The following is a 230,686-nucleotide window of genomic DNA, read 5'->3' on the forward strand; positions in this document are numbered from 1 at the left end:
TTTAAAATCAAATGAAGAAGCTTGTGAAATGATTATAGAGGCAATAAAGAAGGCGGGATATGAACCTGGAAAAGACATTGCAATAGCTCTTGATCCAGCAACATCTGAGCTTTATGATCCAAAAACAAAAAAATATGTACTTAAATGGTCAACAAAAGAAGAACTTACTTCAGAACAAATGGTTGAATATTGGGCAAAGTGGGTAGAAAAATATCCAATTATTTCAATTGAAGATGGAATGGCTGAAGAAGATTGGGATGGATGGAAAAAACTTACAGACAAAATTGGAAACAAAATACAGCTTGTTGGAGATGATCTGTTTGTAACAAATACTTCGTTTCTTAAAAAAGGAATCGAAATGGGAGTTGCTAATTCAATCCTTATTAAGGTCAATCAAATTGGAACACTAACAGAAACATTTGAAGCTGTGGAAATGGCCAAAAAAGCAGGCTACACAGCAATAGTCTCCCATAGATCAGGAGAAACAGAAGATACGACAATAGCAGATCTTGTAGTAGCTCTTGGAACAGGACAAATCAAAACTGGTTCACTATCAAGAACAGATAGAATAGCAAAATACAATCAACTCATAAGAATAGAAGAAGAATTGGAAACAACTGCTGAATACCACGGGAAAAGCGTCTTTTATTCTATTAAACAAAAATAAATCAAATCCCTTTTACAGGGATTTTTTTTAAATTAAATAAAAATGTAGAGTGTGTAAAAAAATAAAATTATCTTTTGGAAAATTGAAAACTTTTTCGCGCTTTTTTCTGCCCAAATTTTTTACGTTCAACCTTCCTTGAATCTCTTGTTAAAAACCCATTGGATCTCAAAATCATCTTATTAGATTCATCAAGCTCAAAAAGAGCTCTTGAAATGCCATGCCTTATTGCCCCCGATTGACCTGAAATCCCTCCCCCATAAACATTAATATAAAGATCATATTTTCCAAGTGTATTTGTCAAAACCAAAGGCGATAACGCCATTGTCCTTAAATTTTCAAGTTGGATGTAAGAGTCAAAATCTCTATTATTTACTTTGATATTGCCACTACCTTCTCTAATGTAAACTCTAGCAACAGAAGATTTCCTCCTACCAGTTCCCATTGATAAATTAACATTGCTAAAATTTGATTTTTTCATTTTACCTCTCTAAATTAGCTTACAGCTTTATAGGATTTTGAGCTTTAAGAGTATGCTCTGAACCAGGAAAGACTTTTAAATTTCTAAAAAGATCACGCCCCAAAGGACCTTTTGGCAACATACCCTTAACAGCAATCTCAAGAGGTGCACAAGGCTTTCTCTCTGACAATGTTCTAAAAGTGTCAGAATAAAGACCTCCCGGATATCTTGAATGCCTATAATAAAGTTTTTGTTGATATTTCTTCCCAGTCAGCTTAACTTTAGAAGCATTAATAATAATAACATTGTCGCCTAAATCTTGATGAGGAGTATAATAAGCTTTATGTTTGCCTCTTAAAATTTTAACAACATCCACAGCAACTTTACCTAAAATTTTATCTGCTGCATCAATTACATACCATTTTTTCTCAACAGTCTTTGGCTTGATCCAAATCGTAACATTATTGGTTATTTTATTCATAATAGCGAATTACCCTTACTATAATTTTATGCATAAATCTCATTAATTGTATTACTTGTAAGGATCACTGTCAAGTCCATCAATAAACTTGCTTTTAAGAGAAAAACAAATTTTTTTAAAATTATCCAAATCTCCTTTAGAAAACTTCAAAGGAATAATAGATGGGATACTAAAATTTGGACTAATTAAATATCCAAATTTAAGAAATTCATTAAAAATTTCAGAATGATAACAAGCATCATAAAGAGGAAACATATACCTATCAGTTACTTTAAACAAAGATGTAGCAAAAGAATTAAAATCAATATCGATATTTTTCTTATAAAATAAAAGTCTACTTAATGTATGTCTAGCTAAAGATAAAGTTACAGCATCAAAATTATCTCTAAATTCTATTTTTCTAGAAAGGTTATCCATAACAACAATGCTAACAGACATAAAATCTGGCAGAGGAATATTAAAAATCATAGGATATTTAATATTACTAAATCCTACTCTAAACTCATATATTCCTTCTTCTTTTTCCCAGGGCATAAAAAATTTATTTTTACCAGTTAAAGATAATAAAAATTTTTTCGCATCTTTTTCTAGCCTAAAAATATAAACAGTCCCGGCCTCTTTAAAAAAAGTAAATACCAAATTAATAAACTGATTTTTAAAAACAGAAGGATAAGGAGATATCAAACCCCTTGATACAGTTTGTTTAAAAAGGCGACTTAAACCTTGAACCCTATACCCTAAAAAATTTTTTCCACCATTTAAATATAAATCTAAATATCTCTTACCATGAATATCATAAAGATAAAAAAATCTTGCCCTTTTAATAACTGGTAAATTATCTATTAAAGGTAAATCATACATTTGATAAACTTTCTAAAAGAATTTCATTTGCAAGTATAGGATTAATCTTTCCTGAAGATTTTTTCATTATTTGCCCCATCATAAATTTAATAGCATGATCTTTACCCTTTTTGTAAAGTTCGATTGATTTAGGATTTTCATCTAAAACTTCAAGCACAATCTGTTTAATAACAAACTTATCACTTACTTGCTCTAATTGATTTTCACTTATAACAACAGAAGCAGAAACTCCTCTGGTAATCATCTCTGAAAATACTCTTTTTGCTATTTTGCCGCTTATTTTGCCAGCAACAATAAATTCAACAAGCTCTGTAATATATCTTGAAGGCAAATTAAATTCAAGAACACTAATTCCTTTATCATTAAGAACACTTAAAACTTCGGACAATATCCAATTGGCTACTTTTTTGGGATCACTTGCATTAATAACAGCCTCTTCAAAATATCTAAGCAGATGCTTATCTGCTGTTAAAGTAATAACATCAAAATCACTTAGCCCATATTGGCCTTTAAGCCTAACTCTTGCATCAAATGGAAGTTCAATTAACTTTAAATTTTTAATATTATTAATATAAGAGTTGTCAATCTCTATTAAAGGCAGATCGGGTTCTTGAAAATAGCGATAATCAGATACTGTCTCTTTATTTCTTTGAATAACTGTTACTCCATTCTTATCATCAAATCCTCTAGTATGCTTACCACAACTATCAAGGGTTTTTTTAAATTGAACCCACTCCTGTTGCTGCCTTAATTCTTCATATTCAATAGCAGCTTTAATAGATTTAAAAGAATTTAAATTCTTTATTTCAGCTATAGGAGTTTTATACTCAACATCATTCTCTTTAACAATTAGATTAACATTTACATCACATCTAAAAGAACCATTCTCCATATTACATTCAGACAAATCAAGATACCTGAAAATTTCTCTTAAAGAACTTAAAAAAGCAATAGCTTCGTCCCCACTGTTAATATCTGGAGCAGAAACAATTTCAAGCAAAGGAGAGCCCGAACGATTAAAATCAACATAACTTTGATTTTCACTATCCAGCAAATGTAGACTCTTGCCAGAATCTTCTTCCATATGAATTCTAATAATATTAATCTTTTTGGGACCAGAAAGGGTTTCAATTAATAAACTTCCCCCCTCACAAATTGGCTTATCATTTTGCGAGATCTGATACCCTTTTGGCAAATCTGGATAATAATAATGCTTTCTGTCAAATTTAACAACATTTCTAATCTTTGAATTTGTGGCATGCCCCGCTAAAATTGCACTATTAATAAGCTCTACATTCACACTTGGCAATGAGCCAGGAAGGCCAAGGCAAATTGGACAAACACGTGAGTTGGGAACTCCTCCAAACTCATTCTTACATCCACAAAAAGCCTTTGTTTTTAAACCCAACTGAACATGAATTTCTAATCCAATAACTAATTTATATTCCATTCAATCCTAATTCCCTAATCACATTTTTTGAAAAACTTAAAAGTTCAAAATCCTTCTTGCTGCGTCCAATAATTTGCATTCCAATTGATAATCCTTCCTCATCCTTAGAATACGGAAGCGAAATAGCAGGAGCTCCAATAAGATTTGCAATCACAGTACAAATATCTGAATAATACATTTTAACAGGATCATCAAAATCTAAACCAAGTCTAAAGGGCTTAACAAAGCTTGTTGGAGTAATAATAAAATCAAAGCTTTCAAAAAGGTTGTTAAATTTAGGAATAATTAAATTTTGAAGAATTTCACAAGCTTTTGCATAATATTTAGAATCATACCCTTCTGACAATAAATAATTTCCAAGAACAATACGCCTTTTAACTTCTTCTGACAAGAAATTGCTTCTATGTTTAAAATAAAAATCATTAAGACTCAAACTTTCTGTCATTCTCTTGCCGTAACAAAGTCCAGTATAACGAGCAAGATTGGAGGACGCTTCAACAGGAGAAATTGTATAATAAATTGATAAAATAAAATTAATCTCTTCTATTGAAATTTCTTTTATATTAATACCTTTTAACAAAAGATCTGATTTAAACTTGGCAAAACTATTTGCAACATTTTTGTCCATTAGATCTTCGCCAAGTTCTTTAATTACAGCTAAATTTTTACCTTGCAGCGACTCAATTTTTAAAGGATAAAAATCATCAAAGATGTCTACACTAGTAGAATCCATTTCATCAAATCCACAAGTATGCTTTAAAATCAAAGCAATATCTTCAATAGAATGAGCAAAAAATCCTATTTGATCAAAAGACGAAGCGTAAGATGCAAGCCCATAACGAGAAAGACCTCCATAAGAAGGTTTAAATCCCAAAATTCCCGAAAAAGATGCAGGAAGCCTAACAGAACCTCCAGTATCACTACCAAGTGAAAAAGGTGCCTGGAAAGCTGCAACTACAGCCGCAGAGCCCCCAGAACTACCACCTATAACATATTCTCTATTTAAAGGATTTAAAGTTGCACCGTAATAAGAAAATTCACAAGTAGAGCCCATGGCAAATTCATCCATATTGGTTCTACCAATTATAATTGCTCCTTTATTCTTAAGCCTTTTAATCACAGTCGCATCATAAGGAGAAATATAGCCTTTTAAAATCTCAGAAGCACAAGTTAAAGATTTATCTTGAATTGAAATATTATCTTTAGCTGCAATAAGCATACCAATTAAAGGTAAATCTTCTGTTACACCATTTTTTAAACAATCGTCATATCTTTTTGCAATCTCTAAAGAATCATCGAAAAATTCAATATATCCGTTGATATCTTTATTTAATTCATAATTATTTTTATACGCAAGCAAAATATCATAAATTTTACATTTTCTAGTTAAAACTAATTCTTGAATTTTGGTTAAAGTTAAATTACTTAAATCCAATACCTTAATCCTTATTCCAATATTTTAGGAGATGAGAAATATCCATCTAAAAACGAATTACTAAGTTTTTTAATTGATTCAATAGAAAGAGAAAATTTTACTTCATCCTCGCGCAACGTAGAAATCTTTTTCTTATTAGCATTAAAATTAATTTGAACCTCAAAATTTGAAATTTCATTAACCAATCTAATAACTTTCTCAAATTTTGAAATAAATTTATCTTCACTCTCTCTACTAAGTGTCACTAAGCTTAATTTTAAGCTATTTTTTAAATGTATATCTTTCAAAACAAACCTCTAAACTTTGACAATTTTTTTAATATACTCAGGACTCAAAATAGCTTTCCTACCATTTCTCAAACTAATTTTAACAAACTGCAAGTTGCTTTGGTACCAGCTATCAACAACTATTCCCTTTTCTCCATTATAAATTATATAGTCTCCAATATTAAATTCAATATTCCTTTTGTCATTAATAAAAAAATTATTAAAATTCTCTTTTAAGTATTCAGGAATAAAAACAATGTCATAAGAGTTTTTGTCAATATCTTGGAAAAAAACGGAAGGCAAAGTGCCTTTATAAGAACCTCTAAAAGCTCGCCTTAAATTTAAGGTAACAATAAGCTCTGATTTAGCTCTTGTGATTGCAACATAAAAAAGCCTTCTCTCTTCTTCAAGTCTGTCTTCTGTTAATTCTTCGATTTCAGCAGGTAAAAGACCTTTCTCAAGCCCAGAAATCACAACTCTATCAAATTCAAGCCCCTTAACACCGTGAATCGAAGACAAAAGTATATTGGACTTAAAATCTCCAGAAATTAAAGGAGAAAGTGAAGAATTTTCTAAAAATATAGCAAGACCTTCAAATGTGCCTGAATATTCAATTCCGCTATTAATAAGTTCATCAATATTTCTTAATTTTTCGTCTTTATCAAATTTTTTATAGTAATCTAAAAGACCAAACCTAACTACAACATCCTCAATAAAAGTAGATAAATTAATATAATTATCTTCAAAAAGTTTCTTACCCAGCTCATCATAAACGTTTAGAAATAATAAAAGGGACTCTTTGGCTCTATTTTTAAGTAAACCTAAAGTCTTTTTACTTGCACAAAACAAATTGAAATTAACATCTTCATCGTTTAAAGTACTAATTATTTTGTCTAGAGTGGTTTTTCCAATTCCTCTAGAGGGCTTATTTATCATTCTCAAGAAAGATATTTTATCTTTCTTATTTATAAAAAGCCTAAGCAAACAAATAATATCTTTTATTTCCTCTCTATCATAAAATTTAATTGATCCTAAAACCTTGTATGAAATATTCTTCTTTAAAAAAGATGTTTCAAAATGAAAAGATTGGGAATTAAATCTATAAAGTATTGCTGTCTGAATATCATCGGAAATAAGCAAATTAGAAAAATATTCAGCTTCATCTGTGGTGCTTTGAAAAACTAAAAATTTCATCCTTTTATCAGAACTATTTTGAGTTGTTATTTGCTTTTCGTACCTATTTTTATTTTTTGAAATCACCTCATTTGCAATGCCCACTATATTTGAATTTGAACGATAATTTTGCACTAAATAAAATTTAATAACATTGTTAAAAGTTTTTTCAAATTCAAGAATATTTTCAATTCTAGCTCCCCTAAAAGAATATATTGACTGATCTTCATCTCCCACAACCATAAAATACATACCATCCAAATAAAGTTCTTTTAAAAATAAAAATTGTGAATAATTTGTATCTTGATATTCATCTACAAAAATAACTTTAAATCTAGATTGAATAGACTCTTTTAAAGATTTGGATTGCCTCAGCATTAAAATGGGCTTGATAATAAGATCTGAGAAATCAAAAGCATTATTTTTGGCTTTCTCTTCCTCATAAATTTTAATATATTCATATTTCTTTTCTGTAAATTCAATAAATTTTTCTAAAAAAAAATTTTCTTTGTCTTTTAAAATCAAAGCTGCAATCTGTTTTGCCATTTCAAGATTTGAAGCAAGATCAATTTGCTTAACAAATTTAACAACATCATTAGTGTCCCAAATTGTGAAATTTGAATCGTAATTTTTGTCAAAATCCTTATAGTAAACTCTCAAAAGCCACGACCCGAAAGAATGAAAAGTTTGAATATGAAGTTTTTTGTCAAATTTTAAAAGATCATTTATCCTATCATTCATTTCATTTGCAGCTTTATTGGTAAAAGTTAAAGCTAAAATTTCATTGGGATCTATATTCATGTGTTTGATTAAATAAACAATTTTTGCAATTATAACTCTTGTTTTACCACTTCCAGGCCCTGCTAAAACAAGAATTGGATTTTTACTTTTACTAAAAACAATTTTCTCTTGGGAAGTATTTAAGCTAGAAAAAAAATTTTTTATTTTATCCATTACTAATAAACTTCAGAAACCTTAAGATCAAACCCTGAGGGAGTCTTTACCCAAAAGAATTGAACAGCAAAAATTTCTTTTCCCTGCTCTTTTAAAAAAGGAGTAATATCTCTGTCATTAAGAATAACATTAACATCAGAAAGTCTTGAAAAAAATAGTATTAAAGATTTTTCAAAAGCTAAATTAATAGGAATACCTTTGGATGCAAAAAGAGACTTGCCATAAAGATTGTTTTCATCGGCATATCTAAAAAATGTATCATTTAGAAAATCGATTTTCAAATCAACATTTGAAAGTTTTTGAGAAGAATATAGAGTGAGATAATTGCTACTTGGTAATTTTTCAGTTCCCTTAACTTCAAACTGCCAATTTAAAATATTAAATCTATTGTCAATATTAGTTTCAGATACATATTTAACATTTAAAGCAAAAGACTCTAAACTTACATGAGCTATTTTCAACTTATCATAATAATAATTCTCGTAAATAATTTTAACTCTAATATTATCATCAAGATCTATCTCTTTAAACTCTCCTAAATTTAAAATATTTTTACTTTTTTTAGACTCATCAACAATAACTAAATCATCGCCAATAAACGATGCTTTATATTTTGCAATTTCATCACTATATGTTAAAGATAAAAAATCTCCCTCTTTAAGAGAAACATTCCAAAAATTCTTTTTATCAAAAGATACTTCATGAATATTTGAAATTATCTTTTCATCCTGACTAAGATTGAAAAATTTTTTAAAATAAACTTCCACTTTTCTAAAATACAAAAATACAAATAATAATAAAAGAACACCAAAGATGCCTAAAAAGATTTTAAAAATACTTAAAGATTCTAAACTAAAAAAAAACAATTTTTTGTTTAAAACTTTATTATTGCCTAAAAATCCTAAATTTGAAACTTTATCTTCAGATTTAATCCCAATATAACTATTATTAAGTCTACTTTTATAATCCTTAAAAAGTGTTGCTATTAATCTAGAATCAATGTCTAAATATTCGCTATAAGTTCTTAAAAATCCAACGGCCAAAACTTCGTTTGGAAAAATTTCAATATTAGAATCTTCAAGAGCTTTAAGATACTTAATAGAAATTTTAATATCATCAGCTACCATTTCAAGAGTCAAATTTTTACTATTTCTAACTTTTCTCAAATAACTCCCAAATTTAATAAAATCATTTTCTTCCATAGACTTAAACCTTAATTTTTTTTAATATCATATAAAAAATTATCTACCTTATTTGAAGATTTTGGAGGATCATATTTAAATTTGCTATCAAGAATTCCAATATTAAACTTTACAGCAGTTAAATCAATAACTATTTCGCGTCCACCACTAGTAGGAAAAGCAGTAATTCTTCTAATTATTCCATCTGGAGCAAAAGCAATAATAAAAGAATTAATAGTAGCAGCCCCCTTGTAAAGCTTTCTAGAAAAGGTTAATTTAATGTATTTTCCAGGCTCAGATGAATCGAGATCTTCTAGATTTGGAGAATTGGTATAAGATACGCTGTACTCACTATTTAAAACTTTCATAAGACCTCCCCCACTATTACCCTTTACTAATTGCTGATTAAAAGAAGTCCCAAGAGATGGAACATAAACTGTCAAAAATTCACCATCACTTACAAAAACTTGATTATTTGAATCTAAATTAATAATAAACTTGTCTGGAAACTTATAAAGCAAAACACCTGCTTGCTTTAATCCCTTTAAAGTAAAATTAATTGTTGCTTGCATGTCTTCTATGTTTTGATATTTAGCATAAATTCCTTCAAAATATTGATTTGCAGATATTTGAGCAAACACAGCAACGGGATACAAAACTAATAAAAGTATTGTTTTTATCATTTCATGAACTCTTATTATTAAGCTTAAGCTATTAACAAAACTACAGTTAAACTATTATCTATTGTCAATAAACTTTATTTCCATAATACTACATATCATGGAAATAAACTATTATTAATAGTAATAGTTTAATACATAAAATAAAAATTTAAAGCTTAGGTATAAAAACCTTGAAAGAATTAGGATTTAATAAAAATGTCTTTGAATTACGCTGAAATAAATACCTTAATTAAAGAAATTCCTTTCACAAACTCTTTAATAACAAAAATAATACAACCGGATTACAAAAGTTTGATTTTAGAGATTTACAATAAAATTGATAATAAAAAATTTAAAATATTAATTTCTTTAGATCCAAACACTACAAGATTGCACATAACAAACAAAAAATTCAAAAAGAATGCTTTAAAATTAAGATTTTCCGACTTCTTAAAATCAAAAATTCAAAATGGAAAAATCATAAAAGCTTTCCAAATGAAAAATGAAAGAATAATTTCTCTTGAAATTTTTAAAAAAGACCTAATTATCTTATTCATCAAATTGTGGCCATCCTCCCCAAATATCATAGCTACAAACTCAAACTTTAAAATACTAGATACATATTACAGAAGGCCAAAAATAAAAGAAACATCGGGTGAAATCTTTTCAAAAGCTAAAGAAATACATGAAAGCAATAAAATATCTGATAAAAAAATCATGGGTCTGAAAGAAGACTACAATAATACTAGCTATACATCTTATTCTGAATTTCTTGAAAATTACTACGAATCACTTAACAATCAAATTAAAAAAACCAATATAAAAGAATTGCTTATTGAAAAATATAAAAAAGAGTTAATTTTTTTAGAAAAAAGAATAAATTCTTTAAAACAACAAATCAAACTGATTGAAAACATTGAAAACGAAAAAGAAAAAGGTGAGTTGATTTTATTAAATATTAATAAAATACAAAAAGGGATTAAAGAAATAAGCCTCTTAAATTATAAAGAAGAAAAAATAAAAATACCCTTAAACCAATCATTATCACCAAAAGAAAATGCCTTGCAATATTTTAAAGCATATAAAAAGGGAAAAAATTCTTTTAAAAGAATACAAAATCAATTAAAAGATAATCTAGATAAATTTAATTTAATTCAATCAAAAATAACAATGTTAAAAGTCAAAGATTTCATTCCCGAAAAAGAATATAATCAAGAAAAAACTACCATTAAGGTAAAAGAAAAAACGCCAAAAATAGGCTTGCATTTTACCCATTGTGGATTTGAAATTCTTATTGGAAGAAACGCAAAAGAAAATGATGACCTTTTAAGACATTGCGTTAAAGGAAATGACTATTGGCTTCATACAAGAGATTATCCTGGAGCTTATGTTTTTATTAAAAATCAAAAAAATAAAACTCCCAGCCTTGATGTACTTTTAGCTGCTGGTAATTTATGCGTATTTTACACAAAATTAGCAAAAAAATCGGGACAATCAGATCTTTACTACACGCAAGTCAAAAATTTAAGAAGGGTTAAAAATAAAAAGCTGGGCCTTGTAATTCCAAAAGCAGAAAAAAATTTACATATTAAGCTGGATGAAAATCTAATAAAAAAATTAAAAAATCAAACTTAAATACTACTTATAGCAAAGTAAAGTTTTGAATTTTTTATAAAATATTGTTATTCAATGACAAAAAGCATAAAATTTATAAAAGTGGAGGAATAACTTTATGATTTCAAAGTTAACAAAAATTGTAGCAACAATATCTGATCTTAGATGCGAGCCAGAACATGTAAAAGATTTATACGATGCAGGGGTAAATGTTATAAGGCTAAATACTGCTCATCAATCACACGAAGATACAATCAAAGTAATAAACAATGTTAGAAAAATTTCAAATAAAATAGCTCTAATGATTGACACAAAAGGACCAGAGGTTAGAACAGCAAATATTGAAAATCCTATTATTGTAAAAACTGGAGAAAAAGTAATAATTTCAACTTCGCCCATTAATGAGCCTAACAACTTTCAAACCAATTATGATGGCTTTGTTAAAGAAGTTCCCCAAGGATCTAAAGTGTTAATTGATGACGGTGAGCTTGAAATGACTGTTGTTAACAAATTGCCTGACCGATTAATTTGTGAAATTAAAAATGACGGCCAAATTAAAAATAAAAAATCAATTAACACCCCCGGAATTTCTCTTAAGCTACAATCAGTAACCGAAAAAGACAAAGGATTTATTGAGCTTGCAGCAAAATATAATATTGATTTTATTGCCCATTCGTTTGTAAGACATTCCAAAGACGTTCAAGATGTTCAAAAAATTTTAACTGACTCTGGAAATCCTGATGTAAAAATTATATCCAAAATAGAAAATCAAGAAGGAATTGATAACATTGAAGAAATTGCAAAAGCCTCTTACGGAATAATGGTTGCAAGAGGAGATATGGGGGTTGAAATTCCTGCAGAAGATGTACCCATTGCTCAACTTAAAATAACACAAACTTGCATAAAGTATGGAATACCCGTGATTACAGCAACTCAAATGCTTCATACAATGATTGAAAATCCAAGACCTACTAGAGCAGAAGTATCTGACATCGCTAACGCTATTTTAAACGGCACAGATGCAATTATGTTATCTGGAGAAACTGCCTACGGAAAATATCCAATTGAAGCTGTAAAAATGATGACAAGTATTGCTAAAAAAGTTGAAAAACACAGAAAAATGACCTTATATAAGGATGAACTCTTTTACGACAAAAGCATTACAAGAAACTATATTATCAAATGTGCAATTGATGCCACAAAACTTATGGACGTAAAAGCAATTATTGTAGATTCTCTAAGGGGCAAAACTGCAAGAATAATGGCAACTTATAGAGCAAGTGTTCCACTATTCATTACAACAAATAGCGAGAGACTAGCAAGAGAATTATCATTATCTTATGGGGTTTATTCTAATCTTGTAGACAATAATTTCAAAAGAACTACCGAATTTGTCGTAACTTCTCTTAAAATGTTAAAAGAACAAGGTATTGTTAATGACAAAGATACTGTAATAATTATTTCTGGCAATCCAAATAGAAATATTGAAAAAGGAACAGAATTTATGGAAATAAACACAGTAGAAGATGCAATCAAAGGACGGAATATATAAAGCAAGCTAGAAACTCCTTGGTTGAAAACATATTTTATTCAAATAATACAAACAACTTGTCATTTAAGTTGGAAGAAAAAAAAACTCACAAAGCCATCCTAACAGGTTATGGAAGCTATGAGTTTTTTTTAAAAAATGAATGTTTGTTTAAAAAAATAATATCAAATCAAACTAATAATGTATTTATAATCTCTGAAGCAAAAAGCGATTTTTTAATTAATATATCCAATCACAATGTGTGGAAAATTTTTAATAAAAATATTAAAGTAAACCTAAAAATATTAAAATTATTAAAAACTTTAAATTTTATTAATATAGACGATAAATTAATCGAAAATGATCATAAAATCGAAATTTTATTGAATTTTATTAGCAATATCAAGGAAAATATAAAAATAATTCCAATAATTTTTGGAAAAACTTGCAATAAACATTTAATGAAATTTTGCGAGTTCTTAAAACCTTTTATAAGCAGAGAAGAAAATTCATTTATTTTGCTGTCCTGCTTTATTTCAAAATCTACAAATATAAAAAAAGCCTTAAAGCTTGAAGAAAATTTAAAGCATATCTTTCTTGAAGAAAGATTGCCTAATCCTAATCTAATATTAGAAAACTATAAATCAAAAAAAATATTTCCAGAAAACATAAATGCAATCATGACTATTTCAAACCTTTTTAAACATTTCGAATTTACTGGCTCGAAAATAACATTTAACTCCCCAGAATACTTTATATCAAGCATCATTCTAATGAAATAAAATTGTCAAAATTAAAATTTATAAAAAGTTTTCTATTTTTTTACCGTTTTTCTTTAAAAAAGCATCAAGCCCTATTTTTGAAATACTTCTTAGCGCATTAGCAGAAACTTTAATGTTAACACTTCTTCCAAGATTTGGAATAAAAAATTTTTTGTTTATTAAATTAACCTTAAAGGTTCTTTTGGTTTTTACTCCAATATGTTGTCCAGCCCCACCTTTTTTCTTGGCAAGCCCCTTCCTTGGAACATTGTTTCCAAATATAGTTTTTTTTCCTGTTATCTCACACTTCCTAGCCATTTTAGCACTCCTTTAATTATGATTTTTTCTCCAAATATAAATCCATTAACTTTAAAAATAAAGCTAAACTACCTAAAATATTTTTCATTATACTTCCAAAGTTTAAATTGTTCCCATAGCTTTTAGCAAGATCCATATCAAGCTCTTTCCAATTATAAATCAGCTCTCTTTCCAAAGAAACTTTTGAATAGTCTGAAAGACAATCTTGCAAACGCTGCTCAATAGAATATATTTTAGAATAATATTCGCTTGATATAGCAAACGCCTTCTTATTAACATCTGCTATTATATTTAACAACAATTTCTCCGAAGATTTATCCCCCAAAGAAGCTCTATGCAACAATGCATTTATCCTATTGCCATAACCACCTTGCTCGCCCAAATTAGAATCAAAATCAATAAGACTTGCATAAATATTAATCAAAGCATGCATGTCATTAGACATTTCCCTTGAAAGCTCTATAAGTTTCCATTGTCCTTTAATAATAAGTAAATTAATAATATCATTAAGATCTTTTTTAACAAAATAAATAGTATATGTTCTCAAATAAACTAAAAGTTCGCAATAAATATAACCTGTGGTACTCATGATTTTAGATACGATCTTTTCATTCATTTTTTCATTATAATTATCCAAATTTAAAAAAGAGATTCCTGGAAAAAGCTGTTCGGCTAATATTTTAGATTTGCTACTTTTTTGCAAAACTTTAATCTTTTCAATTTCGGCAGCAACATGTTTGGTAAGATCATTAAAAAATATTCTTGCTATTGGATTAGGTTTTTGCCCAACAGAAATAGGAAAATAATCTGGATCCCCAATAACATATCTTATTAGATATAAAATTTCTTTATTCTTATTTATATCCAAAATAGAAGAAATAATCTTAATCCAGGCATTAGATTTAATAGGAAAATCTTCTTTATTTCCATAAATTTCTAAAATAATGTCATAAAGATTTTTCCAAATAGAAATATTCTTAATACAAGAAATACATTCTAAAAAATCTTTAAGATCATCTATAATAACTCCACAACCAATAGCGCTGAATCTAGGTCTATACACAAAATCATCTTCTGGAAGTAAGTTGTCAAAATTTTTAAGAACCAAATGATATTGATATAAGACCAAATCAAAAAAATTATGCAAAGCCTGATAAGTTTCATCTATCAATTTAATTTGTTCTTGAGTTATGTTTTTAAACAAATAGGATAAATTGTTATGTAAATTTTTAGGAAGATCTGAAGCAAAATTTATGTTATCGTTTGCAGAAAAAGAATAAATATAATCCAAAGACTTCTTCTGATTGTCATTTAAATATTTTTCAACAACAAAATGAACAATTTTATTAGAATTTTTATATCTTTGCGCAAATGGCCTTAAGGGAGAAAAAATTTTATAAAAATTATAAAGAAATCTAGAAAATTGAGGTAAGGCCTGAATTTTTGAAGCATTAAAAAAATTACTTACCCTGCTTAAACTAACTTTAACTTCTTTTAGCCTTTTTTGCTTTATTTGCTCAGAAGTAAGTTCTTTATTAATATTAAACATAGAAAGTATAAAATCAAATAAACTCAAATTCATCATCCCCCTAAAGCTCTTCAGCTGCCTTACTCTATTTTCCAATTAAACATGGAAATTAATATAACTATAAAAATTATACATAATTTATTGTAAAATAAAAGAAAAAACTTGAATAATTTTATGAGAATAAAAAAATTAATATTAACAGTAATTTTATTAATAAATCCCAGTTGTTCAACAAATAAGAACATCGTTGTACTAACTGACAATAAAACAATACCATTTTATATAAATCAATTTAATATAGAAAATAAACTAAATTTTATAATTAAGTTTAGAAATAATATTGACCTGCAAACAATAGAAAAAGAAAACGCACAAATAATTATTTCTAAAAACATTGGTAATACAAATATTACCAACCATTTTAAATCTATAAAAATCAATTATAATCCAGATTATCCCATCTTAAAACATATTTTCAAGCAATTTAACTACAAAATTATTCCATTGGGCTTTGACATTCCTATTTTAATCTATAAAAATACACATCACATTAAAAAATACATAAACACCAAATATCTAAAAGAAGAATACGAAAATTTCATTAAAGAAGGAAAATTTTTTATATCACCTTATGTTTCTGAAAATTTATTTTATGTAATTTCTCAAATAAATAATGTGAGATTTTCTTTTGAAAAAAATAAATTAAATTATAATGAGAATCAAATTCTAAAAATGCTAGAATATTTCTCATCATTTTTAAATAAAAAACAAATGGATTTGCAAAAAGATTTCTTTAATAAATATGGCTACTTAAAGCTAAATAAAATACTGCTTAATAAAAAATCTCTTTTAATAGCGGGATTGAGCGATATAACCTTCTATAATAGCTTAAGCGAACAAGAGAAGGCACAAATAAAATTTTCATATTTAATAAACGATAACAATGAAATTGTTATCTCAAATCCAAATTTTATTGGTATTTTAGAAACATCGGCTTTAACTAAAAAATTTATCAACTGGATATTGGATAAAAAAACCCAAAAAACCCTAATTGGATTTAACAATCAATCCCTATCAAATATATGTTTTGGATTTGCCAATGGTTTTACTCCTTACAAAGGATTAAATTTAAAAATAAAAAATTCAATTGATGGAATATCTCCTTTTATTATTGACGAAACTCAAATCAATAGCCATTCCTATGTATTAAGCAAAAAAACAATTGAAAAAGCAAACTTACTTATAAATGAATGGTTTTTCTCTAAAATTAATAATCTAAAAAAAAATAAAAATTAAATATGTCTTTTCTTGTAATTTAAAGTAATTATTTTAAAAATAAGAAAAAACAATAACGCAGAAAGAATAGCTAAAGATAAGTAAACACCATTAAAAACATATATAAGAAGAGAAATAAAAATAATTAGAAAATAATTTACAAAAAGACAAGCAATCCCTGAGAAAATAGCTATCATTAATGAAATTAGAAAAATCATAGCCTTGGAATTGAAATTAAATTCTATTTTAGAGAACAAAGAGATAAAAAATGCTCCTATTAAAACTAATAAAATAGGAGAAATCAGTAAAACCAAACTTAAAGAAAAAATATTAATTAATTTCAAATTTAATATAGCAACCCTATGAAAAGCGCTTGACAAATTTTGAATTTTTAAAAAAAATCCAAACTCAGTAAAATTTGAAAATAAAGCTAAATTTTCTACATTCTCATTAATTTTGACAACCTCTAAAACATTTGTATCAAAACTATCCGTAGACACAAAGACTTTGGTAAGAGTAATTTCGCTCTGCTCATTGTCTTTATCTAAAACATTTTGATACACAAAATTACCTTTCAAAGTAGCAAATGGAATTTTAATATGCAATATCACATTCCCTGTATTATTAAATCTAATAAGTTCAAAATTTTTTATTATTTTAGAATGATTATTAAAGGCGACAACTTTTTGCATATAAATATAATCATAAAAACCTTTCTTAGAATCTGATTGCAATAAAAATATATCGTTTATTCCGTAATATTCAAAATATTTTTCAATCTCATCAAAAAAAAGATATCTTTTTCTAAGCTTTTCAAGAGATTTATTCTTATAATTCAAAATTTCATTATCACTGGGCAATAACTTATGAAGATTTGAAAACCCGTAATAAGCTAATTTAAATTTTTCAGTATTAAGAAACAAAAAATTTTTTTGCTTTTCTTCGGAAATTAACTGCATTTTTTCTTTTTCAAAATTTCTGTTTTCATTAATAAACTTTAAAGTCAAATTTAAAAGCGCAACAAAATTATCATCTTTTGTTGCAACATAAGCAATATAAGCAAAGTAATTGGCTGTATAATAATCATTTTGAGAAATAAATCCATTGACAATATTAAAAAAATCTTGCTTTTTAAGACTTTGCAAAGGATATTGTGAAAAAGTTTTTTTAACCTTTTCTAAATCAACGTCATAACTTGGAATTTTACTATATTCAGATTTCACCAAATAATAATTTGTTAAAAGTTCTTCATTATTTACATAAATAATTCGCATTTTATCATATATTCTAATCAAATTTTCAAGATATTTTCTCTTTTGCTTCATTGAATTTATCAAATCAGAAGATAAAAAAAATCTATTTGAAGACAAACTTATATCTATATTTTTAATTTTAAGAGATATTTCATTTGCTTCACTCTCAAGAAGATTATATCTGTCGTAACTAAACTTATACTCATTTCTCTGGGCAATTATATAAGGCAAAATTAAATTAAATAGAAAAGTAAAAAAGAGTCCCATAATAAAAAATAATAGCAAAAATGCATAAAGCCTAGAAAATAAATATCCATTATACGACTTTAAATAAATCTTTATTTCTTGCCGAACAAAAAAAGCAAAGTAAATGCAAACAATAAATATAAAAAATCCAAAAAAATACTTATAAAAAAGCAAAATAGAATCAAAAAAAGTTGCTATTAATTTATGTTTTTCTAAAAAATTTTCTCCCAAAAAATATGAATAACTAAAGAGTAAACCTAGAAAAAAACACAGAAAAATAATAAAATTACTCAAAAATGCATATACTTCTTTTTTCATAAGCTTTAAGAATTAACCATCCTTATATAAATCATTGTCTAAATCTTTGCTGATTTTAATATATTCCGAAACAAATCCAAATAAATAGGTAGAAAAAAAAGTTAAAACACAAAAAATAAAAGGAATAAAATCAGAGATCATACTCTTCCCTATTATTACATTGTAAATCCTGGGAAACTCAATCGAATAGACATTATAAATTTTTAAAAAAAGTATAATAAAAATAGGATAAAGGAATATTGCAAAACTATTTGAAAAAATAAGATTAAAAACATAATAAAACGAAAATAACAATAAAGAAATTCCCAATATATTAAAAATTAAATTCAAATAATTGAGTGAAAGTAGAAAATTATTCAAAATTTTTAAATCTCTGAAAATAAAATCAACAAAATTATTATAAATCTTTTGCTCTAAAAAATTATTCTCAACAAAATCAATCTTACTAGAATTAGAAAGATTTGATTGGTAAGAAAAACCTTTATCACCTTTGTCATTCTCTGAAACAATTAAAACCCCATTAAAACCATAAAATCTAGGCCTATTGCTAGAAAATATTATTTCATCATTTAAAAAATGCACAACCTCATCTTTAAGAATAAAATTATCATTTCTATTGCTATTAATATAGTAAGAATGAAAACTATAACTAACTAAAAATCCTAAATAAGAAAACAATAAAATAAGAACAAAGATAATACAATTAAAATGGAAAAACTCTTTAGACGACTTTAAAACTATCCTATAAAAAGGATAAGATATTCTCATAAAAGTAACAACAAGGGACAAAGGAAAAGAATAAATATAGGCATTGTAATAAAGGCTATAGCTTAAAATGGAAAATTTAAAATATAAGAACTTATATTTTAAATAAAATGTACATATGAACATTAAAGAAAAAAGGCAAAATATTAAGATAAACCTGCAAATTATCAAAAAGATCAATCTTAAAGAATCAAACACAGCAAATCCTCCCCCTCGAAAATTGAAAAAACTTTAAGCCTTTTTGTTGTCGACCAAAATATTTTTAATCTTCTTCTTAGCCTCTTCAAAGCTAATTTGCAAAGCTAAGCTAATCTCGTGCTCCAATATTAACTCAAAATCATTTAAAATCCTTTTTTCATAAAAAGGGAGTTCTTTTTGAGTAGATTTTTTATATAAAAATTTATATAACTTTGCTGTATCTAAAATATCGCTTTTTTTATAAAATTCATGACCACCATCTTTTATTTTTTTTGAATCTATTTGACCTTCAAACTCTTTAATAACATCAAAAACTTCTTCTACCTTTTCCCTGCTAACCAAAGCTCTAATGCCAAAATCATCAACTTTAGCAACAGGAACCATAAAAATCATATCATTAAATGGAAAATGTATTTCATAATAATCAATAATCTCACCATTAAACTCTTTAGTCCTAATATCCTTAATAGTACCTACTCCATGCATTGGATAAACTACTGATTGATTTAGCAAAAATGCCATACTTACCTCATAAAATATAGATAGTTAAAATTTAAAAGCTCATAAAAAAACGCTTAAATTGGTTCTAATATAGAATTTATTTTCATAAAATAAATTTTCAAGATATCTATCATTACAAAAGCTTATTATTACACTAGGAGTAAGTTTGTTAATATTTGCAAAAAACATTTCTTTATTTCTCTTTACAGCTTTTAAATCATAATACCCAATAAAACTAATTTCTTTATGAGATTCTTTCAATCTTAAAAATTTTTTCTTTGACATCACTTTATCTTTGTCAATAATATAACATGTTTTATGGGCATTTTCTAGTATTTCCATTAAAATGAGAAGAACTGTATTTGAATCATAACAGTCAATATTAACTCTTTTAAAAATCCTACAAAAAAATCTTACAATCTTAGAATTCAAAAAAACAAGAGAAGAATTTTTAATGTGATTTCTAAACTTTTTAAAAATCAAAGCCTTTAAAAAAGCTTTAAGCCCAATAAAAATTACTATTGAATGATAAGGATGTCCTGAAAGGTAAACAAATCTGCTTATAAGCTTGCTGCGACTATCAAAAACATCTATAGGCACACCTAAAAAATAAAATCTGTCTGGTTTTGAATATATGTCTTTTAAATTAGCCATTATAATCCTCTAATAATGCCTTAAAATAAGCAAGCGAATAAATAATAGCCGTATCTGCTCGTAAAATTGGAGTGTTAAACCTTACAAAATTAAAGCCCTTATCCTTAAAAAAGACAATTTCTGACTCCGAAAAGCATCCTTCCGGGCCTATTATAATTCCAATTTTGCCAAAATTGTCAAAACTTTCATTCTTGCTTAAAATCGTTCCGCTTGGATGAGCAACATAATATCTTGTAGTGCAAAAAGAATAAGGTAAATGAAAAAAATTATTATAAAAATTAATTTTCGGAACAATTTTATTACCACTTTGCTTTAAGGCCGCATCTATTATTTTTGAAAATCTTAAAATTTTGGCAGATGCATTGCTTATATCCATTTTCGACACAGAACGATCCGCATTAACAATATTAATTTCTGAAACTCCAATCTCAACAACCTGTCTTAATACCAAGTCTATTTTTTTGCCCTTTAAAGTAGAAATAAAAATACTTATCTCAAAATTATTTTTTTCAATTTTATATATTTTATTGGTAGTAAACTTAATAAAATTACTACCAATTTTTACTATTTCTGAAGATCTTAATTCCTTATCTTTTAAAAGAATATTCAGCTTATCACCCTTTTTAAGTCGTCTTACATTAACAAGATGATGATATATTTTTGTATCTTTAACAATAATAAAATCGCCTACTAAACAATTCTCATCCAAAACAATTTGCTTCACAATTTAATTACCTAATTTAGACAAATATTCACAAGCTGTTTTTAAAGCCTTGTCATAATGTAGATTATAAATCGGCAATTCTTTATTATTGTCTTGATAGTAATTAAAAAACACATACTTGCCTAAAAATTCTTTATCGATTTTATATTTTGGATTTTCTTTGACAAGATTTTCAACAAAAAAATCAATCTCTTGTTCGGTAATGGATTTCTTACCCTTCAAAAAGCCTTCTATCAGCTTTTTATCAAAAATTTCTTTATATATTAATGCTTCTTCCTCAGAAAAATCTGGAGATTTTATTTCCAAATCGGGCTCAATTCCAACCTTATGAATACTCTTTCCAGATGGAGTATAATACTTTGAGCTTGTAATTTTAAATCCACCAGTATAAAAAGGAACTACATGCTGAATAAGCCCCTTGCCATAAGACTTTTCACCTATAATGAAGGCTCTCTTATTATCTTTTAAGGCTCCTACAAAAACCTCTGATGCTGAGGCTGAAGATCTGTCTATTAAAGCAACAATTTTTATATCAGGAGGTAAAACTTGTTTTGAACTTGCCTTATAATCAATAGGCTTGCTAGAATTTCTTGATTTTGTGGAAACAATAATTCCTTTAGATAAAATATCATCCGCCATTTTTATAGCTGCCTGAAAATATCCTCCAGTATTAAGCCTTAAATCTAAAATTAAAGATTTAATATTTTTATTTTTAAGATTATCTAAAGCTTTTCTAAAATCTACAGAGGTGTGTGGATTAAAGCTTACTATTCTTATATAACCAATATCTGAATTAATAACATCATACTTGATTGTTTGTATTTCTATCTTCTCTCTTGTAAGTTCAAAATCCAATGTTAAATTTTTTCCTCTAAGAATAGATACTTTAACTTTTGTGCCTTCTTTACCTTTTAAAAGATCAACAACTTGATCTACTTCCATAGAATACACACTCTTACCATCAACAGCGGTAATACAATCTCCAGATTTAATTCCAGCCTTATAAGCTGGACCTCCTTCAAAAGGCGTAACAATAGAAACACAAGCGCTATTGGGATCAAGATCTTTTGCCTTGTCTTGCTTATCTTGGGAATGCATTTTTTTTATTATAGAAATTCCAATGCCAACATAATCTCCTACTGTTGTTTTTGAAATTTCTTCTAAATCTTTTTTTGTCAAATATTGAGAATAAGGATCGCCCAAGGCTTGAAATATTCCTTTTAAAGCCCCTTCAAAAATTACTTCATCGCTTACAGGATCAACATAATTTTCCTTTACAAATTCAAAAGCTTGAATCATCATCTGCTCATAATTTGATCTTGATAACTTATTATTAGATCCATCAAAAGCAAAAATAGATTCAACAATTACTAAAGAGCTTATACCCAGAGTCAATAAAAAATATACACATATTAAAAATTTATTTTTCATTTATTCATTCCTAATGCAAAAATTAAAACTTGATTTTATTTCCATAATATAATATTTTAAAACTATGTTAAACTCACATCCTAAAAAAACACACCACCTTTACAGAGCAGGACTTGTTTTTTTACAAATTACTGAAAGCCTTTTAATCTTAGTTTTATTATACCAAGCCATTAATAAATTAATTTTTATTAATAATTACTCCATAAAGTTTATGCTAACATTTATCTTATACTCACCTGAATTTTTCATGGCCAATTTAACAATCTATTACTTTGTCTACGAAAAATTCACAATTCTTCACAGCACCATAGTAATAACTAAACTATTTCAAACAATATTAACATTATTACTTTTCATCTTGGGATTTACTTTTAAAATATACGTCTACCAAACCTCTCTGATCATACTTTTAGGAATTACAGTAGTTTACCTAGTATTTAACGTAACAATATTAGCGCTAATTAAAGCAAAAATAAAAAAATCGGAGTAAAGCTTGATTATTATTCCTGTAGCCAGTGGTAAGGGGGGAGTTGGCAAATCCCTTTTTTCAGCAAACATAGCAATTTGTCTGGCAAACGAAGGAAAAAGCGTATTACTTGTTGATCTTGACCTTGGAGCATCTAATTTGCATTCAATGTTAAACATTACGCCAAAAAAAAGTATAGGAACATTTTTAAAAACAAAGATTAATTTTTCAGACATTATTATTCAATCTGGAATTAAAAATCTAAACTTCATCGCAGGAGATTCTGATATTCCAGAACTTGCTAATATAGCTGCTTCTCAAAAAAAAATCATAATAAAAAATTTAAAATCTTTAAAATATGATTACTTAGTTATTGATCTTGGAGCAGGAACAGCTTTTAATATTATAGACTTTTTTCTAATGTCAAAAAGAGGAGTAATAGTAACAACCCCAACAGTAACAGCTACAATGAATGCATATTTATTTCTTAAAAATATAATATTCAGACTGTTATCAAGCGTGTTTAAAAGAGGAACAAAAGGAAATGAAATTCTCAGAGCAATAAAACAAAATTCAATCGATCTTCAAAGAGTTTATATACCTAATTTGCTGCTAAAACTTGAAAGCGAAGATCCTGAAAATTATTCTAAATTTAACAAATTGTTTAAGACAATTAGTCCTTTCATGATATTTAATATGCTAAAAGCTCCCAAAGACATTGAAAAAACCGAAAAAATAATAAAATCCGCAAAAAACTATTTAAGCATAAATTTACAAAGCATTGGAGCAATCTATAAAGATGAAATGGTTGATCAAGCTTTAAACAATAAAATACCCATCACGATATACAAACCTACAAGCCCAACTTCTAAAAGTATAAAAAAAATTGCAAAAAAATTAATCGAAATTGAAGATTTAACAAATGATGCCGAGCTTTTAAACGAAGAAGATTTAAATGAAAGTTATGATTTTGTACTAAGAGAAGCTCAGGAAGAATATATTGAAAAAATTGAATACCTTGAATCTTTGATCAAAAACAAAACAATAGAAAGTAGTGAAATTATTGATATAATAAAAACTCAGAAAAGAGAAATCGAAACCTTAAGAAAGCAAAATATGTTATTTAAAAAAAAGCTTTTTGAAAAGCTTGAAAAGGCTAAGGAGGTCTAATGCCAAATTACATAAATTACCCAAGTTGGTTACATCCTGAAGTGATTCAAGGCATACCAATTACATGGTATAGCCTATCTTATATTTTAATCATACTAATCTCTTATAAGTTTATTTGGTATCAAATACAATCAGATAACGTTGATATTAAAAAAGAAGACTATGAAACATTTATGTTCTCACTTGTGCTTGGAGCAATTTTAGGGGGCAGATTGGCATCTACCTTGGTTTACGATAAATCAGGAATTTATTATTCTAATCCTTGGCTAATACTTTTGCCATTCGACCAACATTGGAACTTTACGGGCTTTAGAGGCATGGCCATCCATGGGGGTTTTCTAGGGGCAATAATTGCTCCTCTAATCACAATAAATACAAAGCTTAAAAATACAAATGTTCAAAAATATTTTCTAAAACTAACAGATTATGGATCAATAGCTTTTTCTTCTGGCTATATACTTGGAAGACTTGCTAATTTCGCAAATGCAGAACTTTATGGAAGAGTAATGAAAGGAGGAATAATATTCCCCAATGCAGAACCATTTGACACAAATATACCGGGTGTAAAAGAATTTGCATCATCAATAGGACTTGAGATTTCGCCTCATGACCTGCTAATCAACCTTCCAAGAATACCCTCTCAACTTATTGAAGGATTTTTCGAAGGGCCTGTAACTTTTCTGTTGCTATGGTTTTTATTTAGAAAAATCAAAAAATATGATGGATTTATTTTTGGTGTATATGTAATGCTTTACGCTTTTTTCAGATTCTTTATTGAATATTTAAGAGAGCCAGATAAAGAACTTGGATTTATAATAACCTACAAGCCAATTAAAAGTCTGTCTGAATTTTCTTTTTTAAACATATCAATGGGACAAATGCTCTCGCTAGCGCTGATGCTCTCAGGTTTAATCTGGATAATAGTCACTAAAAAAATTGCAGATAAAAAAATAAAAAATAACACCAACTTGGCATACAAAAATTAAAATAAGAGCAAGCCAATAAAATGAATAAAGTTAATAATTATCAAAATATAAATTCAGTTATAATCTCTAAAAAAGAAGTTGATCTTAGAGATCTCGTAAAGCTTAAATCTATTTTTAACTTAATTCAAATCGTAAAATCTGAAAAAGCTTTATACAACGAGTATTTAAAACAAAATAATATTAAATTTGCTATTATTTATAATTATGAAAAACCAATAGATTTTTCAATAAACATTGCAAACGAATTAAAAAATGCAAACAAAATCCATTCTATTATAATTAGCAACGAAAAATTTGATAAAGAATATTTAAAACTTAATCACATAGAAATAATAAAAGATATAAACGAATTAGAATATAAGCAAAGCTTAATACATCAAAAAAAACTATTTTGCGACAATAAAAACACAACTCTGGATTTCTTTTTAAATTTATCAGAACTTATAAAAGAAATAGTAATCATCACAAACACCAAAAATGAAATTATTTATATCAATGAAAAAGGTAGTAAAAATCTTAATCTTCCAATGAAAACCTCTGGAAATATAATCAAAGTAACCGACATAGACATCAGAGATTGGGAAAAGTTAGAAAAAATAAATTTAAGTTACCACACAAATTCTATTCCGGAATTTAAAAATATATTAATAACCGATTGTATTTTAACTTTAAAAAATAATAAAAAACTACATGTAGATATATTTATTAGCACAATCGCTCAAAACAATATCGATAAATTAATAACAATTAAAGAAATATCAAACCCTAATAAAATAGAAAACTATAAATACCTAGAAATTATTGATTCACAAGACGAGATGCAAAAGGCCAAAGAAATTGAAAAATTATTAGTAAATCATATGGATATTTACAAAAAAAAAAGAATATATTTGCTTAATTTAGACATATCCCTAACAGCAGAATATGAATACAAAGAGGATCAAGAAAAGCTTAATATGAAAATGCTTAAAATAATGTATTCAAAAATAATGTCATTATACTCTGAATATATTTTTAAACTAAAACACAACAATTTAATAGTAATCATATGCACAAGTGGAGGTGAAAAGCAAATAATCTCAATTGCCAAAAAAATCAAAAAAACAATTACGCTGGCATTTAAAAAAGAAGATATTATTATATTCAAATTCAATATTGGAATAATAGAGGTAAATTTAAAAGAAAACCTAGAATTCAAAATTCCTAAATTAATGATGGCTACAAAAATATCATCAGAATACAACGAATCTAATCCCACTATATACAAAGAAGAACTACCAGAAGCAGTGATTTTAAAAAATCAAAACAAAATCTTTCAATATATACTCAAAGCAATAAAAAATGATTTTTTTACTCTTTATTATCAAAAAATCAATCCTCTTAAAAAGAACTTAAAGCCTAAAATAGAAATCTTAACAAGACTTTTTGACCACATGGGCAAACCAATTCCAAACAATCAAATTTTTAACTTAATAGACAAATATAATTTAACTGTTGAGGTTGATACATTGGTAGTTACAAAGGCTTTAAGAGAATACAAAAGCTTTGTATCAAAAAATGGAATTCACATTTTCTCAATTAACATATCTCCTTATTCACTAAAATCCCAAAACTTTAGAATCTTTTTAAGAGATACTTTATTGAAAAGTCAAATCCCGCTTCAAAATATATGCTTGGAAATAACAGAAACTGGAATTCTTGAAAACTTTGAGATAATAAACAAATATTTTCAAGAATTAAAAAGTTTTGGAATTAAACTAGCACTTGATGACTTTGGAAGCGGACATACATCACTCTCATATATTAAAACACTACCAATAGACTTACTTAAAATAGACGGATCTTTCATAAAAGCAATAAACTCTAGTGAAATAGATTTTGTAATAATAAAATCTATTAAAAAAATAGCAGATACAAAAAATATAAAAATTATTGCCGAATTTGTGTATAATGAAGAAATATTAAAAAAAATAATTGAACTAGAAATAGACTATGGGCAAGGATTTTTATGGCACAAACCAGAACCAATATAAATTCTAAAAAGTGAAATCTAAAAATATACTTATGGCTAAATTTTATTAAATTTCAATAAAAATTATTTTACATTGGAAAAGGAATAAAATTAATGGAAAAAAAAATAGCATTAATAGCACACGATAAAAAAAAGGAAGATTTGGTAAATTTTGTCAAACAAAACTATCACTTCTTGTCCAAATTTAAGCTTATTGCAACAGGAACAACAGGGTCTAAAATCCAGCAAGCTACCGATCTTACGATCATTAAATATAAATCAGGCCCTATGGGGGGAGATCAGCAAATTGGAGCTGAAGTAGCTGAAGGAAATATCTTGGCTATATTTTTCTTTAGGGATCCCCTAACAAGCCAGCCTCACGAACCAGATGTGTCAGCTCTTATTAGACTTTGCGATGTACATAAAATACCGCTTGCAACCAACATAAAAACAGCAGAAATTTTAATAAAAGGACTTGAAAGCTTGATTTTATAGACTAAAATCTAAATTAAAGCCTATAAAATCAAAAATATAAATTAATTCGTTAGCATAGGTGAAATTTTTTCAACACCGTCGACAATATAATTAACAGCTTTAAGGAAAGTCTTGGCATCTAAATTATTCTCATCAACTATAATTTCCAATTTTGAATTTTCAATATTAAGATTTTTAAAAGTGCTAATAAGTTCACTTTTAGCACCATGTAAATTACTATTTATAATCTTTTTAAAGTCAGGGGTAATCCCAACAAAAATAAAGGCTTCTTTTCCAGAAATATTAATTGGAGCTTCTCCCGCATAAATATTGTCATAAAAATAAACTATTAGCTTTGCATTCTCTTTTGAGGGTATTGTTTGAAAATATCCATCTACTTCAGAAAAATAAAAAACCTTTATATTTTCCCCCAAACTTTTTCGATCCTTTTTTGAATGAACTACTCCCATAGCATGAAAAACATGCCCAATAGTATGTTCATCTATTTTAGAATCATCAAGCTTAGAAGAGTTCTCTGTTTCTTGCTCTTCAACATATTCATTTGAGCTATCTTTTGAAGTACAAGCAATTATTAAAAAAAATAAAAACAATGGCAAATAAGTTTTCAAAAAACCATTTTTATACATAAAAATTCTCCCTTATAATTTATTAATCATATTAAAATTAAAAGTAAGTCTACAATAAATAATTTATTTTGTACACACTTTAAAAACAATTAAAATGTTAAAATGAAACAGGAGGTCTTATTAATATGAAAAAACAAAATCCATGGATATATTTAAATGAAGAAGAAAAAAATCAAATTTTCAATTTTTCTGAAAGTTACAAAAAATTTATAAGTAAATTTAAAACAGAAAGAGAAGTTTTAGCCTATGCCCTAGATAAAGCAAAAAAATTGGGATTTATTAACGCTGAAGAGAAAAAAAATTTAATGCCAGGCGATAAAATTTTTTATACCTGTAGAGAAAAATCTGTTGCTTTTGCTATTATTGGCAAAAATCCTATTGAAGATGGAATGAATTTCATTGTTTCTCACACAGATTCACCAAGACTTGATGCAAAACCCTCACCAATCTCTGAAGAAAATGAACTTACATTCATTAAAACCAACTATTATGGAGGAATAAAAAAGTATCAGTGGTTATCTACACCTCTTTCAATAAGAGGCGTGGTATTTTTAAAAAATGGAGAAAAGGTTGAAATCAACATTGGAGATAATGAAAACGATCCTGTATTTGTAATTCCCGACATTTTGCCCCATCTTGATAGAAAAATACAAAGAAATAAAAAATCAGATGAAATTATTGAGGGAGAAAATCTAAAAATTTTAATTGGAAGCCTACCAATCGAAACAAAAGAAAAAAATAAAGTTAAACTGGCAACTTTGCAACTAATAAAAGAAAAATACAAAATAGAAGAAGAGGATTTTGTATCATCAGAAATTGAAATAGTGCCTGCAGGAACAGCAAAAGACGTTGGATTTGACAAAGCCTTAATTGGCGCTTACGGACAAGATGACAAAATATGCGTTTACACCTCACTAGAATCTATATTTGATCTTGAAGAGACTCCAAACAAAACAGCCATTTGCTTTCTTGTAGATAAAGAAGAAATTGGTTCAACAGGTTCAACAGGACTAGACTCAAGATATCTTGAATATTTTGTTTCTGACATGATCTTTAAAATTAAAAAATCAGAATACAACAATCTTCACGTCCAAAAAGCTTTGTGGAATTCAAAAAGCATTTCTGCTGATGTTTGTGCAGCAATAAACCCACTATTTAGTTCAGTTCATGACGAACAAAATGCTCCCAAACTTGGCTATGGAATACCTATAATGAAATACACAGGGCATGGTGGAAAAAGTATGGCCAGCGACGCTGATGCTGAGCTTGTTTCTTACATTAGACAATTATTAAATAAAAACAATATAGCCTGGCAAGTAGCAACACTTGGAAAAGTAGAAGAAGGAGGGGGAGGAACTGTTGCCAAATTTTTAGCTAGCTATGGAATAAGAACAATAGACATGGGCCCTGCTGTTATAAGTATGCATTCTCCAATGGAAATAACTTCTAAATTTGATTTATACAATGCTTACTTAGCATATAAAGCTTTCTACAAGGAATAAAATTACTATGGTAGATTTAGAAAAAACAAATAAAATCAAAGTAGCTGAGCATATTATAGAATGCTTTGGGGGAATTAAAAACATAAAAAACATAAACAAAGACCTAACACGAATAAAAATTTTAGTAGACAGCAATTCTTTAGTCAAAAGAGACGATTTAACAAAAAATGACAACATAATAGGAACCATTAAATCTAATGAACTTACAGAAGTTGTTATGAATTTTGAAATAATCGAAGATGTTTATAATAAAATTTTATATATGATGAATGAGCAAAAACAATAAAGCCTCTGAGAGGAGGCTTTATTTTATTGTCTAGCATCTCTCATATACTCAATAACAGATTCAGGAACCAACTCTTTATTCAAAATTTTATATATAATGCTTAACAAACTATTAGAATTTAGATCACGATTTAATTGTTTTAAAAGGGAAAAAATTGATTTAACAGCCAAAACTCCCTCTGGCAAATATCCAATTTTTTCAATATTATTTATCAAATCATCTATACTAAAAAAGCTTTTTAAAATATTTTTGCTAACAATTTCATTGCCAAATCGTCTATTTCTTCCAAAAATGCTTCTACAAGTAACATCTAAATCGCCAGAACCAGACAAAAATAAAAACGTTTCAATATTTCTTCCCCCAAGTTCCATTGCAATATCTTTTATATTATTTAAGGATATTGAAAATAAAAATGATTCTGTATTATTTCCTATTAAATTGGGATAATTCAATTTATAAGCATCCAAAATTCCAAATGCAATTGCAAATACATTTTTTAAAGCTGCTGCTATTTGCACCCCAAAAACATCATTACTATAAAATAAAGAAATTGGGGTTTTACTAAATAAATTAATAAATAAATATGCATTTTCTCTGTTATTGCTAGCCGCAACAAGCCCTGTTATCACACCAAGCCCAACTTCCTCAGCATGACTTGGACCAACAATATAAGTAATTTCATCTTTATATCCTTTCATAACTCTCTCAGCAGCTTCAATAACTGTTTGAATTTTACCATCAAAAGTAATAAATCCTTTTGTAAGTATTGCTAGCTTTGGCTTTATCCCTAAAGAATGTAAAAATTGATCTAATTTTTTTAAAATGTCAACAGTAAAAGGAGAGGGCGTTGCAATGAAAATATAATCAGACATTGTTACAACTTCAAGCAAATCTGAACTTGCAACTAAATTTTTTGGCAATTTAATTTCCTTTAAATATTTAACATTTACATTGTCATTATTAATACCATTCTTAACGTCTTCTTCAAAGGCCCATAAAAAAATATTAAAATCAAATTTATCTGCTAAAGACTTTGCAATAGCTGTTCCCCAAGCACCTGCTCCTATTACTGATATTTTCATAAATACTCCCTATAACCTTATAAAAACTCATATTTTATTGTTTCATCTAAATAGATTTTTATTTTACCAGAATTTTCAATTTTCTTAAAAAGAATTTCATCTATTAAAAGCTTTCCCAATTCTTTGAATATAAATTTTCTAACACTTTTTAAGCTGTAACCCTTACCATAGATCTTTTCTCGAATATAATCAACAACACTTTTTTCAAAAAAAAGATCAAATTTTCTATCTCTTAATATCCTTGCAAAACGATTAAGTTCATTAAAAATGATTTTTTCAAAATCTAACTCATCAATAGATTTAAATACAAATACATGATCTATTAACTCTAAAAATTCATTAGGCAATCTCTTCTCTAATATAAAGTTAAAATCATTTACCCCCGCCATTTTATTTTTAAAGCCAATACTATTAAGCTCCTTGACCTCAGCATTAATACTTATTACTATTAAACTTTCCGATAAACTTACCTTTTTCCCAAGACCATCAAAAAGTTTACCTGTTTTAAACCCCTCTAAAAAAAAATCCAAAACCCTTTTATTACATTTATCAAAATCTGATAAAAAAATAATAGAATTGGAAGATTTGTTCAAAAATTCAAAAAATCCAGTAGATTCATAATACCCCTCATTACTTAAAACAGGCCCAATCAATCTATCAAGAGAATTAAAATCACTATACCCACCCATGTTAAGACTAAATTTCGGAATTTTAAACTCTTGTGATAAAATATCCGTCAATTTGCATTTTCCTGATCCAGAAGCACCAACAAAGGCAAATATACCAATAGTACTTCTGTTGGCAAGTAAATTGAATTTTAATAATTTAATATTTAATATCAAATCAAATACCAAGTTATCGTTTATAATAAGTTCTTTTTTTATTCTATTTTCTAAATTAATCAAGAATTTGCTATCATACTCTTCAAAATTAAAAATATTAGAACCAACAATGGATTTAATCAGATCACAAACATCGTCTTTTGTTATGACCCTTTTTATGTTTTCAAGTCTAAACTTAGAGCCCAATTCATCTAAAATATCAAAAGCTTTGTCTGGAAGAAATCTATCTTTAATATATTTTTGAGACATGAGAATGCAAGCTTGTATTGCTTCGTCTGTATATTCCACATTATGATATCTCTCATAATCTTTTTTAATTTCCTGCAAAATATTATAAGTGTCTTCAAAATTGGGCTCTTTAAGCTCTATGCTCTGAAACCTTCTCATTAAAGCCTTATCTTTTAAAAAAAATTTTCTATATTCATATTCTGTAGTGGCCCCAATAAATTTAATTTTTCCCAAAGTGAGAATGGGCTTTAACAAATTGGAAATATCCATACTACCAAATGAAGTAGCTCCTGCCCCCACTATCATATGGATTTCGTCAATAAAAAGCACAACTTTTTTTCTTGAGTTTAAAAAATCTAAAACTCTATTCACTCTACTCTCAAGATCTCCCCTATATTTAGTACCTGAAACAAGCCTACCAATATCAAGAGAATAGATTTCATACCCTATTAAATCCTTTGGAACATTTTCTACTTTTATTTTATATGCAAGACCTTGGATTAATACTGTTTTTCCAACGCCAGGTTCTCCAAATAAAATAGGATTACTTTTATGCTTTCTAAGTATCACCTGGATTAGCCGAGATAATTCTCGATTTCTGCCAATTAAAGGATTATATTTTAAATCTAAAGCATCAATAATGTTTGTTAAAAAATTACCAATAGAGTCTTTACCCTCTAAGAAAATATTATTTTGATCCAACTTATCACGCTTATTATCAAAAATATGAAAACCTCCTTTTCTTTTTGGCGTATTATTATGAATATACTGTGCAATTAATTCACTGTCGCCTGAGGCAGATTTAGTATTTACAGCCAAATAATCATGAACTTCAATAAGTTTGTCAAAAATAGTCAAATTAAAACCTGAACTAAGAAGCGAATCTAAAATACTATTTTTTCTTTTTTTGACAAGCACCCACAATAAATCTTTTTCTTGTATTTTATAGGGTTTTTTATAAAAAAAAAGAGCACTAATTATATCGTCATATAAATAATCTATACTAGAAACATAGTCTGGGATATAATTGCTTCTTAAGGGAAGTTTACTAAAAAATTCTTTTAATTGTTTATTAAGTTTACAAAAGTCAATTGCACACAAATTAAGTAGCTCTTTGACTTTATCGCTTTTAATAAGCCCATAAAAAATGTGCTCTTCTGTAAACACAAGATGCTTAGACTCCATGAAAAACAAAAAAGTGTTGAAAAACAAACAATTTAAAGCTCTTCTATCATACATCCAAAATCAACTATAAAACAATTCGTAAAAATTTTTTTTTACCTAATCTTAATTCAAATTCATTGTTATTAAAATCCTTTTTAGTAAGAAGGTGGTTCTGATTTTCTACCCTTTTACCATTAATATAAACACCCCCAGAATTAATTAGTCTTCTGCCTTCTGATTTGCTAGGCACAATTTTGGAATTTAACATCAAATCAACTAACAATACCTCTTCTTCTGGATTAGAAAAGCTAAATTTAAAAAATGGAATATTACTTCTATCTCCACTTCCCCTAAATGCAGCAAAAGATGCTTCTTGAACTTTCAAAGCTTCCGCTTCTCCGTGAACAATTTTAGTTATCTCAAAAGCTAAAATATCTTTGGCCTTATTTAAAGAATTTCCCTCAAAATTTGAAATTAATTCAATTTCATCTTTTTCTAAAAAGGTAAAAAGATATAAAAAAGTTTTCACATCGGAATCTGAAGTATTTCTAAAATACTGATAAAAATCATAAATACTATAAAGATTAGAATCAAGATAAACAGCACCTTTTTCTGATTTACCCATCTTTTTTCCATCACTTCTTGTAATTAATGGAAACGTGAGCCCAAAAGTTTCCGATCCATTTTTTTTTCTAATTAGATCAACCCCTGAAATAATATTCCCCCATTGATCATCACCACCAATTTGAAGTCGACAATTTTTAATTTTATTAAGCATATAATAATCATAAGACTGTAAAAGTTGATAATTAAACTCAATAAATGAAAGTCCAAAATCCAACCTTCTTTTATAAGTTTCAAAGCTTAACATACGATTAACAGAAAAATGCATGCCAATATCTCTTAAAAATTCAATATAATTGAGATTATCTAACCAATTTGAATTATGAATAAAACATTCTGAAGCAAACTTAGTTATTCTTTGAAGTTGATTTTTTATCAACATGGCATTATTGCTAATCTCTTCTGAAGATAAAATTTTTCTCATCTCACTTTTTCCAGAAGGATCGCCTATTTTTGCCGTAGAATCTCCGATCAAAATAATTGGCATGTGACCATGTTGCTCAAGGTGCATCATTGCTAAAAAGGGAATCAAATGACCAATATGAAGAGAACCAGATGTTGCATCAACTCCTGCATAAAAAACTATTTTTTCTCTATCCATTAAATCACTTAAAACTTCTAAAGATGTACATTGCTTTAAAAATCCACGTTCATGTAAAAGACTTAAAGCAAAATTCATTTATTAAAATCCTCTTTATAATTTAAAATCTCTGTTTTAATGTATGAATATAAATCATTAATAAAAATTCTCTTCTGAGTCATACTATTTCTTTCTCTAACAGTAACTGTATCATCTTCAATAGTATTGTAGTCTATCGTTACGCAATAAGGAGTTCCTATTTCGTCTTGACGTCTATACCTTTTGCCTATTGTTCCACTATCATCATAAAATACATGAAAATCATCGCAAAGCTCCATATAAATCCTTCTAGCAACCTCAATAAGCTCAACCTTTTTAACAAGAGGAAATATAGCAATCTTGTAAGGAGCCAACTTGGGGTGTAAGCGCAAAACAATACGCTTATCTCCATCTGAGAGCTCTTCTTCAGAATAAGCATCACACAGGGTCATTAAAACAGACCTTGTAAGACCAGCAGAAGTTTCAATAACATAAGGCACATATTTCTCTTTTGTTAACGAATCATGATACTCAAATATTTTGGGCTTATTAGAAAATTTAGCGTGCTGAGTTAAATCATAATTGCCTCTATTGTGAATGCCTTCTACTTCCTGAAATCCAAACGGAAATTCATACTCAATATCAAATGCAGCTTTTGCATAATGAGCAAGCTGTGTTGAATCGTGAGCCTTAAATCTTAATTTATCAGGCCTAATTTTAAGAGTTTCTATAAAAAAATTCATTCTATTTTGCTGCCAATAACAAAACCACTCGTCTATTTGCTTGGGATGAACAAAAAACTGCATTTCCATTTGCTCAAACTCACAAGTTCTAAATATAAAATTTTTAGTAACTATCTCATTTCTAAACGCTTTACCTACCTGAGCAATCCCGAAAGGAATCTTAAGCCTTGAAGAATCCAGCACATTTCTAAAATTAACAAAAATTCCTTGTGCTGTCTCAGGTCTTAAATAAACCTCACTAGAACTGTCCTCCACTACTCCAATATGGGTCTTAAACATTAAATTAAAACTTCTTGGAGAAGTAAAATTATTCCCAACTTTACAATTAGGACAATTTTTTGACAAATCAACAAAATCAGCTCTAAATCTACTTTTACAATCTTTGCAATCAACCATAGAATCTGAAAAACCATCAACGTGACCTGATGCTCTCCAAATTTCGGGGCGCATGAAAATAGCACTATCTAAGCCTACAATATTTTCATGCAAATACACCATGCTTTTCCACCACTCCTTCTTTATATTTTTTTTAAGTTCAACTCCCAAAGGACCATAGTCCCAAGCTCCTGAAAGGCCTCCATAAACCTCTGAGGACTGAAATACAAACCCTTTTCTTTTTGCAAGAGAAATAATATCTTCCATTCTAACCATAAAAATATCCTTAATAGCTATTCATTTATTTTTAAAAATTCCTGTGCTAATTTTATTCTTTCAAAAACCTTAGACTTGCCTATCAATTTTAAAGAATCAAAAAGCGGTGGAGAGACTTTGCTGCCAAGCGCTGCAATTCTAACGGGAAGAAGAATTTCTCCCAATTTAAAACCATTACTCTTGGCAAATTCATAAAAAATTTTATCATTTTCCTCTGATGATCTTTTTTCAAATCCTTCTAAAATAGGCTTTATTAATTCTAAAATAGAACAAACCTCTTTGGCTGTTTTTTTTCTGCTTAAAAACTCATCTAAATTCCAAGAGTTAATGTCCTCATAAAAAAATTTGGTCATATTTAAAGCATCACTTAATTTTTTAATTCTACTCTTTATAAGAGGAATTAATAACTTTAATTTTTGATTCTCTTCTAAAGTACTAGGCTTAGAAACATACCCTTTTTTTTGGAAAAAAGGGAGTAAAAGATTAAACAAATCTTCATCTTTTTTTTCTCTAATATAGTAGCTATTGAAAAAATCTAACTTATGATAATCAAAAACAGCAGGAGATTTATTGATCTTTTCAATTGAAAAAAATTGCTCAAGATCATTTTTTGAGAAAAATTCTCTCTTATCATCATAAGACCAGCCAAGCAAAGTAACATAATTAATAATAGCTTCTGGAAGATATCCATCTTCAATAAACTGTCTTAAAGCTGTTGAACCATGTCTTTTGCTTAATTTTTGACCATCATTTCCCATAACCATTGGAAGGTGGCAATAAATAGGAGGTTTCCATTTAAAAGCCTTATAAAGAAGCACATGCAATGGACCTGAAGAAACCCATTCTTGAGCCCTTAATACATGGGTAATTTTCATTAAATAATCATCAACAACATTGGCAAGATGATAAGTCGGCAATCCATCTGACTTTAGAATTACAGGATCAGGACTAATGTCTTTATTTGACCATGTAATTTTTCCAAGCAAAATATCATCAAAGCTAGTATCTCCTTCTAAAGGAATTTTAAATCTGACAACGGGCTTAATTTTTTGAATTAGCGCATTCTCAACTTCCTCATTACTTAAATTCCTACAATGCCTATCATATCCGGGTGGCATCTTATTAATATTTTGAATTTTCTTAATCCTTTCAAGCCTTTCAGGACTACAATAACAATAATAAGCATGCCCAGATTCAATTAAATATTTAGCATACTGCTTATATATTGCACTTCTTTGAGACTGAACATACGGTGCATAATCACCTCCTACAACAGGGCCCTCATCAAAAGAAATACCAAGCCATTTAAGACTGAAATAAAGATCATTTTCAGCTTCTGGAGAATACCTGCTCTGATCTGTATCCTCAATCCTAAGCAAAAATTTACCTCCACAAGACTTTGCAAAAAAATAATTAAACAAAGCTGTTCTAATACCACCAATATGTTGCAAGCCCGTTGGAGAAGGTGCATAACGAACCCTTATACTCAAAACAAAACTCCTTTAATAAAAAACATCTTTTTTAGAAAAATCATAAATATAATAAAAAACAACAAAAAATAAATTCGAACCAAGTAGCTTTGTATGTTTAGAATCTATTCTGTTTTTAAATTTATAGTATCGATTTCTAATCTCAATTTTTTTTCTTTCAAGCAAATCAAAAGATGTTTTTGATTTTCGCAATAAATAATAGAAATAAATAGTAAAAATATCATTTTTTAAAAAAAACTTATCTAAAAAATTTACCAACTCTTTTAGCTTTAAGTGCTCTTCAAATGACAACATACTAAGAGCCTCACAATATTTCACCCACTTATTTACACTGTACTTGTAATTTAAAATTAAACTAGAAGCCTTTTCTTTTTCTCTAAAACTAATAAGAACAGAATAAAGCTCTATTATTGTTTTATGCCTTAATCTGGTGTCTTTTAAATAAAAATAAAGCTCATCAAGGCTTTTTTTATCTTGTTTTATTAAAATAAATCTAAGAAGAATAGATATTTCAAAAACACTTTTAAGCTTTTTACGAACCATTTTAAGCTTTAAAAAAGTAAATGTATCTTCCATCCTATTTAAAATAAAATACAATCTTGGAAAAAAATATTGGGAATAAATAACATTAAAAACAATCACTAACAAAAAATAGATTACAATAAATTGGTAATTAAACAAAATGAAGCTTAATTTCATTTGAAATCTTAAAATTGCCAGAAAATAAATAAATAATCCAAGAAAAATAACATTAAAACCTAAGCGAATTTTTTCTACCATAAAAATCTCTTAAAAAAAGCTTAATTCAAAAATTGAGATATAATAAATACATTATACTAATAGATAGACAATTAATAAATAATATGATATACATGGTTAATAGGGCTTAGTTTCAAGGGAATAAATGCAAAATTCTGAAAGCATTATCAAAAATATAAAAAATTCATCATATTTAATAGACAAGGAATTTTTAGTTTGGCCTGAGAATGCATTTATTGGAGACAAAAACATTGAACTTATTGAAAAATGGAACTTAAAGCCATACATTAAAGAAAGAAAAAATTTTTTCAGTGACGATTCTGTTAAAAGAGAATATGAAGAAATACACAAAAAATTCAACGAAGAGGCTATTTCTAGTTATCATGTAATAATAAGTAATTTAGAAGAAATTTATGAAAATTGCAAAAGAAATAAAAAAATATATTACCAAGATATTCTGCCTACTGTAAAAAAAGTAATGGAATTTTACAAGAAACAGAAAAAATTTTTTATCAAATATTTTAGAATTCCCAAGCTTTCCGCAAATTATCACATTATTCACTCAGTAAATACAGCTATCCTAACAGTAGCCCTTGGCAATGAAATGGGACTAAATAACTATAAAACAGTAGAACTTTGTAGTATTGCTCTTTTACATAAAATAGGATTTTTATTTATTCCACCAAAAATCAGCGAAAAAAAAGAAGCATTAACTGCAGAAGAACTAGAAATAATAAAAAAATATCCCATAATAAGCTATAAAATAGCTTCAACAAGCAACTTATCACGATCAATATGTTTGACGCTTCTAACACATAAAGAAAATCTAGACGGAACTGGCTATCCTAAGGGATTAACAAGTGAAAATATCAGCATAGAATCAAATATAATAGGCGCTAGCAGCGCCTATTCTGCTATCATTTTAGATAAGGCATACAAAAAATCTTTTAATTCTGGAGCATCTATTATTGAATTAATCAAAGATGCCGACAAAAAATTTGACAAAAGAGTTTTAAAGTTAATAATCAATGCAATATCTTCTTGTCCTTTAGACTTTATTGTAGAACTTAATGACAATTCTATAGCAAAAATAGTAGACATAGATGATTCTAACCCCAATCTCCCATACATCAACTACATAATAAAAAATGGAAAAGTTGTAGACAAAAATGAACAATCTAGTGTTCAGTCTATACCAAATACAAATACGGGAATAAAAAAAATACTCAATCAAAATGAAATAGAGCTAATTAAAAATAAATATTCTTTAATAAATATTATATAATACACTTAAAAGGAGAAAAAGCATGATTTTGATAATAGCAGCCATGCAAGAAGAATCAGAAGAAATAAATAAAATACTTGATAACAAAGAAGAAATTGTATTAAACGACTACTTAGAAAATAAAAAAATTTATAAAGGAAAAATTTTAGGAAAAGATGTAATATCTTTAACTACAGGAATTGGAAAAGTTAACGCAGCAACTTGGAGTAGTCAAATTATCTCTAAGTATAAAATTACTCACATAATAAACTCCGGAAGTTCTGGAGGGATAAAAGAAAACTCTAACCTTAAAATATCAGATATCATAGTATCCTCAGAAATAGCATACTATGACTTTGACTTAACCAAGTTTGGACACAAAATAGGGCAAGTCCCTAATTTGCCACAAAAGTTTAAAGCGGATGAAGAGTTACTGAAAAAAGTAGTCAATATTATTGACAATAAACTTTTAAACATTGATATCCACATTGGCTTAATACTAACAGGAGATCAATTTGTTGAAAATGAAAAAAATCTTACAACAATTAAAAAAAATTTCAAAGATGCTTTAGCTGTAGATATGGAAGGAGCTGCAATAGCTCAAGTAGCACACATATTTAAAATACCATTCATAATAATCCGTTCAATTTCTGATCTACCAAACAATAAAGACAACCATATAGACTTTAATAAATTTTTAAAAACATCATCAATAAATTCAAGCAAAATGACAAAGGAACTTATTAGGCTAATATGAATAAAATAATAGCAGCTAACCAAACTTTAACTTCTGAGGCTGTATCTGAAGGACATCCAGATAAAATTGCAGATCAAATCTCTGATGCCATCCTTGATGAAATACTAAAAGAAGATAAAAATGCAAAAGTAGCTTGCGAAGTCATAATTGCACAAAATTTAGTAGTAATAGCAGGAGAAATAAATAGTCCTGTAAAAAAAAACATAGATATAAAAGAAATTGCTAAGAATATCATCAAAGATATAGGCTACACAAATATTGATTATGGACTTGATTACAAAACAATAACAGTAATAGACGCTGTTGGCAATCAATCGCGTGACATTATAAACGCAATTGAAAAAAAGGGATCCAATACCCTTGGAGCAGGTGATCAAGGAATAATATTTGGATATGCCTGCGATGAAACAAAAAATTTTTTACCCGCTCCTTATGAACTAGCCAATTCAATTCTAAAAAAAGCTAGCAATCTTAGAAAATCAGGAGCAATAAAATGGTTAAGACCTGACTCAAAATCTCAAGTTACTATAGAATACGATAAAAACAGAAAACCTGTAAAAATAAAAAACATTATAGTATCTCATCAACATCATCCAAACATCTCCCAAAAACTAATACAACAAACAATAATTGAAGAAATTATCAAGCCCACTATTCAAGACAAATCAATGCTTGATGAAAATACTACTTATTGCATTAATCCTTCTGGAAATTTTGTAATTGGGGGGCCTACCGGAGATACTGGTCTTACAGGAAGAAAAATTATTGCTGATAGTTATGGAGGATTTGCAAGACACGGAGGAGGAGCATACAGTGGAAAAGATGCCACAAAAGTAGATAGATCAGCTGCCTACATGGCAAGATATATCGCAAAAAATATGGTGGCAGCCGGAATTTCTAAAGAATTTGAACTACAGCTCGCATATGCAATTGGAATTGAAAACCCAATATCTATTCAAATAACTTCAGGAATAAATGATCCTAAATATGCAAACAAAATATTAAATTTTATTGTTAATAACTTCGATTTAACTCCCAATGGTATAATTGAAAAATTAAAGCTAAAACAACCCATATATCTTAAAACTTGCACCTATGGTCATTTTGGAAAAAATGAATTTGAATGGGAAAAATTAGATTTTGTAAAAAAAATACAAACAGTGCTAAAAAAATGAAAAAAATAACAAGCTTTACAATAGATCATACAAAACTAAACCCCGGCATATATGTCTCAAGAAAAGATACCTTTGAAAATGTAATATTTACTACAATAGACATTAGGATCAAAGCTCCCAACATCGAACCAATAATTGAAAACGCAGCAATACATACAATAGAGCACATAGGAGCTACTTTACTTAGAAATAATGAAGTTTGGGCCGAAAAAATAGTATATTTTGGTCCTATGGGATGCAGGACTGGATTTTACTTAATAATTTTTGGAGATTATGAAAGTAAAGATCTTATTGATCTAGTATCATGGATTTTTTCCGAAATTGTAAATTTTTCAGAACCTATTCCAGGCGCAAGTGATAAGGAATGCGGAAATTACAAAGAACATAACCTTGATATGGCTAAATATGAATCTTCTAAATACTTACAAACATTAAACAATATTAAAGAAGAAAATTTAAAATATCCTTAAGCTTATAAAATTTACAAAATAGAAAGTATTTCGCTTTCATTTTTTGTTGCTACATCATACTGAAAAATAAATCCTAATGTTATTTTATGCATTTGATTTAAAAGTAAAGGTTTGTTGTAAAAAATTGGAGAAACTGTATATTCCAAAAAAATAAAATCCATAGTAATTCTAGCTCCAATGTCTATTCCTAAAACAAAATTATCCAATAATACCCAATCACTTGAATCTATAAAACAAACTTTTGCACCAATGTATGAAAATTTTAAACCTGTAAAAAAGATTAAACTAAACATTGGAGTATAAGGTAAAAAGAAATAATTACCATACATTCTCAATGAGAATGTAACATCTTTTATTATGAAATAATTTAGAGACTGCTTCAAATATACTTGATCATCCAACATAAATATAATCTCATTGGTGTAAGAAGTATGGCTAGGTAAAAATTTAATATCTAAATTAAATTCTCCGCCAAATGCTAAATTTTGAGAAACATTAATACCAAATCCACTGAAAAATTGATACTTAAGTCTTTCATAAAAGAATAAATCTTGAGTAAAATTATCAACGCCAACCCCAACTCCGCTGTATACATTAAGATAACCAGGAATTCCTGAATAAATCCTTAATGTACTGAGCATAAAAACAAAAAAAAATAAAAAGTTTCTTCTCATAAAGAATCCTTTTTAGCAAAATAAAGTTAAATATTCATACTTATTTGCATAGACAACTCTTTAAATTTTTCAATTTCAAGATTAAGTTTATTACCTCTCTTAAAACCAAAACCATCGTTTTTAAATCTTGGAATTACATGAAAATGAGTATGAAAAACTTCTTGCCCTGCTCCAACCCCCAAAGCAGAATAAATATTTATTCCACCATAAATGTTTAAATTTATTCTCTTTAAAGCATTTGAAATTTTTTTACATACCCTTAAAACTCTCTCATTAAATTTATCATCCATGTTCAATAAATTATCACTATGTTCTTTGGGAATAACAAGAGTATGCCCAACAGTTAAAGGATTAATATCTAAAAATGCTAAAACTAAATCGTCCTCATAAACTTTATAACTAGGAAGCTCTTTGTTTACTATTTTACAAAAAATACAATCATTCATTAAAATATCCTATTATAAAAAATAATAATCAACATATTTAAATAAAATTTAAACAGCATAACTAACTAAAACCCATTTTGCTATATTAAAATAAGCTATTAAAGTAATAGTATCTGCAATCGTAGTAATTAAAGGGCCTGCCATAAGTGCTGGATCCAGCTTTAAAATTTTAGCAACAATAGGCAAAAGACCTCCCAATATCTTTGCTACTGTCAAACTTACCATCAAGCAAGATGAAACTACAAAAGCTATTTTTAGCTTATCTGAATGGTGTGGAGCTACAAAAAATACAATTCTTAAAAAATTAACACTAGCAAGAATTGCTCCCACTAGAATACTAACACATATTTCCTTTAAAAACACTTTAAAAAAATCTTTTGCCTTGACAGTACCAAGAGCAAGCTCGCGAATTATTAATGCAGACGCCTGAGAGCCAGCATTGCCTGAAGTATCCATTAAAAGGGGAATAAAACTAGCTAAAACCACTAAAGACAACATTAAATTTTGATAATTTGAAATGATTGTAGCTGTAAAAGTAGAAGATACCATGAGAACTAAAAGCCAAACTATCCTATTTTTTGTCATAACTAAAATAGAAGTATCAAGATAAGAGGTATCTAAAGGTTTAACAGCTGCAATCATTTGAAAATCTTCAGTATTTACAGATTGAATAACCTCTAAAATGTCATCAATAATAATAACCCCTATCATTCTCCCTTCATTATCAACAACGGGAACACTGGTAATATCATGTTTCTGAAAAAGAAGTGCAACATCTTCCTTTTCATCATTGACTCCTACAATATAAAAACCGCTACTTCTCATTATTGACGAGAGAATAACATCATCTTTAGCCAATATTAAATCTTCAATTTTTATAACTCCTTTTAAATGCTTTTCATCATCTGTAATATAATAAGTGTAAATATCTTCTTTGGTTTTAGCTACCCTTCTAATATAATCAAGAGCTTTACCAACCGTAAAATGTTCTTTAAGCTCAACATACTCAATTGTTACGATCGAACCTGCAGAGTCATCGCTGTAAGATAAAAATTTATTAATAATTTCTCTATTTTCTTCTGTAGAACTTGCCAAAAATCTTTGAACAACATTTGCGGGAACCTCTTCTAAAAGGTCAATAACATCATCAAGATTCAGCTCATCAATCATTTCACTTATTTCTTTATTAGTAAAAGAATTTGCTAATTTATTTTTTGTAGATTGGTCAAAATTAGAAAAAGTTTCAACTGCTATTTTTTTGGGCAAAAACCTGTATAGCAAAATCAATTCAGATCCATTAAGCCTTTTAAGAGCCTCAGCAATATCAAAGGAATCATGCTTTAAAAATTTTTCTTTAATTTTAGAATAGCTCTTCTCTTTAAGAAAAATTCTCAATTCATCGATATCTATCATTAAAAGGCCTCCAAAAATTTAAATTTTACAAGACATTTAATGAATCTAATTCATCAAAGCTTATCCAATAACATAGAACATCTTCCTGAAGGAATCGGAAGGGTTTTTTCTTTTTTATTTAATATATTTATTGTAAAATAATAAAGTTTTTCAGATTCCATTTTTATCTCCCAACCTCTTTTCCCTTTATTGCAAATTATTGTAGTTTGATTCTTTTTAAGAGATAAGCTTTCTATCCCCATAATCTCAAGAGTAGGTATGTTCCAATATACAGTTTTATCGGGTAAGCTAATTGTAAGACCAATAATATTTTCTATCATCAAGCTAATACTAAAAAGCGCAAGATAACAAATAAGACCTTTCTCAGTATAAGTTTTTTTAGTAGAATCAAAATATGCAGGTCCTTCTTGCATAGGTTTATAAGCTTCCCAAATGTGTCCTTTAATTTTATTAAAAGGCATTAAAGTATCTAATATATAATACAAATGTCTTATAGTAAATTCTCTTGCAATATTTGCACGACCACAATATTCAAGGCCTTTGATTACAAAAAAATTCATATAAGTATAAACTGAACCATAATATCCATTACCATCCTCGCTAAAACCTGGCTCGCTAACAGAAAGCGTTGGAAAAGGATTTGGAGTTCCAAAATGATTAGTGCTTTTTAAATAAAAAACCATCCTTTCTATCCTGTCTTCACTGGGAATCTCGGAAAGCATTGGAAAAAATCCTACTATTGTCTTAATTTCAAGAATATTTTCATTAACATCAAGATCATAATAAAATCCATCTTTTTCGCTCCACATCAAAGAATTAATTTTAACCTTAAGAGAAAAAAATCGTTTTTTATATTCAAGTGATAAATTTTTATCATTTAAAATGTCTGCCAATTTAGAAATACAATATGCACTATGAACTTGTAATGAATTAAAATCTATAGGATAGTATGCAGCTACCCTTGGAGAGTTTTTATAAAAAATTTTATTTACATCAATTGAATAAAGACCATTTTCCTTTAAAAATTTGCTCTCTATCCATTTATAATACTTATCAAGAATTGGCAAAACTTCAGAAATTCTCTTTTTATTTCCTGTTTTATGATATAAGTTATATTCAGCCCATGCAAAAATAGGAAATCCAATATTCTCTTCATTCTCATCAAGATCAATAATAGCATTGTTATTGTCATATCTAGCTCTAATTGCACCAGATTCTTCCTGCAATTGATAAAACTTATCAATTGCAGATGTAGATGAATATTCCCCGTTGCTATAGACAAGAAAAAAGCTTGACATACAAGCTTGCATCTGATCTATATAATCACAATTTTCCGAATAATAATTTTTATCTTTTTTGCTCCTATCAGCAACTTTTTGTAAAATAACCTTATCTTGAATCCAAGATAAACTTTTATTATAAATATCAATAAAGTCTTGATCATAATAGTAAATTTTGGGAAACATCTTTTTATTCAATGCCAAATCCTCTAAAACAATAGAAATGTACTTATATTTATTATAACACAATAAATATAACATAATTAAAAAAATTAAAAACTGGGAAATTAAAATCTTTTTATTTCAAAAGTTTATAACTTTAATATTTGTTTTATAAAAATTTCATAACCCTCCTGATTGCAAGGAACAATGATCTCTTTATTGATTATTTTTCTCTCAAGAACTTTTATGTATTTAAATTCATTCGCATTGGGCAACCCAACAACACCATCTCTTAATCCCATTTGAACAACTTTTCCACCTTCCCAAACATTATTATTTTTAATATATTCACTAGTAATCAAATACAATGCGTCCCCAACGTTTTTTATAACAGAGGTAATAAAATTTTTAGGAGCAAGATATGACTGGTCTTGATCGGCTCCAATAACATAATAACCATCGCCAAGTTTTTTTGCTGCCTCAATAACACCAAGTCCTGCCAAACCAGCTGCAAAATGAATTACATCTATCCCTTTAGAATACATTTTATTAGCTATAACCCTACCAATATCAACATCGGAAAAAGAATTAGAATATTCACTTATAATCTGTATATCTTTATTAGCATACTTTGCACCAGCTTCATAACCATAGCGAAATGCATCTACTATATTACCCTTCACTCCCCCTATAAAACCTATTTTTCTAGAAAAGCTTTTTTTAGCTGCTATATAGCCAGCTAAAAAAGCACCCTGCTCTACCCTGAAAACAACAGCAATCAAATTTTTGGGAATCTGAACATCATTGCCATAAACAGGATCTATTATTCCATAGCTAATTTTTGGATTCTCTGATGAAACCAATAAAGATGCGTCCGTAAGCATGTACCCTATAAGCCAAATCAAATCTGAACCATTCGCTTTTAAATTATCAAGATCGGAAACATAACTAGAATAAACTCCAGAGACAGCACTAGAAAAAACTTTTTCAATACTTTCTGGAAAATCTTTTTTCAAACGCAACAAAGCCTCATTAGCACTAGCATTAAAAGATTTGTCATCAAGAACACCATCTACCAGCATGGACATCTTAATTTTTCTTGAACCAGATTCTATTCCATTCCTACTAAAGCAAGAAGTCAACAAAATACCGAATATAAAAATTGCAATCCTCATATAGAGCATTTCTCCATTTCAATCATTCAAACAAAACCAACATGTTTTTTATACTTAAAAATAAAACATATAAATTATTTTTTTATTCAAATAAATTCTTTAAGAAATTTCTCATAACTTTCTTTATTAAATGGAACAATAATTTCTTTGTTGATTATTTTGCTAGAAAGACTATCAATTTCTTTTTCAAGTTCAAAGGAAATCATTTTAGGATTTCTCACAAACCCCACAACTCCTTCTTTAAGGCCATAATTTACTAATTTGCCACCTTCGAAAATATTAGTTTTTAAATAGTTGGATGTAAAAATATTTAAAGCTCTACCAACATCTTTAATTGTAGATGTTATTACATTATTAGGAGCAAGATATGTCTGATCCTCATCAACTCCAATAATGTAATGCCCAGAACCAAGTTCTTTTGCAACCTCAATAGCTCCAATTCCTCCAATACCTGCAGCATGATGAATAATATCTATTTCATCAGAATACATTCTAGTTGCAATACTTCTACCAGCCTCAGCATCAGTAAAATTACCAATGAACTGAGTAGATATCTTTATATTTTTATTAGCATACTTAGCACCGGCCTCATACCCATACCTGAATGCATTTACTATCTCGCTTTCTATTCCTCCCAAAAATCCAATTTTACCTGTTTTAGAAAGTTTTGCAGCAATATAACCTGTTAAAAATGCGCCTTCTTGAGCTCTAAAGGTCATACCCGCCAAATTTGCAGGAATAGGCTCGTTAGAATAAACAGGATCAATAATTGCATATTTCATATCAGAATTTTGAAGAGCGGCGACCATGGCCACATCACTAAATCTATACCCAATAAGCCAAATTAAATCTGAACCTGCATCCTTAAGCCCTTCAAGATCAGATAAATAAGAATTTGATGAGGATTCTTTTAAAACAATCTCAATCTTAAATTCTTCTTTAACTTTTTTTATTCCATTTAAAGCACCCTCATTAAATCCTTTATCATCAAAAGTACCATCAATCATTAAAGATACTTTAGGAATTTCGCTCTTAAGACTACTCTTACCACTACAAGATAAAAAAATAACACTCTCAAACAAAATCAACAACAATAATTTATTCATAAACTATTCCCCCTTTACAAATAAAGCTATACCTAAGTAGCTTATAACTAGTTTATAACTTTGATTTAAATAAATCAAATGCATATTCACTATCAGGAACAATAATTTCTCCGCTTATTATTTTATTTTCTAGATCAATAACTTCATCAACTAATCTATTATTTAAAATATCAGGATCCTTAACAATTTCTATTACTCCTTCCTTTAGCCCCCGATCAATAACGATCCCACCCTTAAAAACTCCATTATTAATATACTCTGATGAAATAGAATAAATAACCTTACCAACATCCTTAAGTATTGAAGTAATAACATTTTGAGGCGCAATATATGATTGATCTTGATTTAACCCAATAACATAATATTTGGGTCCAAGCTCTTTAGCAGCATCATAAACTCCAAGACCAGTTATACCAGCTATTGGAAAAATAACGCCCACTTTATCCTCTTTATACATGAATAGAGCCATTGCTTTGCCCCTCTCTTTATCAAAAAGAGAGGGTGCTTTTTTTGAAACTAATCTTAATTTAGGATTAGCATAAAAAATCCCAGCCTTAAAACCAAACTTAAAATCTTTTAAATGTTCGCTCATAGGCCCTGTTAAAAATCCAATCTTGTCTTTTCTGCTCATCTTAGCAGCAATATAACCAGCCAAAAATGCAGCTTCTTCATTTCTAAACTTAATAGCCAAGGAATTCTTAGGAACTTGAATATCACCATAATCAAAAGCATCTATAATACCATAATAAATATCTGGACGTTCATAGGAAAGTTTAATGGATAAGCCAGAAAATTCGTATCCAATCATCCAAAAAAGATTTAAAGGATTTTTTTGAACCTCATAAGCGTCCTCTGTCATTGCCTCAGCAACAGTAAGAAGTCTTTTGCCCGCAATAGGGTAAGGCCTTAAAGATTTAGTTATAAGTTTTATTCCAAAATTATCTCTAAGTTTTACAACACCATGATAAACGCTTTGATTGTAGCCTTTATCATAAAAGCTACCATTAGCCAAAACACCTACAACAACTTTGTCAGATTTTATAGACTTTTTATTAGATTTAAAACAAGCAAATACTAATAAAGATAAAACAATAAAAATAAACCTTTTAAACAAAATTAATCCTCTCCTTACAAAATTTATTTAAAAAATTTAGAATTTTTTAAAAATTAAAATATTAACTTTATTCTACTAACAAGTAGTATTCTTTATTTATAAAATAAAAATTTTAATACGCCCTTTTAAAAAAATACTTCTAGAATTAATAAAAACACGATGATGGGGAAAAAACAATTTTTCCTACATCACCATAATATCCAAATTTAAACCCTTTTGCAAGATTACTTTAAATTAAAACTTACAATAATTAAAAAACTCTATAAAATATCTTTAAAAAATTAAAAAGATTTTTCACAAACCAACTCAATAAAAATCAAGTTAATTTTCCATTTGCAAAACAAAGTTATCATAAGATACCTTGTCATAGGGCGCTTTTATTATGCCATTCATTATACTTTGCCCGATTTTCAATGATTTGTTATAAATCTCAGAATAATTTGATTTTAAGTTTTCATTTAAAACCAAACCAAGTCCATCTTCTTTAAGCCCAAAAGTAATGGTCTTGCCCCCATCCAAAACTCCAGTTTCTAAATACTTTTTTGTTAAACTATATATCAATGAATCAACTTTCTTTACAGCAGAAACAATAACATTATCAGGAGCAAGATATGATTGATCCTGATCGACTCCAATAATATAATGATCGGGCCCCAACTCTTTTGCGGACTCAATTACCCCTATACCAGAAAGTCCTGCAGCTGCAAATATAATATCAACTCCATCTCGATACATATTAGATGCTGTGGAGCGACCAAGTCCAAAGTCTCCAAATGTACCAACATATTGAGAAACCACTTTAATATTAGAGTTTGCATACTTAGCACCAGCTTCATATCCGTACATAAAAGATTCTAAAATTTTTCCCCTCACTCCTCCAATAAATCCGATCTTACCGGTTTTAGAAGCCTTTGACGCAAAGTATCCTGCTAAAAAAGCCACCTCTTCAGATCTGAAATTAATATTAAGAAGATTTTTGGGTATTTGAATTTCATCATAAACTCCTTCTATGATTGCATAATTAATAGAAACATTCTCGCTAGCTCTTTGAAAAAGAATGTTTGACAATCTAAAACCAACTCCCCAAATCAAATTTGAATTACCATCTTCTAAATTTGCAATATCTCCTAAATAAGAATTGCCTGTAGAAGCTTTTTCAATTATATTTATATTTAAATCTGCCTTTAATTTTCTTATCGCCTTAGAAGAACTTTCATTAAATCCTTTATCATCAAAAGTACCATCAACCATAAGCGAAACCGTTTTTGTCCCCGACTTACCATCATTAGAGCCAGAGCAAGCAACAATAAATAAAAAAATTAAAAAATAATAAACTTTTTTTAACACAAAAATATCCTCCTTACTTTTAATAATAAAAAAATATAAAAAATAGTTATCATAATACACAGCATATAAACAAAAAAAGACACCTTTTTAAGGTGTCTTTTTACCATCTATAATGAGTAAAAGCTTTATTTGCTTCAGCCATTCTATGAGTATCTTCTTTCTTCTTAAAAGCAGCTCCAGTAGAATTATATGCATTTAAAAGTTCGTTTGATAACTTTTCTTTCATAGACCTACCGCTAGACTTTCTAGCAGCAAAAATAATCCACTTCATAGCCAAAGCTTCTCTTCTCTCTTCTCTAACTTCAACAGGAACTTGATATGTAGCACCACCCACCCGTCTACTTCTTACTTCTACTAGTGGCTTAATATTATCTAAAGCTTTATAAAAAACAGCCATCTTGTCGCTTTCTTCAAGCTTATCGGCAAGTAAATCGATTGAACTATAAAGTATACTCTCGCTTATTGATTTTTTTCCATCATACATCATTCTGTTTGCAAATTTTGCAACAATTCTAGAATTATATCTGGTATCAACAAAAACTTTCTTTTTAATTTTTTTATTTTTTCTTGACATATTTAATATTAACCCACCTTTCAGTTAAGCCTTAGGCTTTTTTGTTCCATACTTAGATCTGCCCTTTTTCCTATTATTAACACCAAGGGTATCCTTAGCTCCTCTAACAATATGGTACCTTACTCCAGGCAAATCTTTAACTCGACCACCTCTAATTAGAACCACAGAGTGTTCTTGTAAATTATGACCAATTCCTGGAATATATGCTGTTACTTCAAATCCATTTGAAAGTCTAACACGTGCTACTTTTCTTAAAGCTGAATTAGGTTTTTTGGGAGTTACAGTCATTACACGTGTACAAATTCCTCTTCTTTGAGGACAATTTTGAAGCGCAGGAGATGCGGTCTTCTCCGTTTGACTTTTTCTAGGCTTTCTAATTAACTGATTGATTGTAGGCATTTATCAACGCTCTCCTTTTCTTGAAACTATTAATAAAATGGTAGCAAATATATCACTTATTTTCAAGTTAAACTTTAGAATCGATATTTTCACTAACTTTAATTTTCTTATAAAGTCCCATGCCAGTTCCAGTAGGAATTAAATGTCCAATTACAACATTTTCTTTCAATCCTCTAAGATCATCTATTTTTCCAGCAATAGAAGCATCTGTTAATACTTTTGTTGTTTCCTGGAAAGAAGCTGCGGAAATAAAAGAATCTATATTAAGAGAAGTCTTGGTTACTCCTATAAGAATTGGACTTGCTATTGCTGGCTCACCACCTTGTTCGATTACTTTTCTATTTTGCTCATAAAAAGTGTGCTTATCTACCTTTTGCCCATAAACAAAATTAGTATCACCAACTGCAACAATCTTAACTTTTTTCATCATTTGCTTAATTATCACACCAATATGTTTGTCATTAATACTAACACCCTGTTTTCGATAAACATCCTGAATTTCTGCCAACAAAAATTCCTGTAAACTAATCCCACCTAAAATTTCAAGCACATCATGAGGATTAATTCTACCATCACAAAGCATATCTCCTGCTTTAACAACATCTCCATCTCTAACCAAAAGATGTTTGCCGGCTGGAATATAATGCTTATGCTCAACACCATACTCATCTAAAATATTAATAAGTCTTTTACCTTTTTGAATTGATTTAAATTGCACAATTCCACTTACTTTAGCCATTTCAGTCAAATTTTTAGGAATTCTTGTTTCAAAAAGATCATTAACACGGGGCAATCCCCCTGTAATATCTTGGGTTTTTTCAGAACCTTTGGAAAGTTTCGCAATAACATCTCCTATGTTAATATTCTGGCCATCTTCAACTTGAAGATAAGCATCACCTGGTAATACATAAGATGCAACTTCCATGCCACTGCTATCAATAATAAAAATTCTAGGATCAAGAGATTCAAAAACATTATCTGTAATTCTTTTTTCAACATTGCCTGTTTCAGTATTTATCTCCTCTTTAAGAGTGGTTCCTAAAATAATATCTTTAAATTTAATTTTACCCTCAACCTCTGCAATAATAGGCTCTGCAAATGGATCAAATGTACCAATAACCTTGCCCGATTCAACATAATCACCAACCTCTATTTCAAGCTTTGTTCCCGCTTTCAAGGCAACTTCTTGCTCTTCTGATACTATGAAAAAATTATCGTCTCTTAATTTAACATAACCAATGTAAGAAGAAAGAATCTCTAAGCCCTTTTTGTCAACAAACAAAGGAATTCCTTTTATTACTCTTTGAGAATCTAAAACTTTAATCTCTTTTATGTTCTTAATTTTTTCCTCATAAAAAACATTGATTATTTTTAAAGTTCCTTTTCTTGTGAAAAGAATTCCATTGTCAACTCTAACATTAAAACCTTCTATGCCATTAAGTATAAAAGCATTCTTTAAGGATATTTTATCATCCTCACTACCAGCCTGAGCAACTCCACCAATATGAAAAGTTCTCATGGTTAATTGGGTACCCGGTTGACCTATAGACTGAGCAGCAATTATTCCTACAGCCTCACCAATGTTAACAGGTTTGTTCTTAGAAAAGTCTCTACCATAACATTTTTGACAAACGCCATGTTCAGCTTCACACGTTAAAACAGATCTAATCACAAGTTTTTCAATACCAATTTTCTCTAATAACTCTATTTTGGCTTCCGAAATTTCTTCATTTGCATCTAAAACAATCTCGCCGGTAATTGGATTTTTTATTCTTTCAATAGAATAACTTCCAACGGCTTTTTCCTTCAAAGATTCTAATATTTCTTCACCATTTTTTACAGTTTCAACTTTTATTCCGTTTATAGTTCCACAATCTTCTATTCTAACAACAACATCTTGAGCAATGTCTACTAATCTTCGAGTTAAATATCCAGCATCAGCGGTCTTAAGCGCGGTATCTGCTAGACCTTTTCTTGCTCCATTTGTAGATATAAAAAACTCTATTACAGAAAGACCTTCTTTAAAGTTAGAAATAATTGGAAGCTCAATAATATCACCAGAAGTTTTTGCCATTAATCCTCTCATGCCGGCAAGTTGTCTTATTTGATTTCTACTGCCCCTAGCACCAGAATCTGCCATCATGTATATAACATTAAATCCATCTCTATCTCTCTTTAAAATTTCCATCATCTTATTAGTAAGCTCTTCATTAGTCTTTAACCAAACAGAAACCACATTGTTATATCGCTCTTCACCAGTAATAACGCCTTTGGCATAATCATTTTGAATTTTAGCAATTTCTTTATTAGCCCTTTCTACATAAGTTCTTTTTTCATCAGGAACAATAATATCGCTCATACTAATTGTGCACCCAAACTTAGTGGCATACCTAAAGCCAAGCTCCTTGATGATGTCAAGCATTTCAATTACGGTAGAAGAACCATGAACTACATAAACTTTTGATATTAAAATTTGTAGCTCCAAATCACTAAGAGTTTTATTTACAAATTCAATTCCCTTGGGTAAGGCCTCATTAAATATAACCCTACCGGCTGTAGTTTTTTTGTACTCGCCATCAATTTTTACATAAATAAAAGCATTGTAATCTAGACTCCTATTATTTATGGCAAGAATAACATTACTAAAGTTTAAAAACTTTTTACCTTCTCCAACAACACTCTTTTTTTCCATAGTCAAATAATACAGACCCAAAACAATATCTTGGGATGGAAAAACAATAGGGTGCCCATTAGCAGGATTTAAAAGATTATTTGTTGAAAGCATTAAGGCCCAACTTTCAGCTTGTGCTGCTGGAGTAAGGGGCACATGTACTGCCATTTGATCGCCATCAAAATCGGCATTATATGCATGACAAACAAGAGGATGTAATTTTATTGCCTTGCCCTCAACTAACACGGGTTCAAAAGCTTGAATCCCAAGTCTATGAAGAGTAGGCGCCCTATTTAAAAGAATAGGATGCTCTTTTATGACAAGATCTAAAATTTGCCACACCTCGTCAACTTCTTGCTCTATTAAATTCTTTGCTCTTTTAATATTAAAAACAGCTTCACTCTCAATCAGTCTCCTTATCACAAAGGGTTTAAAAAGTTCAAGAGCCATTTTTGCCGGCAATCCACATTGATGTAGCTTTAGCTCGGGGCCAACAACAATAACAGAACGGCCAGAATAATCTACTCTTTTACCAAGAAGATTTTGTCTAAACCTTCCCTGCTTACCTTTTAATGCATCGGAAAGCGACTTTAGGGGTCTACTAGATGAGCCTTTGACAACCTTTCTTTTGTGAGAATTGTCAAAAAGAGAGTCTACTGATTCTTGAAGCATTCTTTTTTCGTTTCTCACAATAATCTCTGGCGCATTAAGAAGAAGCAATTTTCTTAAGCGATTATTTCTATTTATAACTCTTCTGTAAAGATCATTAAGATCAGATGTTGCAAATCGCCCTCCATCAAGCTGAACCATTGGCCTAATCTCTGGAGGAATAACAGGAAGGACTTCCATAATCATCCATTCTGGCTTATTGCCAGAAATTTTAAAATTCTCAATGATTTCAAGGCGCCTTAAGAGTTTCTTATCGGTTTTATCATCTTTATCTATCATTTGAATCCTAAGTTTAGATGAAAGCTCATCAAGATCAAGATTTTCAAGAAGAGTTTTAATAGCTTCAGCTCCCATTGAAGCATTAAAAGACATACCATATCGCTCTCTAGCCTCTATGTACTCATCTTCATTTAAAAGCTGCATTTTTTTAAGATCAGTATCGCCCGGTTCAATTACTACATATTTTTCATAATAAAGAATAGAATTTAAACTAGATGCCGTAATATCAAGCAAAAGCCCAATCCTAGAGGGTATATATTTGTAATACCAAATATGGGCAACTGGAGCTGCTAGCTCAATATGCCCCATTCTTTCACGTCTAACCTTAAAATGGGTAACCTCAACATTACAACGATCACAAATAATACCTTTGTATCTAATCGATTTGAATTTACCACAATAACATTCCCATTCCTTTGTAGTACCAAAAATCCTTTCACAAAAAAGCCCATCTTTTTCGGGTCTTAAAGTTCTATAATTAATAGTCTCGGACTTTTTAACTTCTCCATAAGACCAATTTCTAATTTGATCAGGAGATGCTATTTTAATTTTTATTCTTTCAAAATCTTTTATCTCTTTCATAAAAACTCCAAAAACCTAGCTTTTATTAATCAATTCTTCTTCTTTTTCTGTCAAAGGAACTTGATTTCCAGCATCATCATAAATTGACAAATCAAGTCCAAGTCCTCTAAGTTCTTGCATTAGAACATTAAAAGACTCGGGAATACCTGATACATTAGTAGGAACACCTTTTACTATATTTTCATATATTTTAACTCTGCCTGACATATCATCTGATTTAACTGTTAAAAGTTCTTGAAGGGTGTGCGCCGCACCATAAGCTTCAAGAGCCCAAACCTCCATTTCTCCAAGTCTTTGTCCACCAAATTGAGCTTTTCCTCCAAGAGGTTGCTGAGAAACAAGAGAATATGGGCCTGTTGATCTTGCGTGCATTTTATCATCAACAAGGTGGTGTAGTTTAAGCATGTAAATTACCCCAACCATTACTTCATTTTCGAACGGCTCTCCTGTATAACCATCATATAAAATTTCTTTAGAAGTTGGATTAAATCCAGCTTTTTTTAATTTTTCCTGAATTTGTTCATTTGTAGCAGATTCAAAAACAGGAACATTATAAGATTCGCCAAGATATTTACCAGCAAGACCTAATTGAGATTCCATTAACTGTCCGATATTCATTCTAGATGGAACTCCCAAAGGATTTAAGCATATATCAAGAGGAGTTCCGTCTGCAAGATAAGGCATATCTTCAACAGGAAGAATCTTTGCAACAACACCCTTATTACCATGTCGTCCAGCCATTTTATCGCCCTCTTTAAGCTTTCTTTTTTTTGCAACATAAACTTTAAGTATCTCTTCAACTCCAGGAGAAAGATTACCAACATCCTCTTTGGTAATCCTTTGAACATCAATAACTGTACCTTCGGTACCATGAGGCACTTTTAATGAATTATTTTTAACATCTTTTGCTTTTTCTCCAAAAATGGAAGTTAACAGTCTAAATTCAGGAGTAATGTCTCCTTCTGACTTTGGAGTAACCTTACCAACAAGAATATCACCGGGCTTTACATAGGTTCCTATCCGTATAATTCCATTTTCATCCAATTTGTTTAGTATCTTTTCACTAACATTAGGTATATCTCCTGTAACTTTTTCAGGACCAAGTTTAGTTTCTCTTACCTCTATGCTAAATTCCTTGATATGAATAGATGTATAAAGATCTTCCTTTACAATTCTATCGGAAATCAATATAGCATCCTCATAATTAAATCCATTCCAAGGAATAACCCCTAGTAATAAATTATTACCAAGAGCAAGTTCTCCAAATCTAGTAGCAGGACCGTCAGCTATTATCTCACCCTTTTCAACCTTTTGACCCTCTTTAACTAAAACGGATTGATTAAAACAGGTATCTTGATTTGTCCTTTCATACTTAACAATATGATATTCGTCTAAATCTTTAGCATTCTCTGCCTCAAAAGGTTTAACAACTATCTTACTGCTTGTTGCAAGAATAACTTTCCCACTTCTTTTGGCCTTAACAACTACTCCTGAATCCTTTGCAACAACACTTTCCATACCCGTACCAACAATAGGAGGTTTAGGAAAAAGCAAAGGCACTGCTTGTCTTTGCATATTAGAACCCATAAGAGCTCGATTTGCATCATTGTGTTCAAGAAAAGGAATTAACGCCGAAGATACTGAAATTAACTGCCTAGGAGAAACGTCCATATAGTCTATATTTGCAGGGCTTGTTGTAGTATAATCACCAGAAATTCTAACAGAAACTAAATCTTCAAGATACTTTCCATTAGAATTAAAGGCAGCATTGGCCTGAGCAATGCACTTTTTCTCTTCGTCAATAGCAGATAAATATTCTAATTGATCAGTCACCTCCCCATTAACAACTTTCCTATAAGGAGTTTCTAAAAACCCATAATCATTAACTCTAGAATAAGTTGCCAAAGAAACAATAAGTCCAATATTTGGCCCTTCAGGAGTTTCAATAGGACACATTCTACCATAATGAGTATAATGTACGTCTCTTACTTCAAATCCTGCCCTATCTCTTGAAAGTCCCCCTGGACCAAGAGCATTAAGACGCCTTTTGTGAGTAAGCTCAGCCAAAGGATTGACCTGATCCATAAACTGTGAAAGCTGGCTGGTTGCAAAAAATTCCTTAACAGCAGATACAATGGGTTTAACACTTATTAATTCTTGAGGCTTTAGATTAAAAACTTCCTTGTTAGACATTCTATCTTTAGCAATTTTTTCAACCCTTGACATCGCGCCTTTATATATATTGGTAAGAAGCTCACCAACAGAACGAACCCTTCTATTTCCTAAATGGTCAATATCATCAAGAATATCATGACCTTCATATATTCTTAAAAGATGAGATATGGTGTTAACAATATCATCCATAGTTAAAACCGATGTAGTTAAATCATCAAATCCAAATTTTTTAGAAAGTTTATAACGCCCCACACGTCCAAGATCATATCTTCTTTCAGAAAAGAATATAGTTTTTAAATCATTTTCAGCATTATCAATTGATATTGGCTCACCAGGAAAAAGAGAGCCATAAACAGCCAGCATAACTGATTCTCTTGGAAGCTCTTTAGATCCATCTTTTAAAGCAAAAAAAGCATCCTCTTTCTCAAGGCAATTTAAAATAACATTCGAACTTACAAAGCGCTTTCCAGAAATATCATCATAACCATCAAAATCAACAAGCTTTATTTCATTTACTCCATTTTGTAAAAAATCTTCAACATCTTGCAGAGTAATTTTATCTCCTGCTCGATAATACATATTCTCTCTTATGTTAATACTTTTAGCTAAATATTGCCCTGGAAGATCTCTTTTTGTACCGTCTTCAACTTTAATTTTTTTAATATTATAAAAAGTTTCTATTATTTTTTCTCTTGTATCAAACCCTAAAGCTCTTAAAAAAAGAGTTATGAGTATTCTTTTTTTTCTATCTATTTTTACATAAAGATAATCTTTTTTAGAATCAATCTCAAATTCTAACCAAGAACCACGATAAGGAATTATTCTAGCAGAATACAAATCTTTCTCTTTATAAAAAACAACTCCTGGGGATCTGTGAATCTGAGAAACAACAACCCTCTCAGCCCCATTAATAATAAAAGTGCCTCTTTCTGTCATTAAAGGAATAGTTCCCATATATACGTCTTTTTGCCTTATTTCCCCAGTAGTCAAAAATTGCAAATTCAGTCTTACTTTTAAAACAGCCTCATAACTTTGACCCTTTCTTTTACATTCTTTTTCTGTAAAATCAAGGGCATCATTTTCTATATAGTATCTCTCATACTCAAGAGCAACATCGCCATTTCCACTTTTAATGGGAAATATATTTCTAAAAACAGACTCAAGGCCCTCATTAAGTAGGGGTTTTTTATTTTTTAATTTATCAAGTTGTAAAAATTTTTCATAAGAATTTAATTGTATTTCTATCAGGTTAGGTAGGTCTAAAATTTCATCAGCTCTTCCTTGTCCCAGATGAACTCTTTTTACCATTAAAAGACTCCTTTTTTAAGACATAACAAGCCGCATATCATAACGACATGCGGAATAACAACTTTGATATATTTTTAATGTTTTATTTAACTTCAACTTTTGCGCCAACTGCCTCAAGCTTCTTTTTTAATTCCTCAGCATCTGACTTAGAAAGACCTTCTTTAATAGCTTTAGGAGCAGCTTCAACTAATGCCTTAGCTTCTCCAAGACCAAGTCCTGTAATAGCTCTAACCTCTTTTATAACATTTATCTTGCTATCACCAAAAGACATAAGAATTACATCGAATTCAGTTTGTTCTTCAGAATCAGCCGAACCTGCTGAAACAGCTCCACTCATACCAGCAGAAACAGCGGCAGTTACTCCAAACCTTTCCTCAATAGCTGTTACAAGGTCAACAACTTCCATAGTTTTTGCACCTTCAAGCCAGGTTAAAATATCTTCTTTATTTAGTGCCATATTAACTCCTTATATATTTTTATTTTACAGTGATAGCATGCACTCAAAAATTAAGACTAACACTGCCATGTTAATTTTTAACATCAGCCAAAGCTTTCAATGTTCTTGCAAGCTTAGAAACTGGCGCTTTTAACACGCTAGCAAATAAAGAAATAGACTCTTTTTTGGTAGGAAGCTTGCTATAAGCTTGAACTTTAGCCTCATCATAAAACTCTCCTAATACAAAGCCACCCTTTACTTTCAAAGTACTACTTTTTACAAAATCATAAAAAATTTTTGCTATTACATTAGCTTCTTCTAATGCAGTAACAACAACTGTGGGGCCAACCAAACAAGAATCACCAACATTAATATTCTTTTCTTTTAAAACCATCTTCATTATATTATTTTTAACAACTTTTAATGCTCCGCGTTCGTCTTCTATTTTATTGCGAAGTTCTGTCAACTGAGCTACATTTAAACCTCTATAATCTAAGAAAAAAAGATTCTGTTTACTATCTATAAACTGTTTTAATAAATCAAACATTTCCAACTTTTTAGAATTTATCTTTGCACTCATAATGTTACCTCCAAACAAAATTAACTTTTATAGAAGGCCCCATAGTAGATGAAACATAAATACTATCTATAAAAGCTCCCTTTAAATCACTAGGTCTTTTTTTAACAACTTCCTTGATAAATTCCTCATAATTTTCTTTTATCTTTTCATTATCCATAGAAAATTTTCCAAAAGAAAAGCTTATTACACCATTTTTATTTGCTCTAAATTCTGTTCGACCCTTTTTAAGACTATTGATTGCATCTTTGAGATTATTTGTGACTGTTTGGGTCTTTGGATTGGGCATCAAGCCCCTTTTCCCTAAAATAGGACCAAGCCTTCCAACATCTTTCATCATATCAGGAGTTGCAACAACAATATCAAATTCATCCCAACCACTTTTAATCTTGTTTATAAGATCCTCATCGCCAACATAAGTTGCACCAAAAGCTCTAGCTTCATCTGCTCGATCACCTTTTGCAAAAACAAGTATTCTTTTTGGCTTCATAAACTGATTTGGCAAAACTATAGTGTCTCTAACGGTATGATTCTTTTTTAAATTAAGGTTAATAGATATATCTATAGTTTCATCAAATTTGGCAAATTTAATTTCTTTCAACAATGAAATTGCATCTTCAATGTTATAAAATTTATTCTTATCTACTTTAGAAAAAGCTTCAATATATTTTTTACCCTTTTTTGACATTATTTCTCCACCTCAACACCCATTGAACGCGCACTTCCTGCAATAATTTTAAACGCTGCTGATTCTGACTTTGCATTTAAATCAGGCATTTTAATTCTTGCTATCTCCATCAACTTTTCTTTTGATATAGTTCCAACTTTATCTGTATTGGATTTTTTAGATCCTGATTCTATTCCAATAGCTTTTTTAATTAGAACCGAAGCTGGCGGGGTCTTTACAATAAAAGAAAAACTTTTGTCACTATAAACAGTAATAATAACAGGAACCACAATGCCAGGATCCATCTTTGCGGTTCTCTCATTAAATTCCTTTACAAACTGAGGACCACTAACTCCATGAGGTCCAAGCGCTTGCCCTATTTTAGCTCCTGGAGCCGCTTGAGCAGCCGGAACCTGCAATTTAATCCAAGAAATTGCTTTTTTTTTTGCCATATCATCTCCTTATGGTAATAACGCCTTCAAAGCTCCCATTAGCATTAAATTTTAAATCTTTTCTATATGCTGGAAATCAACTTCAACAGGCGTTGATCTTCCAAAAATTTGAACTGCAACTTTTAATTTCTTTCTTTCATAATCAATAGAGCTAATAAGCCCTTCAAAAGAGTCAAAAGGTCCCCCTTTAATTCTAACTCTTTCTCCTTCTTCAAAGTCATAAAGCATAAAAATAGATTTATTTGCTTTAATCTCACCAGTAAGCATAAAAACACTTTTTACTTCTTCATCATTAATAGGAATAGGCCTTTGCCCCTTACTAACACCAACAAAATTAATAACACCCTGAACTTTGATAATATTAGCAATAATATCTTTCCAGCCTACTTCTGGAAGATCTAGCTCAATAAGAATATAGCCTGGCCATATTTTTCTCTCTCTTATTCTTTTCTTACCATTTCTTATCTCTTCTATTTTTTCAATAGGAGCCTTAACATCTAATATTACACCACTAAAAACGCCTTCATTTATTAAAAGTCTTATGTCCTGCTCTATCTTTTTTTCATATTGAGAATAAGTTTGAACTACATACCAAGCTCTAGACATAATTTACCCTTCTTTCAATAAAACTAAAATACATAGGTTACAATAAGAAACATGAGATAATCGACTATACCCAAGAAAATTGAAACAAATAATACAAGCCAAAAAACTTGCTTTCCATTTCCAACAACTTCATTATACTTAGGCCACGTTACCTTCTTAAGCTCTAAAATACTATCTTTGATAAACCTAAACACCTCAAAGCCTCACTTTAATTCTAACAACAGGTCAGGAGGGATTCGAACCCCCAGCATACAGTTTTGGAGACTGTCGTTCTACCATTGGAACTACTGACCTATTATTTTTTATTTTATTTTTCCTTCTTTATGAAGAGTGTGTTTTCGCAATTTTGGACAATATTTCATCAATTCTAACTTGTCTTGCTTATTGCGTCTATTCTTAGTAGTGGTATAATTTCTAATTCCTGTTTCTTCACAAATCAAAGATATAAGCTCAACAGCTCCCTTGCCCTTCTTTTTACCCATATAACAAAACTCCTAACTACCAACAAAAGCCCTCAATCGGACTTGAACCGACGACCCCCACCTTACCATGGTGGTGCTCTACCAACTGAGCTATAAGGGCACTAGTTCCCTACAAACTCTTTATTATCTTAGTTGATTGTTTGGAAAAAAACAAGTACTAAGTTTATTTTTCTTACTTTATTACAACAAGTTTTCCATCTTGCAAAAGTTTTATGTTGTTACTATTTGAAAACAATTTATTAATAGAATATTCATCAAGTATAATATCTGTATTATTTTTACCATAAATACTTTTGGCAACCAATTTTAAAGGATGATGTCCAATCCTATTTTTATTATTATAAAGAACATCATTACTATATTCAAGCATTCCCCATTTTTTCAAAGCCTCTGAAGAAACCATTCTCTTATCAAAATATGGTCTAATATTTTCATCATAAATTTTGATAAAAAAAGAGTCTTCTAATTTTTTAGAACCAGAAGTATTATTGTAAACTTCGCCTACATAAATCACAATTCCTGTATAATCGGTTTTATCAACATCAGAATTTATCAATGGATAAAAAGCTTTATACGGCATTTCGTGTGAAAAAAACAAACTTATAAAATCGGGGAAAAGACTAAGCTCATACCTAACAGTAAGACTTCTTAAATCTTCTGAATATTTTATATAAGACCTCTTCAAAATACTGTTAGGACCTGAAAAATTCAGTATTAAACTGGGATTCAGGTCAAAATAATCCTTAAAAGTATTTTCAGAATCCATAATTATCTTAAAAAGAGATTCTCTTATTAACGTGTCTTTAAAATCATTAATGGTTGCTATTAATTTAGAAGCTGTATTTAAGCCTACTGGTCTAAATTCATTCTCATTAATTTCCTTAACAATATCAAAACAAATAACCTTTCTATCCCAATCGATTATTCTGTGCACACTTGTCTCAGCAGCTTCATCTTTTATTATAGAAACATTAGAATAAAGTAGAAATAAATAACTAAAAAGAAACTTAAGAAAATGCATTATCTCCTTCCTATTATTTTTTACCTAAATATACACCTATCCAAGTCCAGCCATTATTAATTTCTGGATCTTTAGGATAAACAATTCTTTTAAAAACAAAATACCATTCCCGAATATGGTCCCAGCCCCTTGACTCAAGATAAGATATATCATCACTAGAATCTGCTTCAAGATGCTTTGCAAATTGTATTCCGTTTTTTCTTCTCCCTCCAAGCCTAATCATTGTGGTCAAAAAACTATTAGTATTAATAGAATTGCTCTTTCCACCCTTTTGATCCCAGCTTTGAATAAAAAAATTATTTTTATCTCTTATATTAAGCAATTTAGAAGTATCTCCAGAAAGAACAAAATTTTTAACATCCTGAATTAAATCTCCCAAATTTCTATAAACAACAAACTCTGGATTATTAAAGTAATTAATTTTTGTAACAACATTAAAATAGTCCCTAGAATCTATTTTTAAATGCGATCTTGGAATTGAAAGAAATTTTTTATAATAAAAATAAGATTCGTCGTAATCTTGAACATCTTCCAAACTTAGTGCAAGATTATAAAAATAATTACCCTTTTCCTCATTATTTAAATTATCAATTCCCTCAATCCCCGTATTTAATATAAATTTGTAATAATTGATTTTATCGATTGAATCAATATTTAAATTAACAATCTTTTTAGCCACCCTTGTTTTCATTGAACAGTTTTCATAAACATAATCATCAAAATTATCAACAACACGTTTGTAAATGCTAAAAGCTACAAAATCTTCTCCCATGGAATCATAAATATTTCCCATTAAATAAAGATACAAAGGATAATATTCTCTAGATTCATCATCAATAATTCCACTATTTACAATTTCTAAAGCATCTCCATAATTTTTATTTGCAATATATATATTAACAACCCTATCAATAATAAGAAATTTATCTAATCTATTCTTGTTAGAAGATTTTAAAAGATGAATAAGATTTTGAATCTCGCTTTGTTTTTGATTGCAAGAAGCAAATAAAAACAAAATCAAAATAAATTTAGCAATTCTGATCAATAGATTCATAAGAGTATTTTACAATATAAACTATACATAATAAAATGCACACCTCAATTAAAAGAGTGTCAAAATTTTTATACATACCAACTTAACATGACCACATTTTACATTAACACCAATACAAAAACATCAAAACAATAGAACTAAAGCCTAAATTTAAAATTTAATATAAAACTCTAATATTTTAAAAATAGTAAAAATAATTGAACAACTAACAATTATAAACACAAAAACATTGAAAAATAATCTTATAATGCCCTATAATAAATGTCAATTTAATACCTATTTAAAAAAGCAATCGTCTAAAATTAAACACTTTATTAAAGGAATATAAAACTCACAAAAGATGAAAAAAGAAGTCATTATAATTTTAATGTTATTACAAACAATAATGAATTTAAACTCAATAAATACTAATACAAATGTTTCAATAGTAAAAGAATTGCAAAAAAATTTATATGGTTTCAATAGCAAGGAATATCAAAAAGATAAAGATATTTTAAATGAATTTATAAATTCAATAAATATAAACGACAAAGAAATCTTACAAAGTTTAGAAAAAATTAAAAATGAGCTTTTTATAGTATCTGTTTTTTTCAATAATAAAAAGGGAGTTTTAATTGCGCTAAATCTTGGAGCAGAAATTAACTTTAAATATAAAATATCTCCAATTTCAATTTCAATAATAAACAATGAATTTGAAATCATAAAAATATTGGTAGATTACGGAATAAGCCTTAACCAAATAGATGATACCGGTTATTCTCCAATATTTTGGGCAATATATACTAATAACGAAAAAGTATTTGAATTTTTAAAAGAAGGCGGAGCTGATCTAAGCGCCACACTTAAAAATAGAAAAACACCAATGCAAGCCGCAATAGAAACAGAAAACATAAAACTAATTAAATCTCTAGAAAAGAAAAAAATTTATATTGACGACAATTATAAAAAAGAACTTAAAACGCTTAAAAACGAAGAAATAGTTCGAATTTTAGTAAAATAGAAAATAAATTTAATATCCATCAGATACTTGGATATTTTTATCTTTATCAATAAGATCCTTGTATATAAAAGATTTTTTAGCAAGTGCCTCTTTTAAATTCTTAGAAAAGGGTAAATTCCTCCACATTATACCACGTACCAATTTCTCAAGTTTTTGAATTCCTTTACTTTCTTTTTCTATCCAAAGAAAATAATCTTCTAGAAAAAAATTTTTAACATTTCCTTTCTTAATAAATTTAACATAATAATCGTAATATTGACCTGTAATTCCTGTTTCCATCCATCTAAAAGAAGCTTGTTCTTTTGCAAGCTCCCAAACAAAATCACCAACACCTAAAATAACCGCTTTCCTTAAGTTTTTAGCATACATAGGTATTAATATTTTACCCCTGCCATTTGCTCTGTTTTTAACATCAATTGATTCCCAGCAAATCCCTTTATCTCCATAAGAAGGTATTAATATAAAATAAGGAACTACCCTGAGCAAATCTCCTCTATACGCTTTTTGAAAAAGTCTAGGCTGAATATCTTCGATTTCCCAAACAAGCTGCATAATTCTTTCTCTACTTCCAAAAAATTGAGGGTTAGCAACTACATTATTTTTTAAAAGAATAGGAAAATGATTGCCTCTTGGTCCTATTGCAAGTTTATTAGCGCTTCTGATAACTTCAACTTCATCATGTGCAATAGTTGATTCAACAGACATCCCAATATTATTCATTTTATTTTGAATTTCAAAAAGCTCTCTGTTAGTATCTTCAATTTTATTAATAAAAATATTAATATCCCGATTTGATTTAATAAGATCATCAACATAATTACTAGCAAAATTTAAAGGCTTTAAAATCGAATTGGGATAAGAACTCTGCACTCCGTATTCAGTCATATAAGTTAAATCGCCTTGACTATTGTTTGAAAATAAAAATTCAAACATACCTCTTAACTTACTAAGAGCCTCTTCCCTGATCTTATCAGTTCTCTTAAGGCTGCTTTTCGCAAAATCAATATTTGCCAAAAGTTTTTCTTTCTTATTAAGCAAAATTTTTTTCATATCTTCTTCTTTAAGATTATCCGTTGGCAAATCGGTTGCTAATCTACTAAGCTTAAAACTATTAACCCCATAAAGCCACTCATCAAAATAAATAAAAGACTCATTATAATGATTGTCCCAAATGGTTTTTGAAATTAATAGCTGAATTTCAGGCCCAAGTGCATTGGGAATAAGGGCAGCAAATCTAAATAAAATTTTCTGCTCCATAGTCAATTTTGAAATGTTTTTTGCAATTGATTTAAGAAAAGACCAATAAATGTTAATCACTTGATTATATTTTAAAACCCTATCAACCTCTTCTGACTGCGGATTTAAATAGTCTACCAAAACTTTATGAAGCTTAAAGCCAATTTCTTTACTACTTGAAATAAGATTTTTATAAAAATCTTTAGTAAAAAATTGCTTATCATGCTCTTCTAAAGTTAAAATATTTGGCAATCTCGAATCTAAATCTGTATCTACAGAATCAGGATACTTATACAAACAACCCCCAAAAACACCCACAAGCAATATAGTAACACAAGTACAATTGTAACTCTAAAGTTTATATTTACAAAAAAATTTAGTACTATTTATTATACACAGTGTACCTTAAATCTCTGAAAGGAGAAGTCGCATGAAAATAAAAATCAATTTTTTTTTCACTCTGCCTATTGGAATCTTTTTAGGATTATTTTTCCCTCTTGGGATTTATAGCTCTTTGTCACATGCTTTTATAAGATTATCATACTTATCTCTTATTCCCTTTTTAATATTTTCAATTCCATTAGGAATTGAAAATATTATTGAAAATAAAAACTTTAAAAAGCTTTTTGGTAAAACCATTTATTATGGAATTTTAACCAACCTATCTGGAGTTGCTATATCAATAATAGCTGCGACAATATATCTTCCACAAAGAATTCCAATACTAGAAAAAACAATACAAAATACATATTTTTTTGAAAAAGAAGCTTTATTAGAAACATTTTTTCCAAAAAATATTTTCAAAATATTTACATCTAGTAATCCAAATCTACTAAGCATCTACATGATTTCAATAATAATAGGCACAAGCTTTTATTATGCAAAACAAAAGGGCAGAATAGCTAGAGAACTGATGCTAAGCGCATCCAATCTTTTTTACCATGCAAATGGATTTATTGTAAACATATTAAATATAGGAATCATTTTTATAACAGCAGATTACGCTACAAACTTAAAAAATTTCAAGGATTACCAAAATTACACAAACAGCATAACATTCTTTTTGGTGTGGACAATTATAATTTTATTCATAATATTGCCAACAATTAGTTATAGGTTAACAAAAAGCTTTAAAATGATATATAAAGGAATCTTTGTATCATTTCAAAACATAATATTTTCAGGACTTGCAAAAGATTCTTATTCTCCCTATGCGATATTAATAGAAGATATTAAAAATGAAAGAATAAATATAAAAAAATCCATAATTATAAACATACCTTTAATAAATTTTGTATCTAAATTTGGTACTATTTTTGTTTCAGTAATATCATTTTTTATAATTTTAAAATCATATTCTAGCTTGCCTATTTCTATCTATGAAATAAGCTATATGAGCACTTTATCATTTTTTTTTGTCTTTGCATTTCCTCATATGCCAAATAGTTTAATTTATATAATTACAATGCTTTGCTCTACCTATACAAAAGGAATAGAGCTAAATGTTTCTAACATAACGCCAATGCTGCCAATATTAATCTCTTTGGCTTTACTAATCGACTTTGCTTTTAACATTGCAATCATTCATATAATAAATTTTAAAGAATTAAAAAATCAAGAAAAAATTAATTAAAGTTAAACAAATCAATAAGATTTGGCAAATAAAACAAAATATCTAGCCTTAGAAGAACAATAAATACAAGTCATACCCGTTAAATCCCTGGCTTTAAAATCATCAGGAATACATCTGATTGTAGCTTTAGTTTCATTTTTAATAATATTTTCACAAGTCAACCCGCCACACCAACAAGAAAGCACAAATCCAGAATAATCATTCATATAAGCTTTGAATGTCTCATAACTATCCTTACTGCTTCTAAAAATCTCCTTAGTATTTAAGGTCCTAAAATTTAATGCTTTTTTAAATAAATCTTTTTGCATCAAATCAAGTTCTACCTTAACCTTACTTACAAGAGAATCAAGTGATATTTGATACTTAAATTTTCTGTCCTTATCTCTTCTTGAAATAGTAACAGAATTTAAAAGAACATCATTTATCCCTACTTCAAGGCGTATTGGAATTCCTTTAAACTCGGCAGATGAAAATCTAAATCCTGGAGAGCTTCTAATATCCTTATCAATTTCAACCCTAAATTTTGCTTTTTTTAAAGTATCCATAACACAACAAGAATAGTCCAAAATTTTTTCATTAATCTCGTCTTCTTTTTTAAAAATGGGAATAACAATAATTTCTATTGGAGCAATGCGGGGCGGTAAAACTAAACCTTTCTCATCAGAATGAACCATAATTAAAGCGCCAATCAATCTAGTAGAAACACCCCAGCTACTAGCAAATACATGCTGCATCTTACCATCTTTGTCTTGAAATTTTACATCAAATGCCTTTGCGAAATTTAAACCTAAATAATGAGATGTAGCGGCTTGAAGCGCCTTTTTATCTTGCATTAATGCCTCAATTGAATAAGTAGAAACAGCCCCCGCAAATTTTTCCTTTTCAGATTTTTTACCACAAAAAACCGGAATGGCTAAATAATCTTCAATAAATCTTTTATATACATCTAAAATGAGTAAAGTTTCTTCTAATGCCTCCTCTTCAGTAGCATGAGCAGTGTGTCCTTCTTGCCATAGAAATTCGGTAGTGCGCAAAAAGGGCCTTGTTCTCTTTTCCCAGCGAACAACATTTGCCCATTGATTAATTTTAAGAGGAAGATCTCTGTAAGACTTAATCCACTTACTATACATATTCCAAATAATTGTCTCAGAAGTAGGTCTTAAAACCAAAGGCTCTGCCAAACTCTCCCCACCAGCATTCTTAATAATAGCAAACTCAGGTGAAAATCCTTCAATATGATCCTTTTCTCTTTCTAAAAAACTATAAGGAATAAGCATAGGAAAATATGCATTCTCGTGTCCTGTCTCTTTAAATTTTTCATCAAGTATACTCTGAATTTTACTCCAAATAGAATACCCATAAGGCATAATCACCATACATCCTTTTACGGGGCTGTAATCAGCAAGTTTTGCTTTCTGAACTATATCTAAATACCATTTGGAATAATCATCTTCTTTTGATGCTATAAAATCACTCATACATTATCCTTAATAAAGCACTACACTTCTTTAAAAAACTAAATTAATTATATTCAATATTTTTTAACTTCAACCATAAACCGTTTATACTTATTTCCATAAGAATTTAACATAATTTTTTCCAAAACAAAAACAATTCCATCTTCATTTGGAAATAAAATAATCTCTCTTATTCTGTAATCAATGACATTCTTTCTATAATAATTCCCTCTTCCAATAGTCATATGTTTTTCTAGAAATGAATTACAATATCTAATAGATAAAAAAATATTAAAAGAAGAAGAAAGTTCTTGAGAGTTGATATCCTTATTTACAAAAACTTGATATTCGTTTCCTGTTTTAAAATCAACAAAATTTAAAAAATCTGTTTCTGGAATTTCACTATTTACATAAAAATAAATTTCACGTCCTCTTCTTAAATGATTAATTTTAAATTCTTTAACTTTGAAATTAATTATCTTTAAAAGCTCATAAAGACTTTTATCATAACTGTCTAAATACTCAATGTACTCCTTAAAAATCTTAGAATGTACTCCAGAGTTTGCAAAATTATTTTTAACAACATCAACAAAGTATGCAGCAGAGTAATAATGTCCATTTTCAAAACCATATTCGCCAAACATGAAATATCGATCATTATTAGAAAATCCTAAATTTTTAAAAAAAATATTTTCTGGAAATCCCAATAAAAAGGAAAAAAAATAAAAAAAAACGACATATAGTTTAATCATAAGCTTTATATAAGTTTAATAACAATAATTATATGTATTAAATCTTATTTATAATTAATTTATTCTTACTTAAAATAATATCAAAACAGCATTTCAAATTCAAAACTTTGATATACTATTTGTTTATAGATTAAAAACTTAATATTCAAATTTTTGGGATAAATTTTTGAAAAAAAGAATTAATGGCCTAAAATTAGCTTTAAAAGGCTTGGTACAAATAAGGTTTTTTTGCAAGAGTTTTAAAATAAAGCATTGCAATAAAAATTGTTTATTACAAATTTATAAATTTATATTTTTTTCAAAGGCCAAAAAATCAACGCAAAAATATATTCCCAAAAATCCTATACAAACAAACAATATTAACATCGATATACAGTCAAGTAGTATAATAATACCTGTATTTGTGATTAAAAATTTTTTGATAACCAAAGCTTTGATAAACAAAACAATAAAAAATTCAACAATAAAGTTTTGCTATCAAAATAAGCAAATAAATATCGATATTTTTAATTTTTTATGCTTTATTAAAAATATCGTAAAAATAAAATTATCTAAAATTGAAAAATAAAAAAGGAGAATTTCAATGAGAATGCTATTAGCAACAATAATATTTATATTAACAACGGGCTTATTAACTGCCCAATCCAAAAGCAAAAGTATGTCTGAAGATGACTTTGATTTTGATAAACTTCTTGCAAAAGAAGAGTCTGTGAGCCGCTTATTTGGCATAGGTTTTGGAATTGGATATCCACTTACAAACATTACAATATCTGTTCCATATGTAGACATAGATCTTGGGTACGGAGGATTCATAGGGCTCAAACCCAACAATTTCTTGCCCTATGTTGTGATGGGCGTAGATCTTTTATTTAAAGACGAAATACATAAAAACACTATGATTTCTGGCGGCATTGGAATAGGTGCAGATTGGTCAAAAGGAAGCCCTGAAAAATCGAATGAAAAACTTGAAGAAGAAGATGAAAATGAAGTACAACAAGCAGCTTCTCTACAAAACAGAATAGGGGTTGTAATAAGGTTACCTTTGGTAATAGAGTATAGCTTTCTTAAAAATATTGTGATTGGATTTAAAGCTGTTGCTACTATTGGAACAACTATGCTACTTGGCAGCCCAATGTCATTTGAAGGAGCTAGATTTAATTTCTTGGGCTCAGGCTTTATAAAAATATATATATAATGGAGAATAAATGATAAAAAATTTTAAAAAAATACATATTTTAACACTAGTATTAGGTGTGGTACACCTTTCTTTTGCATCTGACAATTATATGGTCAGATGCAGCAAGGAAGAAGATTCAACCACCTGTATCGCAAAGCTTAAAGAAATAAAAGAAAAGAAAAATTATGACTTATTTTCAATGGGAATTGGAATAGGCAACCCTATTGCAAACATTATAATTACAATTCCTTATATAAATATTGATGTTGGATATGGAGGCTTTATTGGCCTTAAGTCAAACAATTTTGAAAATTATCTAAATGGGGGAATAGACGTTATTTTTAAAAAGCAAATTGGACAATATATGAAAGTTGGCGGCGGCATTGGAATAGGCGCAGATTGGTCAAAAACATCCCTTATACCTCCTAATGAAGAGAAAGAAACTGATTATGATAGAATAGGCGCTGTTATAAGAATTCCTTTTATAATGGAATATAATTTTGCAAAAAATTTATCTATAGGATTTAAAATTTATCCTGCAGTAGGACCAACAATATTGCTAACAAAACCAAGCATTTTATTTGAAGGAATTAAATTCAATTTTTTTGGATTTGGATTCATAAAATTTGCATTTAATTAACCAAATAATCTAATTGGCAATTAAAATTAAGCTCACATAAGTAAGCTTAATTTTAATTAAAACCAGCAATAAAAGCTTCGCCATCCCCATCAATAAATAAGTTTTCAGATTTTCTGCCTATAAATATGCTATCACCTTTCTTAAGATTTAAGGATTTATTTATAATCACATGCCCATCTAAAACTAGCAAAACCATTGCACTATTTCTATTAATACAAATGTTCTCATTTATTTTTTTTTGAATCAGTTTCAAATTAGTATTCGGAAGTCTAAATACGCTAAAATTATCTTGAAAATCAGGATTTAAAAATGATAACTTTCCTTCTTCAAATTGACCAACTCTCAACATCTCTTCTTTATCAATATACTTTGTAGTAAGCCCAGCCCTAATAACATTGTCGGAATTGGTCATAAGCTCAATGCAGTCTCCCTTAAGATATGCATGCACCTCCTGACTATTTGTATAAACAACTTCTCCTGGCTTTAGCTTTAAAATATTCATGCCCAAAAACACTAAAAGACCCACATCTACACCGTAAATATTGTAAATTTCATTAAACCAATAACCCCTAAAATTATCAATAAGATCCAAATTTTTTAAAATTTTTTCAACAATCTCCTTAAGTTCATAAGTTTGTAAATCAAAAATAGTCTTTACAAATTCTTTATGTGATTGAAAGTCAAAATTTAATTTCAGAATTTCACAAATTTTTTTAATCTCATCCAAAGGCAAAAAGCCTTTAAGAGCATAAAAATCGCTCAAAGCATATATAAGTTCAATTTTAGGATTCTTGTCTTTATATGTCCTTTTAGGATCATTAATATCTATCCCTTTATCATTTTCTGATTCATACCCTTTTAAAGCAATATCTTTAGAAGGATGAATCTGAATAGATAAAGGTTTATTTGCAGACAATACCTTAAATAAAAAAGGAAATTCATCATTACATCCTAAAAGCTCTTTATGGTCTTCTAAAAAATCGCTTAAAAGCACATATTCATTTTTATATAAAATCTTACTAGAAAATGTTTTATGTGCTCCAAGCCACATTTCAGCCTTAGGCCTTCCATCAATCTTATCGCCTAAAAGATTGGGAATAAAATTAATTCCTCCCCAATCATATTCTTTAATATTGTTTTTCATTAAAAAAATATTATCTTCATTATTCATTCAGATTCCTTTAATTTTAAAGATTTCAAAAAAATTACCAAAGCTGTTGCAACTGCAACCCCAACAGCAATTGCAATAATAAACTCAAATTTATTATCAACAACAGGAAGTACTATTGGCCCTCCGTGTGGAGCATGATTAGCAACACCTAAAAAAGCAGCAATAATGCTTGACACAGCTCCTCCTACCACTATAGAAGGAATTACCCGTCCAGGATCACTAGCAGCAAAAGGAATAGCCCCTTCGCTAATACCAATAAATGAAATTAAAAAGGCTATTTTACCAGACTCTTTTTCTTCATTTTCAAATAATTTAGGTGCCAAAAAAGTTGCAAGCCCCATAGCCATAGGAGGAACAGGAATTGCTGCTGCCACCATTCCCATTATTTCTGGCACTTGGGGAATTAGCCCTACACCAAAAAGAAATGCTACTTTATTAAAAGGTCCCCCCATATCAATAGTAATCATTGAACCTAGTACTAACCCTAAGAAAATTTTACCCAACACGTCAAACGTTTCTGAATTGCTCTGTAAAGATTTAAGCCCACTCTCAAGTACCCCCATAAATTCTCCAACATAAACACCAATATACAACATAAAAAAACCAACAATAATAGTGCTTATTAGCGGAATTACAAATATAGGCATAACGGGTCTTAACCACTCAGGAACAGATCTTCTTGCTAAAAACCTTGCAACATAGCCTGCAAGAAACCCTGCAAATATTGCACCCAAAAACCCTGCTTTTACATTTTCAGACATTACTCCACCAACAAGACCGGGTGCAAGACCAGGCTTATCAGCAATTGCCATTGAAATAAAACCAGCAAGCACAGGCAGCATCATTCCAAAAGCAACAGATCCAATATCTGCAATCTGCTTATAAAATGGATGCTCAGAAAAATTAGGCCCATCAGGTCCAATTCCAACAAAAGCAATACTAAGAGCAATTAAAATTCCTCCACTTGCAACAACAGGAATCATTGGAGATACTCCACTCATTAAATATTTATAAAAGCTACTTTTGCCTGTTGTGGTCGAAGCTTTAGGAGCGCTATTAGCACCAAAGTCTTTGCTTTTAAATATTGGAGCATTAAAAGCTTCCTTAATAATATTTTCTGTATTGTTTATAGCTTTTACAGTTGAAACTTTATAAACTCTCTTGCCTTCAAATCTCTTTTCATCAATATCCTTATCAACAGCAAGTATTACAGCGGATGCATTACTAATTTCCTCTTCGGTTAAGGCATTTTCAATACCAATAGATCCTTGAGTTTCTACTCTAATGCTATAACCCTGCTTTTTGGCTTCATTTTCAATTTTCTTTGCTGCAATATATGTATGAGCAACTCCAACAGGACACGCAGTTACAGCCACTATTTTTTCTGCTTTTGTAGCTCCAAAAACCTCTTCTTTGGCTTGTCTTTGAACATTCTCAATATAATAATAAATGTCATCAGTAGTAACAAACCCACTTAAGGCATTTTGAAAAGCATCATCTTCAAATAGTTTAGCTATAAAAGCAATTGCCTTAAGATGCTCATTGCCTTGTTGTTTTTTTGACATACAAATCAAAAATATTAAATTAACAGGAGGATTTTCTTCAGACCACTTAACCCCAGCACCTTTAATGTAAAGCAATGAAATAAAACTAGTCTTAACAATATCTCCTATAAAATGAGGAATTGCAACCCCATTTTCCCAAGAAGTGTCACCTATCTTTTCTCTATCAAGAATTCCCTGAAGAAACTCTTTTTTATTATCTATATATCCCTTATCATTGATTTTTTCAACTAAAAAATCAATTACATCTTCTTTTGAATTTACTTCTGGCAAAATAAATACAAGATCTTTTTTCAAAAAATTAAACAACATAACTGTGGCCTCCTAGCAATTATACATATTGTATAATATACAATAAAATAACATACCACAGCCACTTAATATAAAAAATATTTTTTAAACCAAACAGGTTAATTTTCTCTAAATAAATATCGCAATATTGAAAAGGTAAAACAATTTTTATATTATTTAAAATAATCTGTTTATGAAAAAAACTCCAAACACCTATATTTTCTTAACATTGCTTATCATTTCAAATTTAAATGCACTTGCAAATGAAGAAGGTAGTACTAATAAAAAAATTGATCAACCCAATCAAAGCTCTAATTTTTTTAGCCCAGAAAGGGGATTCACATATTCAACAGGAATTGGAATTGGAATTGGATTTTTCCTAAATTCAAATATTAAACACCTTATTTATAGACCTTATTATACGTTCTCCAATAATACTTTTGATTTTTTAATCGTTGCTATGATATTAACAAAAGAAAACCTTAATATCCCTCAAAAAATGCAATACTTTAAATCTTATATTGGAGGAGGAATAAACTGGCACATTGCAAACTTAATTAAAAAAACAAAATATTTTTCTGCTACCATTGGCATAGGTGGTCGTTTTTACCTATCCACAAACTTTATAGGAGACATTCGATTTTATGAAAAATTGCCTTATGTGATAGAGCCTTATATGTTTATTGAAATTTCTTCTAAAAAGGCAATTCCTTTAATGGGGCTGGACTTTAAAATTGATTTTTTATTTTTAGATACATTTAACATTTCTTTTAATTTCACTATTAGATATAATTTTAAGGACGAAAACGAGATGGAAACATGAAAAAAGGGTCAAAATTTTTTCTTTACTGCTATATTTTATGCCTAACAGTATTTTTATTTTTTTCCTTAAATCCAAAAGCCCTAAAACAAATTAAACATAAAATTTATGACTATTTAGAAATAATAGAAAATAAATACATTAACATTACAAAATCTATTCCAATAAAAGAATCCCAATTAATACCCAAAGGATATCTTACTACCCAAATAATAAGCAAAAAACACTATACCTTAGGATATGCTGAAAGTGCAAGACAATCTGAATGGGCTGCTTATCCGCTTAAAAGAGAAATGGTAGAACTAGCATTAACTTTGTTAAAATCAAAAAAAATTAAAAGGAGTACCAAATTCTTTGAAGACACCAACATCAGGGGCACTTTTCCAAAACTTGAAGATTACTTTAAAAGCGGTTATGACAGAGGACACATAGTAAGTTCTGCAGACATGTCCTTTTCTGAAAATGCAATGAAAGATACATATTTTTTGTCAAATATGTCACCCCAAAAAAGCGAATTTAATTCTGGAATTTGGCTAAAACTTGAAAAATTAGTAAGAGAATGGGCAATCTCAAAAGGATATATATATATCATTAGCGCTGGAATTTTAACAGAAAATAAAGGATTTATCGGTAAAAACAAAATTTTGATACCTAAAAATTTTTATAAAATAGTGCTAGCAATTAATAATACCAATTATTATGAAATAATCTCTTTTATTATTCCAAATGAAAAAGCAAAAGACCTAGATTTAAAAAATTATGTTGTTAGCGTTGATTCAATTGAAAAAAAAACAAAGATAGATTTTTTTGAAAAACTTGATCCAAAAATTAAAAAAAATATTAAAAAAATACAAAACACACATTCTTGGAAATTTAAATGAAATCAATGTTCACAAAGTTAAACGCTTCTATTAATTTCTTTCTTTTTATAATTTTTATTTTAGCAACACTAGTTATACTGACTTTTTCTTATAAAATAAAATATAATGAAAATTATCAAAATTATATTCTAGAAATTTACAATAATAATTTTATAATATTGATTAATAAATTAACCATCTTTATTGCTGGAATCATAGGTTCGCTGTGGTCATATATTAACTACAAAAGAACCAACAATATACAATTTATACTTTTCTATTGCTTTATTAGCTCATATACATTAGAACCCATTTTGGTCTCCGAAGATTTTTTTTTAAAAAACAATCTAAATTCAAGTTATTATTTATTTACAAAATTTATCCTTTTTGTAAATACTTTTTCATTATTAAATTTATTTTTTCTAAGTTTATATATATGCGATTTCAAGATAAAATCAATACATTATACAATTTACATTATTTTAATCTTTGCCTGCATATATAGTTATACAATGCCTATTAATTCGTACGAAAATAGTCAAAACTACAGCATTCTTAAAATCAAAAGTACAAAATTTTATATAGACGCATTCTTGCTACTTATTTTAACAAACTTTATAGTAGCATTTTTAAGAAAAAAAAGCTTTGACTATTTTTTCCTTTTTGTTTCAATGCTTTTAATATTAAGTGGAATTTACTTGAATTTGCTAAAAATACCTTATGCCTTTCTTCCAATCTCAATTGGCATACCAATTTACTTAAAAAAATCAGGGAAAATTTTCTTTTACTGGCTATAAAAAAAAGAAGTTAACAAATAGGATGAAGTTGAAACAACAAGCGGTAAAAATAAATTATCATAATTAGCAGAATCAAAAAGCTCTACCGATACTGCTAAAATTCCAAGAATTAAAGCTACTATTAAATATGGAAAAAAATAATAATATGAAAAAAAAGTAACACAAAATACAACAAGGCTGCCAGAAATCGTTTTATCGTTTACAAGCTTAAAAGAAGGAATTAGCTTTCCAATAAGACTTGCAAATCCATCACCAAGACATACTGAAAATATTCCAATATAATTAAAAGGATGCATAGCCAAACAATATGATATCAATATACCTAAAAACAAAAAGACAGGGGGAAAAGACACTTTATTAGGCAATATTTTTCTTGACTTTAATATTATGTTTGAAATATTTTTAAATAAAAGTATTTTTTTTTTAGTAATTCTAAAAATTTCAGAACTTAAGTATAAAATCATAAAAAGTATATTTAAAACAAATCCTATCCAAAAATTTATTCTATAAAAAACCAAAACTATTAAGCTAAAAACATGAAAAAATTTTCTCAAAATTTCATACTTAATATCTTCTCTAAGAATTGTTATTTTAAACCCATTAAACATTATTTAATCTTTTTTAAATGCATATTAAATCGACATTTGCAAATATCTTTTTCAAAATCCATTAAATTCCCCATTTATTACTTTAAATAAAGTAAAATAAACAAAAACTTTTTTATAAACTTATACCTTATAATAAAATTACTTATATTAATTTTACAATTTTTTTTGAAAAAAAATATTCTTACCTAGAGATTTATTATAAATAGGTAATACTTATTTATAAAGAGAAGAATTAAGCAGGTTTCCCAAAAATGCTAGAAATTGAAGATAAACTATTTTTAAAATTTTGCGATTTTATATATAACAACAGTGGAATTCGTTTTGATGAAAAAAATAAATTTGTTCTTCAAAGCAGAGTGAATGACGCAGTACGAGCTCTTGCTCTTAAAAACCCAGCACAACTTTACAATTTAATAATTAGTGAAAAATTAAAAAAAGAATATTTCTTGGATTTAGTCACAACTAATTTAACAAGATTTTTTAGAAATTCGCTACATTTCCAAACTTTTGAAAAATTTGTAATTCCTAATTTAATTAATATTAAAAACATAGAAGGGAAAAATAGGATTATTATCTGGTCTGCAGGATGTTCAACGGGAGAAGAGCCTTATTCATTGGCATTTGTACTCAAATCAAAGCTTCCAAAAGAAATGGATTTTGTTATTATTGCTTCTGATTTAAGCTTAAAATCTTTAATGATAGCAAAAGAAGGGTATTACTCATCAAATAAATGTGAAAATATTCCTAAAGAATACCGTCACTATCTATATTCTCATTCAAACGGATATAAAATTAAAAATGAAATTAAAAATCATATAAGATTTGATTATCATAACCTAAACTTTGAAAGTAATTTTTCACAAATTGATGTTATTTTTTGTAGAAATGTATTAATATACTTTGATGAAAAATCAAAAATTAAAGTACTTAAAAAATTTTACAACAACATGTCTAAAAACAGTTATTTATTTATAGGACATTCAGAATCACTTTTTGGACTTAACCTTCCTTTTAAATTTTTAAAAACACCTTGGGCAATAATATATGAAAAAAAAGATACTGACTCTCAAAAAGAAAAATTCAAATCACAAAATAAATATAAGTTATAATTTAACAAAAATAAAATGGGAAAAAAATAACAGTGGAAACAAAAATTTCTGTACTTATCATAGAATACTTTGCTGTAAAGAGAAAACTTATATCGGACCTTATCAATTCGTCTCCAAAACTCCAAGTCATTGCAACTGCCTCTAATGGCAAATTTGCAACAAATAAACTTAAAAAACATAATCCTGAAGTAATATTAATGAATTTAGAAGAAAACAATATTAAAGACATTCTATTTTTGGATAAAAAAAACAATTTAAACAAAACAATACCAATTGTAGTCACATCTTCAAATCAAAACCTAATAAATATTGCTGCTTTAAAGGGCGCCGATGAACTTATATTAGTATCTAAAAACAAAAAATCATATGAAATCAAAAAAGAACAAATTATTAATTCTCTTTTGACCTATGGATCGATATCTATAAAAAACAAAATTGTCTGCAATGAGGATATGAAAACAAAAAACTACAAAAGAACTAATTTTATTTTAAATTACAAAAATGGCATCTCTTCATTAACTCAACTTGAAGAACATGCAAAAGAAAAAATACTAAATGAAAAAGAAATAAAAAAACTTAAACTGAGAAAATTTGACATAATAGCAATTGGAGTATCAGCGGGGGGCCCTGTAGCCTTGAAATCAATATTGCCAGAAATACCTGAAAGCTTTCCGCCAATAATAATTGTTCAACACATGCCTAAAGGATTTACAGAAGAATTTGCTAAAAATCTTAATAATCTATGCAAAATAAGCGTAAAAGAAACCACTAATAACGATATATTAAAGCAAGGACATGCATACATTAGCTCGGGCGGATATCATACAAAAATCAAAAAAATCGATGGTAACTATCAAATAAAAATCCTCGATGGCAAACATATAAATGGTCACAAACCATCTATTGGGGTATTATTTCAATCTATTGCAGAGATTGCAAAAGACAAAGCAATTGCCATAATAATGACTGGAATGGGAAATGACGGATCAAGAGAAATTGGAGATATAAAAAAAGCTGGGGGACTAACTATTGCGCAAGATAAAGAAAGTTCTATAGTTTTTGGAATGGCAAAAATAGCAATAAAGGAAAACAATATAGACTATATAGTTCCACTAGACCATATGGTAAAATTATTAAAAGCTATACTAATTAATAGCTAAAATTTTTCAAACAAGGAATATTTTTTGAACAATAAAAAAGAAAACACCCAGAAAGAAAACTGTTTTTCTCATGTAAGTAAATTTAATATACACAATAAAACAATATATATACTTGGAACTGCTCACGTATCAAAAAAAAGCTCAGAAGATACTGCAAATTTAATAGAAATCTTAAAGCCAGACTATATTGCTGTTGAACTTGATGAAGCTCGCTATCATTCGATCTTAAATACTAATGAGAATGAAAAATGGAGAAACTTAGATATAGATAAAGCACTAAAACAAGGAAAAGCCTTCTTTCTTATCATAAACATAATACTTAGTAATTTTCAAAAAAAATTAGCAAAAGAACAGGGAATAAAACCTGGTGAAGAAATGAAAACAGCTATTTTAAAAGCTAAAAAACACAATATTCCACTAATTCTTGCTGACAGAAAAATTGAAACAACCCTAAAAAGAGCTTGGATATCTATTCCAATATTTGAAAAAGCAAAAATAATCTCAAGCCTTTTTTCCCTAACAGATGCAAAAATCACAAAAGATGAAATTGAAAAACTCAAAGAACAGGACGCTCTTTCAAAAATAATGGAAGAACTTTCCAAAGAAATACCTAAAGTCAAAAAAGCTTTAATTGACGAAAGAGATGAATTTATTACAAACAAAATACTTGAAGGAGAGGGCATTATTCTTGCAGTTGTGGGCGCAGGTCATGTAAGCGGAATAATGAGAACTTTAAAAGAAATAAGTCAAAACAAAAAAATAATAAACGTTGAAGAACTTGAAAAAATACCTAAAAAACATTTTTCATTTAGCAAAGTTCTATCTTACTTGATTGCAATTTCAATCATTTTACTAATAGTAAGCTCTTTTTACTTTAAGGGATTTGATTTTGCTTACAAAAATTTAAAGCTTTGGATAATATCTAACTCTCTTTTTTCAGGCATGGCATCAATTTTATTAAAGTCTAATCCCTTAACAATTTTAACAGCTATTTTAGGTTCTCCAATATTCTCCTTAATACCATTCATAGGAACAGGAATGGTAGCAGGACTTGTTGAAGCTTATATAAACAAACCAAAGGTCAAAGATTTTGAAAATCTACAAGAAGAATTATCGACAATAAAAGGATATTTCAAAAATAAAGTTACAAGAATTCTATTAATAGTGCTTTTTGTAAACCTTGGATCTACAATTGGAACAATTGTAGGGCTTAAATTTTTATTAAATGTTTTCAAATAAACCCTTAAAATAACAAATATTTACACAGGAGTATATATGGGGCTTGTATTTTTAGGTCCTCCAGGTTCTGGAAAGGGGACTATTTCAAAAATTATTTCTAATGAATTTAAATACCAACACATTTCAACAGGAGACTTATTTAGAGAAAATATTTTAAATTCTACGACTCTTGGAAAAGAAATAAAAAAAATTGTTGAAAGGGGAGAACTGGTATCTGACCTAATTACAATCAAAATAGTAGAAGATAAAATTAAAGCTATTAAAAACAACAAAGATTTTATTTTAGATGGATTTCCGCGCAATATTTGTCAAGCCAAAGCTCTTGATAAATTTTTGCCAAATGTAAAAATAATAAACTTTTTAATTGATGAAGAGTTAGTAATAAAAAGACTCTCGGGAAGAAGAATTTGTAAATCTTGCAATAACATTTTTAATATATATACCCTAGCAACAAAAAACGTTGGCATTTGCGACGTTTGCGGAGGAGATCTTTACCAACGAGAAGATGATAAAGAAGAATGCTTAAAAACAAGACTTAAAGAATATAGATTACAAACAAAACCACTAATAGAATTTTACTCAAAATGCTCTAGACTTAACAATATTGATGCATCAGTTAAGATTGATGAAATAAGAAAAAAAATAATTGAAATAATGTTGAAAAAAATAAATGGGAAAAATATTTAAAATAAAAAAAATTTGCTTTTGCTTGTTGCTTTTGCAAGCAAAAATAATTCTTGCCCAAGATCAACAGAACTTAGAATTCAATAATGAATATTTTTACTTTAATTTCAAATCTGCTTATTATCCTCCCCACGAGCTGGGCACAAATGGAAGCGTCTTTTCACAAAGCTTTAAACATCCTAACTTCCAAAATATTGAACCAAGTTTAAAAATTCCAGGCAATTATTGGGGAGGAATAAAACTAATATCATATTTAGGTTACTATAAAAATTTTAAAGCTTTACACAATCCTAATTCTATATTTTTTAAAAATAATGGCATAGACATAGATTTAAATATAGGATTATCTCCTGTAAGCGTCTCATTTAAAAGCACAATAAGCTTTACTCCTATTGCTTTTTTAAATTTATATGCATCAAATGAACTTGGTATAGGTTGGCAAGCTTTTGGATTCAAAGGAGTTGGTGTACACATTGAAAATGGAAAATATTCAAATGATGTTGAATTTTATTCAGAAATAACAGCGGGTGGGCGATTCCAATTTGATCTAAACGCTATTTTCCAAGGCGAATGGACACACATCATTACAGCTATTGGGAATGATTTTATATACTTAATCAATCCCCACGCAAAAAAATATCAACTTTGGAAATATAAAGCAGATGATGGTAAAAATATAAATGGCATGCTAATAAAACCTTACGTTCTTTTAGCTTACAAAATGCCAATACCTCTTAACACCATAGGCCTACTTTATGAAGGAAAAACACAAATTGGTAAAGAAAGAAACATAAGTTCTTGGAAAAACAAAGGCTGGGGAAGCGATTTTTTTTATCACAATATTTCTATTGTTGCTAATTTTGAAATTATCAAACCTTTAACAGTTGGCCTACAATTTAAATTGTCTACAAATCCCACATACACAAGTAACACAGCCGGACTGGCTGATATTTCAAAAAAAATAGCAACTGGCAATTCTTATTTTTATTACAATTCTATTGGGATATCTATAACTTATAAATACTAAAGTTTATTAAATATTAATTTAATACCTAAACTGATTTCTTCCAGAAACTTTAGCTTCATAAAGCTTTCGATCAGCAAGCTTTATGATATTGGTAAAATTGTTATCAATAGGAATTTCTTGAGCAAGTCCAATTGAAACAGTTACAATGCTAGAAACACTACTGTGTTCATGAACTATTCTTAAGCGCTTTATATCATTAATCATTGTTTTAATAATGCCAATCATTTCATTTAGACTCTTATTGACAGAAAAAAAAATAAATTCTTCCCCGCCATATCGAGCAACATCTATTTTGTATTTTAAAGAAACCTTATATAAGGCTTTAGCAATCAATTTAAGACATTCATCACCATTGGTGTGGCCATAATTATCATTGTAATTTTTAAAATTATCAATATCCAACATTCCAACAATTATTATTTCTTTGCTTTCTAAAGCTTTCATCCACGACTTAGAAAATTTATCCATAAAAAATCTTCTGTTTGGAATTTGAGTAAGCCCATCAATCCTAGACAAGCTTTTAAAATAATCTCTTAACCTTTTTAATTCAAGATGTGTCTTAACTCTAGCATCAATTATTCGACTATTAAAAGGCTTTAAAATATAATCTACACCACCAGCGTTAAATCCTTCAAGTTGATCATCTGTGGAGCTTCTTGAACTAATAAAAATTACAGGAATCTCTTTAGTATCAGGATCGCTTTTTAGCTTTCTACATACCTCATAGCCATTAATATCTGGTAGACCTATGTCAAGAAGTACAAGATCCGGACTATCTTTTTCAACCTGCTTTAAAGCATCAAGTCCATTTATTGCAACCTCAATTTCATAGGCATCTTGCAATATGTTTACCAATAAATCTAAATTGGTGGGAGAATCATCCACAATTAAAAGCTTCTGATTCTCTGCTTCAAAAGCTTTATCTTTAACTATTATTTCCACTGCTAATTCTCTTATTACTAAGCATTTCAATAATCTCTTCAAGAATCTTAGAGCTCTCAGCAAATCTATATAGTCTTAAATTTCTACGAAGATCACTAAATAATACCTGAATATTATCGTCTAAAACATACTTTTCAATGCTTTCAAGAATTTCTTTGTATTCTCTTGGCTTTCTAGCCTTAATACCAATTAAAAGTTTATTGAGAAGGTTTAAAAATTGATCATTATTTTTAAAGTATAGCTTATTCTTACTAACAACCTCAGACTCAAACAAAATATTTTCCTTTATATCGCTTATTAGCTGCAATAAATCATCTTTTACAAAAAAATACATTTTTTTTAACTCAGAAATGGGATCTTTGCTTGTTTCAATTTTTTGAAAATCTTTATACAATTCGCTACGCATATTAGAAAGAGCTCCAGATATTGAATGAGATATATCCTTAATTAAAGACAAATTTTCTTCATCAAAAGCTTTTTCTAAATCAATAATATTAATGGAGATAAAATCAACAAGTCCTCTGCATAATTCAGAATATAATGAATATGAAATATTTAATTCTTTTAAGGCCCTATTAACATCTAAATTGGGAAATTTAACAAGTTGATTCATATCTTTATTCTCCAAAATATCATCAACTTCAAACTGTAAGTATTTTTTTAATATTGTTTTAATCGAACTTATGTGTATTGGCTTTGAGATGTAATCATTCATGCCACTTGCAAGACATTTGTCTTTATACTCTTGCAAAGCGTGCGCTGTTACAGCGACCAAAACACAGGGCTTTAAATTATTTACCTTTTCAAATTTTCTAATTTCCTTAGCCACTGAAAATCCATCATATCTTGGCATTCGTATATCAATAAAAGAGATAGCATATTTTTTATCTTTTAAAGATTTTAAAGCCTTTACCCCATCATCTACAACATCAATAAAATTTTCATTAATACCTATTACAACAAGAATATCTTTCAACACTTTTTGATTTACCTGATTATCTTCAGCTATTAAAACATTAATGGGCTCTTTTATCCTTAAAGCGCCATCTATTGGAACCAAATCTTCAAAATCCATTTCTGGATTAAACTCTTCTTTTTCATAAAGCACAGAGCATATACTAAGCCCCATTAAAGGCTTTTTAACATACCTATATTTTAAATTTTTTAGAGCTTTATTATCTAAATAATAAAATAAAAAAATAATTTGTACATCAGAACGTAGTCTTTCAATATTATTGGCAAATCGAATGCTCTCTTGAATATTATCGTTATTTACATTTACATAAACAAAATTATAAAAAGGATATTCCTTGAAGACTTTATAAGCATCTTCAAAAGACGCCACATAGCGCACATTAGAAGAACATCCCAATAAAATCGAACAACGCTCAAAAATTTTAATAGATTTTTGACTTAAAAGCACATTTAATACTTTATTATCACAATTTATTGATTGAAATTTATTGATTGACAATTTTTTACTTTTAAGCTCATCGCCCAATAAAAAGGGTAACATAAATGAAAAAGTTGTGCCCTCTCCCACCTTACTATCAACAGCAATGCCAAGCCCGCCCATTAATCTTATAAGCTCTCTAGATATTGACAACCCCAATCCAGCACCCTCATGAACCCTTGAAGAAGAATCATCCTCTTGTTTGAAGATTTCAAATATCTTAGAAAAATTCTCTCTTTCAATACCTTTGCCTGTATCTATTACCTTAAATTCAACTGTAACCAAAACCCTATTACCATCGGTTCTTGTTCTATATACTTCTTCATAGTTTAAAACAATAACACCATCGTCTGTAAACTTAAAAGCATTTCCTATTAAATTAATTAAAACTTGTTTAATTTTTACAATATCACCCTTTATATAATTCTTAAAAATAGATTTAGAATAAGAGAATAAATCAATATTTTTTTTTGCGCATTGAGATTGAAAAGTTTTTAAAACCACTTCCATTTCACTTTCTAAATCAATCTCTTGACTCTCAACATATAATTCATTAACATCTATTTTAGACAAATACAAAATATCATCAATTAAAGAAAGCAAAGAATCAGATGAATAATTTATCATTCTAACATAGTCTTTTTGAACATCTGTAAGAATAGTTGTGTTTAAAAGCTCAGTAGCCGCCATTATCCCGTTAATAGGAGTACGAATATCGTGGCTGACATTAGCTACAAAAATGGTTTTAGCAGCATTAGCAGCTTCTGCAATCTTTTTTTCATTCATAACAAAAGAATATCTTCTTTTCTGCTCAAATGATAATCTGAACATAAATATAATTACAAATGCTAAAAAAGTAAAATAAAATATAACGACCGTTAACACTAGAAATTTGAAATTTTTAAACCTGCCACCTTTGGATTTATAATAAATATCAAATTTCCAATCATTTAAATACATCTGACTGCCAGCATTCGAACGCATAACAATTTTTTGAATAATTTCTTTCAAGATATAATCCTGATTATAAATAGCAAGACTCAAATCAAAATACAAATCCCTAAAAGTAGGAATTTTTTCAACATCAACAATATTTAATTCTTCAAAAACGGCAGCAGCTGTATATTCATCGCTAATAATCCCATCTACCTTTCCCCTATAAAGAAGGAGTAAAGCCTCTTTAAAGCTACTTACAAGAATAAGATTTGATTTAATATTAGAAGCTAAATTTTTACTATATAAAAAATCAAGCATAGCAAACTTTTCCAAAGATCTAGATGGAAGCACCCTTTTTTTATTTGAAAAAATATAAAGTGGAATTCGAGAATTTAATTTTATATTAAAAACATTATCCAAATTTGAATCGGTTGCATTAGTATTTAGCATGTCGATTTTTCCAGATTTGATTAATTTTTCAAGCTCTAAACTATTGTATGCTTCAATTATGTTAAATCTCAAACCTGAAAACATTCTAATCTTATCAAGCAAAAATTGATTTATTCCTTTATAATTATTTGCTTTAACATAATCTATTGGATACCAATTTTTAACAGCAAGATTTAATTTATTATTTTTTGATAACCAAATTTTCTCTTCTATATTAAATTTAACCTTATTCATAATTTTATAACTATTTATTCTAGAACTATTAATCTCTTCTTTATCCAACCAATTTTTATCTATTTGAAGTAAAGATTCAAATGAAATATCATCAAATATAGAATTAAGAATATATTTAATAACCTTATAAACCCTATTATCAATAGCTAATACTAAAAACCTATTTTTATTAAAAATCGAATCGTAAGATTTTAATCTACCGTTATATCCATTTAGTTTTAATAAATATTTTGTTGTTATTGAATTTTCTATAAACCCATATGAATTATTAACAATATCTATAAAGTTATTAACAATATCTTTATTCTTATTTAATTGAATATTATTAAAATTAAAATCAATAAACTGAGAATTTATTAGACCAGCGTCATTGTTTAGGTCTTTAGAATAAAATTTAAAATTAAGAGGATATATTGGCTTGCTTACTACATAATTAAAATTTTGTAATACACTATCATTACTAATAATCCCTCCAAAAATACCTACTGACTTTCCCTCTAATGATCTCTTAATATCCTCTTTGGGAAATCCCTTAAAAATAGGCTTAAAAATATGTTGTCTTGAGAGAAGATTCCATAAATCCACTAAAATGCCAGACAATTTTCCCTGTGAATTAATAAAACTTAAAGGGGGATAATCATTATATAAACCAACATCAACAAAACTTCCCTTAGAAGTACTATCTAAAAAAGAAACAAAAAGTTCTTCGGGCATTTTCATTAAATACGAAAACAAATCTAAATTCAAATTCTTTACTATCTCGGGAGCATTTCTACTAATAGCCAATCTATTTTTGATACTATAAAAAACATCTCCAGTAAAAATTACAAGATCTTCACTTAAAAAATGCTTTGCAATATAATGTAAAGTCTTGCAATCACCATATATATAATCAACTTTATCATTTTTTAAAGCCAATACTAACTCTTGAGAATTATCAGCCAAAAAAATAGTGTTAGCGCTTTTTAACCTCAAGATATCTTCATATATTGTATTTTTAATAACTCCTATATTAAAATTGGATAAAAATGTGGAATGAGTATTTTTATATTTTTTATTAGAGTTTTTAAAAAATAAAATTGAAATGCCCCTAGCAAGCTCACTTTTAAAATAAAAAAAATCATTTAATTTTGTATTATAAGTCAATCCTAAATATATTGCTTCATCTTCAATTTCACTTTCATTTAAATTATCAATGTGCTCAATCCTAATATCAACATTATTATCTTTTGCCCATTTATCTAAAATGAAAAAAATAAGCCCTTCATATTCTCCTTTATTATTCTTATAGTAAAAAGGAAAAAACTGATCTACAAGCTTAAATTTGAAAATATCCTTAGAAAATAAATTGACGTTGACAAAGCAAAACAAAATTAAAATTAAAAAATTAGTACTTAAAAAGTTTGCTTTCTTCATGTTGTTTTAAAATTCCCTTATTACAATACAAATAGTTTTATCGCTGTGTAAAAAACCATAAAAATAAAATCAAAACTTAAAGTATAAAAATAAAAACCCCGGCAATAACCTACTCTCCCGCGAACTCGCAGTACCATCAGCGAATAAGAGCTTAACTTCTGTGTTCGGAATGATAACAGGTGTTTCCTCTTTTCTTTAACCACCAGGGTTTTTATAAGGAAGACAAAAATATGGCCAAAGATACGGGTAATTAGTATTAGTCAGCTTAATATATTACTATACTTACACTTCTAACCTATCAACCTGGTATTCTTCCAGGACCCTTAAAGGATATCTCATCTTGAGGAAGGCTTCCCACTTAGATGCTTTCAGCGGTTATCCTTTCCGAACGTAGCTACCCAGCACTTACCCTTGGCAGGATAACTGGTACACTAGAGGTTCGTCCATCTCGGTCCTCTCGTACTAAAGATAGCTCCTCTCAAATATCCAACGCTTGTGGCAGATAGGGACCAAACTGTCTCACGACGTTCTGAACCCAGCTCGCGTACCGCTTTAAATGGCGAACAGCCATACCCTTAGGACCTGCTCCAGCCCTAGGATGCGATGAGCCGACATCGAGGTGCCAAACCCTTCCGTCGATGTGAACTCTTGGGAAGGATAAGCCTGTTATCCCCGGAGTACCTTTTATTCGTTAAGTGACGGCGCTTCCACTTGCCACCGCCAGATCACTAAGACCTACTTTCGTATCTGTTCGACTTGTCAGTCTTACAGTTAAGCTACCTTATGCCTTTACACTTACAAAGTGATTTCCAACCACTCTAAGGTAACCTTTGCGCACCTCCGTTACTCTTTAGGAGGCGACCGCCCCAGTCAAACTACCCACCTGGCACTCTCCTCATATTTCTATAAGTTAGAAACCTAATTAAACAAGGGTGGTATTTCAAGATTGACTCCACTATCCCTAACGAGATAGCTTCAAAGTCTCCCACCTATCCTACACACATTTAATCAAATCTCAATACCAAGCTATAGTAAAGGTTCACGGGGTCTTTCCGTCTAACCACAAGTAATCGGCATCTTCACCGATACTTCAATTTCACCGAGCTCCACGTTGAGACAGCGTCCAAATCGTTACACCATTCGTGCGGGTCGGAACTTACCCGACAAGGAATTTCGCTACCTTAGGACCGTTATAGTTACGGCCGCCGTTTACTGGGGCTTAAATTCAATGCTTCGAATAAACTAACATCTCCTCTTAACCTTCCAGCACCGGGCAGGTGTCAGTCCCTATACTTCTCTTTACAGATTTGCAGAGACCTGTGTTTTTGGTAAACAGTCGTTTGGACCATTTTTATGCTACCTAATTGCTTAGGTCGTACTTATCCCGAAGTTACGTACGTATTTTGCAGAGTTCCTTAACGTGGATTCTCTCGCGCGCCTTAGAATTTTCATCCCACCTACCTGTGTCGGTTTGCGGTACGGCCCCTTATAGCCTAACCTTAGAAGTTATTTCTTGGCACCTTGACTACCTACATTTCATGCTACCTAAATAGCACTCATCATCACATCTTAGCTCTCTTAACGGATTTTCCTATCAAGATCATCACCTTAATGCTTAAACTAGGACAACCATCGCCTAGCAGTAGTTAACCTCATGCGTCACTCCATCGAAACTATAAGAGGTACGGGAATATTAACCCGTTTCCCATCGACTACACTTTTCAGCTTTGCCTTAGGGGCCGACTAACCCTGGGAAGACGACCTTTACCCAGGAAACCTTAGGTTTTCGGCGAATGGGAATCTCACCCATTTTTTCGTTACTCATACCTGCATTCTCACTTCTGATACCTCCATCAAACTTTCCAGTTTAACTTCTCTGGCTTACAGAACGCTCCCCTACCATCTTAACTTTCGTTAAGATCCAAAGCTTCGGTAATGTGTTTAGCCCCGTTACATTATCGGCGCTTAAGTACTCGACCAGTGAGCTATTACGCACTCTTTAAAGGTATGGCTGCTTCTAAGCCAACCTCCTGGCTGTTTACGTACCTAAACCTCCTTTTCCACTTAACACATTTTTGAGACCTTAGCTGTTGGTCTGGGTTGTTTCCCTCTCGACTATGAACCTTATCGCCCATAGTCTCACTCCTATTCATCATTTAATAGCATTCGGAGTTTAACTGAGTTTGGTACCCTTTGACAGGCCCTAGCTCAATTAGTGCTCTACCTCTATTAAACTAAAATAAGGCTGAACTTAAATCCATTTCGGGGAGAACCAGCTATCTCCGAGTTTGTTTAGCCTTTCACTCCTATTCACAGCTCATCCCTGCCTTTTTAAACAGACTAGAGTTCGGCCCTCCACTTGGTTTTACCCAAGCTTCAGCCTGGCCATAAATAGATCACTCGGCTTCGGGTCTACCACATCTAACTAAATCGCCCTTTTAAGACTCGCTTTCGCTTCGACTCCAGCACTTCTATGCTTTAATCTTGCTAGACATGATAACTCGCAGGTTCATTATGCAAAAGGCACGCCATCACCGCAATAAATTACGGCTTTGACTGCTTGTAAGTCTACGGTTTCAGTTCTATTTCACTCCCCTCCCGGGGTTCTTTTCACCTTTCCCTCACGGTACTCTTCTCTATCGGTAGCTTTTTAGTATTTAGCCTTGGAGAGTGGTCTCCCCAGCTTCAAACAAGGTTTCTCGTGCCTCGTCCTACTCAGGAACATTTTAAAAAGATATTTACATTTAAATTACAGGACTATCACCTTCTTTGGTTAAACTTTCCAGATTATTCTTCTATATAAATATTTTGTAACTTTTTTGCTTATTACAGACTAAGCTTAAACGTCCTACAACCCCCTAAATGCAACGCTCTGCAACTTGACACATTTAAAGTTTGGGCTACTCCCTTTTCGCTCGCCACTACTAAGGGAATCTCTTTGATTTCTTTTCCTCAGGGTACTTAGATGGTTCACTTCCCCTGGTATCGCCTCTATTATTTAAATAATAGATAGCTAGCATCTTGCTAGCTGGATTACTCCATTCGGTAATCTTGGGATCAATAAATGTTTGCTTCTCCCCCAAGCTTTTCGCAGCTTACCACGACCTTCTTCGCCTTAAAGCTCCTAGGCATTCACCATAGACTCTTATTACTTTGACCATATTTTTATCTTCCATCTCTATTTTGCCAATTTGTTTATGCAACATAAAATAATATATATCTTTGTTTAATACATGTCAACATATATTTTATTTTTTATGTTATTTAAATAACACATTTAAAAACACCAATATTTAAATAACGTAAAAATAAAATCAAAACTTAAAGTATAAAATAAAAACCCTGGCAATAACCTACTCTCCCGCGAACTCGCAGTACCATCAGCGAATAAGAGCTTAACTTCTGTGTTCGGAATGATAACAGGTGTTTCCTCTTTTCTTTAACCACCAGGGTTTTTACAAGGAAGACAAAAATATGGCCAAAGATACGGGTAATTAGTATTAGTCAGCTTAATATATTACTATACTTACACTTCTAACCTATCAACCTGGTATTCTTCCAGGACCCTTAAAGGATATCTCATCTTGAGGAAGGCTTCCCACTTAGATGCTTTCAGCGGTTATCCTTTCCGAACGTAGCTACCCAGCACTTACCCTTGGCAGGATAACTGGTACACTAGAGGTTCGTCCATCTCGGTCCTCTCGTACTAAAGATAGCTCCTCTCAAATATCCAACGCTTGTGGCAGATAGGGACCAAACTGTCTCACGACGTTCTGAACCCAGCTCGCGTACCGCTTTAAATGGCGAACAGCCATACCCTTAGGACCTGCTCCAGCCCTAGGATGCGATGAGCCGACATCGAGGTGCCAAACCCTTCCGTCGATGTGAACTCTTGGGAAGGATAAGCCTGTTATCCCCGGAGTACCTTTTATTCGTTAAGTGACGGCGCTTCCACTTGCCACCGCCAGATCACTAAGACCTACTTTCGTATCTGTTCGACTTGTCAGTCTTACAGTTAAGCTACCTTATGCCTTTACACTTACAAAGTGATTTCCAACCACTCTAAGGTAACCTTTGCGCACCTCCGTTACTCTTTAGGAGGCGACCGCCCCAGTCAAACTACCCACCTGGCACTCTCCTCATATTTCTATAAGTTAGAAACTTAATTAAACAAGGGTGGTATTTCAAGATTGACTCCACTATCCCTAACGAGATAGCTTCAAAGTCTCCCACCTATCCTACACACATTTAATCAAATCTCAATACCAAGCTATAGTAAAGGTTCACGGGGTCTTTCCGTCTAACCACAAGTAATCGGCATCTTCACCGATACTTCAATTTCACCGAGCTCCACGTTGAGACAGCGTCCAAATCGTTACACCATTCGTGCGGGTCGGAACTTACCCGACAAGGAATTTCGCTACCTTAGGACCGTTATAGTTACGGCCGCCGTTTACTGGGGCTTAAATTCAATGCTTCGAATAAACTAACATCTCCTCTTAACCTTCCAGCACCGGGCAGGTGTCAGTCCCTATACTTCTCTTTACAGATTTGCAGAGACCTGTGTTTTTGGTAAACAGTCGTTTGGACCATTTTTATGCTACCTAATTGCTTAGGTCGTACTTATCCCGAAGTTACGTACGTATTTTGCAGAGTTCCTTAACGTGGATTCTCTCGCGCGCCTTAGAATTTTCATCCCACCTACCTGTGTCGGTTTGCGGTACGGCCCCTTATAGCCTAACCTTAGAAGTTATTTCTTGGCACCTTGACTACCTACATTTCATGCTACCTAAATAGCACTCATCATCACATCTTAGCTCTCTTAACGGATTTTCCTATCAAGATCATCACCTTAATGCTTAAACTAGGACAACCATCGCCTAGCAGTAGTTAACCTCATGCGTCACTCCATCGAAACTATAAGAGGTACGGGAATATTAACCCGTTTCCCATCGACTACACTTTTCAGCTTTGCCTTAGGGGCCGACTAACCCTGGGAAGACGACCTTTACCCAGGAAACCTTAGGTTTTCGGCGAATGGGAATCTCACCCATTTTTTCGTTACTCATACCTGCATTCTCACTTCTGATACCTCCATCAAACTTTCCAGTTTAACTTCTCTGGCTTACAGAACGCTCCCCTACCATCTTAACTTTCGTTAAGATCCAAAGCTTCGGTAATGTGTTTAGCCCCGTTACATTATCGGCGCTTAAGTACTCGACCAGTGAGCTATTACGCACTCTTTAAAGGTATGGCTGCTTCTAAGCCAACCTCCTGGCTGTTTACGTACCTAAACCTCCTTTTCCACTTAACACATTTTTGAGACCTTAGCTGTTGGTCTGGGTTGTTTCCCTCTCGACTATGAACCTTATCGCCCATAGTCTCACTCCTATTCATCATTTAATAGCATTCGGAGTTTAACTGAGTTTGGTACCCTTTGACAGGCCCTAGCTCAATTAGTGCTCTACCTCTATTAAACTAAAATAAGGCTGAACTTAAATCCATTTCGGGGAGAACCAGCTATCTCCGAGTTTGTTTAGCCTTTCACTCCTATTCACAGCTCATCCCTGCCTTTTTAAACAGACTAGAGTTCGGCCCTCCACTTGGTTTTACCCAAGCTTCAGCCTGGCCATAAATAGATCACTCGGCTTCGGGTCTACCACATCTAACTAAATCGCCCTTTTAAGACTCGCTTTCGCTTCGACTCCAGCACTTCTATGCTTTAATCTTGCTAGACATGATAACTCGCAGGTTCATTATGCAAAAGGCACGCCATCACCGCAATAAATTACGGCTTTGACTGCTTGTAAGTCTACGGTTTCAGTTCTATTTCACTCCCCTCCCGGGGTTCTTTTCACCTTTCCCTCACGGTACTCTTCTCTATCGGTAGCTTTTTAGTATTTAGCCTTGGAGAGTGGTCTCCCCAGCTTCAAACAAGGTTTCTCGTGCCTCGTCCTACTCAGGAACATTTTAAAAAGATATTTACATTTAAATTACAGGACTATCACCTTCTTTGGTTAAACTTTCCAGATTATTCTTCTATATAAATATTTTGTAACTTTTTTGCTTATTACAGACTAAGCTTAAACGTCCTACAACCCCCTAAATGCAACGCTCTGCAACTTGACACATTTAAAGTTTGGGCTACTCCCTTTTCGCTCGCCACTACTAAGGGAATCTCTTTGATTTCTTTTCCTCAGGGTACTTAGATGGTTCACTTCCCCTGGTATCGCCTCTATTATTTAAATAATAGATAGCTAGCATCTTGCTAGCTGGATTACTCCATTCGGTAATCTTGGGATCAATAAATGTTTGCTTCTCCCCCAAGCTTTTCGCAGCTTACCACGACCTTCTTCGCCTTAAAGCTCCTAGGCATTCACCATAGACTCTTATTACTTTGACCATATTTTTATCTTCCATCTCTATTTTGCCAATTTGTTTATGCAACATAAAATAATATATATCTTTGTTTAATCCATGTCAATACTTATTCCAATATTTTAATAAATAAATTTACAAATATACACTAAAAGTAAAAAATTTATATTTTAAATAAAAAATCCTGCTAAAAATAAATCAAATACATTAAACATTTAAATATAAATTATTAATATTTAATATTAAGCTCAAAAAAATCAATTAAAAATCTAGCAACACCGTCCTCATTATTGCTAAATCTTGTTATTTCATTATTTGCTAAATTAATTTTAAGAAATTCATTAGCATTTTTCATTATAACCCCCTTACCAAGATATTTGAGCATCTCATAATCATTATTATTATCTCCAAAAGCCAAAACATCACACAACGGAATGTTTTCAAGAAAAGCAATATTTTTAATAGCATTATATTTATTGGCATTAATATTGGTAACCTCTAATAAATCTTTAGAAGAAAAAAACACTCTTGCATCTTGAAAATCCTTACTTCTAATCTCATTGTCAAGTTTATTAAGAATTGCCAAATCGTCACAATAATAAACAATCTTAGAAACAGAATCAACGTTTAGTTTAGTCAAATCTCCAATAATAACATTTAAGCCTAAATCCCTAATAAAATGTTTCATAATAGGACTTTTAACATCTGCATTAGAATACCAAGTATCAAAAGTATAAAGATTAACATCAACATTGTCTGCATATATCTTGAGAATTTCTTTTGCTAAGCCATAACTCATTGCATGTCTAAAAATTAAATTTTCTTGCAAAAACACTTCCGCCCCATTGGCCGTTACAAGATAATTTTCATTAATACCAATTTCTTTTAATTGACTCCTAACATTTTTAACTTCAATCAATCTTCTACCGGTTGCAATAATTATTTTAAAATCTTTCTTCAAAGCCAAAAGAACCTCAAGAGTTAAAAAGGCAATCTCATGATTATTGTTTAATAAAGTTCCATCAAGGTCAAAAACTAGCATTTTATATCTTTTATAATTAGAATTCATATATAAATCTCTCTTTTAAGATATACTATCACAAATAATTTATTCTCAATAAATTATTCTTAAAGCATAAAATAATCAAATTTAATAATATTATTTTTAAAAAAATTTTTAAAAAAATATATTGAAATGAAAATCAACGCCTTGAAACAAATTTGTTATCTTGGATATAAAATCTCCAAAGCTTGTTTATATCACTCTCTTGTGCATAATCAATATTGATTCTTTTTGAACAAACTATATTAAAATCTAGATTCAAGCCTCTTTGTAAAAAAAGTTCATTATTCCCAATAAGATCAACTTTATTAAAAGTTAAATCAATGCTTAAAAATTTTGTAAGTTTTCCAGGACCATTGGTAAGAATAGTTTTCTCTCCCAATACTGGAGAAATAGGCTCTACACTTCTGATTAAAACAGCTTGGGGATTATTTTTATTCGCAGTAACAATATTAAACATATAATGCATACCATATATTATATACACATAAGAATGTCCTCCTATGCTATACATAACATTTGTGCGATTTGTTATCTTACCACCATAAGAATGACTCGCGCTATCTGTTATCCCCATATAAGCTTCCGTTTCAACGATTCTGGTAACTATTTCTTCTTTGCCAATCTTTCTGATCAACAAATTGCCAAGCAACAACTTTGCAACAGTAGTGGCATCTTGCAAAAAAAAATATCGATCCATAAACTCAATTTTAAAACAATATAATAATAAAAAAAATTATTACCAAAACACACATGTAAAACATAAAAACATATTGTCCAGAATAAAAACAAAAGCTAAAATCATTTAATCATCCAATAAATACATATTTTAATAAATTCTTGGTTGGTTGATAATTTTTTTTGATTAAAAAGTTGAGCCAGTTAAGCTTAAATCAGCTTATATGAAAATGCTAATCAAAATATAAACTATTGGGCATTGATAAATATATAAAAAATTATAAACTATATGCAATATCTCTTATATCTTGAAAAGATATAAGAGATATTGACAAAGTCATAAGATTTAAATAAAATTTGTAAAGAATTGATATGCTTAAGGGATCATAGCTCAGGTGGTTAGAGCGCAGGTCTGATAAACCTGAGGTCGGATGTTCAACTCATCCTGGTCCCAATGTATTTTTATCGTTTTAAATACTGAAGTACTAATTTAAGCTATAATTAATAAAAACATCAAAATTTTATTAAATTTCTATATTAAAGCATATACTAATTACTGGCTATTTCAACTTCATAACATTGAGTACCCGACAAATTCAAACTAAAATCTGATTTATAATGTTTTGCTTAGCTTTTTTAGGCTATTACGTCAAGCTTATAATCTAGGATACAAGAAACATGCTGATTTAGCGCAAACTTGGCTTTCCTCCAACTTATAATTAACAGTCTTGTCCGGAATATCCTTACATACTGGTATAAAGATAACAAGGGCGACGGCTAGCTACAATACTTACCCTCCCAACAGGTATCACAACTAGAAATCCACATTAATTTCGAACTAAAATCTAGTAATAAATGCAGCTCGTTTATAGAATAGACTGTTGGAAAATATAATGCTGATTAATCCTTGTGCTCTAGAAAAATAACTTCGATTTTTATCGAAAGTTTGATTTCGCTTCTAGGCATTCTTATTAATATCAACAGGCAGATCCCAACTTTAACCCATAAATCTTAACTTATTCTGTTTTACATTCTAATAACTACTTTAATAAAAGTACTTGAAAGTATAATGAATCACAATTCAAGGCACATGCCCAATGGAGGTTAAGGGACTCGAACCCTTGACCCTCGGCTTGCAAAGCCGATGCTCTAGCCAACTGAGCTAAACCCCCAAAATGATCTAAGTTTAAGTTTAAGTTTAAGTTTAATAAAACTCTTTAATGCAAACAATAAAAAGTTTAATACACAAAATTTTTTTAAATTTGCAAAAATAACATTGGTTTTAAAAACCCTTTTATCAAAAGAAAAGAATAGGGAAGAGTTAATGGAATTAGCCTTAGTTTATCTTTCTCTTAGAAAGGAGGTGATCCAGCCGCACTTTCCAGTACGGCTACCTTGTTACGACTTCACCCCCCTCACTAAACATACCTTAAATACCTTCCTCCCTTACGGGTTAGAATAATAGCTTCGGGTATCCTCAACTCGGGTGGTGTGACGGGCGGTGTGTACAAGGCCCGAGAACGTATTCACCGTATCATTCTGATATACGATTACTAGCGATTCCAACTTCATGAAGTCGAGTTTCAGACTTCAATCCGGACTGAGACCTGCTTTATGCGTTTTGCTTCACATCACTGTTTCGCTTCGCTTTGTACAGGCCATTGTAGCACGTGTGTAGCCCAGGACATAAGGGCCATGATGATTTGACGTCATCCTCACCTTCCTCCGACTTATCACCGGCAGTCTTATCTGAGTCCCCACCATTACATGCTGGTAACAGATAACAAGGGTTGCGCTCGTTGCGGGACTTAACCCAACACCTCACAGCACGAGCTGACGACAACCATGCAGCACCTGTATATAGACCCCAAACGGGGAATAATTATCTCTAACTATATCCTATATATGTCAAGCCCTGGTAAGGTTCCTCGCGTATCATCGAATTAAACCACATGCTCCACCGCTTGTGCGGGCCCCCGTCAATTCCTTTGAGTTTCACTCTTGCGAGCATACTCCCCAGGCGGCACACTTAACACGTTAGCTTCGGTACTAACTTTTAGTTAACACCAAGTGTGCATCGTTTACAGCGTAGACTACCAGGGTATCTAATCCTGTTTGCTCCCTACGCTTTCGTGACTCAGCGTCAGTCTTGACCCAGAAGTTCGCCTTCGCCTCCGGTATTCTTCCTGATATCAACAGATTCCACCCTTACACCAGAAATTCTAACTTCCTCTATCAGACTCTAGATATATAGTTTCCAACATAGCTCCACAGTTGAGCTGTGGTATTTTATGCATAGACTTATATATCCGCCTACTCACCCTTTACGCCCAATAATCCCGAACAACGCTCGCCCCTTACGTATTACCGCGGCTGCTGGCACGTAATTAGCCGGGGCTTATTCATAAATTAACGTCATCACTTTGTCATTTCCTACAAAGCTTATTCCTCATTTATAAAAGAATTTTACAATCTTTCGACCTTCTTCATTCACGCAGTGTCGCTCCGTCAGGCTTTCGCCCATTGCGGAAGATTCTTAGCTGCTGCCTCCCGTAGGAGTCTGGACCGTATCTCAGTTCCAGTGTGACCGTTCGCCCTCTCAGGCCGGTTACTTATCATCGCCTTGGTAGGCATTTACCCCACCAACTAGCTAATAAGACGCAGACTCATCTATAAGCGAAGCTTTAAAAGCTTCCTTTCATCAATTAACAAATTAATTGACCTCATTCGGTATTAGCTACTATTTCTAATAGTTATCCCCATCTCATAGGTAGATCATCCACGCGTTACTCACCCGTTCGCCACTGAATGTATTGCTACATCCCGTTTGACTTGCATGCTTAAGACGCACTGCCAGCGTTAGTTCTAAGCCAGGATCAAACTCTTCGTTATTCTTATTTTTTTATTTAAAAAAATTAACAGGTTTTGTTTATTCTTTTGGCTTTTAACCTTACTTAACTCTTCCCTTCTCTCATCTTCCAATAATCATTTCAACCTTTAATACTTTAACAAAAGAAGAATCATATTGTCAATACCTTTGCATTATTTTATTAATATAAAATATAAAAAATAAATTTTATTAATAAAGCACGATAAAAACATTAACAACCACACTTTTCATTAACAGGCAAAGTTGTAAAAATTTTTTTTAATTTATTTTCCAATTTAGCTTTTAAATAATCAAAAAAGGTTCTGAAATTTTCATTATCTCCTTTAAACTTAATCCACAATTCTTTAAAGGTTAAAATTCCCTCCCTAAGGTCCTTGTAATTAGAAAAAGCAGCAGTACAGTCACTATACATTAAATTATAAAAATCAGAATCTTGTTTATCTTTAAAAAAATCTATACTTGGTATTTTTTTAGCAAAGGCAAATCCTCTTTCATAGGCCGTACCTGCATCAATATAATTAACCAAAGCTAAAACAATGTCGCTACTAACTAGCTCTTTTAAATCTATTTCTCTTATTTTCTCTCTTATATCTCTATTTGCAAACTTATAATCAACCTTCTCAAGCAATCCCATCTTTTTGACAGCATGATGTTCTGGAGAAAATACATCTAAATTAAACTCTTCAAGAAATTGCAAAACCTCATCCCTTAGTTTAATTTCTTCTTCCTTAAAAAATGGAGAAGCTAAATAAATTTTCATAAAAAACCCCTATCAAAATTCAAGTATAACACAATAAATCAATCGGGTAAAATAAACAATAAATAAATTTTTGAAATCTAGATAGCAAACATTTACTATGCACGATTTCTGCTGACTAAAATAGTAAACTCTCCTTTAACCTTCTCCTTGCTCGATTCAAAATACTTTTTTAATTCTAAAGGTTTACCAATTTGATATTCTTCATAAATTTTTGTCATCTCTCGACCAATAAGAACCTTCGCATCTAAATTAACAGAAGAAATTTCAACAAGCAATTTTAAAATTCTATGACCAGATTCAAGCAGAACAAAAGCATCTCCCCTTTTATATAGCTCAGCAATTCTTTTAAATCTTTTAAGACCTTTGTTGGGCAAAAATCCCTCAAAAAAAACTGATTTATCTCTAAAAGGATTAACACTTACAATTGTATTAAAAGAACTTACTCCAGGAATTGGACAAACTTTGTATCCATCTCTAAAAGCAGCAGCAACTAATAAGTTACCAGGATCACTAAGCCCCGGAGTACCAGCATCACTAACAAAAGCAACAGAATTTCCTTTTGACAAATAATTCAATAGCAAATCTATCTTCTTACGTTCTGTTACGGAATTACAAGAAATCATTTTTTTATTAATTTTATATCGCAACAAAAGCTTGCTAGTGACTCTCGTATCTTCTGCAAAGATAACATTTACCGATTTTAAAACATCAATTGCTCTATAGGTAATATCTTCTAAATTGCCTATTGGCGTACCAACAATATATAACACGGCTCCCTCTAATGCCTCCAAAACCAAAAATAAATAAAATATATTAAAAGCATTTTTCTTAATGACAAAAATCTAAAACCCCTTATTCACCAAATACAAGAATAAGACATAAGTTATATTTTATATGTCTATCAAAATACTTGCTTTTGTATTACATTTAGTTATATCATTAAGTATTAATGATTAAAAGCTGAAAGAAAGGGACAATTTATGTTTGCATTAATTAGAAAAATATTTATGATCTATTTTCTATGCATTACTCTTGCAGGTTTTGCCATGATTTTTATTGACAGCAAATTTACCGAACAGCCTAATGTTAAAGAGAATCAAAGCAAAATTAATCAACATACAATTGAGCCCAATTTAATCATGTTTACATCTTCTATAGGAGGATTTTTAGGCGTTTATGCTGGAATTTGGATTTTTAACTATGATAAAAGCAATTTTTACCTAAATTGGGGAAATTTAATAATATTAATATACAACATAGCCCTAATTATCACTGTATACTCAAAGTCACATAATTAGCTAAAACATAGCTCAATTATTTTCATACTTTATAAATTATTAACTATAATACCTCTTTTAATCATATACTTATAAACCTCTTCGGGATTTTCTAAGCTTTCAATCAAGCTTTCTGCCCTGTCATTTATTTTTTCTACCAATTTTTTATAAGCCACTTTTATTCCTCTGCTTTCTAAAAAATCCTTTGCTGGTTGAGAAACAACCCCAGCTTGAACATTTTGAAGCCCTATATTATAAATAATAACGGCTGCTGCCTTGCCCACGACTTTATCATAAATTTCAAGTCCTTCTTTATTCTGGATGTACTTATTGATAAAATTATCTACTTCTAAAAGAGGCTTCAATCCTCTTTCCATGTTAGAATAAAGTATTTTATGATCTTTAAATAACCTTAATGTTGGATTCAAGCCTGATATCATTTTTACCTCTTTCCTGGATATTTCTAACAATCAATAATAAAAACAAACACTATTAATAATATACATAAACAATAAATACTGCAACATCTAAAAAGATAGTATACTTACGTTATATGATATTTGTGCCAAAAAACAATAATAATTCTAAAATTGAAATAAAGAAATCCATCTTTGTTTCATATATTTTTAATATTGGAAAAAAAAACGATATAAATAAAACTATTAAAAAATACAAAATAAAATTTAAAAATGCTACGCACGTGGTTTATGGATTTAGAATCGGAAACAAGAATTCATTTCTAAATGGAATGAGTGATGACAGAGAGCCTAATTTAACAGCAGGAAAACCCACATTGGATGCAATAATAAACAATAATTTAACTGATACCTTAATAATCACATTACGATATTTTGGAGGCACTTTACTTGGAAGAGGGGGATTAATCAAAGCATATTACAACTCTGCCAAAGAAGTTATTAATAATACATCTATAATAGAAAAAGAGGAATTAGAAACTTTAAGCTTAAATTTAACTTACAACCAATACAATGCACTATTAAAAATGAAAAATAAACTTGAAATAGAAATAATAGATTCAAACTTTTTAAACAAAATAAACACTTCAATTAAATTCAAAACAAAAAATAAACAAAAAATATCGGAATTTTTTATAAAAAATGGTTTAATTCAAGAAATTTTAAATTTTAATATAGAATAATATGCATGTCAAATAATCAAATATTTAAAAACTAATTTAAAGTATTATTATTTTTATCATTTATGCTTTAAAATATAAAAACAAAGCTAAATAAAAAGAGAAAATTTATATGAAAATAATATCTGTAATCAATCAAAAAGGAGGCGTAGGAAAAACCACAAGCGCCATTAATATTTCTTATTCAATGACCCTGCTTGATAAAAAAATTCTTCTAATAGATATTGATTCACAAGGAAACTCTACTAGCGGCACAAACACCTCAGAGCATATAGCCGTAAACTCAAGTTATGAACTTATTAGCAAAAAAATAAAGGTTAAACCTTTAAATCATTTTAAATTAGACATAATTCCTTCTAGTATTAAATTGGCTTTGCTCGAAAAAGAATTAATAAATGAACTTTCAAGAGAAAATTTTTTAAAAACTGCATTAAAACTGTATGAAAAAGATAAATATGATTTTATTATTATCGACTGCCCTCCCACACTTTCAATATTAACTATAAATGCCCTTATTGCAAGCAATTACTTGTTAATACCAATTGAAACGGAATTTTTTGCATTTGAGGGCATAAATCAACTAATAGATACAATAAATACTGTGAAGCAAATAAATAAAAATTTAGAGATTGCAGGTGTTTTTATAAATAAATACGATATAAGGAATAAAAGTAAAGAAAAATATGTAAACTCGTTAAAAAAAGTTTTTAAAGAAAAGCTTTTAAATACAAAAATAAGGAAAAATATAACTATTTCGAAATCTCAAGAAGCAAAAATGCCTGTATATGAATATGATAAAGAAAGCAATGCTGCAAAAGATTTCTTAGCACTCTCAAAAGAGATAATAAACAAAATTAAGGAATAAGTATGTCTGACAATTTAGAAACTTTAATGTTTCTAATGGGCAAAAAATTAGAAACATCTTCAAACAATTCAGAAAATATTGAAAAAAAAGAAATTATTTCGATCGAAAAAAAAGACTTCGACTACAATAAGCTAGATAAAGATATTTCTGAATTCTTAAAAAAGAAGCAATATGAAATTTTCAATATTTTCAACAACACTTATACAAAAATTGGAAAAATACTCAAAGATGTTCAAGATAAATTAAAAGGAAATAATCAATATAACGGGCTTTTTTATCAGTGGTTTAAAAGTATGGGATTTAAAAAAGATAAGGTTTACTCCTTAATATCAAGATACAATCTGCTTATCGAAAATTCCGACAAGCAGCTAACTATAGAAAAATTACCTTTATCATTATCATATGAAATATCTAAAAAATCTTGTCCCCCTATTTTAAAAACCGAAGTTCTAAATGGAAAAATAAATTCTTTAAAAGAATTTAAAATTGTTTATAAAAAAAGTTTTGATTTAAAAGATTCACGCAAATCATTACTTAATAAAAACGAAAAATATGAAAATGACATAAAAGAAACACTGGATTTTATATTAAAAAATATAAAAGAATTTAAAAATATCGAATTTAACAAATTAAGGCAAGAAAACTTGAAATTATTGTTTCATTCTATTTTAGAAATAAAGAAAAAAATACAATATATTAAAAATAATTCTATCTAAATTTACAACTGGGCCAATAAGAATATATAAAATATATTCTTATTGTTTGTTTTTTAAATATTATTTTTTTGCTTTTAAATTTAACTACAAATAAAAAATATAGACTTTGTCTTTCATTTAAAGCTCAATTTTTAAAAAATTAAACAATTTTAAAACAAGTTTGAAAAATTTATGTATTGTGACAAATACCTAGGAATAAAAACCCTTATAAAATTAAGAAAAGATATTTTACAATCTTTAAATTATAAAAATAATTTAGCTACTATGGCCAAAAAAGGAAACAATCCTTTTTAAATCACTCGAAGTAAAATACTCTATCTCTATTTTGCCTTTATTTTGATTCCCTTTAATATCTATTTTTGTTTGAATTTTATCAAATAGAAATTCTTTTATGGTGTTTAAAAAAGGATCTTGTTCTAGTTCTCTTTTTTTTACTATGGATTTGGAAAAATTTTTAACATATTTTTCTGCATCCCTTACAGAAATTTTTTTTTTAAGTATCATTAAATAAAGATTATACCTGTCTTGTCTATCTTTTAAGGATAAAATAACTTTAGCATGCCCAAAAGAAATTTCTTTCCTATGTATTGCATTTAATATTTCTTGCTCAAGATCTAAAATCCTAACTAAATTTGAAATATAGGTCCTACTTTTGCCAATTTTTTCAGATAAATCCTTTTGAGTTAAAGAATATTTATTCATTACATTTTTATAGGCATAAGCCTCCTCAACAGGAGTAAAATTTTCTCTTTGAATATTTTCAACCAAGGGCATAAAATCTCTATAGGATTCTTTTATTTTAACCTCGATAACAGGAATATTTGTCATCTGAGCAAGCTTAGCGGCCCTAAACCTTCTTTCTCCTACTATTATTTTATATCTATCATTTACTTTACAAACAATCAAAGGTTGCAAAATTCCATTTTCTTTTATGGAAATACTTAGTTCTTCTAATTCAACAAGACTAACAGATTTCCTTGGCTGATCATTATCAATATCTAGAAGATGAATATCTATCATTTTAAAAACTCCATCCATATTATCAGAACCTCCTACAACACAAAATTTTACCAGGTTATAATATTGAATTACAATTTAAGAATAAAAAAAGGATGTTCCACGTGGAACATCCTTGAATAAAAAAAATCAATTCTTTATTTAATAAATTTTGAAACAGAAATCAAGCTATCATTATCAAGGAATAATACTTGAATTCCTCTAGCATCTTTGCCTTGTTCAGATACTTTTCCAGCTACTGTTCTTAAAGCTTTTGAACGTTTACTTACAAGCAAGATTTCATCATCCTCTGAAACTGCTATAGCATCAACAACACTACCCGCTTTTTTATCAGATTTTTTATAACTAGTATAACCAGTGGCTCCTCTTTTAAGCTCAGATATTTTAGACATGCTTAACCTTTTGCCATACCCATTCTCAGAAACAATCAAGAGATAGGGATTTTCTCTAACCGCCAAAGCTTTAACAAACAAATCACCTTCTTTTAATTTCATTCCACAAACACCTTGGGTACCTCTATTAGTAAGCCTAACATCCCTTGAATTAAATATAAATGCACTACCCTTTTTAGAAAGACAAATTACTTTTTCATCCTTAAAAACAATTTCTGCACTCGTAACAAAATCTTTATCATTAAGTTTAATAACAATAACACCTCGTGACTTTACTGCTTTAAAATCTATAGATTCAAATCTGGCTATCTTTCCGCTTGCAGTTGTAAGCAATAAATAAGCATCATCAGTAAAATCCTTACTATTCTTAATAGTCAATATTTCTTCTTGATCTCCCAAATTAATAAGCTCACTAATATTTTGACCTTTTGAAGCTCTGGAAGAATCTTTTATTTCATAAGCATTGATCAAATAAAGCTTTCCTTCGTTTGAAATCATAAACAAATAATCATGAGTATTGACACACAAAGCAATAACAATCTCATCTCCATCATTTAGATCAAACGAACTAAGACCTTTTCCTCCCGTACCTTGTAATTTATACTCATTTTGTGAAAGTCTTTTAAGGAAACCTTTCTTTGTAAGCATAACAACAATATTTTCTTTTTGCATTAAATCCGACATACTAGTTTTTAAAACCTCCTCATCATAAATTATTTTAGTTCGACGCTCATCGCCAAATTTCAAACCTAAATTAATAGTTTCTTCTTTTATAATATTAATAATCCTTGCTGGATTCAAGAGAATATCTTCATAATCTTTTATTAAGCCTAACAGCACATTAAGCTCCTCTTCAAGCTTAAAAATCTCAAGAGCTGTAAGTCTTTGTAACTTCATATCAAGAACTGAATTGGCCTGAATATCTGAAAGACCAAAATTTGAAACAAGCTTCTCTTTTGCATCTTTTGCCAATTTAGATGATTTAATAATCTTAATAACCTCATCTATATTATTTAAAGCAATATTTAATCCCTCAAGAACATGCGCTTTCTCTTTTGCCTTTTTTAATTCAAATTCAATACGTCTTTCGATAATATTTTTTCTATGCTCAATAAATTCAAATAATAATTCTTCTAAATTCAACTGTTTAGGAATACCATTAACAAGAGCTAAATTATTTATACTAAAATGCTTTTTAAATTCAGTATACTCATAAAGCAAGTTCATAATAACATGAGGATCAAATCCTCTTTTGACTTCAAGAACTATTCTAATGCCTTCTCGATCAGATTCATCTCTTATGTCTAAAAGTCCTTCCAACTTTTCTTCTTTTGCTAAAAACGCAACTTTCATAAGAAGTGCAGATTTATTTACCGTATAAGGTATTTCTGTAACAATTATAGCATTTCTATCTTCTGTTCTTTCTTCAATATGATATCTTGCCCTAATAACAACACTTCCCTTGCCCGTTTTGTATGCTTTAATTAAATTATCATTATAAACAATCTCCCCAAAAGTTGGAAAATCAGGACCTTTAACTATCTTAAGCAAATCAAATATAGAAGCATTCTCATTATCCAACATATAAACAATAGCATCACAAATTTCCCTTAAGTTATGAGGTGCCATATTAGTAGCCATTCCAACAGCAATTCCACTAGAGCCATTTACCAAAAGAAATGGAAATGATGAGGGCATAATCTCAGGCTCGCTTAAAGAATCATCATAATTAGACTTAAAATTAACAGTCTCTTTGTCTATATCCTTAACAATATATTCAGTTATTTTTTCCATTTTAGCTTCAGTATATCGCATAGCAGCAGGGGGATCTCCGTCAATAGATCCAAAATTTCCCTGCCCCCGTATTACAGGATATCTAAGTGAAAAATCTTGAGCAAGTCTTACAAGAGCATCATAAATTGATTGATCTCCATGAGGATGATATTTCCCAAGAACATCTCCCACTATTCTACCAGCTTTTTTAAAAGCTTTATCAGAACGAAGCCCCATCTCATACATAGAATAAAGTATTCTCCTGTGAACTGGCTTAAGACCATCTCTTACATCTGGAAGAGCTCTGGAAACAATAACTGACATTGCATAATTTAAATAAGACGTTTTTATTTCATCTTCTATCTTAACATTTAATATTTGTTCTTTATTTTCTCCAACTGCCATTAACTCTCCAATTACACATCAAGATTAATTACATTAAGTGCATTCTGTTCAATAAATTCTTTTCTGGGTTCAACCAAATCTCCCATAAGAGTAACAAAAGTTTTTTCAGCTTCAATAGCATCATCTATATTCATCAACCTCATTTTTCTTCTAGCAGGATCCATAGTCGTTTCCCAAAGCTGCGTTGGATTCATCTCCCCAAGCCCTTTATATCTCTGAAGAGAAATGTTGCTGCGATTTTTAGTTTCAATAGAATCTAAAAATCTTTCTTTTTCTTTCTCTTCATAAAAATAATAAATACGATGGTCATACTTTATTTTATAAAGAGGAGGCATGGCTATATATATATATCCACTTTTAATTAACTCTCTCATATATCTAAAGAAAAAAGCTAAAAGCAAAGTTCTAATATGAGAACCATCAACATCAGCATCTGCCATAATAATGATCTTGTGATAACGAAGTTTTTTAATATCAAAAGTTTTACCAACTCCTGCACCAAGAGATGCAATTATGGGAATAAGCTTATCATTGGTAATTACCTTATCTTCTCTTGTTTTCTCAACATTAAGCATTTTCCCCCATAATGGCAAAATGGCCTGAAAAAATCTATTTCTACCCATTTTAGCACTTCCTCCTGCAGAATCACCCTCTACAATATAGATTTCTCTTTCTAAAGGATTTTTAGAGGCACAATCAGCCAATTTTCCAGGCAATGCCAAGCTTTCAAATGCATTTTTTTTTCTTTCTGATTCTCTTGCTTTTCTTGCAGCTTCACGAGCACGAGCAGCTTTTATTGCTTTTCCTAGAATAGTATCTATCTCTAAAGGATTTAAATTAATAATTTCCAATAACTGCTCATACACAACGACCTCAACTATTTTTCTTATCTCAGAATTACCAAGCTTACTCTTCGTTTGACCCTCAAATTGAGGTTCTGGAACTTTGACAGAAATAACAGCTGTAAGCCCCTCTTTAAAATCATCTCCTGTAATATTTGGAATATCTTTTTTGCTAATTTTTGAATTTTTAAAAGCTTCATTCATAGCCTTAGTAAGTCCACTTTTAAAACCCATAACATGAGTCCCCCCTTCTCTTGTATTAATATTATTAACAAAAGAAAGAATGTTATCAGAATAGCTTTCTGTCCATTTAAGCCCCACATTAACAATAACATCATTAATAAAACCGTCAATATAATAGGGTTCTGATTGAAAAGCTTTACTGTCATTGGTTAAATAATCTACAAAAGATTTTATCCCACCCTCAAAATAAAATTTTGAAGATTTTTCTTTACCAATTCTTTTATCTTCAATTGAAACGTGTATTTTATCATTCAAAAAAGCAAGTTCTTTAAGCCTTTTTTCAAGAACATCAAAATTATAATCTAAAGTTTCAAAAATTTCAGAATCCGCTAAAAAAGTAACTTTGGTTCCTGTAACAGAAGATTCTCCCACAACTTCTACTTTAGAGGTTGGAATACCTTTTGAAAAAGTTTGCCTAAAAATTTTCCCATCTCTATTAACATAAACCTCTAAAAACGATGACAGCGCATTTACAACCGAAATTCCAACGCCATGAAGCCCCCCAGAAACTTTATAAGTACCTTTATTAAACTTGCCACCAGAATGTAATTTTGTTAAAACAAGTTCAAGGGCACTAACACCCTCCTCTTCATGAATATCGGTAGGAATCCCTCTCCCATTATCAATTACGGTTATAGTATTATCTAAATTGATAATAACATCTATTCTATCACAAAACCCAGCTAAAGCCTCATCAATACTATTGTCAACTACCTCATAAACCAAATGGTGCAACCCATTAACAGAAACAGAGCCTATATACATGCCAGGCCTTTTCCTAACAGCCTCAAGTCCTTTTAAAACTTGAATGTTACTAGCAACATAATTCATAAACCTTCCATTCATTTAATCAAAATCTAGACACAGATAAATTCTACATTAAAAAAAAAATAATATCTATTATATAGAAAGTACTAAAAACTTTTAAAAATTCACATACAATTTAGATAGAATCCTAATTTAACATTATACTATATAATGTTAAAAGTATAGTGCTAAAACCAACAAGGACAAAAAAATGGAAAAAGCGAAAAATATATGGAGCTTGATTTTAACAGAAATAAAAAAAGAACTATCAGAAGAAGAATTTTATGTCTGGTTTGAAAATTTGTACTTTTTAGAATCAACAGGTGACAATATTAAAATATCTACTCCAAATTTATTTCATAAAAATCAAATAGAAAAAAGATTTACAAAAAAAATTAAAGAAATCCTCACAAAAAATGGCTACAATAATGTAGTCATTGTATTTACAAATCAACCACCCAAAATTCATTACAACAAGCAAGAAAGCAAAAAAACGGCTTTTAACGAAACTTTTTCCAATTTCGACAAGCCCAAAGAAAAAGCACCCTCCAAAGAACCAATTCAAAGCATTCAAGATCGTATAAAAATGTACATCAAAAAAGAAGAAGAGCCAACAAATTTTAAAAACCCCTTTCTTAAAAAAAGATATACATTTGAAAATTTTATCATAGGACAAAACAATAAGCTTGCATACAATGCCAGCTTGTCAATCTCAAAAAATCCTGGGAAAAAATATAATCCATGTCTAATTTATGGCGGGGTTGGGCTTGGAAAAACACATTTGCTTCAAAGCATAGGAAACAAGACAGAAGAACTACATCATGACCTTAAGATATTATATGTTACTGCTGAAAATTTTTTAAATGAATTTGTAGAAAGCATAAAAACACATGAAACAAAAAAATTTAAAAAAAAATATAGATATTTAGACATGCTACTTATTGACGATATCCACGACTTACAAAAAAAAGAGGGTATACAAGAAGAGCTGTTTCACACATTTAATGCCCTTTATGAAGACAATAAACAATTGGTATTTACGTGTGACCGACCTCCTTCTGAGCTTACAAATTTTACAGATCGATTAAAAAGTAGATTCACAAGGGGACTAAATGTTGATATATCAAAACCTAATTTTGAACTCAGAGTAGCTATTGTCGAAAAAAAAGCAGAAGAGGACGGAATAAATGTCCCTAAAAATATTCTAAATTTGGTTGCTCAAAAAGTTACAACCAATGTAAGAGACCTTGAAGCTGCTGTAACAAAACTAAAAGCATATATAGATTTGGATAATATAGAAATTGACATTGACATTGTTGAAAAAATAATCAAAGAAATAATAATTTACGAAAAAGAAACAACCAATGAACAAAGTAATAAAATTAATATCGAAAATATAAAAAAAATACTCTTAAGAGAGCTGAAAATTACACACAAGGATATTGAGGGACATAGCAAAAAACCAGAGATAACAAAAGCTCGGCATATTTATGCATACCTTTTAAGGAATTTTACAGAGCTATCAACAGTTGAAATTGGGAAAATTATTGGAGGGAAAACCCATTCAACAGTGCTTTATTCGATAAATAAAATAGATAGAGACAGAAATAATGATAAAGAAATTAACAATTTAATCACAGAACTTATGAACAAAATAAAAAAAAACTAAACTTAATTGAAAAATCAAAAATTTTTTAAACAATTGTAACAAATAATTTATCAAAAAAATGACAAAAAACAACACATAATTAAACAAGATATTTCATTGCATTACATAATATTAAATACAATTAAACAATCAAACAGGGACTTACTACTATTACTACTATATATCTATAAAGACCAAAAATTCAAACCCTATAAAATCTTGCAAAGATAAAATGTAATACAATATATAAGGAGGCATTATGCTACATAACACATTTTTTATTTGCGAAACAAATCAAATTATAGATGAAATAGAAAAAGCAAAGGGAATAATATTGAACAGGAATATGAATGATATTTGGAGTGCATTGTTAATGGAGGTAAAAAAATCCAATCTCATAATCAAATCAACAGACAGAAATATATTTTTTGAAAGCACAATTTCAATTGTCTCAGCAGCAGATTTTAAAGTCTTAATTAATGCTTCAAATTTTTATGACGCAGTAAAGGCATTCAGTTTTTATAAGAAAATCAAAATAGTTTTTAATGAGAACAACAGCAAATTGGAAATTATGGGAGAATTAAAAGATGAAAAAGAAGAATATGAAGATCATTTAAAAGAACCCACTTTTTCATACGAAGAAATAGAAAATTATAATTATGATATGGTTAATGAAGATTACACTTTTGAAATTGAAGTAAAACAAAAATCTTTTAAAAAAGTAATAAATAGAATAGCTTTTTCAGCACATTTTGATGAATCCAAGAATGTATTAAATGGTGTTTATTTTTCAAAAGATGAAGATTCTAAATTACTCCTTGTTGCCACCAATGGTCACAGAATGTCTATTTGTAAAACGGAAGTTATAGTTGAAAAAGATGTAAATTTTATAGTTCCTGTAAAAATATTTAATTTCTTAAAACATCTTATGTCAGGAGAAGGTATGGTTAAAATAAAATCTTCAGATAAAAAATTTTATGTTGAATTTGATAATTATAAAATAGCTTGCAGCCTAATTAATGGCAATTATCCAGATTACAAGAGCATTATACCCAAAGAACAGAAAAATAAATCTTTAGTTTCGCTAAGCATTCTAAAAGATAGACTTGCTAGAGTCAATTTATATGTTGATAAATCAAGAAAGTTGGTTTTAACTTTTTCTGAGCTGCAATTAAAACTTCTTGGAGAAGATTTGATTACTGGAAGAAAAGGTGAATTTTTCATTAAAGATCCTAACTATCTGTATGATGGAGAAGCTGAGGTAATGGCTATTAATATTTCATATTTTGTTGAAGCTATTAATGTCTTTGAAACCTCAAAGATAGAAATACAATTTAATTCGGGCAATGTATTAAAATTGAGCGAACCTGAAAATTTTAATTTTACGCACTTGATAATGCCTATGTCTTTAGGTTAAAGTGAATTATTGATGCTGTTTTGAATATTAAAATAAGCTTTTCTAGGTTTATTTAATATTGTTTTTTGCATTGTGATATAAAAGGTTTCTATGAATGATTCTGCTTTTAAAAAAATAGGTAATGTTCTTAAAAATTATTTAGAATCTAATTTGCTTGTTAATAAAAAAATAAGTTCAAAATTATTGATTGCTGATAAATGGAATCAGATTTTTGAGACTTTATCAGACGATGTAAAATTTTTAGATTTTAAAAATGAGAAGATCCTTTTTCTTGAGGTAAGCAATTCAAGTATTTTGTATAGTATATCAATCGATAAGTCGAAGATATTAAATTCAATAAAAGAATTGACAGGCATTAAAATAATAGATATAAAGGTTTTAGTAAGGTAATTATTATTGACAATTACATTTATATGCTATACCATGGTAGTGTTCAATTTGTAGCTTGGCAGCATAAAATTGTTTTTAATGGAGGAGCGTTTTGAAAAGAACTTATCAACCCAGCCGTGTTAAAAGAAATAGAAAATTTGGGTTTAGAGCTAGAATGAAAACTAAAGGTGGAAGACTTATTCTTTCAAGGCGAAGGGCAAAAGGAAGAATGAAATTAACTGTTTCTGATGAGAAAAAGAAATATTAGTTTAAAATCAAAAATAGAAATTCAAAAAATTTTCAAAGAAGGCAATCTGATTAGATTTAGCAATCTTAATCTTAAAATGTTCTATAAATCAAATCATTTAGTTTATTCTAGGATTCTTGTTACTTTTTCTAAAGGTTTTAAGGGATCTGTTAAAAGGAATCGCATTAGAAGACTTTTTAAAGAAGCTTTTAGAAAAAGATTAGAATTGTTAGAGGTTATAGCTTTAGATATTATTTTTGTAGTTTCTTACAGCAAGTTAACTTTGACTTATTTTAGTATTGAATCTCTTATGAAAAGTTTGATTTCAAGGTGTGAGGGGCATAGGTGAATCAAAGTAGAAGAATTTTAAGGACAGTTTATTTGTCTTTATTTTTAATAGGTCTTTTTATGCTTATTAATGATATTTTTTCTTCAAACATTTTAGGCTCTAAGTCTTCTGACAAGGAAGTGCGGTTTGATTTAAACAAAAGTTTTGATGATAATGAGATGTTGTCAGGTAAGAGCAATGGCTTTAATTTGATTAACAAGTCTCAAGATATTGTTGTAGAAACAGGGATATATGTTGTTACTTTTTCTACATTTAGAGGAAATTTGGTTTCATTAAAGCTTAAAAATCATTTAAATTTGGAAAAAAATCCTACAGATTTGATTAATATTGATTACAAAAATGAAACTTTTTTTGATGTTAGTTTTGACTATTTAGTAGAGGATTTGTTTTTATATAAAAAGATAGATGATTTTAATCATGAATTTAAAGCTTATTTTAAAAGTAATGGTAAAACTTATGAATATGCAAAGAAGTATACATTTTCGAAAAAAAATGAGTACTTGATTAAATTTAAAGTTACTGTAAATGGTCTTGAGGATTATAACTTATTTGATACTGATTCTTATAAAATTATTTTTAGTTCTGAAATTGAAAGGTTGAGTGATAAAGCAAAGCTACAATATAATAATTATTTATCTCAAATAATTTATTATGATAATAAGCTTAAATATGGTAAAGATGGTCTAAGGATTAATAATCCCAGATGGATTGGTTCTAGTACTAAGTATTTTGGGGTGTTAGTTTCTAAAGAAAATATGGAAGTTGAATTTAAGAAGGAAAGAGGAATTCTTAAATCGTTTATTATTAATAATGTTAGAAATAAAAAAAATATTAGCGACGAGTTTTTTATTTATGCTGGGCCTAAGGATAATAGGTATCTAGACATCTTTGACAAGAGCAGTGACAATACCTTTGGTTTATCTGATATTTCTTTTGGAATGTCAGTGGAAAAGAGTTTGTGGTATTTGATCCAAGTTCCCATGCAAATGGTAATGCAAGTTTTTTATGATGTTATACCTAATTGGGGGCTTTCAATTATTTTTTTGACAATTGTTGTTAGAATACTTATATTTCCTTTGACATTTAAAGGATTTAGAGCCACTGCAGAGCTTTCCAAGCTTCAACCTAAAATGAAGGAGCTTCAACTAAAGTTTAAGCATGATCCCAAGAAGTTGAATGAAGAGATGGGAAGGCTTTATAAAGAAGAAGGAGTTAATCCTCTTGGGGGGTGTCTTCCTGTAATTTTACAGCTTCCTATATTTTTTGCTCTTTATTCGCTTGTAAATAATTTATTTTTATTAAGAGGAGCTAGTTTTATTCCAGGATGGATTGATGATTTATCTATTGGGGACAGTGTATATCATTTTGGATATAAGCTTTATTTTGTTTCTTGGACCGATATTAGAATTTTGCCTTTTATTATGATGTTTACTCAATTGGGATCTACAATTGTTAGTTCTAATATGGATTTAAAAAATCTTGGAGCGCAGCAGAAATTTTTATATTTTGGAATGCCTATTATGTTTTTTTTCATACTTTACAATATGCCATCAGGGCTTTTGATATATTGGATTACAACAAATATTTTTACTATTTTGCAACAATACTATATAAAGATGCATTTGTCTTAAAGGGGGAATAATATGAGCTATGAATTTTACGGAAAAACTGAACAAGAAGCAATTAAGAAAGCAATGAGAGATCTAGAATTAAAAGAGGGCGAGTTTGATGTAGAAATTTTAGATAAAGAAAGGGTTGGATTCTTATTTAAGAAAGAAATGATTAAAATAAGGGTTTCTCCTCATGTAAAGGAGTTTAAAAAAGGCGGTTTTGAAATTAAAATTGGTGATGAAATTTGTGATAAAATTTTAGAATTTGTAAAAAAAATGCTAATTAAAATGGGATATTCTGCAAATTTGACAATAGAGCCCAAAGAAGGTGGATATGTTAAGATTTCTATTGAAACGGATAGTCCAAATATTTTGATTGGACGAGAGGGTAAAAATTTGGATTCTTTACAGCTTTTAACAAATATCTATGTCTCTAAGCTTATTGGTGAAAATGGCACTTTTAATAGGGTTATATTGGATATTGGAGACTATAGAGAACGATTTAAATCTAGGTTTATTAATTTAGCAATAAATTCTTTTCATAAGGTCAAAAGAACCAGGCGCTCTATTTTGTTGCCAGCAATGAATCCTTTTGAAAGAAGGATTGTTCATACAACTTTAAATCGTTATAGTGACATAAAAACTGAAAGTGAGGGAGATGGAAATATGAAAAGAATAAGAGTTTCTTATGTTAGAAATAATAGGTGTAGCATCAACAATTCTCGCAGCTATCAAAAAAGAGATATTGGTTTTAAAAAATAGATTAATGGTGTTACTTTGTATTGAATTTTAAAAGAGGAATAATAGTATGAAGATTTTTTTAACCGGAATTGCGGGGTTTATTGGATTTCATGTAGCTAAAAAGCTTGTAGAAGAAGGGCATGAAGTTTTGGGTATAGACGTATTAAATGATTATTATGATCCCAAATTTAAGCATGAAAGGTTAGAGGCTTTAGGGTTTTGCTCTAAGGATATCAAAACTCCTAATAAGATTATTAAGAGTAAAAAATATAATAATTTATCTTTTGCTTATCTTGATATCCTAAATAAGGACAAGCTGCTAGAACTTTTTAAAGATCATAAGTTTACACATGTTTGTCATTTGGCCGCTCAAGCAGGCATTAGAGATAGTCTTGAAAATCCTGATAGCTATGTTTCAATAAATATTGTTGGGTTTTTTAATGTTTTGGATGCATGCAGAGTTTATAAAGAAAATATTGAGCATTTTGTTTATGCTTCAACTTCATCGGTTTATGGCATAAATGAAAATATGCCGTCTAGTGAAGATTCTATTACTGATCATCCTTTAAATTTATATGCAGCTAGTAAAAAATCTAATGAGATGATGGCTCATGCTTATAGCGCATCTTTTAATATTCCCACAACAGGGCTTAGATTTTTCACAGTTTATGGGACTTATGGAAGGCCTGATATGGCTTTATATTTATTTTCAGATGGAATTAAAAATGGCAAATTCATTAATATTTTTAACAATGGCAATATGGCTAGAGATTTTACATATGTAAGTGACATTGCAGACGGTGTTTATAAAGTTTTGAAAAATCCGGCTAAGAGTGATTGTCACTTTGACGTTAAAAATCCAAATTCGTCAACTTCTTCTTTTCCTTATAGAATATATAATATAGGAACCGGACACGCAACTAAACTACTAGATTTTATTAGCGAGCTTGAAGCGAATTTTGATAAAAAGGCCTTAAAAAATTATATGCCTATGCAAAAAGCAGATGTTGTGGAAAGTTGTTGTGATATTTTGAAGCTTAAAAATGACGTTGGATATGAAGCTAAAATTTCTATTAAAGAAGGAATAAAAGAATTTTCACAGTGGTATAAAATGTTGGCGTCTACCAAGAATGTTTGATTTTAAACTTTTTATGCAAAATAATAGATTTTTAATAAATTTTATGTTTATTTTTGGTTTAATATTTATTTATTGATTTAAATTCAATTCAACTTCTTAGGTGTATAATTTATTATAGGCATTTGATAAAAGAAAAAATAAAATGGAAAGGAGTGATGTAAATGGGTGTTTTAGATAAGATTAAACCGGGTGTAGTTTACGGAAAGGAACTGCATTTTTTATATGAAATATGTAAAAAGGAAGGGTTTGCTATACCTTCTATTAATTGTATAGGAACAAATTCTATTAATGCCGTTTTGGAGGCAGCAAAAGAAATTAATTCTCCTATTATGATACAATTTTCTAATAGTGGTTCTGCTTTTATTTCTGGAAAAGGATTAAAGATGGAAAAACCACAAGGAGTTTCAATAGTTGGAGCTATTTCTGGTGCTATGCATGTTCATTTAATGGCAGAGCATTATGGTGTTCCTGTTGTTCTTCATACTGATCACTGTGCTAAAAATTTACTTCCTTGGGTTGAGGGGCTTTTAGAGTATGGAGAGAAATACTATAGTCAGCACAAAAAACCATTATTTTCTTCACATATGTTAGATTTATCAGAAGAACCTATTAAAGAAAATATTGAAATTTCTAAAAAATTCTTAGAAAGAATGGCAAAAATTGAAATGTTTTTAGAAATAGAGCTTGGAATTACAGGCGGGGAAGAAGATGGAGTTGATAATTCAGATAGAGCTTTGCACGAACTATTTTCTACTCCTGAGGATATTTATTATGGATATTCAGAACTTTTAAAGGTTAGCCCAAATTTTCAGATCGCAGCAGCTTTTGGAAATGTTCATGGAGTATATAAACCGGGTAATGTTAAGCTTACTCCAAAAGTTTTAAAAGATGGTCAAGATTATGTCATATCAAAAACAGGAGTAAATGTTGCTAAGCCAGTTTCTTATGTTTTTCATGGAGGATCTGGATCTACAATTGATGAGATTAATGAGGCACTTTCTTATGGCGTTGTAAAGATGAATATTGACACAGACACGCAGTGGGCTGCCTGGGAGGGCGTTTTAAATTATTACAAAAAAAATGAAAATCGTTTACAAGGTCAATTAGGAGATGGCAAGGACATTGATATTCCAAATAAGAAATTTTATGATCCAAGAGTTTGGTTAAGAGAAGCTGAGGTTTCTATGAAAGACCGTGTTAAGATCGCATGCAAAAATCTTAATAATATTAATAGGAATTAAATAAAAATTCACTAATTTTTATTTGCAAGCTGCTTTTTGAGCGGCTTTTTTATTATTCTAATTATATTTCAGATATTTAATTATAAAATTATTAGTTGATATATTTTTTACTATTTATTAGGTATATTTTTTTGTTATTTTTGTTTGTTTTTCAAAATTTGAATAATATAATAATTTATTTTTAAAATTATTATTAAATGATGTGTTTATAAAACTATTTTGATTGAAGAAGTAAGAAATTAATAAGATTGTTTTTAAATTTTAAAAAAGTATTTTGTTTTGGATTGATTTTATGTGTTTTTATATAAATTAAGTGTCATCAGCAACAATATTGATCCCCAGTTCTTCAAGTTGTTCATTTGAGATTTTAGAGGGAGAATGATCAAGGGGGCTTGCTGCGAAAGAATTCTTAGGAAATAGTATTACATCTTTTATTGAAGTTGATTTTGTCATCAGCATTATCAACCTATCAATACCAATAGCAATGCCACCATGATTAGGAGCTCCATATTCTAATGCTTTTAGAAAAAATCCAAATCTATCTTCTGATTTTTCTTTTTTAAATCCTATTATGTTGAAAATTCTTTGCTGAAGTTCTTTATTGTGTATTCTAATTGAACCCGAGCCAAGTTCTACACCATTTAAAACGAGATCGTAAATTTCACCTATAACTTTTTTGGGATTTTTTTCTAAATTGTCAATATATTGCTTTTTGGGAAGCGAGAACATGTGATGAGCTGGTGCATAAGTTTTTGTATTTTCGTCATATTCAAATAGTGGAAAATCGTAGATCCATAGAAATTCAAATTTATTTTCATCTATTAGCCCAAGATCATTTGCAATTTTTATTCTAATTTGACCCATTGCTTTACATGCAGTTTCCCAGTTATTATCACTTGTAAAGAAAATTATGTCATTATTGTTTAAAGAATGGGTTTTTATTAATTGTTGTTCTTCTGGTTTTAAGAATTTTGCAATTCCTCCAGAAAATTTATTTTTTTCAATTTTTGTGAAATAAAACCCTTGTGCTTTGTAAAGCTTTGCAATTTCTTCTAAATTATTTATTTTTGTTCTTGAAAACTTATCAGCCCTATCTTTCACTATTAAAATTTTAATCGTCCCTTTGTTTTTTAGAGTATCTTTGAATATATTGAATTCTGAATTTTTTAGATTGCGGCTTATATCTTGTAATTCAAGTTCAAATCTAGTATCTGGTTTATCGCTTCCATATTTGTTCATTGCCTTTTTGTATTTTATTTTTTTAAATTTTTTAGGTAAATTAATATTAAGGCAATTTTTGAATATTAAAAAAAGCATATTTTCTATTAATTTAAAAATATTTTCTTTTTTGACAAAGCTCATTTCAAGATCAAGCTGAGTGAATTCTGGTTGTCTGTCTCCTCTTGAATCTTCGTCTCTATAGCAACGGGCTATCTGAAAGTATTTGTCAAATCCTGCTATCATTATGAGCTGTTTGTAAAGTTGTGGAGATTGAGGTAATGCATAAAAAGATCCTTTGTGAATTCTTGATGGGATTACAAAATCTCTTGCACCTTCTGGTGTTGATTTGACAAAAGTTGGAGTTTCTAGTTCTAAAAATTTTCTTTTTACTAAAAAATTTCTAATAAGATGAGTAGCCTTACATCTTAAAATAATTTTATTTTTCAAGGAATCTCTTCTTAAATCTAAGTATCTATATTCAAGTTTCGAGTTTTCACCTGCATTGTTGTCATCTTCTATCATAAACGGCAATTCGTTACACTTTGAAATAATTTCAATGTTTTTTGCTAATATTTCAAAATGTCCTGTTTTCATATTTGCATTTATCATATTAGGAGGTCTTTTGATCAACATTCCTTGAATTTTAATGCAATATTCAAGTTTTATTTTTTCTACGATCTTTAAAAGGTATTCTTCATTTACCAGAACTTGAGCTTTTTCATATCTGTCTCTTATATTTAGAAAGATAAATTTTCCGTGGTGTCTAATTTTTTTTACCCAAGCATTTATTTCAACTTTTTTGTTTATCAATTTTTCATTCAATTCATTACATTTGATAACTTTAAACATAATTCAGCTCACTATTATATTATAAATTTCTTTATCTGTTTTTGCATTTAAAATTTCTTTTTTATACAGATCAACTTTACCCACAACAGATGCTAAAATTCTAGGGTAACTAACGTAATCTTTTGCTGGGCACAGTATTAATATAAAAACATGACTTAAGTTCTTGTCAAGAGCATTAAAGTCAATTCCCTCATGGCTTATTCCTATTGCAATATGTATTTTTGATATTAAATTTGTTTTTAAATGAGGAATAGCAAAGCCTTCTTTTAGTGCAGTAGTAATTAACTTTTCTCTTTCCATTAAATCTTGGAATATTCTTTCTTTATCGATTTCAATGTTTATTACGCTTAGAAGCTCTCTTATTACATCAGCCTTATTGCTTGATTTTAATTCTAGAATAATGTTTTCCTTTTTTATTCTTTTATTTAGATTGATATTTCTAAGGATTTTATCGCAATTTATTGAGTAATCTAGTTTTTTTGCTCTTAAAGAGACTGTTTCAACTTCTTTGGTTATTTTTTCTAGGTTTAAGATTGTTTCTCTAAAAAGATCTTGTATTATAATTAAGTGATTATTTGGGCATTCGAATGTGATTTTGCTACCTTCTCGTTTTATTGAGAAGGATATATTGTTTTTTCTTGCATTAATATATTGTGAAGAATCATTTTTAATTTGTTGTGTAAAAAATCCTTCTTTTCTTAATTCATTTTTAAAGTCCCATATAAGAATTTTGGCTAAATTATCGTATTCGAATGATACGCATATGTGTGTATTTTGATCTATTGGTAATTCTTTTTTAAGTCCGCTTTTATTTATTTTAAATAAAAAATTTATTATGGGTGTTGCAACGATTGTTGGCAGAAATACCATTATTATTATGATTCCAAATATTTTTTGGCTAATAAATCCTGAAGATAGTGCTACATTGGCCATAATAAGTGAAACTTCTCCTCTTGGAACCATTCCAGTTGCAATTTTTAAGGCTCCAAGTTTATTAAATCCTAAAAAGAGTGCTGGGATAAAGCAAAATATACTTTTAGTAATTATCGCTATTGCGCTAATTACTAATCCTAAAATAAGAACTTCTTTTGAGAGTATTTCATTAATATCTGACATAAGTCCGATTGATGTAAAAAAGATCGGGATAAAAAATCTTTCAAAGATTGTTAGTTTATCTTGAATTACGTATACAATGTCTGTTTTTGACATAGCAAGTCCAAATACATAAGCTCCAACAACAAAAGACATTCCTAAATTTTGAAAAATGCTTGCAATAGTAAGGGCTAGAGAGAGTGTTATTACGGTTGCTAAGGTGACACTGTTTAATTTTTTCAACAGCCTTGATAGTGTTTCTGATATATATATTAAAGAGAAAGTTAAGCATAGCCAAATTACTATGTTTTGCATTATGGTTTTTATCGAGCTTGCTATATCAAGATCTGATATAGACCTTGATATAGTTATCACACTTGTAAGCATAAGCATTGAAAGTACATCATCAATAATTGAAGTTGAGATTATTGTCACTCCTTCTGAGGTGCTCATTTTTTTCTTTGCCGAGAGTATGCTTGCTGCGATTCCTGCTGATGTTGGAGTTCCAATTATTCCAATAAAAAGTGATGTTGGACTTATTAGGGGAACGTTAAAAATTATGCTTGCCATTAGTGCAAAACTTGTGAAGGTTCCGACAACCTCTGTTATTCCAATAATTCCTCCGCGGGGCAAAAATTTGATAAACAATTTTAAGTCAGTTTCAAGTCCTGCTGTGAAAAGCAATATTATTGAAGCTATGGTAGAGATTGCAAATATTTTTTCATTTATTAAATAATTTTCTCCAATTTGAGTTATCCCTAATGGGAATAACAAAGGTATTTGAATTTTTCCAAAGGCATTTGGACTTAGAATTATTCCTGCCGTTATTTGCCCTATTACCTTTGGAATTCCTATTTTAGCCACTAGATTGCCTATTGAAATAGATGAGATTACTATGATTGCCAGACTCATGACAAAAGCCGACATTTTTACTTCAATGTCGTATTTTGTTGAGTATGAAAATAGAAGATTGGGCAAGTGTAGCAGTATTGTTATGTAAAAAATTTTTTTGTTCATTTTTCAAGCTCTTTTGAAAAATTGTATTTTAGCAAATTTAACAAATTTTTAATTGCCAATTTTTCTTTTTTCCCTACGACTGTCATTTTTATTTTTTCTTTATAAATTATTCCCAATATGATAATTTCGATTGTAGACTTTGCGACAGCTTTTCTGTCATCTTTTGTTGTTATTTTTATATCAAACGAAGAGTATTTATTTGCAAATTCGGCAATGATGTTTGCAGCCCCCGAATGTATTCCATCTTTATTTATTATCTCAAATTTTACTTCTTGCATTTTTTACTTATCTTATTTGTTGTTTTTTTTATCTTTCTCTTTAGTTGCTGTTTTGTAAAGTCTTGCTATTGTGCTATCAATAAGATTAAGAAGTATTTTGCCATCTTCTCTTATATGTATTATTTTCCCCCAATTAAAGTGAATATGTGCGTCCAATTCAAAAAGCTCATGTTCTTTTTTAATTGTAATTTTTAAATTATCAACATGTTTTTTGATATGAATATCAAATTTTTCTAGCTTTTTGAGAATAAAATTTTTTTCATTCTCATTTAAGCTGTAATTAACCGTTTGAATTTTAGGTTCCATAATATGTTCTCCCTTTCTCAGATTTCAATTCATTTCTATACTTGTTCACTGTTCTTCTAGAAATAGAGATTCCTTTGGATTTCAGTATAGCAGAAATCGCTTTATCTGACATCTTTTTATTTGCTTCTAACAACTTTTTGACTGTTATTTTAATGCTTAATTTTGAAAATTCATTTGTTTTTGCTCCACCAACAGAGCTAAAAAGCTCTTTGATTAATATTGTACCCCATTCGCATTTTAAGTATTTATTTTTTATCGCTCTTGATATTGTTGATTTTGATACATTAATTTTTTCTGACAGAATGCTCAAGTTCATTGGTCTTAAGCTTTTAAAACCTCTTCTTAGAAATTCTTTTTGTAATGTATATATAGCTATTCCTATTTTTGCAAGTATTTCGTCCCTATATCGTAGGGATTCGATTAACCACTTTGCTTTTTTTTGTTTTTGGAGATTTTCACCTGTCCTTTTAAGTTCTTTTTTAAAGATGCTAACTTCTTTGATTTTAATTTTAAATTTGTTATTGTGATTTATTATTAATATATCTGGATCGACATAGAAATTGGTGTCGTCTGAGTCTTTAAATTCGAGCGTTGGGTTGGGGTTAAGTTTTTGTCTAATAATTTCTAAAGCCGTATTAAACTCTTTGTTTCTTATTTTGAGCTCTTCTTTTAACTTTTCTTGAGTTTTTTCAAGAAGCTCTGCTTTTTCAAGAATTTTAATAATATTATTTTCTAATTTTTGATGCTTTGCTTGCAAAATTAACGATTCTATTATGTTGGGGACACAAATTCCAATTGGATCAAATTTTTGAATAAGTTCAATTATTTTTTTTACTTTTTCTTTTTCTTCCTTTTTAAAAAGATCATAAGGGTTTATTATATGAAAGCCTTTGCTGTTTAGATTGTTTATTAGTATTTCGCCTATTTTAATTTCATCTTCATTTATTCTTTGAATTCTTAATTGTAGCAATAGGTGTTCTTTTAAAGAAGTATTTGTTTGTGTTTTTTCAAGAGCTATGTCGTGTTGGTTTTTTATCACAGCATCTTCTTTATAAAAGATTTTTTTAAACCTATATGTTTTTAATGTTTCAAAAAATATTTTATTTGAATCTATTTCTAGGCATTCGTTATTTTCGCTTTCTTCTAGTATAAGTTTTGTTAATTCTTTTTGATTAAGGCCTAATATTTTTATTGTTTGTATTTGAATTGAGTTTAAATTTTGGGATAATTTTAATTTTTGTTTAATCATATTTATATTAATGTATAAAAAAATCCACTAAGTATAATTACTAATGCTGGACTTATTTTATTATAAAAAAATAAAATAAAAAAATTAATTCCCACAATAGCCAGGGTTCTCAAAAGCTCTGTTTTGTTGTTTTCTATCTTTAAATATGTATTTTCAAGCAAAATGATTATTGTAATTATCCACAGCGCAACAATAATAGGTTTTAGATTTTCTAGGCAATAATTTAAAAAGCCGATTTTGTGTAGTATTAGGAGGATTATAATCATTATTATTATTGGAGCTGTTATTAATGCTACTGTAGCAATTATTGCTCCTGCAATTCCCGCGGTTTTCATTCCAACGTATGTTGCTATGTTTGTTGCAATAGGCCCGGGGGTTATTCTTGATATTGTAATCATATTGACAAATTCTTCTTTTGTTATCCAATGTTTATTATTAATTATTTCGTTGTTTATTATTGCTGCAATTCCATTGCCGCCTCCGAAATTTAATAATCCAATTTTTAAAAATGTAATGAATAAATTTATTAAAGTCAATCGATATCCTTTTTCTATTTAATTAATATTTTTTTTATTGTTATATATTTAAGTGTGTATACTAAAAAGAAAATTAACAATATATATGATATTCTTATTTTTAATTTAAAAATTGCAAAAATTACAAGAAAACATATTGTCCATTTTATTATAGAGTTATTCAACATTTTTTTGGAAAATTTTAAAACAACGGTTATCATTATGATAATTGAAGATATTTTTGCGCCTTCGAGAAATTTTTTAACATGTATGCTATCTGGTACTAATTTTAGGTAAAGAAAAACCATTATTATTGCAATAATGGAAGGTAAAATTCCTGCAACAACTAGCAAAAGTGCGCATGGGAAACCTCCAAATTTTCTTCCTACTAGGAACACAAAATTAATTGCGGTAACTCCAGGAATAACATTTGATGTTGCTAGTATTTTGTTAAAATCGTCCTCAGATATTATTTTTCTTTTTTTAACAAATATTTTTTTAAGCTCAGATATAATTATTAATCCTCCGCCAATTGTAAGTGTTGTTGTTTTAAAGACAAGTAAAAACAAGTCCAGAATTTCATATATTTTTTTTTGTTTCTTTTTATGCATTTGTCTTGTTAAATTTAGTAAAAACCTTTGGATACTAATTTTATCACAAATATTGTTGTAATGTTCATTTTGTTGTTGGCTAGTATTGACGAAAACATGCTTTATTATGGTTTTAAAACATTGACCCATTGTTTTTATTGGGAGTTTTATTGGAAGGCTTGTTCGTTTTTTGTGCTATAATTCAATTAATTTATGTAAAGCTTGGAAGGAAAGTTTAATTTGTTTAAGGAGTTTTTTATATTTCAAGATTATTTTAATTATATTGTCGAGGGTGTGGTAGGTTATGGTTTAAAAGTTTCGATTGCTATAGTGCTGTGGTATTTTTTAAAGTTAATAGTCAATAAAATGGGAAAAATTTTATTTAAGACTTTAGAAAAGTCCAGATTAGAGGAGAAGTTAGAGGTTACAGTTTTTAACTTTTTAAAATCTTTTTTCAAAATATTAACAGACTTTGTTATTGTTTTAATAATATTGCCATATCTTGGAGTGCCTACAACATCTATTGTTGCTGTATTTGGATCATTAGGGCTTGCCATTGGGCTTGCTGCTCAGGGTATTTTATCTAATTTTGTTAGTGGATTTATTGTTTTAAATTCTAAGTTTTTTAAGTGTGGAGATCATATTCAATGTGGAGATGTTGAAGGCTTGGTTGAGGATGTCCAAATTTTTTTTACTACACTTAAAACATTTGACGAAGAAATTATTAAAATTCCAAACAGCAAGCTTACATCCAATTTTGTTGTTAATTTTTCAGCAAATCCCAGAAGAAGGGTTGTGTTTTCGTTTCAAGTTCCCTATGATACAAATATTGGTTTATTAAAAGATAAAATAGAAGATATAATGATTTTCAATAATAAAAAATTTGATGTTCAGATTTGTTCTCCTACTCTTATTGTCAAAAAATATACTCCCTATTATATGGTTTTGCAAGTTCGATTTTTTGTTAATACAGAGGCTTTTTGGGATTTTAAATATTTTATTGGGGAGTCTATTAAAAATGTTTTATTGGATATGAAAATTAAGTTTCCAATTTGTTTTGTGCCTTTTGATAAGTTATATTAATGATTTTTTCTTGCAATAATTTCTGAATAATAGTTTTCAATTTTTTTTGTGAAAAAATAGCTTGAAAATTTAGTGGAATATTTTTTTGCATTTTGTTTAAATGTTTTTAGCATTTCATCATCTTTTATTACTTTGTCTATATACTTAGATAAGTTCTCGTATTTTTTTATTAAGAACCCGTTGATTCCTTCTTTTATTACGTCTTTATATATATAATCATTTATTAAAATAGCAGGTATTCCAGCGGTTAATGCTTCTATTACTGTCATTGGATATACTTCGCTTCTTGATAGGCTAGCAAAAATATCAGAAATTTTGTAGTAATAGCATATTTCTTCCCAGGGAATTGTTCCTATTAACAATATTTGTTTTTCAAGTCCATGTTTGATGCTAAAATTTTTTATTTCTTTTTCTTCACTTCCTTTGCCAATAATGATAAGCTTGTAATTTTTGTTTTGCAATAAAAGATCTTTTAAGTGTGTTACTAATAAATTTATGTTTTTTTCTTTATTTATTCTTCCAACAAATATTATTATTTTGTCTGTTTGCTTTATATTGTGCTTTTTCAAAATTTCATCTTTTTTTTCTTTGCTTAGAGTTTTTATAAAAAGCTTTCTGTCAACTCCATTTGGAATTATTTTATAGCTAGAAGAATTATTTGAAAGTTGAAAATATCTTTCTTTTGCTTTACTTGATGGGTAAATAAAATATTTTATTTTATTGTAATGTTTTTGCATCATTTTGTCAGGTTTAATAAAATATTTAAAAATTCCTAAGTAATGCAAGTAATAATCCCACATTGTATGGCTTGTATGAACTATTGGTATGTTTTGTTTTAATGCAATTTGTTTTCCAATTTTTCCCATAGAAAACTCGGAGTGAGTATGAATGATGTCTGGTTTATAATTTTTTATTATTTTTGATATTTTTCTTTTATTGGGAAAAGCTATCACAGCATCAAGTTTTTTATTTATTTGAATAGATGGGCATCTGTAAACGTTTTTCTCGTTTAAAGATGTTTTGGATTTTGGACAAAATATGTAAACTTCATAGCCATTTTTTTCAAATCCCTCTTTAATTTGTTTTATTGACGTTGCCACTCCATTTTTTTCTGGAATATACGTATCTGTAAATATTGCAACTTTCATATTCTCCTCCTAGCTTAAGTATAATATATTTGGCACTTGGATTATAATTTACTTTGATGGAAGCAGTTTATTTATTGTTGGGTAATGAGCAGGGTTTGAAAGAAGCTTATTTAAAAGAGCTGTTAATCAAGATGGGCGCTTTTAAATCCAAAGTTTCAGTTACTAAAATTTTTTTGTCAGAACTATCAGCTTTAGAATTTGCTGAAAAACTATTTTCTAATTCTTTTTTTTCAAAAAAAGAAATTTTTATTGTTTATGAGTCTGAACTTTTAAAAGCAGGAAAAGATTTAGAGCTGGTGTGTAATGCAATTTTAAAGTCTAGTAATAAAACCGTTATTTTCATTTCTAATAGCAATACATGTAATATTGATTTTAAAAATAAGCTTAAGTTTATAAAAAAAGTTTTTTATGAGATTTCTGATGATGATAAATTTACATTTGTTCGAAGAAATTTTTTTAATCTTAATATTAAAATTACAGATTCTGCAATAAATTTGATGCTTTTAATGTTAAATTCAGATACTAAAATTTTGAAATTCTATATAGATTCTTTTGCACTTTTTGCCAAGAATAACACCATTGATGAGGAAGATATAACTTCTTGGATTAGTTTTATTCGCTTTGAAAATACCTTTTCCTTATTTAATTCAATTTTGAGAAAAGATATGACTCATTCTTTGATCAAGATTAAGTCTATTTTAGATCAAGGAGAAGATTTGCTTAATGTTTTAATGAGTCTTATTTGGCAATTTAAAAGATTATTAAAGGTGCAAATAGATTATAATGCATGTGGGAGCTTGCAGAGTGCATTGAATAAAAATAAAATCTTTTTTTCATTAAATAAAATTTATAGAGCAGGGATTAAAAATTATTCAATTCCAGAAATTAAAATTGTTTTGAAAATTTTATATAAGTTTGATTTATATTTGAGAATTTATTCTAAAAATATTCATCTAAATTTGTCATATTTTTTAATATTCTCAATTTTAAAGCTTAATAATAATTTTTTAATGCACTATTCTACAGAATCAAAATTTCATTTTTAATGTATGAAGCAAAAATTAAATTGGATTTTATTGTTTTGTTTTTTGTCTTGTAGATCTGAAATTAGATTGGCAGAAATTGTTTTAATTGAGTTTTTTGATTCTATTAAAAATTTTCAAAGTAGTCCTGAAATATTTTTTAATTATTTGAATATTCCAAACGATGATGATCTGAGAGCAAAAATTCGTGGGTTAAAATCTCAGGCAAAGGACGATTTCATTTTTTATCCTTTATTTTTTAATAATCTAAGATATGAGATAATAGGTAGAAAAAATATTCCTAAGGGCTTTGAATTTGAAGTTGTTATTAAAAATATTAACTTTCAAAACGGTATAGAAAAATTTTTGGCCAAATTAAATAAAATTGAAGGGAGATCTTTAAATATTAAAAATTTAGAAAAAAAAGCGCGTAAAAAAATATTTGATAATTTAATAAATGAAGTTATTGCAGAGCTAGATGATTTTGATTACACAGAGATTGTTCATTTTTTTAGAGTAGTTAAGAGTTCTTCTGAAAATTATAAAATAGAGCTTTTGGGAGATGTTTTAAATATACAGGTTAGAAATAAACTTATTAATGATCTTTTTTTGGTTTTATCACCTGGAATTTCAAATAGTGTTTTATTTTAAAAAAATATTAATAGATAATAATCTAGTTTAAAGTTTTGTAATTTTACCGTTAATTTATAGATTATATAAAATTTTAATTAAATTTAAAATTTATTTATATTGATTATAATTTTTTATTGAGTTTTCTTTTATTGCAAATTCTTTTATTCTTTTTGCAAGTTGAATATTTACTTTTATTTTTTCCGAAATTTCATTTTCACTTAAAGGTAATATATCCTTATAGGTTCCAATTGATTTTAATATTTTCTGGGCTGTTTTTTCTCCAATTCCGTGTATTTTTGTATACAATAGGGCTATTTTTTCTCTTCTTTTTTTGTTAAATCCGTTGGCTTTTCTGTGTGCTTCATCTCTTACATTTTGCAGTATCCTAAGGGCAGGATGTCCTTGGGGCAGAGTTATTCCTTTTTTGTTGGTTGTTAAGAATATTGTTTCTTGTTTTTTTGCCAACGAACAGACCTTAACTTTGCTTTCTATTTTTAAGCCCTTTAAGATAGAAAGAGCAGCATTTAATTGTCCTTTGCCTCCGTCAATTAAAATTAAATTCGGTAATTCTAAGTTGTTATTAATTATTTCTGAATATCTTCTTGATATTACTTCTTTTATTGCCTTAAAGTCGTCAATTTCTCCTTTTAATAGTGAGTTTAGTTTGTAAAGTCTATAGTTTTCTTTAAGGGGTATTCCCATTTTAAAAGTAACCATAGAAGCTACTGTTTCTTGCCCTTTAAGATGAGCAATGTCAAATCCTTCAATTATTTTGGGAAGTTTGTCCATTTCTAAAACAATTTTCAAACTCTCAAGTGCTTTGTTGCTTTTATTTTCATATTCTCTTAAAGATAATTCAGCATTAGATATGGCCATTTCCATTATTTTTAAAATTTCTTCTGTTTCTTTGTAAATAATTTCTGTTTTTGTATTTTTAATTTCATTTATTAATTTTTCAACATTTTTAGTGTCGATATCTTTGATAAAAATATGAATTTTGTCTGGTACTATCATATTAATAGATGTGTAATATTGAATCAAAAATTGTAAAATTAGTTCATTTTCTTTGCATATACTCTCATCAAAGTTTGCATCTCTTTCAACTAATTTTCCATTTCTATATTTTAATACTATTATGGTATTTACATTTTCTCCTGGATGAACATGGACATAGTCTATGTTTAAATTATTGCTTTTTGTAACGATTTGGATTTGATTTATTTCTATTAAAGAATTTCTAATTTCTTTTAATTTGATAGCGGTTTCAAAATCTTCTTTTTGTATGGCAAGTTTTAATTTGATATCAATTTGACTTAATATTTCGGATATATTTCCATTTAGTATGGATTTTGCCTTATCTAGCTCTTTTTGATATTCTTTTTCAAGATTTTCCTTGTAGCATACTCCAAGGCACTGCCCCATATGGCAATATAGGCAAGGAACACTGGATTTTTTTTTACACTTTCTAATCTTAAATGTTTTGTTAATAAAATCTAGTACTTGGTCTAATTTTTTTACGTTGGTAAATGGTCCAAAATATTCGCTTTGGTCATTAATTATTTTTCTGGTTTTGAAAATTCTTGGATATTTTTCGTGGGTTATTCTTACCATGGGATAACCTTTTCCATTTTTTAATTTTACATTGTAATCAGGTTTGTGGGTTTTAATTAGATTGCACTCTAGAAGCAATGCTTCGTATTCGCTATTTGTTGTAATAACTTCTATTGATTTTACATTTTTCATTAATATTTTGATTTTGTGACTATTTTTTTCTAAAAAATAACTTTTTACTCTTGATCTTAGATTTTTTGCTTTTCCAATATAGAGTATTTTTTTATTTTCATTGAGCATTTTATAGCAACCGCTTGTGGTTGGTAATTTTATTACTTTTTCGAATAAACTTGTTAGATTCTCTTTCATAATGTCAGATAGTTTTTAGATTTTAGAAATTATCTTATGATATAATATTGTAACATAAGGCAGCTTGTTTTATGTTTTGGGGCGTTTAAAAATATGAATAATAACAAATAAAAGGTCAAAAATGAGATTAATTTTAATACTCTTGCTATCTTTTTTGTGCTGTTCTATTCTTTTATCTCAAGAATTGAAGTTAATACTTGATTCGAAAAAAAATTTTAAATTTATTCAAGATTCTAGCAATGTTACTTTTGAAAGGGATATGAGGGGGTTACTTGGTATTTATTTGGATAGATATAAAGCTGTTTTAGATTTGAATAATATTGATTTGCGCTTAGAAATAGGAAGGGATAATAAATTAAAAGACACATCTTCAAATTATTTAGTTAGTGCAAAAAGTTTGAGAGTTTCAAATGAATTTCGTAATGTTTCTAATGGCTCTTTAATTTTTTATTCCAATCAAAATCCCGTTAAGTTTAAGCCACTAACAAAAAAAGCTTTCTTTTTTTCAGGCAATACTGTTTCTGATTTTACTATTAAGTTTTGGGTATATCGAACAACTTCTGTTACAGGAGAAATTATTTTTAGTTGGGATGGTTATAAAAAGATTAATAATTTGTGGGTAGATCAGTCTATTAGATTAGAAAGCGATGAGGGAAATTTTGTTTGGGTTTTAAACAATGTATTTTTAAAAGACAATAAAAACCCTATCAAAATTAGAATGAAAAGTCATGATGACTTTATTCCAAAGAAATGGCATTTACATACTTTAAGATATAGGCAAAAAGATGGCATACTTGAATATTTAATAGATTCTAAACCTCAGGCAATAGAATATGTAACAGATGATAAGAAGGAAGGATCGGGATACTTATTAAGTATTGGTAATTTTATTGATTTTACTTTGGGAACTTATTTTACTGGTGCGGTTGAGAATTTAGAAATACATAAAAGCTTTGAAGAGATTAGTAATGCTTTTTTTTCAAAGAATATGGGATATATTATTACAGAGCCTATTAAGCTTTCTAAATATTATTCTCAAGTATTGTCCTTTGATGTTGATTCCAATGTTCCTAAAGATACAGAGATTGTTTATTATTACAGATTAGATAATAAGGTATTTTATGATACGGATAGTCATGGGAATATTAAAAAAAATTTAACTGGGGCATGGATTCATTTTGATCCTAAAAAAGATTTTCCAGATTCAAAAATATCAAAATATATTCAAATAAAAGTTGAATTTTATCCCAGTGGAGATTCTGTAAGCAGCCCCTCTCTTTATAGGATGTCAATTACTTACGTTCCTGAAGCAGCTCCATTTCCTCCTGTGATAACAAAGGTTATTCCAGGCTCTAGGGAAGTTTTTATTGAATGGATTCCTGTTGTTAATAGTAGCGTTGAGGGGTATTACATTTATATTGGCGTTGCTTCTGGTAATTATCATGGAAAAACCAATGGTGTTTTAACTTCTCCTATTGATGTTGGAAATCAAACTTCTTTTAAGATTACAGGGCTTGAAGACGGGAGACTTTACTATATTAGTATTGCTGCTTATAATTTGGATAAAAGTGTTAATAAGACTTCTTTTTCAAAGGAAATTTCTGTAAGGCCTATGGAGATTTTTAAAAAATATGAATAACTTTAGTTTTGAGAAGGCTTTAAATTTTTATAAAAATGGTGATTTTAAAAGTTCTCTTGATAATTTAGATGTTTTTGATGAGAATTTTGATTCTCTTTCACTTAAAGCGCTTATTTATTTCAAGAAAAAGGATTATAAGGCTCTTTTATATGTTTTAAATACTTATCCTGTTGTTTTAAGTGAATATAATTTTTTAGTTAAACTTATAAATTATGGAAAAATTGAAAAAAATAAAGATGATCTAGGTCCTTTTGAGAATTATAATTTAGGCGTTTTTTATTTCAATTTAAAAGAATATGAACTTGCTTTAAGTTGTTTTTTAAAAGCTAAAGAGCAAAAATCTGATTTTGTACAAGCTTTAAACAATAGCGCCGTTTTATTTGAAATGTTGGGCAATAAGGACGAGGCTTTAAAATTATTTTTTGAGGCGAGAGATTTGGATCAAAACAATTCTCTAGTTAAGCTTAATATTTGGATTTTAAAAAACAGTGAATCCCTTCAGGCAGCAAACTTTTTAAAAGTAGATAAAATTTTTTTTGATGCTAATCTTGCTCTTGTTGTTAACTATTTAATGTATTATTTTTATTCTATTGGGGAAATAAGCAGAGCAATTAGGCTTTCTGAGAAATTTTTAACAGATTCTCATTATTCCAAATATATTTGGCACAATAGGGCAACTATTTTTCATAAAATAGGCAACATGACTCAAGCCACAACATCCTATGTTAAAGCCATTTTAAATTTTCCAAATATTTATACAATCTATAATATGCATATTGCAACAGTTGAGCTTTTAAAATTTTCTCCTAAAAAGTCTATTGAGAGAATGGTTAATGATTATTCTAACTTAGATTTGATATATTTCTATGCAGCCTTATTTTTTCTTAGAAATCGCGATCTTGAGGATGCCTATTTTTATATGAAAAAACTTTGTGAACTTAATCCAGCCTCTTATTCAAAATTTTTAAAATTGCTTGAGTCTAGCGAGGATATGTTAATTGAAACTCTGCTTGAAGAATTTGCAGTATCTTTAAAAGTAAATTGGTATTTAGAGTATTTATTTTTTATTGACAATTCTTTAAATTTGAGAGATCCTATTTTTGTTTTTGATCACAATATAAGGGTAAATACGTATATTTGGAGAATTAAAGATGAGTGTATTGAATTAAAATTTAGCAACAATGAGGAAAAAATGGTTCAAGAAATCTTACATGAAGAATGTATTTTGCCTGAAATTGATATTTCTATTGGGGATTTCCAAAATTTAATAGAAGCCTATAAAGAGTTTAGAATAAATTACTAATATTTATAATTTATTCGGTTGACAATAATAATATCTCTAAGATAATATGTATTAATGTTATAGGAGAGATGCCAGAGTGGCCGAATGGGGCTTCCTGCTAAGAAGTTGTCCTTTTAAAAAGGGACCATGGGTTCGAATCCCATTCTCTCCGTAATTATTTAAATATTGACAGTGTTGTACTTTATTTATTAAAATTTGTTTTAACTCTGGAGAGGTGGCAGAGTGGTTTAATGCTACGGTCTTGAAAACCGTTGTAGGTGTAAGCCTACCGTGAGTTCGAATCTCACCCTCTCCGTAATTATCATTTAATTTTAAGTATTAAGATTGAGAATGAAGGCTTTTGTTTGGTCGATATTCATTTTCTGTGTTTTCATGTATGGGAAATTGAAACTCAATTTTATCGCAGCCATTACAATCATTTGAGAGTGGATCATAAAAAACTATAATTTGGTTATTTTTAAAGTAATATTTATATCTTGGAAAGATTGTTGTTAATTTTTTTTCCAATTCTTTTGGGCTATGTTTTTCTTTGACATAAAAATCTTTAATTCTACTTTTTAGTTGTTCTTTTAATACGTTTATTAAAGAGTCTAGCTGATCTTTTGATATTATTTCTGAAATTTCTATTTTTTTGTTTCCTTTTAAGTTTAAAGAATAATATTTCAAGAAAGTGCTTGATTCTTTTTCTCTAAAAGATTCTTTGTATAAAATAGATGTAATGCCAATATTTTCATTTTTAAATATTGTAAAGTTGGAAAAATAAAAATATTCATTTTTTGAGTTTTCGGGTTTTGATATTTTATTTTCGATGTATTTTTTCCATTTTTTTATTAGGTTTTCAAATTCAAAGTTTGCATTTTCCATAAAAGGAATTTTTGCATCTATGTGTAGAATATTATTGTTTTTTAGTATTTCATTTTCTTTGATATTTTTAGTTTTTATTGTAAATTTAGAATTAACTTCATTCGAGACTGTTTTAGAGCATGACAGAATAGATAATATTGAAAGAAAAATGATTATTTTAGTTTTCACAATTTCTCCATTTTCCGGTGAATGTTTTTATTGTAATAAATAGCAATTTTTATTACAATAAAAATTAATTGTTTGTGTCCATAGCTCAGTTGGATAGAGCGTTAGATTGCGATTCTTAAGGTCGGAGGTTCAAGTCCTCTTGGACACGGAAAAGTTTGTTAGTCTGGAGAGATGGCCGAGTGGCTTAAGGCGCATGCTTGGAAAGCGTGTATACAGTAAAATGTATCATGGGTTCGAATCCCATTCTCTCCGATTCCTAGGGCCCGTACTATCAAGTATTGCTGAATCCCGTCAGGACTGGAAGGTAGCAGCGGTAAGCAATTTTTTTGATGAGTACGTAAGTCTTAGGTTTAATTTTGAGCCCAAATGTAATGCTTTGCTTTATGTTAAGATGTGGATTTGTCTTTTTGAAGCTTTCAATTTTATTATATTTTTAGGAAGCTTGTTTTGTTAGATATTTTTTTATGTTTCATAAAATTCTTTTGTAATTCTTTTAAAACATAGTTCTGAGATATAAATATGTTGTATAGTATATATTTGCTAATATTTTACTTATTAAAGCATGTGGAGGTAAAAAGTTGATGGCGTCTTCAAGAGGTACTGCTCTTAAGAAACGTCCCAGAGATTTCAACTCTCTTGAAGGGCAGGACTTTGTTGTTGAAACTCTAAAGCATTCTATAGAGAAAAATAAAATAGCCAATGCCTATATCTTTTCAGGCCCAAGAGGTGTTGGTAAAACTTCATCAGCCAGGGCTTTTGCCAGATGCTTGAATTGCAGGAATGGTCCAACAGTTATGCCATGTGGGGAGTGCAGCAATTGTAAATCTATTGAGAATGACAGCAGTCTTGATGTTGTTGAAATTGATGGTGCTTCAAACACTTCGGTCCAAGATATTAGACAAATTAAAGAAGAGATAATGTTTCCTCCTGCAATTTCTAAATATAGAATATATATTATTGATGAAGTTCATATGCTTTCCAATTCTGCTTTTAATGCTCTTTTAAAGACAATTGAAGAGCCTCCAAGTTATATTGTTTTTATTTTTGCCACTACAGAGTCACATAAGCTTCCAGAGACAATAAAAAGTAGATGTCAACATTTTAGTTTTAAACTTTTATCTTTAGAAAAGATTTATAATATGCTTAAGAAGGTTTGCTTAGAGGATCATATTAAATATGAAGATGAAGCTTTAAAATGGATTGCATATAAAAGTAGCGGTAGCGTAAGAGATGCCTATACTCTTTTTGATCAGATAGTTTCTTTTAGTGACTCTAACATTAAATTAGATCAAATAAGATCCAAGATGGGCTTAACTAATGATGAATTTTTGGAAAAGTTGTCAGCTAGCATTCTTAGTGAAGACGTAAAAGAGCTAATTTGTGTTCTTGATTCTATTTTTTTATCTGGAGTGTCTTATGAGCAATTTCTTTTAGATTCAATCGAATTTTTTAGAGAGGCATTATTTTTAAAGATAGGTATTAAAAATTTTGAGTTTATTGGAATTAAATCTGAAGATTTGAGAAAAAAATTAATTAAGTTTGATTTGAACTATCTTGAAAGAATTATTGTTGTTTTGCTTGAAACTTACAGAGATTTGCAATTTTCGGTTAATCCAAGATATGAGCTTGAGATTAATTTTATTAAAATTTTAAGACTTAAAAATTATATTCCAAATCATGTTTTAATAAAGAAAATTCAAAATCTTGAAGACAATTTGTTAGAAAATATTGCTGTAAATTCAAATAATTTAGATGTTTTATCAAATAATGAGAGCGAAGATGATTTGACTTTTATTCCATCAAAATCTAGTTTAAAATGTGAATTTTCCGAAATCAAATCTTTAGAAAAAAAAGAGGAAGCTGATCGTGATGAAAATTTGTCAACAAAAATTGATAAAAATATTTTAGAGACTAATAGCATTGACGAGATTGATGAAATTTTTATTGAAGATGATAATTCGAGTAATTCAAATGATTTTATTGATATAAGAGATAAATTTATTTATATTGTTTCAAGGTATATTCAAACCCTAGTTCATTCAGGCGAAGTTGCTATTGATGACAATGTTCTTTATTATAAGGTGTTTAGTGAGTTTGAATATAATGAGCTTCAAAATTATAAAGGTGAGATAAGATCTGAATTTTATAAAGAATTTCCCAATTTAAGCATTGTGTTTCAGAAAAATTTTCAAAACTCTGAACAGGATTTTGAAAAATTAGAAACTGTAAAAAATATTTTTGGAGCAAGTGAAGTTCTGGAGGGATAAAAATATGGCAGTAAATCCGTTAGATTTTTTGAAAAATATGTCTAATGTTAAGGATAATATTGACAATATTAAAAAGGAAATTTCTAAAATTACGGTTTGTGGTAAAGCAGGTAGCAATATTGTTGCTATTGAAATGGATGGTGAATTTAATATTAAAAAAGTTTCAATTAATAAGGAATTTTTTGATGATTTAGACAATGATGCTTTTGAGCAAATGGTTAAATCTGCTTTAAATGATGCTGTTTCTAAAGTTAAAGAAGAGATAAAATTAAAAACTATGGGGGCTCTTCCTTTTGGAATGTAGTTTTTAATTTTGTAAAAGTTATATTTTGATTTTTAAATATAAGGTTAAGTGCTTTATAACTTGTAGTATTCCATATAAATGTAATGAATCATATATAATTTTGTATTGAATAAGTATTTTTATTTATTTAATTGTTTTTAAATACATGTCCTAAATTTTAGGAGGATTTATGTCAATGTTATTACAAAAAACTTTATGTATTATTAAGCCAGATGGAGTTAGAAGGGGTTTAATTGGCGATGTAGTTTCTAGATTTGAAAGAGTAGGTTTAAAAATGGTGGCTGCTAAAATGCTTATTGTTGATGAGAGTTTAGCAAAAAAACATTATTTATACGATGATATTGCCTTTAGACATAGTGAGGCGGTTTGGAATTCTTTAATTAAATTTATTTCAAATTCTCCTGTTTTTGCATTTGTTATTGAAGGGGTTGAAAGTATTGATGTTGTTAGGAAGCTTTGTGGTGCTACTGAGCCAAAATTAGCTGTTCCTGGAACAATACGGGGAGATTTTTCTTATCATAGTTTTAATTATTCAAATGAAAAAGGTTTTTCAATTTACAATGTGATTCATGCATCTGCAAATGAGGTAGATTCGATTCGTGAAATACCAATTTGGTTTAAAGACAATGAAATTTTAAGCTACAAAAGAGATGATGAATGTGAACATTATTATTGTTAATTTTTATAAGTTTATTTCCTTTCAAAGGAATAAGGTGTAAATTGCCCTTATCCTAATTCTAAAATAAGAGCAATTTTTGAATTTTTAGGAGAATTCTTATATAAAAGATTGCTCTTAAGAGCAGTGTTTTTATCTTGGTTTTATGTTTTACATTATAATTGACTATATAAATAAATTTTGTTTGATAAAGTTTATAATGTTGCGTTGTTATGTTTAATGGATTTTCAATGAAAATAGAAAAAATTTCTAATCTTGTTAAAAATATTTATGAAAATACTTAGACTTTATTTATTATTTTTGTTTTTTGCTTGTACTTTCGATTATGATGAATATTCTAGTAGATCTGATATGGTCAAAAAGTTTCCTTCAATACAAATATTAGGAATCAAGTATTATAACGTTGTATACAATAAAGAGCAAACTGTTTTAAACTCTTTGAGTTTTAGTTATTTTAATGACTATAAAATTTATAAGGCAGAAAATGGAAACTTTTTATATCATTCACTAAATAATGAAATTTCAGGGAAGTTTAATAATTTAGAAGGTTCTTATATCACAAAGGATTTGGATATGAGAGATTCTGTAGAATTTAAAATAGAAGATAAAAATAATTATTATTTGCTAAATTCGAATAGGCTTTTATGGAAGAACAAAGACAAGAAGTTGCAATCTCCTCCAAATGAGCTAGTATTAATTAGGTTTAATGATAGCAAAATAAAAGGAAAAGGATTTTCTTATTTTTTAAAGAGCAATGTTTTTTATTTTGATTCTGGGGTTGAAGGAATCATGAATTGAGGGATTTAATTTTAATATGGATTTTTATTATTTTTGTTAACAATATTCAAGCAACGCAAATAGAATCCAGCCTTAAATCTGAAAGGCTTAAGGGAGATGATGAGAAAAACACTAATTTTACCTTTAAGTCAGATTTTGCACAAGGAGTAGCGTCTTCTTTTTATAAAAAAATTGTATTAAAAGGAAATTCAGAGGTCATTTCTTCAAATTTTAATCTTAGAGCAGATGAAATTGAAATTTATGGAGACAATGGCTCTTATCTTGAAGCTAGAGGCAATGTTTTTTATAAAGATTATAAGAATAAGATGAATGTTAAAGCCCAATTTTTGTTTTTTAATAGAAAGTTGGACAATTTTTATCTTCAAAAAGGGGTTGAGCTTGAAGACTTAGAAAATAATATGCTTGTTAAAGCAGAAAGAATCGAGGGTAGCAATAAAGCCAATGTTTATATTATGCAATATTCTGTTAAAATATATAAGGATGATACTTTTGCAAGAGCTGAAAATGGGACTTATAATAAAGAAGAAAAAGAAATGATTCTTGAGGGAGTTCCAGTAATTTATCAGAAAGACAACTATTATTCTGCTTCAAGAATAATTTTCAATACAAAAACTAATAGGTATAAACTTGAGGGAAGTGTTGAGGGAGAATTTACTCAAGTTGAAAATGATGTTTCTGAAGAAAAAAAATAAAATAAAAGAGATTAAGGAAAGTCTTAACCTTAATTTTGTAAATAATGTTGTCTTAAAAGCAGACAACATTATTAAAAAGTATGGCGAAAAGTTTGCTGTTAATGGTATTACAATTAACATCCATAAAGGTGAGGTTGTGGGGCTTCTTGGTCCAAATGGAGCTGGCAAAACAACAACATTTTATACTATTGTAGGTTTTATTAAGCCTAATGCAGGCAAAGTTTTAATAAATGATTATAACATTTCATCTCTTAATATGTATGAGCGCGCACGAATAGGAATTGTGTATCTTCCCCAAGATGCTTCAATTTTTAGAGAACTTACAGTTGAAGAGAATATCATGGTTGCTTTAGAGAGAAGAGAAGATCTATCTAATGCTGAGCGCAAGATAGAACTTGTGAATTTACTTAAAGAATTTGAGATAAAAAGAATACAAAGCCAAAAAGCTTATACTCTTTCTGGTGGAGAGAGAAGGCGGGCAGAAATAGCAAGAGCTTTGGCTGTAAATCCCTATTTTTTACTCTTAGATGAACCTTTTGCTGGTATTGATCCTATTGCAATTGGGGATATAAAGAATATAATAAAAATTTTAAAAGAGAGAAACATAGGAGTTCTTATTACTGATCATAATGTAAGAGATGCTTTTGATATAATCGATAGAGCTTATATTGTTTATCAAGGGCAAGTGCTTGATGAGGGTGGTGTTGATTATATAATAAGCAGCGAAAAAGCCAAGAAGCTTTATTTGGGAGAAGAATTTAGATTATGAAAACAATAGATCATGAACTTTATTATGAATTTAGGATAGCTGATGATGTTAAAATGATTTATACCAAAAAACCTTTTAATATAAATTTAAAAGAACTTAGTAATGATAATTTTAACTTTGTTCCTAAGTCTAAGAAAATAAAATATTTAAAACAATTGCATACAGATATTATTTATAAGGTCGAAGATGATTTTATTAATTTTCAAAAAGGGGATGGTCTTATATCTAGCTCTTTAGATGTAGCCCTTGTTGCTTACTTTGCAGATTGTCTTCCGATATATTTGTATGATTCAGTGAAAAAAATTATAGGGCTTATTCACAGTGGATATAAAGGAAGCTTTAATTTGATTATTTTAAAAATGTTGTTTATGTTTGAAAAAATGGGATCAACTTTTAAGGATTTGAAAATTGTTTTTGGACCTTATAACAGATCTTGTTGTTATGAAGTTTCTGAAATTTTCTTAAAAGAAGTAAGTAATAAATTTAGCAAAGATTTATTAAATGCTTCTTTTGTAACAAGAGATGGTAAAATATATTTTGATAATGCTAGTTTTAATTTAAATTTACTTTCTAGTTTTAATTTAAATATTTATAATTCAAAGCTTTGTACGTATTGTTTGGAAAATCTTTATTCTTATAGAAGATTAAGAGAAAGCCAAAGTTATGCTTTAATTTGGAGAATTTAATTTGAATGTAAGGGATTTGTCTTTTAAGCTTAATTCAATTTTTGATATAAATAAGTATGAGCATATTGATAAAAATTTAAATGGGCTTCAGGTAGGAAATCTTAATGCTGAGGTTAAAAAGGTTGCTTTTGCTGTTGATGCCAACTTTTCAACCTTAAAAGAAGCAAAAGGAAATGATTTCTTAATTACCCATCACGGTATTTTTTGGTCAAAAAAAGAGCGCATTGTTTCTAATATATATGATAAAACAAAATTTTTAATTGAAAATAATTTAGCGCTTTATTCGGTGCACTTACCTATGGATTCTCATTATCTTTATTCGCACAGCAAAGTGTTCTCAGATTTTTTAGGATTAAAAAATCCTTTTGCTTTTGCAAATTATAGGGGGTTTAATCTAGGAATTATTGCCGATTCTGTTTTTAGCTTTTCTGAAATTTTGGGAAAAATCAAAAAGGAAAATAAACATATTCTTTTTTCGAAAAAGTTTAAAGAGTTGGTGAATAGGGTTGCAATTGTTAGTGGTTCTGGATACTCTTTTTTTGAAGAAGCCTTATGTCATGATGTAGATTTGTTTATAACCGGTGATACTTCTCATCAAATATATTCTTTGGCAGAGGAATTTGGCGTGAACTTGATTTTTGCGGGCCATTATTTTACTGAAACTTTTGGTTTAATTAAATTAATGGAAGATTTCAAAATTCAAGAAGATTTAGAGGTTAAATTTATTTGTAAAAATACTAATTTATAAGGATTTTTGTATGGGCGCTAAAAGTAAGCAATATTTCAATATTTTTGTATTTATTATTAGTTTAATTTTTTTTGATCAACTTTCTAAGTATTTGGTTGCAAAGTATGTCAAATTGGGTTCAATATATTTTTCCTTTTTTGATGATTTTTTTAGAATAATACATGTAAGAAACACAGGTATTTTATTTTCTCTGGGCTCTAATATTCACTATAGCTTGAAAAAAATTTTTTTCCTTGCAATGCCCATTTTCATTTTAATATTTGTTTTTTATCTTTCTTTGAAAGAAAAAAATTGTATTGCCAGAATTTCACTTTTATTAATTTTTTCAGGAGGAGTTGGAAATATTATTGATAGATTGTTTAGGCCTTCTGGGGTTGTAGATTTTTTAGATTTGAAATTTTATGGAATTTTTGGACTTGATAGATGGCCTACTTTTAATTTTGCAGATAGCTATGTTGTTATAGGTATGATTTTATTTTTGGTTTATGATTTTTTTTATAAAAAGAAAAGCGCTTAATAAATGAAGATTTTGGGTTTTATTTTATGTATGTTAATGAACTTATTTTTAATGTTTTTAGTTTTCTTTTTAGAGTTTTTTTTAGTTGTTAAATTTAGCATTATTGTAAAGCCTTATTTGCAATTTATATTGCTTTTTATGATGATTGTTTTTGCTGTTTTGGTAGGATATTTTGTGTCAATTTTTATTGTAAAAAGTTTTCTTATTAAGTTGTTTGAACTAGATCAATAAAAAGAGAGGAGTTGTGTCTTTAAGAGTTTTAATTGCTGGCGAGGTTGTCGGCAATGCCGGGATTATTGTTATAAAATCTTTTTTATCATCCTTTAAGGTTGAAAAAAAGATTGATTTTGTAATATCTGGCAATAATTTTACTACGGGTTTAAGAGGCCTTGGCAAGAAGCATGCCTTTTTATTAAAAAAGTATGGAATTGATGTTTTAACTTTAGGTGAAAATGCGTTTGCAAGGCCTGATTTGTCTGACGATCTTGATAGGTATAATTTTATTTTAAAACCTTTAAATTGTCCTGCAAAATTAAAAGGTTATTCTTATTTTATTTATAATATTAATGGCAAAAAATTAGCTGTGATTAGAATTATAGGTCAAACAGGAATAACTAAATATAAATTTAATCATCCTTTTTATAGTTTTGATTTTTTTTATCAAAGAATCAAAATGCAAACAAATAATATTATTGTTCTTTTTGATTCAAATACTACAGCCGAAGTTAATGCTTTGTTTTTTTATCTAAAATCAAGAGTTAGTGCTTGTCTTGGAACCGGGAAAAGGATTTTAACAGCTGATTTGAGAATTTTGGATAATACCGCTATTATAACTGATTTGGGTAGAGTTGGGAGCCTGGACAGCGTTATTGGATATTCTCCTGATTTAGAGGCGGATAAATTTTTGAAAGGATTTTTAAATCAGAGATTTAATGAATCTTGGGAAGGCCTTGGTTTTAACGGTGTTTTAATTGATATCGATGAGAATGGCCATTCTTTTTCTGTAGAGACCGTTAGAGAATATATAGATTGTAAATCAAGTTTAAAAGATATGGATATTGTTTGATATTTATATCTTTAAATATTCTTTAAATTTTAATAATCTTGTCTGTGAGATTTAATTTTATTAAGTTTTTATATATAGGAGAATGGATTATGCATAGTTATATCGTAGAAGGCGGCTATAAGATAGGTGGTCAAATTACAGCTAGCGGGAACAAGAATGCTGCTTTACCTTGTATTTTGGCTGCTTTGCTTACCGATGAAGAGGTTATTTTAGAAAATATTCCTAATATTAATGATGTAAAAGTTGTTTTAGATATTTTAAGTGACATAGGAGCAAGTATTGTAAGAGAGAGAAATATTTTAAAAATAAAAGTTTTAAATATTGTAAAAACAGAAATTGATTCTTCTCTTACAGACTTAATTAGGGCTTCCATACTTTTATTAGGCCCTTTTGTTTCTAGGTTTGGAAAAATAGATATGGCACTTCCAGGAGGAGATGTGATTGGAAAGAGGCGACTTGATACTCATTTTTACGGGCTTTGCAAGCTGGGCGCCAAGTTAAGCACAAGAGATAGAAGGATTGTTTTAAAGGCTAACAAGCTTTTTGGAGCTGAAATGTTTTTAGATGAAGCTTCTGTTACAGCTACAGAAAATATCATTATGGCGGCAGTTCTTGCTGAAGGAAATACCGTTATTATGAATGCTGCTTGTGAGCCACATGTTCAAGATTTATGTAATATGTTAAATTCAATGGGTGCTAATATTTTAGGAATTGGTTCGAATGTTTTAGAAATAAAGGGCGTAAAAAAATTAAGTGGGACTGTATTTAGAATAGGAGCCGATTTCATGCAAGTTGGTTCTTTAATTAGCCTTGCTGCATTAACCGGGGGTGAGCTGGAAATTAAAAAAGCAGATCCTCAGCATTTCAGATTAATTAGATATGTATATTCAAAGCTTGGCATTAATTTTGAATATGATAAGGAAAATGTATATGTAAGAGATAAGCAAGAATTAAAAGTTAAGTTAGATTTTGGTGGACAAATTCCAAAAATTGATGATGGTCCATGGCCAGCCTTTCCAACAGACCTTATGAGTATTATTATAGTCACCGCAACTCAAGTAGAAGGCACAGTTTTAGTTTTTGAAAAGATGTTTGAATCTAGGATGTTTTTTGTAGATAAATTAATAAAAATGGGTGCTCGAATTGTGCTTTGTGATCCACACCGTGTAGTAGTTACGGGTAAATCTTCTCTTAAAGGCAATGTTTTATCTTCTCCGGATGTACGAGCGGGAATGTCTCTTCTTATTGCTGCTTTTATTGCTGAAGGTCGCAGCGAGATTCAAAATGTTTATCAAATTGAAAGAGGATACGAAGATGTAGTTAGTAAATTAATTAATTTGGGTGCAAAAATCAAGAAGGTTAAAAGTCAATAGTTTGATGTTGAGCTTAATTATATGTGTAATTTATGGAAAACGTTTTTAATAGAATATAAAGATAAGGTATTAAGAGGTTGAATTATGAATAAAAATATATTACATTAATTTTTATTTCTGGAATTTTTTGTTATTTTATTTATTTAGTATGTAATTTGTATTATTATTAGGGCTTTAATATTTTTATCTAATATTATTAATTTTTTTATTTTATAGTTTAAAGATCTTAGTGTAAAAAATAATATTGAAAGATTGATAAAAATTTGCAGAGAAGTATTTTTGATTTTGAATTTTTATTTTTATAATATTAGTTATTCTTTAAAATAAAGTATTTATTTCTCTGCTTTAATTCATAAGAATGGTTTTAATTTTATTAATTACTTTTATTTATGATTAACATCAGAATTGTTAAAATTTTGTTATTTTATTATATCTGGTTTTAATTTTTCTGTTTTTAGTTATGATTTTTTTGGTGTGGCAGGTTAATAGATTTTATTTATATCTTGGCCATTTAATGCATAACATGTTAATTGTTTTGATACTGTATATTAATTTTTAATTTTTGAAATTAAAAATTAAATACTTTTTTATTACTGATGAATAAATTTGATTTTAGATTTTTTATAAAAAATATTTTAGATGGGGATAAAATTTTATGTCTACAAATAAGAGCAAGACTAGGGAATTAATATTAAATGGTAATTTATATAAGGTTCTTTTTTTAATAAGTTTTCCTATTGTTATAACCAATATTATTCAAGCTTTTTATGATCTTACCGATATGTTTTATGTTGGCAAGCTTGGAGCCATGCCTTTGTCAGCGCTTTCACTTGCTGGTCCTGTAAATTTTTTTATTATGGCTATTGCCATGGGAATGGCTACAGGAAGCATTTCTTTGATGTCAAAATGCATAGGAGAGGGAAATTTTTCTCGTTTTTCAAGGTATGCAGGGCAACTTATTGTTTTAAACCTTGTTTTATCCCTATTTGTTACTGTTTGTGCTTTTTTTTTCATTGAGCATCTTTTAGATTTGTTGGGCGCAAAAGGGGAGCTTAAAGAACTCTCAAGGGTTTATTTTTATGTGACAATTTTTGGAATACCTATTATGTTTTTAAGTATTTCAATTACATATATTTTAAATGCTCAAGGAGAAACTATCCTTTCAATGACAATAGTTTTATTTGCTAATATTGTTAATTTTGTTCTTGATCCCATTTTAATATTTAGTTTTAATATGGGCATTACTGGGGCTGCTTGGGCCACTTTATTTTCAAAATTATTAACCGTTGCTTTTTATTTATTTTTGACTTACAGGTTAAATTATGGATTAAAAATTCATCTAAAGGATTTGGTGATAGATATAAGATCCATTAAAGAAATTGTTAATCTGGGATTGCCTTCAACTTTTGGGCAAATAATGGTTTCGCTGTCTTTTTTTATTTTCAATTATATAGTTATTGAGATTAGTCCGAAATTTTTGGCAGCTTATGGACTTACAAACACCATTATTTCTTTTTTATTTCTTCCTGCTATGGGAATTGGTACCGGAATTATTTCAATTGTTGGTCAAAATCTTGGTGCTAAGAAAATCAATAGGGTGGGAGAAGTTCTTAAAAAAGGATTTTTTATTTCTTTAGCAATTTTATTGATAATAAATTCGGTTGTTATTTTTAATAAACAGCTTATACTAGGGTTGTTTACCAATGATTTAGAAGTTTTAAATTATGCTAATAATTATTTATTGTTAACAACTATTGGCACTTTTGGATATGGACTCCAGCAAGTATTTTTTGGAGGACTTATTGGGTCTGGTAGGACAAAAATTGCAATGATTGTTATTTTTATTAGGTTGTGGCTTATTCGTCTTCCGGTAGTTTTTATTTTTCAATATTTTGGCATAATTGAAAATTCTTTGGGTTATGCTTTTATAATTTCAAATTATTTGGCAATTATAATTTTAATTGCTTTTAGTTGCACTCGTTATTGGGCTAAGCCCATTTTAATTAAAAAATACAAATACTAATTAAGATTTATTTTATATTTGCATTTTGTTCAGAAATAGCTGATTTATTTTTAATAAATTTAATGTTCTTAGTCTTAAAAATGGATTTTAGATTTTTTGTTAATCTATTTTAAAGTGTAATTGTTTGTTTACAATAAAGCTTAGTTAAGTGGAATTGATTTTAATAATTTTAGTTTTAAATCATTTCTCTTTGTCATTGTTTTTCAAAAACATATAATGTGTTTTTTCTTTTGGTGTTGATTTTAGTTTTTAAATGAAAAGTTTTTGTTTCAAGCCCATTAAGTTTTTCTCTTATTAATTCGCCTGTTTTGCTTCCTTCTTTAAAAATTGCTAATGAATTTGCATTTATATCTTTTGCGCTTTTGTTTTTAAGAGTAATTATTAGATTATTTTTGCTGTCGGATTTGTAGTTTACTATTTCTACTTTTTTGTTAGTTTTTATAGTGCTAATAAGATAGGTAATTTCTTTTGCATTTTCTTTTGATTTTATTGTGCTTGTTTTCATGCAAGACATAAAAGCAATTGAAATGCCAAAAATTGCAAGTGTTGGTAGTAATTTGATTTTAAATTTTTGAGTTTTCATTATTTTTATTATATTTTTTTATTGGGGGGAGTGTTAACCTTTTTGACAAAATAAATGTGTTTTGTCAATTTAAAATAGTGACTGGATTTCAAAAAATATTGACTATTGTTTTGAATTTTATGTTTTTGAATGTATTAGTTGAGCATTGTTTATTTTAAGCGGGTGCTTTTAAAGCTTTATTTTTAAGTATTTTGTGCTTTTCTTTAATTAATGTAAAATTTATAATAATTTTTGATGCTATTATATGTGTGGTAAATTGAGTTTAAAAGTTTAAGTGTATTGACTATATTTTATAAAATGTGTAGAATTTTAAAGCTATTAAAATTTTTTAGAAAAACACGCAGTGCGGGTCAATTTCTAAAAAATTGATTTTTCATTTTTTTGATTATTTGTAGCTATTTTCTTATTTTAATAAGAATAAATTTGTTAAAAATTTTTTAAAGTGATTAAATGTAAGTAGCTATTTAGAATGTGAAATTTAGGAGGTTAGTCATGGCAAAAGAAGTTTTTCAAAGAACAAAGCCACACATGAATGTTGGAACAATAGGTCATGTTGATCATGGTAAAACAACATTAACAGCGGCTATTAGTATTTATTGTTCAAAATTAAATAAAGATGCAAAAGCATTAAAGTATGAAGATATTGATAATGCTCCTGAGGAGAAAGCAAGAGGAATAACAATTAATGCTAGGCATATTGAGTACGAAACAACCAATAGACATTATGCTCACGTGGATTGTCCAGGGCATGCTGATTATATAAAAAATATGATTACAGGAGCAGCCCAAATGGATGCAGCTATACTTTTAGTTGCTGCCGATAGTGGTGCTGAGCCGCAAACGAAAGAGCATTTGCTTCTTGCTCAAAGAATGGGAATAAAGAAAATAATAGTTTTTTTAAATAAATTGGACTTAGCAGATCCTGAACTTGTTGAGCTTGTTGAAGTTGAAGTTTTAGAGCTTGTTGAAAAATATGGCTTTTCAGCTGATACTCCAATAATTAAAGGCTCAGCTTTTGGGGCTATGTCAAACCCAGAAGATCCTGAATCTACAAAATGTGTTAAAGAACTTCTTGAATCTATGGATAATTATTTTGATCTTCCAGAAAGAGATATTGACAAGCCATTTTTGCTTGCTGTTGAAGATGTATTTTCTATTTCAGGAAGAGGCACTGTTGCTACTGGGCGTATTGAAAGAGGTATTATTAAAGTTGGTCAAGAAGTTGAAATAGTTGGTATTAAAGAAACCAGAAAAACCACTGTTACTGGTGTTGAAATGTTCCAAAAAATTCTTGAGCAAGGCCAAGCAGGGGATAATGTTGGACTTCTTTTAAGAGGAGTTGATAAAAAAGACATTGAGAGGGGACAAGTTTTGTCAGCTCCAGGTACAATTACTCCACACAAGAAGTTTAAAGCGTCAATTTATTGTTTGACCAAAGAAGAAGGCGGTAGGCACAAGCCATTTTTTCCAGGGTATAGACCACAGTTCTTTTTTAGAACAACCGATGTTACAGGGGTTGTTGCTTTAGAAGGCAAAGAAATGGTTATGCCTGGTGATAATGTTGATATTATTGTTGAGCTGATCTCTTCAATAGCTATGGATAAGAACGTAGAATTTGCTGTTCGAGAAGGTGGAAGAACGGTTGCTTCAGGAAGAATTCTTGAGATATTGGAATAGGTTAAGACTTTAAGGATATATTTAATACTCTCTAAAGTTTAGGAGAATAAATTGATTGCTAAAGATAAGATACGCGTAAGATTATTTAGTTTTGATGTTAAAATATTAGACCAGAGTGCCGAATCTATTGTGAAAGCTGTTCAGAAGGCTAAAGCGCAAATCAAGGGTCCAATCCCTTTACCGACAAAAATAAAAAAATATACTGTTTTACGTTCTCCTCATGTCAATAAAAAATCAAGAGAGCAATTTGAGATGAGAACTCATAAAAGGCTTATTGATATCTTAGAGCCCACTTCTGCTTTAATGGATTCTTTAATGAAATTAGAGCTTCCAGCAGGTGTTGAAGTAGATATTAAACAGTAAATGATATTTTAAGTATATGAATTTGAGGTGTTTTAATGTTGGGATTGATTGGAAAAAAAGTTGGCATGACTCAGATATTTCAAAAAAATGGCATTGTGGTTCCTGTTACTGTTATAGAGTTTCAGCCCAATTATATTATAGGGAAGAAAACAGTCGACAGAGATGGTTATAGCGCCCTTATAGCAGGCTCTGTTGATCTTAAGAGTTCTAAAGTTTCAAAGCCCATAAAAGGGCAATATAGAAGTTTAAAAGATATTGAGCCCAAAAGATATGTGATAGAGCTTAAGGGGCTTGACGGGTATGATGCTGGTGATGAGATTAAGGTTGATGTTTTTAGGACAGTTAAGTATGTAGATGTTACAGGTACTACTAAAGGTAAGGGTTTCCAAGGGGCTATGAAAAGGCATAATTTTAGTGGCGGGCCATCTTCTCATGGATCAAAATTCCATAGACATCTTGGTGGAACAGGACAAGCCACTACTCCTGCAAGAACATTTAAAGGGACTAAAATGGCTGGTAGAATGGGCGGAAATCAACAAACTATTCAAAATCTTGAAGTTATTTTAATTGATGAAGAAAAAAGAGCCCTTCTAGTAAAAGGGGCTGTGCCTGGCGCCAAAGGTTCTTTTGTTGTTGTTAAAAAATCTAAAAAGTAGGTATTTGGTATGGAAAGAAAAGTTTTTTCTAAAGATGGGAAAGAGATTGGGACTGTAAATTTGGATGACAGAGTTTTTAATATAGAAATTAGTCATGGGTCTATTTATAATGCTATAAAAAATGAGTTGTCTAATCTTAGGATTGGAACATCTTCAACTAAAACCAGATCAGAGGTTAGGGGTAGTTCTAAAAAGCCTTGGAAGCAAAAAGGAACCGGTAGAGCCAGGGTTGGTACAAAGCGAAATCCAGTTTGGATTGGCGGAGGCATAGCATTAGGGCCAAAGCCCAGGGATTATAGCTATAGATTGCCTAAAAAGGTAAAAAAGCTTGCATTTAGGTCTGTATTAAGCTTGCGTGCTGCTGATGAAAATGGTTTTAAAGTTGTTGAGAATTTTAATATTGAATCTGGAAAAACGAAAGATCTTGCTTTAATAATAAAGAATTTTGCAAGTCTTAATGGCAAGGTGGTTATTCTTTTGGGTAATGATGATCAGATGATAAAAAGGGCTGGCAAAAATATAAGAGATTTAAAGATTTTGTCTTTTGATAAACTTAGGGTTGTTGATTTATTTTATGCTAAGAATTTAATAGCGCTAGAATCTGCTGTTAACAAGCTCAATGAGTTTTACATTAAATAAAAAGGATGTTGAGGATAAGTATGAAGGCTTATGATATAATAATTTCACCTATGCTTACTGAAAAAACTAATACTCAAAGGGAAAGTATTAATGTTTATGTTTTTAAGGTTAATAAGAGGGCAAATAAAAAAGAGGTTGGTGCAGCAATAAAAGAACTTTTCAATGTTACTCCAGTATCATGTAATTTGCTCAATATTAAAAGCAAAGCCAAGGTTGTGGTGTCTCGAAAAGGGTATCCTATAGGTAAGGGAAAAACTTCTTCATGGAAGAAGGCATATGTTTATCTCAAAAAAGAAGATAAAATAGATATTTTTTAGTGGTTTTGGAGAAAAATAAATATGGGTATTAAGACTTATAAGCCAAAAACTTCTTCTTTGCGCTATAAGACGACTTTATCTTTTGATGATTTAAGCAAAGGTAATGATCCTTTGAAATCTTTAACAAAAGGTAAAAAATTGAAATCAGGCAGAGATTCTTCTGGTAGGATTAGTATTAGAAGAAGAGGTGGTGGGCATAAGAGAAAGTATAGGTTGATTGATTTTAATCGAAGAGATAAATTTAGCATTCCTGCTCGAGTTGCTTCTATTGAATATGATCCCAATAGAAGTGCTAATATAGCTTTGCTTGTTTATAAAGATGGAGAAAAAAGGTATATTATTTCTCCTAAAGGCATTAAGGTTGGAGATGTTTTGGAAAGTGGTCCTAATGCCCCAATTAAAATTGGCAATGCCTTGCCTCTTGAAAATATTCCCATTGGAAGAACTGTTCACAATATTGAGCTTAATGTTGGAAAAGGTGGACAACTTATAAGAAGTGCTGGTGGATATGCTATGATACTTGCTTCTGACGGGAATTATGTCACTGTAAAATTATCATCTGGTGAGGTGAGATTGATTTTTAAAAAATGTATTGCAACAATTGGTGAAATTGGAAATGAAGATTATGCCAATATTTCTATAGGGAAAGCTGGTAAAAGTAGGTGGCTTGGTAGAAGACCCAAGGTTAGAGGTGTTGCTATGAATCCTGTTGACCATCCGCATGGTGGTGGTGAGGGGAAAACTTCTGGAGGTCGCCATCCTGTGTCTCCTTGGGGACAGCCTACTAAAGGCTATAAGACTCGCAAGAAAAAGAGATATTCAGATAAATTTATTATTAAAAGAAGGAATAAATAGGAGAGCATAGTGGCAAGATCTATTAAAAAAGGACCTTTTATAGAAAAGAGTCTTTATCAAAAAGTTTTATCATCTTTTGGAAGTGAGAAGAGGGTTGTTATTAAAACCTACTCCAGATCTTCAACAATAATTCCTGAAATGGTAAGTCTTACTATATCTGTTTACAATGGCAAAACTTTTATACCTATTTATATTACTGAGGATCTTGTGGGGCATAAGCTTGGCGAGTTTTCACCTACAAGAATTTTTAGAGGGCATGCTAAGTCAGATAAAAAGGGAAGGAAGTAAGTAGTTATGTTGGTAAATAGAAGATATACAGCAAAGGGCAAAAATTTACCCTCTTCTCCAAAAAAAGTTAGGCCAATAGCTGACAATATACGGGGAGAGTCTTATATTAAGGCTATTGCAGTGCTTTGTTCTATGCCTAATAAAGGAGCTAAGCTTTTAGAAAAAGTGGTTAAATCAGCAGCATCAAATGCGATGTATCACAATAAAAATCTTTCCGAAGACATGATATTTGTTAAAACAGTTATGGTTGATGATGGGCGTCGTCGTAAAAAGATTTGGCCTAGAGCTAGGGGTAGGGCTGATAGGCTTGTTAATAGAAATTGTCATATTTTTGTTGAAGTTGATGAAAAAAAAGATATTAAAGGATAAAGCATGGGCCAAAAAGTACATCCATATAGCTTAAGGGTAAAAATTAATAGGGATTGGAAATCAAAATGGTATTTTGATAAAAAATTGTATTCTGCAATTCTTCATGAAGACTTTTTAATAAGGCGAGAAATTATGAAGTTTCTTAAAGGGATTAAATTTGATATTTCTGATATAGAAATAATTAGAAATAACCCCCAAAAAGTAACAGTAGTAATTGTTACTCCAAGGCCTGGTTCTGTGATAGGGCTTAAAGGAGCTAATCTTGAAAAGATTGGCCAATTGTTAACTAAAAAAATTTCTAAAAAGATTAGCATTAAGATTAAAGAGATTAAAAGACCAGAGCTTGATGCTCAAATTATTGCTAATGGGATTGCAAAGCAAGTAGAAAATAGAGCTTCTTATAGAAAAGTTTTAAAATCATCTCTTTCTACCTCTATGTTAAAAGGTGCTCAAGGGCTAAAAATTAAGATTGCTGGTAGACTTGGTGGGGCAGAGATTGCTCGAAGCTTTGAGGTTAAGGAAGGTCGGGTTCCTTTGCACACTCTTAGAGCCAATATAGATTATGGATTTTCTGAGGCTCAAACTACTTATGGCATTATTGGAGTTAAGGTTTGGTTATTTAAAGGTGAAGTTTTGGGCAGACAAACCAATTCTGATGCTGGGCAGATAATAAATAAAAAGCCTTTTAGGGAAAGAGGCGATGCTGTTAAAAATTTTGATAAAGCTTTAAATAATAGAGAGAAGACTAATGAAAAGCAAACTAGGTTTTTGAATAAAAAAGATGGGCCATCTAAAGATGAAGTAGATCTTTTAAATAAAAAAAAGCCTAGTGAGGCTTTTTCTAAAGAAAGAATCAATTCTAATGAGCAGGATATTGGAGGATAATTAGATGTTAAGTCCCAAAAAGGTTAAATATAGAAAGAAGCAAAGAGGAAGATTGTCTGGAGAAGCCCAGAAAGGCAATAAAATTTCTTTTGGTGAATATGGACTTGTTTCTTTGGAAACAAATTTTATTACTGCTCGTCAAATTGAATCTGCTCGTATTGCAATGACTCGTAAAATAAAAAGAGGTGGAAGGGTTTGGATAAGAATATTTCCTGATATTCCTTATACTAAAAAACCAGCTGAAACTAGAATGGGTAAGGGTAAAGGGGGTGTTGATCATTGGAATGCTCCTGTTAAGCTTGGTACTGTTATGTTTGAAATGTCAGGAGTTGTGGAGGGGCTTGCTCAAGAGGCTATGTCGCTTGCAAGCGCTAAGCTTCCAGTAAAAACTATGTTTGTTGTAAGGCGAGATTTGAGGTAATTATGTTGAAAAATTTTAAAAGTTTTACTCTTGAGGACATGAAGGCTAAAAGGCTAGAATTAAAGAAAGAATATTTAGATTTAAGATTTAAATCTGTTGTTGGTCATGTTGAAAATCCTTTGAAGAAAAGAGAGATTAGACGTGATATTGCAAGGCTTAATACAATGATTTGTGAATATGAATTAGGTATTAGAAAGGTTTAGATATGGCAAGAGAAAATAAAAAAGAATTAATTGGCAAAGTTATTAGTGATAAGATGTCTAAGACTATAGTAGTAGAAATTGTTCAAAGAAAGATGCATCCAATTTATCACAAGTATTTAAAGGTTAGTAAAAAAGTTAAAGCACATGATGAAAAAGAAGTTTCAAAGGTTGGAGATAAGGTAAAAATTATTGAAGCTCGACCTATTAGTAAAGATAAAAGATGGTCTCTTGTTGAGGTTTTAGAAAAATTAAAATAGTTTTGATTTTTCTAAAGGAGGTTGATAATGATTCAGATGCAAACGTATTTAACAATTGCGGATAATACTGGTGGCAAGGTGGCTCAATGCATTAAGGTGCTTGGTGGCAGTAAAAGGCGCTATGCCAAAATTGGGGATATAATAACTATTGCAGTAAAACAAGCAATTCCCAATTCTTCTGTTAAAAAAGGAGATGTTTATAAAGCTGTAATTGTTAGAACTTCTAAGGAAGTAAGACGGAAGAATGGAACTTATGTTAGATTTGATGATAATGCTTGTGTGATACTTGATGCTAATTTAAGCCCTAGGGGCAAAAGGGTATTTGGACCTGTTGCAAGAGAACTTAGAGATGCTAATTTTATGAAGGTAGTATCATTAGCTTCAGAGGTTATATAGCAAAAGGGGGATTTTGTGAAGACAAAGTTGAAGATAGGTGATAGCGTGAAAATTCTTTCTGGAAAAGATAAGGGTAGAATAGGTAAGATTGCTAGTATAAATAGAAAAAAAAATAAAGTTATTATTGAATCTTGCAATATGGTTAAAAAAGTCATTAAAGCTAGGACACCCCAAGAAAAAGGCAGAATAATAGATAAGGAGGCCGCTATAGATATTTCAAATGTTATGATATTTGTCAAGGGAACTTCTTCAAGATTGGGCATTAGATTTGAAAATAATGAAAAAATAAGGTACCTTAAAAAAAATGGACAGAGGATATAGAGTTTATGAATTATGTTCCTGAATTGAAAAAATATTATAAAGATAGTGTTATAAAGGAGCTTGTTAAGGAATTTGAATATAAATCTATAATGCAAGTTCCCAAGCTTGAGAAAATAGTAATTTCTGTAGGCGTTGGAGAGGCTGTTAGGAATAAGAAGCTATTGGATTCTGCTGTTTTAGAACTTTCTCAGATCACTGGTCAGAAAGCTGTAAAGACAAAAGCAAAAAAAGCAATAGCTGGGTTTAAAATTAGACAAGGGCAAGAAATAGGTGCTAAAGTTACACTTAGGGGTAATGCAATGTATGAATTTTTATATAAGCTTATTCATTTAGCATTGCCAAGGGTTAAGGATTTTAGGGGAATCAATGGGAATGCTTTTGATGGTAATGGAAATTATTCTTTTGGGATAACGGAACAAATAATATTTTCTGAGATAGACTATGATAAAATAGAAAAAATATCTGGCTTGAATATTACAATTGTGACAACAGCTTCAAATGATAAAGAGAGCAAAGCTTTGCTTTTGAAATTTGGAATGCCGTTTAGTAATTAGGGGATTTATAAGGTATATGGCAAAAAAATCAATGATTATTAGGGCTTTAAGAAAGCCTAAGTATAAAACAAGGCAAAATAATAGATGTAAGTTGTGTGGTCGTCCAAGAGGATATTTAAGAGATTTTTGTATGTGTCGAATATGTTTTAGAAAGTATGCGTCTGAAGGATTAATTCCTGGCGTTTCAAAATCAAGTTGGTAAGGGAATTTTATGGCGATTACTTATTCAGTAGGAGACATGCTAACTAAATTAAGAAATGCAAGTAGAGTTAGGCATGGATCTGTAGATTTAAAGATGTCCAATATGAATAAATCAATATTAAACATTCTTAAAGAAGAGGGTTATATTAAGGATTTTAATTTTTTAGAAAAGGAAGGAATTGCTTTTATTAGGGTTTTGCTAAAGTATGACAGCAAAAGAAATCCTGTTATAAATAAAATAGATGCCATTTCCACTCCCGGTAGAAAAATTTATTCTTCATATAAAAATATGCCAAGAATAAAGAATGGATATGGAATATTAATTATATCTTCTTCTCAAGGTGTTATTACTGGCAAGGAAGCTAAAGATAAAAAAATAGGTGGTGAGTTGATTTGCTCAGTTTGGTAGTTTAATAGGGGGATGTATGTCACGTATTGGAAGACTTCCAATAAAGATTCCAGATGCTGTTAAGGTTGATGTTAAAGACAACTTAGTGATAGTTGAAGGCATTAAAGGAAGATTGATTCAAGATATAAAAGACAGTATTAATGTTAAAGTTGAGAATGGCATTGTTATTGTTGATCGGGTTTTTAATGATAAAAAAGCAAAAGCTTACCATGGTCTTTACAGAAGTTTGATTTTTAATATGGTAAAAGGAGTTACTGAGGGATTTTCCAAGTCTCTTACTATAAATGGTATAGGGTATAGGGTAGAGCAACAAGGCAATAGCCTTTTTTTAAGCCTTGGTTATTCAACTCAGTTTGAATATGTTATTCCAGATGGTATTAGTTTAAAGCTTGATGGAAATACTAAAATTTCTGTTGAAGGAATAGACAAATTTAAGGTTGGTCAAGTTGCTGCTGAGATTAGAAGTTTAAAAAAACCAGAGCCGTATAAAGGAAAAGGCATTAAGTATGATAATGAAGTTATTAGAAGAAAAGTTGGAAAATCTGGTGTAAAAAAATAAATTTTGGGTTAATAATTATGAAAAAAATAAAAGAAGCAGAACAGAGAAAGCTTAGACGTAAAAAAAGAATAAAAGACAAAATAGGGCGTGGAGTAGCTAGTAGGCCACGAATTACCATATTTAAATCTAATAGGTATTTTTATGCGCAAGTTATAGATGATAGTAAGGGACATACTGTTGTAAGTATTTCTACTATTGAAAAAAGTCTTAATTTAGGCAAAAATATTGATGATGTAAAAAAACTTGGAGAAGTTCTTGCTAAAAGGCTTAAGGAGAAAAATATAAATAATCTTATTTTTGACAGAAATGGTTATAAGTATCATGGACTTATTGCAAGTTTTGCAACTTCTTTGAGAGAGTTTGGTATTAATATTTAAGGGAGTGTATTTATGGTAGATGTTCAGGCTCAGAGAAAGCAGGTAGAAAAATTAATATCACTCAACAGAGTTACTAAGGTTGTTAAGGGCGGGAGAAGATTCTCTTTTGCTGCTTTCATGGTTGTTGGAGATGGGGAAGGACATGTTGGTTGGGGCTTTGGTAAAGCTAATGATGCTAGTGATGCAATAAAAAAAAGTTTAACAAGTGCTAGGAAAAATTTAAGATTTGTTCCTATTCGAAAAGGAACATTGCCACATGAGGTTATTGGTTGCTTTAAAAAAGCTAAAGTTTTAATCAAACCAGCTACTCATGGTACTGGTGTTATTGCAGGGGGTCCCGTTCGTGCTGTAATGGAGGCTTTAGGAGTGCATGATGTTTTGAGCAAATCTCTTGGTTCTAATAATTCTATGAATGTAGTAAAGGCGACTTTTAAGGCATTTGATTTGGTTTTGAATGCTGAAAAAGTGGCAGAAATGCGAGGGAAAACTTTGAAAACTTTATGGGGTTAATATATGATTAAAAGGAAATTAAGATTACAGCTAAAGAAAGCTAGGTTTAATGCTTCAAGGTCTAGGTCTAAGAATAAATGTTTTATTAGAAGAATGGAAAATAATAGAAAAATTATTTCTAAAAATAATATTAATGTGCAAGTTTTTCTTGTCAGAAGTCTTATTGGGAAATTAAATAAAAAGGTCAAAGTTTTAAAAGCATTAGGTTTAAATAAAATAGGCGATAAAAAGGTTCATTTTTTAAATGAATCTATTAAAGGCATGCTTAACGAGACTATTAATATGATTTTATTAAGCGAGGTAATGTAATGTTTAACCTGTTAAAGCCCAAGGGGGCGAGCAAGCGACGTAAAATTGTTGGCAGAGGTCCAGGTTCAGGGCTTGGCAAAACTTCTGGAAGAGGTCAAAAGGGGCAAAAAGCAAGAAACACTTCGCCAAGACTTGGATTTGAAGGCGGGCAGACTCCTCTTTATAGAAGATTGCCGAGGAAAGGTTTTTCTAATAGTGATTATAAATTGGAATATGCGATTGTTAATCTTGGAGATATAGATAAAAAATTTAAGGATGGACAAGTTGTCAATTATGATACTTTACTTGAAAATAAACTTATAAAAAAGAAAAATAAAAAAATTAAGATTTTATCTAATGGTAAGCTTACAAAAAAAGTTTCTTTTGAGGTTTCTAAAATTTCTAAATCGGTCGAAAACCTTGTCATAAAAATTGGTTGTACTATTAAATTAGTTTAAAGTGGAATAAAGATGAAAGAATTGTTTTTAAGTTTATTTACCGTTAAGGATTTAAGAAATAAGTTCTTGTTTACTTTATTTGTTCTTTTTCTTTTTAGAGTTGGTTCATATTTGCCGATACCAGGAATAGATTCTATAGCGCTTAAAAGTTATTTCAAGTCGCAATCAGATTTTTCAATTGCTAATTATTTTGATTTTTTTTCAGGGGGAGCTTTTAGTAATTTTTCTATATTTATGCTTAGTATAGGACCCTACATTTCGGCATCTATTATTGTTCAGCTTCTCGTTTATTCTTTTCCTTCTTTGAAAAAAATGCAAGAAGGTGACGGCGGGAGACAAAAGACTAAAAAATATACTAAATATTTAACAATAGTTGCAGCTGTAGTTCAAGGATATGCAACAAGCCTTTATGCTAAGGGTATTCCGGGTGCTGTTACCATTCCCTTTTATAGATATATATTTATTGCTATTTTAACGGTTACTACTGGTACATTTATCCTTTTGTGGTTTGGAGAGCAAATTAATCAAAGAGGTGTAGGCAATGGAACATCTTTGATAATTTTTTCTGGCATAGTTGTTAGACTTCAAGCGGCTTTGTTTAACTTATTCCAAAGCATGCAGGATCCTTCTCAAAATGTTAATCCTGTTTTTGTTATACTTATTATAAGTATATTTATTTTAGTTGTTATATTAATTATATATGAATATAAGGCGCAAATGCGAATTGCTATTCATTATGCCAGAGCAAATTCTAATAGCACAGTTAGTTCATATTTGCCAATCAAGTTGAATCCATCGGGCGTTTTACCCGTTATTTTTGCTTCTGTTTTAATTGCTCTGCCTTTACAAATTTTAAGCGGTTTTGCAGAAACTTCTTCTATAGCTAGACAAATTTTATCTTATTTAAGGCCCAATGGTTTTTATTATACTTTTCTGAATGTAATTTTGATAATTGGATTTACATATTTTTATTCTAAGATTCAGTTAAGCCCCAAAGATATAAGCAATAATATTCGTAAGAATGGGGGTACTATTCCGGGAATAAAGTCTGATGAGATGGAAAAATATTTAGATGAAATTATGAATAAAACTTTATTTTCAGGATCTATTTTTTTGTCAATTATTGCAATTATCCCATTTTTAGTGCAAAATATTTTTAGATTTCCGCATGATGTTTCTAGAATAATGGGTGGGTCTTCTTTGCTTATTATGGTAGGAGTTGCTCTTGATACATTAATTCATGTTGATGCTTATTTGAAAACTCAAGGATTTTCTCACGGAAATAAAAAGAATTATGCATTTTTGCAAAAAATTTAGGAGTGTTTGATTATGAAAGTTAGAGTAAGTGTAAAGCCAATTTGTGAAAAATGTAAGGTTATAAAAAGAAAAGGCGTATTAAGAATTATTTGTGATAATTTAAAGCATAAACAAAGACAAAAGTAAAAATTAGAGGAAATAAAATGGCTAGAATATTGGGAATAGATTTACCAAATAATAAACAATTAAAAATAGCGCTTACTTCTATTTATGGTATAGGTAGAACAAGAGCTTTGGAAGTTTGCAATAAATCAAATATTTCTCCAAGCAAAATTGCAAAAGATTTAGATAATGATGAGGTTAATCGACTTAGGAAGGTAATTGAGAGTGATTATGTTGTAGAGGGGAAACTTAGAAGTGAAGTTGCAATGTCTATTAAAAGACTTATGGATATAGCGTGTTATAGAGGCGTTAGACATAGAAAAGGATTGCCATTAAGGGGACAGAGGACCAAAACAAATGCAAGAACTAGAAAAGGAAAAAGAAAGACTGTAGCTAATAAGAAAATAGCTAGCAAGTAAAATAGTTTTTAAGATTTGGAGGGCAAGTTGAGCGCAAAATTATCAACTAATAGTAAAAAAAAAATCAAAAGAAATATCGGAGAAGGAAGGGTTTATATACAAGCTACTTTTAATAATACCATAGTTACTGTATCTGATATAAAGGGTAATGCTTTGGCCTGGGCAAGTGCTGGTGGAATGGGTTTTAAAGGGGCTAAAAAGTCGACCCCATATGCTGCTCAAATAACAGCAGAGTCTGCTTTAAATAAAGTGAGAGATTTTGGAATTAATTATGTTCATGTGTATATAAAAGGGCCAGGCATTGGTAGAGAATCTGCAATAAGGGCTATTGGTTCGATTGGTATGACTGTAAAATCAATTTCAGATATTACTCCTATTCCTCATAATGGATGCAGACCTAAAAAAACCAGACGAGTTTAGCTATAAGGAGTTATGATGCCTGTGGAAAAATTTTTGAAAGATTTCACTATACCTGAAAAAATTGAATTTTTAAAAAGTCAAGGTGATGGGTCTTATGGTAAATTTACGATATATCCTTTTGAAAGAGGCTTTGGGATTACTATAGGTAATACTTTAAGGCGTGTGTTACTTTCTTCTATTGAAGGGTATGCGATTACTGCTATGAGAGTTCAATCTAACAATAAAGACTCTTCGTCAAAGGTTGTTTCAAGTGAATTTGATTTGATTCCTGGAGTTTCTGAAGATACTCTTGAAGTTATTGCTAATATTAAAAATATCCATTTGAAACTTGGAGAAGGAGAGCAAAGAAAGACAATAAGCTTTAGTGTTAGTGGCAAAGATACTAATGTTTTAAAAGCTTCTCATTTTGAAAGAGATGGAGTTGAGGTTTTTAATAAGGATTTAGTTATAGCTACTTTATCACATGATGTGAATTTAGATCTTGAATTTCAAATTAATTATGGCAGAGGTTATGTGTCTTCTGAACAAAATTCTAAGTATTTAGAAGAAGTTAATGTTATTGCTTTAGATTCTATATTTTCTCCTATAGAGAAAGTTTCGTATTCTGTAGAAGATACTAGGGTTGGTCAAAGGTCAGATTATGACAAGCTTGTAATGGAAATTTGGACTACAGGCGTGATTTCTGCCAAAGATGCAATAAAAAAGGCTGCATCAATAGTAAGAGAGTTTTTGTTTCCCCTTGTTGATTTTGAAGACAATGTTAATACATCTTTTAATAAGTCAAAATCAGAAAGTTCTAACTTACTTGATATGGGTATTGAGAAATTGAATTTATCAGTCAGATCTTTAAATTGTTTAGCTAAAGAAAATGTTAAGACTTTAGGGGAACTTATTAGTAAAAATGCAGAAGAGCTTTCTAAAGCTAGAAATTTTGGGAAAAAAAGTTTAGAAGAGATAATTGAAAAGCTTGATTCTTATCGATTATATTTAGGAATGTCTAAAGAAGATGCTCTATCTGTGTTGAGTAAGAATGTTAAAATATCTGAATAAAAGGAGAGTTTAGGCTGTTTCATGAAAACAAAATTGGGTTTTAATAGATTAAGTAGGAAGTCTAGTCACAGAAGAGCACTTTTAAAAAATATGGTAATTTCTTTTTTAAAGCATGAAAAAATTTCTTCTACTAAGGCAAAATTGTTCGAAGTTAAAAGATTTGTTGAAAGGTTGATTACAAGGGCAAAAGTTGATAATGTGCATAATAGGCGAGAATTATCAAAATTTGTACATGATAAATATATTTTAAATAAGCTATTTACCAAAATTTCTCCTGTTTTTAGGCAAAGAAGTGGTGGGTATACTCGGATGATTAAATTAGGAAAAAGATATGGAGATGCGGCTGAAATGGCTATCCTAGAATTAGTTGAAAAGCCTTTAAAAGTTGAATAATTAATAATTTGAGCGCACTGTTTTAAAGATTAAATTTTAAATTGCTTTTAAACAGGATAGGAGTTAAATGATATGATATATATTATTTTTTCTTCTATTTTTGCTGGCTTTATATTAGGATTTTTAGTAAGAGTTTTTTTAGGTAGATTGTCTTTATTAAATTTAGAAAAAAATCTGAAAAAATTAAGAGTAGAATCACAATTAGAGATAGAAAATGAAAGAAGGCAAATTATTGCTAATGCAAAATCTCAAATGCTTAAAGAAAAAAACCAGCAAGATAGGGATATAAGAGATCGGAAAAATGAGATTGTTAATCTAGAAAAAAGATTATTACAAAGAGAAGAAACCCTAGATAAGAGAATATCTGCTCTTGATAAGCAGCAATCTAGAGTTGATTTTAAAATTAAAGAATTTGAACAAAAAGAAAAAGTAATAAGAGAAAAAGAGGCCGATCTTGTTAAAAGATTAGAAAATATTTCTGGTCTTACAAGAGAAGACGCAAGAAAAATTGTAATTGAAAAAGTTGAACATGAGTCTAAAAGAGATGCTCAAGTTATTATCAATAAAAGTGAACAAGAAGCACAACTATTAGCAGATAAGGTTGCAAAAGATATTTTAGTATCCACTATGCAGCGTATTGTTACAGAGGTAAGTTCTGAGTTTACAGTGGCTTCTGTTGAACTACCTAATGATGAGATGAAAGGTAGGATTATAGGCAAAGAAGGGCGCAATATTAGGGCTCTTGAGACTTTAATAGGAGCGGATATCATTATTGATGATACGCCTGAAGCTGTTGTTATATCTTGCTTTGATCCAATAAGAAAAGAGCTTGCTAAGAGGACTTTAGAAAGGCTTGTTACAGATGGCAGAATTCATCCTGCTAGGATTGAAGAAGTTGTGTATAATGTTACCAACGAGATAAATAGCATTATTCAAGAAGAAGGTGAGAAGGTAGTTTTTGACCTTAATATACATGGGCTTGATAAGAGGCTTATTAGAGGGTTGGGAAGGCTTTACTTTAGAAGTAGTTATGGTCAAAATGTTTTAAGTCATTCTAAAGAAACGGCTATAATAGGAGAAATTTTAGCCAAAGAGATGAAATTAGATCCTGTTGTAGTAAAAAGAGCATGTCTTTTGCATGATATTGGGAAAGGGATGGAAAGTATTTCTGATAATAGCGAAGGACATGCTATTACTGGTGCTGAACTTGCTCAAAGTTGTGGAGAGAGCGAAATTGTTGTTAATGCTATTGCTGCACATCATAATGAGGTGAAGCCCGAAAGTCTTGAAGCTATTGTGGTTCAAATAGCAGATGCTATCTCAGCATCTCGTCCTGGTGCAAGAAGGGAAAGTTTAAATAACTATATAAATAGACTTAAAAGACTTGAAGACATTGCGTATAGTTTTGAGGGTGTTCAAAAATGTTATGCTATTCAAGCTGGTCGTGAAGTTAGAATTATTGTTGACAATGCCTTGATTAATGATGAAAAATCAATTTTACTAGCAAGAGATATTGCTAAGAAGATAGAAGCCGAAATGAGATATCCTGGAAAAATTAAAGTTACAATTATTCGCGAAACTAGAGTTATTGAATATGCAAGATAGCACTATTAAAACCTTGATAATTGGGGATATAATAGGCGAGAGTGGATTAAAAAAAGTTTTTTTTAATCTTAAAAACATTAAGAATAAATATAGAATAGATTTGGTAATTGCTAATGGAGAAAATTCTTCAAATGGTTTTGGAATAACTCCAGAAATAGCAAATAACCTTTTTAGATCAGGCGTTAATGTTATTACTACCGGTAATCATGTGTATTCTAATTATAAAATAAATGATTACTTAAATAAGCAAACATATATCTTAAGGCCAAATAATTTTTCAGATTTATTAGATGGACATGGTTATTGTTTTTTAACTATTAGAGATGAAAAGGTTGCTGTTGTTAATGTTCAAGGAGTTTTAAATATGAATTTTATTGTTAAAAACCCTTTTGATAATACAAAAAAATTGGTTAATATGCTGAGCAATAAGGCCAGAACCATTTTTGTAGATTTTCATGCTGAGAGTAATTATGAAAAAGAAAGTTTTGGGTATTTTTTAAATGGTTTTGTAACAGGTGTAGTTGGTACTCATACCCATGTTATGACGCAAGATGAAAGGATATTGTCAAAAGGTACAGCCTATATTAGTGATATTGGGATGACAGGCGGATTAAATTCTGTTATAGGATTTAATCCCGATATTTCTCTTAAGGGGCTCCTTGAATATACCCCTTTGAGAGCCGAAGTTGTTAAAGATGACACAATTTTACAAGGAGTTATTATTACTTCTAATTTAAAGACAGGCCGTGCTTTAAAAATTGAAAGGATTCAGAAATAATTTATTAAATATACTTTGTAAAAGGTATCCAGAAAAAACAAGAGAAGAATTAATGATCTTAATTCTAAAAGGTAATATATATGTAAATTCTCATAAAGAAAAAAATCCTAAAATGTTAATAAACAAAACAAGTAAAATAGATTTAGTTGAGAGTTCTTGTCAAGCATTTGTATCAAGAGGAGGATACAAGCTTTTAGAGGCTCTTAATGGCTTTGAGATCAAAGTTAAAAATAAAATTTGTGTTGATGTTGGCTCTTCAACCGGTGGTTTTACCGATTGTCTATTACAGTGTGGCGCCAATTTTGTTTATTCAATTGATGTGGGCATTAATCAACTTTCTTATAAATTAAGAATTGATCCAAGAGTTAAAGTTTTAGAGAGAACTAATATTTTTGATGTTACAGAATTTAAGATTGTTCCTAATTTTGCCGTTGTAGATGTTTCTTTTAGATCATCAATAAGTATATGTGTAAATTTAATAAATAAACTTTCTGATAATTTTATATTAGTTTTAATTAAACCTCAGTTTGAGCTTAAAGGTTTAAATTTAGATATAAAAAATTTTAATGGGGTTGTGAATGGTAATTATTTGAAAATAATTTTGCAAAGCGTGATTGAAAAATTTTATAAAAATAAATTACAAGTTAAAAATATATTAAAGTTAAAAACAAAAGGTAGAAAAGGTAATCAAGAATTCATGTTTTTAGTTGTCAAGTCAAGTGTTTTAAGTATTGTAAGTTCTATGCAATTGCTTAGCGATATTGAATTTTAATATTTATCTAAAGTCTTTTTATTTAATATTCCCGAGAAATTTAAGTTTAATTCTTCAAGTATTATTGGATTATTTTCTATTGTTAGAATTATTCCATCAATTCCTTTAATTTCAAGACATGTTAAGGTTATTTGAGCGATTTGATTAATTATTCCTTCAATTCCAAAACTATTTTCATAAAATTCTTTAGATAAGTTTATTTTGGCAATTCCTTCGCTTAGGCTTAAATTTAAAAGCTTGGTTTTTATAGGGATTAAACTTAAAAAATTATTTTTTAGCTCATATTCATTGGGTCCCTTGATTAAAGATTTTAGTGTTTCTTCAAGAATATTTTTGTCGTAATATATAGCTCTTTTTACAGTTTGTCTTAAAAAATAACCTTCTGGGGTTACTTTTATAAAATAAAGTTTAATAAACTTTTTGTTTTTAGGGTTATTATTTCTTTGGTTTTTCTTAAGTTCTTCTTCAAGTTTTTTTATTTCTGGTGGTTGGATTAAAAAACTTTCATTTTTAAGTATTTTTATATTTGTATTTTTATTGGTAGTTTTTTTAGCTTCAATTAATTTATTATCCTGTGTTTGACTTGATTCGAATAAACTGTTATCGTAATTTTTTTCTTTAAAAATATGCATAATAAGTGAATTTTTGATTATTAATAGTACACTAATTATTGTTAAAACAATAGCAATTAAAATTAAAAGTATGTCTGATTTGTTTGAGTTTGAACTTTTTTTTCTTTTCAATATAAACACTCATGTGTAATTGGCATAAATACTAATATTTGCTATTATAATGGAAATATTGTAATAAATAAAGAGGTTTATTTGCTTTGATTAATTATAAAAAGGTTCTTATTGTTGGTAGACCAAATGTTGGTAAATCTGCTTTATTTAATCGAATTTTAAATACAAAAAGAAGTATTACTGAGAGTGCTTACGGTGTTACTAGGGATTTAGTTGAAGAGGTTTGTAAGGTTGATTCTTTTCATTTTAAATTAATTGATACTGGTGGGTTTACTATCTTGAAAGATGAGATTAGCAAAATTGTTGTGCAAAAGGTTTTAAGCTCTTTAGAAAAAGTTGATTTAATTTTATTGGTTTTAGATATTAATGAAATTTTACTTGAAGATTATCAGATTATTGAAAGACTGAGAAAATATAGTAATAAGGTAGTTTTGGTCTTAAACAAAGTAGATACTAAAGATAAGGAATGTCTAGCTCATGAATTTCATAATTTAGGATTCAAGCGCTATTTTATGGTTAGCGCAGCCCACTGTCGAGGCATTACTAAGCTTAGAGATTTTTTAAAAGTAGAAGTTGGTGAAGCTAATATTGAGAATGGAGTTGATATTAAGGTTGGAATTATAGGTAAGCCCAATTCAGGCAAATCTACCCTTATTAATTATTTATCTGGAAATGAAATTGCAATTGTTTCGGATCAACCTGGTACTACTAGAGATTTTATTAAAACTAAGTTTACTAGAAATGGGAAGGTTTTTGAGGTTATTGATACAGCCGGTATAAGGCGAAGGGCAAGAGTAAATGAAATTGTTGAATATTATTCTGTTAATAGGGCATTAAAAGTAATTGAAATGGTAGATATTGTGTTTTTGTTGATTGATGTTAAAGAAGAATTGACTTCTCAGGATAAAAAGATTGCACATTATGCTGCTAAAAAAGGGAAAGGAATTATTATTGTGTTTAGTAAATGGGATCTTGTGGAGAAATCTAAAGATTATTTTGAAGCCTTAAAGAGTCGTGTGAAGTTTTTTTTTCCTATTTTAAATTTTGCCCCCGTATTTAGAATTTCTGTTCATAAAAAGATAGGCCTAGATTCCCTTTTAAAAGAATCTTTTGAGTTAAAAGATCAGCTTGAGCTTAAAACCAGTACTTCAGATCTAAATAAAATGTTAAATTTATGGATCAAAGATTATCATTTAAATATTTCTCATAAAATCAAATACATTACACAAGTTAGTACTAATCCTGTTAAGTTTATTCTTTTTGCAAATAAAATAAAGAATTTTCCAAATTCTTACTATAATTATTTAATAAATAATTTGCGTAAAATTGGATATAAAAATATTCCAATTTTAGTAGAATTAAAGGAAAAAATAAGAGATTTAAAGTGAGATATATATTTTTATTCTTAATATTTGAGAGTCTAAATCTTTTTGCGCTTGAGAGTTTTTTTTATGATTTTGATGTGAGGACTAAATATTCAAAATATTTTAATTCAAGCTATTTGCAAAAAAAAATAAGTCCAATAAAACATTTTATTACAGAAGATTATTACATTGAAGTTTCAAGTGAAGTTTCTTCTGAGTATGTTTATTATTCTTTTTTTAATAAAAAAAAGAATGTAGGGTATATTTTTCCAGGATCTTATGTGATTAAAGTGGGTAAAGAGGGAATTGAGCAAGTAAAAATATTTTTTATAAACAGAGGGGATACGTTTATTAGGATAAAGTCTGCAAAATTTTCTTCTAGTGCTGATTTTTATTTAGTAAATACTTTAATTTATAAAGATGTTAAATTGCCTTTTAAGGTTGAAGAAATTGCAGTAATTTCTCTTGCCAATATAATAAATTATATTGGTAAGGTTATTGATTTTAGATATTTTATTCCTGAATATTTTGATATTTATAAAAATATTTCTAATATGGTAATTAGTTTAAGAAAATTTCTTACATCTTTTCCCATTGCTGAGGTTTTTGATGGTGCAATGGATGAGTATGGCAAAATGGTGCATATAGAAACTGGGTTGTTGCAAAAAGATCCTGTGGGGTTTAATTGCTCGGGATTTGTTAAATGGGTGGCGGATTCAATTTATAAATCAATGACAGGACGACTTTTAAAAATTGATGATCTTAAGCTTAGACATATTGGTGTTAGAGGTAGTAGTTTTACTAGAAGTCAAGAATTTAATAAGGATCCTTTTTTTGGTCTTGATTGGATTCGTAATATTGCTTATAGGATAAATAATATTAATGTAGACTTAAATTTATTTAAAATCAAGGAAAATGATGTCAATAATATTAAGTTTTTTGATTATATTGACAATCGTGGTTATAAAATTGAAAATTTAGAGTTTTTATTATATAGTTTGGCTTTAGATGAGCCTGGATATATTTATTTAGGATCTATTAGCACGGGTGTTAACAATTTATCAAGCATGGTGCTTCATAAGCATGTTGTTTTGTTTCTTCCATTTCTTGATGAAAATAGGATTTTTAGGGTTTCTGTTAACGAGGTTAATACTGAAACTTCAATCAAGTCTCTCCAGAAAAGATATCCAAAATCTTATATTCATTTAGTTAGAGTTAAGGTTCCTGAAAATTTACCAATAGAGCCTATACCCATAAAGGCAAATAATCAATCATCATGATTAAAGCTGTAGTATTTGATTTAGATGGCACCTTGTATCCTGAGGCGGATAGAAATAAATTAATGTTTTTTGAATTTTTAACGAATGTTAAGTTTTTTTTAGCTTTTAAACAGATTAGGAAAAAAATACGAATTTTACAAAGCAATCAATTTTCACCTTCAAATAGGGATGAACTCTTTTTTATCCAGGTTAAAATGCTTTCGGAGCATTTAAGTCTTGATGAGAATCGGTGTGCTTTTTTATTAAATAAAATATATTACAGTCAGAGTTTTAGCGATAAGTTTAAGAAACTTAAGCCATATCTTGGAGTTAAAGATTTAATCTATTGGCTTAAATTTAAGGGAATAAAATTGGGTGTAATGTCAGATTTTCCTATTTTAGGTCGTGTCAAAAATTTATTAGGAATTAACGACAGTTTTTGGGATATTCTTTATTCCTCTGAAGATACTGGATATTTAAAGCCACATAAAGCACCTTTTTTAAAAGTTATTGAGGATTTGAATTTAAGTAGTAATAATATTTTGTATGTAGGGAATTCTTATGAATATGACATTTTAGGTGCTAGAAATGTTTCAATGAAAGCGGCTTTTTTTTCAAAAAAGAATATAAATTACAAGGGGACGATTGATTTTATTTTTCATGATTATAAAGACTTAAGAGAATATATACGTTTTAATATATAGAATATGGGTAAAATATTTTATGATAGATTTTGCGACTATTTTAGTTAATCTTTTTTTGGTTTCAATAGTTTTATTTGTTTATAGACAATATGATAAGCGTTCTAGAGCATTAGATAAAATTAAAAAGTTCGTTGATCTTACAAAGGTTAATCTTGAAGATTTTATTGAAGATAAGACAAAGGAGATTAATGATCTTGCTGTTGATATGGAAGCTTATCAAAGATCTAGTATAGAAATAATAAAAAAGATTGAGGAAGTTCAGCAAAAGATTAAAAATAAAAGCAATGATTTTGCAGAGGTTGAAAAAAAGATAGCCTATCATGATTCTATGCTTAAGGATCTTGATGAAATGACTTTTAAAGTTCAAGAGAATATACAAAGATTGCAAGTTGATGGAAAAATAGTAGATAAACTTTCAAAAACTTTAAAAGGATTTAATACTCAAATTGATTCGGTTGAATCAAATTTGAATTCAGTGTTAGAAAAATTTGACAAGACTAATAAAGAAAATCTCGAGTCTATTAAAATTGCTAGTTGGGAAAAGTTTGATACTAATATTAAGGAACTTTTTTTTAAAATGGATAATTTGAATAAAGAGATTAGTCTTTATGAAAAAGATTTAGCAAACATTGAAGAGAGAAAAAATAACATTTTAGTTAAAGGTAATGAGAAATTAGATTTAGAATTCAACGATTTTCTTGAAAAGGTCGAATTTAATATTGGCAAATATAACAAAGAAATTGAAAGTTCTTTTAATTTTTATGAAAACAAATATAAGTTAATAGAAAATTCTATAGAACTTATTATGGATAGTGTAAAGAATAAAATTAATGAAAAAGAAGATTTTATTTTAAATAGGCTAAATGAAGAATTACAAAATAAATTTAAGGATATCTTTACATATGTTGATGATCGTTCTAAGGAAATTAAAGATAAGCTTGAGAATAAATTGGTTTTGGTGGACAATGAAATTTCTTATATGAGTTCTTCTTTCAAAGATGATGTTTATTCAAGAATTAATTCGCTTGAGGAGGCAATGCGAATAGAGATGGGAAAGTATGAGGAGCAAGTTGATGATGTTTTTGATAAATTTAGATCTCAAGTGGAGTTGAATCTTAAAAATATTTATGAGGATTATGAAGATAAAATAAGTCAAGTTGACAATAACATTAGGGAAAGGGTAGAGCTTAGTTTGTTAGATTTGAATTCTAAAATGGAAAGTGTTCAGGTAGGTGCTATTGATTTAATAAAGAGGCTTGAAGATGATTCTAATGGAATATATCTTGAATTTAAAGGCAAATTTGGGGCAGATATTGAATTATTTAGTGAAAGTTTTAAGGGCGATATTAATCAGCTTAAAATGCAGTTAGAATCTCAACTCTTAGATGTTGATTCAAATATTCAAGACAAGCTTATTAAGCTTAATGATAATTTGATTTCTAATTTTGAAGAAATTAATGGTAGGTTTAATAATAATTATTCAAGTTTAAGTGATAGTATAAATGCTAAGTATACAGCTCTTTTTGAATCTTTGGATTCTAGTAGCTCTAAATTTGAAGATAAAATGGAATCTAAATACAAGAGCGTTACAGATAAATTAACGGCAGAAATGGATGAATTTTCTTTAATTTATGGCGAGAAATTTAAGACACTCTCTCAAGAGGCTATCAATAGTTATCAAGCATTTCAAGATTTAAACAAAAAATTAGAAAATGAAATTGAAGCTTTTAATAATATGTTTGAAAAAACCCAGGAGACTTTAAAGGAAGATTTTAATGCCAGTTTAATTAATATTAAAGATGAAATTAGCAAAAATATAGTGGAGTTTAAGGATCGTTATTACAATGAGGTAAATGTTTTTGTTACTCAGCTAGAAGAAAGTAAGCTTCAATATTCAAAGTGGCAAGGCGAAATGGATTCTAATTTAAAAAATATTGAATCTCAAATAAATAAAACAAATGAAGAATTTTTAAGTTTAATTCAGATTCAAAAGGAAAAAGGAATAGAGCTTAGCGAGAGCGTTTTTAATGATCTTTCAGATCATATTCAAAAAAAAGCTATTGATATGCACGGCAGTTGGAAAGATGAACTTATTGCTTTAAATAAATCTTTGCTTGATATTAAGATTTCTAGTGAAGAGCTACTTTCATCTGCTACTTTAAAAATAGAAAATTTAGAAAAAGATGTTAACGATAGAATGGAATATGTTTTATTAAAAACAGGCGATATTGAGAGTTTAGTGATAGAAAAATACAAAGAATTAAAAGATATGTCATATTCACAAAGTGATGAGGCTATATTAGGAATTAAAGAGTTTATTAATAGGCAAACAGAAATAATTAAAGATAAAAGCGTATTTATGCTTGAAGATTTGAATAAAAAATTTGATGATAAAAATAATCTTGTCATAAGCAAGATTGAAGAATGTGATTATAAATTAAAAGATTTCAAGATTGAATCAGAAGATATTTTAAATAATTTTAAGTCTGATCTTAATGAATTTATTGAATCAAAACTACAAATTGTTTCTAATATGAAATCGGACAATCAAAAGCAAATTGATGATTTTTTAGATAGAATTTCTAAAGATATTTTAAACAGGAAGGATTCAATTAACAATGAAGTAGATAGTAAGCTTAGTGATTGGCAAAGTAAATTAAATGAAATAACCGTTAAAATTGAAAATTTATTGTCTTCAGGTAAAGTTGATCTGGATTTAATAGATTCTGAGGTTACTACAAAAATTAAAGAGCTTAAATTTTCTATAGAAAGTCTTGAGAGTTATTACCTTGAGAAAATAGATGAGTTTAGAAATCAAGGCGCTATATATTCTGATGAGCTTTTACAAGACATAATGAACCATTTTAATAAAGAGACTAGAGAACTTGAAGAAAATTTATCAAAGAAATTTGCTTCAGTTTTAAATAATTCAGAGGAATTTGTTAAAGAGGTTGATAGTTTGTTGCAAGATAAAAGAACTGACATTGCTTCTTTTCAAGCCAATATAGATATTACCCTTGATTCTCTTAGTGTGAAGTTTAATGATATAAATAAAGAAATTAATGGAAAATATAATGAGGTGATATCTAATTATAGGGGGTATTCAGAGAATATTTCTAGTAAACTTGAAAACGAAATAATGCATGAGATTGAAAATCTAAGTAGAAGATTGACAGATAGAATAAACAGCCTTAGTAAAGGTATGGATGAAAATCTTCAAAAACTTAAGGAATCTTTTGATGTGTCAAAATATCAAGTTGAAAAATTTGAATTGAAAGTTAAAGATTTAACAGATGATGGAGAAGCAAAAATTAACGAGCTTGTTAAAGAGATCGAACAGTATTATAAATCTAGATTAGAAGAAGCAATTGATTATAGAAGAACGATTGATAGCGATATTATGCAAGCAAAAGAGAGATTTGGGGAGATAACAAATGAGCTTAAAAATAATATTGAGAGTAAGTCTGAGTTTTTGAACGATCTTTATAAGGAAAGATTTAAACTTATTGAGAGTAATTTTGAAGAGAGATATTCTACATTTTTAATTGAAAGTGAGGGAGCTATTTCAAAAATTAGAGACGAAATTTATAAAACACTTACAAGTAATGATGAAAATTTGCAAATTAAGATTTCTGAAATGGATCATAATTTTGAGATAATAGAGCAAAGATCAAAAGATATTTTAGAATTTGAAAAAGAATTGCAAGATAAAATTAAAAATTGTTACGGTGTTATAAATTCTCAATTTGGAGAGATTAAGGCAAATGTTGAAGAGAATATAAAAAATCATTTTGAGGCATGTATAAAAAAGGCACACACCTTGATTGATGATGACATTTTAAAGTATGAAAATGAAATTCAAAAGAGAATTGATTCTTTAAAATCGATTGAGAGTACTTTTGATAGTATAGAAAAAAATTTGAATGATAAGGTGAGTGGGTGTATTGATAAAATAACCAACGATTTTAATCTTAAGTATATTGAACTTGAAGAGAGGTGTAATGAAGGGCAATTAAATTTAGAGAATAAAATTGACAACAAAATTAAAGCCATTGATAATTTAGCTTTAAGTCAATATGATGGGATTGAGAAAAAGTATACTGATATGTACGATGAGTTTTCAGAGAGATTAAATTCTTATATTGCAACTTTAAGTGAAGAGTTTAAAAGTTCTAATAAAGAGATGATTTTTGAACTTGAATCTCAACTGAAAAATCTTAAAAATCTTGAATCTGATTTAAATAATATTGAAAAGGATGTTATTAGATTAAAAGAAGAGTCTTATCATAATGTTTCATCACATCTTAAACTATTAGAAGAAGACTTTTTAAAAGATTTAAAAATTAGAGGCGAAGAGCTTAAATATTCTTTGGAAAACTTTATTGCCTCATATAATGATAAAATTCAAAATTTAGAATATGATTTGTCTAAAAATTTGGAAGACAAAACAGAACTTATTCAAAGTTTCCGATTAGATATTGAACAGAAAATTAAAGATGATAAAGAGAATTTTTATTTGGATTTTACTAAAGAATTTTCTTCTAAAAAAAAAGATATGCAGAGTGAGATAGCTTTAATGGAAACCAATATTACAGAGAAAGTAGATGAATTTGTTGATTTTGTAAATAACAAGCAAAGTATTATTGATTCTTGGTTTTTGAATATTAAAGATGATGTAAAAAATTGGCAAGAAAAATCTTATAGCACAATAGAGAAGAGAATAAATCTTGCTGAGCTTGAAATTAAATCATTTGAGAATGATATTTTTAATGTTAAGATTGGTTTAGAATCTTTTAAAGATGGTTTTGAGATTAAGGCTGAAGAGATTTTTAGCAATTTGCAAAACGAGGCTAAAAAAATTGAACAATCGGTTAATCTTGATTTTAAAAATATTGGCGAGTCATTAAATCTTAAAGTTTTAGATCTTGAAAAATTTGTTGATTTTAAAGTAGAAAAGATAGACGAAAAGGTTAATAAGAAAACCGAAGATATTTTAATTCAAGCAGAAGTGAAATTTTTAACTCAGCAAAAGGATCTTGAAGATAAGATTTTTGAGCTTAATCAGAAATTAGAGCATGAATTTACAACTTTGTCTTCTAATCTTGATAAAGTAAGGCGAGAAATGATTGATGTAATTTCTAGTGATAAAGAAAGTTTCGAAGGGCAAATTGAATTAATGAATAAAAATATTTCAGAATTTTCTGAAAGAATTAATTTATACAGAAATAATATTGAGACATCAATTGAGAATGAATATAATTCGTTTTCTAAGTCTATAAAATCGGATTTTGATTTGCTTGAGGATGAGCTTAAAAAAAGCTTAAAACATTCAACATCAGAGATTGAAACCATAAAGAATGGCTTGCAAGAACAAATTGATAAATTTGAGGTTGAATTTAAGAAAAATCATAAAGAATTATTAAAAGAAGTTGATACCAATATTTTAGAACTTGAATCTAAAATATTAAATTGTGATATTCAATTTAACAAATTTATTAGTGAGATTAAAGAGAATTTAGTTGAATATAAATCTGATTTGAGAGCAGAATTTGAATCCAGTTACGATAGAATAAATTTCCAAATTGAGAATCAAATTGAAAATTTTAAAAAATTGGATGCTGAGCTTGAAAAAAATAATTCAATATTTCTGGAGGCTTATTCTCTTAAAGACAAGTTGGAAAAATTATGGAAAACCTTAAAAAATGAAATAGATCTTGCTCAGGAATATAAAAATAATTTTGAAAACGTTAACAAAGAATTCTATAATATTCAAAAAGAAACATTAGGCATTATTGAAATTTTTAATGAGTTAAAGTTAGAACAAGAATCAATTAAATCTATTAAGAATGATTTTAATAGATTTTTTGAATTTTACTCTTCATTTGATAGTAGATATAAGGGTTTAATTGAATCTTATGATGAAATGCAAATTTATAAAGCTAAAATAAAAGAGATAGCTGACGAGCAGAGAACTATTCTTGATAATTATGAAAGAATTAGCAATAAAGAGAGTATATTAAAGAGTACTATAGAGTCTATTGATAAAAATTTTGATTTAATAAATGAAGTGGAGAAAAGATTTAATAATTTAAGCAAAGAGAGCGCTAAGTTTCAAGACAATCTCAAGGATATGGAAAATGTTGTTTCAAGTCTCTTATTAAACAAAGGGCTGTCAGAAGAAGTGTTGATTAATGCTCAGAATTTAAAGGAAATGCTATTAGATATTGAAAATAAGTTGAAAAATACTTTGATTATGAGAGAGAAGGTGGTGAAATCTGAGACAAGGCTAGAGAATTTAAATATTGCAGCAGAAGAGAGAATAAAAACTCTTGGCATTCTTGTTAAAACTGATTCTAAATATCAAGATAATGTTGGTCTTAATAATGAAACTGTTAGGAATTCTGTAATAAAATTAATGAGGCAGGGATGGAGTGCTGAAGAAATTTCTAGAGCCACCAAATTGTCTATTGGGGAAGTTGAGCTTATTTTAGAGCTTGGTATAAGCAATAAAGGTGATTAAAGGTTATATTTATGAAGGCAGATTTAAATTTAATAAAAACATTGCATCCTCTTGAGATTAAAGTAATTGCAAACAATAAAGAAGAGGACGACATTTCTGTTTCAATTATTATTGAAAAATTGGGGTTTAATGAAGGTCAAGCAAATAAAACAATTGAATGGTTAAATTCTAAAGGGATTATTGAAGAGATTTATAGAAAATTAAATGTATTTTATAAAGCAACAGAAAGGGGTCTTGGCGCTTTAAGAGATGGATTTATTGAAGAAAAAATAATAAATCTAGTATCTCAAAAGGCAGTGTTTGCTTCAAATTTAGCCTTAGAGCTTGATATTGATGTTAAGGAAGTGAGAAAAGCCTTTGGCAATTTATTAAAAGAGGGCATTCTTTCTCTTGATTTAAATAAACAGATTATTTTAAATTGTTTAGACGACATAGAGGCTAATTATCATAAAATACGTATTTTGTTAAAAAGAGCAAAAAGTAGCGATCTTCTTAGAGAAAGTTTGACGCCCGAAGAGCTTTTATTAATATCAAATTTTGCTAAGAAAAAAGGAGCAGATTCTGTATTTTTTAAAATAATAGAAAAACTTGATTTAAAGTTTAGATTGTCTAGTTTTGGATTAGAAGTTAAAAATTTTTTAATGAAAAGCAAATTGACTGGGGATGAGCTTACTAAGCTTACTTCCGAAATTTTAAAAAATAAAACATATGAGAATAAAAAATTTAGAGCTTACAATATTCATATTCCACCAGCTAGAACTTTTATTGGGCGTACCAATTCTTATTTAGATTATATTTTAAAAATCAAAGACAAATTAGTAGGTCTTGGTTTTCAAGAGTTTGATGGTCCTTTGGTAGAAACAGAATTTTTTAACAACGATGCTCTTTTTATGCCCCAATTTCATCCTTCTCGTGATATTAAGGATGTTTATTACATTTCAGATCCCAGTATGCAAGAATCTTTACCCGAACCTTATTTTTCTAATGTAAAATTAGCCCATGAAACAGGATATTCAACAGGTTCAAGGGGCTGGAGATATTGTTTTAGCGAAGATCTTTCTAAGAGATTGGTTTTAAGAACCCATGGTACCGTTCTTTCTGCAAAACAATTAATTAAGGCCAAGAGCCCCGGCAGATATTTTGGAGTTATTAGATGTTTTAGATATGATCAGGTAGATGCAACTCACGGAGTAGATTTTTATCAAACTGAAGGGATTGTTATTGAGGATAATGCTAGCATTAAAACTTTACTGGGCCTTCTTGAAATTTTTGCCAAAGAACTTGCGGGTGCTACAGAAGTTAAATATGTTCCTGCATATTTCCCCTTTACTGAACCTTCGATTGAAATACATGTAAAACATCCTGTTCTTGGCTGGTTTGAACTTGGAGGAAGTGGAATTTTTAGGCCGGAAGTTACAAAGCCTTTGGGCATTGATCTGCCCGTTATTGCTTGGGGGATTGGAATAGATAGAATGGCTTTAATGCACTTGGGTCTAAATGATTTGAGAGATCTATTTACTTATGATATTGGTGATGTTGTTTTAAGACGAGGAAAGATAGATGCCAAAGGTAGAAATTTATAAAAATCTTTTTTTAGACAAAATAGGAAAAAATTTTACAAATTTAGAGATTTCAGAATTACTTGAACCATTTAAGGCAGAATTTGATGGTTTTGATGAAAGTTCAGGGAAAATTAAAATAGAATTTAATGATACAAATAGGCCAGATTTGTGGTCTTATTTAGGACTTGCTCGTCAGATAAAAACGTATTTTTTTGGAGAAATGCCTTATTATGATTTTTTTTCAAAAAAGGGAAATTTTAAAAGGTTTTACGGTGAAATTTTAGTGGATGGCAAAATGTCTCAAATCAGACCGTTTATTTTCGGATTTTTAGCAAAAGGATTGATTATTGATGATAGAATGCTTGAAACACTAATTCAATTTCAAGAAAAACTTTGTCAAAATTATGGACAAAAGAGAAGAAGAATTGCAATGGGGATGTATAATTCTAGTTTTATTAAATTTCCAATAAGTTATGTTGCTGCATCTCCTAATCATAGGTTTGTTCCTTTGGGAATGGATTGTGAGCTTTCTCTTTTGGAAATAAATGAAAAACATCCCAAAGGATTGGAATATTCACATATTATTAAAAATTTTGATAAGTATCCATTATTATTAGATGATAATAATAATGTAGTCTCTTATCCTCCAATAATTAATTCTAATAATATTGGATCTTTAAAGGTTGGTGATACCGATTTGTTTGTTGAGATTACAGGTATTGATTTTGAAGCAACTTTGTTGGCGGTATCTATAGCAGCCTGTGATTTTTATGATATGGGTTTTGAAATTTTGCCCGTAAAAACTGTGTTTAGAGAGCCTTTTGGTTTAGATTTTAAAGAATTAGTATGTCCTTATTATTTTCAAGAAGCAGTGGAGTTTAATGTTAAAAATATTAATAGACTGTTGGGAAGCAATTTAACATTAGAGCGTATTTGCCTTAATTTAAAAAAAATGGGAGTAAATTCTTATTCTAAAGATTTAAAAAACTATATTATTCCACCTTTCTATAGAAACGACTTTCTTCATGAGGTTGATGTAATTGAAGATGTAATGATAGGTGAAGGTCTTTCAAGTTTTAATCCAGAGCTTCCCAAGGCTTTTGCAGTGGGAAGGCTTAGTCCTTTAGAAGAGTTTTCAAGGAATGTTAGAAATTTAATGGTGGGTATGGGATTTCAAGAGATGATTTATAATTATATGGGCTCTAAGAAAGATTTTATTGACAGAATGAATATTGATGATCAAAATTTTTTAAAAGTATCTAATCCAATGACAGAGAATTATGAATATATTAGGGCATCAATAATTCCTAATTTATTAAAATCAGAAAGCGTTAGTTCTAATTTTCCTTATCCACATAAAATTTTTGAAGTTGGCAAGGTGGCTTTAAAGAATCCAAACATTATTGAAGGAACAAGTACTTTTACTAATTTAGCTTTTTTAATGTCTGGCAAAGAAATTTCTTTTAATGAAATTAATTCAATCGTTGCAACGCTTTTTTATTATTTAAATATTGAGATTAATTTAATAGAATCAAAAACCACTTTTTATATTAATGGTAGGGGAGCGGATGTTTTAATTGAGGGCTTTAATATAGGGAGTTTTGGCGAAATTTCACCATATGTTTTAAATAATTTTGGTATTTTTATTCCGTGCTCTGTTTTTGAGATTAATATAAACAAACTTATGAGTCGATCTTAAGCATTGAATATTAATTTTAGCAACGTTAAGATTAATATTCAAATTTTTAAGAGAGGCTTGAAGTTTAGATATGTTAGAATTTGAAACTATTGATATAAATCTAATCAAAAAGAAAAATCTATCTCAAAAAGAGGTAGATTTTATTGAAGATGTAATAATTGTAGGATCTGGCCCGGCTGGACTAACAGCCGGGATTTATTCTGTTATGAGTAATTATAAGGCTACTATTTTGGAAGGTCCTGAACCTGGGGGGCAACTTACTACAACCACAGAAGTTTACAATTATCCTGGCTTTAAAAATGGAATAAGCGGTAGAGATTTGATGTTAAATATGAGGGAACAAGTAGTAAATCTTGGGGCTAAAACTTTTCCCGAAACCGTTTTTTCTATAAAAAGAAAGGGTAGTATTTTTTACCTTTATACAGAAAATTATATTTATAAAAGTAAAGCTGTTATTATCGCTGTGGGATCAAAACCTAAAAAACTTGAAACTCTTAAAAATTCGGGTTTATTTTGGAATAAAGGTATTTCGGTTTGTGCTATTTGTGATGGACATCTTTTTAAAGGGAAAAGGGTTGCAGTAATTGGTGGAGGCAACACCGCCCTTTCAGAATCAATTTATTTAAGCAAATTAGCAGACAAGGTTTATCTTATTGTAAGAAAAGATAATCTTAGAGCTATTGCCATGTTAAGAGATAGTGTTGCAAAGTTACCTAATATTGAAATTTTGTACAATTCAGAAGCCATAGAAGTAGATGGTAAATCTTTTGTTTCTTCGGTTAAGATTTTAAATAAAAAAGATAATATTGTTTATAAATTAGAAGTGAGTGCTGTATTTATGGCTGTTGGCTATAAGCCGAATACAGAATTTTTAAAGGGATTTTTGGATTTAGATGAAGAAGGTTTTATCGTTACTAAAGATGTTGTTAAAACAAGTGTTGATGGTGTTTTTTCGTGTGGAGATGTTAGCAATAAGCTTTATGCTCAAGCCATCACCGCTGCTGCTGAGGGGTTTATTGCATCTGTTGAGTTGGGAAATTTTTTAAAATAGTTTTTATTAAGATGTTTTTTGATTTTTAAATGAAGTTTTTATTTAATTTAATGCTTTAGAGTATATTTAATTGCCTTTTGATTTCAAAGATTAAAATGCCTGTAGATACAGAAACATTAAGTGAGTCTATTTTTCCGTTAGTTGGTATCCTTATTAAAAAATCAGAATTTTCTTTTATTAGCTTATGTACACCTTTTCCTTCATTTCCTAAAATAAGTGCAATTTTTTTGTCGCTTATTTTGATTTTGTTTATATCTTCTCCTTTAATATCGCTAGTGTATATCCAAAAGCCATAGTTTTTTAAAATATTTATTGTGTTGTTTATGTTTGTCACTGTTAATTTTTTTACATATTGACTTGCACCAGAGCTAGTACGCAAAACCGTTGAATTGTCTTTTGCGCTACGTTTTTGAGTAGTAATTACAAGATCTATACTAAATTGTTCTGCTGTTCTAAGGATTGCTCCAAAGTTTTGGGGATCTTCTATTTCATCTAGAAGTAAAATGAAAGCATTTTCTTTTTTTTTAAATGTTTCTAGCAAGTTTTCAAAATCTTTAGTTTGTGTTTTTACATTTTTATCTTTTTCAAGTTTTAATTTTAATGCAAATCCTCTGTGGTCTTTACTTTTAAGAATTTTGTCAAGTTCATTTGTGCTTATTCTTGTTATTTTTATATTTTTTATTTTAGCCAATTTTTCAATTTCTTTAGTTTTTGAACTTTTTTTTGATATATAAAGTTCAAATCCTTTATTATTTTTTATGCTTTCAATTATTGAATTGGCATGAGTTATGTACATATTATACTTTGAGTAAATCTATTTCATTACCATCTTTCAATTCTTTGCCCAAGTCTTCAAAAATTTTAATAGCATTAGAATTTAAATTTTTAGGTGTTTTTATTTTGGTGATTAATATTAAATTCCCAAACTTTTCGGTTTGAAGAATTGGCATTCCTGCGTTTTTAATTAAAATTTGTTCTTCATTGTTTATGCCTTTTGGAATTTGTATTTTAATCTCTTTTGAAGCGATTGTTTTTATTTTTACTTCTTTTCCAAGCGCTGCTTGAGTAAAGCTTATTGGAAGCATTGCATAGAGATCTTTACCGCTTCTTTTAAATATTTTGTGAGATCTTATCAATATTTTTACATAAAGATCGCCATATTCTTGATTGTCTGGATTAACATTTCCCTTGCCTTTCATTTTTATTTGTTGGTTATTATCAATACCTGGGGGAATGTTTAATTGAATAGTTTCTTGCTTTGCAAGGCTTCCTTTTCCTTTACAAGATTTACAAGGGTTTGGTATTATTTTGCCCTCGCCGTAACATTTAGAACATGTTGTTGTAACTCTGAAAAATCCTCCGCCTTGTACCACTCTTCCACTGCCGTTACACATGTTACATATCGAAGGGTTTGTGCCTTTTTCGGATTTTTTCCCGAGACAAGAATCACAAAGCATTTGTCTTGTTATGTTTATATTATTTTTGTAACCAAAGTATGCATTTTCAAGAGATATTTCTATGTTATATCCCAAGTCTTCACCTTTTGCATGTTTTCTATTTTTTTCTTGTCCTTTGTTTCCAGTGAAAAATGAATCAAAAATATCGCCAAAATCTTCAAAGATGTCTGAAAATCCACTAAATCCACCTGAAAATCCTTCAAATCCCCCTCCTTCAAAAGCGGAATGTCCAAATCTGTCGTATTTAGCTTTTTTATTATCATCTATTAAAATTTCGTAAGCCTGAGTAGCTTCTTTAAAGATAGCGGCAGCCTCTTCATTCCCCTGGTTTCTGTCTGGGTGATATTTAATTGCTATTTTTCTATAAGCTTTTTTTATCTCATCTTTTGAGGCTCCTTTTGAGAGCCCCAAAATTTCATAATAATCTTTTTTCACTATTTTTTATCCTCGTCAACAACCTCATAATCAGCCTCTTTACCCTCTCCGCTTGTATTGCTTTGTGGGCCATTTTCTTGTGGGCTGCTTGCATTTTGCTGGGAAGAATCTTTATACATCATCTCAGCTATTTTGTAAGAAGCTTTTTGAAGTTCTTCTGTTCTAGATTTTATAAGTGAAATGTCTTCTTTTTCAAGACTTTCTTTTAATTCTTTTATTTTACTTTCAATAGCTTCTTTGTCTTCGCTTGGAATTTTTTCAGAATATTCTTTTAATGATTTTTCTGTTTGATAAATTAAAGAATTAGCTGTATTTTTTGCTTCAATATTTTCTTTTAATTTTTTATCTTCTTCCGCATGAGCTTCTGCATCTTTTATCATTCGATCTATTTCTGATTCAGAGAGCCCTGATGATGATTCAATTCTAATTTTTTGTTCTTTGCCTGTTCCCATATCTTTTGCAGACACGTGAACTATTCCATTAGCATCAATGTCAAAGCTAACTTCAATTTGAGGGACTCCTCTTGGTGCTGCTGGTATTCCATCAAGTATAAAATTACCAAGTATTCTATTTTGTGATGCCATTTCACGTTCACCTTGAAGGACTTTAATATCAACAGAGGTTTGATTGTCAGCGGCTGTTGAGAATACCTGACTTTTTTTTGTAGGAATTGTGGTGTTTCGTTCAATAAGTTTGGTCATAACACCCCCCAGCGTTTCTATTCCTAGTGAGAGTGGAGTAACGTCAAGGAGTACCATGTCTTTAGTTTCTCCTGTTAAAATACCACCCTGAATAGCAGCCCCAATTGCTACAGCTTCATCTGGATTTACTCCTTTGTTAGGATCTTGTCCAAATATATCTTTTACAATTTTTTGAATAGCAGGAATTCTTGTTGATCCACCTACAAGTATTACTTCATTAATATCAGAAGCTTTAAGTCCTGCATCTTTAATAGCCTTAAGGCATGGTTCTTTTGTTTTTTGAACCAAATGGTCTACCATTTGTTCGAATTTTGCTCTTGTTAGAGTATATTGTAAGTGTTTTGGACCATTTGCATCTGCTGTAATAAATGGAAGATTTATTGAAGCTTCTTGAGCGCCTGAAAGCTCTATTTTAGCTTTTTCAGCAGCCTCTTTGAGTCTTTGAAGAGCCATTTTATCGTTTGACAAATCAATAGCGCTTTCTTTTTTGAATTCTGAAATTAAATGCTTTATTATCTCATCGTCAAAATTGTCACCACCAAGATGTGTGTCTCCGTTGGTTGACTTTACTTCAAAAACACCATCTCCAAGTTCCAATATTGAAATATCAAATGTTCCCCCACCAAGATCGTAAACAGCAACGATCTCTTCGTGTTTTTTTTCAATTCCATAAGCAAGAGCAGCAGCAGTTGGCTCGTTAACAATTCTTTTTACCTCAAGACCCGCTATTTTTCCAGCATCTTTTGTGGCTTGTCTTTGAGCATCATTAAAGTAAGCAGGAACTGTGATAACAGCCTCTGTAACTTTTTCACCTAAATAAGCCTCTGCTGTTTCTTTCATTTTTGTAAGAGTTGCTGCTGAGATCTCAGGCGGTGACATTTGCTTTTTTATATTTGAAATGTTTACTCGCGCATCGCCATTTAGCCCTTTTTCTATTTTATAAGGAACCATTTTTATTTCGCTTGCAACTTCTTCAAACCTTCTTCCCATAAATCTTTTAATAGAATAAATTGTGTTTTCAGGGTTTGTAACCATTTGGTTTTTTGCAACTTGCCCTACAAGTCTTTCGCCTTTATTTGTGTAAGCAACAATAGATGGAGTAGTTCTTCCCCCTTCTGAATTTTGTATTACAACTGGTTTTCCATGCTCCATTATAGCTACGCATGAGTTTGTTGTTCCTAGGTCAATACCTATTATTTTGCCCATATTATAAACCTCCTTTTTCTAATTAATTTTTGCTTTGAGCAACTTTAACTTTTGCTGTTCTTAATATTCTGTCGTTGTAGCAATATCCTTTTTGGTATACTTCTACTATTTCTGGATTTTTAAGACCTTCTTTTTCTTCAATGCTTATTGCTTCATGACGACTTGGATCAAAGTTTTCGCCATTTTCTCCAAATTTTTTTAAATTATATTTTTTATCAAAGATTGATAGTATTTCATTTTCAATCATACTGATTCCTGTTAATAAGTTATCAAAATCTTTAGATTTTTTTGAAGAGTTAATAGCTCGTTCTAAGTTATCAAGAAAATTAACGACATCTTTCATTATGGTTTCATTTGCAAATTTAACAAAATTGTCTTTTTCTTTTTCTAATCTTTTTCTGAAGTTTTCAAATTCTGCTTGTTTTCTTAAATACAAATCTTTAAGATTGGAGATTTCATTTTCAAGCTCAGTAATTTTTTTATCAGAATTTACTGAATTTAAGTTTTCTTTTTTTTGAGATTTTGTATTTTTATTATCTTGTTTGTTGTTTTTCTCAGATTCGCTTTTAGTTTCTTTTTTTTCCATTTTTCCTCCTTTGATAAAGCATTTTATCTTTAAAAAAAATATTTTACAAATTTTTTTCTTTCTTAAAATTTAATAAAATTGATTCATTTTGATCATTTGCAATATGTATATTTTTCTTAAGCTTTTATTAATAGTGTTGTATTGATACATATTGTTATTTGATAAAATGTTCGTGTGTATTTTTTTGTCAAAATAAAAAATTTTATTTTTTTATTAATAAGAATATTTTTGGTAGCATTTTTTGGTTTTGTTTGTTTTTAGTTTGTTTATAGATACCCTTAATATTGGAGTATTGTTAAAATGTGGTCGAGTATTGGTTTTGCTAAGCTATTAATTTTTTGTTGTAATTTAATGTATTATTGCTTATTATTTAATCTATGAAAATAAGCATTGCTCAAACGAAATACAGAGCCTTAGATTTTGATAAATGTATTACTGATTTTAAAATTAATTATGATGCAGCTTTGCTAAGGGGTTCAGACGTTTTAGTTTTTCCTTCTATGTTTTTAGGCAATACTAAGTATGGCAAGTTGTTTGAGCTTTTTAAATATTCTCAAAATGTATGTAAGTTTATTGAATTTATGAAAGAACAGGTTGATGACAGCACTTTAATTGTTTTTGGTCATAGTGTTTATAAGGATGACAAACTTGTAGATGTTGTTTCTGTCATCAGTGATCATAAAGTTATTCTAACTGTATCACAATACAATTTGCCTGGATTTTTTAGTTATAAGGACAATTTATTTGCTGTATTAAATTTTGAGGATGATTTGTTATTTAAAGAGCTAATTCCCAAATTTGGCGAGGATTTAAAGAAGGCTCAGTACTTAATAGTGCCGTCTAAATCTTATTTCACTAAGGAAAAGAATAATCTTAGGTTAAAATTATTTGAAAGAGTTGCTATTGAGAATAATCTGGATGTTGTTTATTCGAATTTTTATGGGGCTGAAGATTCTGCAGTTTATGATGGGCAAAGCTTTTTTATTAATAGTTTTGGCAAGATAAAACAAGCCAAAGGATTTGAATTTGATTTTATATCTAATGATACATTTCAAGATTTAAAATTTGATACATGTAATGAGCTTTTTGAAAAAATTATTTTAGCAATATCTCTTGTTTTAAGAGAATATGTTTCTTTTTCGGGATTTTCTAAAGTTCATTTGGGTATATCTGGGGGTATTGATTCTGCTCTTGTTGCGTGTCTTGCATGTTTTGCTTTAGGCGCTGAGAATGTTGTTGGGATTTCTATGCCTAGTAAATTTTCATCAGCAGATTCTATTTCTGATGCTAAAGAACTTTCTAGAAAATTAGGTTTTAAATTGATTGAAATGCCAATAAAAGATTTATTTGAAGTAAGCAGTAAATTTTTTGAAGGATATTTTGATGTTAAAGGTGTTACTGGGGAGAATTTACAAGCTCGGTTAAGGGGGCTTTTATTAATGTCTTATAGTAATTCTCAAAATTCTTTGCTTTTAAATACTGGCAACAAAAGCGAGATTGCAGTTGGTTATTGTACCCTTTATGGGGATACTTGTGGAGGACTTGCTTTGATTGGAGATCTTTTTAAGACAGAGGTTTATGATCTTGTAAAGTATATTAATGCAAAATTTGACCAATGTATTATTCCTGTTAATATTATTTTAAAGGAGCCTTCAGCTGAGTTAAGGTTTGATCAAAAAGATAGTGACTATCTTCCAAAATATGAAGTTCTTGATGTTATTTTAAATAAATATTTGATTGACAATGAATCTGTAGATTCAATTTATCTTAATTTTGAAAAAAGTATAGTTGATAAAGTTTTAAATCTTTGTTTTAAAAATGAATATAAAAGAAGGCAAGGGGCTCCTATAGTTAAAGTTTCTAAAAAAACCTTTGGTTTTGAGCTTTCAACTTCTATTTTAAATAATATGATTTGAAATTATGACTAAAGCTTAGGTTTTTAAATTCTTTTTTTTTTAAAATTTATTTAATAGACATATGTGGCCATAGTATAGAATTTGCTTTTTTATTTTTACTTTTCCCTAGTATATTAATATTATTAATTTTTATGTTGTGATAGCTTAATAACCCAAGTCTTTTTTAAGCATTAAATTATGTCAATAATTATTTATTGAATTTAGAAGCGATGTGTGTATTGCAGTGTAGTATGAAATTTTGAATGTAAAAATTATAAAAATGAGCTTTGTTTCAATGCTTTTACTTTCAGTTATTGTTTTTTAATTTTAATGGGGTTTTGGCGCTTAAATCAAAGGACATTGTTTTAAATTGGGAACTATGTTTTTTATCAGGAAAAGGAGTTTATGTTTGATAAATTTTTTTATCTTTTGCTATTTAATAGAATCTGTGAGATTGAAAATAAAAAAATTTAATATGGATATTTATGATTTTTATACTTTTTTTAGTAAAAGTTATTCTAATTTAGTGCTTTTTTTAGAGGTGCTTTATGAAAAAATATTAAATTTATCAAGGTATAATGCTTTTAGAGATGATTTTTCAATTTTAGAATTTATTATTAATAAGAGAATCAATATAAAAATGGATTGGGATTTTGAAAAAATTATATTTTTGTTAAATGAATCGATTAGGCTTGCATTAAGTGGTTTTGATAAATTAATTTTAGATTTTAAATCTGATGGGTCTATTGTAACTAAGGTTGATAAGCAAATTGAGCAATTCTTATTCAAAGAAATCAAAAAGCTTGGTAATTTTGTTCTTAGAGGAGAGACTATATCTCCTTATGAAGAAGAGTATATTAAAGATGCTTTAATATCAAAGAGTACTTTTATTATTGACCCTATTGATGGAACTTCTTCTTTTGCAGCAGGCCTTCCTTCATGTGGAGTATCGCTAGTGTATGCTAGTGGCGGCAAAATTATTGAATGAGCCATTTCTCTTTCTTTAAGCGGAGAGTTTTTTATTGCTTTTAAAGATAGTGTATTTTATGCTAAAAAACATTGGTAGCTATCCTTTAAAAGAATATTTTACTTAATTTATTTTTGATAATTCTGAATGTTATAATATTTATAGTTGGCTTGCAGTTTTAAGGTCTATTATAAGGTCATTTAATTTTGATATTTCTTCTAATATTCATATTAATGATTCTTGTGTATATTCTTTGCCAAACTTTTTACAGGTTCTTATAAGGCCTATTTTTCTTTTTTAGGGCTTTGGAATATTGCAGCGTGTTTAGCTATTGGTAATAAGTTGGGTATGGTTGGTGAATTTTATTGTGGCAATCAAATGACACTAGACATAGATTCAATGTATATTTTAGAACCCAACAATTATAAAAGATGGTCCTTGAAAGATTTTTATTTATCCTGATGATAAATCAACAATAGACATTGTAAGAAAAGATGCAAATAAAAAAATTAATAAGCAAGATATAAAAAGAATTTGAAAATTATTATTTATGTTTTGCGGGTTTGTTGTTATTAGATTCAATGTCGAGTGTTTTGATTAGTTTGTTTAAGGTCCAGCTTGAAAATTTTATGTAAAGCATTTTAATTGGATTTTTTGTATTTTTTTTTAGCACTTTTAACGATTCTATATTCATTAAAGCTATTATTTCTTTTAGTGTTTTTGGCAAATTATTGAAAATTTTGGAGCCTACTTTATGTCCTTCTAAAATAAAATTTTGAAGAGTTATTTGATCTTTTTTTTGTAGGCGCCGCATGTATAGTTTCAAAATACGCTCTTGAGATTTCATAATTTCTGAATTAATTTGTTCTTGTTTTTTAGTAATTTTTTTCTTGCTTTCAATAATAGGTTTTTTAGGCAGAGACTTGTAAGGGTTTGTTCCTGGAATATAATTTTTAGGAATTTTCATATATTTTACTCCTATTTAACTAGCTAACCTATAATTGTATTATTTTTTTTGTTTTTATGCAATCAATATTGATATTTTGATTTTTTATGATTAGAATCATCATATGAAGGAGTTTTTAAGGGCAGGGGCTTTTAATTTATTGCTTGGTTCTTTAATGTTGTTTGTTGTTATTTTTTTACAATTTAGGAATTTAAACCTAAATATCTTTTTTTTAAAAGATATAAAATTGGAAGTAAATAATAAGGTTGAAAATAGTGAATATATTTTAAATGATATTGTTGTTAATGTTAGGGGACTTAGGATATTTTTATCAAAACTTAATCCACTTGTTGTTTTAGAAACTGGTTTAAATCTTTTCCCCATCTCTTATAAAGTGCAAAACATAGGTATTTATGTTTATTTTGAGAATAATATTTTTCTTGGGTTTTTACTCGATTCAGAAAATAATTTTAGTATTGAATCAAATCTCTCTAAGAGCTTTTTGTTAAGTTATGAAGTTGAAGATCATTATGAAGTTTTATTAAATGATCCTACTATTTCAATAAGACAAGGGAAGAACTTGGAATATAAAATTTTTTTAGGAGAAAATGTAAAGATAAGAGAAAAAGATATTTTAATTTCTCCTCAAGCAGCATTTAGAATTGGCAACGCTATTTATATTGATTCACCAAAGAAAAATATTTCAAATTCGATTATAGAGGGCAATCAAAGTAATAAAAGTGATGTATTGGATTATTCCACTATACGTTTAAAAGTTAAAGAGGTGGATAATAAAATTTTTAATGATGCTTTAAACAATTTTAGACAAAATGCTTATGATTATTGGAACAATTCTGTTAATTTTAATGTTTCAAAGGGAGGTTGGCTTAAATATGGTGCATATAGCTTTGATGAAAATTTAATGGTTTGTTTTTTAGCAGAATCTTTAGTCAGAGGGGATTACGAGTCAATAATTTTAAAATTAGATTCTTTATTAGTTAAAAATGAACATAAGTTGACTTATTTAAGTTTATGTTATTATGCTAATTCAGATCAATTCGATAAATTTTTTTCTTATTTATCAAGGAATAAAACTTTTATTGACTCTCTTGAAGAAGACAGACTTATGGTTTATTTAAAGGAGGATTCTCATCTTTTGGAAAAAATTTTTTTATCAGAAAACGGCTCTAAATTAAACAGTGCTTTAAATCTTCTTAAAGATCCTAAAAAAATATTAAGTTCTAATTTTAGTTTAAGCCAAGCCTACAACATTTTATCTAATTATCTTACTTTTCTTAAGATTAGAGCTGATGATTCTTTTTATTTAAGTTTTAAAAAGGAGCTTTATAAATTTATATTTACTTTATTTGGTGTTACAGATGAAGGAAAAGTGTATATTTTAAATAATAACATTAATTCATCTGATGTTGTTGAGTATGCATTAAAGATTTCTGGGGTTCTTAAAAGAATATCATCTTATTTAAAAGATAATTTAATATTAAAGCTTTCATTTAATGCAATTTATTATTCTTTGATGAGTGATTATGCCAAAAAAATTCCTTATGAAAGCTATTATTCTGATATTATTGATAATCAATATCTGCCCCAATTTATCTTTATTTCTAGCCATGGATCTATCAGGTGGATATATACTGCTTCTAGGATTTTAAATCGCGAAATTACTGATGCTAAAGTTGCAATTGATTTTGATCAAGAGATTAATTATTCAAGCTATATATTTTTTGGAAATATTTTAAATCCAACTTTAGTTAGATTTAGAGAAATTGATTGGTTTACAGACTATAAGTTTTATGTATATTCTGATGGTTGGAAGTATTATCCTTTGAGTAAAATTTTGGTTATTAAAGCAACGCCCAAGAAGAAAAGGTCTTTTAATCTTTTATTGAGATTTGACAAAATTGCCAAAAAAATAAATATTTATGAATAAACTCTTATTATCAGAATTGATAATTGACATTGGAAATACTAGCATTGCTTTTGCCTTATTTAAAGATAATCAAGTTAATTTGTTTATTAAAATGAAAACAAATCTTATGTTAAGGTATGATGAGGCTTATAGCTTTCTTGAAGAAAATTTTAATTTTAACGTAAATCAAGTTTTTATAAGTAGCGTTGTTCCTGTTCTTAATGAAATATTTAAAAATGTCATTTTTTCTTTTTTTAAAATAAAGCCCTTGTTTATTGGTTTTGATTCAAATTATGATTTGACATTTAATCCTTATAAAAGCGGTAAATTTTTGCTAGGTTCAGATGTTTTTTCTAATCTTGTTGCAGCCATTGAAAATTATTCATTTGAAAATGTTTTAGTAGTAGATCTTGGAACAGCTTGTACCATTTTTGCTGTTAGTAGGCAAGATGGGATACTTGGTGGTCTTATAAATTCTGGTCCTTTGATAAATTTTAATTCTTTATTAGATAATGCCTATCTTCTCAAGAAATTTCCTATTAGCACTCCAAATAATCTTTTAGAGAGAACTACATCCGGGAGTGTAAACAGCGGTTTATTTTATCAATATAAGTATTTAATAGAAGGTGTTTATTGGGATATTAAAAAGATGTATAAAAAAGAATTTAATTTAATAATTACTGGGGGCAATGCTGACTTAATTTTGCCATTAATTGAGATAGAGTTTATTTTTAATATTCATTTAACTGTAGAAGGTATTAGAATTTTAGGAAATTCTATTTAAGTTTGTTGATTGAAATTTTTGTTTTTAAAGTTTTAAATTTTTTTGTTAAATAAATTTGGGAAATTTTTTGTTTGTTGATTGAAATTATCTAAAATTGATGTTATCTTTTCATATACTTTATCATTAATTTCTGCTTTAAATGAATTCAAGTTTGATTCTACATAATTTTCTTTGCTGAAGCCCACTATAAATCCACTTAATTTTGTTTTTTTAAGCCATGAATATGTTAATTCTAAAATTGTTAAGTTATTTGTCTTTGCTATCTCTTCAAGTTTATTTATGGTTTTCAAAGTATAAGGCCAAATTTCTTTTTTGAAAAGTATCAATTTTTCTGTTCTAATATCATTAAATTTGTTTTTATCTTTTATATTAGCTTTGGATAAAAGTCCTTGAGCAATTGTTGAATATGATATGGTGGCAATATTGTTGTCTTCACAGTAGGGAATTACATCTTTTTCCTTATTTCTAAATAAGGGGTTGTATCCTATTTGGTTTACGTCAATTTTGCAAACTTTTTTTATGCTTTCCATGTGTGGTATTTCAAAATTGCTTACACCTACATATTTTATTTTTTCTTTTGCTCTCATTTCTTCAAGAAATGATGCAATTGGTCTTAGGTCAAAATCGTTTTTAGGCCAGTGTATATAGTAAATATCTATATAATCAGTTTTTAAATTTTTAAGACTTTCATTAAAGTTCTTTGTATATTCTGAAATTTCCATTGGGTAGCATTTACTCGCGATTAAAATATTTTCTCTTATTGTTGGATCTTCTTCTATTATTTCACCAATTATTTTTTCTGAAATTCCATTTCCATAAGCTCTTGCAGTATCAATATTTCTGATCCCATGATTGTATGCTTTTTTTAATATTTTTTTAGCGGTTTCTTTTTCGACCTGTTTAAAGTATCCTCCTCCAAATTGCCAAGACCCCAAAATTAATTTGCTATAAGTATTTATCTTTTCTTCAAGATTGTTCATATATTCTCCTTTTTATTTTATGATAAATTGGTATTTTTGTTTTAATGATTTAAGTATGTCTTATTTTAAATGTTTTATAAATAAAATTTTATAGTTTGTTAATGGTTTTTAACAATTTTTCTTTATTAAAATCTCTATTTATTCCAAATCTGGTTAAAGAGAAATCGTATTTTACAGGATCTTTATTATTTTCTTTTGAAAAATAGCTTGTAATTTTTATTGCTTTTTTAAGATTTACGTTTTTTAGTTCTTTGATTTTAAATAGTTTTGAAGCAATGTTTGTCATATGAGTATCCATTGGCACTATAAGCTGATTGGGATTGAATTTATTCCAAATGCCCAAATCGACGTCATCTTTGCGTATCATCCATCTTAAGAATAAAAAAAGTCTTTTACAAGAGCTTCCCTTTGAAGGCTTTGGAAGCAGCATTCCGAATTCTCTTCCATTTATTTTTTCCATATGTTTAATTAATTCATCTATGCTGAGTATAAAATTTTGGTTTTTATAATAAATACTGTAAAGAAGATTTTCAAGTGTATGGTGATGTTCTTTTATTACCTTAAGGGTGTACAGTAGCCTTACAATATCTTCCCCTTTGAAAAATCTATAAACAAATCCTTTAAATATTTCTTTTAAATCTTTTTCATTTACCAGCTTAAGGTTCTCAGAAGGGGATTTGCCAAGTGGTTTAAGTATTGTCTCGATTGCTTCTAAAATTTTTTCTACTTTTCCAAGTGCTAATGAAGAACTAATTAGGCCTACAAGTTCAATGTCTTCTTTTTCTTTATACCTGTATAGAAATTCTAAAGGATCTGGATGTATAAATTTTTTTTTATTGTATTTTGAATATATTCTTTCTAGAAAATCATATAGCGAGCTTTTAGCTTTTATTTGCATTATTATATTCTAATAGTTCTAATAATATTTTTTTAAGTTTTTTATCGTAAAGTTTGTCTTTTGCCCATTTTCCAGTCAAATCATATATTGTTGGAGCAGATCCTCTTTTAACAAGGTAAAATCTAGGATCAACCATATTTGATTTGATATTTTGTTTTGAAGCATAAGCTTTTAAATGTTGAATATGAGCCTTAATTCCTTCTTTAATATTGGAAAAAGAATTTCCTTTTGTAAGATTATTAGTAGCGCCTATTCCTGAAAAATTGTGTTGCTCTTTTGAAACTATTCCATTAAATTTTAGAGCTCCTGTTTCTAGTAGCATTTGAGCATAGGCGATGTCGTAATTAACCCCTTCAATCAAAGATTCGTTTATATAGGTTTTAGCCACAGTGCTTACATAATTTTTGTCAAGGTCTGGATTTATTTCTAAAGTATATTTTACAAGGTCTTCCAGTTGAGTTTTTCCTCTACTTATTAAAAAGGGAATATATTTTTCTTTTTGTATTTCAGTACTTATTTCGATTATCTCTTCATTACTATGAGCTTCATTTGTTAGAAAGATATTGATCATTGCAAATAGCAAGAATTTTTTTATCATTATTATTTTTCCTCTTCAATAAATTTATTAATTTCATTAACTATAGAATTAAATTTTGATAACATTGATTTTTTGTTTTTTAAAAAATTAAAACTTTTTAAATAGTTTCTGCTAAAAATAAGATCAGAAATTTCTGCAATATTGCTTATATCTGTTAGCTTTATAGAGTTTATATTAACAACTTTTGTGTGGAGATTCTTTTCATTTTCTTTTAGAATTAGTTGTAAGTTTTTTAAATTTCTTATTGTTTGCGGTTTTCCTCCTATATTGATATATTTTGTTATGTTTATGTTTTTTGCAAGGATAAAATTAGCAATATTTGCTTGATTTCCTAGTGTAATTAACGTTAGTTTATTAAGGTTCATTTTTGAATTTAAAAACTTTAAATTTTGACTTGATTTTGCTAGTTCAATAATGCTTTGAATATCATTTTCAGTAGATGCAATATCAGCTTTTTCATTAAGAATATTGGCAGGCTCAATTAAATAGCTAATACTTTTATTGATTACATAGCTAAATATACTTTTATGGCTATTTTTAATAAAATCGTAGCTTTTCATATGTTTATATTTTGGTGAATATAAATAAACAATTTTTCCTTTCTTAACAAGCCTGCTAATTAAAGATTTGAACATTGAATCGTGAGAATAATAAGGAAGTATAAGCAAAACAGAATCGTATAGTTTTTGGTTATTGCTAATAAGGGCTTGTTTATATATGTTATTTTCTTTTGGTAAATAATTCATTTCGTTTATGAAAAAAGGATTAAATTCGTATAAAAGAAATGGATTTTGTTTTTTAAGGCCCAATGTTGAGCTTACAGGGTACCAAATCGATAAGTTTAAATCATTTTTGTGATCTTTAATTCTTGCAAATCCAATCTGATAGCTGCTATTGTTTTCGTCTTTAGGATAATTTATAAAAAGTGCTAAGTATGAAAAAATGGTTGCAATAATAACGGTTAAAATAGCAGGCATTACAAGCACTGTTTTTAGCAAAATTGAAAGAAATATTCCTTTTGATTGTTTTATAGACCTGTTGCTTCTTCTTCTTCTATTTACTATTGTTTTTATGTTTTTAAAGAAGATGATTATCATAAAGATTAAGAATATACTGCCAATATATAACATTAGCGGTCTGATTTCTGTAAAGTATAAGGTTATTACAAAAAAAGTACCTGGAAATATTATGAAGTAGTCTTCATAAGTAAATTCTTTTTTAAAATTAAATAAATTTACTATTAAAAATATGCTAAAACTGGTTAAGAAAATGAGTTCATAAATTTGCGTATCCATAAAAATAATTTTTCCTTAAATAATTATAAGCATAAAAGCAATTTTTCCAAAATAGTTTACAGAATTGATTATTAAATAGTGTTAATATAATTTTAGATTTAAGAAGAATTGTTTAATTAAGAGAGTTTATTTTTGTTTAATATAAAATGTTGTGTTAAAATAGATTATGCTTTACAGGTGAAAGGTAGTAACATATGGTCGGAACCTTTTTAGGAACTGGTGCTTCAAGTGGTGTTCCTATGTTAAATTGTAGCTGTAGAGTCTGTACTTCAAGTTCTAGTAAAAATAAAAGATTGAGAAGTTCTTTTTTTCTTGAGGCATCTTCTGGGATTAAATTGTTGATTGATACAGGTCCTGATATTAGACAACAACTTTTAAGAGAAAATATAGATAAGCTTGATTTAGTACTTTATACCCATGAACATTATGATCATATTATGGGTTTTGATGATATTAAGTTTTATACACGAGCTGCTCCTTTAAACATTTATGCTAGAGATACTGCCATAGTTCATATAATGAATGCTTTTTCGCATAATTTTTCATCCAATCCTTCTTTAAGTGGAAAGGCAGACATTATTCCTAATGTGGCTAAAGATTTTAAGCCTATTTTTTTTAAAGGTCTAAAGATAGTGCCAATTCCCTTGATTCATGGAGATATAGTTAGTTTGGGTTATAGGGTAAACAATCTAGCGTATCTTACTGATGTTAAATTTATTCCTGAAGCGTCTTATGATTATTTAAAAAATTTAGATTTACTTATAATAGATGCCATGAGGATTAAGCCTCATCCGACTCATCTAAATTTTTCAGAGGCTATTAGCGAGATTAAAAAAATCAATCCCGAAATTTCTTACTTTACACATATTGCACACGATATAATGCACGAAGAATTTGATTATTTAAAAAAAGACAATATCTATTTAGCTTATGATGGATTAAAGATTTATATTTGATTTAAATTTAAAGAGGATTTATGAAATTAATCTCATGGAATGTAAATGGAATTAGAGCTGTTTTAAAAAAGGGTTTTCTTGAGTTTGTAAAAGAATATACTCCAGATATTTTGTGTGTTCAAGAAACTAAAGCCTTAAGAGAACAGTTGCCAAAGGATTTGATTCTTAAGGATTATTATTCTTATTTTTCAAAGTCAAAGATTAAAGGCTATAGTGGTGTTTGTATTTATTCTAAAGTTAAGCCTATTGCTGTAAATTTACTTGGAAAAGAAATTTTTGACAATGAAGGCAGAGGGCTTGTAGCATACTATGATGATTTTGTATTAATTAATGGTTATTTTCCCAATTCTCAAGCTTTAAGAAGAAGACTTATTTATAAACTTGATTTTTTATCTTATGTCGAAAATCTTATAGATTCACTTGTGGGTGGTGGTAAAAATGTAGTAATTTGTGGTGATTTTAATATTGCTCACACTGAGATTGACCTTGTAAATCCTGATTCTAATAGAGATTCGCCCGGATATTATATTGAAGAAACGGATTGGCTAGATAACTTTTTAAACAAAGGATATGTGGATACATTTAGGATATTTAATAAGGAGCCGGGTTGTTATACTTGGTGGAGCTATAGAGCAAGAGCTAGGGAGAAAAATATGGGTTGGAGAATTGATTATTTTGTTGTTAATGAATTTTTTAAGAGAAATGTTAAAAAATCTCTAATTTTAGACAAAGTAATGGGAAGTGATCATTGTCCTGTTTTTTTAGAGTTGGTTGATGTAGTTAGCTAAAGGGAGGAGGCTAGATTGAAAAAAAACATTGCAATTTTTTATTTAATATTTATTGTTAATTTTAGTTTTGGCATTGATTTAAATGATCTAAATTTTTATCGTAATCTTGAAAAAGAAGAATTGATATTTTTTATTAATTTATTAAAGAGAGAGCAACTTGTTTTGGGAAATAGCTGTGCTTTAGAGTATATTGAATTGGCTTATAAGGCATTAAAGGAAAAAAACATAAATTTATTATTAAAAAATGACAAAGAATTGGCAGTAGATAATAATACTGAGCACTTAGAGCGATCTAAGGCATATAACAATGCAAGGCTTATCTTTAAGGCCACAAAAGATTTAAATGCTTTGGTTCATATTAGTGGGGATGGACTTTTAAAGACTTTAGATGGTAGAAACTTAGGGGTTAAGGATAACAAATTTATTATTTTAGATTCTTTTTTGAATAACGATTTTTATGATAATGTTCCAAGCGAATATACTACTATTGAAATTTATAATAAAAGCATTTTAACGCCCAATTTAAATAAGTTTCTTCTAGATAAGCGTTCAAATCCTTTTATTTATCTTGAAGATTTTAATAAAAAAGTTTACTTAAATGATATTCCAAAATTAAGCAAAGAAGAGTTGTTATTTTTATTTTATGAGCTATTTCCAGTTTCTAAGCTAAAGAGTTTAAAAGATTGGAATGATTTTGGATTTTCATCTATTTCAAAAGCATTGAATAAAATTTATTCTGAAAAAATAAATTCAATAAGAGGGAGTGCAAATGAATTATCAAAAAATTAAAAATTATTGTAAATTTACAAGCGTTTTTCTATTTTTTTTGTTTTCCTGTGTTTCTAATGAATTAAAGTTAGATCAAAATTTGGTAAAAGGAAAACTTGTTAATGGGCTAAGGTATTATATTTATAAAAATCAAACCCCAAAGAATGCCGTTAATATGGGAATTGTTTTTAATGTGGGTTCTCTTAATGAAGAAGATAATGAGAGGGGAATAGCGCACTATCTTGAACATATGGCTTTTAATGGTACAAAAGATTATCCAGGGAATTCTATAATTGATGTTCTTAAAAAATTTGGAATGCAATTTGGCGCGGACATTAATGCTGCTACTAGTTTTGATTTCACTTATTATAGACTTGATTTGTCAGACGGTAAGAATAAAGATGAAATTGATGAATCTATAAATATTTTGAGAAACTGGGCTTCTCAAATTAGCTTCATGAAAGAAGAAGTAGATCTAGAGCGAAATATTATTATTGAGGAAAAAAAGCTTGGTGAGACTTATCCTAGAAGAATTTATAAAAAAATGGATAAGTTTTTGACAAGCGGAAGTCTTTATGAATTTAGAAATCCTATTGGCCTTGAAGAGCAGATTTTATCTTTTCAACCAGAGGATTTTAAAAAATTTTATGGAAAGTGGTATAGGCCAGAACTTGCAAGTGTTATTGTGGTGGGAGATATTGATCCTATAGAAATTGAAGAGAAAATAAAGAAGCAATTTATTTCTTGGAAAAATCCAACCGATAAAATTAAAGAAGTAAAAGTAAGTTTAGACGTAGAGCTTAAAGATAAGTTTTTACTTTTAGAAGATTTGGAAGTTGGAGAACCCAGTTTAATGTTCTTTAAAAAGGAAATTATTAACTTTATAAATACCAAAGATGATGTTTTAAATGATATTAAAAGGTCTTTATTGGCTGCTCTTTTTGAAAATAGATTTTCTGAATTAAAGACCACTGGGGTAAAGCATTTTAAAAATGTTTCAAATAAAGATTTTTTTTCATTTAAATCAGATAACAATACTATTGTTGCAAGATCTATTTCTTTAAACTTTAATCCAGATCATTTGAATGAAGGAATTCAAGATTTTTTTTATGAGCTTGAGAGGATAAGAAAATTTGGATTTACTCAAGGTGAGTTTGAAAAAGTTAGATCTCAATTTTTTAAATCTTTAGAATCAAGGAAAAGGAATATAAATAAAACAAATTCATGGGCTATTTTTGAAGATTTAATAGAAATTGCTATTTATGGTTCTAATAAATTTGATATGAATGAATATTATGACCTTTCTTTTCAATATTTGGGAAAGATTGATTTAAAAACAATAAACAATCTTGTAGGAAGAGAGTTTGATGTAAAAAATTGTGCAATTTTTTATTCTTACTATGGAGGAGCACATCCTGTTTTATCTTTTGAGGATATTGAGAATCTTCAAAAGATAGCCTTAAAAAAAGAGTTAAAGTCTTATGAGAATTTTTCAATTGAGAATAAATTTTTTAATAAGTCTTTAGATAATAAAGATATTATTAGAGAAAATGAGTTTGAAAATGGAATTTCATCATTTGTTCTTGAAAACGGGGTTGAAGTTTATTTTAAATATAATGATCAAAAAAAGGGTTTAATTGATTTTAGTGCAACTTCTTGGGGAGGTTTGCTTAATGAGGATTTAAAACTTATTCCTGTTTTATCTTTTGCGCCCGGAGTAGTATCTGGTTCAGGTTACGGTGATTATTCTGCATTGCAGACTGAAAAATATTTATCAGATAAAGCTGTTTCTTTAAGTGTTGCTGTTGGGGCTCAAGAATCGTATATTAATGGAAGTTCAGATAAAAAAGATCTTGAAACTCTTTTTCAGCTTATATATTTTACTTTCAAGGAACCCAAAATAGATGATGTTTTTTTGCAAAATGCTATTAATAATATAAAAGCATTAATAAAGAGCAATGAAAATAGTTCTGATTATCATTTTCATAAAGCCATTAGTAAATTTTTAAATAATAATGATCCTAGATTTGAAGATATAAAAGATAGTGATTTGCAATATTTTACAAAAGAAAATATTTTATCTTTTTATAAGAAAAGGTTTACTTATGCAAATAATTTTAAGTTTGTCTTTGCTGGAGACTCAGATATTCAGACAATAAAGGCTTATTCAAGGAAATATTTAGGCAATCTTAACTTTAAAGAAATAAATGAGTATAAAGATTTAGATTACTCTTACAGTAAAGATTTTAATAAAATAGTTGTAAGGAAAGGAAAAAATTCAACTAGTTTTGCTTATGTAATTTATCCTTTTAAATTTAATTTTTTAGAAAAAACTTCGTTAAATTTAAATGCTTTAGCAGATCTATTAACGGATGGGCTTATAAAAAATATTAGAGAAAAAATGTCTAGTGTTTATTCAATTCAAGCCTTTTTTGACTCCAATGTAAGGAAAAATGTAGATTCCGATGGTATTTTATCTATTTTTTTTACTACCGAGCCTAAAGAGCTTGATAATGTTTTAAATTCTATTAATCGCTATATGATTGAAAGGCAAAAAATAGATTTTAATGATAAAGATTTTTCTTATATCAAGAAGAATTATATTAAAAATACAAAAATAAATTCAGAGAAGAATGATTATTGGATTTCAAATATATTGGCAGCGGTATCCTGGTATGGAGTATTTAAAAATAATTTTGGTGTTAAGTTTATAGAGACAAGCTTAAATAAAGATTTAATAAATAAATTTTTTAAGAAAATTAATCTTGACGAAAGAGCAGAGATATTGTTAATACCCGAATAATTTGTGTTTACTTAAAAACATTCTTGTTTTCTGGGTTTACTAGAAAGCAAGAATGTTTTATTTAATTTCTTCTTAGCAAGACATCCTCTAGGGGAATCGAACCCCTCTTGCCAGGATGAAAACCTGGAGTCCTAACCGATAGACGAAGAGGACAAAAGTGAGCTCAGTAGGACTCGAACCTACGACAAACGCCTTAAAAGGGCGCTGCTCTACCACCTGAGCTATGAGCCCAAAAGTCATTTTATGACCATTAGAAGTAATAATATATTTATTTTCTAATAATGTCAAGCTAAATTGGTATAAAATTAATAATTTATACCAAAAATGTATTTAACAATTTGAGCTGCACAGGACTTGAACCTGTAACCAGCGGATTAAGAGTCCGATGCTCTACCACTTGAGCTAGCAGCCCAGTTTATTAATTTGCTAACAATAAGAATAAGTTTTTATAAATTTAATGTCAAGGTTTGATGTTGCTTTTTTTTAATTCTTCTAGTAAATTTTTTGCTTCTAGATTATTAGGAGAGATTGTAAGAAGTTGAATTAGTGCTTCTTCTGCCAATATTTTATTTTTTGCATTTATTCTTGATCTTGCTAATTTTATTAATAGATTTTGGTTATTAGGAGAAAATCGTAATGCATGTTCGTATGCAAAATCTGCTTCATTGTATCTTTTTAGCTCATAGAAAGAATCTGCAATCAAATTATAAACTTTTATTATTCTTGCTCCTTTAGAATCAAGGCTAATGTATTCTTGAAAGTATTTTAATGCATTTTCATAATTTTTTTGAAAAAAATAAGCTTCTCCTAGTGCTTGAATAATTCTTATGTCATATTTTTTAATACCAAGCCCTATAATCGCCTCTTTTTCAGCTCTCTTGTATTCTCCTATGGCTATTAGGCTCCATATCAATATTATTCTAGCATCTAAGTTGTTGGTATTTAGTCGAATTTCTTCTAAAGTGTTTAAAATAGCTTCTTTAAATCTTCCTTCTTTATACAGAAGAAGAGAGTCTTCTTTTTCTTTAGGTGGTGATTGTCCAAATAGTAAGCTTGAATTGGATAGCAGAATTAAAGTTATTTGTAATAGAAAAAAAAATTTCATTCTTCTAAATCCTCCATTTCACAATTTCCTTTAAATATTGCTCCAGAATCAATAAAAAGCTCTTTGGTTTTAATGTTTCCTATTAATTTACCGGTTTTGTAGATTTTAATTGTTTTTAAAGCCTCAATATTTCCTTTTATTTTGCCATGATTTAGTAAATGTTGGCATTTTATTTCAGCTTTAACATCAGCTTTTTCCCTTAGATAGATTGAGTTTGATGAGTTTATTAAACCTTTAAGCTTTCCCTCTATTATTATTGGCTTATTGCTTTCAATATATCCTTCAAACTCAAAATTTTTTTTTATTATATTTTGAGTACTACTTTCTTCGAATTCTAAGCTATCTATACTCATAGAGTTAGAGTCCTCTAAAAATGAATGCTTTAAATTTAAAGCATTCATTTGTGATTGAATTTTTATGATTTTTTATTATTTTATTAGTCGTTTCTTCTTTGGCCCAAAAATCTTAGAAGATATAAGAATAAATTTATAAAATCTAAATAAAGTTTAAGTGAGGCCACAACCGCCATTCTGTTTTTTATTTCAGTGTCATCTTGTAGCATTTTATCCATTTTAGAAATATTTTGAACGTCATAAGCTGTTAGGCCTGTAAATATGACTACGCCCAAAATAGATATAAGGAAATTAAGACCTGAGCTTCTAAAAAACATATTAACAAGAGATGCAATAATGATTCCCCATAATCCCATTATTAGATAGCTTCCCATTTTTGTTAGATCTGTTGTTGTAGTGTATCCATAAACAGACATTCCAAGAAATGTTCCGGCAGTAATTCCAAATGTAAATACTATTGATCCTTGTGTATAAATCATAAATATAGAAGATAATGTTACGCCTGTTAGTGCTGAGTAGAGCAAGAAAAGAGCTGTTGCAGTATTGCTTGATATTTTATTAAGAGCACCACTTATTGCATATACAAGTCCAAATTGTATAAGTATTATAGCCATAAATGACATTGAATTTGAGAATATTATTGCTTTTATTGTTTGATTTTCTGAGGTTGCATATGCAAACATTGCCGAGATTAAAAGTCCAATTGACATAAGTCCAAAAACTTTGGCTAAAAACTTGTTTTTTATTAGTATTTCTTGTTTTTCTTGTGTTAAATCGATCATAATAAAGCCTCCTTATTATTTTATATTAAGATTTGTTTTGATCGTTAAATTTTTTGCGAAGTTCATCAAATATAGCGCTTGGAACTTTTCCATATTTTAAGAATTCCATTGAGAATTCTGCTTTTCCTTGGGTAGAGGATCTAAGGACTGTTGAAAATCCAAACATTTCGCTTAAAGGCACCTCAGCTTCAACTTTTGAAAAACTTCCATCTTCTAGCGAACCTGTTATTATTCCTCTTCTTTGGTTTAAAAGTCCAAACATATTTCCTTGGAATTCAGTAGGTCCTTCAAGGGTAACTTTCATTATTGGCTCAAGGATTGTAGGCTTTGCTTTTTCATAAGCTTCTCTAAAAGCACCAATTGCTGCCAATTGAAATGCAATATCAGATGAGTCAACAATGTGATATTGGCCATCATTGATTGTAATTTTTATGTCAACTATTGGAAAGCCAATTAATGTTCCCCTTTCCATTGCTTTTTGGAATCCTTTGTCACATGATGGGATATATTCTGTTGGGATTACTCCCCCCTTTATTAGGTTGACAAATTCGTATGTTTCTCCTTCTTTATTAAGAGGTTCCATAAACCCTGCAACTCTTCCAAACTGACCAGCTCCTCCAGATTGCTTTTTGTGAGTATAGTTAAATTCAGCTTTTCTTGTAATCGTCTCTCTATAGGCCACTTGTGGCATTCCGGTTTCAACTTCTGCTTTGAATTCTCTTTTCATTCTTTCAATGTAAACTTCTAAGTGTAGTTCTCCCATGCCTTGAATTATTGTTTCGTTTGATTCAATGTCAACATAAGTTTTAAATGTTGGATCTTCTTTTGTAAATCTTCCAAGGGCTTTGGCCATATTGTCAGCAGATTTTTTGTCTTTTGGCTTTACAGAAAGAGAAATTACTGGATCTGGAATAAACATTGATGTCATTGAATAGTTGATCGATGGATCACAAAACGTATCTCCTGATGCGCATTCTATTCCAAATAAAGCAACAATGTCGCCACTTCCTCCAAATTCAATGTCTTCTGTATTATTAGCGTGCATTCTGATAAGTCTTCCGACTTTGAATTTTTTAGAAGTTCTTGAGTTGATAAGTTCTTGTCCTTTTTTTAAAATTCCTTGATATATTCTGACGTAAGTTAACTGTCCATATTGTCCGTCTTCAAGTTTAAATGCAAGAGCGACAGTTGGGAATTTGTTGTCAATTTTAAGATCGATTTCTTTTTCATTATTATTAAGGTCAAGAGCGGTGTTTTTTATATCATGAGGGGATGGTAAAAATCTGGTTACAGCATCTAAGAGTAATTGCACTCCTTTATTTTTATAAGCAGATCCCATAAATACGGGGCATAATTTTAAAGCTAATGTTCCTGTTCTAGTTGCATTGTATACTATTTCAGTAGGGACATCTTTTTCTTCCATGTGCAATTCCATAAGTTCGTCATTAAAGTCGGCAAGGGCATCAAGCATTATTTCTCGTTTGCTTTTTGCTTCTTCTAAAAGATCTGAGGGTATTTCTTTTTCAATTATTTCTGTTCCATCTTTTCCCTCAAAATAGTAGGCTTTCATTAATATAAGGTCTATAACTCCAGTATGCTTGTCTTCTAATCCAATGGGGATTTGCATTAAAACAGAGTTTAAGTCAAGTTTTGATCTTAATTGATCTTTTACATTATAGGGATTTGCTCCAGTTTTATCGCACTTGTTTACAAATGCAAGGCGCGGCACGCCATATCTTTTAAGTTGTCGATCAACAGTTATTGATTGGGATTGAACTCCTGCAACAGAATCAAGAACCAATATTGCTCCGTCAAGCACCCTAAGAGATCTTTCAACTTCAATTGTAAAATCTACGTGTCCAGGTGTATCAATAATATTTATTGGAAAATCTTTCCATTCAACGTGAGTTGCAGCTGATGCTATTGTAATTCCTCTTTCTCTTTCAAGTTCCATTGAGTCCATTGTTGCACCAACTCCATCTTTACCTTTTACTTCGTGAATTGCATGAATTTTATTACAATAAAAAAGAATGCGTTCTGTAAGGGTAGTTTTTCCTGAGTCGATGTGCGCGCTAATACCTATGTTTCGTAATTTATTGTAGTCCATTAGACTTTGTCCCTCCTGATGATATGTGACTAGAAGATTAACTATCTTAGTAATTTTACAAAATTTTTTTTTAAAAATCTATCTTATATCGGTTTATAATATTAAATATTTGGAAGTTTAAATTATTTTTTATGATATTTGACAGTTTGCTTGATTAAATTTGTATTAATGTATATCCTTATCTTAGGGAATATATCATTTAGTAGATTTTGATTTTATTGATTAAAACTTTTTATTTAGTGAATTAACTCTTACTTTATTATTATACTCCTAAGATAATTATTTGGAGGAATTTGAGTTGGAAACTTTAACAATATCTAATGAATTGAGCAAAATATCACAAGTAGGTTACGATTCTTCTGTTTCTGAGCTTTCTGTGTTTTTTAAGGATGGAAGAGCTTATAAGTATTTTAAAATTGAGCCAAGACATTTTAGTGCAATATCTAAACTTGTTGAGGATAGAAGATCAGTTGGTAAATATTTAACAGAAAATGTATTTAACAAATATGACCAAGAAAAGCTTTAATTTGTTTTTTAGATAGTATTAAAAGCCCTTTTGTTTTTAAAGCAAGAGGGTTTATTTATATTTATGATTAGCTTTTAGAGTAGTAAATTTTGTTTTATAGTCATCAAGATGGTTTATTAAATTTTATAATTCAACAGCATTGCAGTTTTGTATTTTTATTATTAGATTAAGTATTATTTTGCTGCTTTGAATAATTTAAATGGTATAAATAGCATTAAGGAATCAAGTAAATTTTTTATGTATAAATTTTCGTTTATTATTGTTTTTATTTTGTCTTGTAGCTCCATTTTTAAGGAATATCAAAACATATCAGGTGAATATTATAAGCTTGCTAAATTAAATGAAGAGCTTGGTAATGATGAGACCTCTGTTTTGCTTTATGAAAAATCTATTAAATTCAATATTAATGCTGGTGATGATTCAAGTTACAATTTTATTTTAGCTTGCATTAATTTGAAAAAATATGCAGAGGCTGAGTTGAAACTTAATTCTATTATAAAAGAAGATCCAGAAAATATTTTGTTAATTAATCTTAAAGGATATTTGCTATTTAAGAAAAATGATTTGGACAATGCTTTGATTTATTATTTAAAAACTCTAGAATTTGCACCTGCAAATAAAGAGGCTCTATTTAATATTTTTTACATTTATCATTTAAAGAACGACAAACAAAATGCAAAAAAATATATCTCAAAATATAAAGAGTTAAATCATCCTATACCAAGTGGTGTGGAAGAAATAGTTTCTTCTGTTCTTAAGAGTTAAGTTTTTAGTTTTTTGTTTGCCTTTTATTTTGTGGTAATCTTTGTGGTAATTATTATATAATAATGTATGCAATATAAACCCTGTTTTATTTTTCATAAATTTTTGTAGGAGAGTTTGTATATGATCAGGCTGAAAGTTTTAATTTTGTATTTGTTTGGGATTATTGTGGTCAATGGTTTTACAGATACTAATTTTGAATTCAATTTTGGTGGTGGGGTTGCTTTTCCTGTTAGTCCCTTTTCAAGCTTTTACAATGAAGCTTTAGAGATTAATGCAAAGCTTAAGCAAAATTTACCTTCAGATTTATCCCCAATAGAAAAAGAAGAGATAGTTCAAAATTTTTCTGATTTAGCTAATATTGCTAAAGCTGGAATAAGATATGGAACTTATGCTCAATTTGGTGCAAAATTTGACGATTTTATTTCTATTGGATTTGAGCTTTTGTTTGACATGAATCTTCTTAAAGCAATAAAGCGTTCAGATGGAACTGCAAATGAAAATTTCTCGTTTATTATGGCAATAACACCGAGATTTTATACAAAATTAGATTTTTTTGTTTTAGCTTTAGCGTTTTTCACAGGTCCTAAGATCAATATAGCGACTTCTTCTGCAGATTCTGTTTTGGCGGAGCTGGGAACAATGGGTTGGGATATTGGTGCTAGACTTTCATTCTCTTTTTTAATTCTTGAAGGTTACTATGTTTGGAATATTAAAAACCCTAAATTTTCTGATTTCAAGTTTGGAATAGGTTTTGAATTTGGAATTGTGTAGTTTATTTGATTTTGTTTTTAGAATTATGTATAATACTTGTTTTTATTATTAATAAAACTTTTCGATTTTTATTTTTATTATTAAAGCTAAAATATTTTAATGGCCTTGCTTTAAAAAATTTTAGTTATTTTTGTGTGTATAAGTTTTATTAATTATTAAATTAAGATTGTTAAGATTCTTAAAAAAGAACGAGGAATTGGGTGAATTTACTTAAAAAAAAATCAATAGGAATTATTGCTTGTCCTGGGGGCAAGGTTTTTGCTAGTAAAATAATAGAAGAGCTTGACAGAATATTTATAGATATTGAAAATGAGATTGTAGATAGTATATGTCAAGATTCTAAGGCCTTAAAGGAAGAAATTTTTAAGATTGAAAAAGTTTTATCTCCTTTTCTGGAAGGACTTAGTTTGTCTACTCTTAAAAGCAAAGAGCCTTTAGAAATTCCTGTAAAATTTGTTAAGTTTGCCAATGGTGAATTTAAAACAGAAATTTTAAAAACAATCAGGAATAAGGATATTTTTATTGTTCAAGATGTTGCTAATGCTTATGAAGTTGAAATAAATAGTAGTGAAAAAATAATTATGACAGTTAATGATCATATAATGAATTTAATGACAACAATAGATGCTTGTATGCAGGCCAAAGCCAATTCCGTTAGTGTTATTATTCCTTCTTATCCTTATTCAAGGCAAGATAAAAAGCATTCAAGAGAATGTTTAACAGCAAGTCTTATTGGAAGATTTTTAGAAGAGTTGGGAATTAGACATATTTTAACCTTGGATATGCATTCAAAGGCTATTGAAAATGTATTTAGGAAAGTTTATTTTGAAAATTTAAATGTTTCTTATGAAATATTTAATTCTCTTAAAGATTTAATCGATATTAGGGATTCTAATTTAGTTATTGTTTCCCCTGATACAGGTGCTGTAAGTAGAAATAAATTTTTTGCATCAAGTCTTAAGAGCCCTCTTGCTTTGCTTTACAAGGAAAGAGATTATTCAAGAGTTTCAAATGATGTTGCTGATTCAAATATTTCTATAACCAAGCTTTTAGGAGATGTTGAAGGTAAAAATGTTTTTATGAGTGACGACATGTTAGCTACTGGAGGAACTTTAATTAAGGCAATGAAATTGCTTAAAAGCATGGGTGCTAAAAAGATTATATGTGGAATTAGTTTGCCGTTTTTTAATGGAGATGCTATTAAATATTTTGATAAAGCTTATGAGGAGGGATATTTTTATAAAATAATTGGAACGAATGCTGTTTGTCATAATGATGAATTAATAAATAAACCTTGGTATCATGAGGCTAATGTTGCGCCTCTTTTTGCGGAAGCAATATTTGCAATTTATAATAAAGTTGGTTTACAAAAAATTCTTGATAGAAAGGATGATATTCAAAAATTGATTACCAAGGGTTAATTTATGAATGCTCTTAGCATTGATATTGGGACCAGTGTTTTAAAGGCGGCATTAGTTAGTTCTAAAAATGGAGTTTTAAGTTATATTGATATTAGTTACTCAGATTATTTTGATGTTGATTTCGAAAATTTTGACTTTAATATATGGCTTTTTTCTTTTAAGAAAGCCATATCCAATTTTAGGCCTAGCAAAATAGATTGCATTTCTATTAGCGGTATTTCACCATGTTTGATTGCTTTAAATTCAAATTTAATTCCTTTGGAAGTGTTACATTGGAATTCCCTAAAAATCAAGCCTTGTTTTAGGGGTAGGTCTGTATTTTTACCCTATGTACTTAGTACAGTTGAAAGAGGAACATATTCTAAAATAAGCTATTTTGTTTCTTGTTTTGAGTATTTTATTTATTTGCTTACAGGAAGGCTTTTTACAAGCTTGCCAAGTATAGAGTATATCCCTTTTATTTGGGATGATATAGAGATAAAAAAATATGGGCTTGACAAGAATAAATTTCCTCCGTTCATAAAAATGGGAGAAAATATTGGTGTTGTAACTTATAAAGCAGGAATTGAATTTGGGCTAAATAGCGGAATTAGTGTAATTAATGCGGGATCAGATTATTTAAATGCTTTGGTTGGAAGTGGTGCTTTTCAAGAAGGAATTGTGTCAAATAGAATGGGTACAAGTGAAGGGTTTAATTTTGTTTCAAGTACATATTTGCCAGGATTTTCTTTAGAATATCCTTATTTTTTAGAAGGATATTTTATTATTGGGAGAATTGTTCCTTTTGGATATTTGATTCATTTATTAAAAGACAGTTTTTATAAAAAAAGTTTAACTTTTGAGTTACTCTTAAAAAAGATTGTTAAAAGTGTCACATTAAATAATGTATACTTTTATCCAAGCAAAATTAAACTTTTTAATGATTTATTTATTTTAGATCCTTGTCTTTGCAAGGATTTAAGTAAAGGAATTTTTGGTAGTATTAAAAATCCATTAGAGATTGGTTTATCAATGCTTGAGTTTGTATGTTTTGCTTTTTACAATAGATTGGTAGAGCTAAAAGCCTATAAAAAAGAAATTTTAAGTATTTTTGTTAGTGGATCTAATTCTGATAATTTGCTCTTAAATCAAATAAAAGCAAATATTCTTGGCAAAGATTTAAAGATTTTTGATTTTAAGCATTCAGAGATTATTGGAGGAGCAATTCAAGCATTCTATTCTTTAAGAGAATTTGGCAGCTTAAATGATTCTTTTTTAAAGCTTACAAAGATTAAGCATGTTGTTTCGCCTATTATTGAGGTTCATGAGGAATACTTAGAAAAATATCAAAAATATATTAATAATTATAGTCTATTTGTTAACAGGTAATATATAAGTTTCTTTAAATTCGCCTATTCCTGCTATTTTTTTAAAATCTGCTTTTGCTTCTGATTTTGTTTTATAAGGACCAGATCTTACTCTGTAAATATCTTTATTATCTACTGTTGCAGAATATATTTTAGCAACTATATTATATTTGAGTAATTTTTGAATATAGTTGTCTGCATTGATTGGGTCTGAGAGTGATACAAATTGTATGTAATATTCTGTATTAGGATCATAAATGTTATCAGTATTTAAAGTTTTTTGGGCTACGGGTTGAGATTTTTCAATAATTTTTGATTTCTGAGAAGTATTAAGTATTTTTTGAGTTGTGGGTTGGGGCTTTTCAATAATTTTTGATTTCTGAGAAGTATTAGGTATTTTTTGAGTTGTGGGTTGAGATTTTTCAATAATTTTTGATTTCTTAGAAGTACTAGATGTTTTGTTTGTAGTTTTTTTTTCTTTATTTAAATCCTGTGTTAAATCTATGATTATTTCATTTTGAGTTTCAGATACCTTTAAAGATTTTTCATTTTGATCAACGTTTTCTAAGGTGTTTTGATCTTTATCTTCTTCTAAAACAATATTTTTTTCTGCAATGTCTGAGGCCAAATTTTTGTTTGGAAAGAAAATAATTGTTCCAAGAAATATTATGATACAAACTGTTGCAATCGAGGTTAATGCTACAAAAAATCCTTTGTTATTGTCATTGTTTTCATTCAAATCTTTCATAGTTAATTATCTCCTGCATTTTTTTTTCAATTTCTTTTTCTAGATATGTATAATTCTTGTTATTAATTATATTGACTATTTTTAAGTTTATAATATTTTTTTTAAAAAAAATATCTTTTTGGATTGTAAGTATTTTATTGATTATATTTGAGTCAATATTTGGCATAGAATATAATAATCTATTTTTTATTATAGAATTCTTTGCCTTAAGCACAATTATATAGTCGCAAAGTTTTTCTAAATTCATTTTAAAAAGCAAAGCAGCATTAATTATTATTTTTGTAGATTGGCTTTGGATTAGGATTTTTTTTATTTTACTGAGTATGATTGGGTGCGATATGCTTTCAAGTATTTTTAATTCTTTATTGTCATTAAATACAAGATTTCTTAGCAATAGTTTGTCTATTTCATTTTTAGTATTTAATATTTTTTGACCAAATATTTTAACTATTTCTTCTTTTTTTTCATGTAATACTGAATGTCCAAGCTTGTCTGCATTTATTTCTAAAAATCCATATTTATTGCTAATTATTTTTGAAGCAGTATCTTTGCCAGACGCAATTCTTCCTGTTACTCCAATTATTAATGGATTTCTCCCCACGATTTACCCGTCTCAATATTTGCTCTTAAAGGCAGATTTAATGTGTAAGCAGTTTCCATCATAATTTTTAATATTTTTTTCACTTCATTTTCTTCTTCAATAGGAGATTCAATAAGCATTTCATCATGTACCTGTAGCAATATTTTTGATTTCATTTTTTTACTTTTAAATTCATTAAATACTTTGACCATTGCAATTTTCATGATGTCGGCGGCACTTCCCTGAATTGTACTATTTATTGCTATTCTTTCAGCAGCAGATCTTTCTAGATAATTATTGCTATTAATTTCTTTTATATATCTTCTTCTTTTTAAGATGGTTTCGCTATATCCAGTATTTCTTACGAAGTTTATTTGATTTATTATAAATTCTTTGATTTTTGGATAAAATTCAAAGTAAGAGTTTATAAATCCTTTTGCCTCTTCTTTTGTGATTCTCAGTTCTTTTGCAAGTCTAAAATCTGACATTCTATAAATTATTCCAAAATTAATAGACTTTGCTATTCTTCTTAAGTTAGGAGTAATTTCTTTTTTCTCTATTTTGAAAAGCTTAGAAGCAGTTTCTGTATGAATGTCTTTATTGTTTTCAAATGCTTTAATAAGGACTTCATCTTGTGATAAATGAGCAAGTATAGCAAGCTCAATTTGAGAATAATCAGCCGAAATAAAAATATTTCCATTTTCTGGTTTAAATGCTTTTCTTATTTTTCGCCCTTTTTCATCTTTTATTGGTATGTTTTGCAAGTTGGGATTTATGCTAGTGATTCTACCAGTTGCTGTTTTTGTTTGTATGAAGCTTGTGTGCAGTCTGTTTGTTTTATAGTTTATTAGTTCTATTAAATTATCTGTGTAAGTGCTCTTCAATTTTGCAATTTGTCTGTATTTTATTAGATTTTCAATTGATTCATGCTGTTCTCTTAGAGATTCAAGCACTTTTATATCAGTTGAATCTTTTTTCATTTTTTCCGGTAATTTCAGATTTAATTTTTCAAATAAAATTTCATGCATTTGTTTTGGAGAATTTAGATTAAAATCAATTCCTATGCTTTTTATTATTTCGTTTTCGATTACTTCTAATTCTTTTCCAAGTTCTTTTCCATATTCTTTTAAATATTCTTTATCAAGGTAAATGCCATTTTCTTCCATTTCTATAATTACCTTGTTAAAAGGCATTTCTATTTCGTGCATTAACTTGTCGAGTTTGTCTTCTTTTAATTTTTTGGTAAATATATTAAATAATCTAAATGTAATATCAGCATCTTCAGATGAATAGCTTGTTGCCATTTCTAAAGATATATTTGCAAAGTTATCATTTTTTTGTATCACATCTTCATATTTAATATTTTTATGCATTAAATATTTTTCTGCAAGAAAATCAAGCGATACTTTTGAGTTTGTGTCAATAAGGTATGCAGCAATCATTGTATCAAAATAAGGTGGTATAGGGCTAAATCCATTATTTTTAAGTATTTTATAGTCAAATTTAAAATTTTGACCAATTATTTTTGGATTTGATTCAAAAAGATTGTTAAATTTTTGTATTATATAATTTTTTTCTATGTAAATTTTTCCTTTGGCTTCGATTGGAATATAGTAACCTTCAAATTCTTTAAATGAAACTGAAATCCCAATTAATTTTGCCGTGTAAGTGTCAAGCGAAGATGTTTCTGTGTCTATTGATATGTATTTAGCCTTTTTAAGGCTTTCTATTAAATCGTCAAGTTCTATTTTTGTTGTTATTGAGCGGTATTTAACATTTTCTGTGTCAATTGTATTTATGTCATCTAGACTGTTAGTAATAGGTTCTTGTTTAAATAGGCTTTTTTGGTCTGCATTTTCTTTTTCTTGTTTTAAGATATCCTTTTTATAAGTTTTTATCAGGGCAATTGCTGAGTGTTTTTCAAACAAAGATATTATCTCTTCGCTAAAATTTTTTAAGGCAAAGTTTTCAATTTCTGGAATTTTTAAATTTTCTTCAAGACTTACAAGTTCGTAGCTTAAAAAAGCATTTTCTTTTTCTTTGATTAAAAGTTCTTGGTGTTTTTTATTTATTAGTTCTAAATTTGAATATATTCCGTCTAGGGTTTTAAATTCTTTTAATAAATTTGCTGCTCCTTTTGGGCCAATGCCCTTTATTCCAGGTATATTATCAGACCTGTCTCCAACAATAGCTAAATAATCTTTTATTTGAAAGCTATTTACTCCAAATTTTTTTATTACATACTCATTATCCATTTCAATAAAGCTATTGTTTTCAATTTTAAGTATTTTTATGTACTCTGACATTGTTTGTAGTAAGTCTTTGTCAGGAGAAATAATGTAAGTTAAATAGTTATTCTTTGCAGCCTTTTTAGCAAAACTAGCTAATAGATCGTCAGCTTCGTAGCCTTCAAGCTCAAAGATTGGTATTTTTGCCTTTAAAAGGCCTTCTTTTATCCATCCAATTTGAGGTATTAAATCGTCCGGAGGTAAGTCTCTTGTTGCTTTGTATTTTGGATATTTTTGTTTTCTGAAAGTTGGCACCTCTGAGTCAAAAGTAATAATCAAATGTTCAGGATTTTTTTCTTTTATTATGAAAAATAATGTTTTGAAAAAGCCAATAAAAGCGTTTACATTTTCTCCTTGTGTGTTTAAAAGTGGATAATTTTTCATTACGTGATAATTTCTAAATATTATGTTTAGCGCATCAATTAGATAAAGTTCTTTCATATTTTAATATCTAACATTATAGGTGAATTGTTTGCTGTAAGGTTTTGGAGCTTTTTAATTTTTGGGATTTTTCTTTTTGCAGTTGCAATTTGCTGTAAGATTTCACAACAAATTTGATATTTAATGTATATTTCTTCTTTTAGTAGATTAATTTCTTTAATCAAGTAATCGAAATTATCTAATTTTTGGTTTTTAGATTTCAACCATGCATTTATTGTTTTATAATAGTTTTTGATTGATTCTAATATTAAATCTTTCTTAGGATTGGTTATATTTAATATTCTTATTTCTTCTTTTTGCAATTCATCACTTTCTATTGTTAATATTAATTTCAATTCTTTTAATTCTAATAATAAATTGCTAAAATGTTTTTTTAAAATTTCATTAGCCGACAATATTGATTCCTAATTTACTTTGAGTAACATTATTACTTTGAGTAATATTATTTTCTTTTTTGCTTAATTTTTTCCAGGCAAAGCTTAATATTTGCAGTTGTTTTATGACATTGTCAATTTTGTGTATTTCTTTTTTCAAAAGAACATTTTCTAGTTCTTTATTTAGAAACAAGTATATTGAGAGTAAGTTTGTAGAAATGTTTCCGCCTTGCTCAAAATTTAAGGTTGACATTAATTCAGTAATGATTTCTTGTGCGTGAAAGATTTTTTCATTAGCTTTAACTGCATTTTGCCAATTTTCATCTTTTATAAGCTCTTTTGCAACTTTTAAATCCTGTATTGCTTTCTCATAAAGCATTATCAATATTGATAGGGGATTTGATGTGTTTATTTGTGTTTGTTTATATATTTTTTCTTTTGCTATCAAAATTTCCTCTAATCCAAAAGTTTAATTTGCTCTATTATTTGTTCTTTTTTAAAAGGTTTTGTAATGTATCCTCTAGCTCCAAGAGATAAAGCTTTTTGTATTAATTCTTGTTTTCCAATAGCTGTAACCATTAATATATTAACTTTTTTAAGCAATTTTTTATTAATTTCATGCATTCTCTCAAGAGCTGTTATTCCATCCATTCCCATCATTGTTATATCAAGTGTTATTAAATCAATATTATTTTGTTTTTCAAATTCTTTAACAGCCTGAATGCCATCTTCGGCTTCTAAAAATTCTTTAAATCCCAATTGACTTAAGATTTTTATTAGGTTTTTTCTCATAAAAAGTGAGTCATCAGCTATTAAAGCTTTTTTGCTTTCTTCCAAACTAGCACTCCTTTTATCTATTTTAACATATTAAAATATCTTTAACGACAATTAAAATATAATTCACATTTTTATAATATTGTCTTTTTGATTGATATTTTTCTTTAAAGATTGTTTTAATTTGAACATAAATAAAATAACATACATTTTTTGTGATACTTTATAGTTTGTATAGTAAGTCGGTTTTTGCTTGCTAGAATTGTTTGATAAAATAATAACTAATATGTTAAATTTTACCCTATGAACAGCAAAGTACAGCAAGAAATTGCAGATTTAAAGAAGTTGATTAGAAAGTGGGATAAAGAGTATTATGTTGATTCTTTGCCCAGTGTTGAAGATTTTGTATATGATCAGCATGTTTTAAGGCTTCAAGAGCTAGAAAGTAAGTATCCCGAATATAAAACCTTAGATTCTCCTACTCTTAGATTTGGTAGTGATCTTTTAAACGACTTTAAAGAGGTCGAACATTCTGCTCCTATATTAAGTCTTGATAAGGTTTATGATCTTAATTTGCTAAAATCATGGATAGATAAGATTGATTTTAATAATTCTTTTAATATTTCTGTTGAGCCAAAGATTGATGGATGTTCTATTGTTCTTTATTATAAAGATGGCATTCTTGAAAAAGCTCTTACTAGGGGTAATGGAAAATTTGGCAATGACGTTACTAAAAACATTAGAACTATTAGATATATTCCTTTGCTTCTTGATGAAAAAGTTGATTTAGTATTAAGGGGCGAAGTTTATATTACTAAAGAAAATTTTTTGACAATAAATAAGTTTTTGGAAAAGCCTTATACCAATTCTAGAAATTTGGCTTCGGGAATACTTAGAAGGGTTGATAGTAGAGAGGTTGCTAATTTTCCTTTAAATATTTTTATTTATGATTTTTTGAATGCTGGATTAGAGTTTAAAACAAATGATTTAGCTACTACAAGACTTAAGAAATTGGGATTTAAGGTTAATCCCTTGATTAGGTTTTTTGATCAAAAAAGTTCGCTTGGAGAAGTTTTAAGCTATATAGCAGATATAACAAAAAAAAGAGACTCTTTTGAATATGAAATAGATGGTGTTGTTCTTAAGGTTAGTGATTTTGCTTTAAGAGAAAGATTGGGGTATACTGCGCACCATCCTAAATGGGCAATGGCTTATAAATTTGAAGCACTTTCGGGTCTTAGTAGAGTAAATAGCATTGTTTTACAGGTGGGACGTAGTGGTAAAATTACTCCGGTTGCCAATATTGATAAAGTTTTTGTTTCAGGAGCTTTTATTACTAGCGCAACATTACACAATCAAGATTATATAACGTCTATTGGTTTGAATGTTGGTGATGTTGTTAAAGTTTCAAGAAGAGGAGATGTAATTCCTGCTGTTGAAATGGTGATAAATAAATTTTCAACAGGATTTTTTAAAGTTCCTAATAATTGTCCAGCTTGCGAAACGGCTGTAGTAAAAGAGGGAGCACATTTTTTTTGTCCAAACAATAATTGTCCTTCAGTAGCAGTTGAGAGAATAAAATATTTTTGTAGTAAAAATTGTATGGATATTGAAGGGTTTTCCGACAAGATAATTTCTTTTCTTTTTGAAAAAAAATTTATTTCTTCAGAAATTGATCTTTATACATTTGATTTTTATAAACTTCTTGAATTTAAAGGGTTTAAAGATAGAAAGATAAATAATTTGATAAATTCAATTGAAGCTAGCAAAAAAAAGCCATTTAGTAAATTACTTCTTAGCATGAGTATTAAAGATTTAGGGGAAAATACAATAAGGTTGTTATTTCTTAATAATTTAAATTCATTTTTAAAGCTTTTGAAGCTTTGTCAAGACAGAGATTTTGCATTTTCAACATTGCTTAAAATTAAAGGCATAGGAGAAAAAATTGCTCTAAATATTATTGGAGCTTTTAATGATTCAATAATGATTAATAAGTTTAAATTTTTTGAAAATTTGAAATTTAAAATGGAAGAGTTTATTGCGATTGATGATGAGAATAAGTTATTGGTCGGCAAAAAGTTTTGCATTACTGGATCTTTTAATGGTTATTCCAGGTCTATTGTTATTGACAAGCTAAAAAATAAAGGAGCAATTTTTAACACTTGTGTGTCCAGGAGTTTGGATTTTCTTATTGTAGGAGAAAAAGCCGGATCAAAGCTTAAGAAAGCTTTGAGTTTAAATATAAAAATTATGTCTTTTGAAGACATAAAAAGTTACTTGGATTAGTTGTATAAAAGTGCTATTTTTATTTAATTATTTTTATTTGCTTAAATGCAGGCTTTAGGTTTTTATACATAATTCCTAGTTCGTGGATATTTTTGACTTCTATTAAGTTTCTAAAAAATTCTTCTTTATTTTTAAGAGTAGGGTTAATAAAATATTTTTCAAATTTATATTTTGAGATTATTTCATGATTTTTTAAAGCTTCATTCAAATTGTTAGTTGGATTTATTTCAATATAGTATGTGTTTTCTTTTTTAAATGCAAATTGATCTCCCCTTTCTTTAAATTTATAGTTATTAAGATATATATCAGGATAAATTTGAAAATCGGCTGTTTTGATCATAGTTGTTTTTGGGATGCTTTTAGTATTTTCTTCTAGATTTTGGCTTTCATTTTTTTCTATGGGCTTTAAATATTCCTTTTCTAATTTTTTATTTTCTTCTAAGTTGTCATTTTTATTTGTAATACTTGGAATGAAAGTTTCTTCGTTTAAAGGTTTTTGATAAATTTCTTTTTTTTTAAAATTTTTTAATTCTTTTTGAAGTTTTAAAATAGTCTCTTCATTCTCCTTTATTTTATCTTCTAATTCTTTGAATTTGTGTTTATCGGTTCTTATTTTTCTTTGATTTTCTTTGTTTATTGCTTCATTTGCGCTGATTTTTCTTTTTAGATCATTGATTATTCTTCCTATTGAAGATAAGTTTTCCTCAATTTCTTCTAAGTTTTTATCTGAGTTATCTTTTTTTTTAAAATTTCTTAATTCTCTTTGCAAGTCTAAAATAGTGTTTTCATTTTCGTTGATTCTGTCTTCAAGATCATCTATTTTTTTTTCGTTAATAGCATAATATTTTTCGTTTTCATGAAGATTTTCTTTTAGATTTTTTATTATTCCTTCATTAGAAGGATAATTGTCCTCATTTGCTTCTTCAGTTCCATCATTATATTCATAATTGTCTTCAAAATCATCATCACCATCTTCTTCTTCAATGCTTTCAATATCTATTTTTTCGTAATTTTCATCTTCTTTAGGCTTGTTTTTTTTGTTAAGGAGCTTTTTTATTTCTGCTATTTCATTTTTTAATTTATTGGTTAAAATTTCATATTTTTTTGCTTTTTTTTCGATTGATTCTATTTTTTTATTTTCATTTTCCAATGTTTTTTTATTTTTGGTTTTTAAAAGCTTTTCTATATTTTTAATTTTATTTTCATAATTTTCAATTACAAATTTTAGATCATTTTCGTCCATTCTTTTTTTAGGCAGGTTTTTGTCTCTTATATTTTCTGGTAATTTTAGATCTTTACCCTTTTTGGGGTCTTCATAGGAAACTGTGTTTTTGTTTAAATGTTTTGAGGTATTTATTTGATCGCTTTTATTCCCAGAATTTTTAAATTCTTCACTTAAGTCTTCTAAAGGAATTTCAATGCTAGAGTAGCTTATTGTATTATTATTAGCCCCAAATAATGATATACATAAAAGTATTATAAAATATTTAAAGCTTCGATTTTTTGTTTTATTCATAAGGTCCTTGTTTTTATTTAGAAAACATCTATAATTTATAATGTTAGCATAATTTGTTCATTTATCAAAAGAGATAAAAAATCACCGGGGGTAGGGCTATTTTTATTGACAAATCAGTGTTGATTTCGAATTAGTTTTAAGTGAATTTTTATTAAGTTGTTTTAAGATTTTTGCATATGTTTATAAGGTTAGATGTTTTTGATATTTTAGTTTTTTAGTCCTTTTTATTTATGCAATGTTGGGTTATTACTAATTTAATTTTTTTGTTTAGTGGAGTTTGCGAGTTTGACAAATGTGGATGCGCATGAATTTTGGGCTTTGCCAGTTTGCTGCAATGTTAAAGATTCTTTTATTGAAGATTTTAGTTTTGTGGATGAACATGTAAATTCAATTTTTAGCATCAGCTATAAAGATAATATAACTTTAAAGTTTAGAGATTTTGTTGATTCTAATGAATTTAATTTAAAGCTTTTTGATAATAAAATAAGCTTTGAAGGTCAAATTCCTTTGGTTTTGTATTCAGATAATTTGGATTATTTGCTAAAAGCAGAAAAAAGTGTTCTTTTTAATCTAAGAGTTGGCGATGTGAGTAATAGTTATTCTTCTGGATTTACAAAGAAAGAATTTGAAACCTGCAATGTTTTGAATGCTTGTTATGAATTTAGTGATTACAATAGTTTTTCAGAGGATTTTATTTTAGTTAAAACATTTTTTGATTCTGAAAATTTAATTATTGATGCCAATGTAGACAACATTTCTTTTTTAAAATTTTTTATTAGTGAAAATTTTGGTATAAGTAAAGATAAAATAAAAATCAATTCTCTTGATAATTACTGGTCTAGCTCTATTTTTCCTATTTCTTTTAATGCAATTTTACAAGGCATTGTAATTTCAAAAAAGATTAATAAAAAGGTTAATATTGTTTACTACAAAAGACATTTTGGAATTTTAGATAATTTAAATTTAACTTTTTCAGTTTCTAATTGTTTATTGGCAGATAATAAGCTTTCAAAGATTATTTTAGAAGTTATAATAAATAGACCTTTGAATTTTTTATATAAGTTTTATTTTAAATTTATTAATAATATTTTTAAAAATTTGTTTTTTGATGGGTTTTTAGAAATTTTTTTTGTTGAGAATAAAAGTGATTTTGTCTTTTTTTATGACAATCTTTTGGCATTTGAGACTTCTGTTTATAATTTTATTTATTCCAATTTTTATAATATTGCTTTATCGATGTCTTGTGAGCCAATAGGTTATTTGCTTACGCAGATTAAAGGCGATTATATTAGTTTTTTAAAAATTTTTAAAAAACTAGATTTAAAAAATTCTTTAATAAAGAAATCTGCCGTTTTAAGTGTTAATAAGGATTATGATATTTTTGATACTAGTCGAAAGGGAGTCGGTTTTGCTTATGTAAGTTCAAACACCTATTTTTTAAGTGAAGAGCAGTATGTTGTTGCTTTCTTGTATAAGGACGAATTAAATGTATTTTTGCCCTACAGCATTATTGACAACAATTTAAGCAACTATTTGAAAAATAGCTTAGCCAAGACACTGGGCTTGACCTATAGCAGTGTAAATTTTTTGATAGACGAGAGCGTATTAGATTTTGATAATTTTTATAATCTTCTTTTTAAAGATCCTTATTTAATTGAAAAAGCAATTTTAAGCATTAAGGACAATCTTTCTTCTTTGATAGATGCAGATTTTATAAATGAATATCCTGTAGTTTTTAAGGAAAAAATAGCTATTAGTGATGTTAATGATTGTGTGCTTGGGTGTTCTGTTGAGCTTAAATTTGAATTTTATTCTCTTAGTACTGTTTTTAGCAATGTAAGCTTTTTTGTAGAGCAAGGTAAATTTACCAAGCTTAAGTTAAATAACAAGAGAATTCGTACAATATTTGGATTAGCGGTTGATTATGTATTTTGCCGTGCTAATGTAAGTTGTGATATTAAAGATTGTTTAAGTCTAGAGTTTATTGAAGATGGCGAGTTTATTTTTTCTTTTAGAAGTGTTTTTGTTGTTTCTGTTTCTGCAATTCGAACTGCTTTGATTCAGGTATTTAATTTCAATGCAAGCAGCACTCCCCTTGATTTTGAAGAAATTTTAAATAGTTGGAGTATAAAAATTGACGCTAATTAATTTTAGTTTAAATGGAGAGAGTGTTTCAAAAAAGATTAGTCTTTCTTTGGGGACCAGGAATCTTTTGGATTCTGTTTTTTTTGCTAATAGCAATAGTTTGGAGTATGTTGTTAACAACAGATTTTTTTTAATTTTATTGGATTTCAAACTTGTTTATTCTGATTTAATTCCCGCTTTTATTTTAAATGGTCGGAGTGTAGTTACCCTTGAAGGACTTAAGAAAAAAAGTTTTTATAAGCACATGCAAAAGATTTTATTAGAAGACGATTTTAATTTTTGTAGCAATTGTTTTGAATCCAATGTTTTGTTATTTTATTACTTTTTGGAAAACGAGATTGTAAGCAAATCAGATATTTTAGGCTATAGAAAGTCATTAAAATGCAATTGTATGGATGTTGATACTTTTTTATCTCTCTATTTGAAGGCTGAAGAATTGTATAGAAAAAATGGCTAATGTTAAGGTTTATTACCCCGAAAGTTTTAATATACTATCTAATTTATTTAACAAAAATTTAAATAATTATATCATTTATAATGAGCTAGATTTTAAAAAAAATCCTAATTTGTTTAATAGAGAAACTCCCATTGATAATTTTTTTGTTGTTGGTAATTTTGAAAAATTTAATAAGGTATCTTTAAGGGGTAATTTTCTTGAGATGGGACCTTGTGTTACTTACAATGAGATACTTCAGATTGGTAAGAAAAATATTCCAAGCTTGTTTTATGAATTTATTTCAAAATTTAATGATAAAATATATTTAAATAGTATTAACCTTGCAAATGGGTTTTATTATAAAAACACCGTTTTTGATATTTATCCTTTATTGCTAAGTCTTGATGCTCAAATTGAGTTTAAAAATGTTTTAACCAAAAAAACGTATGTTTTTAGTGCTTATAATTTAAATAGAACTGAGTATATTGCAAATCGAAACACTGTTCTTGTTACTAAATTTAAATTTCCAATGATGAATTTATGGAATAGAAGCTTTTATCATAAAATATTTTTCAATACCTTGTCTTTTGACATTTTAGAAGAAGCAGACATTATTTTTATATGTATCCTTTTAAACATAAAAAGAGACATTATAAATGATTTTTTGTTAAAGATATTTTATGATGACAAAGTGATAGTCATAAAGGATTTCCAGATTTTGCTTTTAAACAAATCTTTGCCGCTTTCATTTTCTGAGATAGAAAATTCTCTTAAAATGTTAGATAGAAATATAAGAGATTCTAAAAATTTCAATATAGGAGAGAGAAATTTAAAACTAATAAAGAATTTTTATTTAGACATATTAATGGGTTTTAATTTTTAATTGTTCGAATAAGTTTAATTACTATCTTTAGTATGCTATATTTCTTATATAAAGGGAATATATAATTTATTTTTATGTATTATAATGTAAAAAGTTAATCAAAAAATAATATTCATAATGAGGGGTTTCTGTACTTATGGTAAAAAAAGAAGCAATTATTAAGGCTGTAAACGGTTTACATGTTAGGCCTGCGTCAACTTTTGTAAAAAAAGCTAAAGAGTATTCTAGCGAGATAACAATAGAATCCGATGGAAAGTCTGTTAGCGGGAAAAGTTTGTTCAGGCTTCAAACTTTGGAATTATCATCAGGTAAAAAGCTTTTGATATGTGCTGAGGGTGAGGATGAGGAGATTGCTGCTTCAGAGCTTGCAGAGCTTATCGAATCTTTTAAGGAATGAATTTTAGAAGGATTTAAGTTATGACTTTATCGGGCAAAAGAATATCCAAAGGGATAGGCATTGGAGAAGTTCTTTGTATTAGGAAAAATTTTGATAAAATTATAAGTAGAGAAAAAATAGATTTTTCTCAGGTTGATAGTGAAATATCAAAATTCAATAACGCCAAGTCAAAAGCAATTCAAGCTCTTAAGGATCTTGAAAAAAAAGCTGTGCTTCAATTTGGAGATGATAAAAAAGGTATTTTTGAAGGGCAAGTGTTGATTGTTGAAGACGATGAACTTTCTGAGTTTGTTATTGAGCTTATTACAAAGGAAAATTATGGCGCCGCTTATTCTATTTATTTAGCGTTTGAAAATTTGGTTAAAAGTGTAGAAGATTATAAAGATCCTTATTTAAAAGAAAGAGCGTCTGATTATAAGGACATTAGAAATAGATTAATTTCTATCATTTTAGGCCAAGTATCCGATTTTTCTGAGATTAATAAAGATATTATTCTTGTTACCGAAGAATTAACCCCATCTGATACCATGCAATTTGACTTAAATTATGTTAAAGGGTTTTTAACTGCTGTTGGAGGAGAAACTTCTCATGCTGCTATTTTAGCAAGAACAATGGGGCTTCCAGCGCTTGTTATGACTTTGTCAGATATTGATGCGTTAAAGGATGGTGATAAAATAGTAATTGATGCAATATCTTCTATTGTTATTAAAAATCCTTCTTCTGATGAGATTGATCTTTATGAAGGTAAGATTTTGCGTCAAGTGGAAATGGAAAAAGAGCTTTTTTCTTTAAAAGATAAAGATGCTGAAACAAAAGATGGTATAAAGGTGTTTTTAAAGGCAAATATTGGAACACCTGTTGATATTACCTATGTTAATAAATATGGTGTTGAGGGAATAGGTCTTTTTAGAACAGAGTTCTTATATATGAGATCTTTACAACCCCCAACAGAAGATGAGCAGTTTGAAACTTATAAGAGAGTTATAGAAACAATGGAAAAGAAAGGGGTTGTTACTATTCGTACTCTTGATGTTGGCGGGGATAAAGAAATTCCTTATCTTAATTTTAAGAAAGAGGAAAATCCCTTTTTGGGCTTTCGAGCGCTTAGGATGTATAAGGAATATGAGGAATTAATCCAAGCGCAGTTTAATGCTATTTTTAGAGCCAGTCATTATGGGAAGATAAGGGTAATGGTTCCTATGCTTACCAGATATGAAGAGATTGAAACAATAGAATATTTTGTGAATAATGCAAAAATCAACTTAAAGTCTAGAGGATTGCCTTTTGATGAAAATTTGGAAGTGGGTTGCATGATAGAAGTTCCTTCTGCGGCTTTAATTGCCTCTAAACTTGCCAATAAATTGAAATTTTTTAGCATAGGGACTAACGATTTAACCCAATATGTTTTAGCTGTTGATCGTGGTAATCAAAAAATATCAAATTTATATGACAAGTATAATCCCGCTGTGTTGAAATTAATCAAAAAGGTTTTTGATGATGGGGTTAGTTCTGGAATTGATGTGTCTGTTTGTGGTGAGCTTGGAGGAGATGATGCTGGAGCGTTGCTTCTTGTGGGCCTTGGGTTTAGGTCTTTGAGCATGATTCCTAGTGCTACGCTTAGAATTAAATATTTGCTTAAAAAGCATACAATAATGGAATTGGAAGAATTGGCAAATAAGGTTTTAAATAGTGATTCCGAGCAAGAAACTTTAAGTTATTTTGATAAATTTATAGGAGATTAGTTATGGGGTTTTTAGATTTTTTTAAAAAAACCGCTACATTGGATTTGATTGCTCCGATTAGTGGAAAAGTTATGTCAATTGATAAGGTTCCCGATGAAGCTTTTGCTGAAAAAATAGTTGGCGATGGAATTGCAATTCTTCCAACAAGTAATGAATTGTTAGCGCCTTGTGATGGGAAAATAGGTAAAATTTTTAAAACCAATCATGCCTTTAGCCTTGAAACTAAAGAGGGCGTTGAAATTTTTGTCCATTTTGGAATTAATACTCTTAATTTAAATGGTAAGGGTTTTACAAGAGTTGCTGAGGAGGGCATTAATGTTAAACAAGGCGAAGTTATTATTAGACTTGATCTTGAATATTTAAAAGAGCATTCAGAATCTGTTATTACTCCGGTTGTTATTGCAAATTCTGATGAAGTTTCAAGCATAGAATATTCTTTTGGAAGGCTTGAAAATGATTCTGAATATATTTTGTTATCCTCGACTGTTTTAACAGAAGAAATTAGGCATAAAATATCTCAAACAAAGCCTGTTACAGCAGGCAAAGATTTGGTATTGCGAGTTAAAAAGTAAAAAGAGAGAGTTTTAAGCTCTCTCTTTTTACTTTTAATTATCTTTTTGCTTTTAATTATAAGAAGTCTTTTTCTATAAATTCGTTTATTATATTTATGAATTTTCCTGGATTTTTGCTTGGCATTCCTGAAGTTAACATAGCTTCTTCAAAAAGGAGAATGCTTATTTTTTCTAATTTTTCAGGCTCTAGATTTTTTAAATTTTGGACTATTTTATTATTAGGATTTAATTCAAGTATTGGTTTAATTTCTTTTACTTCTTGACCCATTGACAGCATAATTTTTTGCATTTGGTAAGTTGGATCATTGCTATCAATTATTATTGCTGAAGGCTCTTTTATCAATGTTGCTGATAGATTGACTTCTTTTATATGATCCTTAAGGATTTCTTTTACTTTGGTAAGGATATCTTTGAATTCTTCTTCAATTTTTTTGAAATTTTCATCTTTTAATTCATTACTAGTTTCGTTTTTATTTATTGCTTTTAGTTTTAATCCTTCGTATTCTGGAATTAGATTTAATATAGCCTCATCAAGTTCATCGTCCATGATTAGGATTTCAAATCCTTTTTCTTTATAAGCAGCTACTATTGGGTTTTCTTTTAATATATTTTCTTTACCGCCTGTTATATAGTAAATGCTTTTTTGGCCTTCATTCATTCTTTCCTTATACTCTTTAAAAGATACAAACCCATCCACGCTTGAGGATTTAAATCTTATTAATGAGATAAGCTTTTCTCTGTTTTCAAAGTCAGAATACACACCTTCTTTAATGCATCTTCCAAATTCTTTAGAAAACTCTGAAAATTTTTCAGGATTTTTTTTGCTTAGCTTTTCAAGCTCACTTAGTATTTTTTTTACAGAAGATGACTTTATTTTAGACAAAATTTTATTTTGCTGTAAAATTTCTCTACTTACATTGAGCGGTAAATCTTGGCAGTCTATAATTCCTTTTATGAATCTTAGATAGTTTGGAAGCAAGCTGCCTTCAGAATCTGTAATAAATATTCTATTTATAAATAGCTTTACCCCGGGTTTAGTGTTTGGGTAATATAGATCATAGGGAGCTTTACTTGGGACATAAAATAAATTTGTATATTCTAAATTGCCTTCGGCTTTTGTATGAATATGCATTAATGGATTTTCATAATCAAAGGTTGTATTTTTATAAAATTCATTATATTCTTCTTCTTTAATTTCGCTTTTATTTTTTGTCCAAAGAGCAGTAGTTTCATTTAATTTTTCTTCTTTTTCTTCTGTTCCCTCTTGTTTTCCATCCTTCATTATAGGTTCGCTGTATTTAATATAAATGGGATAATTTATGTGATTTGAATATTTTTTGATAATTTCTTGAATTTTCCATTTATTGGCATATTCAAGGCCTTCTTTATTAAGATATAGCTTTATTTCTGTACCTGTATCTTCTTTTTTTGCTTTTTCTATTTCATATCCTGTTTTACCGTCGCTAGACCAAATATAAGCATCACTTTCTAGTGCTTTTTTTGATGTAACTTCTACTTTTTCTGATACTATGAATGCACTGTAAAATCCAACTCCAAACTGGCCAATTAGGCTTGCAGATTTTTTTTCATCTTGTTTTAAATTGTTAATAAATTCTTTAGTTCCTGATTTTGCAATTACACCAAGATGATTAGTTAAATCTTGTTCATCCATTCCGATTCCATTATCTTTAATTAGGATGCTTTTATCATCGAATGATATTTCTATTTTTGGTTCTAGAGCAATGTTTTTGAATTTTTCGTTTGTCAAGCTTAAAAACTTGAGTTTATCAATGGCGTCAGACGCATTTGATATCAATTCTCTTAAAAATATTTCTTTGTGGGAGTAAAGAGAGTGTATGATTAAATAAAGCAAATCATTTACTTCTGTATCAAATTGTTTTTTCATGTAACTTTTCCTTTTTAATTTAATCTTTACTTTTTTTATAATATAACATAATCTAAAAATAATAAATAAAGCAATTTGTTTAAAATAGAAAATTAGAATCAAGGAGAATGCAATGGATGTAGGAATTTATGGACTTGGTGTTATGGGTAGTAATTTAGCTCTAAATATTGCTGATAACGGTTTTAATGTTTCTGTTTACAATAGAGATAATGAAAAAACTGAAATTTTTGTTAAACAAAATTCTCATAAAAAGATAAATGGTTTTAAAGATATTGAATCTTTTGTCAAAAGCTTGAAAGCTCCAAAAAAAGTCATCTTAATGGTGACAAGCTCCGCTATAGAAAAGGTTATTGAGCAAATTTTGCCCTTTATGAATAAATCAGACATAATTATTGATGGTGGAAATTCTCATTATAAGAGCACAATGAGATTGGAAAAAGAATTGTTTGCCAAGGACATTTATTTTGTAGGACTTGGAATTTCTGGAGGAGAGAGAGGAGCAAGATTTGGTCCTGCGCTAATGTATGGAGGAAGTAAATCAGCTTATGAAATTCTTGAGCCCATGTTAAATAAAATTGCAGCTAAAACTAAAAACAATGATATTTGTTCGGCTTATATTGGAGAGAACGGTTCTGGGCACTATGTTAAAATGATACATAATGGGGTGGAATACGCTGATATGCAGCTTATCAGCGAGGTTTATTTTTTCATGAAAAAAGCTTTCAATTTAGATAATTTGAAAATTTCTGAAGTTTTTGAAAAATGGAATGAAGGCGATCTTTCGGGGTATTTACTAGAAATAACTTCTAAGATTCTTAGATACAAAGAAAATAATGAATATTTAGTTGATAAGATTTTAGATATTGCAAATCAAAAAGGCACTGGTGTTTGGACATCTATTGATGCTCTTGAATTTGGTATGCCTGTAAATTTAATTGTTGAATCCGTTTTTTCAAGATTTATGTCGGGGTTAAAACACGAAAGAATTATTGCTAGCGATTTGCTTAAGATGGATACTTCTTCTTTTGAGTTTGAGCTTAGTGATTGGATTTTAGATCTTTATTATGCTCTTTTAGTTTCAAAAATAGTAGCTTATGCTCAAGGTTTTATGATGCTTAAGACTGCGTCTGTGAATTATGGTTGGGATTTAAATTTAGGTAAAATTTCTTTGGTTTGGAGAGAAGGCTGTATTATTCGTAGCAGTTTTTTAGATAAAATTAAATTGGCTTATGATAAGAATCCTCATCTTATTAATTTGCTTTTTGATGATTATTTTTTAGATTTGCTAAAAAATAATCACAAATCTTTAAGAAGAATAATTTCAAAGGCTAGTGAAATTGGGATTCCTTTGCCTGCATTTTATGCTAGCCTTTCGTTTTTAGATTCTTATTCTACTAATTATTTACCCTCTAATCTAATTCAAGCACAAAGAGATTTTTTTGGTGCTCATTCTTTTGAAAGATTAGACTCAAAACGAGGTGAATTTTTTCATAGTGCTTGGCAATAAATTTAATAAGTTAGAATGAATTAGCACTAAAAGATATAGTACTTAGCAAATATTCCTCCAGCAAAGTTTGATTTTATGCCTGAATAGGTTCTGTGTTGTGCAAGAGATCTTGTATTTGAGATGAATTCTATTGAAGGTGCTATTTTCATGCCTATTTCTAAATTTTCTGTAATGTCATAAAAAATAACCAATGGAATTCTTATTCCAAATCCTAATTCTACATTTATTAATTTAGATGTGTGAGACGATATGCTTATATTCCCTCCTATTCCAGTTCCTAAATTTAAATTTTTTATCAAAGATATTGTAAAAATGAAATCAAGTGCTGCTATTGCTAATAAATTAAAATCATAAAATTTTGATTCAAGTTTGGGGCCTGATAAATTTATTCCATTACTACCACCATAGCCTATTTCAAAATCAATAAAAGGAAGTGACATTATTAAGTTAATAATTGGATTTCCAACACTTGCTCCAAAGCCAATTCCTCTATTTAAATACGAATCTTTTGCAAAACCATTTGTAGATATGTTTGCAATCATGATAAATAACATAAAAATTTTTTTCACCGTTGTCTCCCAAATTTTGTCTTATTATTTTATTTTTGAATTTTAAAAAAATAAAAACAAGACCTTACCTCTTAAATCTTATGTTTAAGTTTTGGGAGCTCGGTTTGATTTTCAACAATTGTTCTTTTTTAAAAAATTTAAAAAATTTTATTATTAAGTAAACCAGAATCTCATTCCTAATCCTGCGAATACTTCCCACCTAAATCCAATTCCATTACTCCAAATGTTCATTCCAAGTCCCGGAGCTATTCGTAAAAATATGTCGAATTTCTTTCTAAATACTTCAATATTTAAAGCTAAAGGCAATCTTGCTCCGATGCTCATTGGCCCTGAGCCTGACCTGTTGCCTTCAAATCTTGAAAACCATATTGTCCCATATCCCCCTGCGCCAACTGAAAAATCCAAAATATTAGCAGCTCCTGGGAATGTATATATATAGAAAATATAGTCCAATGCTATAAACAATGTTTTCCAGTCTGAAAATAAATTATTTACTCCGCTGTAAAGACCAATGTCAAGATCAAAGTTTCCTATATTAATCTGTAGAGCAATTGGTAATGGAAGTATAATTCCTACTCCAAATTTACCTCTTGCAGATTCATTTGAATTTGAAAATCCTGAGATTGGGGCCAATAAAATAATGATTGACATAATAATTATTTTTGTTCTCATCGCTTTATTATCTCCTAAACATAACATTCTAGCCTTTAGAAGAATTTTAGTTCAATAATTTTTTTTAT

213 protein-coding genes, 10 tRNA genes, 5 rRNA genes, 1 other RNA gene and 2 pseudogenes (1 of these 231 running past the window's edge) are annotated in these 230,686 nt (G+C 28.9%); 125 read left to right on the top strand and 106 right to left on the bottom strand.

What is annotated here, in order from left to right:
- Nucleotides 1–667, top strand: partial view of a phosphopyruvate hydratase gene (gene eno, locus QIA00_RS01655; RefSeq protein ID WP_316257100.1) — the 3' portion only. It extends 635 nt beyond the left edge of the window; only the last 667 of its 1,302 coding nucleotides appear in the window; its start codon lies off the left edge, out of view; its stop codon occupies nt 665–667.
- Nucleotides 668–734: 67 nt separating this feature from the next.
- Here the strand turns inward: eno and rpsI are convergent, their stop codons facing one another.
- Genes rpsI through QIA00_RS01700 form a run of 9 tightly spaced genes read right to left on the bottom strand, consistent with a single transcriptional unit; the run spans nt 735 to nt 9,608 of the window.
- On the bottom strand, nt 735–1,145 hold the full coding sequence (gene rpsI / locus QIA00_RS01660; RefSeq protein ID WP_004790427.1) for a 30S ribosomal protein S9: 411 nt from the start codon (nt 1,143–1,145) through the stop codon (nt 735–737).
- Between the two features lie 19 nt (nt 1,146–1,164).
- Entirely contained in the window at nt 1,165–1,605 is a 441-nt protein-coding gene (rplM, locus tag QIA00_RS01665; protein ID WP_316257101.1) for a 50S ribosomal protein L13, read from the bottom strand.
- 51 nt (nt 1,606–1,656) lie between these two features.
- On the bottom strand, nt 1,657–2,466 hold the full coding sequence (locus QIA00_RS01670) for a hypothetical protein (protein ID WP_316257102.1): 810 nt from the start codon (nt 2,464–2,466) through the stop codon (nt 1,657–1,659).
- The gene (gatB, locus tag QIA00_RS01675; protein WP_316257103.1) at nt 2,459–3,916 is read right to left on the bottom strand and encodes an Asp-tRNA(Asn)/Glu-tRNA(Gln) amidotransferase subunit GatB; all 1,458 of its coding nucleotides are present in this window, start codon (nt 3,914–3,916) and stop codon (nt 2,459–2,461) included. Before gatB ends, QIA00_RS01670 begins: the two co-directional genes overlap by 8 nt.
- On the bottom strand, nt 3,906–5,351 hold the full coding sequence (gene gatA / locus QIA00_RS01680; protein ID WP_316257104.1) for an Asp-tRNA(Asn)/Glu-tRNA(Gln) amidotransferase subunit GatA: 1,446 nt from the start codon (nt 5,349–5,351) through the stop codon (nt 3,906–3,908). The genes gatB and gatA overlap by 11 nt, the downstream gene beginning before the upstream one ends.
- A gap of 11 nt (nt 5,352–5,362) precedes the next feature.
- A complete protein-coding gene (gatC, locus tag QIA00_RS01685; RefSeq protein ID WP_316257105.1) occupies nt 5,363–5,638 on the bottom strand; it encodes an Asp-tRNA(Asn)/Glu-tRNA(Gln) amidotransferase subunit GatC in 276 nt (91 codons plus the stop codon).
- A gap of 9 nt (nt 5,639–5,647) precedes the next feature.
- Nucleotides 5,648–7,744: an ATP-dependent helicase gene (locus QIA00_RS01690; RefSeq protein ID WP_316257106.1), complete on the bottom strand. Its 2,097-nt coding sequence runs from the start codon at nt 7,742–7,744 to the stop codon at nt 5,648–5,650.
- Nucleotides 7,745–7,746: 2 nt separating this feature from the next.
- Nucleotides 7,747–8,946, bottom strand: coding sequence for a BB_0345 family helix-turn-helix protein (locus QIA00_RS01695; RefSeq protein ID WP_316257107.1), 1,200 nt, complete (start codon nt 8,944–8,946; stop codon nt 7,747–7,749).
- Between the two features lie 11 nt (nt 8,947–8,957).
- Entirely contained in the window at nt 8,958–9,608 is a 651-nt protein-coding gene (locus QIA00_RS01700) for a LolA family protein (RefSeq protein ID WP_316257108.1), read from the bottom strand.
- Nucleotides 9,609–9,803: 195 nt separating this feature from the next.
- Here QIA00_RS01700 and QIA00_RS01705 point away from each other — a divergent pair, with 195 nt between their 5' ends.
- The 3 genes from QIA00_RS01705 to amrB all read left to right on the top strand — a co-directional run bounded on the left by QIA00_RS01705 (nt 9,804) and on the right by amrB (nt 13,511).
- Nucleotides 9,804–11,222, top strand: a complete 1,419-nt coding sequence (locus QIA00_RS01705; RefSeq protein ID WP_316257110.1) for an NFACT RNA binding domain-containing protein — start codon at nt 9,804–9,806, stop codon at nt 11,220–11,222.
- Between the two features lie 97 nt (nt 11,223–11,319).
- Nucleotides 11,320–12,753, top strand: coding sequence for a pyruvate kinase (gene pyk, locus QIA00_RS01710; RefSeq protein ID WP_316257112.1), 1,434 nt, complete (start codon nt 11,320–11,322; stop codon nt 12,751–12,753).
- Between the two features lie 17 nt (nt 12,754–12,770).
- Nucleotides 12,771–13,511 (top strand): AmmeMemoRadiSam system protein B, encoded by a 741-nt coding sequence (gene amrB, locus QIA00_RS01715; RefSeq protein WP_316257113.1) that lies wholly within the window; start codon nt 12,771–12,773, stop codon nt 13,509–13,511.
- Between the two features lie 18 nt (nt 13,512–13,529).
- Here the strand turns inward: amrB and rpmB are convergent, their stop codons facing one another.
- A complete protein-coding gene (gene rpmB, locus QIA00_RS01720) occupies nt 13,530–13,808 on the bottom strand; it encodes a 50S ribosomal protein L28 (RefSeq protein WP_316257114.1) in 279 nt (92 codons plus the stop codon).
- Nucleotides 13,809–13,824: 16 nt separating this feature from the next.
- Nucleotides 13,825–15,390 carry a hypothetical protein gene (locus QIA00_RS01725; protein ID WP_316257115.1) on the bottom strand — a complete coding sequence of 522 codons (1,566 nt, stop codon included), beginning with the start codon at nt 15,388–15,390 and terminating at the stop codon, nt 13,825–13,827.
- Between the two features lie 108 nt (nt 15,391–15,498).
- Between QIA00_RS01725 and QIA00_RS01730 the strand changes: the two genes are divergently transcribed.
- Complete coding sequence (locus QIA00_RS01730) at nt 15,499–16,632, top strand: hypothetical protein (protein ID WP_316257116.1); 1,134 nt, start codon at nt 15,499–15,501, stop codon at nt 16,630–16,632.
- Here QIA00_RS01730 and QIA00_RS01735 read toward each other — a convergent pair.
- Genes QIA00_RS01735 through QIA00_RS01760 form a run of 6 tightly spaced genes read right to left on the bottom strand, consistent with a single transcriptional unit; the run spans nt 16,629 to nt 22,701 of the window.
- On the bottom strand, nt 16,629–18,428 hold the full coding sequence (locus tag QIA00_RS01735) for a hypothetical protein (RefSeq protein WP_316257117.1): 1,800 nt from the start codon (nt 18,426–18,428) through the stop codon (nt 16,629–16,631). The two genes, QIA00_RS01730 and QIA00_RS01735, sit on opposite strands and share 4 nt — an antisense overlap.
- A gap of 12 nt (nt 18,429–18,440) precedes the next feature.
- Nucleotides 18,441–19,391 (bottom strand): hypothetical protein, encoded by a 951-nt coding sequence (locus tag QIA00_RS01740; RefSeq protein ID WP_316257119.1) that lies wholly within the window; start codon nt 19,389–19,391, stop codon nt 18,441–18,443.
- 33 nt (nt 19,392–19,424) lie between these two features.
- Nucleotides 19,425–19,913 (bottom strand): CarD family transcriptional regulator, encoded by a 489-nt coding sequence (locus QIA00_RS01745; protein ID WP_002656642.1) that lies wholly within the window; start codon nt 19,911–19,913, stop codon nt 19,425–19,427.
- Between the two features lie 39 nt (nt 19,914–19,952).
- On the bottom strand, nt 19,953–20,546 hold the full coding sequence (locus tag QIA00_RS01750) for a hypothetical protein (RefSeq protein WP_316257121.1): 594 nt from the start codon (nt 20,544–20,546) through the stop codon (nt 19,953–19,955).
- Nucleotides 20,539–21,270, bottom strand: coding sequence for a 16S rRNA (uracil(1498)-N(3))-methyltransferase (locus QIA00_RS01755; RefSeq protein ID WP_316257122.1), 732 nt, complete (start codon nt 21,268–21,270; stop codon nt 20,539–20,541). Before QIA00_RS01755 ends, QIA00_RS01750 begins: the two co-directional genes overlap by 8 nt.
- 3 nt (nt 21,271–21,273) lie before the next feature.
- A complete protein-coding gene (locus QIA00_RS01760) occupies nt 21,274–22,701 on the bottom strand; it encodes a S41 family peptidase (RefSeq protein ID WP_316257123.1) in 1,428 nt (475 codons plus the stop codon).
- A 64-nt stretch (nt 22,702–22,765) separates the two neighbouring features.
- Here QIA00_RS01760 and QIA00_RS01765 point away from each other — a divergent pair, with 64 nt between their 5' ends.
- From QIA00_RS01765 to mgsA, 5 genes are all read left to right on the top strand, one after another.
- Nucleotides 22,766–23,191, top strand: coding sequence for a hypothetical protein (locus tag QIA00_RS01765; RefSeq protein WP_316257125.1), 426 nt, complete (start codon nt 22,766–22,768; stop codon nt 23,189–23,191).
- 3 nt (nt 23,192–23,194) lie between these two features.
- On the top strand, nt 23,195–24,337 hold the full coding sequence (locus tag QIA00_RS01770; protein WP_316257127.1) for a MinD/ParA family protein: 1,143 nt from the start codon (nt 23,195–23,197) through the stop codon (nt 24,335–24,337).
- On the top strand, nt 24,337–25,323 hold the full coding sequence (lgt, locus tag QIA00_RS01775) for a prolipoprotein diacylglyceryl transferase (RefSeq protein ID WP_316257129.1): 987 nt from the start codon (nt 24,337–24,339) through the stop codon (nt 25,321–25,323). Before QIA00_RS01770 ends, lgt begins: the two co-directional genes overlap by 1 nt.
- A gap of 20 nt (nt 25,324–25,343) precedes the next feature.
- Nucleotides 25,344–27,356: a cyclic di-GMP phosphodiesterase PdeA gene (pdeA, locus tag QIA00_RS01780; protein WP_316257131.1), complete on the top strand. Its 2,013-nt coding sequence runs from the start codon at nt 25,344–25,346 to the stop codon at nt 27,354–27,356.
- A gap of 92 nt (nt 27,357–27,448) precedes the next feature.
- Nucleotides 27,449–27,829, top strand: coding sequence for a methylglyoxal synthase (mgsA, locus tag QIA00_RS01785; protein WP_316257132.1), 381 nt, complete (start codon nt 27,449–27,451; stop codon nt 27,827–27,829).
- A gap of 41 nt (nt 27,830–27,870) precedes the next feature.
- Here the strand turns inward: mgsA and p22 are convergent, their stop codons facing one another.
- Nucleotides 27,871–28,455 (bottom strand): lipoprotein P22, encoded by a 585-nt coding sequence (p22, locus tag QIA00_RS01790; RefSeq protein WP_316257134.1) that lies wholly within the window; start codon nt 28,453–28,455, stop codon nt 27,871–27,873.
- Between the two features lie 125 nt (nt 28,456–28,580).
- Between p22 and QIA00_RS01795 the strand changes: the two genes are divergently transcribed.
- Both QIA00_RS01795 and QIA00_RS01800 read left to right on the top strand, forming a co-directional pair.
- A complete protein-coding gene (locus QIA00_RS01795) occupies nt 28,581–29,957 on the top strand; it encodes an aminopeptidase (protein WP_316257136.1) in 1,377 nt (458 codons plus the stop codon).
- A gap of 7 nt (nt 29,958–29,964) precedes the next feature.
- Nucleotides 29,965–30,243, top strand: coding sequence for a PTS sugar transporter subunit IIB (locus QIA00_RS01800; protein ID WP_301427173.1), 279 nt, complete (start codon nt 29,965–29,967; stop codon nt 30,241–30,243).
- Between the two features lie 23 nt (nt 30,244–30,266).
- On the opposite strand, the gene QIA00_RS01805 is transcribed toward QIA00_RS01800, so the two are convergent.
- Genes QIA00_RS01805 through QIA00_RS01830 form a run of 6 tightly spaced genes read right to left on the bottom strand, consistent with a single transcriptional unit; the run spans nt 30,267 to nt 38,466 of the window.
- Nucleotides 30,267–31,325, bottom strand: coding sequence for an NAD(P)H-dependent glycerol-3-phosphate dehydrogenase (locus tag QIA00_RS01805; protein ID WP_316257137.1), 1,059 nt, complete (start codon nt 31,323–31,325; stop codon nt 30,267–30,269).
- Nucleotides 31,326–31,342: 17 nt separating this feature from the next.
- Nucleotides 31,343–33,634 carry an AAA family ATPase gene (locus QIA00_RS01810; RefSeq protein ID WP_316257138.1) on the bottom strand — a complete coding sequence of 764 codons (2,292 nt, stop codon included), beginning with the start codon at nt 33,632–33,634 and terminating at the stop codon, nt 31,343–31,345.
- A 10-nt stretch (nt 33,635–33,644) separates the two neighbouring features.
- Nucleotides 33,645–34,862: a tyrosine--tRNA ligase gene (gene tyrS, locus QIA00_RS01815; RefSeq protein ID WP_316257139.1), complete on the bottom strand. Its 1,218-nt coding sequence runs from the start codon at nt 34,860–34,862 to the stop codon at nt 33,645–33,647.
- The gene (locus QIA00_RS01820; RefSeq protein ID WP_316257140.1) at nt 34,859–36,196 is read right to left on the bottom strand and encodes a glycine--tRNA ligase; all 1,338 of its coding nucleotides are present in this window, start codon (nt 36,194–36,196) and stop codon (nt 34,859–34,861) included. Before QIA00_RS01820 ends, tyrS begins: the two co-directional genes overlap by 4 nt.
- 17 nt (nt 36,197–36,213) lie before the next feature.
- A complete protein-coding gene (gene gltX, locus QIA00_RS01825) occupies nt 36,214–37,686 on the bottom strand; it encodes a glutamate--tRNA ligase (RefSeq protein ID WP_316257141.1) in 1,473 nt (490 codons plus the stop codon).
- Nucleotides 37,687–37,698: 12 nt separating this feature from the next.
- Nucleotides 37,699–38,466 carry a hypothetical protein gene (locus QIA00_RS01830; protein ID WP_316257142.1) on the bottom strand — a complete coding sequence of 256 codons (768 nt, stop codon included), beginning with the start codon at nt 38,464–38,466 and terminating at the stop codon, nt 37,699–37,701.
- 124 nt (nt 38,467–38,590) lie between these two features.
- On the opposite strand from QIA00_RS01830, the gene pdeB reads away from it, so the two are divergent.
- From pdeB to QIA00_RS01850, 4 genes are read left to right on the top strand one after another with little or no spacing between them, the layout of a single operon-like run.
- Nucleotides 38,591–39,730 (top strand): cyclic di-GMP phosphodiesterase PdeB, encoded by a 1,140-nt coding sequence (gene pdeB, locus QIA00_RS01835; RefSeq protein WP_301427180.1) that lies wholly within the window; start codon nt 38,591–38,593, stop codon nt 39,728–39,730.
- A gap of 22 nt (nt 39,731–39,752) precedes the next feature.
- A complete protein-coding gene (locus tag QIA00_RS01840) occupies nt 39,753–40,466 on the top strand; it encodes a 5'-methylthioadenosine/adenosylhomocysteine nucleosidase (RefSeq protein WP_316257144.1) in 714 nt (237 codons plus the stop codon).
- Nucleotides 40,463–41,641: a methionine adenosyltransferase gene (gene metK, locus QIA00_RS01845; protein WP_316257145.1), complete on the top strand. Its 1,179-nt coding sequence runs from the start codon at nt 40,463–40,465 to the stop codon at nt 41,639–41,641. Before QIA00_RS01840 ends, metK begins: the two co-directional genes overlap by 4 nt.
- Nucleotides 41,638–42,111, top strand: coding sequence for an S-ribosylhomocysteine lyase (locus QIA00_RS01850; protein ID WP_231013683.1), 474 nt, complete (start codon nt 41,638–41,640; stop codon nt 42,109–42,111). Before metK ends, QIA00_RS01850 begins: the two co-directional genes overlap by 4 nt.
- Nucleotides 42,112–42,122: 11 nt before the next feature.
- Here QIA00_RS01850 and QIA00_RS01855 read toward each other — a convergent pair whose 3' ends face one another.
- From QIA00_RS01855 to QIA00_RS01965, 23 genes are all read right to left on the bottom strand, one after another.
- Nucleotides 42,123–42,785, bottom strand: a complete 663-nt coding sequence (locus QIA00_RS01855) for a hypothetical protein (protein WP_316257148.1) — start codon at nt 42,783–42,785, stop codon at nt 42,123–42,125.
- Between the two features lie 26 nt (nt 42,786–42,811).
- Entirely contained in the window at nt 42,812–43,231 is a 420-nt protein-coding gene (locus QIA00_RS01860; protein WP_316257150.1) for an HIT family protein, read from the bottom strand.
- 48 nt (nt 43,232–43,279) lie between these two features.
- Complete coding sequence (gene mgtE / locus QIA00_RS01865) at nt 43,280–44,644, bottom strand: magnesium transporter (protein ID WP_316257151.1); 1,365 nt, start codon at nt 44,642–44,644, stop codon at nt 43,280–43,282.
- A gap of 53 nt (nt 44,645–44,697) precedes the next feature.
- On the bottom strand, nt 44,698–46,122 hold the full coding sequence (locus tag QIA00_RS01870) for an MGH1-like glycoside hydrolase domain-containing protein (protein ID WP_316257152.1): 1,425 nt from the start codon (nt 46,120–46,122) through the stop codon (nt 44,698–44,700).
- 113 nt (nt 46,123–46,235) lie between these two features.
- Nucleotides 46,236–47,261, bottom strand: a complete 1,026-nt coding sequence (gene bmpB / locus QIA00_RS01875) for a nucleoside ABC transporter substrate-binding protein BmpB (RefSeq protein ID WP_316257154.1) — start codon at nt 47,259–47,261, stop codon at nt 46,236–46,238.
- Nucleotides 47,262–47,347: 86 nt separating this feature from the next.
- On the bottom strand, nt 47,348–48,367 hold the full coding sequence (gene bmpA / locus QIA00_RS01880) for a nucleoside ABC transporter substrate-binding protein BmpA (RefSeq protein WP_316257155.1): 1,020 nt from the start codon (nt 48,365–48,367) through the stop codon (nt 47,348–47,350).
- Between the two features lie 52 nt (nt 48,368–48,419).
- The gene (bmpC, locus tag QIA00_RS01885; protein ID WP_316257156.1) at nt 48,420–49,481 is read right to left on the bottom strand and encodes a nucleoside ABC transporter substrate-binding protein BmpC; all 1,062 of its coding nucleotides are present in this window, start codon (nt 49,479–49,481) and stop codon (nt 48,420–48,422) included.
- A 321-nt stretch (nt 49,482–49,802) separates the two neighbouring features.
- Complete coding sequence (gene bmpD, locus QIA00_RS01890) at nt 49,803–50,828, bottom strand: nucleoside ABC transporter substrate-binding protein BmpD (protein ID WP_316257157.1); 1,026 nt, start codon at nt 50,826–50,828, stop codon at nt 49,803–49,805.
- Between the two features lie 100 nt (nt 50,829–50,928).
- Nucleotides 50,929–51,402 carry a 30S ribosomal protein S7 gene (rpsG, locus tag QIA00_RS01895; protein ID WP_002556981.1) on the bottom strand — a complete coding sequence of 158 codons (474 nt, stop codon included), beginning with the start codon at nt 51,400–51,402 and terminating at the stop codon, nt 50,929–50,931.
- 24 nt (nt 51,403–51,426) lie between these two features.
- Nucleotides 51,427–51,801 (bottom strand): 30S ribosomal protein S12, encoded by a 375-nt coding sequence (gene rpsL, locus QIA00_RS01900; protein ID WP_002656492.1) that lies wholly within the window; start codon nt 51,799–51,801, stop codon nt 51,427–51,429.
- 67 nt (nt 51,802–51,868) lie between these two features.
- Nucleotides 51,869–56,002: a DNA-directed RNA polymerase subunit beta' gene (gene rpoC / locus QIA00_RS01905; protein WP_316257158.1), complete on the bottom strand. Its 4,134-nt coding sequence runs from the start codon at nt 56,000–56,002 to the stop codon at nt 51,869–51,871.
- A 15-nt stretch (nt 56,003–56,017) separates the two neighbouring features.
- Nucleotides 56,018–59,485 carry a DNA-directed RNA polymerase subunit beta gene (rpoB, locus tag QIA00_RS01910; protein ID WP_316257159.1) on the bottom strand — a complete coding sequence of 1,156 codons (3,468 nt, stop codon included), beginning with the start codon at nt 59,483–59,485 and terminating at the stop codon, nt 56,018–56,020.
- Nucleotides 59,486–59,567: 82 nt separating this feature from the next.
- On the bottom strand, nt 59,568–59,942 hold the full coding sequence (gene rplL, locus QIA00_RS01915; protein ID WP_316257160.1) for a 50S ribosomal protein L7/L12: 375 nt from the start codon (nt 59,940–59,942) through the stop codon (nt 59,568–59,570).
- A 70-nt stretch (nt 59,943–60,012) separates the two neighbouring features.
- The gene (rplJ, locus tag QIA00_RS01920; RefSeq protein WP_316257161.1) at nt 60,013–60,501 is read right to left on the bottom strand and encodes a 50S ribosomal protein L10; all 489 of its coding nucleotides are present in this window, start codon (nt 60,499–60,501) and stop codon (nt 60,013–60,015) included.
- 4 nt (nt 60,502–60,505) lie between these two features.
- Nucleotides 60,506–61,186, bottom strand: coding sequence for a 50S ribosomal protein L1 (rplA, locus tag QIA00_RS01925; RefSeq protein ID WP_316257162.1), 681 nt, complete (start codon nt 61,184–61,186; stop codon nt 60,506–60,508).
- Nucleotides 61,186–61,617, bottom strand: coding sequence for a 50S ribosomal protein L11 (gene rplK / locus QIA00_RS01930; RefSeq protein ID WP_316257164.1), 432 nt, complete (start codon nt 61,615–61,617; stop codon nt 61,186–61,188). Before rplK ends, rplA begins: the two co-directional genes overlap by 1 nt.
- Nucleotides 61,618–61,668: 51 nt before the next feature.
- Nucleotides 61,669–62,223, bottom strand: a complete 555-nt coding sequence (gene nusG / locus QIA00_RS01935) for a transcription termination/antitermination protein NusG (RefSeq protein WP_316257165.1) — start codon at nt 62,221–62,223, stop codon at nt 61,669–61,671.
- 23 nt (nt 62,224–62,246) lie between these two features.
- Nucleotides 62,247–62,417: a preprotein translocase subunit SecE gene (secE, locus tag QIA00_RS01940; RefSeq protein ID WP_301427199.1), complete on the bottom strand. Its 171-nt coding sequence runs from the start codon at nt 62,415–62,417 to the stop codon at nt 62,247–62,249.
- Nucleotides 62,418–62,444: 27 nt separating this feature from the next.
- A tRNA-Trp gene (locus QIA00_RS01945) sits at nt 62,445–62,517 on the bottom strand.
- An 8-nt stretch (nt 62,518–62,525) separates the two neighbouring features.
- Nucleotides 62,526–62,705, bottom strand: coding sequence for a 50S ribosomal protein L33 (gene rpmG / locus QIA00_RS01950; RefSeq protein ID WP_301394120.1), 180 nt, complete (start codon nt 62,703–62,705; stop codon nt 62,526–62,528).
- Between the two features lie 27 nt (nt 62,706–62,732).
- A tRNA-Thr gene (locus QIA00_RS01955) sits at nt 62,733–62,805 on the bottom strand.
- Nucleotides 62,806–62,877: 72 nt separating this feature from the next.
- A complete protein-coding gene (locus tag QIA00_RS01960; protein WP_316257166.1) occupies nt 62,878–63,726 on the bottom strand; it encodes a hypothetical protein in 849 nt (282 codons plus the stop codon).
- A gap of 13 nt (nt 63,727–63,739) precedes the next feature.
- On the bottom strand, nt 63,740–64,780 hold the full coding sequence (locus QIA00_RS01965; protein ID WP_316257168.1) for a hypothetical protein: 1,041 nt from the start codon (nt 64,778–64,780) through the stop codon (nt 63,740–63,742).
- 340 nt (nt 64,781–65,120) lie between these two features.
- Here QIA00_RS01965 and QIA00_RS01970 point away from each other — a divergent pair, with 340 nt between their 5' ends.
- Nucleotides 65,121–65,780 carry an ankyrin repeat domain-containing protein gene (locus tag QIA00_RS01970; protein WP_316257170.1) on the top strand — a complete coding sequence of 220 codons (660 nt, stop codon included), beginning with the start codon at nt 65,121–65,123 and terminating at the stop codon, nt 65,778–65,780.
- Between the two features lie 9 nt (nt 65,781–65,789).
- On the opposite strand, the gene QIA00_RS01975 is transcribed toward QIA00_RS01970, so the two are convergent.
- Entirely contained in the window at nt 65,790–67,340 is a 1,551-nt protein-coding gene (locus QIA00_RS01975) for a hypothetical protein (RefSeq protein WP_316257171.1), read from the bottom strand.
- 106 nt (nt 67,341–67,446) lie between these two features.
- Here QIA00_RS01975 and QIA00_RS01980 point away from each other — a divergent pair, with 106 nt between their 5' ends.
- Nucleotides 67,447–68,649, top strand: coding sequence for a dicarboxylate/amino acid:cation symporter (locus QIA00_RS01980; RefSeq protein WP_316257172.1), 1,203 nt, complete (start codon nt 67,447–67,449; stop codon nt 68,647–68,649).
- Nucleotides 68,650–68,660: 11 nt separating this feature from the next.
- Here the strand turns inward: QIA00_RS01980 and proS are convergent, their stop codons facing one another.
- Together proS and QIA00_RS01990 are read right to left on the bottom strand one after the other, a co-directional pair.
- Nucleotides 68,661–70,127: a proline--tRNA ligase gene (gene proS, locus QIA00_RS01985; protein ID WP_316257173.1), complete on the bottom strand. Its 1,467-nt coding sequence runs from the start codon at nt 70,125–70,127 to the stop codon at nt 68,661–68,663.
- 53 nt (nt 70,128–70,180) lie between these two features.
- Nucleotides 70,181–70,858 (bottom strand): DUF2259 domain-containing protein, encoded by a 678-nt coding sequence (locus QIA00_RS01990; protein WP_316257174.1) that lies wholly within the window; start codon nt 70,856–70,858, stop codon nt 70,181–70,183.
- Between the two features lie 166 nt (nt 70,859–71,024).
- Between QIA00_RS01990 and QIA00_RS01995 the strand changes: the two are divergent.
- From QIA00_RS01995 to QIA00_RS02005, 3 genes and pseudogenes are all read left to right on the top strand, one after another.
- Nucleotides 71,025–71,445 (top strand): annotated as a pseudogene (locus tag QIA00_RS01995) (hypothetical protein).
- Nucleotides 71,442–72,053, top strand: a complete 612-nt coding sequence (locus QIA00_RS02000; protein ID WP_316257175.1) for a DUF3996 domain-containing protein — start codon at nt 71,442–71,444, stop codon at nt 72,051–72,053. Before QIA00_RS01995 ends, QIA00_RS02000 begins: the two are co-directional and overlap by 4 nt.
- A 10-nt stretch (nt 72,054–72,063) precedes the next feature.
- The gene (locus QIA00_RS02005) at nt 72,064–72,675 is read left to right on the top strand and encodes a DUF3996 domain-containing protein (RefSeq protein WP_316257176.1); all 612 of its coding nucleotides are present in this window, start codon (nt 72,064–72,066) and stop codon (nt 72,673–72,675) included.
- 52 nt (nt 72,676–72,727) lie between these two features.
- Here QIA00_RS02005 and manA read toward each other — a convergent pair whose 3' ends face one another.
- On the bottom strand, nt 72,728–73,846 hold the full coding sequence (gene manA / locus QIA00_RS02010) for a mannose-6-phosphate isomerase, class I (RefSeq protein ID WP_316257177.1): 1,119 nt from the start codon (nt 73,844–73,846) through the stop codon (nt 72,728–72,730).
- Nucleotides 73,843–75,720: a fructose-specific PTS transporter subunit EIIC gene (locus tag QIA00_RS02015; RefSeq protein WP_316257179.1), complete on the bottom strand. Its 1,878-nt coding sequence runs from the start codon at nt 75,718–75,720 to the stop codon at nt 73,843–73,845. Before QIA00_RS02015 ends, manA begins: the two co-directional genes overlap by 4 nt.
- 172 nt (nt 75,721–75,892) lie before the next feature.
- Between QIA00_RS02015 and QIA00_RS02020 the strand changes: the two genes are divergently transcribed.
- Genes QIA00_RS02020 through QIA00_RS02030 form a run of 3 tightly spaced genes read left to right on the top strand, consistent with a single transcriptional unit; the run spans nt 75,893 to nt 78,176 of the window.
- Entirely contained in the window at nt 75,893–76,522 is a 630-nt protein-coding gene (locus QIA00_RS02020; protein WP_316257180.1) for a hypothetical protein, read from the top strand.
- Nucleotides 76,519–77,400, top strand: coding sequence for a DNA/RNA non-specific endonuclease (locus QIA00_RS02025; RefSeq protein ID WP_316257181.1), 882 nt, complete (start codon nt 76,519–76,521; stop codon nt 77,398–77,400). Before QIA00_RS02020 ends, QIA00_RS02025 begins: the two co-directional genes overlap by 4 nt.
- Entirely contained in the window at nt 77,397–78,176 is a 780-nt protein-coding gene (locus tag QIA00_RS02030) for a hypothetical protein (protein ID WP_316257182.1), read from the top strand. Before QIA00_RS02025 ends, QIA00_RS02030 begins: the two co-directional genes overlap by 4 nt.
- On the opposite strand, the gene QIA00_RS02035 is transcribed toward QIA00_RS02030, so the two are convergent.
- Nucleotides 78,164–78,784 carry a diacylglycerol/polyprenol kinase family protein gene (locus QIA00_RS02035; RefSeq protein ID WP_316257183.1) on the bottom strand — a complete coding sequence of 207 codons (621 nt, stop codon included), beginning with the start codon at nt 78,782–78,784 and terminating at the stop codon, nt 78,164–78,166. The genes QIA00_RS02030 and QIA00_RS02035 overlap by 13 nt on opposite strands.
- Nucleotides 78,785–79,035: 251 nt before the next feature.
- Between QIA00_RS02035 and QIA00_RS02040 the strand changes: the two genes are divergently transcribed.
- Genes QIA00_RS02040 through QIA00_RS02060 form a run of 5 tightly spaced genes read left to right on the top strand, consistent with a single transcriptional unit; the run spans nt 79,036 to nt 84,003 of the window.
- Nucleotides 79,036–79,893, top strand: coding sequence for a protein-glutamate O-methyltransferase (locus QIA00_RS02040; RefSeq protein ID WP_316257184.1), 858 nt, complete (start codon nt 79,036–79,038; stop codon nt 79,891–79,893).
- Between the two features lie 32 nt (nt 79,894–79,925).
- On the top strand, nt 79,926–81,053 hold the full coding sequence (locus QIA00_RS02045; protein WP_316257185.1) for a chemotaxis protein CheB: 1,128 nt from the start codon (nt 79,926–79,928) through the stop codon (nt 81,051–81,053).
- Between the two features lie 24 nt (nt 81,054–81,077).
- Nucleotides 81,078–82,292, top strand: coding sequence for a TraB/GumN family protein (locus QIA00_RS02050; protein WP_316257186.1), 1,215 nt, complete (start codon nt 81,078–81,080; stop codon nt 82,290–82,292).
- A gap of 36 nt (nt 82,293–82,328) precedes the next feature.
- Nucleotides 82,329–82,979, top strand: coding sequence for an adenylate kinase (locus QIA00_RS02055; RefSeq protein ID WP_316257187.1), 651 nt, complete (start codon nt 82,329–82,331; stop codon nt 82,977–82,979).
- Nucleotides 82,963–84,003 (top strand): hypothetical protein, encoded by a 1,041-nt coding sequence (locus QIA00_RS02060; protein WP_316257188.1) that lies wholly within the window; start codon nt 82,963–82,965, stop codon nt 84,001–84,003. The genes QIA00_RS02055 and QIA00_RS02060 overlap by 17 nt, the downstream gene beginning before the upstream one ends.
- 18 nt (nt 84,004–84,021) lie before the next feature.
- Here the strand turns inward: QIA00_RS02060 and rrp1 are convergent, their stop codons facing one another.
- The 8 genes from rrp1 to QIA00_RS02100 form a co-directional block, all read right to left on the bottom strand.
- Nucleotides 84,022–84,945, bottom strand: coding sequence for a cyclic-di-GMP-producing response regulator Rrp1 (rrp1, locus tag QIA00_RS02065; RefSeq protein WP_316257189.1), 924 nt, complete (start codon nt 84,943–84,945; stop codon nt 84,022–84,024).
- The gene (locus QIA00_RS02070) at nt 84,929–89,434 is read right to left on the bottom strand and encodes an ATP-binding protein (RefSeq protein ID WP_316257190.1); all 4,506 of its coding nucleotides are present in this window, start codon (nt 89,432–89,434) and stop codon (nt 84,929–84,931) included. The genes rrp1 and QIA00_RS02070 overlap by 17 nt, the downstream gene beginning before the upstream one ends.
- 96 nt (nt 89,435–89,530) lie before the next feature.
- Nucleotides 89,531–89,641 (bottom strand): 5S ribosomal RNA (gene rrf, locus QIA00_RS02075).
- Nucleotides 89,642–89,664: 23 nt separating this feature from the next.
- Nucleotides 89,665–92,593 (bottom strand): 23S ribosomal RNA (locus tag QIA00_RS02080).
- 181 nt (nt 92,594–92,774) lie between these two features.
- A 5S ribosomal RNA gene (gene rrf / locus QIA00_RS02085) occupies nt 92,775–92,885 on the bottom strand.
- A gap of 23 nt (nt 92,886–92,908) precedes the next feature.
- Nucleotides 92,909–95,837, bottom strand: a 23S ribosomal RNA gene (locus QIA00_RS02090).
- Between the two features lie 204 nt (nt 95,838–96,041).
- The gene (locus QIA00_RS02095) at nt 96,042–96,881 is read right to left on the bottom strand and encodes a Cof-type HAD-IIB family hydrolase (RefSeq protein WP_316257191.1); all 840 of its coding nucleotides are present in this window, start codon (nt 96,879–96,881) and stop codon (nt 96,042–96,044) included.
- A gap of 133 nt (nt 96,882–97,014) precedes the next feature.
- The gene (locus QIA00_RS02100) at nt 97,015–97,575 is read right to left on the bottom strand and encodes a DNA-3-methyladenine glycosylase (protein WP_316257193.1); all 561 of its coding nucleotides are present in this window, start codon (nt 97,573–97,575) and stop codon (nt 97,015–97,017) included.
- A 358-nt stretch (nt 97,576–97,933) separates the two neighbouring features.
- Here QIA00_RS02100 and QIA00_RS02105 point away from each other — a divergent pair.
- Nucleotides 97,934–98,007 (top strand) — tRNA-Ile (locus tag QIA00_RS02105).
- Between the two features lie 644 nt (nt 98,008–98,651).
- Here QIA00_RS02105 and QIA00_RS02110 read toward each other — a convergent pair.
- The 4 genes from QIA00_RS02110 to rsmI all read right to left on the bottom strand — a co-directional run bounded on the left by QIA00_RS02110 (nt 98,652) and on the right by rsmI (nt 101,994).
- Nucleotides 98,652–98,725 (bottom strand) — tRNA-Ala (locus tag QIA00_RS02110).
- 184 nt (nt 98,726–98,909) lie between these two features.
- Nucleotides 98,910–100,445 (bottom strand): 16S ribosomal RNA (locus tag QIA00_RS02115).
- A 209-nt stretch (nt 100,446–100,654) separates the two neighbouring features.
- On the bottom strand, nt 100,655–101,203 hold the full coding sequence (locus QIA00_RS02120) for a 2'-deoxyribosyltransferase (RefSeq protein WP_316257194.1): 549 nt from the start codon (nt 101,201–101,203) through the stop codon (nt 100,655–100,657).
- Nucleotides 101,204–101,298: 95 nt separating this feature from the next.
- Nucleotides 101,299–101,994: a 16S rRNA (cytidine(1402)-2'-O)-methyltransferase gene (rsmI, locus tag QIA00_RS02125; protein ID WP_316257195.1), complete on the bottom strand. Its 696-nt coding sequence runs from the start codon at nt 101,992–101,994 to the stop codon at nt 101,299–101,301.
- A 189-nt stretch (nt 101,995–102,183) separates the two neighbouring features.
- Between rsmI and QIA00_RS02130 the strand changes: the two genes are divergently transcribed.
- Nucleotides 102,184–102,501: a hypothetical protein gene (locus QIA00_RS02130; RefSeq protein WP_316257196.1), complete on the top strand. Its 318-nt coding sequence runs from the start codon at nt 102,184–102,186 to the stop codon at nt 102,499–102,501.
- A gap of 29 nt (nt 102,502–102,530) precedes the next feature.
- On the opposite strand, the gene QIA00_RS02135 is transcribed toward QIA00_RS02130, so the two are convergent.
- Nucleotides 102,531–102,920: a DUF1893 domain-containing protein gene (locus QIA00_RS02135; RefSeq protein WP_002557021.1), complete on the bottom strand. Its 390-nt coding sequence runs from the start codon at nt 102,918–102,920 to the stop codon at nt 102,531–102,533.
- A 113-nt stretch (nt 102,921–103,033) separates the two neighbouring features.
- On the opposite strand from QIA00_RS02135, the gene QIA00_RS02140 reads away from it, so the two are divergent.
- The 3 genes from QIA00_RS02140 to QIA00_RS02150 all read left to right on the top strand — a co-directional run bounded on the left by QIA00_RS02140 (nt 103,034) and on the right by QIA00_RS02150 (nt 105,217).
- Nucleotides 103,034–103,639 (top strand): YigZ family protein, encoded by a 606-nt coding sequence (locus QIA00_RS02140; protein ID WP_316257197.1) that lies wholly within the window; start codon nt 103,034–103,036, stop codon nt 103,637–103,639.
- Nucleotides 103,640–103,748: 109 nt separating this feature from the next.
- On the top strand, nt 103,749–104,501 hold the full coding sequence (locus tag QIA00_RS02145; protein WP_316257199.1) for a ParA family protein: 753 nt from the start codon (nt 103,749–103,751) through the stop codon (nt 104,499–104,501).
- A 2-nt stretch (nt 104,502–104,503) separates the two neighbouring features.
- Nucleotides 104,504–105,217, top strand: a complete 714-nt coding sequence (locus QIA00_RS02150; RefSeq protein WP_316257200.1) for a hypothetical protein — start codon at nt 104,504–104,506, stop codon at nt 105,215–105,217.
- Between the two features lie 255 nt (nt 105,218–105,472).
- On the opposite strand, the gene QIA00_RS02155 is transcribed toward QIA00_RS02150, so the two are convergent.
- From QIA00_RS02155 to gyrB, 3 genes are all read right to left on the bottom strand, one after another.
- A complete protein-coding gene (locus QIA00_RS02155; RefSeq protein ID WP_316257201.1) occupies nt 105,473–106,255 on the bottom strand; it encodes a ParB/RepB/Spo0J family partition protein in 783 nt (260 codons plus the stop codon).
- A 116-nt stretch (nt 106,256–106,371) separates the two neighbouring features.
- The gene (gene gyrA / locus QIA00_RS02160; protein WP_316257202.1) at nt 106,372–108,804 is read right to left on the bottom strand and encodes a DNA topoisomerase (ATP-hydrolyzing) subunit A; all 2,433 of its coding nucleotides are present in this window, start codon (nt 108,802–108,804) and stop codon (nt 106,372–106,374) included.
- A gap of 11 nt (nt 108,805–108,815) precedes the next feature.
- Nucleotides 108,816–110,720, bottom strand: coding sequence for a DNA topoisomerase (ATP-hydrolyzing) subunit B (gene gyrB, locus QIA00_RS02165; protein ID WP_316257654.1), 1,905 nt, complete (start codon nt 110,718–110,720; stop codon nt 108,816–108,818).
- 187 nt (nt 110,721–110,907) lie between these two features.
- Here gyrB and dnaA point away from each other — a divergent pair, with 187 nt between their 5' ends.
- The 9 genes from dnaA (at nt 110,908) to fbaA (ending at nt 119,456) form a co-directional block, all read left to right on the top strand.
- On the top strand, nt 110,908–112,365 hold the full coding sequence (gene dnaA, locus QIA00_RS02170; protein ID WP_316257203.1) for a chromosomal replication initiator protein DnaA: 1,458 nt from the start codon (nt 110,908–110,910) through the stop codon (nt 112,363–112,365).
- A 238-nt stretch (nt 112,366–112,603) separates the two neighbouring features.
- Nucleotides 112,604–113,761 carry a DNA polymerase III subunit beta gene (gene dnaN / locus QIA00_RS02175; RefSeq protein ID WP_316257205.1) on the top strand — a complete coding sequence of 386 codons (1,158 nt, stop codon included), beginning with the start codon at nt 112,604–112,606 and terminating at the stop codon, nt 113,759–113,761.
- A gap of 90 nt (nt 113,762–113,851) precedes the next feature.
- Nucleotides 113,852–114,151, top strand: a complete 300-nt coding sequence (locus QIA00_RS02180; protein ID WP_316257206.1) for a hypothetical protein — start codon at nt 113,852–113,854, stop codon at nt 114,149–114,151.
- Nucleotides 114,152–114,242: 91 nt separating this feature from the next.
- Nucleotides 114,243–114,398 (top strand): 50S ribosomal protein L34, encoded by a 156-nt coding sequence (gene rpmH / locus QIA00_RS02185; RefSeq protein WP_002557032.1) that lies wholly within the window; start codon nt 114,243–114,245, stop codon nt 114,396–114,398.
- Entirely contained in the window at nt 114,379–114,726 is a 348-nt protein-coding gene (gene rnpA, locus QIA00_RS02190; RefSeq protein WP_316257209.1) for a ribonuclease P protein component, read from the top strand. The genes rpmH and rnpA overlap by 20 nt, the downstream gene beginning before the upstream one ends.
- On the top strand, nt 114,723–116,357 hold the full coding sequence (gene yidC / locus QIA00_RS02195; RefSeq protein ID WP_316257210.1) for a membrane protein insertase YidC: 1,635 nt from the start codon (nt 114,723–114,725) through the stop codon (nt 116,355–116,357). The genes rnpA and yidC overlap by 4 nt, the downstream gene beginning before the upstream one ends.
- Nucleotides 116,358–116,369: 12 nt before the next feature.
- On the top strand, nt 116,370–117,098 hold the full coding sequence (gene jag, locus QIA00_RS02200) for an RNA-binding cell elongation regulator Jag/EloR (protein ID WP_316257212.1): 729 nt from the start codon (nt 116,370–116,372) through the stop codon (nt 117,096–117,098).
- A gap of 46 nt (nt 117,099–117,144) precedes the next feature.
- Nucleotides 117,145–118,215 (top strand): NAD-dependent epimerase, encoded by a 1,071-nt coding sequence (locus QIA00_RS02205; protein WP_316257214.1) that lies wholly within the window; start codon nt 117,145–117,147, stop codon nt 118,213–118,215.
- 161 nt (nt 118,216–118,376) lie between these two features.
- Nucleotides 118,377–119,456, top strand: a complete 1,080-nt coding sequence (gene fbaA, locus QIA00_RS02210; protein ID WP_184107300.1) for a class II fructose-bisphosphate aldolase — start codon at nt 118,377–118,379, stop codon at nt 119,454–119,456.
- Between the two features lie 309 nt (nt 119,457–119,765).
- Here fbaA and aspS read toward each other — a convergent pair whose 3' ends face one another.
- Genes aspS through QIA00_RS02245 form a run of 7 tightly spaced genes read right to left on the bottom strand, consistent with a single transcriptional unit; the run spans nt 119,766 to nt 126,594 of the window.
- Nucleotides 119,766–121,526 carry an aspartate--tRNA ligase gene (gene aspS, locus QIA00_RS02215; RefSeq protein ID WP_316257215.1) on the bottom strand — a complete coding sequence of 587 codons (1,761 nt, stop codon included), beginning with the start codon at nt 121,524–121,526 and terminating at the stop codon, nt 119,766–119,768.
- A gap of 3 nt (nt 121,527–121,529) precedes the next feature.
- Entirely contained in the window at nt 121,530–123,635 is a 2,106-nt protein-coding gene (locus QIA00_RS02220) for a cation:proton antiporter domain-containing protein (protein ID WP_316257217.1), read from the bottom strand.
- Nucleotides 123,632–123,913 carry an HPr family phosphocarrier protein gene (locus QIA00_RS02225; RefSeq protein ID WP_316257219.1) on the bottom strand — a complete coding sequence of 94 codons (282 nt, stop codon included), beginning with the start codon at nt 123,911–123,913 and terminating at the stop codon, nt 123,632–123,634. The genes QIA00_RS02220 and QIA00_RS02225 overlap by 4 nt, the downstream gene beginning before the upstream one ends.
- Nucleotides 123,914–123,925: 12 nt before the next feature.
- A complete protein-coding gene (locus QIA00_RS02230) occupies nt 123,926–124,219 on the bottom strand; it encodes an HPF/RaiA family ribosome-associated protein (RefSeq protein WP_316257220.1) in 294 nt (97 codons plus the stop codon).
- Complete coding sequence (gene rpoN, locus QIA00_RS02235; RefSeq protein ID WP_316257222.1) at nt 124,209–125,468, bottom strand: RNA polymerase factor sigma-54; 1,260 nt, start codon at nt 125,466–125,468, stop codon at nt 124,209–124,211. Before rpoN ends, QIA00_RS02230 begins: the two co-directional genes overlap by 11 nt.
- Before the next feature lie 2 nt (nt 125,469–125,470).
- On the bottom strand, nt 125,471–126,004 hold the full coding sequence (locus tag QIA00_RS02240) for a chromate transporter (protein ID WP_316257224.1): 534 nt from the start codon (nt 126,002–126,004) through the stop codon (nt 125,471–125,473).
- 14 nt (nt 126,005–126,018) lie between these two features.
- Nucleotides 126,019–126,594, bottom strand: coding sequence for a chromate transporter (locus QIA00_RS02245; protein ID WP_316257225.1), 576 nt, complete (start codon nt 126,592–126,594; stop codon nt 126,019–126,021).
- Between the two features lie 219 nt (nt 126,595–126,813).
- On the opposite strand from QIA00_RS02245, the gene QIA00_RS02250 reads away from it, so the two are divergent.
- On the top strand, nt 126,814–127,656 hold the full coding sequence (locus QIA00_RS02250; RefSeq protein ID WP_316257226.1) for a mechanosensitive ion channel family protein: 843 nt from the start codon (nt 126,814–126,816) through the stop codon (nt 127,654–127,656).
- On the opposite strand, the gene QIA00_RS02255 is transcribed toward QIA00_RS02250, so the two are convergent.
- Nucleotides 127,653–128,804 (bottom strand): lipid galactosyltransferase, encoded by a 1,152-nt coding sequence (locus tag QIA00_RS02255; RefSeq protein ID WP_316257228.1) that lies wholly within the window; start codon nt 128,802–128,804, stop codon nt 127,653–127,655. The two genes, QIA00_RS02250 and QIA00_RS02255, sit on opposite strands and share 4 nt — an antisense overlap.
- A gap of 56 nt (nt 128,805–128,860) precedes the next feature.
- Between QIA00_RS02255 and holA the strand changes: the two genes are divergently transcribed.
- Together holA and QIA00_RS02265 are read left to right on the top strand one after the other, a co-directional pair.
- Nucleotides 128,861–129,850, top strand: coding sequence for a DNA polymerase III subunit delta (gene holA / locus QIA00_RS02260; RefSeq protein ID WP_316257230.1), 990 nt, complete (start codon nt 128,861–128,863; stop codon nt 129,848–129,850).
- Between the two features lie 3 nt (nt 129,851–129,853).
- On the top strand, nt 129,854–130,477 hold the full coding sequence (locus tag QIA00_RS02265; RefSeq protein ID WP_316257232.1) for a hypothetical protein: 624 nt from the start codon (nt 129,854–129,856) through the stop codon (nt 130,475–130,477).
- 90 nt (nt 130,478–130,567) lie between these two features.
- Here QIA00_RS02265 and uvrC read toward each other — a convergent pair whose 3' ends face one another.
- The gene (gene uvrC, locus QIA00_RS02270; RefSeq protein ID WP_316257234.1) at nt 130,568–132,379 is read right to left on the bottom strand and encodes an excinuclease ABC subunit UvrC; all 1,812 of its coding nucleotides are present in this window, start codon (nt 132,377–132,379) and stop codon (nt 130,568–130,570) included.
- A gap of 121 nt (nt 132,380–132,500) precedes the next feature.
- Here uvrC and QIA00_RS02275 point away from each other — a divergent pair, with 121 nt between their 5' ends.
- The 4 genes from QIA00_RS02275 to QIA00_RS02290 all read left to right on the top strand — a co-directional run bounded on the left by QIA00_RS02275 (nt 132,501) and on the right by QIA00_RS02290 (nt 135,616).
- Nucleotides 132,501–134,018, top strand: coding sequence for a fibronectin type III domain-containing protein (locus QIA00_RS02275; protein ID WP_316257236.1), 1,518 nt, complete (start codon nt 132,501–132,503; stop codon nt 134,016–134,018).
- Nucleotides 134,011–135,321, top strand: a complete 1,311-nt coding sequence (locus QIA00_RS02280) for a tetratricopeptide repeat protein (RefSeq protein ID WP_316257238.1) — start codon at nt 134,011–134,013, stop codon at nt 135,319–135,321. Before QIA00_RS02275 ends, QIA00_RS02280 begins: the two co-directional genes overlap by 8 nt.
- 62 nt (nt 135,322–135,383) lie before the next feature.
- Nucleotides 135,384–135,472: transfer RNA gene (locus QIA00_RS02285), tRNA-Ser, on the top strand.
- Nucleotides 135,473–135,529: 57 nt separating this feature from the next.
- A tRNA-Ser gene (locus tag QIA00_RS02290) sits at nt 135,530–135,616 on the top strand.
- A 23-nt stretch (nt 135,617–135,639) separates the two neighbouring features.
- On the opposite strand, the gene QIA00_RS02295 is transcribed toward QIA00_RS02290, so the two are convergent.
- Nucleotides 135,640–136,353 carry a hypothetical protein gene (locus tag QIA00_RS02295; protein ID WP_316257239.1) on the bottom strand — a complete coding sequence of 238 codons (714 nt, stop codon included), beginning with the start codon at nt 136,351–136,353 and terminating at the stop codon, nt 135,640–135,642.
- A 74-nt stretch (nt 136,354–136,427) separates the two neighbouring features.
- Here QIA00_RS02295 and QIA00_RS02300 point away from each other — a divergent pair.
- From QIA00_RS02300 to QIA00_RS02375, 16 genes are all read left to right on the top strand, one after another.
- Nucleotides 136,428–136,501, top strand: a tRNA-Arg gene (locus QIA00_RS02300).
- A gap of 17 nt (nt 136,502–136,518) precedes the next feature.
- Nucleotides 136,519–136,605: transfer RNA gene (locus QIA00_RS02305), tRNA-Ser, on the top strand.
- 3 nt (nt 136,606–136,608) lie between these two features.
- Nucleotides 136,609–136,705: signal recognition particle sRNA small type (ffs, locus tag QIA00_RS02310), an RNA gene on the top strand.
- Between the two features lie 229 nt (nt 136,706–136,934).
- Nucleotides 136,935–138,620 (top strand): DNA polymerase III subunit gamma/tau, encoded by a 1,686-nt coding sequence (gene dnaX, locus QIA00_RS02315; RefSeq protein WP_316257240.1) that lies wholly within the window; start codon nt 136,935–136,937, stop codon nt 138,618–138,620.
- Between the two features lie 4 nt (nt 138,621–138,624).
- Nucleotides 138,625–138,924 (top strand): YbaB/EbfC family nucleoid-associated protein, encoded by a 300-nt coding sequence (locus tag QIA00_RS02320; protein WP_316257242.1) that lies wholly within the window; start codon nt 138,625–138,627, stop codon nt 138,922–138,924.
- 169 nt (nt 138,925–139,093) lie between these two features.
- Entirely contained in the window at nt 139,094–139,603 is a 510-nt protein-coding gene (locus tag QIA00_RS02325; RefSeq protein ID WP_316257243.1) for a nucleoside-diphosphate kinase, read from the top strand.
- A 267-nt stretch (nt 139,604–139,870) separates the two neighbouring features.
- Nucleotides 139,871–140,398: a hypothetical protein gene (locus tag QIA00_RS02330; protein WP_316257245.1), complete on the top strand. Its 528-nt coding sequence runs from the start codon at nt 139,871–139,873 to the stop codon at nt 140,396–140,398.
- Nucleotides 140,395–141,090: an LptA/OstA family protein gene (locus tag QIA00_RS02335; RefSeq protein WP_231014324.1), complete on the top strand. Its 696-nt coding sequence runs from the start codon at nt 140,395–140,397 to the stop codon at nt 141,088–141,090. Before QIA00_RS02330 ends, QIA00_RS02335 begins: the two co-directional genes overlap by 4 nt.
- On the top strand, nt 141,068–141,859 hold the full coding sequence (gene lptB / locus QIA00_RS02340; protein WP_231014336.1) for an LPS export ABC transporter ATP-binding protein: 792 nt from the start codon (nt 141,068–141,070) through the stop codon (nt 141,857–141,859). Before QIA00_RS02335 ends, lptB begins: the two co-directional genes overlap by 23 nt.
- Nucleotides 141,856–142,545: a peptidoglycan editing factor PgeF gene (gene pgeF / locus QIA00_RS02345; RefSeq protein WP_301427260.1), complete on the top strand. Its 690-nt coding sequence runs from the start codon at nt 141,856–141,858 to the stop codon at nt 142,543–142,545. Before lptB ends, pgeF begins: the two co-directional genes overlap by 4 nt.
- Nucleotide 142,546: 1 nt before the next feature.
- Nucleotides 142,547–143,293: a Nif3-like dinuclear metal center hexameric protein gene (locus tag QIA00_RS02350; RefSeq protein WP_316257248.1), complete on the top strand. Its 747-nt coding sequence runs from the start codon at nt 142,547–142,549 to the stop codon at nt 143,291–143,293.
- A 10-nt stretch (nt 143,294–143,303) separates the two neighbouring features.
- The gene (gene lspA / locus QIA00_RS02355; protein WP_316257249.1) at nt 143,304–143,810 is read left to right on the top strand and encodes a signal peptidase II; all 507 of its coding nucleotides are present in this window, start codon (nt 143,304–143,306) and stop codon (nt 143,808–143,810) included.
- A 51-nt stretch (nt 143,811–143,861) separates the two neighbouring features.
- Nucleotides 143,862–144,041 carry a hypothetical protein gene (locus QIA00_RS02360; protein ID WP_316257655.1) on the top strand — a complete coding sequence of 60 codons (180 nt, stop codon included), beginning with the start codon at nt 143,862–143,864 and terminating at the stop codon, nt 144,039–144,041.
- Between the two features lie 13 nt (nt 144,042–144,054).
- Nucleotides 144,055–144,876 carry a TIGR00282 family metallophosphoesterase gene (locus tag QIA00_RS02365; protein WP_316257250.1) on the top strand — a complete coding sequence of 274 codons (822 nt, stop codon included), beginning with the start codon at nt 144,055–144,057 and terminating at the stop codon, nt 144,874–144,876.
- Nucleotides 144,877–144,965: 89 nt separating this feature from the next.
- Nucleotides 144,966–146,249: a UDP-N-acetylglucosamine 1-carboxyvinyltransferase gene (gene murA, locus QIA00_RS02370; RefSeq protein ID WP_316257252.1), complete on the top strand. Its 1,284-nt coding sequence runs from the start codon at nt 144,966–144,968 to the stop codon at nt 146,247–146,249.
- A gap of 655 nt (nt 146,250–146,904) precedes the next feature.
- On the top strand, nt 146,905–148,272 hold the full coding sequence (locus tag QIA00_RS02375; protein ID WP_316257254.1) for an MATE family efflux transporter: 1,368 nt from the start codon (nt 146,905–146,907) through the stop codon (nt 148,270–148,272).
- 193 nt (nt 148,273–148,465) lie between these two features.
- Here the strand turns inward: QIA00_RS02375 and QIA00_RS02380 are convergent, their stop codons facing one another.
- A complete protein-coding gene (locus QIA00_RS02380; protein ID WP_316257256.1) occupies nt 148,466–148,855 on the bottom strand; it encodes a hypothetical protein in 390 nt (129 codons plus the stop codon).
- A gap of 492 nt (nt 148,856–149,347) precedes the next feature.
- Between QIA00_RS02380 and tuf the strand changes: the two genes are divergently transcribed.
- The 31 genes from tuf (at nt 149,348) to QIA00_RS02535 (ending at nt 166,714) form a co-directional block, all read left to right on the top strand.
- Entirely contained in the window at nt 149,348–150,532 is a 1,185-nt protein-coding gene (gene tuf / locus QIA00_RS02385) for an elongation factor Tu (protein ID WP_316257257.1), read from the top strand.
- Nucleotides 150,533–150,583: 51 nt separating this feature from the next.
- Entirely contained in the window at nt 150,584–150,895 is a 312-nt protein-coding gene (gene rpsJ, locus QIA00_RS02390; protein ID WP_002557068.1) for a 30S ribosomal protein S10, read from the top strand.
- Nucleotides 150,896–150,930: 35 nt separating this feature from the next.
- Complete coding sequence (gene rplC / locus QIA00_RS02395) at nt 150,931–151,551, top strand: 50S ribosomal protein L3 (RefSeq protein ID WP_316257259.1); 621 nt, start codon at nt 150,931–150,933, stop codon at nt 151,549–151,551.
- A 9-nt stretch (nt 151,552–151,560) separates the two neighbouring features.
- On the top strand, nt 151,561–152,190 hold the full coding sequence (gene rplD, locus QIA00_RS02400) for a 50S ribosomal protein L4 (RefSeq protein WP_316257260.1): 630 nt from the start codon (nt 151,561–151,563) through the stop codon (nt 152,188–152,190).
- 20 nt (nt 152,191–152,210) lie between these two features.
- Nucleotides 152,211–152,507, top strand: a complete 297-nt coding sequence (gene rplW / locus QIA00_RS02405; protein WP_316257262.1) for a 50S ribosomal protein L23 — start codon at nt 152,211–152,213, stop codon at nt 152,505–152,507.
- A gap of 21 nt (nt 152,508–152,528) precedes the next feature.
- Entirely contained in the window at nt 152,529–153,362 is an 834-nt protein-coding gene (gene rplB / locus QIA00_RS02410; protein WP_316257264.1) for a 50S ribosomal protein L2, read from the top strand.
- Nucleotides 153,363–153,371: 9 nt separating this feature from the next.
- Nucleotides 153,372–153,650: a 30S ribosomal protein S19 gene (gene rpsS, locus QIA00_RS02415; RefSeq protein ID WP_002557073.1), complete on the top strand. Its 279-nt coding sequence runs from the start codon at nt 153,372–153,374 to the stop codon at nt 153,648–153,650.
- A 6-nt stretch (nt 153,651–153,656) separates the two neighbouring features.
- The gene (rplV, locus tag QIA00_RS02420) at nt 153,657–154,019 is read left to right on the top strand and encodes a 50S ribosomal protein L22 (RefSeq protein ID WP_002656402.1); all 363 of its coding nucleotides are present in this window, start codon (nt 153,657–153,659) and stop codon (nt 154,017–154,019) included.
- Nucleotides 154,020–154,022: 3 nt separating this feature from the next.
- Complete coding sequence (rpsC, locus tag QIA00_RS02425) at nt 154,023–154,904, top strand: 30S ribosomal protein S3 (protein WP_316257266.1); 882 nt, start codon at nt 154,023–154,025, stop codon at nt 154,902–154,904.
- A 4-nt stretch (nt 154,905–154,908) separates the two neighbouring features.
- Entirely contained in the window at nt 154,909–155,325 is a 417-nt protein-coding gene (rplP, locus tag QIA00_RS02430; protein ID WP_316257267.1) for a 50S ribosomal protein L16, read from the top strand.
- Between the two features lie 2 nt (nt 155,326–155,327).
- Nucleotides 155,328–155,528: a 50S ribosomal protein L29 gene (gene rpmC / locus QIA00_RS02435; protein ID WP_316257268.1), complete on the top strand. Its 201-nt coding sequence runs from the start codon at nt 155,328–155,330 to the stop codon at nt 155,526–155,528.
- Nucleotides 155,529–155,530: 2 nt separating this feature from the next.
- The gene (rpsQ, locus tag QIA00_RS02440; protein WP_316257269.1) at nt 155,531–155,785 is read left to right on the top strand and encodes a 30S ribosomal protein S17; all 255 of its coding nucleotides are present in this window, start codon (nt 155,531–155,533) and stop codon (nt 155,783–155,785) included.
- 27 nt (nt 155,786–155,812) lie between these two features.
- A complete protein-coding gene (rplN, locus tag QIA00_RS02445) occupies nt 155,813–156,181 on the top strand; it encodes a 50S ribosomal protein L14 (protein WP_231014098.1) in 369 nt (122 codons plus the stop codon).
- Between the two features lie 15 nt (nt 156,182–156,196).
- Nucleotides 156,197–156,502 (top strand): 50S ribosomal protein L24, encoded by a 306-nt coding sequence (gene rplX, locus QIA00_RS02450; RefSeq protein WP_231011976.1) that lies wholly within the window; start codon nt 156,197–156,199, stop codon nt 156,500–156,502.
- 5 nt (nt 156,503–156,507) lie between these two features.
- Nucleotides 156,508–157,056: a 50S ribosomal protein L5 gene (gene rplE, locus QIA00_RS02455; RefSeq protein ID WP_316257272.1), complete on the top strand. Its 549-nt coding sequence runs from the start codon at nt 156,508–156,510 to the stop codon at nt 157,054–157,056.
- A 16-nt stretch (nt 157,057–157,072) separates the two neighbouring features.
- A complete protein-coding gene (locus tag QIA00_RS02460; RefSeq protein ID WP_002557082.1) occupies nt 157,073–157,258 on the top strand; it encodes a type Z 30S ribosomal protein S14 in 186 nt (61 codons plus the stop codon).
- Between the two features lie 9 nt (nt 157,259–157,267).
- Complete coding sequence (rpsH, locus tag QIA00_RS02465; RefSeq protein WP_184107264.1) at nt 157,268–157,666, top strand: 30S ribosomal protein S8; 399 nt, start codon at nt 157,268–157,270, stop codon at nt 157,664–157,666.
- A 16-nt stretch (nt 157,667–157,682) separates the two neighbouring features.
- Nucleotides 157,683–158,225 carry a 50S ribosomal protein L6 gene (gene rplF / locus QIA00_RS02470; RefSeq protein WP_316257273.1) on the top strand — a complete coding sequence of 181 codons (543 nt, stop codon included), beginning with the start codon at nt 157,683–157,685 and terminating at the stop codon, nt 158,223–158,225.
- A gap of 17 nt (nt 158,226–158,242) precedes the next feature.
- Complete coding sequence (gene rplR / locus QIA00_RS02475; protein ID WP_316257275.1) at nt 158,243–158,602, top strand: 50S ribosomal protein L18; 360 nt, start codon at nt 158,243–158,245, stop codon at nt 158,600–158,602.
- Between the two features lie 12 nt (nt 158,603–158,614).
- Complete coding sequence (gene rpsE, locus QIA00_RS02480; RefSeq protein ID WP_316257276.1) at nt 158,615–159,112, top strand: 30S ribosomal protein S5; 498 nt, start codon at nt 158,615–158,617, stop codon at nt 159,110–159,112.
- Between the two features lie 3 nt (nt 159,113–159,115).
- A complete protein-coding gene (gene rpmD, locus QIA00_RS02485; protein WP_002657114.1) occupies nt 159,116–159,421 on the top strand; it encodes a 50S ribosomal protein L30 in 306 nt (101 codons plus the stop codon).
- A complete protein-coding gene (gene rplO / locus QIA00_RS02490) occupies nt 159,421–159,858 on the top strand; it encodes a 50S ribosomal protein L15 (RefSeq protein WP_316257277.1) in 438 nt (145 codons plus the stop codon). Before rpmD ends, rplO begins: the two co-directional genes overlap by 1 nt.
- A gap of 12 nt (nt 159,859–159,870) precedes the next feature.
- Nucleotides 159,871–161,175, top strand: coding sequence for a preprotein translocase subunit SecY (gene secY / locus QIA00_RS02495; RefSeq protein ID WP_316257279.1), 1,305 nt, complete (start codon nt 159,871–159,873; stop codon nt 161,173–161,175).
- Nucleotides 161,176–161,187: 12 nt separating this feature from the next.
- A complete protein-coding gene (rpmJ, locus tag QIA00_RS02500) occupies nt 161,188–161,301 on the top strand; it encodes a 50S ribosomal protein L36 (RefSeq protein WP_002557090.1) in 114 nt (37 codons plus the stop codon).
- Nucleotides 161,302–161,318: 17 nt separating this feature from the next.
- Nucleotides 161,319–161,696 carry a 30S ribosomal protein S13 gene (gene rpsM, locus QIA00_RS02505; protein WP_316257280.1) on the top strand — a complete coding sequence of 126 codons (378 nt, stop codon included), beginning with the start codon at nt 161,319–161,321 and terminating at the stop codon, nt 161,694–161,696.
- A 27-nt stretch (nt 161,697–161,723) separates the two neighbouring features.
- Nucleotides 161,724–162,116, top strand: a complete 393-nt coding sequence (rpsK, locus tag QIA00_RS02510; RefSeq protein ID WP_231014107.1) for a 30S ribosomal protein S11 — start codon at nt 161,724–161,726, stop codon at nt 162,114–162,116.
- A 15-nt stretch (nt 162,117–162,131) separates the two neighbouring features.
- Entirely contained in the window at nt 162,132–163,166 is a 1,035-nt protein-coding gene (locus QIA00_RS02515; protein WP_316257281.1) for a DNA-directed RNA polymerase subunit alpha, read from the top strand.
- Between the two features lie 21 nt (nt 163,167–163,187).
- On the top strand, nt 163,188–163,559 hold the full coding sequence (rplQ, locus tag QIA00_RS02520) for a 50S ribosomal protein L17 (protein WP_316257282.1): 372 nt from the start codon (nt 163,188–163,190) through the stop codon (nt 163,557–163,559).
- Nucleotides 163,560–163,631: 72 nt separating this feature from the next.
- Complete coding sequence (rny, locus tag QIA00_RS02525) at nt 163,632–165,164, top strand: ribonuclease Y (protein ID WP_316257283.1); 1,533 nt, start codon at nt 163,632–163,634, stop codon at nt 165,162–165,164.
- Entirely contained in the window at nt 165,154–165,942 is a 789-nt protein-coding gene (locus QIA00_RS02530) for a TIGR00282 family metallophosphoesterase (RefSeq protein ID WP_316257284.1), read from the top strand. Before rny ends, QIA00_RS02530 begins: the two co-directional genes overlap by 11 nt.
- Nucleotides 165,923–166,714, top strand: a complete 792-nt coding sequence (locus tag QIA00_RS02535) for a TlyA family RNA methyltransferase (protein ID WP_316257286.1) — start codon at nt 165,923–165,925, stop codon at nt 166,712–166,714. Before QIA00_RS02530 ends, QIA00_RS02535 begins: the two co-directional genes overlap by 20 nt.
- On the opposite strand, the gene QIA00_RS02540 is transcribed toward QIA00_RS02535, so the two are convergent.
- On the bottom strand, nt 166,711–167,457 hold the full coding sequence (locus QIA00_RS02540) for a GerMN domain-containing protein (RefSeq protein WP_316257288.1): 747 nt from the start codon (nt 167,455–167,457) through the stop codon (nt 166,711–166,713). The two genes, QIA00_RS02535 and QIA00_RS02540, sit on opposite strands and share 4 nt — an antisense overlap.
- Nucleotides 167,458–167,543: 86 nt before the next feature.
- Here QIA00_RS02540 and der point away from each other — a divergent pair, with 86 nt between their 5' ends.
- The 7 genes from der (at nt 167,544) to trxB (ending at nt 181,616) form a co-directional block, all read left to right on the top strand.
- Nucleotides 167,544–168,845, top strand: a complete 1,302-nt coding sequence (der, locus tag QIA00_RS02545) for a ribosome biogenesis GTPase Der (RefSeq protein ID WP_316257289.1) — start codon at nt 167,544–167,546, stop codon at nt 168,843–168,845.
- Nucleotides 168,842–170,101 (top strand): hypothetical protein, encoded by a 1,260-nt coding sequence (locus tag QIA00_RS02550; protein ID WP_316257290.1) that lies wholly within the window; start codon nt 168,842–168,844, stop codon nt 170,099–170,101. Before der ends, QIA00_RS02550 begins: the two co-directional genes overlap by 4 nt.
- Nucleotides 170,098–170,784 carry an HAD family hydrolase gene (locus tag QIA00_RS02555; protein ID WP_316257291.1) on the top strand — a complete coding sequence of 229 codons (687 nt, stop codon included), beginning with the start codon at nt 170,098–170,100 and terminating at the stop codon, nt 170,782–170,784. The genes QIA00_RS02550 and QIA00_RS02555 overlap by 4 nt, the downstream gene beginning before the upstream one ends.
- Nucleotides 170,785–170,803: 19 nt before the next feature.
- On the top strand, nt 170,804–177,304 hold the full coding sequence (locus QIA00_RS02560; protein WP_316257293.1) for a SpiroCoCo family coiled-coil protein: 6,501 nt from the start codon (nt 170,804–170,806) through the stop codon (nt 177,302–177,304).
- Between the two features lie 11 nt (nt 177,305–177,315).
- Nucleotides 177,316–178,887 carry a phenylalanine--tRNA ligase subunit alpha gene (gene pheS, locus QIA00_RS02565; RefSeq protein ID WP_316257295.1) on the top strand — a complete coding sequence of 524 codons (1,572 nt, stop codon included), beginning with the start codon at nt 177,316–177,318 and terminating at the stop codon, nt 178,885–178,887.
- A complete protein-coding gene (gene pheT / locus QIA00_RS02570; RefSeq protein ID WP_316257296.1) occupies nt 178,865–180,565 on the top strand; it encodes a phenylalanine--tRNA ligase subunit beta in 1,701 nt (566 codons plus the stop codon). The genes pheS and pheT overlap by 23 nt, the downstream gene beginning before the upstream one ends.
- A gap of 70 nt (nt 180,566–180,635) precedes the next feature.
- Nucleotides 180,636–181,616 carry a thioredoxin-disulfide reductase gene (trxB, locus tag QIA00_RS02575; RefSeq protein ID WP_316257298.1) on the top strand — a complete coding sequence of 327 codons (981 nt, stop codon included), beginning with the start codon at nt 180,636–180,638 and terminating at the stop codon, nt 181,614–181,616.
- A gap of 55 nt (nt 181,617–181,671) precedes the next feature.
- Here the strand turns inward: trxB and rlmB are convergent, their stop codons facing one another.
- From rlmB to grpE, 4 genes are read right to left on the bottom strand one after another with little or no spacing between them, the layout of a single operon-like run.
- Nucleotides 181,672–182,412, bottom strand: coding sequence for a 23S rRNA (guanosine(2251)-2'-O)-methyltransferase RlmB (gene rlmB / locus QIA00_RS02580; RefSeq protein ID WP_316257299.1), 741 nt, complete (start codon nt 182,410–182,412; stop codon nt 181,672–181,674).
- 1 nt (nt 182,413) lies between these two features.
- Nucleotides 182,414–183,508, bottom strand: coding sequence for a molecular chaperone DnaJ (dnaJ, locus tag QIA00_RS02585; protein WP_316257300.1), 1,095 nt, complete (start codon nt 183,506–183,508; stop codon nt 182,414–182,416).
- Entirely contained in the window at nt 183,508–185,415 is a 1,908-nt protein-coding gene (gene dnaK / locus QIA00_RS02590; protein WP_316257301.1) for a molecular chaperone DnaK, read from the bottom strand. Before dnaK ends, dnaJ begins: the two co-directional genes overlap by 1 nt.
- Nucleotides 185,416–185,437: 22 nt before the next feature.
- Nucleotides 185,438–186,001 (bottom strand): nucleotide exchange factor GrpE, encoded by a 564-nt coding sequence (gene grpE, locus QIA00_RS02595; RefSeq protein ID WP_316257303.1) that lies wholly within the window; start codon nt 185,999–186,001, stop codon nt 185,438–185,440.
- Nucleotides 186,002–186,378: 377 nt separating this feature from the next.
- Between grpE and nadE the strand changes: the two genes are divergently transcribed.
- The gene (gene nadE / locus QIA00_RS02600) at nt 186,379–187,917 is read left to right on the top strand and encodes an NAD(+) synthase (RefSeq protein ID WP_316257305.1); all 1,539 of its coding nucleotides are present in this window, start codon (nt 186,379–186,381) and stop codon (nt 187,915–187,917) included.
- A 619-nt stretch (nt 187,918–188,536) separates the two neighbouring features.
- A pseudogene (locus tag QIA00_RS02605) lies at nt 188,537–189,401 on the top strand (inositol monophosphatase family protein).
- Between the two features lie 6 nt (nt 189,402–189,407).
- On the opposite strand, the gene QIA00_RS02610 reads toward QIA00_RS02605, so the two are convergent.
- Complete coding sequence (locus tag QIA00_RS02610; protein ID WP_316257306.1) at nt 189,408–189,830, bottom strand: hypothetical protein; 423 nt, start codon at nt 189,828–189,830, stop codon at nt 189,408–189,410.
- A gap of 103 nt (nt 189,831–189,933) precedes the next feature.
- Between QIA00_RS02610 and QIA00_RS02615 the strand changes: the two genes are divergently transcribed.
- Both QIA00_RS02615 and QIA00_RS02620 read left to right on the top strand, forming a co-directional pair.
- The gene (locus QIA00_RS02615) at nt 189,934–191,757 is read left to right on the top strand and encodes a hypothetical protein (RefSeq protein WP_316257308.1); all 1,824 of its coding nucleotides are present in this window, start codon (nt 189,934–189,936) and stop codon (nt 191,755–191,757) included.
- The gene (locus tag QIA00_RS02620) at nt 191,750–192,520 is read left to right on the top strand and encodes a type III pantothenate kinase (RefSeq protein WP_316257310.1); all 771 of its coding nucleotides are present in this window, start codon (nt 191,750–191,752) and stop codon (nt 192,518–192,520) included. The genes QIA00_RS02615 and QIA00_RS02620 overlap by 8 nt, the downstream gene beginning before the upstream one ends.
- A gap of 32 nt (nt 192,521–192,552) precedes the next feature.
- Here the strand turns inward: QIA00_RS02620 and QIA00_RS02625 are convergent, their stop codons facing one another.
- From QIA00_RS02625 to QIA00_RS02640, 4 genes are all read right to left on the bottom strand, one after another.
- Nucleotides 192,553–193,500: an aldo/keto reductase gene (locus QIA00_RS02625; RefSeq protein WP_316257312.1), complete on the bottom strand. Its 948-nt coding sequence runs from the start codon at nt 193,498–193,500 to the stop codon at nt 192,553–192,555.
- 88 nt (nt 193,501–193,588) lie between these two features.
- A complete protein-coding gene (locus tag QIA00_RS02630; RefSeq protein WP_316257313.1) occupies nt 193,589–194,398 on the bottom strand; it encodes a TIGR02757 family protein in 810 nt (269 codons plus the stop codon).
- Nucleotides 194,382–194,996 carry a glucosaminidase domain-containing protein gene (locus tag QIA00_RS02635; RefSeq protein ID WP_316257314.1) on the bottom strand — a complete coding sequence of 205 codons (615 nt, stop codon included), beginning with the start codon at nt 194,994–194,996 and terminating at the stop codon, nt 194,382–194,384. Before QIA00_RS02635 ends, QIA00_RS02630 begins: the two co-directional genes overlap by 17 nt.
- 2 nt (nt 194,997–194,998) lie before the next feature.
- A complete protein-coding gene (locus QIA00_RS02640; protein ID WP_316257315.1) occupies nt 194,999–196,291 on the bottom strand; it encodes a hypothetical protein in 1,293 nt (430 codons plus the stop codon).
- A gap of 194 nt (nt 196,292–196,485) precedes the next feature.
- On the opposite strand from QIA00_RS02640, the gene QIA00_RS02645 reads away from it, so the two are divergent.
- Genes QIA00_RS02645 through QIA00_RS02660 form a run of 4 tightly spaced genes read left to right on the top strand, consistent with a single transcriptional unit; the run spans nt 196,486 to nt 201,606 of the window.
- Nucleotides 196,486–197,247, top strand: coding sequence for an MBL fold metallo-hydrolase (locus QIA00_RS02645; protein WP_316257316.1), 762 nt, complete (start codon nt 196,486–196,488; stop codon nt 197,245–197,247).
- 20 nt (nt 197,248–197,267) lie between these two features.
- Nucleotides 197,268–198,035, top strand: a complete 768-nt coding sequence (gene xth, locus QIA00_RS02650) for an exodeoxyribonuclease III (RefSeq protein ID WP_316257317.1) — start codon at nt 197,268–197,270, stop codon at nt 198,033–198,035.
- Between the two features lie 15 nt (nt 198,036–198,050).
- Nucleotides 198,051–198,824, top strand: a complete 774-nt coding sequence (locus tag QIA00_RS02655; RefSeq protein WP_316257318.1) for a hypothetical protein — start codon at nt 198,051–198,053, stop codon at nt 198,822–198,824.
- Nucleotides 198,805–201,606, top strand: a complete 2,802-nt coding sequence (locus QIA00_RS02660) for a M16 family metallopeptidase (RefSeq protein ID WP_316257320.1) — start codon at nt 198,805–198,807, stop codon at nt 201,604–201,606. Before QIA00_RS02655 ends, QIA00_RS02660 begins: the two co-directional genes overlap by 20 nt.
- Before the next feature lie 158 nt (nt 201,607–201,764).
- Here the strand turns inward: QIA00_RS02660 and QIA00_RS02665 are convergent.
- From QIA00_RS02665 to fusA, 6 genes are all read right to left on the bottom strand, one after another.
- Nucleotides 201,765–201,837 (bottom strand) — tRNA-Lys (locus tag QIA00_RS02665).
- 108 nt (nt 201,838–201,945) lie between these two features.
- Nucleotides 201,946–202,018: transfer RNA gene (locus QIA00_RS02670), tRNA-Lys, on the bottom strand.
- 48 nt (nt 202,019–202,066) lie between these two features.
- On the bottom strand, nt 202,067–202,711 hold the full coding sequence (locus tag QIA00_RS02675; protein ID WP_316257321.1) for a tetratricopeptide repeat protein: 645 nt from the start codon (nt 202,709–202,711) through the stop codon (nt 202,067–202,069).
- A complete protein-coding gene (locus tag QIA00_RS02680; protein ID WP_316257322.1) occupies nt 202,708–203,112 on the bottom strand; it encodes a bactofilin family protein in 405 nt (134 codons plus the stop codon). Before QIA00_RS02680 ends, QIA00_RS02675 begins: the two co-directional genes overlap by 4 nt.
- A gap of 35 nt (nt 203,113–203,147) precedes the next feature.
- Nucleotides 203,148–203,846 carry a Bax inhibitor-1/YccA family protein gene (locus QIA00_RS02685; RefSeq protein ID WP_231014079.1) on the bottom strand — a complete coding sequence of 233 codons (699 nt, stop codon included), beginning with the start codon at nt 203,844–203,846 and terminating at the stop codon, nt 203,148–203,150.
- A gap of 25 nt (nt 203,847–203,871) precedes the next feature.
- On the bottom strand, nt 203,872–205,953 hold the full coding sequence (gene fusA, locus QIA00_RS02690) for an elongation factor G (protein WP_316257323.1): 2,082 nt from the start codon (nt 205,951–205,953) through the stop codon (nt 203,872–203,874).
- A 298-nt stretch (nt 205,954–206,251) separates the two neighbouring features.
- On the opposite strand from fusA, the gene QIA00_RS02695 reads away from it, so the two are divergent.
- The 5 genes from QIA00_RS02695 (at nt 206,252) to QIA00_RS02715 (ending at nt 210,804) form a co-directional block, all read left to right on the top strand.
- The gene (locus tag QIA00_RS02695; RefSeq protein WP_014023757.1) at nt 206,252–206,479 is read left to right on the top strand and encodes a KTSC domain-containing protein; all 228 of its coding nucleotides are present in this window, start codon (nt 206,252–206,254) and stop codon (nt 206,477–206,479) included.
- Between the two features lie 237 nt (nt 206,480–206,716).
- Nucleotides 206,717–207,244, top strand: coding sequence for a tetratricopeptide repeat protein (locus QIA00_RS02700; RefSeq protein WP_316257324.1), 528 nt, complete (start codon nt 206,717–206,719; stop codon nt 207,242–207,244).
- A 120-nt stretch (nt 207,245–207,364) separates the two neighbouring features.
- Nucleotides 207,365–208,015, top strand: coding sequence for a hypothetical protein (locus tag QIA00_RS02705; protein ID WP_106017246.1), 651 nt, complete (start codon nt 207,365–207,367; stop codon nt 208,013–208,015).
- A gap of 200 nt (nt 208,016–208,215) precedes the next feature.
- Nucleotides 208,216–209,436 carry a ribose-phosphate pyrophosphokinase gene (locus tag QIA00_RS02710; protein ID WP_316257326.1) on the top strand — a complete coding sequence of 407 codons (1,221 nt, stop codon included), beginning with the start codon at nt 208,216–208,218 and terminating at the stop codon, nt 209,434–209,436.
- 3 nt (nt 209,437–209,439) lie between these two features.
- Nucleotides 209,440–210,804, top strand: coding sequence for an FGGY-family carbohydrate kinase (locus QIA00_RS02715; protein WP_316257328.1), 1,365 nt, complete (start codon nt 209,440–209,442; stop codon nt 210,802–210,804).
- Here the strand turns inward: QIA00_RS02715 and QIA00_RS02720 are convergent.
- From QIA00_RS02720 to QIA00_RS02745, 6 genes are read right to left on the bottom strand one after another with little or no spacing between them, the layout of a single operon-like run.
- The gene (locus QIA00_RS02720) at nt 210,787–211,530 is read right to left on the bottom strand and encodes an SPOR domain-containing protein (RefSeq protein ID WP_316257330.1); all 744 of its coding nucleotides are present in this window, start codon (nt 211,528–211,530) and stop codon (nt 210,787–210,789) included. The genes QIA00_RS02715 and QIA00_RS02720 overlap by 18 nt on opposite strands.
- Nucleotides 211,514–212,131 (bottom strand): dephospho-CoA kinase, encoded by a 618-nt coding sequence (gene coaE, locus QIA00_RS02725; RefSeq protein WP_316257331.1) that lies wholly within the window; start codon nt 212,129–212,131, stop codon nt 211,514–211,516. Before coaE ends, QIA00_RS02720 begins: the two co-directional genes overlap by 17 nt.
- Nucleotides 212,113–214,839: a DNA polymerase I gene (gene polA, locus QIA00_RS02730; RefSeq protein ID WP_316257332.1), complete on the bottom strand. Its 2,727-nt coding sequence runs from the start codon at nt 214,837–214,839 to the stop codon at nt 212,113–212,115. The genes coaE and polA overlap by 19 nt, the downstream gene beginning before the upstream one ends.
- Nucleotides 214,836–215,234 (bottom strand): hypothetical protein, encoded by a 399-nt coding sequence (locus QIA00_RS02735; RefSeq protein ID WP_316257334.1) that lies wholly within the window; start codon nt 215,232–215,234, stop codon nt 214,836–214,838. The genes polA and QIA00_RS02735 overlap by 4 nt, the downstream gene beginning before the upstream one ends.
- Nucleotides 215,224–215,661 (bottom strand): flagellar export chaperone FliS, encoded by a 438-nt coding sequence (gene fliS / locus QIA00_RS02740; protein WP_316257336.1) that lies wholly within the window; start codon nt 215,659–215,661, stop codon nt 215,224–215,226. Before fliS ends, QIA00_RS02735 begins: the two co-directional genes overlap by 11 nt.
- An 8-nt stretch (nt 215,662–215,669) precedes the next feature.
- Nucleotides 215,670–216,050 (bottom strand): response regulator, encoded by a 381-nt coding sequence (locus QIA00_RS02745; RefSeq protein WP_231014060.1) that lies wholly within the window; start codon nt 216,048–216,050, stop codon nt 215,670–215,672.
- 240 nt (nt 216,051–216,290) lie between these two features.
- Here QIA00_RS02745 and ligA point away from each other — a divergent pair, with 240 nt between their 5' ends.
- Entirely contained in the window at nt 216,291–218,273 is a 1,983-nt protein-coding gene (gene ligA, locus QIA00_RS02750; RefSeq protein ID WP_316257337.1) for an NAD-dependent DNA ligase LigA, read from the top strand.
- A gap of 19 nt (nt 218,274–218,292) precedes the next feature.
- Here ligA and QIA00_RS02755 read toward each other — a convergent pair whose 3' ends face one another.
- Nucleotides 218,293–219,789, bottom strand: coding sequence for a hypothetical protein (locus QIA00_RS02755; RefSeq protein ID WP_316257338.1), 1,497 nt, complete (start codon nt 219,787–219,789; stop codon nt 218,293–218,295).
- A 285-nt stretch (nt 219,790–220,074) separates the two neighbouring features.
- Between QIA00_RS02755 and QIA00_RS02760 the strand changes: the two genes are divergently transcribed.
- From QIA00_RS02760 to crr, 6 genes are all read left to right on the top strand, one after another.
- Nucleotides 220,075–221,937: a hypothetical protein gene (locus QIA00_RS02760; RefSeq protein ID WP_316257339.1), complete on the top strand. Its 1,863-nt coding sequence runs from the start codon at nt 220,075–220,077 to the stop codon at nt 221,935–221,937.
- Complete coding sequence (locus QIA00_RS02765) at nt 221,924–222,391, top strand: hypothetical protein (protein WP_316257340.1); 468 nt, start codon at nt 221,924–221,926, stop codon at nt 222,389–222,391. The genes QIA00_RS02760 and QIA00_RS02765 overlap by 14 nt, the downstream gene beginning before the upstream one ends.
- Nucleotides 222,384–223,253, top strand: coding sequence for a xanthine dehydrogenase family protein subunit M (locus QIA00_RS02770; protein WP_316257341.1), 870 nt, complete (start codon nt 222,384–222,386; stop codon nt 223,251–223,253). The genes QIA00_RS02765 and QIA00_RS02770 overlap by 8 nt, the downstream gene beginning before the upstream one ends.
- A 136-nt stretch (nt 223,254–223,389) precedes the next feature.
- Entirely contained in the window at nt 223,390–223,650 is a 261-nt protein-coding gene (locus tag QIA00_RS02775) for an HPr family phosphocarrier protein (RefSeq protein ID WP_002557145.1), read from the top strand.
- A gap of 20 nt (nt 223,651–223,670) precedes the next feature.
- Nucleotides 223,671–225,392 (top strand): phosphoenolpyruvate--protein phosphotransferase, encoded by a 1,722-nt coding sequence (gene ptsP / locus QIA00_RS02780; RefSeq protein ID WP_316257342.1) that lies wholly within the window; start codon nt 223,671–223,673, stop codon nt 225,390–225,392.
- A gap of 2 nt (nt 225,393–225,394) precedes the next feature.
- Nucleotides 225,395–225,964, top strand: a complete 570-nt coding sequence (gene crr, locus QIA00_RS02785; protein WP_151060193.1) for a PTS glucose transporter subunit IIA — start codon at nt 225,395–225,397, stop codon at nt 225,962–225,964.
- A gap of 55 nt (nt 225,965–226,019) precedes the next feature.
- Here the strand turns inward: crr and htpG are convergent, their stop codons facing one another.
- Nucleotides 226,020–227,870: a molecular chaperone HtpG gene (gene htpG / locus QIA00_RS02790; RefSeq protein WP_316257343.1), complete on the bottom strand. Its 1,851-nt coding sequence runs from the start codon at nt 227,868–227,870 to the stop codon at nt 226,020–226,022.
- Between the two features lie 112 nt (nt 227,871–227,982).
- On the opposite strand from htpG, the gene gnd reads away from it, so the two are divergent.
- Entirely contained in the window at nt 227,983–229,377 is a 1,395-nt protein-coding gene (gene gnd, locus QIA00_RS02795; RefSeq protein WP_316257345.1) for a decarboxylating NADP(+)-dependent phosphogluconate dehydrogenase, read from the top strand.
- Between the two features lie 26 nt (nt 229,378–229,403).
- Here gnd and QIA00_RS02800 read toward each other — a convergent pair whose 3' ends face one another.
- Nucleotides 229,404–229,946, bottom strand: coding sequence for a DUF3996 domain-containing protein (locus tag QIA00_RS02800; protein ID WP_316257346.1), 543 nt, complete (start codon nt 229,944–229,946; stop codon nt 229,404–229,406).
- A gap of 153 nt (nt 229,947–230,099) precedes the next feature.
- Nucleotides 230,100–230,618: a DUF3996 domain-containing protein gene (locus QIA00_RS02805; protein WP_316257348.1), complete on the bottom strand. Its 519-nt coding sequence runs from the start codon at nt 230,616–230,618 to the stop codon at nt 230,100–230,102.
- Nucleotides 230,619–230,686 lie beyond the last annotated feature (68 nt).

The organism is Borreliella americana (genome assembly GCF_032595795.2).
Taxonomy (GTDB): domain Bacteria; phylum Spirochaetota; class Spirochaetia; order Borreliales; family Borreliaceae; genus Borreliella; species Borreliella americana.

Excerpts from the sequence above, each read along its gene's own strand:
- QIA00_RS01735 (WP_316257117.1), bottom strand. The coding sequence starts at position 18,428 with ATGAAAAAAGAAGTATATGCATTTTTGAGTAATTTTATTATTTTTCTG.
- QIA00_RS02055 (WP_316257187.1), top strand. The coding sequence starts at position 82,329 with ATGGGGCTTGTATTTTTAGGTCCTCCAGGTTCTGGAAAGGGGACTATT.
- nadE (WP_316257305.1), top strand. The coding sequence starts at position 186,379 with ATGAAAATAAGCATTGCTCAAACGAAATACAGAGCCTTAGATTTTGAT.
- dnaA (WP_316257203.1), top strand. The coding sequence starts at position 110,908 with ATGGAAAAAGCGAAAAATATATGGAGCTTGATTTTAACAGAAATAAAA.
- manA (WP_316257177.1), bottom strand. The coding sequence starts at position 73,846 with ATGAATAATGAAGATAATATTTTTTTAATGAAAAACAATATTAAAGAA.
- QIA00_RS02560 (WP_316257293.1), top strand. The coding sequence starts at position 170,804 with ATGATAGATTTTGCGACTATTTTAGTTAATCTTTTTTTGGTTTCAATA.
- QIA00_RS01970 (WP_316257170.1), top strand. The coding sequence starts at position 65,121 with ATGAAAAAAGAAGTCATTATAATTTTAATGTTATTACAAACAATAATG.
- rpsQ (WP_316257269.1), top strand. The coding sequence starts at position 155,531 with ATGGCAAGAGAAAATAAAAAAGAATTAATTGGCAAAGTTATTAGTGAT.
- QIA00_RS01980 (WP_316257172.1), top strand. The coding sequence starts at position 67,447 with ATGAAAATAAAAATCAATTTTTTTTTCACTCTGCCTATTGGAATCTTT.
- rplQ (WP_316257282.1), top strand. The coding sequence starts at position 163,188 with ATGAAAACAAAATTGGGTTTTAATAGATTAAGTAGGAAGTCTAGTCAC.
- QIA00_RS02070 (WP_316257190.1), bottom strand. The coding sequence starts at position 89,434 with ATGAAGAAAGCAAACTTTTTAAGTACTAATTTTTTAATTTTAATTTTG.
- QIA00_RS02025 (WP_316257181.1), top strand. The coding sequence starts at position 76,519 with ATGAAAAAAGGGTCAAAATTTTTTCTTTACTGCTATATTTTATGCCTA.
- gyrA (WP_316257202.1), bottom strand. The coding sequence starts at position 108,804 with ATGGCAGTTGGAGAAAATAAAGAACAAATATTAAATGTTAAGATAGAA.
- rplV (WP_002656402.1), top strand. The coding sequence starts at position 153,657 with ATGTTGGTAAATAGAAGATATACAGCAAAGGGCAAAAATTTACCCTCT.
- QIA00_RS02205 (WP_316257214.1), top strand. The coding sequence starts at position 117,145 with ATGAAGATTTTTTTAACCGGAATTGCGGGGTTTATTGGATTTCATGTA.
- QIA00_RS02705 (WP_106017246.1), top strand. The coding sequence starts at position 207,365 with ATGATCAGGCTGAAAGTTTTAATTTTGTATTTGTTTGGGATTATTGTG.
- rplP (WP_316257267.1), top strand. The coding sequence starts at position 154,909 with ATGTTAAGTCCCAAAAAGGTTAAATATAGAAAGAAGCAAAGAGGAAGA.
- gatB (WP_316257103.1), bottom strand. The coding sequence starts at position 3,916 with ATGGAATATAAATTAGTTATTGGATTAGAAATTCATGTTCAGTTGGGT.
- lptB (WP_231014336.1), top strand. The coding sequence starts at position 141,068 with ATGTTTCTGAAGAAAAAAAATAAAATAAAAGAGATTAAGGAAAGTCTT.
- QIA00_RS02005 (WP_316257176.1), top strand. The coding sequence starts at position 72,064 with ATGATAAAAAATTTTAAAAAAATACATATTTTAACACTAGTATTAGGT.
- QIA00_RS01700 (WP_316257108.1), bottom strand. The coding sequence starts at position 9,608 with ATGATAAAAACAATACTTTTATTAGTTTTGTATCCCGTTGCTGTGTTT.
- QIA00_RS02660 (WP_316257320.1), top strand. The coding sequence starts at position 198,805 with ATGAATTATCAAAAAATTAAAAATTATTGTAAATTTACAAGCGTTTTT.
- QIA00_RS02675 (WP_316257321.1), bottom strand. The coding sequence starts at position 202,711 with ATGAAATTTTTTTTTCTATTACAAATAACTTTAATTCTGCTATCCAAT.
- pheT (WP_316257296.1), top strand. The coding sequence starts at position 178,865 with ATGCCAAAGGTAGAAATTTATAAAAATCTTTTTTTAGACAAAATAGGA.
- rnpA (WP_316257209.1), top strand. The coding sequence starts at position 114,379 with ATGAGAAAAAGAAATATTAGTTTAAAATCAAAAATAGAAATTCAAAAA.
- QIA00_RS02805 (WP_316257348.1), bottom strand. The coding sequence starts at position 230,618 with ATGAGAACAAAAATAATTATTATGTCAATCATTATTTTATTGGCCCCA.
- QIA00_RS02140 (WP_316257197.1), top strand. The coding sequence starts at position 103,034 with ATGATATTTGTGCCAAAAAACAATAATAATTCTAAAATTGAAATAAAG.
- QIA00_RS01960 (WP_316257166.1), bottom strand. The coding sequence starts at position 63,726 with ATGCATTTTCTTAAGTTTCTTTTTAGTTATTTATTTCTACTTTATTCT.
- dnaN (WP_316257205.1), top strand. The coding sequence starts at position 112,604 with ATGCTACATAACACATTTTTTATTTGCGAAACAAATCAAATTATAGAT.
- pgeF (WP_301427260.1), top strand. The coding sequence starts at position 141,856 with ATGAAAACAATAGATCATGAACTTTATTATGAATTTAGGATAGCTGAT.
- QIA00_RS02610 (WP_316257306.1), bottom strand. The coding sequence starts at position 189,830 with ATGAAAATTCCTAAAAATTATATTCCAGGAACAAACCCTTACAAGTCT.
- QIA00_RS01840 (WP_316257144.1), top strand. The coding sequence starts at position 39,753 with ATGATTTTGATAATAGCAGCCATGCAAGAAGAATCAGAAGAAATAAAT.
- rplJ (WP_316257161.1), bottom strand. The coding sequence starts at position 60,501 with ATGAGTGCAAAGATAAATTCTAAAAAGTTGGAAATGTTTGATTTATTA.
- QIA00_RS01795 (WP_316257136.1), top strand. The coding sequence starts at position 28,581 with ATGAAAAAACAAAATCCATGGATATATTTAAATGAAGAAGAAAAAAAT.
- QIA00_RS02020 (WP_316257180.1), top strand. The coding sequence starts at position 75,893 with ATGAAAAAAACTCCAAACACCTATATTTTCTTAACATTGCTTATCATT.
- QIA00_RS01705 (WP_316257110.1), top strand. The coding sequence starts at position 9,804 with ATGTCTTTGAATTACGCTGAAATAAATACCTTAATTAAAGAAATTCCT.
- rpsG (WP_002556981.1), bottom strand. The coding sequence starts at position 51,402 with ATGTCAAGAAAAAATAAAAAAATTAAAAAGAAAGTTTTTGTTGATACC.
- QIA00_RS02155 (WP_316257201.1), bottom strand. The coding sequence starts at position 106,255 with ATGGATGGAGTTTTTAAAATGATAGATATTCATCTTCTAGATATTGAT.
- rpmJ (WP_002557090.1), top strand. The coding sequence starts at position 161,188 with ATGAAAGTTAGAGTAAGTGTAAAGCCAATTTGTGAAAAATGTAAGGTT.
- QIA00_RS01725 (WP_316257115.1), bottom strand. The coding sequence starts at position 15,390 with ATGAATTTGAGTTTATTTGATTTTATACTTTCTATGTTTAATATTAAT.
- rpsM (WP_316257280.1), top strand. The coding sequence starts at position 161,319 with ATGGCTAGAATATTGGGAATAGATTTACCAAATAATAAACAATTAAAA.
- QIA00_RS01745 (WP_002656642.1), bottom strand. The coding sequence starts at position 19,913 with ATGGCATTTTTGCTAAATCAATCAGTAGTTTATCCAATGCATGGAGTA.
- QIA00_RS02255 (WP_316257228.1), bottom strand. The coding sequence starts at position 128,804 with ATGAAAGTTGCAATATTTACAGATACGTATATTCCAGAAAAAAATGGA.
- grpE (WP_316257303.1), bottom strand. The coding sequence starts at position 186,001 with ATGGAAAAAAAAGAAACTAAAAGCGAATCTGAGAAAAACAACAAACAA.
- ptsP (WP_316257342.1), top strand. The coding sequence starts at position 223,671 with ATGACTTTATCGGGCAAAAGAATATCCAAAGGGATAGGCATTGGAGAA.
- QIA00_RS02375 (WP_316257254.1), top strand. The coding sequence starts at position 146,905 with ATGTCTACAAATAAGAGCAAGACTAGGGAATTAATATTAAATGGTAAT.
- pdeA (WP_316257131.1), top strand. The coding sequence starts at position 25,344 with ATGAATAAAGTTAATAATTATCAAAATATAAATTCAGTTATAATCTCT.
- rplE (WP_316257272.1), top strand. The coding sequence starts at position 156,508 with ATGAATTATGTTCCTGAATTGAAAAAATATTATAAAGATAGTGTTATA.
- QIA00_RS02120 (WP_316257194.1), bottom strand. The coding sequence starts at position 101,203 with ATGAAAATTTATTTAGCTTCTCCATTTTTTAAGGAAGAAGAAATTAAA.
- QIA00_RS02555 (WP_316257291.1), top strand. The coding sequence starts at position 170,098 with ATGATTAAAGCTGTAGTATTTGATTTAGATGGCACCTTGTATCCTGAG.
- QIA00_RS02265 (WP_316257232.1), top strand. The coding sequence starts at position 129,854 with ATGAAGCAAAAATTAAATTGGATTTTATTGTTTTGTTTTTTGTCTTGT.
- rplW (WP_316257262.1), top strand. The coding sequence starts at position 152,211 with ATGAAGGCTTATGATATAATAATTTCACCTATGCTTACTGAAAAAACT.
- rplB (WP_316257264.1), top strand. The coding sequence starts at position 152,529 with ATGGGTATTAAGACTTATAAGCCAAAAACTTCTTCTTTGCGCTATAAG.
- rplN (WP_231014098.1), top strand. The coding sequence starts at position 155,813 with ATGATTCAGATGCAAACGTATTTAACAATTGCGGATAATACTGGTGGC.
- rplD (WP_316257260.1), top strand. The coding sequence starts at position 151,561 with ATGGAAAGAAAAGTTTTTTCTAAAGATGGGAAAGAGATTGGGACTGTA.
- QIA00_RS02630 (WP_316257313.1), bottom strand. The coding sequence starts at position 194,398 with ATGCAAATAAAAGCTAAAAGCTCGCTATATGATTTTCTAGAAAGAATA.
- QIA00_RS01990 (WP_316257174.1), bottom strand. The coding sequence starts at position 70,858 with ATGATTAAACTATATGTCGTTTTTTTTTATTTTTTTTCCTTTTTATTG.
- QIA00_RS01670 (WP_316257102.1), bottom strand. The coding sequence starts at position 2,466 with ATGTATGATTTACCTTTAATAGATAATTTACCAGTTATTAAAAGGGCA.
- QIA00_RS02460 (WP_002557082.1), top strand. The coding sequence starts at position 157,073 with ATGGCAAAAAAATCAATGATTATTAGGGCTTTAAGAAAGCCTAAGTAT.
- rpsC (WP_316257266.1), top strand. The coding sequence starts at position 154,023 with ATGGGCCAAAAAGTACATCCATATAGCTTAAGGGTAAAAATTAATAGG.
- rplL (WP_316257160.1), bottom strand. The coding sequence starts at position 59,942 with ATGGCACTAAATAAAGAAGATATTTTAACCTGGCTTGAAGGTGCAAAA.
- secY (WP_316257279.1), top strand. The coding sequence starts at position 159,871 with ATGAAAGAATTGTTTTTAAGTTTATTTACCGTTAAGGATTTAAGAAAT.
- QIA00_RS02245 (WP_316257225.1), bottom strand. The coding sequence starts at position 126,594 with ATGCATAAAAAGAAACAAAAAAAAATATATGAAATTCTGGACTTGTTT.
- lgt (WP_316257129.1), top strand. The coding sequence starts at position 24,337 with ATGCCAAATTACATAAATTACCCAAGTTGGTTACATCCTGAAGTGATT.
- QIA00_RS01805 (WP_316257137.1), bottom strand. The coding sequence starts at position 31,325 with ATGAAAATATCAGTAATAGGAGCAGGTGCTTGGGGAACAGCTATTGCA.
- fusA (WP_316257323.1), bottom strand. The coding sequence starts at position 205,953 with ATGGACTACAATAAATTACGAAACATAGGTATTAGCGCGCACATCGAC.
- proS (WP_316257173.1), bottom strand. The coding sequence starts at position 70,127 with ATGAGTGATTTTATAGCATCAAAAGAAGATGATTATTCCAAATGGTAT.
- rpsL (WP_002656492.1), bottom strand. The coding sequence starts at position 51,801 with ATGCCTACAATCAATCAGTTAATTAGAAAGCCTAGAAAAAGTCAAACG.
- QIA00_RS02620 (WP_316257310.1), top strand. The coding sequence starts at position 191,750 with ATGAATAAACTCTTATTATCAGAATTGATAATTGACATTGGAAATACT.
- rny (WP_316257283.1), top strand. The coding sequence starts at position 163,632 with ATGATATATATTATTTTTTCTTCTATTTTTGCTGGCTTTATATTAGGA.
- QIA00_RS01965 (WP_316257168.1), bottom strand. The coding sequence starts at position 64,780 with ATGAATCTATTGATCAGAATTGCTAAATTTATTTTGATTTTGTTTTTA.
- trxB (WP_316257298.1), top strand. The coding sequence starts at position 180,636 with ATGTTAGAATTTGAAACTATTGATATAAATCTAATCAAAAAGAAAAAT.
- xth (WP_316257317.1), top strand. The coding sequence starts at position 197,268 with ATGAAATTAATCTCATGGAATGTAAATGGAATTAGAGCTGTTTTAAAA.
- QIA00_RS02330 (WP_316257245.1), top strand. The coding sequence starts at position 139,871 with ATGAAAATACTTAGACTTTATTTATTATTTTTGTTTTTTGCTTGTACT.
- rpoN (WP_316257222.1), bottom strand. The coding sequence starts at position 125,468 with ATGATTAAACAAAAATTAAAATTATCCCAAAATTTAAACTCAATTCAA.
- rplM (WP_316257101.1), bottom strand. The coding sequence starts at position 1,605 with ATGAATAAAATAACCAATAATGTTACGATTTGGATCAAGCCAAAGACT.
- QIA00_RS02640 (WP_316257315.1), bottom strand. The coding sequence starts at position 196,291 with ATGGATACGCAAATTTATGAACTCATTTTCTTAACCAGTTTTAGCATA.
- QIA00_RS01860 (WP_316257150.1), bottom strand. The coding sequence starts at position 43,231 with ATGAATGATTGTATTTTTTGTAAAATAGTAAACAAAGAGCTTCCTAGT.
- rplA (WP_316257162.1), bottom strand. The coding sequence starts at position 61,186 with ATGTCAAAAAAGGGTAAAAAATATATTGAAGCTTTTTCTAAAGTAGAT.
- QIA00_RS02770 (WP_316257341.1), top strand. The coding sequence starts at position 222,384 with ATGGCTAATGTTAAGGTTTATTACCCCGAAAGTTTTAATATACTATCT.
- QIA00_RS02615 (WP_316257308.1), top strand. The coding sequence starts at position 189,934 with ATGAAGGAGTTTTTAAGGGCAGGGGCTTTTAATTTATTGCTTGGTTCT.
- QIA00_RS02060 (WP_316257188.1), top strand. The coding sequence starts at position 82,963 with ATGGGAAAAATATTTAAAATAAAAAAAATTTGCTTTTGCTTGTTGCTT.
- rpsI (WP_004790427.1), bottom strand. The coding sequence starts at position 1,145 with ATGAAAAAATCAAATTTTAGCAATGTTAATTTATCAATGGGAACTGGT.
- rpoC (WP_316257158.1), bottom strand. The coding sequence starts at position 56,002 with ATGAAAGAGATAAAAGATTTTGAAAGAATAAAAATTAAAATAGCATCT.
- QIA00_RS02180 (WP_316257206.1), top strand. The coding sequence starts at position 113,852 with ATGAATGATTCTGCTTTTAAAAAAATAGGTAATGTTCTTAAAAATTAT.
- QIA00_RS02035 (WP_316257183.1), bottom strand. The coding sequence starts at position 78,784 with ATGTTTAATGGGTTTAAAATAACAATTCTTAGAGAAGATATTAAGTAT.
- dnaX (WP_316257240.1), top strand. The coding sequence starts at position 136,935 with ATGGCGTCTTCAAGAGGTACTGCTCTTAAGAAACGTCCCAGAGATTTC.
- QIA00_RS01800 (WP_301427173.1), top strand. The coding sequence starts at position 29,965 with ATGGTAGATTTAGAAAAAACAAATAAAATCAAAGTAGCTGAGCATATT.
- bmpB (WP_316257154.1), bottom strand. The coding sequence starts at position 47,261 with ATGAGGATTGCAATTTTTATATTCGGTATTTTGTTGACTTCTTGCTTT.
- QIA00_RS02700 (WP_316257324.1), top strand. The coding sequence starts at position 206,717 with ATGTATAAATTTTCGTTTATTATTGTTTTTATTTTGTCTTGTAGCTCC.
- crr (WP_151060193.1), top strand. The coding sequence starts at position 225,395 with ATGGGGTTTTTAGATTTTTTTAAAAAAACCGCTACATTGGATTTGATT.
- bmpA (WP_316257155.1), bottom strand. The coding sequence starts at position 48,367 with ATGAATAAATTATTGTTGTTGATTTTGTTTGAGAGTGTTATTTTTTTA.
- rpmB (WP_316257114.1), bottom strand. The coding sequence starts at position 13,808 with ATGGCTAGGAAGTGTGAGATAACAGGAAAAAAAACTATATTTGGAAAC.
- QIA00_RS02280 (WP_316257238.1), top strand. The coding sequence starts at position 134,011 with ATGAATAACTTTAGTTTTGAGAAGGCTTTAAATTTTTATAAAAATGGT.
- QIA00_RS01855 (WP_316257148.1), bottom strand. The coding sequence starts at position 42,785 with ATGAGAAGAAACTTTTTATTTTTTTTTGTTTTTATGCTCAGTACATTA.
- pdeB (WP_301427180.1), top strand. The coding sequence starts at position 38,591 with ATGCAAAATTCTGAAAGCATTATCAAAAATATAAAAAATTCATCATAT.
- QIA00_RS02100 (WP_316257193.1), bottom strand. The coding sequence starts at position 97,575 with ATGGATCGATATTTTTTTTTGCAAGATGCCACTACTGTTGCAAAGTTG.
- rpsH (WP_184107264.1), top strand. The coding sequence starts at position 157,268 with ATGGCGATTACTTATTCAGTAGGAGACATGCTAACTAAATTAAGAAAT.
- QIA00_RS01750 (WP_316257121.1), bottom strand. The coding sequence starts at position 20,546 with ATGGCTAATTTAAAAGACATATATTCAAAACCAGACAGATTTTATTTT.
- gyrB (WP_316257654.1), bottom strand. The coding sequence starts at position 110,720 with ATGAATTATGTTGCTAGTAACATTCAAGTTTTAAAAGGACTTGAGGCT.
- QIA00_RS02530 (WP_316257284.1), top strand. The coding sequence starts at position 165,154 with ATGCAAGATAGCACTATTAAAACCTTGATAATTGGGGATATAATAGGC.
- QIA00_RS02145 (WP_316257199.1), top strand. The coding sequence starts at position 103,749 with ATGAAAATAATATCTGTAATCAATCAAAAAGGAGGCGTAGGAAAAACC.
- rplR (WP_316257275.1), top strand. The coding sequence starts at position 158,243 with ATGAAAAAAATAAAAGAAGCAGAACAGAGAAAGCTTAGACGTAAAAAA.
- polA (WP_316257332.1), bottom strand. The coding sequence starts at position 214,839 with ATGAAAGAACTTTATCTAATTGATGCGCTAAACATAATATTTAGAAAT.
- mgsA (WP_316257132.1), top strand. The coding sequence starts at position 27,449 with ATGGAAAAAAAAATAGCATTAATAGCACACGATAAAAAAAAGGAAGAT.
- QIA00_RS02150 (WP_316257200.1), top strand. The coding sequence starts at position 104,504 with ATGTCTGACAATTTAGAAACTTTAATGTTTCTAATGGGCAAAAAATTA.
- QIA00_RS02775 (WP_002557145.1), top strand. The coding sequence starts at position 223,390 with ATGGTAAAAAAAGAAGCAATTATTAAGGCTGTAAACGGTTTACATGTT.
- rplF (WP_316257273.1), top strand. The coding sequence starts at position 157,683 with ATGTCACGTATTGGAAGACTTCCAATAAAGATTCCAGATGCTGTTAAG.
- QIA00_RS02135 (WP_002557021.1), bottom strand. The coding sequence starts at position 102,920 with ATGATATCAGGCTTGAATCCAACATTAAGGTTATTTAAAGATCATAAA.
- nusG (WP_316257165.1), bottom strand. The coding sequence starts at position 62,223 with ATGTCTAGAGCTTGGTATGTAGTTCAAACTTATTCTCAATATGAAAAA.
- rpmC (WP_316257268.1), top strand. The coding sequence starts at position 155,328 with ATGTTGAAAAATTTTAAAAGTTTTACTCTTGAGGACATGAAGGCTAAA.
- QIA00_RS02095 (WP_316257191.1), bottom strand. The coding sequence starts at position 96,881 with ATGAATTCTAATTATAAAAGATATAAAATGCTAGTTTTTGACCTTGAT.
- QIA00_RS02715 (WP_316257328.1), top strand. The coding sequence starts at position 209,440 with ATGAATGCTCTTAGCATTGATATTGGGACCAGTGTTTTAAAGGCGGCA.
- QIA00_RS02325 (WP_316257243.1), top strand. The coding sequence starts at position 139,094 with ATGTCAATGTTATTACAAAAAACTTTATGTATTATTAAGCCAGATGGA.
- QIA00_RS02360 (WP_316257655.1), top strand. The coding sequence starts at position 143,862 with ATGTTTTTAGTTTTCTTTTTAGAGTTTTTTTTAGTTGTTAAATTTAGC.
- QIA00_RS01690 (WP_316257106.1), bottom strand. The coding sequence starts at position 7,744 with ATGGATAAAATAAAAAATTTTTTTTCTAGCTTAAATACTTCCCAAGAG.
- ligA (WP_316257337.1), top strand. The coding sequence starts at position 216,291 with ATGAACAGCAAAGTACAGCAAGAAATTGCAGATTTAAAGAAGTTGATT.
- p22 (WP_316257134.1), bottom strand. The coding sequence starts at position 28,455 with ATGTATAAAAATGGTTTTTTGAAAACTTATTTGCCATTGTTTTTATTT.
- fbaA (WP_184107300.1), top strand. The coding sequence starts at position 118,377 with ATGGGTGTTTTAGATAAGATTAAACCGGGTGTAGTTTACGGAAAGGAA.
- QIA00_RS01760 (WP_316257123.1), bottom strand. The coding sequence starts at position 22,701 with ATGAAAAATAAATTTTTAATATGTGTATATTTTTTATTGACTCTGGGT.
- metK (WP_316257145.1), top strand. The coding sequence starts at position 40,463 with ATGAATAAAATAATAGCAGCTAACCAAACTTTAACTTCTGAGGCTGTA.
- QIA00_RS02000 (WP_316257175.1), top strand. The coding sequence starts at position 71,442 with ATGAGAATGCTATTAGCAACAATAATATTTATATTAACAACGGGCTTA.
- QIA00_RS01810 (WP_316257138.1), bottom strand. The coding sequence starts at position 33,634 with ATGTATGATAGAAGAGCTTTAAATTGTTTGTTTTTCAACACTTTTTTG.
- QIA00_RS02515 (WP_316257281.1), top strand. The coding sequence starts at position 162,132 with ATGCCTGTGGAAAAATTTTTGAAAGATTTCACTATACCTGAAAAAATT.
- QIA00_RS02225 (WP_316257219.1), bottom strand. The coding sequence starts at position 123,913 with ATGCAAGAAGTAAAATTTGAGATAATAAATAAAGATGGAATACATTCG.
- QIA00_RS01820 (WP_316257140.1), bottom strand. The coding sequence starts at position 36,196 with ATGGTTAGAATGGAAGATATTATTTCTCTTGCAAAAAGAAAAGGGTTT.
- rpmG (WP_301394120.1), bottom strand. The coding sequence starts at position 62,705 with ATGGGTAAAAAGAAGGGCAAGGGAGCTGTTGAGCTTATATCTTTGATT.
- QIA00_RS02320 (WP_316257242.1), top strand. The coding sequence starts at position 138,625 with ATGGCAGTAAATCCGTTAGATTTTTTGAAAAATATGTCTAATGTTAAG.
- rpmD (WP_002657114.1), top strand. The coding sequence starts at position 159,116 with ATGATTAAAAGGAAATTAAGATTACAGCTAAAGAAAGCTAGGTTTAAT.
- mgtE (WP_316257151.1), bottom strand. The coding sequence starts at position 44,644 with ATGATAGATATCGATGAATTGAGAATTTTTCTTAAAGAGAAGAGCTAT.
- tuf (WP_316257257.1), top strand. The coding sequence starts at position 149,348 with ATGGCAAAAGAAGTTTTTCAAAGAACAAAGCCACACATGAATGTTGGA.
- QIA00_RS02130 (WP_316257196.1), top strand. The coding sequence starts at position 102,184 with ATGTTTGCATTAATTAGAAAAATATTTATGATCTATTTTCTATGCATT.
- QIA00_RS01850 (WP_231013683.1), top strand. The coding sequence starts at position 41,638 with ATGAAAAAAATAACAAGCTTTACAATAGATCATACAAAACTAAACCCC.
- QIA00_RS02220 (WP_316257217.1), bottom strand. The coding sequence starts at position 123,635 with ATGAACAAAAAAATTTTTTACATAACAATACTGCTACACTTGCCCAAT.
- QIA00_RS02380 (WP_316257256.1), bottom strand. The coding sequence starts at position 148,855 with ATGAAAACTCAAAAATTTAAAATCAAATTACTACCAACACTTGCAATT.
- QIA00_RS01830 (WP_316257142.1), bottom strand. The coding sequence starts at position 38,466 with ATGGTAGAAAAAATTCGCTTAGGTTTTAATGTTATTTTTCTTGGATTA.
- htpG (WP_316257343.1), bottom strand. The coding sequence starts at position 227,870 with ATGAAAAAACAATTTGATACAGAAGTAAATGATTTGCTTTATTTAATC.
- QIA00_RS02645 (WP_316257316.1), top strand. The coding sequence starts at position 196,486 with ATGGTCGGAACCTTTTTAGGAACTGGTGCTTCAAGTGGTGTTCCTATG.
- rpsE (WP_316257276.1), top strand. The coding sequence starts at position 158,615 with ATGGTAGATGTTCAGGCTCAGAGAAAGCAGGTAGAAAAATTAATATCA.
- QIA00_RS02275 (WP_316257236.1), top strand. The coding sequence starts at position 132,501 with ATGAGATTAATTTTAATACTCTTGCTATCTTTTTTGTGCTGTTCTATT.
- rlmB (WP_316257299.1), bottom strand. The coding sequence starts at position 182,412 with ATGTACATAACTCATGCCAATTCAATAATTGAAAGCATAAAAAATAAT.
- rplK (WP_316257164.1), bottom strand. The coding sequence starts at position 61,617 with ATGGCAAAAAAAAAAGCAATTTCTTGGATTAAATTGCAGGTTCCGGCT.
- rpoB (WP_316257159.1), bottom strand. The coding sequence starts at position 59,485 with ATGGTAAAAAGAGTTCATCTGGGACAAGGAAGAGCTGATGAAATTTTA.
- uvrC (WP_316257234.1), bottom strand. The coding sequence starts at position 132,379 with ATGAAAGAGAATCTAACAAGTTTATTCGAAAAAGTAATAAAATTACCA.
- QIA00_RS02635 (WP_316257314.1), bottom strand. The coding sequence starts at position 194,996 with ATGATAAAAAAATTCTTGCTATTTGCAATGATCAATATCTTTCTAACA.
- jag (WP_316257212.1), top strand. The coding sequence starts at position 116,370 with ATGAGCTATGAATTTTACGGAAAAACTGAACAAGAAGCAATTAAGAAA.
- QIA00_RS02680 (WP_316257322.1), bottom strand. The coding sequence starts at position 203,112 with ATGAATGCTTTAAATTTAAAGCATTCATTTTTAGAGGACTCTAACTCT.
- QIA00_RS02755 (WP_316257338.1), bottom strand. The coding sequence starts at position 219,789 with ATGAATAAAACAAAAAATCGAAGCTTTAAATATTTTATAATACTTTTA.
- rplC (WP_316257259.1), top strand. The coding sequence starts at position 150,931 with ATGTTGGGATTGATTGGAAAAAAAGTTGGCATGACTCAGATATTTCAA.
- tyrS (WP_316257139.1), bottom strand. The coding sequence starts at position 34,862 with ATGAATTTTGCTTTAAGTCTTTTACATGAACGTGGATTTTTAAAGCAA.
- lspA (WP_316257249.1), top strand. The coding sequence starts at position 143,304 with ATGGGCGCTAAAAGTAAGCAATATTTCAATATTTTTGTATTTATTATT.
- aspS (WP_316257215.1), bottom strand. The coding sequence starts at position 121,526 with ATGTTTAAAGTTATCAAATGTAATGAATTGAATGAAAAATTGATAAAC.
- QIA00_RS02015 (WP_316257179.1), bottom strand. The coding sequence starts at position 75,720 with ATGTTGTTTAATTTTTTGAAAAAAGATCTTGTATTTATTTTGCCAGAA.
- pyk (WP_316257112.1), top strand. The coding sequence starts at position 11,320 with ATGATTTCAAAGTTAACAAAAATTGTAGCAACAATATCTGATCTTAGA.
- gnd (WP_316257345.1), top strand. The coding sequence starts at position 227,983 with ATGGATGTAGGAATTTATGGACTTGGTGTTATGGGTAGTAATTTAGCT.
- QIA00_RS02040 (WP_316257184.1), top strand. The coding sequence starts at position 79,036 with ATGCTAGAAATTGAAGATAAACTATTTTTAAAATTTTGCGATTTTATA.
- holA (WP_316257230.1), top strand. The coding sequence starts at position 128,861 with ATGGAAGCAGTTTATTTATTGTTGGGTAATGAGCAGGGTTTGAAAGAA.
- QIA00_RS02720 (WP_316257330.1), bottom strand. The coding sequence starts at position 211,530 with ATGAAAGATTTGAATGAAAACAATGACAATAACAAAGGATTTTTTGTA.
- QIA00_RS02685 (WP_231014079.1), bottom strand. The coding sequence starts at position 203,846 with ATGATCGATTTAACACAAGAAAAACAAGAAATACTAATAAAAAACAAG.
- pheS (WP_316257295.1), top strand. The coding sequence starts at position 177,316 with ATGAAGGCAGATTTAAATTTAATAAAAACATTGCATCCTCTTGAGATT.
- QIA00_RS02230 (WP_316257220.1), bottom strand. The coding sequence starts at position 124,219 with ATGGAACCTAAAATTCAAACGGTTAATTACAGCTTAAATGAGAATGAA.
- murA (WP_316257252.1), top strand. The coding sequence starts at position 144,966 with ATGCATAGTTATATCGTAGAAGGCGGCTATAAGATAGGTGGTCAAATT.
- rplO (WP_316257277.1), top strand. The coding sequence starts at position 159,421 with ATGTTTAACCTGTTAAAGCCCAAGGGGGCGAGCAAGCGACGTAAAATT.
- QIA00_RS02030 (WP_316257182.1), top strand. The coding sequence starts at position 77,397 with ATGAAATCAATGTTCACAAAGTTAAACGCTTCTATTAATTTCTTTCTT.
- QIA00_RS01765 (WP_316257125.1), top strand. The coding sequence starts at position 22,766 with ATGTTAAACTCACATCCTAAAAAAACACACCACCTTTACAGAGCAGGA.
- dnaK (WP_316257301.1), bottom strand. The coding sequence starts at position 185,415 with ATGGGCAAAATAATAGGTATTGACCTAGGAACAACAAACTCATGCGTA.
- QIA00_RS02625 (WP_316257312.1), bottom strand. The coding sequence starts at position 193,500 with ATGAACAATCTTGAAGAAAAGATAAATACTTATAGCAAATTAATTTTG.
- QIA00_RS01695 (WP_316257107.1), bottom strand. The coding sequence starts at position 8,946 with ATGGAAGAAAATGATTTTATTAAATTTGGGAGTTATTTGAGAAAAGTT.